A 227,781-nucleotide genomic window follows, 5' to 3' on the forward strand; every position below is an offset into this window, starting at 1 on the left:
CGATCTGTTCTACACTGGTGCCTTCCGGGAAACGCCACGCGACGGAGAAGCCCACTTCCTGGAATTCTTCGATGTGCATCTTTTTACGCAGACGACGGCTACGATTCTTTGCCATTATTTCACCCTCTCGAACATTAAGTCCCATACACCGTGACCAAGACGATGGCCACGCTGTTCAAATTTCGTTACCGGACGCGATTCCGGACGCGGTACATAGTCGTTGCTCGCAGACTGGTTTTTGTACCCGTCCAGCGACGACATCACTTCCAGCATATGTTCCGCATACGGTTCCCAGTCGGTCGCCATGTGGAAGACGCCGCCCAGCTTCAGCTTACTTTTCACCAGCTCGGCAAACGGCGCCTGAACGATACGGCGTTTATTATGACGTGCTTTGTGCCACGGGTCAGGGAAAAAGAGCTGAACCATGTTCAAAGAATTGTCAGGAATCATTTTGTGCAGCACTTCCACCGCGTCGTGACACATCACGCGCAGGTTCTCAACGCCCTCTTCATGAGCCGTTGCGAGACAGGCACCCACGCCCGGCGAGTGCACTTCAATGCCGAGGAAGTTCTGCTCCGGGCGGGCTTTTGCCATGGTCACCAGCGAGGTGCCCATACCAAAACCGATCTCCAGCGTGACGGGCGCGTCACGGCCAAACAGCTCAGTAAAGTCCAGAGGCTGCTCGCTAAACTCAACGCCCATCACCGGCCAGTAGTTGTCCAGCGCGTGTTGCTGCCCTTTTGTCAGGCGGCCCTGACGGCGGACAAAGCTGCGAATACGGCGCAGCGGGCGGCCGTTTTCATCAAATTCCGGTGAAATGACGTCGTTTTTCATAAAAGAGTTGTCTGCTTGTGAGAGTGTTCGGGAAACGGGCATTATCCAAAGTTAAGGCTTCTATGCAAGCATGGGAAAGATCCGGTTTACAGCAGATTGACGCTGTGCTGCAATCTGCGTCCCTGATTATGCGAATCGATGACCATGCAAGCCTCTCAATTTTCAGCCCAGGTGCTGGACTGGTACGACAAATACGGGCGTAAAACCCTGCCCTGGCAAATTGAAAAAACGCCGTACAAAGTATGGCTCTCCGAGGTGATGTTGCAACAAACGCAGGTCGCCACGGTGATCCCCTACTTCGAGCGTTTTATGGCGCGCTTCCCGACGGTGACCGATCTGGCCAACGCGCCGTTAGATGAGGTGCTACACCTGTGGACCGGGCTCGGCTACTACGCCCGCGCGCGTAACCTGCACAAGGCCGCACAGCAGGTCGCGACGCGCCACCACGGTAAATTCCCGGAAACCTTTGACGAAGTGGCGGACTTACCCGGCGTCGGGCGTTCAACCGCAGGCGCCATTCTCTCCCTGTCTTTAGGCAAACATTTCCCGATCCTCGACGGCAACGTGAAGCGCGTGCTCGCGCGCTGTTATGCCGTCAACGGCTGGCCGGGGAAGAAGGACGTTGAGAAACGTCTTTGGGAAATAAGTGAAGCGGTCACCCCGGCGAAAGGCGTCGAGCGTTTCAACCAGGCGATGATGGATCTTGGCGCAATGGTCTGCACGCGCTCAAAACCGAAATGCGAACTCTGCCCTGTGAACAACCTCTGCGTGGCCTACGCCAACCATTCGTGGGCGCAGTATCCGGGTAAAAAACCCAAACAGACGCTGCCGGAGCGCACCGGCTATATGCTGCTGATGCAGCACGGCGACGAGGTGTTCCTCGCCCAGCGTCCGCCGAGCGGCCTGTGGGGTGGTCTATACTGCTTCCCACAGTTTGAAGACGAAGCATCGCTTCGGGAATGGCTTGAACAGCGCGGCATTACGACAGATACCCTGACGCAACTTAACGCGTTCCGCCATACCTTCAGCCACTTCCATCTGGATATTGTCCCGATGTGGCTTCCCGTGTCCTCATTCACCTCGTGCATGGATGAAGGCACCGCTCTCTGGTATAACTTAGCGCAACCGCCATCAGTCGGGCTGGCGGCTCCCGTGGAGCGCCTGTTACAGCAATTACGTGTCGGTGCAATGGTTTAGCATCGGCAACACAAAGAGGAATGAGTATGGCCAGAACCATTTTTTGTACTTTCCTGCAGCGCGACGCTGAAGGCCAGGATTTCCAGCTCTACCCTGGCGACCTGGGTAAGCGCATCTATAACGAGATCTCCAAAGAAGCCTGGGGACAGTGGCAGAAAAAGCAGACCATGCTGATCAACGAGAAAAAACTCAGCATGATGAACCCGGAACACCGCAAGCTGCTGGAGCAGGAGATGGTGAGCTTCCTGTTCGAAGGTAAAGACGTGCACATCGAAGGCTATACGCCGCCGGAAAAATAACAGCGTGCGGGGGAAACCCCGCCGTTAAAGCAAACACAACACGCACTCCCGGAATGATGAAAAAACTTTTAGCGCTAGCCCTTGTTGCGCCGTTGCTGGTCTCTTGTTCTTCCAAAAAAGGCGATGATTACAACGAAGCCTGGGTTAAGGACACCAACGGTTTTGACATTTTGATGGGGCAGTTTGCCCACAACATCGAGAACATATGGGGATTTAACGAAGTTCTTATTGCCGGACCGAAGGACTACGTTAAGTACACCGACGCCTATCTGACCCGTAGCCACATCAACTTTGATGAGGGTACGATCACCATTGAGACCATCGCAGGCACCGATCCTGCGGCACGACTGCGTCAGGCGATTATCAAAACCCTGCTGATGGGTGACGATCCGGGATCTATCGATCTCTACTCCGATGCGGACGACATCACCATCTCGAAAGAACCGTTCCTGTACGGTCAGGTTGTCGACCAGACCGGACAGCCGATCCGCTGGGAAGGTCGCGCCACGAAATTTGCCGACTACCTGCTGCAGACGCGCCTGAAAAGCCGCTCTAATGGTCTGAAAATTATCTACAGCGTCACCATTAACCTTGTGCCGAACCACCTCGACAAGCGTGCGCATAAGTACCTCGGCATGGTGCGTCAGGCCTCGCGTAAGTACGGCGTGGATGAGTCGCTGATCCTGGCGATTATGCAGACCGAATCCTCGTTTAACCCGTACGCGGTTAGCCGTTCTGACGCGCTGGGGCTGATGCAGGTTGTCCAGCACAGCGCCGGTAAGGACGTGTTCCGCTCACAGGGGAAATCCGGCACGCCGAGCCGCAGCTACCTGTTCGACCCGCAGAGCAACATTGATACCGGTACCGCCTATCTGGCGATGCTGAACAATGTCTATCTCGGTGGGATTGATAACCCGACCTCACGCCGCTACGCGGTAATCACCGCCTATAACGGCGGCGCGGGCAGCGTGCTGCGCGTCTTCTCAAATGACAAGGTGCAGGCCGCGAACATCATCAACAGCATGGCGCCGGGGGATGTGTACTCAACCCTCACCACCCGCCATCCGTCTGCGGAATCACGCCGCTATCTGTATAAGGTGAATACGGCGCAGAAGAACTATCGTCGTCGATAATCAACACACCTTCTCCTGCAAGGAGAAGGTGTTCTGCTTTCCCTCTCCCCGTGGGAGAGGGTCAGGGTGAGGGCATCAGGCCGCACTCACTCCCACCCATACGAAAATGTTATTTGCATCACAATCCAAACTGCAAATTAATGTGGATTGCATTTTTTTGCGGGAGGTAACAAAACATATCGTTGCCAACTGATAGAATTGCATCAAATAACAACCCTGAATGTTCCAAAAACAACATATCTCCCGCTCACTTGTGAGGAAAGTAACATGAACCTTAAGCTGCAGCTTAAAATATTGTCGTTTCTGCAGTTCTGCCTGTGGGGTAGCTGGCTGACTACACTCGGCTCCTATATGTTTGTGACGCTCAAGTTCGATGGTGCGTCAATCGGTGCCGTCTACAGCTCGCTGGGTATTGCGGCTGTCTTTATGCCAACGCTGCTCGGTATCGTGGCGGATAAATGGTTAAGCGCGAAATGGCTGTACATGCTTTGCCATCTGGTGGGTGCGGGGACGCTGTTTATGGCGGCCGAAGTGACCACGCCGGGGGCGATGTTTATGGTGATCCTGCTTAACTCGCTGGCCTATATGCCAACGCTTGGGCTGATCAACACCATCTCCTACTACCGCCTGAAATCTGCCGGACTGGATATCGTCACCGATTTCCCGCCTATCCGCATCTGGGGCACCATCGGCTTTATCATGGCGATGTGGGGCGTGAGCTTCGCGGGCTTCGAGCTGAGCCATATGCAGCTGTACATCGGCGCGGCGCTCTCCGTACTGCTGGCGCTGTTCACCCTGACGCTGCCAACCATTCCGGTGTCTAACCAGCAGAAAAACCAGAGCTGGAGCACCATGCTCGGCCTGGACGCGTTCGCGCTGTTCAAAAACAAGCGCATGGCGATCTTCTTTATCTTCTCCATGCTGCTGGGCGCGGAGCTGCAGATCACCAACATGTTCGGCAACACCTTCCTGCACAGCTTCGATAACGATCCGCTGTTTGCCGGCAGCTTTATCGTTGAGCACGCGTCGGTGATGATGTCCATCTCGCAGATCTCCGAGACGCTGTTCATCCTGACCATCCCGTTCTTCCTGAGCCGCTACGGTATCAAGAACGTCATGCTGATCAGTATCGCCGCCTGGATGCTGCGCTTCGGCCTGTTCGCCTACGGCGACCCGAGCGCGTTCGGCACCGTGCTGCTGGTGCTGTCGATGATTGTTTACGGCTGCGCCTTCGACTTCTTCAACATCTCCGGTTCGGTGTTTGTAGAAAAAGAAGTGAAGCCTGAAATCCGCGCCAGCGCGCAGGGTATGTTCCTGATGATGACCAACGGCTTCGGCTGTATCCTGGGCGGCGTGGTGAGCGGTAAAGTGGTTGAGATGTACACCACCAACGGCATCACCAACTGGCAGCCGGTGTGGCTGATCTTCGCCGCATACTCGCTGGTGCTATTCTTCGCGTTTATTGTACTGTTCAAGTACAAGCATGTTCGCACCGCGCACGGTACGCAGCCGATAGCGCATTAATTGTTGTGCCCGGTGGCGGCTTCGCCTTACCGGGCCTACAAAAGCACGGAGAGCAGGCCGGGTAAGCGTTAGCGCCACCCGGCTATTTTATTCCAGACAGCACCCACCCCACCGACAGCAAATCCGCGCTGCCGCCCGGGCTCAGGTTGCGTTCAATCAATGCCTTATCCATCTTAAGCAACGCCTCGCGATCCCAGCCGTTAGCCAGCAGTTCCCGCGCGTAGTCCTGAACGTAGCGCAGCCCTTCAACGCCGCCGCGCGACACCAGATTACTGTCCTGATTGACCGCCATCAGGCGCAACAGCAGGCCGTGAAGCGAATGCCCGTTCCACTGCCTCAGCGCCTTACGCACCGTCGCAAAGCCGCTCTCCGCCTCGCCGCGCGCGCCGGTGAGACCGTACAGCTGAAACTGCCGCTCGCCCGCCGTTGCCTGCCCGCTGCGCGCGGCCAGCTCCCGCGACACCAGCCCGCGGCAGATGTTACTCACTTCACAGCAGAGACTGTCTGCCGAGACGTTTTTCACACGCCCGGCGGCGAAGCACAGTAAACCCAGAGCAAAAATCCCGCCCTTGTGCGTGTTCACGCCGTTCGTCGCGGCGTACATCGCCTGCTCGCAGGCCATCCCCATCGGGCGGATAATCCGTAGCTGCTCGCCAACAGGTTTATCCGCATGCGCGTTGCCTAACTCGGCAAAGCGCGAAAACCACGGCGCAATCGCCGCAATGCTGCGGACAAACAGCGCGTGGTCCATATCGCGATGGGAACCGCTGTTAAGCGTGTCCACCAGCCCCGGCTTGGGCGTCAGCTCCAGCTCCTGCCACAGCGCCGCTTCGGCAAGCGCGGGCACGTCAGCCGGACACGGTTTAGTCGCGAGCAAACCAGTCATCGATCATCTTCTCCACGCGGGAAACCACCTGCTCAACGGGATGATTGCGCGAACGCGAACAGGCATGAGCGGGCTCGTCGCAGATCAGGCAGCGCCTGAGATTCGCCCCCAGCGACTGGCGCCCGACGTGGCCGTTCTGAGGGCAAATCACGTCCAGATCCCACAGCCTGCCGAGCGGGTGCGTCTGCTCCAGATCCGCACAGTGCGCTTTGATTTCCGCCGCAGGATGGGCTACGCACCAGATGGCCTCTGGACCGGTGGGCAGCCACAGCACCTGACGATCCAGCACCTGCCAGCGTTTTTCCCACAGCAGCTGGTCGCACATCTGCAGCGCCACGCCCATGGTATTGCGATAGCGCAGGCTGTCCTTAATTTCCCCGGGCGTGACCAGCGTGAGGGAGATCACCGGTTGTTGATAGTGCGTGAGCATGTCAGCCTGGCGCGCTGCTCGGCGCTCTTTCGCCGCCAGCAGCGCGTCCAGGCTGACACCCGCCCGCACGGGTGTCGCAATGGTCATATTCACTCCTTTACCTGTCGAACAGTGTCGATCACGCTGCCGTCGCGGTAGCGGATCACCCCGACGATTTTGTCGGTAAATTCAATCGGTTTCGGTACGCCGGTCAGGGAAATTGCCCGCTCGTAAAGCGCGTTGATGTCCACAACCTTTAGCCCGGCATCCTGCAGCCGCTCGCGGATCTCCGGGCGCGCCGGGTTGACCGCAATGCCGTGGTCGGTGACCAGCACGTCGATGCTTTCGCCCGGCGTAAGGCGCGTGGTAACGCGTTTCACCACCGTTGGAATGCGGCTGCGCAGCAGCGGCGCAACGACGATGGTCAGGTTCGCCGCGGCGGCCACGTCGCAGTGCCCGCCGGACGCGCCGCGCATCACACCATCGGAGCCGGTGATGACGTTAACGTTGAAATCGATGTCGATTTCCAGCGCGCTGAGGATCACCACGTCGAGCTGGTCGCAGCTTGCCGCCTTGCTGCCGGGGTTGGCATAGACGTTGGTGGAGATCTCCACGTGGTTCGGGTTGCGGGCCAGAGAGGCCGCCGCCTGACCGTCAAAGCACTGGGTGTCGAGCAGCTTTTCGATGAGCCCTTTCTCGTGCAGATCCACCAGGCTGCCGGTGATGCCGCCGAGCGCAAAGCGCGCCGTCACGCCGCTGCGCTCCATCTTTTCTTCCATAAAGCGGGTACAGGCGGTGGCCGCCGCGCCGGAGCCGGTCTGCATCGAGAATCCCGGTTTGAAGTAGCCGGAGTGTTCAATCACGTCCGCCGCATAGCGGGCAATCATCAGCTCGCGCGGGTTGCTGGTGACGCGCGCCGCGCCGACGCTGATTTTCGCCGGGTCGCCCACGCTTTCAACCTGCACGATATAGTCCACCTGGTCCTGCACCAGGCTGGCGGGCATATTGGGGAACGGCACCAGCTCTTCGGTCAGCAGCACCACCTTGCGGGCAAAGTGCGCGTCCACCATCGCGTAACCCAGGGAACCGCAGCACGATTTGCCGTGCGTGCCGTTGGCGTTGCCAAACTCATCGCTGCACGGCACGCCGAGAAACGCCACGTCGATATTCAGCTCGCCGTCCTGGAGCAGCTTCACGCGCCCGCCGTGGGAGTGAATTTGCACCGGCTCGTCCATCAGCCCGTGGGAGATGGCGTCCGCCAGCCTGCCGCGCATGCCCGAGGTGTAAATCCGGGTGATGACGCCGCTTTCGATATGCTCGATCAGCGCGTCGTTGCAGGTCATCAGCGAGCTGGAGGCCAGGGTCAGGTTTTTGAAGCCCATCCGCGCCAGCAGCGCCACGACGGTGTTGATCACCCGGTCGCCTTCGCGAAACGCATGATGGAAGGAGATGGTCATCCCGTCCTGCAGGCCGCAGCGCTTAACCGCTTCTTCAATAGAAGCGCACAGTTTGCGGCTGTGCTTCGCATCGCTGTCCGCCAGCCACGGCGTGGCGCCGTGGGCGGTATCAAAGGGCTTCAGCTCCCGCAGATGGGGAAAATTCACGTGGAGAAGTTCTGTCTGATTCATTCTGTCATCCTTACCGACGCACGCCGGAGGCCGCCGCGCGCTCCAGCACCACCTGCGCGTGGTTAATAATCGGGGCGTCGACCATTTTGCCGTTGAGCGAGACCACGCCCAGGCCGTTACGCTCGCCCTCTTCTGCCGCTTCAATCACCCTTTTGGCGTGCTCCACCTCTTCCTGCGTCGGGGCGTAGGCGTTGTGCAGCAGGTCAATCTGGCGCGGGTTAATCAGCGATTTGCCGTTAAAGCCCATCTTGCGGATCAGGTCGACCTCGCGCAGGAACCCGGCTTCGTCGTTAACGTCTGACCACACCACGTCGAAGGCGTCGATGCCCGCCGCGCGGGCGGCGTGTAGCACGGCGCAGCGGGCGTAGAATAGCTCGGTGCCGTCGCCGCGCTCGGTCTGCATGTCCATCACGTAGTCAAAGGCGGCCAGCGCAATGCCGATGAGGCGCACAGAGCTGCGGGCAATCGCCACGGCGTTGATGACGCCGATGGCCGACTCAATCGCCGCCATCACGCGGGTGGAGCCGACCTCCCGGCCGCACGCCTGCTCGATACGCTCAAGGTGGCCTTCCAGCTCGTAGATGTCGTCGGGGGTGTCGGTTTTCGGCAGGCGGATCACATCCACGCCCGCGCGCACGGCGGCTTCCAGATCCAGCAGGCCAAACGGCGTGCTGAGCGGGTTAATGCGCACCACGGTTTCGATATCCTGATACATCGGATGCTGCAGCGCGTGGAACACCAGCATGCGCGCGGTATCCTTCTCGCGCAGGGCGACGGCGTCCTCAAGGTCAAACATGATGGAGTCTGGACGGTAGATAAACGCGGTTGAAAGCATGGCGGCGTTGGCGCCCGGCAGGAACAACATACTGCGGCGGAGTTTGCTCATTTCAGCGCCCCCCAGTTAATGGCCTGTTCATCGGCAGCGCGCAGAAGCGCGCTCTGCAGGCGGGCGCGGATCACACAGTCCAGCGCCCCTTTGTCTTCAATAATGATAAGTCCCTGGTGCACGTTCATGGCGCGCAGCGTGTCGTTGACCACCTGGCGAATCTGCTCGCCAAACTGCTTAATCACTTCACTGTGGATGACAATCTCCAGCTCATTGTGAGCGGGGGCGATTTTCACCATCAGGTCGCTGGACTCCTGCGTTCCGGCCAGCGCCTCCCTTACAATTTTCATGATAAATTCCTGATAGTTATGCGACTTCCGCACTCGCACGGTAATGCGTTTCGAGGTGCGCGAAGGTGGAGTCCGGGACAATCTCCCGGATCCGGGAAAACTGCTGTGTCTTCAGTAAGCGGCGCACTTCCGACGCGGATATGGCGTTGCCGGTGGCCTTGATGCGCGGCATTTCCACCACCTCGATATGCGAGGCCAGCAGGTCGTGCAGCGTCTGGTTGTACTGGCGTGTGATGTCGCAGAACGGCTCCGAGCCGATGAAGCGGTGCGTGATGCCGAGTGCCGGGGCAATGAAGTCCCGGAAGATCAGCACGTCGATCTCGCTCCACGCCTGCTGCACTTTCCCGGTCTCCTTCAGGAAGTAGGCCGGAAAGGTGGCGCGGGAGATGATGTACTGCGAGCCTTCATGCACCACCACGTTCGGCAGGTGCGCCACGCCCGCGCGCACCATCTCAAGGCGCGCGCTGAACGGGAAGAAGGACGCGTCTTCACGCACCACGAACAGATGAAGGGTATCGCACCGCTGCGCCGCCTGCTCCACCAGATGGCGGTGTCCAAGGGTGAACGGATTGGCGTTCATCACTATCGCACCAATGTTCTCCCCGCACTTTTGCTTCGCGCGCAGGGAGCGGCAGTAGCGCTCGATCCCCTGCGGGGTGTTTTCCATCAGCACCGCGTTGTTGCCGCTCTGGGCAATCGGCCAGAAGCCGCTGCGGGCAAAGCGCTCCCGGTTGCACGGCCGGGTGCAGAGGAAGAGGTGAAAATGACCGCGCTCCAGCGCCGCATTTTCTACCTCCGCCAGCAGCCGCGCGCTGAGGTTCTCGCCGCGAAGCTGCTCGTTGACCGCCACGCACTTGATGACGTTGGCGGCAAGCCCTGCGCAACCCACCAGCTGCGCGCCGGACCAGGCTTCGACAAACAGCGTGATGTCGTTGTCCAGGCCGAGGCCGCTGTCTGCCAGCAGGTAGCGGATCTGGCTTAAGCGTTCCGGATGTTTCGCCACCAGCGTGTGGCGAAAATCGATGGGTTGACTGTTCATGCCGCCTTTCTCAGTGTGCTGCCGCAAGCCCGACGGCTGGCGCTTCCACGATCACGTTGCTCAGATGACCGATATGCTCGATCTCCACCTCAATGCGATCCCCCTCTTTCATAAACAGCGGGGGTTACGCTTTTTACCCACGCCGCCCGGGGATCCGGTGATGATCACGTCGCCCGGGCTTAAGCGGGTGAAGGTGCTGATGTACTCGATCAGCTCCGCGACCTTGTGGATCATGCTGCTGGTGTTGTCTTCCTGCACCATGCGGCCGTTCAGCCAGGTGCGGATCGCCAGCTGGTGCGGGTCAGGAATTTCATCCGCCGTCGCCATCCACGGGCCGAACGCGCCGGTCTGGCGCCAGTTTTTCCCGGCGGTGAACCAGGTGTGCTGCCAGTCGCGGGCGGAGCCATCCATGTAACAGCTGTAACCCGCCACGTGGCGCAGGGCATCGTCGCGGCTGATGTTCTCCCCGCCTTTGCCGATGATCACCGCCAGCTCGCCTTCGTAGTCGAATTCGCTGGAGTGGCGCGGCTTCAGCACCGGCTCGTTGTGGCCGGTCTGTGAATCCGGGAAGCGGACAAACAGCGTCGGGGCCGGGTTGTGCTGGTCAAATTCCTTGCGCTTGTCGGCGTAGTTCATGCCCACGCAGAGGATTTTTTCCGGCTGCACAATCACCGGTAAGAAGGTGATGGCGCTCATCGGCACGTCCACCGCGTCGTTCAGGTAACGGGTGGCCAGCGCCAGCCCGTTGCCCTGCAGCAACGCCTTGAGGTCGCCGTAGCGGTCGCCCAGACGGCGGCCTAAATCAATCACGCCGTCGGCCTGGACGATGCCGTAGCTGCGTTTTCCCTGGTATAAAAAGCTTGCGAGTTTCATTGTTCTTTCCTGAATACTTAAACGAGGAAGTTGCCCAGAATCAGCAGTGAAATAGAGACGTTAATCGCCCCGCCGATTCGGGTTGCAATCTGGGCGAACGGCATCAGGCTCATGCGGTTGCCTGCGGTCAGGATCGCCACGTCGCCGGTACCGCCCTGCCCGCTCTGGCAGCAGGAGACGATGGCGACGTCAATCGGGTGCATACCAATCTTTTTGCCGACGAAGAAGCCGGTCGCCACCAGCGCGGAGACGGTGCTGACGATCACCAGCAGGTTACTGACGGTGAAGGCCGCCACCAGCTCATGCCACGGGGTGATGGCCACGCCAACGGCGAAGAGAATCGGGTAGGTCACGGAGGTCTGGAAGAATTTGTACACCACCTGCGAGCCTTCCAGCAGGCGCGGAGAGGCGCCGTTGCAGAGCTTCACCAGCACCGCCATAAACAGCATGCCGACCGGGGCAGGCAGGCCAATCAGCTTGTGGCCGAGCATGCCCAGCATGTAGAGCAGCACCGCCAGCAGCGCGCCGGAGGCGATGGTGGTGACGTCCGCTTTACCGGAAAACGCAGGCTGAGAGACGGTGGCATCGGCATTCGCGCGGTTAGGCATCAGCTGGCCTTCACCGGTCAGGTGCGGGTAGCGTTTACCAAGCTGGTTCAGGCAGCCGGAGATGATGATTGCCGTCAGACCGCCGAGCATCACCATCGGCAGCACGCGGCCGAGCGCCACGCCCTGATCCATATGCAGCAGGGTGGCATAGCCGATGGAAAGCGGAATTGCCCCTTCCCCGACGCCGCCCGCCATGATCGGCAGAATGATAAAGAAGAAGATCTGGAACGGCTCAAGACCCAGCGCCAGGCCGACGCCCATCCCCACCAGCATGCCGACGATTTCACCGCACAGCATCGGGAAGAAGATGCGCAGGAAGCCCTGAATCAGCACCGTGCGGTTCATGCTCATGATGCTGCCGACGATAATGCAGCAGATATAGAGGTAGAGAATGTTGGTGGATTTGTAGAACTTAGTGGTGGACTCGACCACCACGTCCGGCAGCAGTCCATAATAGACCAGCGCGGAAGGGATAAAGGTGGCGCAAATCGCCGCCGCGCCGAGCTTGCCGACAACCGGCAGGCGTTTGCCAAACTCGCCGCAGGCAAAGCCGAAGAAGGCCAGCGTGGCCACCATCACCACGATATCGCTCGGCAGTTTTCCGCCCAGGCAATCAATCGCAATCAGCGCGCCCGCCAGTACGAATAGCGGCAGAGGAATAATCCCGATTTTCCAGGTATCCATAATATGCCACCAGCGCTCTTTGAGCGAAGGCCGCTGAATTTCAATCGGGTCGTGGGTAACAGAGAAAGAATCGTCAGTTGTGCTCATAATAAGCCCCTTAGTTATTTTGTGCGTTCAGCTTAGAGTCACAAAGGCTTACTTTATGTGAGGGATGGCATATTAAAAGCGAAGTTTTAATGGCAGCTATGGTTTTAATGGTTTCTTTTATTTAATGTGATTTACGCCTTATTTATTATCGTGGTTTTTATGGTTTCTTTTCTGAATTGAACAAGCAAATAACATTTAACTTAGCGGCATGAAGTACGTAAGCCTTCTGGACAAATCATTTACAGCCCCTGCTGTGCAAGGGATCACAAGTTTCCCGCAAAGCGGACATTCGCATGAAAAAAGATGATATATTGACGATCTTTGCCGCTACTTTGCGTGATAGTTATGAAAGTCTCTTTCCAGATTAAGCTGTTTATTTCGCTGGTTGCCTTTTTCTCAGTGCTTTTTGCGCTGCTGGGCGGATATTATTATGCCGATGTCGGAAAACAGCTATATCAGGAAATGAGCGCGCGCGCCAAAATACAGGCGGAAGAGATTGCGCTTATTCCGTCATTGCGCACTGAAGTTGAACAAAAAGATATCAACGCCATTCACGATTTTATGCAGAAAATGGCCGCGCATAGCGACGCCAGCTTTATTGTCATTGGCGATAATACGGGACGGCATCTTTTTCACTCCGTCTTTGCCGACAGGGTGGGCACGACGCTGGTCGGCGGCGACAATGAAGCCGTGCTGCAGGGGAAAAGCACGACAACCATTCGTAAAGGCGGGCTGGGCATTTCGCTGCGCAGTAAAGCGCCCATTTTCAACGATGCCGGGCAGGTGGTTGGGATTGTCTCGGTGGGCTATCTCACGAGTTACCTGGATACCATCACCGTTAACAAAGTGGTTAACATCCTGATTGCCGCCGTGCTGCTGCTGATTGCCCTGTTTATCTTCTCCTGGTTCTTCACCCGCAGTATTAAGAAGCAGATCTTCTCTCTGGAACCGCGCGAGATCGGCCTGCTGGTGCGCCAGCAGAAGGCGATGATGGAGTCCATCTACGAAGGGGTGATCGCCATCGACGACGATCTGCGCATTGAGGTGATCAACCAGGCGGCGCGTAAATTATTGGGATTAAGCCAGCCTGCTCGCGAACTTCGGGGGCAGCTGATAAGCCAGGTGATCGATCCGGTGCCGTTCTTCACTCCCCAGACCATGCTGGCGAAAGATACCCACGATGAGATCTGCCGCTTTAACGACCTCACCGTAATTGCCAGCCGGGTGCGGATCATGCTGGAAGATTCGCTCCAGGGCTGGGTGATCACCTTCCGCGATCGCAACGAGATCGACTCGCTCAGCGCTCAGCTCAGCCAGGTTAAACGCTATGTCGATAACCTGCGCATCATGCGCCACGAGCAGTTGAACCGGATGACGACGCTGTCTGGCCTGCTGCATATGGGCCGCTATGAAGAGGCCATTCGCTACATTCAGGCGCAGTCGGAGCATGCTCAGGAGCTGCTGGACTTTATCTCCTCCCGCTTCAGCTCCCCGACCCTGTGCGGCCTGCTGCTCGGGAAAGCCGCCCGCGCGCGGGAGAAAGGCGTCGAGCTGAGTTTCGACCCGGCCTGTCGGCTGGACAAACCGTTTCTGCCGCTGGGGGAGCAAGAGCTGATTTCAATAATTGGCAACCTGCTGGATAACGCCATCGAAGCGACACAGCGGTCACCGCTTCCCCATGCGCCGGTAGAAGTGCTGATAAAACTCAGCGAACAGGAGCTGATTATTGAGGTGGCCGACCAGGGCGTTGGCATTACACCGGCGATCCGTGATCGGATCTTTGAACGCGGCATCACCACCAAAACGCGCGGCGATCACGGGATCGGCCTGTATCTGATCGAAAGCTACGTTACGCAGGCTGGCGGCACAATAGAAGTTGCCGATAACACGCCGCACGGAGCCATTTTCTCACTGTTTATCCCGGCCTCAGGAACCGTCCGGCAACTGGAAGATACCGACTATGCAACATGAACTTATCGACGTACTGATTGTTGAAGACGAGAACGAACTGGCACAGCTGCACGCGGAGCTGATAGGCAAACACCCGCGCCTGCGGCTGGTCGGGATTGCCTCGTCGCTGGCTGACGCGCAGGTTCAGCTTGAGAGTAAACAGCCGCAGCTGATGCTGCTGGACAACTATCTACCGGACGGCAAAGGCATCACCCTTATCAGCAACCCGATGCTGACCCGTGCCAACTGCTCGGTGATTTTCATCACCGCCGCCAGCGATATGGACACCTGCAGCCAGGCGATCCGTAACGGTGCGTTTGACTATATCCTCAAGCCGGTCTCCTGGAAGCGGCTCAGCCAGTCGCTGGAGCGGTTCGTGCAGTTTGCCGAACAGCAGCGGGTCTGGAAGATTGTCGACCAGCAGAACGTAGATTCCCTTTATCTACTGCAGGCAAAAAATTACCGCCAGGATAACGGCAGCAAAGGCATTGAGGAGAATACGCTGGCGCGGGTGCAGACGCTGTTCAACGACAAGGCGACGCACTGCTTCACCGTGGATGAAGTGGTGAGCGAAACGGGATTGAGTAAAACCACCACCCGGCGCTATCTGGAACACTGCGTAGAGGCGGGTTTTCTGACGGTGGAGATGCTGTACGGCAAGATTGGGCATCCGAGGAGGATGTACAAGCGTAGTGCGGTTTGATGTAATTCTCCCCCTCACCCTAACCCTCTCCCCGGAGGGGAGAGGGCCGGGGTGAGGGGCAACGACCTACACTACTTCAACACATACCCATACAGCCGCTTAATCCCGTCGGCATCCTTTTCACTGTACACGCCCTGCAATTCCGGCGAGAAGCCCGGCAGCATATTAATGCCCTCTTCCAGCGCCAGGAAATAGCGCTGTACTGCTCCACCCCAGACTTCCCCGGGCACCACACACAGCACGCCCGGTGGGTATGGCAGCGCACCTTCGGCGGCAATGCGTCCTTCGGCGTCACGAATACGCACCAGTTCGACGTTCCCGCGAATGTACTCCTGGTTGGCATCCTGCGGGTTCATCACCACGGCAGGCAGACTCTCCTGACGGAACATCGCCTTCTGTAAATCCTTCACGTTAAAGCTGACGTAGAGATCGTGCATCTCCTGACACAGCTGGCGAATCGTATAATCACGATAGCGTACCGGGTATTTCTGGTAGATGGTCGGCAGCACGTCGGCCAGCGGCGTATCGTCTTCAATATGCTGCTCAAACTGCCCCAGCATCGCCACCAGCTGCGCCAGCTTCTCACTACTTTCGGCAGGCGTCAGCAGGAACAGGATCGAATTGAGGTCACATTTCTCCGGCACGATGCCGTTTTCGCGCAGGTAGTGCGCCAGAATCGTCGCCGGGATGCCGAAATCCGTGTACTCCCCCGTTTCAGCATCGATGCCCGGCGTGGTCAGCAGCAGCTTGCACGGGTCGACAAAATACTGCTCGCGGGCATAGCCCTCAAACCCGTGCCATTTGGCCCCCGGCTCGAAGCTGAAGAAGCGAAGCTCGCTGGCAATGGCGTGCGTCGGATGATCCTGCCACGGCCGCCCCGCCACCACTGGTGGGATAAACGGTTTGATCATATGACAGTTGGCAATGATTGCCTTACGCGCCTCAATGCCCAGCTCGACGCACTCCGCCCACAGCCTGCGTCCGCTCTCCCCTTCGTGGATCTTGGCGTTCACGTCCAGCGCCGCGAACAGCGGATAAAACGGGCTGGTGGAGGCGTGCAGCATAAACGCGTTGTTCAGCCGCTTGTGCGGACAGAAACGCGCCTGGCCGCGGATGTGATTATCCTTTTTATGGATCTGCGAGGTTTGCGAGAACCCGGCCTGCTGTTTGTGCACCGACTGGGTCACGAAAATACCCGGATCGTTCTCGTTCAGCTCCAGCAAGAGCGGGGACGTTTCCGCCATCATCGGGATAAACTGCTCGTAGCCCACCCAGGCGGAGTCAAAGAGGATGTAGTCACACAGATGGCCGATCTTGTCGATCACCTGGCGGGCGTTGTAGATCGTCCCGTCGTAGGTGCCAAGCTGAATGATCGCAAGGCGGAACGGTCGCGCCTCGTCGGTCTTTTCCGGCGCCACCTCGCGGATCAGTTCGCGCAGATACGCATCGTCAAAGCAGTGCTCGTCGATCCCGCCGATAAAGCCAAACGGGTTACGCGCCGCTTCAAGATAAACCGGGGTGGCGCCCGCCTGGATCAGCGCCCCGTGGTGGTTAGATTTATGGTTGTTGCGGTCGAACAGCACCAGGTCGCCGCGCGTCAGCAGCGCGTTGGTCACCACCTTGTTGGCCGCCGACGTGCCGTTCAGCACGAAGTAGGTTTTGTCCGCGTTGAACACTTTCGCCGCGAACTTTTGCGCGTGCTTGGCGGAGCCTTCGTGGATCAGCAGATCGCCCAGCTTAACGTCGGCATTGCACATGTCGGCGCGAAACACGTTCTCACCAAAGAAATCATAGAACTGTCGCCCTGCCGGGTGTTTTTTGAAAAATGCCCCGTGCTGGTGGCCCGGACAGGCGAAGGTGCTGTTGCCCATCTCCACGTACTGGCTCAGGGTGTCGAAAAAAGGCGGCAGCAGATCCTCTTCGTAACGGCAGGCGGCGCTCTCCAGTTCGAGGAACTCCTGAGCTTTGCCCGAGATGACCGCGGTGGCACCGTCAGGCACATCCGCTGGATCCTGAGAGAAAATAAACACCGGCAAATGAAAGCCCGTACGCTTTAGCAACGTAAGAATACCGCTGCGACTTTCGGCTATTGTGATGACGACTGCCGCCACATCGGTAAAATCAGTACTGTCCAGCGTCACCTTTTCGCGGTGCGTAGAGGCAATGGAGAGCAGCTCGCGGCTGACGGCAATTTTCATGGTTTTCATAGACGCAGTTACCCTCACCGAACGGTGAGACAGGGAGGAGAAAATTCGCGCAATAATGTCACCTTTTATTTTGAGGTGCAAGAAGGAATCAGTATGCACGAAACCACCCAAAGCTAAGCCCCGCGCAGCCCTGACGTGCCATAATAATGCAATATCAATGAGTAAATAACAGGAGTTCACCGTGGTTATCGGGCCATTTATTAACGCCGGAGCCGTATTACTGGGCGGCGTACTGGGCGCAGTGTTGAGTCAGCGGCTGCCGGAGCGTATTCGCTCATCCATGCCCTCTATATTCGGCCTGGCATCGTTAGGTATCGGCATCCTTTTGGTTATCAAATGCGCCAACCTGCCCGTGATGGTGCTGGCCACCCTGCTCGGCGCGCTGATTGGCGAGTTTTGCTATCTGGAAAAAGGCATCAATAGCGCGGTAGGTAAAGCCAAAAACCTGATCGCCCGGCCGGGCAAGGCGAAGCACGGCACGCACGAGTCGTTTATTCAAAACTACGTCGCCATCATCATTCTGTTCTGCGCCAGCGGCACCGGGATTTTCGGTTCGATGCAGGAAGGGATGACGGGCGACCCGAGCATCTTGATTGCAAAAGCGTTTCTTGATTTCTTCACCGCCACCATTTTCGCCACCACGCTCGGCATTGCCGTTGCCGCGATTTGCGTGCCGATGCTACTGATCCAGCTCGCGCTCGCCACCTGCGCCACGTTGATTCTCCCGCTGACCACGCCGGCGATGATGGCAGACTTTACCGCCGTCGGCGGCCTGCTGCTACTGGCGACCGGGTTGCGCATCTGCGGGATTAAAATGTTTGCCGTGGTGAATATGCTGCCCGCGCTGCTGCTCGCCATGCCGCTCTCCGCGCTCTGGACGCACTTTTTCGCTTAAGGATGCGGCGAAATGGCGAGAGATTGCGCAGTCTGTAACGAAAACAACATTTTTCGTTGACGGCAACGGGCAGATCGGGTTTAATGCGCCCCGTTGCCCGGATAGCTCAGTCGGTAGAGCAGGGGATTGAAAATCCCCGTGTCCTTGGTTCGATTCCGAGTCCGGGCACCAAATTCATATCAACGGACCTCCACGGAGGTCCGTTTTTGCATTCTGAGCCCGCCAAACCCAGCACTTCTACATTCCCTTAGCGACACCCGAACCACTGCGTCAGCAGCGCATACAATTTAGCTGGCTCCAGAGGCTTGCGCAGCACCAGGTACCCTTCCTGCTCTGCCTCCAGCAGAACCGGTGAATTAAATTCGCCGCTGACTATCGCGCCGCTCATATCCGGCAGACGTTCAAAAAGCGCTTTAAGGACGTCGAAGCCGCTTTCGCCGGATCGCAGGCGCTGGTCGCACAGCACGGCTAACGGTGTGAAGCCGTCGTCGATAATGGCGAACGCTTCTTCAGCGGAAGCCGCGCAGCGCACGTCGATTCCCCATACGCTCATCAGGCTCTCCCAGGCAGACGTCACCAGCGGGTCGTCATCAACGACCAGGCAGGAACCGTGCAGCGGTGCATAGCGTACCGGCGTGGCGGTGCTGTCACAGGCGGGCGTGGTGTCCAGCACGATGTCTTCACCAGCATATTGAGTGAAGCGCATCCAGAAGCGTGAGCCTTTGCCTTCAATGGATTGCATCCCGTACTTCACCTTCATCAGCTTGGCACAACGGGCCACTACGGCCAGCCCCAGCCCGTGTCCGGCGCTGTCTATCTTCCATGCCAGCTCGGGGCGGTAGTAAGGTGAGAAGATTTTCCCTTTCTCGTCATCGGCGATACCGACACCCGTGTCCCACACCTCAACCATACACTCCTCACCGCGTGGTCGGATGGCGACCAGCACACCGCCCTTGAGCGTGTAGCGAAGGGCGTTTTGAATCAGGTTAATCAGGGATTGTCGCACCAGCAGCGGATCGCCTGTCACGTAGATACGGCGTTTGGGCCGACGGGTAGACAGCCTAAGTGCGCGGCTGTTGGCTTCTTCGCGAAACAGCGTGATTACCGAGTCAAGCAGAGCGCCGATATCCACTTTGGTCGGGGCCGAAAGTACATTCCCGGATTCAATTTTGCTGAGATCGAGCAGAGAGTTAAGCATCAAATGTACCGAACGAACGCTCTGCTGCAGGTCAAGAAGCTGTGGCGTCAGGCTGTCGTCCCGGTTTCGGTGGAGGATGGCTTCGATCAGAAAACCCATGGCGTGCACGGGCTGGCGCAGATCGTGGCTGGCGGTTGTCAGAAACTGATTTTTATCCAGCAGAGCCTGCTCCGCGTCCTCTTTGGCCTGACGAAACTGCTCCGCCAGGCGCGAGCTTTTTTCCTCAAGAAGCGCTTGCTGAATAAAGAACGCGTGTGAAGTTAATGCATGGCGGTAAATCGCGAAGCCGTAAAGCAAATTCAGCATGAGCACGATGAACATCAGCTCATCCAGCCGCCAGATAATACCGAGGTTTAATACCCCCCAGGAGGCGAAGAAAAAGCGCGTAAAGGTGCTGATGACGGGCGTCAGATGCGTCGCATTGGCGGCGACGATAGCGGCGATGCTGATATTAAGAAGCAGGAAAAAGTCAAAATTCTGCGTCTGCGGGGTAATTAAATAGAGTGATGAAATGCCCAACCCGTGAACAAAGGCGATATTATTGATACGCGGAAGCCAGCGTCGCAGCACGTCCTTTTCAATATTGTCTTTCGCTTCGCGCTGATAGCGTCGATGCAATATTCGTATCGCCACAGCACACAGCAGATAAATGATTATCCAGGTAATCGTTGGGCCGAGGTCGTCCCCAAGCATATAAATCCAGATGGCGAAAGGAATCCCGACAAAGGGCACCGCGCTAAAGCTAAACACCAGCCGCAGAAAGGTGTTGTTTAGCAAACGGATCTGCGCCGCAGGAGAGATACCATCGTTCTGTAAGCTCTGGAAAAACCTCATTCCGACGGTTCCTGCTTGCCATGCAGAAGCGTAATGGCCTCTACCCGACTGTTAACGCCTATCTTTTTCAATATATTGCTGATGTGTTCTTTGACCGTGGGCTCAGAAATTGAAAGCTGCGCGGCGATTCTTTTATTTGGCAGACCGCGCATAATCATATTTAACACGTCTATTTGTCGCGGCGTTAAGTTAAATTTACTTAACTTCTCATTATTCGACTGAACGGAAAGTTCGCTTCCGTCAGGAAACCAGGTCACATTATTAGCGAGTGCGAAAACGGCCTGTGAGAACATTTCAGGCGGTTCGCTTTTCAATACAAAACCGTGCCCCCCGGCGGCATGAACTTTCCGCCAGAGATCATTATTGTCATCCCCGCTGACTACCAGGAGTCGTACCTGTGGGTAAAGTTGTTTCACTTCTTTGAGTAATTTCAATGCCGTTCCGGACGAGAGCCAAAAATCGATTACCAGCAAACGTGGCGGGCCATTATCCCTAATTTGACGGTAGCAATCGTCTTCATTCGTCACCACACTCGCCTGCTTAAATTGGCAATGTGTAATCAGAAAATTGGCGATGCCGCTTGCTACCAATGGATGGTCATCAACGACCAACGCATAATTCTGTCCCAAAGGGTCCTCCTTTGACCTTCGCATATCTGAGAATACAGATGAATTATTATCTACCCACCCTACTTTAGGAGGGTTTTTTCGATTAGGAAAGGGAAATATATTATTCGCTGATTTGAGTAAATGAAAACATAAATACAATCAGTGAAATTAACTGATTGGATATCAAGGATAATTTATGAAAAAACCTCTCGTCTTTTTAACCGTTACGTTGATGCTAGCCGGTTGTTCGACGCTGAAAACCGATCAGGCTATTCCACTCCTGCAGGCGGAGACCGCTAAAATGCTGGGGCTGGGTTCATCGGATGAAATAACCGTGACCAATGTTAATGGTGCCCAGCCGGACGCACTGGGCGGACAAAAGCTCTCTTATCGCGCTACGACCGAAAAAGGGCGTATTTTCGATTGCTCATCAATGATGATGCCGGGGATTTTAGGATCCGCACCGACGCTGAGCGCGCCAACCTGTACCCCTGTTGTCACGCATAAATAATTAACTTCAAATCAAAAGGCGTACATAAATAACGCCTTTTATATTTTCTGACGTATCTGAGTTTTCATAAAAACGATTTTCCAGACATCACGCTAATGAGTACGGAGATAGCCCGTGAATAACTCTACATCGCATGCTTTAGCGGTTAAGACGCCGCTTTCCAGACTTTACCTCGCTCTATTTTCCGCGCCGCTGTTACTGCTTTCACCTGCCGATTTCGCGCGTGCAGCCGATGCCATTTTTGATGGCGACGCGCGTATTACCGAAACGCTGGGTTACACCGGAGATGTTTACGTTGGACGTAATCAACGCGGAAACCTGCTGATCGATAATGGCAAAATCACCGCCTATAACATCAATATCGGTCGGCTGTTCGACGGCCAAATTTATGAAAGCGTGGTCACGGTTCGTGGGCCAAACGCTGAGCTAAACGCGGTAAACGATCAGTACGTCCTGCGCGGCGACCTGAATCTTGGCCTCGGCACCCTGCGTGTCGAAGAGGGCGCGCTGGCGAGCGCGAAGGAGATCGTTGTCGGCACCACCCGCGGCTACGACAGCCACCTTATCGCCACGGGCGCCGGCTCTCGCGTGATCAGTAATTTTCTCAGCGTAGGCACCGATCTGGGGGCACGTTCTACGCTGTCGATTGAAGACGGCGCGGCGCTCAGCACCGCCTACGATGCGCGCATCGGCAACGGTACCGGGCCGGGTGAAACCGACACGCTGAGCCCGAAAGCCACCGTTACGGGGAGCGGCTCACAGTGGAACGTTGGCCGTACATTGACGCTTTATGGCGACCTGGACGTGCTGAACGGCGGGGTGGTTAATGTTGGCGGCGTGCAGGTGGCGGGCGTCTCCGGGGCGGGTAAAACCGCCGAGCTGGTTATTGCGGGCAAAGACTCGCGCTTTACCAGCGGCAGCAGCGTGAACGTGGGCGATTATGGCAATGGCGTGCTGTCGGTGATTGACGGCGGTTCATTTTCCGCAGGCAGCAATACGCTGATCGTGGGGACCTCGGGTTCCGGTTCGAACCGGGGGGCGCTCATCATCGGCAGCCGCGGAAATATGGACACCGGAACGGGTTTAACTGAGCCAACGCTTGGCACAGCGGGCGGCGCGGGTACTCTCGATGCGAATACGGCAATCAGCCTGCGCGGCGGGCTGTTCGGCAGCTATGTCTACTTCAACCATACCGACGGAAATTACGTCTTCAGCAACAAGATGAGCGGCGAAGGTGAGGTGATCAATACCTCCGGGCAGACAACGCTGAACGGCGATCTTTCAGCCCTTCAGGCGAACGTGACCGCGCGCGGTGGCAAAGTCATTATTGCCAGCAACATCAACACCCAGCCAGAAGACGATATTTTTGATATTCAGACCCTTAGCGCCGAGAACGGCGGGACGCTGATCCTCAACGCGACGGCGGGATCCGACGTTAGCAACGGGCTGGGCTACAGCAGCGCCGCGTCAATCAAGGCCGGTGGCACGCTGGGGGGGAACGGTACGCTGGGGCAGACCGAGATCCTGTCCGGCGGGCATATCTCACCAGGGGATGGCGATATCGGTACGCTGACGCTGAAACGTTATCTGAATTTTGTGGGCGAATCTTTCTATGATGTCGATATCGCCGGTGATGGCCGCAGCGACCAGCTGCTGGTAGCAGGCAAAACGACCATCAGCGATCGGGCTCAGGTACAGGTCACCGCGCTGGATCCGCAAACCAGCTACAAAACGGGTCAAAGCTATCGCATTTTAACCTCCGACGGGGGAATTGACGGTCAGTTCGCGGGGGCGGTGTCCAAATCCGCCTTCCTGGACGTGGCGCTCAACCAGAGCACCAACGCCGTCGATCTGACCATCGCGCAGAAAGAGACCGGCGGCGAGAATCCGGGAGGCGAAAACCCGGGAGGCGAAAATCCAGGAGGAGGAAACCCAGGCGGTGAGAACCCGGGCGGAGAAAACCCGGGCGGTGAGAATCCGGGCAGCGGCAAGCCGGGGATTTTCCAGACCGTGGCCAAAAGCGGCAACCAGTGGAATACCGCCGGTGCGCTCTCCACGCTGACGCAAAGCGGCCCGTCGCTGGCGCTGTACAACTCGCTGCTGCTGCTGAGCGCGCCGGAAGCGCGCGAGGCATTCAATCAGCTGTCCGGTGAAGTTTATCCGTCAATACAGTCCAACCTGATCGCTGGGAGCACGCAGGTGTTTAACGTGTTAAACCAGCGTATGCAGCGCGCGTTTGATAACGACAGCCTGCCGATACCACCGTTAGCGATGTCGCTGGTGCAGCAGCCTGAGCCGCAAAATAACGGCGTCTGGGGTCAGACCTTCAGTTCATGGAGCCGGAACAACGGCGACGGTAACGTGGGCAAGCTGGACGGCAACACCACCGGTTTCCTGCTGGGGGCCGATCGCAAGCTGGCGGACCATAACGTGCGTGTCGGCGGCTACTTCGGCTACAGCCGGGGTGATTACGACGTCGACAGCCGTCGCTCCTCAACGGATACCGACAACTATCATCTTGGCCTGTATGCGGCGGGTCAACAGGATGCATTCTCCCTTCGCGGCGCGCTGGGTTACACCTGGCACAAGATCGAAGGCGAGCGCAATGTTGATTTCAGCGGCTTCTCGGATCGTCTGAAGTCGGATTACGACGCCAACTCGCTGCTGGCGTTCACCGAAGCGGGCTACCGTTTCGGCCAGCCTGATATGAATATTGAGCCTTTCGTCAATTTATCGTACGTTCGACTGCATACCGACAGCTTCAGGGAAGACGGCGGCGCCGCCGCGCTGAGCGTACGTAACGAAACGATGAACACCTTCTATTCCACCCTCGGAGTGCGCGGTGTGACCGAGCTACCAAAGAACGTTAACCTCTACGGTTCGTTGGGCTGGCAGCACGCCTATGGCGATAAGAATACCTCTTCGCGCATGGCGTTTGCAGGCAGCGACGCGTTCATTACTCAGGGGCAGGCCGTGGATGAGGACGTGATGGTGGGTGATATCGGCGTGAGCGTACAGCTGTCGCGGGCTGCGACGCTGGATGTGGGTTACCAGGGGCAATATGGTGCGGATACCCGCGTCAACTCGGTTAACGCTAATCTGCGCTGGTCGTTCTGAATTATCTTCGTTAAAAGAACCCGCCCTTGTGGCGGGTTCTTGCTTTTGGGCACACAGGAATTCAGGGATCGTTCCCAACCGCATCCAGCAGTTTGTTTTTAAAGATAAACAAACACGCCTCGTTGAAGTTTTCGGCCCCCAGGCGTTCCGACAGCGCCGTTCGTTTGCGATAGAGGCTTTTCACCGACGTATTCAGCTCATCGGCAATCGCTTCCATCGACATCCCTGCCCTCAGTAACCGCAGCATAATCGCTTCATGCGTGCTTAGCCGTAAGTTAAGCAGCCATTTGGTGGTCAGACGCCTGCCCTTCATATTGAGCACCAGGTTAAATAACGACGCCATATCTGGCGCCGTAAGCGACGTGTTCATAAACAACTTCATACTGAGTAGATTCTCCTCGCGATGGCGCATATCCAGCATCACGCAGCAGATCGTTTTTTTCGTTCTGGCCGGATGGCGTATCAGGTAGTCATATAAACGGAGCGGAGAACGACTATCAATCAACACAGAATATTCATCTGCACCGTTATCAAATATGTTTGTGTCAATCGAGTCGAGCAGGATAATATCCGGAAAAAATAGCCTCATCCCCCTGACAAGATAGCGATCCTGAGTCACTAACACTATTGAAGTTGCCACTAACCATCCCTTTTAGATTAAAGCAAGAACGCCTCCCCTGAAAGAAGAGCGCCTTCGTTTTATAGCGTATTTATATTAACGACAAATGTATTCCGGCTTTGATCATCCCTCAATGCACGCATTGATGCGTTAGACTTCCTGTAGACTATCATTCAATGGCTGATATTAATTATAAATAAAAAACAATCTCAGAAAAGACGCTTCACCAAACATTAAGAATTTTTGTCATGAAACTTCCCAAACATGTACCAGAAAGTACTTTAACTGGCACGAATGAACTACATTAAAAATATAAACAAAATCTTTGCAATAAAAATAAAACACAATTTAATCAATGAATTACAAATAACACCCCAATTCAAAATAATCATCAAAAACGTGCCATTACAGAATTATCTCAAAACCATCCAGCCGCTTTTCAACATATTTATCCGGCAACATATCAGGTGTACATTACCTTCCATCCAGTTCACCGAGATAAGGATCCATAATTACCTTTAAGTAAGTACCCCATAACATCACCGCTTTCAGATTTAATGTTCTCATTTATGGCCTTTAACACAGAGTTAAAAGGCAGTCGTGTTATGCAATGGATTCATGATAAACAAATGGCAAATAGATATGGAAAGATCGCTTCGTTTCAAAACGTTATTCTTTTATCGCGCCCCAGGGTTATTGTTTCTGTTATTACTCTTTCCTGTTCTGGTTCAGGCGACGGAATCCGTTTATGAAAAGCAGATTCAACAGGCGCGTAACGGTAATTACACGCCGTTTCTCGATTATGTTCAGCATTATCAGCAACAGCATGCGCTGACGTCCGGGCAGGTGGCAGACTGGTTACAGGTTGCCTCCTGGGCAGGCCGCGATGACGAGGTTATTCAGGTCTGGCAGCGTTATGGCGTTTATATGCCGCTGCCCGCCCGGGGTGTTGCTGCCGTCGCACAGGCGAGGAGAAATCAAAAAGCGTGGCAGCCAGCCTTATCGCTCTGGAAGGAGGCGCTTAGCCTTGCGCCGGATAACGACGATTATCGTATCGGCTATATCAAAACCCTGGCCGATGCCCGTATGGATGCGCTCGCTCTGCAGGAAGCCCGACGGCTGGTTGCGGAAAATCCCTCTCAGGCACACCTTCAGACGCTGTCGTACGTCTGGTTACGACAGGGTAAAAGATGGGATCGGCTTTTATCCGACACGCGCGCGCTGACCCTCGCGCCGGAGAATAAAGCACTCCTCAGCGAGCAGATCGACGCGCTAACGGATAGCCGGGTAAATACCCCCGCGCTCCAGCTGTCACAAGGGGTAACGCTGCCCCCCGCGGAGCGTCGTCTTCTTGAGCGTAATGCCGCCGCCGAACTCGTCCGCCTTGCCGATGTGCCAGGCAGAACGGAAAAGGAGCGCCTGCAGCTGGCGCAAACGGCACTTAATCGTTACGACGCCCTGCTCTCCCGCTGGCAACACGAGCCGCAGGCGGCGGAGGACGTCATCCTGGCGCGCATCGACAGGCTTGGCGCGCTGTACGCGCATGGCGATTACCCGCAGGTCATCCGTGAATATCAGGCGCTGACGGCAGCGCAGCATCCGGTGCCGGACTGGGCCATCGGCTGGGCGATCTCCGCGTATCTGCAGGAGCAAAACGCTTCTGCCGCCTTCTCGCTGCTGCAACGCTATCCGCAATACGCCGCCGATCCGCAGGACGATGAGCATGCGCTTTTCTACGCCTGGCTGGACACCGGGCAATATCAGGCCGCTCGCCAGTACGTAGAGCGCCAGACCCGCAGCGTTCCGTGGACCCGCTACGATTTCGGCTCGCCCACTCCGCAGCCCAACGATCGGTGGCTTACCGGGCAGTCACTCAAATTAAACTATTTGCTGGCAACCAACGCCCTGCCGGAAGCCGAAAAGCTGGCGCACCGTCTGGCGTCAACGGCGCCGGGCAACCAGGGATTGCAGATTGACTATGCCACGCTGTTACAGGCGCGGGGCCTGCCGCGCGCGGCCGAGCAAACGTTAAAAAGGGCGGAGGCGCTGGAGCCATCAAACCTGGAGCTGGAACAACAGCAGGCTTACGTCGCCATGGATCTGCAGGAGTGGCGACAGATGGACCTGCTGGCCGACGACGTGCTGGCTCGCGCGCCCGTCGATCGCAGCGCCCGGCGTCTGGACAGGCTCAGAGCCGTCCACCATATGTCCGAGCTGCGCCTTAACGCGGGCAAAGGTTTGCACTCCGATAACCCCGTCAGCGGGACGCACGACCTCACATGGGACGCCACGCTCTATGGTCCCCCGATAGCGGATAGCTGGCGGCTGTTTGCGGGTGCCCGCTATGCGCAGGGTAATTTCGATGAAGGCAAAGGCACCAGCCGCCATCTCCTGGGCGGCGTCGAGTGGCGGCCTCGCGACCTTCAGCTCGAAGCCGAGCTCTCCAGCAACCGCTATCACGGTGAAAACAAGCCGGGTGCTCGCCTCTCATCCACATACTTTCTCAATGATAACTGGCAGGTCAGCGGCAGCCTTGAGCGCTTATCCCGCACCACGCCGCTACGGGCATTACGCAACGGGATCAGCGCCAACCGGGGTGAAGCTGGGGTGCGTTGGTATCAAAACGAGCGCCGCGAGTACCAGTTCAGCGCCGCCGTCAGCCGCTTCTCAGACCATAACCGCCGACAGGAATACACCCTTACGGGTAAGGAGCGTCTCTGGCAGTCCCCGACCCTGACGCTGGATCTTGAACCTGGGCTCGCCGCCAGTAAAAACAGCCTGCGCAACACGCTCTATTACAACCCGGCGCGGGATCTGTCCGTGACGGCCGCCCTGGCCGTGGACCATGAGATGGTCCGCCATTACGACACCCTCTGGAGCCAGCAGTTTGTGGCGGGAGGCGGCAACTACTGGCAGAAAAACCAGTCCGCTGGCGCCATCGCTCTGCTGGGCTACGGGCAACGCGTCCAGTGGAATAACGTCATTGATACCGGCGTGATGCTGAACTGGGACAAACGCCCTTACGACGGCAAACGCGAGAGCAACCTCTCCGTCACGCTTGATGCGACTTTACGCTTTTAAGGATGAATATGCTGAACACACGTTTTTCCGTGAGCCTGATACTCATCGGCTGGCTCTGCCTCAGTGCGAGCGTCTGCGCGCAGGCTATCTCGTTCATTGCGCCCAAAGATCGGCCGCAGCCGGAGGCGAGTAAACCCTGGCCGAAGAATCAGTTTCTGGTGCTGGCCTACCACGACGTCGAAGATGATGCCGCCGATCAGCGCTACCTCTCCGTACGCACCAGCGCGTTAAACGAGCAGATAAGCTGGCTTTTGCACAACGGCTATCACGCCATCAGCGTGCAGGACATTCTGGACGCGCATGACGGGAAAAAAACGCTGCCGCCCAAAGCCGTTTTGCTCAGCTTTGACGACGGCTACAGCAGCTTCTACACCCGCGTCTGGCCGCTGCTTAAGGCCTGGAACGTGCCTGCGCTCTGGGCGCCGGTGGGAAGTTGGGTGGATACGCCAGCAAACCAGAAGGTGAACTTTGGCGGCCTGATGACGCCCCGGGATCGCTTCGCGACCTGGGACATGGTGCGCGAATTAAGCCAGTCTCCTCTGGTTGAGATCGGCTCGCATACCTGGGCCTCGCATTACGGCATTGTTGCCAACCCGCAGGGCAGCCGTGAACCGGCCATCGCCAACCGCTTTTATGATAAAGCGACTGGACGCTATGAAACTGACCAGCAGTTCAGCCAGCGGATCGGCGATGACGTGCGTAAGGTGACCGAAAAAATCACGCAGGTGACCGGTAAGGCGCCGCGCGCCTGGGTCTGGCCTTACGGGGCCGCCAGCGGTACGTCGCTCGCCATCGCCAGACAACAGGGTTACCAGCTGGCCTTTACCCTGGAGGACGGGCTGGGTGACGTGCGCAATCTCGGTAGCATTCCCCGTTTGCTGATCGCCGGTAACCCCTCGCTCAAAGCGTTTGCCAGTTCGGTCAGCCAGGTTCAGGAGCGCGATCCCGTGCGCGTGATGCATGTCGATCTCGACTACGTTTACGATCCCGATCCGGCGCAGCAGACCCAAAACATCAACAGGCTGATCCAGCGGGTCTATGACATGAAGATCGGCCACGTCTTCCTGCAGGCGTTTGCCGACCCGCAGGGCGACGGCAGGATCAAAGCGCTCTATTTTCCCAATCGTCGGCTGCCGGTCCGGGCCGATCTCTTTAACTTCGTCTCCTGGCAGCTGCAAACCCGCGCGGGGGTGAAGGTCTACGCGTGGATGCCGGTACTCTCGTTTGATCTCGATCCTGCCCTGCCGCGCGTGCAGCGCCGGGACGATCGGACAGGACAGCTGCGCGAGGCCACCGAGCCCTATATCCGGCTCTCCCCGTGGGACCCGCAGGTGCGCCAGCAGGTGACGGATATCTATGAAGATCTGGCCCGCTACGCCAGCTTCAACGGGATCCTGTTCCATGACGATGCGGTGCTGACGGATGTTGACGATGCCATGCAGGACACGACCCGCCAGAAAAGCCGGATGCTTATCGGGTTTACCCGCGCTCTGAGCCAGGCGGTGAAGCACATCCGCGGCCCGCAGATAAAAACCGCGCGCAATATGTTCGTCTTACCCATTCTGCAGCCCGAGAGCGAAGCGTGGTTTGCACAAAATCTTGATGATTTTCTGGCGGCCTATGACTGGACGGTGCCGATGGCGATGCCGCTGATGGAGTCCGTTCCGGCGAACGAGAGCAATGCGTGGCTGACGCGTTTGATCAAAGCCGTCGCCGCTCGGCCCGGCGCGCTGGATAAAACCATTTTCGAGCTGCAGGCCAGGGACTGGGAGCAAAAACCGCAGCGCGCCGTCTCCGACAGCCAGCTCGCGGCGTGGATGCGCGTGCTCCAGCTGAACGGCATTAAACACTACGGCTACTACCCCGACGACTTTATCAATAACCAGCCTGATATCTCGCGCATCAGGCCCGTATTTTCTTCGTACTGGTACCCTGACAATGACTGATCGCTTAATCGCCTTTTCAATTTTATGTCTGGTATTCGGGCTGCCGTTAGGCGTGGCCGCTCTCTTTACCGGCGAACTGATTCTGGATTTTGTCTTTTTCTGGCCGCTGTTTATGTCCGTGCTTTGGGTCACCGGCGGCCTCTATTTCTGGTTTCAGCTTGAACGCCACTGGTCATGGGATAAAGACACGCCCGCTCCGGCGCTTATCGGCGAGCCGCTTATCTCCATTCTGATCCCCTGCTTCAATGAGGAAAGACACGCCAGAGAGACCATTAGCGCCGCGCTGGCTCAGCGGTACGAGAATATAGAAGTGATCGCCATCAACGACGGCTCGTCTGACAACACCGCACAGGTGCTGCACCAGCTGGCGCTGGAGCAGCCGCGCCTGCGGGTGATTAACCTCGCGGAGAACCAGGGGAAAGCCGTGGCGCTCAAAGCCGGGGCGGCGGCGGCCCGGGGCGATCTGCTGGTCTGCATTGACGGCGACGCCCTGCTGGACCGCGACACCGCTGCCTATCTGGTAGCGCCGCTGATTCAGTACCCTCACGTCGGGGCGGTTACCGGGAACCCGCGCATTCGCACGCGCTCCACGCTGATTGGCCGCATTCAGGTAGGTGAGTTCTCGTCCATTATTGGACTCATCAAGCGGACGCAGCGGATCTATGGCCGGGTCTTTACCGTCTCCGGCGTCATTGCCGCCTTTCGCCGACAGGCGCTGGCGGACGTCGGGTACTGGAGCCCGGACATGATCACCGAAGATATCGACATCAGTTGGAAGCTCCAGCTGCGCCACTGGGATATCTTTTTCGAGCCGCGCGCGCTGTGCTGGATCCTGATGCCGGAGACGCTGAAGGGACTGTGGAAGCAGCGTCTGCGCTGGGCGCAGGGGGGTGCGGAGGTGTTTCTGGTCAACCTGCGCAAAATGGTGCGCTGGGAACACCACCGCATGTGGCCCCTGTTTCTGGAGTACGCGCTGTCAACGCTGTGGGCATTCGCTTACGCGATAACCGTGCTGCTGTTCGCCATTGGGCATATTGTTCCGCTTCCGGCCAATCTGACCGTTGAAACGCTGTTCCCGCCAGAGTTTACCGGGCTGCTGCTGGGAGTGATGTGCCTGCTGCAGTTCCTGGTCAGTTTGTACATTGAGCGGCGCTATGAGCGGAAAGTGGCCAGCTCGCTTTTTTGGGTGATTTGGTTCCCGATGGTGTACTGGATGATTGGCCTGTTCACCACCCTCGTCGCATTTCCAAAAGTCATGCTTAAACGCCAGCGCGCCCGCGCGCGCTGGATCAGCCCGGACCGGGGAAAAGGAAGCCTTCAATGAACGAAAATACCTTAATTTTGACGGAACATCGGCTATTGCCGCGTCTTTTCGATGCTGCGTTAACGCTACTGGCGTGGGGAGGATTTCTGTTTTTCCTGTACGCCAGGCTGTGGATGCACCTGACCGAAGAGAGCGACTACCGCTGGGGAGCCATTATTGCTTCCTTTAACACGGTGTTGATCTATTTTCTGCTCGCCGCGCTCAACGGCTGGCTGCTGATTTTGTGGTATCAGTACAATCGCCGCCGCACGAACGTAAGTCGGCGTCAGCCGGGCTTGTTGCATCATGACGAACTTGCCCGCAGCTTTAACGTCTCACCGCAACTCATCTCGGAGATGAGCCAGCACAACCTGCTGACGGTTTATCATGACCAGATAGGACGCATTATCGAGTTGAAAACGAGCGCGCAGCAGGACGAGGAAGCGCAGTAACAAAAAGCCCCCGCAGGATGCCCGGCGGGGGCTTTTTTACCGCAAATGGACGTTACTTATCCTTCAGTACAATCAGCGGCTCGATATCGCTCTCTTTTTTCACCACCAGCGAATCGTCGCCGCGCAGGCAGGTCCCGCCGTAGTTCCCGCCCACGGTGAAGGTACAAACCTGAATGTACTTGCCGTCGACGTTCGGCAGACACCACAGCTGCTGGTAGATATTTTTGCGATCGACAAACTTGCCGCTGGATTTATCCAGCAGTTCGTCCTGGGCGCTGATGAGATCGATATTGCTGCCGCAGCGTCCGGCAATCGGTTTCACAGCGTATCCAGTCTGCTTCAGCAGATCGTTAACCTCAAAATCGGTATCAAGCAGGTAACGGTGGTTCGGGAACAGCTGCCACAGGACCGGAAGAATCGCCTTGTTGCCGGGAATAACGGTCCACAGCGGTTCAAAGACCAGCACTTCCGGGCGCAGCAGAACATCAATCAGACGCACTTCGCCTTCAGGGTGCCCGGTGCGGATCGGCACGGCGGCGTATTCGGTTTCGCTCACCTCGCGGATCTGCTCTATCGCCGTTTCCCACGCCCAGGTTTTCCACACGCAGTTGACGTGGCGACCTTCGTCGTCAATCAGCTGCCCCGCGGCATCCCAGCTCAGCGCCTCCAGCCCGTGCAGGATTTTGGTCTCGAACCCGGCCTGCATCAGCGAGCGCTGAATAAAGAGGGCGTGGTAGTCCTCTTCGACGTCGTTGTCCTGCATGATGTGCACAAAAGGCCGCGCGTGGCTGTGCTTCCATGCGCCGGTCAGCTCCTCCAGCAGCCCTTCCGCCGGGTTATGCCCGTTGCCGCGATAGCCGTTTTTCACCCACTCTTCGAGTATGAGCCCGCCTTCGGTGTGGCAGGACGCAGAGTCGGCGTTGTACTCGTAAACCTTAATGCCGCGCTCATCCATGCAGAAATCCATACGACCGGTGATCATATGGTGGCGACGCCACTGCCAGGAGAGGCGCAGGCGCGGCCAGAGGATTTTCGGGATGTCGAACAGCGCCAGCAGGCTGTCGTCTTTCAGCACTTTATCCGTCGCGTGCAGGTACATCAGGTGCAGTTCGTTGGTGGCCTTGATCAGCTCCTGCTCAGCGCTTTCGGTGATGGTGAAATACTGGCAGGGATCTTTGTTGATCACATGCCCGTTCGCACGGATATACGCCTGCTGAAGCGCATCGTCCTCGTTGAGCCATTTCCCGTCGAACTGACGTTTGTTTTTCAATCGTGCGCCGCGGATTTTCAACAGTTCACCGTCCGGTTCCGGCTGGAGAATGCTGTGCTCGGTGTCCTCCGTCTGGATCATCCAGCCGAGGATTTCGGTATCGCTGAAGGTATCATGAAGGGTGTAGCAGCCGTTCTCGACGGTCATGCGCAGCTCGCGCGTCCACTGCTGCCCGAGCGGCAGCGGGGAGTGAATGACGTTTTGCTCCGCGATACGCACCTTATCGTCCAGAAGCTGGGTGATCACCGCCACGTGGCCGGTCTCATGGAACTCGCCGCCCTTTTGCCAGATCAGCAGTGCCCCGGCGCGCGGCGCGCGTTTCGAACCGTTGGAAAAGGCCTGCAGCGGCAGGATGTTATCGTTTACCACCTGGCGTAAAAAGCGCAGGGAGAAAATCTCCCACGCCATGCCGACATCGGTAAACACGAAGCCATAGTTGAGGAACAGGAAACGGCGGGCAAACTCAACGCACTGCCACTTGTGGCCCATGTATTCGTTGCCGATATAGCTGCGGAAATCCGCCTCTTCCGGGTAGTTGCGCGGATCCAGACTGCCATAATTTGATGAGTAAATCGCCACGCCACCCGGCGCATAGCCTAACAACGTCCCGAATGGCGCATCACTGCTTAACTTTCCTTTACGCATGTATCCAACCTAAAACAGGCAGGCGGCAATTTTTTGAAGGGTTGTCGTCGTCTGCACGTTGTAATTAACCTGACAGAGGTGGATTTATCATACACCTGCCCTGTGCATTACGCTCGCATCGTTAAACGGTTCCCCTGCCACCTGCTACACTGCCTCAACACAACACCGAAAAGGCAGGCCAACATGTCAGAAGAAAACACCTATCAGCCACCGAAAGTGTGGGAATGGAAAAAGAACAACGGCGGCGCGTTCGCCAATATTAACCGCCCGATTTCCGGCGCGACGCACGAGAAAGATCTGCCCGTGGGTACCCACCCGCTACAGCTCTACTCCCTGGGAACGCCCAACGGCCAGAAGGTGACCATCATGCTCGAAGAGCTGCTGGCGCTGGGCGTGACGGGCGCGGAATACGACGCGTGGTTGATCCGCATCGGCGAGGGCGATCAGTTCTCCAGTGGGTTTGTTGACGTGAACCCGAACTCGAAAATACCGGCGCTTCGTGACCATTCCACGAACCCGCCAACGCGCGTATTTGAATCCGGCAGCATCCTGCTTTATCTGGCAGAAAAATTTGGTCACTTCCTGCCAAAAGATCCGGCTGGACGCACCGAAACCCTGAACTGGCTGTTCTGGCTGCAGGGCGCGGCACCCTTCCTCGGCGGCGGCTTTGGTCACTTCTACAACTATGCGCCGGTGAAGATTGAGTACGCGATTGACCGCTTCACCATGGAAGCCAAGCGCCTGTTCGACGTGCTGGATAAACAGCTGGCGCGCGGCCGCTACGTGGCGGGTGAGGAGTACACCATCGCGGATATGGCGATCTGGCCGTGGTTCGGCTGCGTGGCGCTGGGCAGCGTATACAACGCCGCCGAGTTCCTTGACGCTGAAAAGTACACCAACGTCCAGCGCTGGGCAAAAGACGTGGCGAACCGCCATGCCGTTAAGCGCGGTCGCATCGTTAACCGCACCAGCGGCGAGCTGAACGAGCAGCTCCACGAACGCCACGCGGCGAGCGACTTCGATACCAATACGGAAGACAAGCGTCAGGCGTAACATTCCGCCGGGCGGCTCCCCGCCCGGCAACTGAGATCCTTGCCCAGGGCATGATTAGCCTAAAGGTTGAGCCGGTATTGCTGGCACTATCTGGACGTTTTTCTCGCGTGAGAAAGTGAGAAACGACGTATCAACCGACAGCAGTCACAAAGGATCTGTTATGAAACTTATTAAAACAACGCTGGTTATCAGCGCCCTCATTTTTTCCACCTCGGGAATGGCCATCGACAAAACCGCTGCAGGTGCAGTCGCAGGTGCTGCTATTGGCGCCGCCACGGGCAAAGATCTGAAATCAACCGTGGGTGGCGCCGTCGTTGGCGCAGGCACGGGTGCAATGTTCAAAAACGGAGAAAAAGGCAAAGACGCACGTAAGGGCGGTGCCGTAGGTGCTGTTGTTGGCGCGGGCGCGGCTGCAGTGACGGGCAAGAGCGTGCTGAAAGGCGCAGCCGTGGGTGCCGGCACGGGCGCGCTGATTGGTGAAGCGACGCACTAACAGCATCGGGAAAAGAAAGACTAAGGCCGCACCAGGCGGCCTGTTGTGTTATGCCGTCAGGCGGAACTTCTGCACCGAACGCTGAAGCTCTTCGGTCTGACGCTCCAGCGCCGCCGCCGCCGCGGAAACCTCTTCTACCAGCGAGGCGTTCTGCTGAGTGACGCCGTCCATCTGCGTAATGGCAATTCCGACCTGCGAGATGCCCTTGCTTTGCTCTTCAGAGGCGGAAGCGATTTGCTTCATAATGGTCGTCACTTCCGTCACGTCACGCAAAATTGCATCCATGGTGGTGCCGGTGTCGCTCACCAGCTGCGCACCCTGCTCTACGCGGGTCACGGAATCAGTAATCAGCCCCTCAATTTCTTTTGCCGCATTGGCGCTTCGGCTTGCCAGGTTACGGACTTCACCCGCCACCACGGCGAATCCACGCCCCTGCTCGCCCGCGCGCGCCGCTTCTACGGCCGCATTGAGCGCCAGAATATTGGTCTGGAAGGCGATGCTGTTGATCACATTGGTAATTTCAGCAATTTTCTTCGAGCTTTCCGAAATACCGCTCATGGTGGTGACCACCTCTTCCACCAGCGAACCGCCGCGGCTGGCGGTGGTTGAGGCCACATCGGCAAGCTGGCTGGCCTGGCGCGCGCTTTCCGCGTTCAGCTTCACGGTGGCGGTCAGCTGTTCCATGCTGGCCGCCGTCTCTTCCAGCGCGGCAGCCTGCTCTTCGGTACGGGAAGAGAGATCGTTATTACCGCTGGAGATTTCCGTCGCGCCGCGCCAGATGTTCTCACTGCCGGAGCGAATGGTGCTGACCGCTTCACGCAGGCTGTCCTGCATGGCGCTCAGCAGCGGCACCAGCTGCCCCACACAGTTGCGACCGAACGGCTCAATGGGCTGGCTGAGATCGCCCTGGGCAATCTGGCGGAACTGCTGGCGAATGCGATCCAGCGGTTTAACCAGCATCGAAACCAGATAGCGGTCGGTGAAAAGCAGGATCAGCAGACCGACGATCGTCGCGGCGATAATCACCGTGCGGGTCATGCTGGTCAGGCCGTCCACCATCACGCGGGTGCTGTCGAGCGTCTTCGCGGCGGCATTGTTGAACTCTTCGGCGGCGGCCCCGAACGCACGGCTCAGCGGCGGCGTGACGTTATTGGCCTGCTGACGATAGCCCTCAAGCGAGGCCAGCTTCGCCTGCTCCATTTGCGGCGTGACGCCCTGTTCAAGCAGCGCCTGCCAGGAACCTATCACCTGCGCAGAGACCTGCTCATCCATTGGGCCAGGTGAGTTCGCCTTCATTTCGGCCAGTTTCTTACCCATATTGTCCAGCGCCTGTTGGGCAGAGGACAAATCCGGCGTGCCGCCAGCGGCCTTAACTTCCATTGCGCGGCTCAGGCGGGTGACAAAACGGAAATACTGATCGTTGCCCTGGCTGAGCACCGTCATCTGTTTCACCAGCTGGCGATCGACTTCATTGCCATCTGATACCCGTGACAGGGACCAGGTGCTGTACAACCCAACGCCTGCCCACATTAAACAAAAGATCCCGAGGATCGTCAGCATGACGAAACGGATCGTGAAATTACGTAGCATATTCATAAATCTTCCTTGCCGTGAGGGTGAATTCGCCCAGAGGCGAGTGCTACTCTCGTTATCGGCAGACAGCGCGGAAATTATAACCTTTTGTGATTATTTTTGATTAGCGTGGCTTCACAGGTCACACAGTCATGGTTAATCGTCACGTTTCAGCATGATGAGAACAGGCCGTGTCATCGCTTCTCCGTACAATTTATGATTTGATAAACGCAGAATAAAAACGTTGTTTCGAAAATTCATTAAATAAGAAAGGAGACATCATGTCCTGGTACCCTGACGCTACCCGCTACGAGAATATGCAGTACCGCTACTGTGGAAAGAGCGGCCTGCGCCTGCCCGCGCTGTCGCTGGGCCTGTGGCACAGCTTCGGCCACGTTCAGCCCCTTGATTCCCAGCGCGCGCTGCTGCGTAAAGCCTTCGACCTCGGCATTACCCATTTCGATCTTGCTAACAACTACGGCCCGCCAGCGGGTAGCGCGGAAGAGAATTTTGGCCGCCTGCTGCGTGAAGACTTCGCCGGGTATCGCGACGAGCTGATTATCTCCACCAAAGCCGGTTACGACATGTGGCCCGGACCTTATGGGTCCGGTGGTTCACGTAAATATCTGCTCGCCAGTCTCGATCAGAGCCTGAAGCGCATGGGTCTGGAATATGTTGATATCTTCTACTCCCACCGCGTGGACGAAAATACGCCAATGGAAGAGACGGCCTCCGCGCTGGCCCATGCGGTTCAGAGCGGGAAAGCGCTGTACGTGGGCATTTCCTCCTACTCTACCGAGCGCACACAAAAAATGGCCGCGCTGCTGCACGAGTGGAAGATCCCGCTGCTGATCCACCAGCCATCCTATAACCTGCTTAACCGCTGGGTCGATAAGACCGGCTTGCTGGATGCGCTGGAAGCTAACGGCACGGGCTGCATCGCCTTTACCCCGCTCGCGCAGGGTCTGCTGACCGGAAAATACCTGAACGGTATTCCGGAAGGTTCACGCATGGAGCGTGAAGGCAATAAAGTGCGCGGTCTGACGCAGAAAATGCTGACCGACGCCAACCTGAGCAGCCTTCGCCTGCTGAACGAGATGGCACAGGCGCGCGGGCAGACCATGGCGCAAATGGCGTTGAGCTGGTTGCTGAAAGATACGCGCGTGACGTCAGTGCTGATTGGCGCAAGCCGCCCTGAACAGCTTGCTGAGAACGTTCGGGCGCTGGATAACCTGCTCTTTACTGAGGAAGAGCTCACGCGGATTGACCAGCACGTGGCGGATGGTGAGCTGAATTTGTGGCAGGCCTCGTCGGATAAATAGCTTTTCCCCTCACCCTGCCCTCTCGCCAGAGGGGAGAGGGCAGGGTGAGGGAGAAATGTGTACCTTATTTCTTACTGATCTTATCCAGATACCCCATCACAAACGCCGACAGCACAAACGTCAGGTGGATGATCACGTACCACATCAGCTTGTTATCCGGGACGTTTTTCGCATCCATAAACACACGTAACAGGTGGATAGAGGAGATTGCCACAATCGAGGCGGCCACTTTATTCTTCAGCGAGGAGGCGTCCATTTTGCCCAGCCAGTTGAGCTTCTCCTTGCGCTCGTCGATATCAAGCTGGGAGACAAAATTCTCATAGCCGGAAAACATCACCATCACCAGCAAACCACCCACCAGCGTCATATCCACCAGCGACAGCAGAACCAGAATCAGGTCCGCTTCGGCGACGGAAAAAATGTTCGGCAGAACATGGAAGATTTCCTGGAAGAACTTAATCGTCAGCGCGATCAGCGCCAGCGAAAGGCCAAAATAGACGGGGGCCAGTATCCAGCGAGAGGCGTACATGGCGTTTTCGAAGAAGCGTTCCATAAAGTCCTGTTTGCAAAAGAAACCAGCGCCCAGTATATCTCAACGGCGCTGACTGTTTGCAAGAACTAACCAGTGTATTGCTCAGACGTTGTCCGGGTTAACCTCCGGACGCGCGTACTGCGGCCAGACCAGCGCCACCAGTTCCGGGTAGGCTTCCAGGCTGAACTCGCGAAAACATTGACGTAGATTTAATACGTCCAGGTCGGCACAGGAGACTTTCTCACCGTTAAGACAGCGCTTTTTGATATTGTCGTAATATTTATAAACCGCTGAATTCAGGTCGCTACACCGACGCTGCGCCTCAAACAGACCGGGCGTGTCGTTAATTTCCGACATATTCATGCGCTTAATTGTCGCATGTAAGAAGTCGATATATTCGTGATTCACCCGCCAGTACCAAACGGGTGTTACCGAGTTCATCAAAACGGAGAAATGGTCCTCTCCTTCCTCTTTTGTCATCAACTCAGGCTGCGGGGCTTCACCGGTGTCCTTCGAGGCTTTGGTTTTATTGAAATCCTGCATCAATAAAAGCACACCAGCGGTCAGTAATAGTAATACGATGACCGTAAAAAAGATGCTGTTCATGGGTTGGCTCCATTTTTTTTGATTTTAAAATTGCCTCATGATATTGTCAACGAATCTCACGCCTTTACCAACCCCACCCTGTTGAAATTAAAGGAAATTAAAAATGCTGCCCGACTATCTCGTCCCGGCCAAGTACCACATTGCGCCTGTGGAACAGCAACCGACGGAAGCAGAAAAAAAGGCGAGTTTCACTCAGGGGAAAAGAAAACTCTCTGATTTCGAACCTGATATATTAATTGGCGTCTCCAGCACCGGCAAATCCCGTAATATGCTGCTGGAAGAGCACGATCGCCATATAAAAGATCGCTTATTTCGCGCTATCAAAATTGAAGCGTTCGTCCATCTGCTGAATGACCTGCAGGCTGAAGGCGAAATAGATGCCCAGAAACTCAGTCAAATAATGGCCGAAAAAACGAAAGAAATAAATGAAGCGGGCAATGAAATTTGGCTTAATCTAATTACGCGCGAGAAAAACAACCCTATTTTTTATACCCTGGGGGAAGATTAACGTGAAAGAAGTTAAAGATAACGACGTTTATTTGACTTTAGATGATAAAAAAAGTGATGAATTTATCTTAAAGCAAAATCTCGAAGCCTTAAGAAACACTAAAAATGACGAGATGACGCGTATTACCCAGGATCTGGTATCGATCCCGGCCACGCTGGTGCGTCTGAAATGGCAGAATCGCCGCGAGATTTATCCCCTGCAGGTCAAAGAAGAGATTTACGGTGCCGTGATGAACACCATCATTGAGCAACGACCCGAGCTGAAAGAGAAGCTACTGGGACGCCTTGAGGCCAACTACCAATATCTGCTTGCCAGAGAAACCGCCACCCTGCGGCTGACGCGCAAACTGTCAGAGGGAAAGTACCGGACTTCAAACGTCACCTGCGTTGCGCTCGATGAAGATGCGCTGGCAGTTGACGCCAGCGCCTCCTCAACACCGCAAAGCTAATTAAATCTGAATACGGCAATCGCCTCTTTTAACTGACCCGTCTGCTGACGCTGCTGCTCCGCAACCTGCAACGTTTGCGCTACGTGACGCACGTTCTCCTGCACGCTGGCATCAATGCTGGCAATACTGTCGTTCATCTGCGCAATGCTCGCCCGCTGTTGTTCGCTCATCTGCGAAAGCTCTTCCAGCAGGGAGCGAAGCCCTTCGATGCTCTCAATGATCGACCTCATCGTTAACCCGGCGTGCTCCACCTGCTCGACGCCATGCTGCGTGGTCGCCTGCGATGCGGTCAGAAGCTGGCGGATATCTTTTGCCGCCCCCTCACTGCGCTGGGCCAGCATGCGCACTTCAGAGGCCACCACCGCAAACCCTTTGCCGTGCTCACCCGCTCTGGCAGCTTCGACCGAGGCGTTGAGCGACAGAATATTCGTCTGGAACGCGATGCCGTCAATCAACTCCAGAATGGCGTAGATGCGCTGCGACTCCTCGCGGATCTGCTCCATCGCCGCGATCGCCTGACGTACGTTGTTGCCGCCCTGCTCCGCCACGTGACTGGTGCTGAGGGCTACCTCTCTTACAAGGCTGGCCTTTTCGCTGGTCAGGGTGGCAACCGCTCTGAGCTGTTCCATAGCGCTGGCTGCCGTTGCCAGCGAACTTGCCTGATGTTCGGTGCGTTCCGACAGCGCGTTATTGCGCTGACCCAGCGCACGCGACGCCTCCAGCAATTGCCCAATGTTAGCGCTGACCTGTTCAAGCGTGGACCGCATGGTGCCAAGCGTCAGGCTAAACGTGCGCGCAAAAGGGGACTCGGCGGGCATCGCATCGACGGCGAGCGTCAGATATCCCGGTTCGCGGTTGATCACGCCCGCAAGGCTTGCCACCTCGCTCGCCGAGCGGGCATCCTGCTCCATTCTCACCGCCAGCAGAACCAGGATAGCGGTCTGAGCCACCACAAACAGCCCGTGGAACACCACCATATGAAAGCCCGTGTGGGTGAAAACCACGACACCATAGAGATCGTTTTCCTGCAGATAGTTAAATATCAAATGGTGTAATGCGATGACCGCAGCCCCCATCACCAGGGGCCGCCAGTCCCGCCAGGCCAGCAATGCGGAGAGCAGGACGAAAACAGAGAAATGGTATTCGGTCTCCCCCTCCCCCAGATGGATCAGCAGCGCGGAAAAGGCCATCAGCACAAACGCAGAACTCAGATGCAGCAGCAGAGCGCCCGGGAAGCATAGCGTCATCACCGTGGAAAAGAGCGCCAGCAGAGTCCCGGCCGTCGCCCCCTGAACCAGATTGTCATTCATATAGCCCACCCCGAGCGATACGGCCCATAGCGCCCAGACCAGAACCAGAATTAAACGGTCGGCACGCCGACGGATTGCCGTTAAGGAGATAAGATCGCGTGCTGGCGCGTGAGGACGCAGCCCTGTCGTGATAGCCATAGGGAGTCTCTTGCTGTGCAGGTGAATTAAACCCTTCAAAGAAGGTATGTTTTTATTATCTGTTATAAGCGTAGTGGGTATATTCCACGACGTCATTTCAGCAAAAGATATATTTTTATGGTGCAGGAGAATATTGATATTTACTTAACTATCAACAGATTATTAATCGTGGCTTTATTGATTAAGAAATATGAAGGGTGAGGATATACAGCAGAAAATAATAAAAATTTAGCGTAGCAACAAACAAAAAAGCCGGCTTTCGCCAGCTTCTTTTCTATTTTTTGGCCGCTTTCTCTTCGCCGACCAGACCAATCTTCAGATAACCCGCCTGATGCAGCGTGTCCATTACCTTCATCATGGTTTCATAGTCTACGGTTTTGTCCGCCCGGAAGAAGACGGTGGTGTCTTTCTTGCCGCCAGTAAGCTGGTCCAGCGCCGGAATAACGGAAGCATCCGTAACCGGGTCGTTGCCCAGGAACATCGATTTATCCGCTTTTACCGACAGATAGATAGGCTTTTCCGGGCGCGGCTGCGGCTGGCTGGAGGAGGCAGGCAGGTTTACCTTCACGTCCACCGTCGCCAGAGGTGCTGCCACCATAAAGATAATCAGCAGAACCAGCATGACGTCGATAAACGGCGTCACGTTGATTTCATGCATTTCGCCGTTATCGTCCAGATTTTCGTTTAGACGCATCGCCATAACTTTAACCTACGCGCAGTTTGGACGCCGCGTGCACCGGCTTAGCGCCGCTGGCGTTCAGGTCAAGATCGCGGCTTTGCAGCAGCAGAACCTGCGCGGCGACGTCGCCGAGGGTCGCTTTGTAGCTGCCAATCATACGCGCGAAGATGTTATAGATAACCACCGCCGGAATCGCCGCGACCAGGCCGATCGCCGTTGCCAGCAGCGCTTCTGCGATGCCCGGCGCAACCACCGCCAGGTTGGTGGTCTGCGTCTGTGCGATGCCGATGAAGCTGTTCATAATGCCCCAGACGGTACCGAAAAGACCGATAAACGGCGAGATCGCACCGATCGTCGCCAGATAACCATTACCGCGCCCCATATGTCGGCCAACGGCAGCGACGCGACGCTCCAGGCGGAAGCCGGTACGCTCTTTAATGCCTTCGTTATCTTCACTGCCTGCGGAGAGTTCCAGCTCGTTCTGCGCTTCGTTCACTAACAGGGTGGTCAGGCTTTTTGCGTGGAAGGATGAGGTCATATCAGAAGCCTGATCCAGAGTGCGGGCTTCAGCCAGCTGCTGCTGTTCCCGCTTAAGGCGACGCTTCTGCGAAAGCAGCTCGGCGCTTTTGCTGAAGAAAATAGCCCAGGTGACAACGGACGCCAGAATCAGGCCGATCATCACAATCTTAACCACGATGTCAGCATGATGGTACATGCCCCAAACGGAAAGATCCGTCTGCATCAAATTATTACCCACTCTGTATCTCCAGGACGCAAATCACAAATTCTGAGCGTAATAATATCAAAACGTCGTCGAATTGATAGTAGTTCTCATTAGTATTTACATAGTGCCGCAATTTTCGCTCACTTTCCTTGCGCTTACGCAGTAAAAATTTCTTATGCTCATTTTTGCTAATATTTTCTGCTTATTCGATAAGCCTGCGGGTGCAGATTTTTACAATCGTGGTAGTCTGGACGTCCAGACGTATAAAAACAGGGTTAGCGAACATGACAAAAAAGCATCTTGATACCACGCTGGTGCAGGCGGGACGCAGCAAGAAATACACGCAGGGATCGGTCAACAGCGTGATTCAACGCGCCTCCTCGCTGGTGTTTGACACCGTTGAGGATAAAAAAATCGCCACGCGTAACCGCGCAAAAGGCGGGCTGTTTTATGGCCGTCGCGGCACGCTAACCCATTTTTCACTCCAGGAAGCGATGTGCGAGCTGGAGGGCGGTGCGGGCTGCGCGCTGTTCCCGTGCGGTGCGGCGGCGGTGGCTAACACTATTCTGGCGTTTGTGGAACAGGGTGACCATATCCTGATGACCAACACCGCCTACGAGCCAAGCCAGGATTTCTGCACCAAAATCCTCAGCAAGCTCGGCGTGACCACCGGCTGGTTCGACCCGCTGATTGGGGCAGGCATTGCCGAACTTATTCAGCCAAACACGCGCATTGTGTTCCTGGAATCTCCCGGCTCCATCACCATGGAAGTGCACGACGTGCCCGCTATCGTGAAGGCCGTGCGCAGCAAAGCGCCAGAAGCCATCATCATGATCGATAACACCTGGGCGGCAGGCGTGCTGTTTAAGGCGCTGGAATTCGACATTGATATCTCGATTCAGGCGGCAACCAAATACCTGATCGGCCATTCGGACGGCATGATTGGCACCGCGGTTTCCAACGCGCGCTGCTGGGACCAGCTGCGTGAAAACGCCTATCTGATGGGGCAGATGGTCGACGCAGACACGGCCTACATGACCAGCCGCGGTCTCCGCACGCTGGGAGTTCGCCTGCGTCAGCATCATGAAAGTAGCCTGAAAATCGCTGAGTGGCTGGCGCAGCATCCGCAGGTTGAACGCGTGAATCACCCCGCGTTACCGGGCAGCAAAGGCCACGAATTCTGGCAACGTGACTTTACGGGCAGCAGCGGGCTGTTCTCGTTCGTGCTGAATAAACGGCTGAGTAATGACGAGCTGGCAAGCTATCTGGATAACTTTACCCTCTTCAGCATGGCCTACTCCTGGGGCGGCTTTGAATCCCTGATCCTGCCTAACCAGCCGGAGCAGATTGCGGCCCTGCGCCCCGGCGGTGAGGTCGATTTCAGCGGCACGCTGATTAGATTGCATATCGGTTTAGAAAGTGTGGACGATTTAATTGCGGATTTGTCAGCAGGGTTTGAACGTATCGTGTAGAGTGCAGGCTGAAAATGTACTCCTGGACGTTTTTGTGAACACTGCAAGCAGAAAAGTCTGCATGAGTTGCGTCCGCGATCAACCCCAGCGGGCCAATTCAGGAGTACAATAGCGTTATATCTGCTGTTCCACAGGAAAGTCCATGGCTGTTATTCAAGATATTATTGCGGCGCTCTGGCAACACGATTTTGCCGCGCTGGCGGATCCGCACGTCGTGGGGATTGTTTACTTCGTGATGTTCGCGACGCTGTTTCTGGAAAATGGATTACTGCCAGCCTCGTTCCTCCCCGGTGATAGCCTGCTTCTGCTCGCAGGCGCGTTAATCGGCAAGGGGGTGATGGACTTCACGCCGACGATGGTGATCCTCACGTCAGCCGCCAGCCTGGGCTGCTGGCTGAGCTATTTACAGGGCCGCTGGCTGGGCAACACGCGCGTCGTGAAAGGCTGGCTGGCGCAGCTGCCGCATAAGTATCATCAACGCGCGACCTGCATGTTCGACAGGCATGGCCTGCTGGCGCTGCTGGCCGGGCGTTTCCTGGCGTTCGTTCGCACCCTTCTGCCTACCATGGCAGGCATTTCCGGCCTCTCCAACCGCCGCTTCCAGTTCTTCAACTGGCTAAGCGCCCTGCTGTGGGTTGGCGTGGTAACCACCCTCGGTTACGCGCTGAACATGATCCCCTTTGTGAAGCACCATGAAGATCAGGTGATGACCTTCCTGATGGTGCTGCCGATATTCCTGCTGGTCGCAGGGCTGGTGGGGACGATTGCGGTGATGATTAAGAAAAAATACTGCAGCGCCTGACCCCCTCCCCCTGACCCTCTCCCCACATGGGAGAGGGGAAAAAGCCTAAGCTCCCTGCATCGTTCGGATGCGCGACGCATCTTCTCCCGGCGTAACGCCGAAATAGCGCTTAAACTCCCGACTGAACTGCGAGGCACTTTCGTACCCCACCCGCATTGCCGCCGCGCTGGCCTTCATGCCGTCGTGGATCATCAGCATCCGCGCCTTATGCAGCCGGTAGGTTTTGAGGTACTGCAACGGCGAGGTGCTGGTCACCGATTTAAAGTTATGGTGAAACGCCGAGACGCTCATGTTCGCTTCCGCCGCCAGCTGGTCGACGCTGAGGTTTTCCGTGTACTGACTTTCGATACGCTTAAGCACGCGGCTTATCAGGCTGAAGTGGGTCTGTCGGCTCACCAGCGCGAGTAACGCCCCGCCTCCCGGCCCCAGCAGCACGTGGTAAAGAATTTCGCGGATAATCTGCTTGCCGAGAATACGCGCGTCCAGCGGCCTCTCCATCACATCCAGCAGGCGCTCTATCGCGCAGAGGATCTCTTCCGACAGCGTTGCCGAGTTAATCCCGCTTGAGGCCATCGACGGCTGGAAAAGCTCGTCTTCGCCAATCTCCATTAGCAGCTCCTGCAACTGAAGAATATCGACGTTGACGCGAATACCGGCCAGCGGAACCGTCTCTGTCGCGAAGGTTTCACATTCGAAGGGTAAAGGTACTGTCAGGAGCAGGTATTCATTGGTGTCGTAGCGAAACACGCGCTCGTTGATATAGCCAATTTTATGGCCCGAAAAGAGAAAAACGATGCCCGGCTGGTACATAACCGGCGTACGCGTCCCGGGCTGCGTGCCGTAGAGCAGGCGAATGTCTGGCAGCAGATTGCTGACGCCATTTTCTTTATCTATCAGTCTCTTAATCTGCGTCGTGAGCTGAAGGCATATTGCTTCGCGGTTCATTTAGCGTTACTCCGGGTACGGTTTCCGACCCTCACAGTCTGCGCATTTTTTCGAAGTTTCTCCAGCGCTCTGTAGAAATGGGCAAGACATCGGCAGGAATGTGCATTGAGAGGATAGCGCCGGGCGGCCACAATGAGCAGCATCAGGTAGCCACCCGCGCCACCACGGTTTTTCACCCACTAAAGGGAACGAGCAATGAACAACTTTAATCTTCACACCCCAACCCGCATTCTGTTTGGTAAAGACGCCATCGCCGACCTGCGCGCGCAGATCCCTGCGGACGCCCGCGTGCTGATCACCTACGGCGGCGGCAGCGTGAAAAAAACCGGCGTGCTGGATCAGGTTTACAGCGCCCTGGACGGTCTGGACGTGCGTGAGTTCGGCGGCATCGAGCCAAACCCCTCTTATGAAACGCTGATGAACGCGGTGAAAATCGCCCGAGAAGAGAACATTACCTTCCTGCTGGCCGTCGGCGGCGGCTCCGTACTGGACGGCACCAAGTTCATCGCGGCGGCAGCGCACTACGCTGACGGCGTTGACCCGTGGCACATTCTGGAAACCCGCGGCAGCGACATTAAAAGCGCAATCCCGATGGGCTCCGTGCTGACCCTGCCGGCCACCGGCTCTGAATCCAACAAGGGCGCGGTGATCTCCCGTAAAACCACCGGCGATAAGCAGGCCTTCATGAACGAACACGTTCAGCCTGTGTTCGCGATCCTGGACCCGGTTTACACCTACACCCTGCCCGCACGTCAGGTGGCGAACGGCGTGGTCGATGCCTTTGTTCATACCGTTGAGCAGTACGTAACGTATCCGGTCGATGCCAAAATTCAGGATCGCTTCGCGGAAGGCATTCTGCTGACGCTGATTGAGGAAGGTCCGAAAGCGCTGAAAGAGCCGGAAAACTACGACGTTCGCGCGAACGTCATGTGGGCCGCGACGCAGGCGCTGAACGGTCTGATCGGCGCTGGCGTGCCGCAGGACTGGGCGACCCATATGCTCGGCCACGAGCTGACGGCGATGCACGGCCTCGATCACGCTCAGACGCTGGCCGTTGTTCTGCCTGCGCTGTGGAACGAAAAACGTGATGCAAAGCGCGCCAAATTGCTGCAGTACGCCGAGCGCGTGTGGAACATCACCGAGGGTTCTGACGACGCGCGTATTGATGCCGCCATCGAAGCGACCCGTAACTTCTTTGAGAGCCTGGGCGTACCAACGCGTCTGTCCGGCTACGGCCTGGACGGCAGTTCCATCCCTGCCCTGCTGGCGAAACTCGAAGCGCACGGCATGACCCAGCTGGGCGAGCACGGGGACATTACGCTGGACGTGAGCCGTCGTATCTACGAAGCGGCACGCTAAGCGTTTTTGCCCTCCCGACTTTCGTTTTTTGACATTTCGTCCAGACTTAATGCACACCCCATCGCCGGAGTCCCCCTCCGGCGATGCGCACCTGAAGGAGGAAAAATGGCAAACCAAACCGTAATCAAGCTGCAGGACGGCAACGTGATGCCCCAACTGGGGCTAGGTGTATGGAAAGCCGGTAACGACGAGGTCGTCTCCGCCATTCATAAAGCCCTGGAAGTCGGCTATCGGTCGATTGATACCGCCGCCGCGTACAAAAACGAGGACGGCGTGGGGACCGCACTGGCCAGCGCCGGCGTCCCCCGCGATGAACTGTTCATCACCACTAAACTGTGGAACGACGATCAAAAGCGCCCCCGCGAAGCGTTGCAGGAGAGCCTGGAGAAACTCCAGCTCGATTTCGTCGATCTGTACCTGATGCACTGGCCGGTTCCGGCTGTCGATCACTATGTTGACGCCTGGAAAGGGATGATTGACCTGCAGAAAGAGGGGCTGGTGAAAAGCATCGGCGTCTGTAACTTCCAGGTGCATCACCTGCAGCGTCTGATTGACGAAACGGGCGTCGCACCGGTGATTAACCAGATCGAGCTGCACCCGCTGATGCAGCAGCGCCAGCTTCACGCCTGGAACGCCACCCACAAGATCCAGACCGAGTCCTGGAGCCCGCTGGCGCAGGGCGGTGAAGGCGTGTTCGATCAGAAAATCATCCGCGACCTGGCGGATAAATACGGCAAAACCCCGGCGCAGATCGTCATTCGCTGGCATCTGGACAATGGCCTGGTGGTGATCCCGAAATCGGTCACGCCGTCGCGCATCGCCGAGAACTTCGACGTCTGGGATTTCCGTCTGGACAAAGACGAGCTGGGTGAAATTGCGAAGCTGGATAAGGGCAAGCGTTTAGGGCCGGATCCGGACCAGTTTGGCGGTTAGTAAAAAGCCGGGTGGCGGCTTCGCCTTACCCGGCCTACCAGTCAGAGCGTAGGCCCGGTAAGCGACGCGCCACCGGGCAATCGGTTTAACCGATCTTACGTTTTACACTCTTCTTCGGCGCTGTCCCACCATTCGAACGCTGATGCACAATCGGCGTGTGCTTGGTCAGCGCCGGGCGCGTATTGCGGTTCTGGCGACGCGCTTCGCGCATCTCATCCAGCGTCGGGGCCGGAACCAGGCAGTCGCGGCGCGAGCCGATCAGGTGTTTTTTACCCATCTCTTCCAGCGCCTGGCGGATCAGCGGCCAGTTTTTCGGATCATGATAACGCAGCAGCGCCTTATGCAGACGACGCTGTTTATCCCCTTTCGGCACCACCACCTCTTCACTCTTATAGCCAATCTTACTCAGCGGGTTCTTGCCGGTGTAATACATGGTCGTCGAGTTGGCGAGCGGTGACGGATAGAAGTTCTGCACCTGATCCAGACGGAAGCGACGCTGCTTCAGCCACAGCGCCAGGTTCACCATGTCCTCGTCACGCGTGCCCGGGTGCGCAGAGATAAAGTACGGGATCAGATACTGCTCTTTACCCGCCTGCTTCGAATAGGTGTCGAACAGCTCTTTAAAGCGGTCATAGCTGCCCATGCCCGGCTTCATCATCTTCGACAGCGGGCCTTCTTCGGTGTGCTCCGGCGCAATCTTCAGGTAGCCGCCGACGTGGTGCGTCGCCAGCTCTTTGATGTAGCGCGGATCTTCCACGGCGATGTCGTAACGCACCCCGGAGGCAATCAGGATCTTCTTGATCCCCTTCAGGTCGCGCGCGCGGCGGTAGAGGTTGATCGTCGGCTCGTGGTTAGTGTCCATGTGCTCGCAAATGCTCGGGTAGACGCAGGAGAGACGGCGGCAGGTCTGCTCCGCGCGCGGCGACTTGCAGCGCAGCATATACATGTTCGCGGTTGGGCCACCAAGATCGGAGATCACGCCGGTAAAGCCCGGCACCGAGTCGCGAATGGCTTCGATCTCGTTGATGATCGAATCTTCAGAGCGGCTCTGGATAATACGCCCTTCATGCTCGGTAATAGAGCAGAACGAACACCCGCCGAAGCAGCCGCGCATAATGTTGATCGAGAAGCGGATCATCTCATACGCCGGGATACGGGCGTTGCCGTATGCCGGGTGCGGCACACGCTTGTACGGCAGCGCAAAGACGCTGTCCATCTCTTCGGTGGAAAGCGGAATGGCTGGCGGGTTGATCCAGATGAAGCGCTCGCCGTGCTTCTGCATCAACGCGCGGGCGCAGCCCGGGTTGGTTTCATGGTGCAGAATACGGGACGCATGCGCGTAGAGCACTTTATCGGCTTTCACCTTCTCGTAGGACGGGAGCAGCACATAGGTCTTTTCCCACGGCTTCGGGCGCGGCGGCTGCACAACGATAGCCTTCGCTTCCGCTTTCTTTGGCTCTACCGGTTTGTTATCGGCACACGGCAGATCTTCACCGTACGGGTGCGGGATCGGGTCGATTTTGCCCGGCATATCGATGATGCGGGAATCCACCCCGCGCCAGCCCGGCAGCGCCTCTTTCACCATGATCGCGGTGTTGCGCACGTCGCGGATGCTGCTCACCGGCTCGCCCTGCGACAGACGGTGCGCCACTTCCACCAGCGGACGCTCGCCGTTACCGTAAATAAGCATGTCAGCCTTGGAGTCCACCAGCACCGAGCGGCGCACGGTATCTGACCAGTAGTCGTAGTGCGCGGTGCGGCGCAGGCTTGCCTCGATTCCGCCCAGGATCACCGGCACGTCTTTCCAGGCTTCTTTACAGCGCTGGGTATAGACCAGCGTTGCGCGGTCAGGGCGTTTGCCCGCCACGTTATCCGGGGTATAGGCGTCGTCATGGCGCAGCTTACGGTCGGCGGTATAGCGGTTGATCATCGAGTCCATGTTACCGGCGGTCACGCCAAAGAACAGGTTGGGTTTCCCCAGACGCATAAAATCGTCTTTGCTGTTCCAGTCGGGCTGGGAGATGATCCCCACGCGGAAGCCCTGCGCTTCGAGCATGCGGCCACAGATGGCCATGCCGAAGCTCGGGTGGTCAACGTAGGCATCGCCCGTGACCAGAATGATATCGCAGCTGTCCCAGCCCAGTTGGTCCATCTCTTCCCGGGACATCGGCAGGAACGGCGCCGGTCCAAAGCAGGCCGCCCAGTACTGGGGCCAGGAGAAGAGGTCACGATCCGGCTGGATCAGGGAAATTGCGCTCATAGTGCTTCCGAAGAAAAAATAGACAAAAGGAGCGGGATTATACGCTGGATCAATGTGGGAAATGAAGGGGTATTTATTGCCCGGTGGCGCTACGCTAACCGGGCCTACGGCCTGTAGGTCGGGTAAGGCGAAGCCGCCACCCGACTCGTTTTACGGTGCCGGATTCACCAGCATCTGCCCCACAGAGCCCCTGTCCATCATCTCCAGCGTCTGGCTGTGGAACAGGAACGGGAAGTGCGGCCACGAAGGCTGACCGTAGTAGACGAGCAGTTCAACCTGGCCGTCCACCCAGACGGTATCTTTCCAGCCGCGGTCTTCCGGGAACGGCATCGCGCCGTTAACGTTGCGGATTAGGAATGACACCCCTTCAATATGGAACGACTGCGGCATATCTGAACGCACCGTCCAGCGCTCCCAGGTTCCTTGCTGAGCGGTAATATCAATGCGGTTCACATCCCACAGGGCGCCGTTGATGCCCGGATCGTCGCCCAGGCTGATATCACGGCTGCGCACCGGCGAACCGCTCATGATCTCCTGCGGCAGCAGGCGCATCGGCAGGCTGTCGGTGACCAGCGGCAGCAGGCCGGTTGGACGCAGGGTTAACACCAGCGTGGAGACCAGAATGCTCGACGGCTCAAAGAACCCGCGAATACGGTCAACGATGCTCGCGGCTTCACCACAGGTGACGGAGACTTCATCCCCGTTGGTCATATCCACCAGAATTTCACGGCGCTCTCCCGGTGCCAGCGCCAGCTGTTTCACGGAGACCGGCGCGGGTAAAAAGCCCTGGTCGCCGGAGATCACGTGCAGCGGACGGCCATCGCTCATCTGCAGCTGATAGCGACGCGAGTTAGAGGCGTTGAGCAGGCGCAGGCGCACCCAGCCACGGGACACTTCCACGTACGGACTTTGCGCGCCGTTAACCAGCAGGGTATCGCCGACGAAGCCACCGCTGCCCGGCTCGCTGTACTCCGGCGTGCCGAAGTTATCCAGACGTTTGTCCTGAATAATGACCGGGAAATCATCCACACCGTAGTGGTTCGGGATCGGCAGCGATTTACTGATCTCATCTTCCACCAGCCACATGCCGGCCAGACCGTTATAGACCTGCTGCGCCGTACGGTTAGGGGTGTTGGCGTGATACCACAGGGTTGCCGCGCTCTGGCGGATCGGCAGGACGGGCGCCCAGTCAGCATTGGGGGACATCATTCGCGCCGCGCCGCCAATCAGCGGGCCAGGAACCTGTAAGCCGCTGATGGTCATGGCGACATTTTCAGCCGTACGGTTGCTGTAAATGAGCTTAACGTCATCGCCGTTCCACACGCGGATGGTCGGCCCGAGGTAGCGCCCGTTGATGCCCCACACCGGCGCGCGCGTGCCCTGGGTAAATGACCAGTGGCTGCGCTGAAGCGTGAGGAAAAGCGGCTGCCCGCGACGGGATTCGATCAACGGCGGAATGGGCAGCGGCTGTTGCTGCCCGGCGGCGCTGGCTGTCAGCGGCATCGCACCCGCACAAAGGGCAATCCCCGAAGCCTGAATAAACTGACGCCGACTGAGTGACATATAAGCTCCATCTGAAACGACTAACAACGCGGGAATTCGTTTTCCCTTTAACGCCGGATTAAACCTTACCGGCGGCTTCTCTTTCTGCGACTTCTTTATCGAGCAGCGCAATATGCTGAGCCATCAGCTCGCGGCAGTGCGCTGCCAGCTCGCGCACCTGGTCTTTACCGTATTTGCTGGTATCGACGGGTGGCAGCATTTCGACAATCACCAGACCATTATTCAGGCGGTTAAGATTAATCTTATTAGAAGTATTGGAAACGCACACGGGAATAATTGGAACACCTGCCGCAATTGCGGCATGAAACGCGCCGGTTTTAAACGGCAGCAGGCCGCGACCGCGGCTGCGCGTCCCTTCCGGGAACATCCAGATGGATATTTTGCGCTTTTTAAAATGATTCACCACTTCCGCAATGGTGCCGTGCGCTTTTGCACGGTTGTTACGGTCGATCAGCAGGTTACCGGTCAGCCAGTACAGCTGGCCAAAAAACGGGATCCACAGCAGGCTTTTTTTCCCTACCGTCACGGTTGGCGGCAGAACGATATTGGAGGCCGTCACCATATCGTAGTTGTTCTGATGGTTGGCGATATAGATGGCGTTGCCGAAATTCTCCGCTCCTTCAGGCAGGCGTTTTTCAACCTTCAGACCAAACAGCGGCGCAAGGCGACCGAACATATGGCCAAAGGTGGCAACATGCTTCGGATTACGCGGGCTGAACAGGCAGTAAATAGAGCCGAAAATACAGACCAGAATGCAGTAGATAACGGTAAGAATTAGACGAACAATATATAGCATAGCGACCTCTGAAGCCCTGACAGCTGACAATTATACTTCACCTGTGGCCAGGTAAGGACTTTATTACGAGCGCGTATTGTTAATCGCAACGCACGAATTAACAACGATTTTACGGGAAATTTTATTGAAATACCCCCTCCGGACAGAGGGGGTGTTACGACATTACTCTTCGCTGTCACCCGCGCTGCTGCGCGCAGGCGAATCAATCTCCACGCGGTCGATACGCTGCAGACCGCGCATCAGCGAACCGCGACGACCGCGCTCGCCCACCACTTTCTGCAGCTCTTCCGGACGCAGTTTGATCTTACGCTTGCCGACGTGAATAGTCAGCGTGCTCTGCGGCGGCAGAAGGAAGAGGTGCGCCAGGCCATCTTCGCCTTTCGCGGCTTCCGCCGACGGGATGTTGATGATCTTGTTGCCTTTACCTTTCGACAGCTCCGGCAGATCGCTGACCGGGAACATCAGCATACGTCCGGCAGAGGTGATCGCCAGCAGCATATCGCTTTCATTCTCGATCACCAGCGGCGCCATCACGTGGGCGTTGTCCGGCAGGCTGATCAGCGCCTTACCGGCACGGTTACGCGACACGAGGTCGTTAAAGGTACAGATAAAGCCGTAACCCGCATCGGAGGCCATCAGCAGCTTCTGGTCGTCGGCTTCCATCAGCATGTGGTCAACCGTTGCGCCCGGCGGCAGCGTCAGCTTACCGGTGAGCGGTTCGCCCTGGCCGCGCGCGGAAGGCAGCGTAATCGGGTCGATGGCGTAGCTGCGGCCCGTGGAGTCGATAAACGCCACCGGCTGGTTGCTCTTGCCTTTCACCGCCGCTTTGAAGCTGTCGCCCGCTTTGTAGCTTAGGCCCGGCGCGTCAATATCGTGGCCTTTGGCGCTGCGCACCCAGCCGCTCTGCGACAGCACAATCGTCACCGGCTCGGACGGCTGCATGTCGTGCTCGTTCATCGCCTTCGCTTCTTCGCGCTCGTGCAGCGGAGAACGACGGTCGTCGCCGAAGGCATCGGCATCCGCCTGCAGCTCTTTCTTCAGCAGGGTGTTCATCTTGCGCTCGGAGGCGAGGATCGCCTGCAGCTGATCGCGCTCTTTTTCCAGATCGTTCTGCTCGCCGCGGATCTTCATCTCTTCCAGTTTGGCGAGATGGCGCAGCTTCAGTTCGAGGATTGCTTCGGCCTGGGTTTCGCTGATGCCAAAGCGCGACATCAGCGCGGGCTTCGGCTCATCCTCGGTGCGGATGATCTCGATCACTTCGTCGATATTGAGGAACGCCACCAGCAAACCTTCGAGGATATGCAGGCGCTTAAGCACTTTCTCCAGACGATGGTTCAGACGACGGCGCACCGTATCCCGGCGGAATGTCAGCCATTCGGAGAGGATCTCCAGCAGGTTTTTCACCGCCGGGCGACCGTCGAGGCCAATCATATTCAGGTTGATGCGGTAGCTTTTTTCCAGATCGGTGGTGGCGAACAGGTGGTTCATCACCTGCTCCATGTCCACGCGGTTGGAGCGCGGCACGATCACCAGACGGGTCGGGTTCTCGTGATCCGATTCGTCGCGCAGGTCATCCACCATCGGCAGCTTTTTATTGCGCATCTGGGAGGCAATCTGTTCCAGCACTTTGGCACCGGAAACCTGGTGCGGCAGCGCGGTGATCACCACGGCGCCGTCCTCTTTATTCCACACCGCGCGCATGCGCACGGAGCCGCGACCGTTCTGGTAAATTTTGCGGATTTCCGCGCGCGAGGTGATGATCTCGGCTTCGGTCGGATAGTCTGGCCCCTGCACGATATCCAGCAGCTCGTCCAGCGAGGTTTTTGGCTGCTCAATCAGGGTGATGGCGGCTTTCGCCACTTCACGCAGGTTGTGCGGCGGAATGTCCGTCGCCATACCGACCGCGATACCGGTGGTGCCGTTCAGCAGGATGTTTGGCAGACGCGCGGGCAGCATCTTCGGCTCCTGCAGCGTACCGTCGAAGTTTGGCACCCAGTCAACGGTTCCCTGACCCAGCTCGCCCAGCAGCACTTCGGCGTATTTGGACAGGCGGGATTCGGTATAACGCATCGCTGCGAAGGATTTCGGATCGTCCGGCGCACCCCAGTTCCCCTGCCCGTCCACCAGCGGATATCGGTAAGAGAACGGCTGGGCCATCAGCACCATCGCTTCATAGCAGGCGATGTCGCCGTGCGGATGGTATTTACCCAGTACGTCACCCACGGTACGGGCGGATTTCTTGAACTTAGCGGTGGCGTTCAGCCCCAGTTCGGACATCGCATAGACGATGCGGCGCTGAACGGGCTTCAGGCCATCCCCGATAAACGGCAACGCCCTGTCCATGATGACGTACATGGAGTAGTTCAGGTAGGCGTTTTCCGTGAATTCATGTAGCGCGAGGCGCTCTGCCATATCGCTCATTACGTGTGATTCCTCAACTCAGAAACCGAAGGGTTTCAGGCAATATTGCCGCAGATACTACCTCATCTGACGAATTGAGTCACAAAGAAAAAGGGCCGCGTATGCGGCCCTTTTCGGGTTATTTGTTTAGCTTAATAACCTGCTTCACGTCGATTTCAAACTCGTTCCAGTCTTTGTCGACTTTACCCTGCAGTTCGACTTTATCCTGCGGGGTGACGGTCACGCCGTTCCAGCGCTTGTGGTCAATCTCAACCACCACCGTGCCGGACTCATCGCGGAAGGTGTAGCGGTCATCGGACAGGCGCTCGGTAATATTCCCGCGCAGCTTCACCCAGGCATCGTCCTTCAGGTCTTTCACTTTTGCCGCAGTGGTGAGGTTGGCGTTGTTATCGACAAAACCGCCCTGCTGGGTTTGCGTCTGGGTCTGTGTGGCTGATGGGCCAGTAAAACCGCCCTGAGCAGCAAAGACCGGCGCGGTGGTCATCATCATGATGGCAGCAATTGCAGCGAATTTTTTCATCTTTATCTCTCCCTTTAATGTCGTTTCACAATCCATTAAACAGGGTAAACCTTAACAACTTCTTAAGGGGAAAATTTATTTATTTTTACTGTACAGCAGGCGCTTACAGAGGGTTTACTGACGGCATCAAGGAGGGAATATGCGCATTTTACTGGTAGAAGACGACAGGTTAATCGGCGATGGCATCAAAGCAGGCTTAGGCAAACTGGGCTTTAGCGTGGACTGGTTTACCGACGGGAAAACCGGGCAGGCCGCACTCACCTCTGCGCCCTATGATGCCGTGGTGCTTGACCTGACCCTACCGGAAATTGACGGTCTGGAGATCCTGCGCGCCTGGCGCGAAAGCGGGCGCAGCGAACCGGTGCTGATCCTGACCGCGCGGGATGCGCTGAACCAGCGCGTTGAAGGGCTGCGCCTCGGTGCGGACGATTATCTCTGCAAGCCGTTCGCGCTAATAGAAGTGGCCGCCCGTCTGGAAGCGCTGGTGCGGCGCAGCCACGGCCAGACCCGCAGCGAGTTGCGTCACGGCAAGGTGACGCTCGATCCGGCCAGCCTCGTCGCCACGCTGGAGGGCGAAACGCTGACGCTTAAACCGAAAGAGTTCGCCCTGCTGGAGCTGTTAATGCGTAACGCGGGCCGGGTGCTGCCGCGCAAGCTGATCGAGGAAAAGCTGTATACCTGGAACGATGACGTCTCCAGCAATGCCGTCGAAGTCCACGTTCATCATTTACGCCGCAAGCTCGGGAGCGAGTTTATCCGCACCGTGCACGGCATCGGCTACACCCTGGGTGACGCATGAAACTGAGCCTGAAGCTGCGCCTGACGCTTCTCTTTTTAGCGCTGTCTCTGACGGCCTGGTTTGCCGCCAGCCTGGTGGCGTGGCAGCAGACCACCCACAAGCTCGATAAGCTGTTCGATACGCAGCAGATGCTGTTTGCCAAACGGCTGCTGACGATGGATCTGGACGAACTCCGCGCGCCGGAACGCATGCGCGAGGTGCCGAAAAAGGCCAAACACGGGCATCTGGACGACGACGCGCTGGCCTTCGCTATTTACGCTTCAGATGGCACGATGATCCTTAACGACGGCGAAAACGGGCGCGATATCCCGTATCACTATCGTCGTGATGGCTTTGATGACGGACGGCTTCAGGATGACAACGACGAATGGCGTTTCCTGTGGCTAACCTCTCCGGACGGAAAATACCGCGTCGTTGTCGGCCAGGAGTGGGAGTACCGGCAGGATATGGCGCTGGATGTGGTCAGCTCGCAGCTGACGCCGTGGCTGGTGGCACTGCCGGTGATGCTGCTGTTGCTGATCGTCCTGCTGAGCCGCGAGCTGAAGCCCCTGAAAAAGCTGGCCCAGACCCTGCGCTCCCGCTCGCCGGACGCTACCGATGCTCTGCCCACTCAGGGCGTGCCCGCAGAAGTGCGCCCCCTGCTCGACTCGCTGAACCATCTTTTTGCCCGTACCCAGGAGATGATGACCCGCGAGCGTCGCTTCACCTCTGACGCCGCCCACGAGCTGCGCAGCCCGCTGGCGGCGCTGAAGGTGCAAACCGACGTGGCGCAGCTTTCTCAGGACGATCCACAGGCACAGGAAAAAGCGCTGGCGCAGCTGCACGCGGGTATCGACCGCGCCTCCCGGCTGGTGGATCAGCTTCTTACCCTGTCGCGCCTGGACTCGCTGGACAGCCTGGACGGCGTAGAACAGATAGCGATGGCCGACCTGCTGCAGTCCGCGGTAATGGATATCTACCCTCCGGCACAGCAGGCGGGTATTGATATTCGCCTGCACATCAACGCGCCGGAGGTGACCCGCACGGGTCAGCAGCTGCTTCTGAGCCTGCTGGCGCGTAACCTGCTGGACAACGCCACCCGCTACAGCCCGCGCGGCAGCGTGGTAGACGTGACGCTGAACACCCGTAGCTTTACCGTGCGCGACAACGGCCCGGGCATTTCGCCCGATGCGCTGGCGCGTCTCGGCGAGCGCTTTTATCGTCCGCCGGGTCAGGACGCCACGGGCAGCGGGCTGGGGTTATCCATTGTGAAACGCATAGCCGCACTGCACGGCATGCGCGTCTCGCTGGGCAATGCGCCAGAAGGCGGCTTTGAAGTGAAGGTTAGCTGGTGAGGGATTATTGCACCCAGCGCAAAAGACTTTGCACATTTTGCTTATTTTTCCGCTCCGTCCTCGCGCGTAGAATACCCGGCATACTCTCATCACCGAGGACAAATAATGAGTAACATTCTGATTATCAACGGCGCGAAAGAGTTCGCGCACTCCAAAGGCCAGCTGAATGACACCCTGACCGAGGTCGCGGACGGTTTCCTGCGCGACGCCGGGCATGATGTTAAGGTCGTGCGCGCGGACAGCAACTATGACGTAAAGGCCGAAGTGCAGAACTTCCTGTGGGCCGACGTGGTTGTCTGGCAGATGCCGGGCTGGTGGATGGGCGCGCCGTGGACCGTGAAAAAGTACATGGACGACGTCTTCACCGAAGGTCACGGTTCGCTGTATGCCAGCGACGGGCGCACCCGCTCAGACGCCTCTAAAAAATACGGTTCCGGCGGCCTGATTCAGGGCAAAAAATATATGCTTTCCCTGACCTGGAACGCCCCTCTGGAAGCCTTCACCGAAAAAGATCAGTTCTTCGAAGGCGTGGGCGTAGACGGCGCGTATCTGCCGTTTCACAAGGCGAACCAGTTCCTGGGGATGGATCCGCTGCCGACCTTTATCGTCAACGACGTGATTAAAATGCCTGACGTCCCGAGCTATATCGCAGAATATCGCAAGCATCTCGCGAAAATTTTTGCTTAACTGGTAGCGTGGAATTAAAGGAGTAGTAACCATGCTTACAGTAATCGCAGAAATCCGTACTCGTCCAGGTCAACATCACCGCCAGGCGGTGCTGGATCAGTTCGCGAAAATCATCCCAACCGTACTGAAAGAAGAAGGCTGCCACGGCTACGCGCCGATGGTGGACGCCGCTACCGACGCAAGCTTCCAGGCCACTGCGCCAGACTCCATTATCATGGTTGAGCAGTGGGAAACCGTCGCGCACCTTGAAGCACACCTGCAGACCGCGCACATGAAAGCGTGGAGCGATGCGGTGAAGGGTGACGTGCTGGAGACCCACATCCGTATTCTGGAGCAAGGGGTTTAAAACCCGCCTTCCCTCTCCTTCAGGGGAGGGAATTCTCTCTGACCTGCTATGCTTATTCTGACTTCATGATTAACAGGAGGATGGAATGGGTCTTTTTAACTTCGTAAAAGAAGCAGGCGAAAAGCTATGGGATAACCTGACCGACCACAAAGGTCAGAGCGACAAAATCACCGAGCACCTCAAGAAACTCAACATTCCCGGTACAGACAAAGTTCAGGTTAATGTTACCGATGGCAAAGCCAGCGTGACGGGCGACGGGCTGACCCAGGAGCAGAAAGAAAAAATCCAGGTTGCCGTCGGCAACATCGCGGGCGTCAGCGAGGTGGAGAACAACATCACCACAACCGATGCCAAAGATGAAGCCACCTACTACACGGTAAAATCCGGCGATACCCTGAGCGCTATCTCCAAAACCGTGTACGGCGATGCCAATCAGTACAACAAGATTTTTGAGGCTAACCGCCCGATGCTCTCCAGCCCGGATAAAATCTACCCCGGCCAGACGCTGCGTATTCCAAAAGCGTGATCCGCGAGTCGGGGGACGCCCCCCGACCGTTTTTACCAGTACAGTTTCCAGCTCTGTGTAAAGCGCACCAGTGCCTCCACGTAGAAGTAATCTCCCCAGCTTGCGCACTCATCCACGCCTTTGTGGCTCGCCAGGTGATAGACCGAGTGCTTCAGCAGCCCGTTGCCCTTCTCCTCTTTGCCCACCAGGTAGTGCTTCGTCAGTGACGACATAATGCCTTTGGCCCACTCCAGATACCGCTCCCGGTCCGGATCCGTCACCGGCAGATGCTTCACCAGCTCCAGCAGTCCGCACACCGCGATTGCCGCTGACGACGAATCGCGCAGTGCGTCGGTGCCCACCAGCGCCAGATCCCAGTGGCAGACGTAATCTTCCGGGAGGCGGTTGAGGAAGTAGTTCGCCAGCCGCTTCGACAGGGCAATCATCGTCTCGTCGCCGGTATAGATATAGCTCAGCAGGAAGCCGTAGATGCCCCACGCCTGCCCGCGCGACCAGCAGGAGTCGTCGGCATACCCCTGCTGGGTGTTGCCGTAGCGCGGCGCGCCGGTTTGCACATCCATGTAATAGGTGTGGAACGTCGAGGCATCGTCGCGGATGAGATACCTCGCCGCCTGCATGACGTGCGCTTTTGCGGCGTCAGCAAAGCGCGGATCCCCCGTCTGCTCAGTTGCCCAGTAGAGCAGCGGCAGGTTCATGTTGCAGTCGATGATCATCCGCCCGGCCTGCTCCTGGTCTGAAAGATCGCCCCACGCCTGAATGATCTTCGCCTTCTCATGGAAGCGCTCCAGCAGGGCTTCCGCCGCCAGCAGGGAGAAGCCGCGCGCCTCGCGGCTGCCGGTGAGTCGCCAGGCTGCCACGCAGGAGAGCGTGTACAGGAAGCCCAGATCGTGGGTATTGGTGTCGCTGCGCCCGGCAATACGCAGGCCGAACGAGCGCACGTGCTTTTCCGCCATCGCGCGGAATTTCTCCTCACCGCTCATCTCCCACGCCAGCCACAGCTGGCCGGTCCAGAAGCTGGTGGTCCACTCCACGTTGTCCGTCAGCGGGTAAAAACCGTTCCGGCAGGTTTCCGCCGGGAACTGCTCTCCGAACGCCGTTAAATGACGGCTAATCAGCTCGAGGACGTGGCTGCGCGCAGAGGTCAGTTCATCGCTAAACAGGCGCGAGTCTACGGGAACAGGAATGGCAGACAGGCGTTCCTCTCTGATACGACTTAACATATTTCGGTTCCTTGTGGTCAGCGTGATGAAGGTTCTGCTACGTTCAGCGGGCGGGGGCCGCGCCATTTGCTCTGGCAGGCAGATAACGTAAAGGCAGAAATAAGGGTAAAGGTCAGCGCCGTCGCGCCCATAATGATATAGGTCTGCTCAAAGCCAATGCGGTCATACATATATCCGGCAGGTGAGGAAACCACCACGTTGCCGACATAGAGCATCGCCTGATAACCGAGTAAATACATGGTGGCATTCACGCGCTTGTCGAAATGCTCCGCGATATATTTAAATACCGACACCAGCAGCAGACAAATTTCCAGACCGTACAGCGGCTTGAGAATGGAAATTAACAGGTGAGAATCGCACATCCCGGAAATAATCAGCCGTGCCCCCACCACCAGCCCGACAATCAACAGCCCGCGTTTAGCGCCAATAATATTCACGAACAGCGGGACAATCATATACATGACGAATTCCATGCCCGACTGCACGGTGCCGAGATAGCCAAACACCGCGTTACCCTCGTGAATATCGTTAAAGAAGGTGACGAAATAGCGCGAGAACTGCTGCTCGGCGATAAACATCATCCATGCCACCCCCGCCACGTACAGGCAGAAGGCCCAGAATTTACGGTTACGCAGCAGGGCATACACGTCTGCCGGTGCGATTTTCTCTTTCGTCAGCACCTCGCCCGCATATGCGGAGTTAGTGTTCACTTTCAGGCTCAGCAGGACAACCAGCATCACCACCGACGCCGCGCTGCCCAGAATAAAGTTATATGCCGGAGAGAGGTTAAACAGCAGGCCAGAGAAGGACGACGCCACCGCCCAGCCGAGCGAGCCCCACATACGAATTTGCCCGAACTCCATGCCGTTTAAGCGGCTGAAGCGGTCGGAATAGGATTCACACGCCGCGACGCCCGCATACCAGGCAAAGCTTAAATAGAGTGCGCCGATAATAATCCCCAGCAGGGTATTGGACATTAACAGCGGCTGATAGACATAAATAAAAAACGGTGCCATCAGGGCTGACATGATCACAACAAAATAGAGCAGGTATTTACTCATGCCGATTTTATCGAGAATATAGCCGTAGATGGGTTTGAGAATAACGGAAAAAATACCGTTAACCGCGAAGACGGTGCCTATTACCGAACCGCTGAGATTCGCTTTTTGACCAAGCCAGATCGCCAGCAGGCCAATACTGGCAGACCAGGTAAAAAAATAGAGAAAAATAAAGCTGCTGATTTTGTAATATTCACTTCTGTTCGTTGTAGACGTCTTTTTCATAGCATCCTCGCCGACGTGTAGGGTCAGAATTTTTATAACGTGAACGACAGCAGACGTTCGCCTCCAGGTTCGCGGATCGCCACCTGGTTATGGGTAATATCCAGATGCGGCGTGGCCGCAACATTCTGTTTTTCACTGGCAATGACGGCGCAACAGAGCCAGCTCTCTCCCGGATGGAGATCGGTTTTTAACAGCGGAATGGAGGCGCACTCCGGGAACATGATGCTGCTGTTCGGCGGCGTGACGATGCTGTCCGGGGTGCGTTCAATGAAGGGCGACAGATCGATAATCGCGCTGCTGCCGTTCTCTGCCGCCAGATAGCTGCCGCGCGCGCGGATTTGGTGCCCGGTTTTCATCACGGCGAAACCACCCTCGGCCGTTTGCAGCGTGCGCGCGCTGTTAATGCGGTGCAGGCGCAAATGCCACTCGCCGAAGGGTATTTGCCAGGTCTCGATATGCACATCGTGCCACGGCGACCAGCGTGAATAGATAGCGTTATCATCCACCCGCACCGCTTCGCACTCGCGACGGCCGCGGAAATAGTTATCCCCGTCCGCCAGCAGCAGCATGGAATCACAGGCCGCATGCTTCAGGCCAAAGCGCCCGCGCTCAATGGTGAAGCCAAAGTGGCTGGAGTAGGCAAATTTGGTGTATTTCGCTTCGGTGTTGACGTAGTTGTTCAGCTCCAGCTGACCGGCGGTGAGCATGGTGACATGCTGAGAGTTCGTCGAATGCATCAGGATTTGCTGCGCGTGCGGGATGACGCGCTTCTCCGCCAGCGCGGGCAGCGGCTGTTCTTCTGCCTGCCAGAACGGATGCGCCTCCGGCAGCGCCAGGATCAGGTAGCTTTTCAGCGCCCAGTAGGGCGAGCCGGGAGAGTTATAGTCCTCACACATGGCGAGGTTCGGATAAGCAAAACCGAGGGTCAGAATGCCGTCCCGGTCGGTAATCGGTCGCTGCTGCCACCAGCGGAGATGGCGCAGGATAATTCCCTTCACAATACCCGGCGTGAATACGTCAAGTTCAGAAAAGGCGACCGCACTCCAGAAGGCGACCATCGCAAAGCGGTAGGTCAGGCTGCGGCCAAACGGTACTGACGCGCCGTCCGCGGCGGACCAGTAGATAAAGTCCTCCGCAAACAGGCGCGAGCGCTCGCGCAGCACCTCCGCCCTCGCCTCGTCCCCGCTCAAAGTGGCGTAAATCAGGCCGTAGAAGTGGAACGCCATGGAGATGTAATAATCTTTCGGGCGTCCAGGACCGTCGGAATACCAGCCGTCGCCCAGATAATAGGCCTCCATCAGCGCAAACCGCTGGTCAATGGCGGCCTGGTCGTACGGCAGCCCGGCGCGTTTGAAGCCCAGCTGGACAATGATAGCGAAGTAGTTCCAGTTGCTGTCGGGCATCTGCGCGTCGGCAATCTGATTGAGCCACGCGTGCAGATTCAGCACTTCGCGCTCGCTCAAACAATCGGTGAGTCTATTCCCCATCAGGGAGAGCCCCAGACCATAGGACGCCATCTCGACCAGACGCTGATCGTACGGGCCGGTTTCACCCCAGTAGCCCGGGCTTTGCGGATCGGTGCCGATCCTGATGGCCTCCATGTACTTCTCGCTAAACGGCGAAGCATCGCCCGAAGCCAACAGCGGAAACAGCCCCCACAGCGCGCGGGAGAGCCCCTCCATCTGCGCGATATCCGTCGCGTAGTGCGCGCAGGTATCACCCAGCGAGAACCGCGAATGATTTTCCGGAAACTGCGTATCCAGCGCGCCAAGTAAGGTATTCAGAGACACCACAACATCCAGGCGTGAAGACAACGGATTTGATTTTTCGTCGTTTGTCGCACACATAGTTCCACCCTCGTCATCAATTGCGGCCAAGCATAGTGAATGCGTAAGGTGGAGAAATGTTAGCCATGTCACAGGTGAGAATGTTCAATAAACCTGCGGTTGATAAAATTTAAAAAGGTGGTTTATAAATCTCTTATGAAGGGGAAAAGTTGAGTTTTATTGCACTATGCACGACGCGCCCACATCCGATCATCTTGAGTTGATTACCTTAAACGACACCGTGGCGTCGTTCAGCCGCCTCTTTGCCAACACGGTGCGTTACCACCACTGGCATCAGTGTCTGGAAATTCTCTATATAGAAGAAGGATTTGGCGTCGCGATTGTCGATAATCGTCACTACACTATGCGCCCCGGACGCCTGTTTTTCTTTCCGCCCTTCACCCTGCATAAAGTGAGAGTGGACGAACAGGCGGAAGCGATTTACCGGCGCACGATTATTCACCTCGACCACCACGCGGTGCTGAAGGCGTTGCGTGATTTCCCCCATACGCAGCAGCGGCTGGAAAAACTGTCTCGTCGCGGCTCAGAGGCGTGGGTAGCGGACCTGGCGCACTGTCATAGCCATGTCGATCACCTGTTCAGCTGTTATCCGCCGCCGATGACCAGCGAAAACATCGCCGGGCTGCTGATCGGCCTGTTCGCTATGTTACCTGACGATCGTTCCGGCGCACCGGGCAGCAGCCAGGGGATCGCCAGCCAGGTGATGTTCTGGCTGGATGAGCATTATCAGGAGAAATTCCACCTCGACGCGCTGGCGGCGGAGCTGGGGAAATCACGCAGCTATGTGTCGCGGAAATTCCATGCGGAGACAGGGGAGAAGATCCACCACTACCTGAACACGCTCCGCCTGCGCAAGGCGTGTGAATGCCTGCTGCACAGCGACGCGAGCGTGCGGGAGATTGCCGCGCGGGTGGGATTTTCTGACGTCACCTGGTTTATCAGCGCGTTTAAGAAGGGGATTGGCGAGACGCCGCTGCAGTACCGGAAGAACCATCGTGCGGTATGACACCCTCACCCGCCCTTCTCCTTCAAACGAGAGGGAGACAATCAACTGCTTTTCTTCCCCGGCTTTAACCCCCGGTGAAGCTCGTTGATGCGCTTCATCGACTTGATGGTGCGCTGCGGCTCGGTGGAGGCAACGGACAAAACAATCATCTCCAGGCACAGCAGCACCGTGCCGTGAAGCGGGATTTTGCCCTTCTCGCCGCCGCGCGGAACGTGGATCACCACGCTGGCTTCTTTGCTGAATCGCGAGTCGGTGGCATTGGTCAGCAAAATGGTGGGGATCCCCAGCCGTTTCGCTTCGCGCAGTGTGGTTTGTCCTTCCCGATGCGCGGATTTTTGCGCCATCATGATCAGCACATCTCCGCGCTGGAGCCCGATCAGCTGCTCGGCCAGCCCTATTCCGGTACGGTTAAGCGGCGTGGCGGGTAGCCCCATCCGGCTGAACAACCTGGCGGTGTAGTCGGCCAGAATGCCGGACGCGCCAATCCCAAATATGGCAACCTGCCTCGCCTGCGCCAGCAGGGAGACCGCCTGCGCCATCGCAAAGCGGTTGTGGGGAGCGGACAACACTTCACAGGTGTGCTGGTGCCCCTCCAGCACGAAATCAATGCTCGCATTGACGTCGCTGGTCAGCGTATTCACCGTCGTGGAAATCTTTTCGCTGGAGGTCACGACCGGACCAAACCACTGCTCCAGCGTCTGCTTGAGATCGCGCAGCCCGGCGAAACCCAGCGCCTGGATGGCGCGAACGACGGTGGCATCCGACGTCTTCAGCAGTGTCGCGATCTCCATTGCCGTCTGCTCCATCACCGCTTCACGGTTTTCATTGATATAGCGTGCCACCTGCAGCAGGCGCGGCGTGAGCTGGTGCGAGCGCGAGCGAAGGCGATCGCCAAAGATATCGACTTTACGGCTCACCGTGACGCCTCCGGCAGTGGACGTCCGGCAATCTGCGACTGAACCTGCGCGGCCATCAGCCCTAACGAGGCGAACGAGTTCGAGATGGCCTCTTCACGCGAGATCAGCACGTAGTGCCCGGTCCGGCAGGCATTCAGGAACTGACACCAGCCCGGCATCACCGCATCCATCGCTGCCAGCTCATCCTGCGGCTTGCCGCCCGTATCCCCGCGCCAGGTAGCAAAAACGAAATCGGCATCCAGCTCCGGCAGGCGCTCGGCGCTGACGTCAATCCGCCCCCCTTCCGGGATGGACTCAATAAGCGGCGGGAAGGTGAACCCGGCATCACGCAGCACGCGGCCCAGCGAGTGGTAGCTGTGCATGGCGTTAATTTTCCCCTGATTGGCCTGAATCACCGACACGGTTACCTTGCGGGTATCAATAGTCGCTTTCAGTGCCTTAATTTGCTCCTGGTAGCGCCGCTCCAGAACCCTGAGCCGCGCCTGCGTTCCCGTCAGCTGCGCCAGCTTGCGGTAGATCTCCGGCGCGCCGCCGTCGAGATGATCGATACTCACCGTCGGGGCAATTTTCTCCAGTTGCTCCACCGGGGTATTGCGGGTTGGCTCGGTAACGATCAGGTCTGGTTTTGCGGCGGCGATGGCTTCAATGTCGATATCCGCAGTGCCGATAAATTTGATGTCGGAATTATCGAAGTCGACGCCCGTTAACATGCCGCTGGAGCGCAGAAAATGGCTGCCGTCCGGCCGGGTGCGGCCATGGCTCGCCACCGGCGGTACGCCAAGCTCGATCAGTGGAATGGTGATATCCAGATCGTGTAACGAGACGATCCGTTTTGGATGCACCGGTACCACCACCTTACGGTTCAGATCGTCAGTAAACGTCTGCGTTGGCTCCGCCGCGCTCACCGCGAACCCCACCAGCAACAGCATCGAAAACAGTACGCGCATCATAGTCTCCTAAAATCTGTCCCGACGCTGCCAGAGCAGCAGCAGGAAAAACGGTCCGCCAATCAGCGAAATCACAATTCCCGCCGGCAGTTGCAGCGGGAGGAAAGCCAGCCGCCCGACGTTATCCGCCAGCAGCACAAGCAGCGCCCCCAGCGCGGCGCTTCCCGTCAGGAGCGCGGTTTGCCCACCGCGCAGCAGCAGGCGCGCCATATGTGGCGCAATCAGCCCGACGAAACCAATACTGCCCACGCAGGAGACGCAGGCCGCCGTCAGCACTACCGGGGCGAGAACCCTTATAAGCGCCAGCCGGTTTGTGCGCACGCCAAGGCCCGCTGCGGCGTGATTGCCGAGTAACGCCACGTCCGCAGCGCGGGCGGTAAACAGCAGCAGTGCAAACGCCGGAAGCGCCCAGACAGCGGCAATGCAGACCAGCGTCCAGTTTGCCGCATGCAGGCTGCCCGCCAGCCACAGCATCGCCGTCTGCACGTCGCGCACGTCCGCCGTGGTCATAAAAACGCCCATTGCGGCAGCAAAGACCCACGACACGCCGATGCCGATCAGGATGAATCGCGGACGTGAGATATCGCGCGCCAGGGCCATCACAAGCAGCGCGGTAAGCAGCCCGCCGCCCATGCCGACCAATGGCCGCCAGGCCATGCTCAGCGCCGGAAACTGAAATATCAGCAGCAGTACCGCCGCGCTGCAGCCCTCTTTCACGCCGATAAGGCCGGGGTCAGCCAGGCCATTGCGGGTGATGGACTGCATCGCCGCCCCCGCCATGCCGAGCATCCCACCGCACAGCGCCGCCATCAGCAGGCGCGGCAGACGGATATCCATCACGATGTAGCGCGTCTCCGCCGTCAGGCTTTCTGGATAAAACAGCGCGCGTCCGATGGCGGAGGTGGGGATGGGCAGAGAACCGTGCGTCAGGCCAAACCCCGTCAGCAGGCAGGCGACCAGCGTCAGGATGACCAGACATACAAGCGCCTTTGGGCGGACCAGCGCCGAGAAGGCGCCAACGCGTAGCGCACGCAGCCCGGAGCGGTTCATTTGAACATCCTCGAGGCCATGAAGATAAAGACCGGGGCGCCAACCAGCGCGGTCATGATGCCGGTTGCCAGCTCCCAGGGCGAAAACAGCGTGCGGGCAGCGATATCCGCCAGCAGCAGAACCAGCGCCCCGCACAGGGCGGACAGCGGCACCATCACGCGCAGATCGACCGACACCAGACGGCGAATAAGCTGAGGCACCACGAGCCCGATAAAGCCGATCGGCCCGGCAATGGAGACTGCCGCACCACAGAGCAGCGCAATGGCAAGCAGGGCGAGCAGCCGGGTTTTCAACAGCGATACGCCAAGCCCCTGCGCCATCCTGTCGCCCAGCGCCAGCATGTTGAGCGACGGCGACAACCAGAGCGCCAGCGCAGACCCCACACCAGCCACCCACAGGGCAGCGGTAATCGTTTCGCCGCTAAGCCCGGCCAAATCCCCCGCCAGCCAGGTGCGCATGGCGAGCAGCGTCTGTTCATCAAGAATGAGCACCGTGGCGGTAATCGACGAGGCAAACGCCGACATCGCCACGCCGCACAGAGTGACTTTCATCGGCGTCAGCCCGGTGCGACCAGAAGAGGAGAACGTGAGCACCAGCAGAAACAGCGCCGCGGCACCGGTTGCGGCAATCAGCGGGCGGCCAAACGGCAGCGTCATCCCCAGCGCGCTTGTCAGCACCACCGCGAGCGCCGCCCCGGCGTTGAGCCCCAGAATATGCGGTTCGCCGAGCGGGTTGCGGATCACTGATTGCAACAGCACGCCCGCCACGCCGAGCGCGGCGCCTGTCACCATCGCGGCGCAGAGGCGCAGCAGCCTGAGTTTGATGATGATGTTATGGTCGAAATTGCGCGGATCGAAGTTAAAGAAGGCCTCCACCACCGTTTGCGGGGCGATAAAGCGTGCGCCGATCCCAAGATGGGCAATCGCGCCCGTTGCCAGCAGCAGGGCGAACATCAGGAAAGCCAGAGAGGTGCGCATCATGGCTGTTTTGTGACCTGGCGAAACGGCATAAAGAACGGTTTACCGGTCAGCGGATTGATGGACATATGCACGTCGACATCAAACACCGCTTTAATCAGCTCCGGCGTGCAGACATCTCCCTCATGCAGTACGCCCTCGACTTTTCCCTGGCGTAAAAAGACCAGCGAATCGCCGTAGTTCACGGCGAAGTTCAGGTCGTGCAGCACCACCACCACGGTACGCCCATGCTCGCGCGTCAGCGTATGCAGCAGTTCGAGGATCTCCACCTGATAGCGGAGATCGAGGAACGTGGTGGGTTCATCCAGCAGGATATAGGGCGTTTGCTGCGCCAGCGCCATGGCGATCCAGCAGCGCTGACGCTGGCCGCCGGAGAGGCTTTCGACGGGCATATGGGCAAACTCAGCCGTGCCGGTCAGGCGCAGCGCCTCTTCCACCGCCCGCTCGTCTTCGTCGCTCCACTGGCGCATAAAGTTCTGCCAGGGAAAACGCCCGCGTGAGACCAGCTCAAAGACGGTTAACCCTTCCGGCAGCAGCGGAGACTGCGGCAGGATGCCCAACTGGCGGGCGACGGTTTTGGTCGGCTGCGCGTGGATCGCCTTACCGTCGAGAACGGCCGCGCCGCCAAGCGGCTGGAGCAAACGCGCGATGGTACTCAGCAGCGTGGATTTTCCGCAGCCGTTCGCGCCCACCAGAACGGTGATTTTCTGCTGGGGGATCGCAAGGGAGATACCCTCAACGATGATTTTTTTCTGATAACCGGCAGAAAGATTCTCCAGAACCAGCCCCGGTTTTGTCGTGTTGTGAGCCACGTGAACGCCAACGTAATAAAAAACAGCAATAAATATAAATAAAAATCATTCTCTTTTGAGAGTTTGAGGCCGCGCCATGTAGTAGTCAAGAGAAGAAACACCCTAAAAAAACCATGGGCAACGGAGCGCTACTACGCTAAGCAAAAAGAAAATAAACTCTTATTTATCAAAAAGATAATTATTAATATTTGCACTTTTCCGCTGCGTTTTATCCATGTAGCCGTTTTTTAACTTTTTTCATTTACTACTACATTGCCGCATGATTGAATGATTCTCAATTACATGTTCGATGCCGTCTCTGGCTAACGAGCAGACCATCAAGGGCAATGACTCACATGTTCTTCCGTGAAGGTGCTTCACGGATATTTCGGGATAACAGATGTAATGGCTACGTTCACACCTTCACTCTCTGGAGTAAAAGGGCGCGCGCTCTTTTCACTGCTGTTTATGGCACCGCTGGTGCAGGCAGCAGACACCACGGCTAAAGACGGCGAAACGCTTACCGTCACCGCCGATCCAAATGCTGCAGCGGAGGCCACCAGCGGTTACCAGCCGCTGAATACCTCCACCGCCACGCTGACCAACATGCCGATGCTGGATATTCCGCAGGTGGTGAATACCGTCAGCGATAAGGTGCTGGAGGATCAGCACGCTACCACGCTGGATGAAGCACTCTATAACGTCAGCAACGTGGTGCAGACCAACACCCTGGGCGGCACGCAGGATGCCTTTGTGCGCCGCGGATTCGGCGCAAACCGCGACGGCTCGATCATGACCAACGGCCTGCGCACCGTGCTGCCGCGCAGCTTTAACGCCGCAACCGAACGCGTGGAGGTGCTGAAAGGCCCGGCCTCCACGCTGTATGGCATTCTCGATCCGGGCGGCCTGATTAACGTCGTCACGAAGCGCCCGGAGAAAACCTTCGGCGGCTCGATTTCTGCCACCTCTTCCAGCTTTGGTGGCGGCACCGGACAGGTTGATGTTACCGGTCCGATTGACGGCACACGCCTGGCGTATCGCCTGACGGGTGAATATCAGGACGAGGATTACTGGCGCAACTTCGGCAATGAACGCAGCACCTTTATCGCCCCGTCGCTGACGTGGTTCGGCGACGATGCCACCGTGACCGTGCTCTATTCACATCGCGACTATAAAACGCCGTTCGATCGCGGAACGATCTTCGATCTCAACACCAAAAAAGCCGTCGACGTCGATCGCAAAACCCGCTTCGACGAGCCGTTTAACGTGACCGACGGGCAGTCCGATCTCGCTCAGCTCAACGCGGAATACCGCCTCAACAGCCAGTGGACCGCGAAGTTCGACTATAGCTACAGCCAGGATAAATACAGCGACAATCAGGCCCGCGTCATGGCCTACGATTCAAAAACCGGCACCCTGACCCGCCGCGTGGATGCGACCCAGGGTTCCACCCAGCGCATGCACAGCACCCGTGCGGATCTGCAGGGCAACGTGGATATCGCGGGCTTTTACAATGAGATCCTGACCGGCGTGTCGTATGAAAATTACGATCTGCTGCGCACGGACATGATGCGCTGTAAGAACGTTAAAGGCTTCAATATCTATAATCCGGTTTACGGCAAACTCGACGAGTGTACAACCGTCTCCGCCGCTGACAGCGACCAGACGCTCAAGCAGGAGAGCTACTCGGCCTACGCCCAGGATGCCCTGTATCTGACGGATAAATGGATCGCCGTCGCCGGGCTGCGCTACCAGTATTACACCCAGTACGCGGGCAAAGGCCGCCCGTTTAAAGTCAATACCGACAGCCGCGACGATCAGTGGACGCCGAAGCTGGGGCTGGTTTACAAACTGACGCCTGCAGTCTCGCTGTTTGCCAACTATTCGCAGACGTTTATGCCGCAGTCGTCCATTGCGAGCTACATTGGCGACCTGCCGCCGGAAACATCGAATGCGTATGAAGTGGGCGCAAAATTTGACCTGTTCGACGGCATTACCGCCAACATCGCGCTGTTTGATATCCACAAGCGCAACGTGCTTTATAACGAAAGCATCGGGGGCGAGACCATCGCCAAAACCGCGGGCCGCGTGCGCTCTCAGGGCGTGGAGGTGGATCTCGCCGGGTCGCTGACGGAGAACACCAACATTATCGCCAGCTACGGCTATACCGACGCGAAAGTGCTGGAAGACCCGGACTACGCGGGTAAACCGCTGCCGAACGTGCCGCGCCATACCGGCTCCCTGTTCCTCACCTACGATATTCACAATGCGTTTGCCGGGAATACCCTGACGCTAGGCGGCGGCGGGCACGGCGTGAGCCGCCGCTCGGCGACCAACGGCGCGGATTACTATCTGCCGGGCTATTTCGTGGCGGATGCCTTTGCGGCGTATAAGATGAAGCTGCAGTATCCGGTGACGCTGCAGGTGAACGTGAAGAACCTGTTTGATAAGACCTACTACACGTCGTCGATTGCGACCAACAACCTGGGCAACCAGATTGGCGACCCGCGTGAAGTGCAGTTTACGGTGAAGATGGAGTTTTGATTTTAGTGCGAGGGTGAAAAGACGGCTCCGTGCAATCCCCTCTCCCCTTTGGGGAGAGGGTTAGGGTGAGGGGGACATCAGGCCTCAATATCCGCCATATCGCCTTTCTCCTGCAGCCAGTTACGTCGGTCTTCCGAACGTTTCTTGGCAAGGAGCATATCCATCACGGCGTTGGTTTGCTGTTCGTCCTCGTCGCTGATCGTCAGCTGCACCAGACGGCGCGTGTTCGGATCCAGCGTCGTTTCGCGAAGCTGCATCGGGTTCATCTCGCCCAGCCCTTTAAAGCGCTGCACGTTCGGTTTGCCCTTCTTACGCTTAAGCTGCTCCAGCACGCCCGCTTTCTCCTCTTCCGTCAGCGCGTAGTAAACCTCTTTGCCAAGGTCGATACGGTAGAGCGGCGGCAGTGCCACGTGGACGTGACCGTTTTTCACCAGCGTGCGGAAGTGCTTCACAAACAGCGCACAGAGCAGCGTAGCGATGTGCAGACCATCGGAGTCCGCATCCGCAAGAATACAGATCTTGCCGTAGCGCAGCTGGCTCAGATCTTCGCTGTCAGGATCGATACCTATCGCCACCGAGATATCATGCACTTCCTGCGAGGCCAGCACTTCGTCTGAAGAGACTTCCCAGGTGTTCAGGATCTTACCCTTGAGCGGCATGATCGCCTGATATTCACGATCGCGCGCCTGCTTGGCCGACCCGCCCGCCGAATCCCCTTCCACGAGGAACAGCTCGGTACGGTTGAGATCCTGCGCGGTACAGTCCGCCAGCTTGCCCGGCAGCGCAGGGCCGCTGGTCAGCTTTTTACGCACCACTTTCTTCGCGGCGCGCAGACGACGCTGGGCGCTGGAGATGGCCATTTCGGCCAGCATCTCTGCCGCCTGGACGTTCTGGTTCAGCCACAGGGTAAACGCATCTTTCACCACGCCGGAGACGAACGCCGCGCACTGGCGCGATGACAGACGCTCTTTGGTCTGCCCGGCAAACTGCGGGTCCTGCATCTTCACGGAGAGCACGTAGGCGCAGCGGTCCCAGATATCTTCCGCCGAAAGCTTCACGCCGCGCGGCAGAATGTTGCGGTATTCGCAGAACTCGCGCATCGCGTCCAGCAGCCCCTGACGCAGGCCGTTGACGTGCGTACCGCCGAGCATGGTCGGGATCAGGTTAACGTAGCTTTCAGTGAGCAGCTCGCCGCCTTCCGGCAGCCACAGCAGCGCCCAGTCCACGGCTTCGGTATCGCCGCTAAAGTTACCGACGAACGGTTTTTCCGGCAGCGTTGGCAGACCGTTTACCGCTTCGCACAGGTAGTCATTCAGACCATCGGCGTAGCACCAGGTTTGTTCGGTATTATTAACGTGGTCTTTAAAGGTGATTTCCACGCCCGGGCACAGTACCGCTTTGGCTTTCAGCAGGTGCGTCAGGCGAGAAACCGAAAAACGTGGGCTGTCGAAGAAGCTTTCGTCAGGCCAGAAGTGGACGCTGGTGCCGGTGTTGCGTTTACCGCACGTGCCGACAACTTGCAGATCCTGCACCTTCTCGCCGTTTTCAAACGCGATGTTGTAAACCTGGCCGTCGCGGCGAACGTTCACTTCCACGCGTTTGGACAGGGCGTTCACCACGGAAATCCCCACGCCGTGCAGACCACCGGAGAACTGATAGTTCTTGTTGGAGAACTTACCGCCCGCGTGCAGACGACAGAGGATCAACTCAACGGCAGGCACGCCTTCTTCCGGGTGGATATCCACCGGCATGCCGCGGCCGTCGTCGATGACCTCCAGCGACTGATCGGCGTGCAGGATGACGTCAACGCGTTTGGCATGGCCCGCCAGCGCTTCGTCCACACTGTTATCAATAACTTCCTGGCCCAGATGGTTTGGGCGCGTCGTATCGGTGTACATCCCCGGGCGGCGGCGAACCGGCTCAAGCCCGGTGAGTACCTCAATGGCATCAGCGTTATAGGTTTGCGTCATGATTTAAACTAGCAATTCGCATTGATTGTCAGTGGCTGTGCAGTCCAAGAAAATCGACAATCTGGGTGAAATGATCCTCAAAGCCCGTGAAAGCATGGTTTCCGCCCTCTTCTATAGTCTGGCGGCAGGAGGCGTAATACGCCACTGCCTGGCGGTAATCCAGCACTTCATCACCCGTCTGCTGCAACAGCCAGATGAGATCCGGCGCTTCAAGCGGGTCGACCTGCATAACTTTGAGATCGTAAATATGGCGTGACTCTAGCACATATTGCTGCCCGGTGTAGGGGTTCTCGTTTTCGCCAAGAAAGTCCCTCAGCAGCTCAAATGGCCGTACCGCCGGATTAACCACAACGGCGGGCAGCATAAAGCATTGCGAGAGCCAGGTGGCGTAGTATCCACCCAGCGATGAGCCGACCACGCCGAAGGATTCACCGCCGTGTTCGAGCACGATCGATTCGAGCATTTCCGCCGCCTCCGCCGGATAAGGCGGCAGCTGCGGGATGATCATCTCAACGTGGGGATGTTGCACGCTCAGCCACTGGCGAAACTGCGTCGCTTTTGCGGAGCGCGGCGAGCTGTTGAATCCGTGCAGATAAAGGAGCGTAGACATCAGTAGCCTTCTGAAGCGGTATCCGGGCGGAACTCTGCGCCTGCCAGACGGCAGACTTCCGTAGTCAGCGTGCCATCGGCATGCAGTTCCAGCCAGCGCCAGCCTGGCGCGATAGTATCCAGCGTAAAGTTGGCGCAGTGCGGTTTAAACTGCACGCAGGTTGACGGCGTCGCCAGCATGCGGCGTCCGTTCCAGTCGAGATCCTGTTCCTGATGAATGTGTCCGCACAGCAGATTTTTCACCCGCGGGTATTTGGACAGCACGCTATCCAGCGCCGCTGAGTTACGCAGGCTGTGCTGATCGAGCCAGCTGCAGCCCGCCGGCAGCGGATGATGATGGAGCAACAGCAGCGTATGACGTTCAGGTTCGGCAGCCAGTTTGGTCTCCAGCCAGTCGAGCTGAAATTCGCTTAACTCACCGTGCGGGACGCCAAATACCTGGCTGTCCAGCAGCAGGATCTGCCACTGGTCACCTGCAAATACGCATTTTGCCGGAGAAATCCCCGCATCCTGAAGGGAGCTGTACATTGCTGGCTGGAAATCGTGGTTTCCGGGCAGCCAAACGCAAGGCACGCTAAAGCTCGCGATGCCTTCAGCAAAATGCTGGTAGGCCGCGGAGGACTGGTCCTGCGCCAGATCGCCCGTTGCGACAATCAGATCGCAGGCGCGATTTTCAGCGTGAATGGCGCTCAGTACCGCCTGATAACTCTCCCAGGTATTGACCCCCAGCAAAGTCTCATGCTTTTCGGCAAAAAGGTGGGTATCGGTGATTTGTAATATCCTGACTGGCGCCCCACCAGCAACAGTCAGGTTCAACAGGCTTTCCAAATGGTGTCCTTAGGTAGGTTTATGACGCTAACAAACCGGAATCGCCATTGCTCCATGTGCTAAACAATATCTTAGCCAGTCGGCTAAAAACTGGTTAATTTGATGCTTTTCGTCGCGTTGATGCAACTTTTTATTCGGGTAATCATACCGCGCCTTGAAGCGAAAGATCTGCTGACTTGAACACACTTCAGCGACCATTGCGTCATGATAAAGGCGCACCGTCATTGACGGCAGGCTCCAGTAACTAATGCTGGGCGCAGTTTGTTCTATTTCCACCAGCGTAGTGTAGCGCGTTGATTCTGTTATCGTTAACCGATACTGCGCGTTGCTCACCTGATAGCTTACCGTTTCGCCGGGTGCGTCGTTTCTCGGCAGCAGGCGGCGCAACTGTGCGAAATTGGTTTCGCACAGGCGCATCATTTCTGGGAAGTCAGGCGTATAGCGCTTCATTTTTTCCACTCGTGTCGTAATGTCTGATAATGCAGCTGTAGCCATTGCAGGGCGATGACAGACGCTGCGTTGTCGATTTTCCCCTCTTCTACCCACTGATAAGCCTGTTCCCGGCTCACCACATGAACCCGAATATCTTCGTTTTCATCAGCCAGACCATGAATCCCTTCCGCCGTCATGGCGTCCACTTCGCCCACCATTATGGACAAGCGCTCGCTGGTGCCACCGGGGCTTGCCAGATAACTCAACACCGGCTTTGTGCGGCCCACCACCAGCCCAGCCTCTTCCAGCGCCTCGCGACGGGCGACGTCTTCGACCGACTCGCCCTCTTCAATCATCCCGGCCACCATCTCCAGTAACCACGGGCTTTCGCTGGTGTCATACGCGGCGATACGGATCTGCTCCACCAGTACCACTTCATCGCGCACTGGGTCAAAGGGTAGCAAGACAGCCGCATGCCCGCGCTCAAATATTTCACGTCGGATTTCGCCGCTCATTTCACCGTTAAACAGGCGATGCCTGAAACGGTAAAGATCCATTGAAAAAAAACCGCTATAAAGCGTTTCTCGTGCAATAATTTCTACATCGTTTTTGGCGAATGTCACGGGCAACTTTTCTGGTTTTTGCATGAGTCGAGTCCTGGTAGCAATGGTGATGAAATTGTGAATTTCAAGGCTGTTTGGCTGCCGTTTGTAAGGCTATATGGTAGATTGGTGCAAATTACCGCCAGATGGCACGTAACGCCAACCTTTTGGTGTGGATGATTCTGTTAGAATCGGCAATTATTTTTTAATTAGATCAGCGCTAATACTGCTTCACAACAAGGAATGCAAATGAAGAAATTGCTCCCCATCCTTATCGGCCTGAGCCTGACGGGCTTCAGTGCAATGAGCCAGGCGGAAAACCTGTTACAGGTCTACCAGCAGGCACGTCTGGGCAACCCTGATTTACGTAAATCAGCGGCCGATCGTGATGCTGCGTTTGAAAAGATTAACGAAGCGCGTAGCCCACTGCTACCACAGTTAGGTTTAGGTGCAGATTATACCTACAGCAACGGTTTCCGCGATGCTAACGGCGTTAACTCCAATGCTACCAGCGCCTCACTGCAATTAACACAGACGCTGTTTGATATGTCCAAATGGCGTACCCTGACCCTGCAGGAAAAGAGCGCGGGCATTCAGGATGTGACCTATCAGACCGACCAGCAGACGCTGATTCTGAATACTGCCACCGCGTACTTTAACGTACTGAGCGCCATTGACGCGCTCTCCTACACCGAAGCGCAGAAACAGGCGATCTACCGCCAGCTGGATCAAACCACCCAGCGCTTCAACGTGGGTCTGGTGGCGATCACCGACGTGCAGAACGCCCGTTCACAGTACGACACCGTGCTGGCTAACGAAGTGACCGCGCGTAACAACCTCGACAACGCGCTGGAATCCCTGCGTCAGGTCACCGGAAATTACTACCCTGAGCTGGCCTCCCTGAACGTGGACAGCTTCAAAACGGATAAGCCGCAGGCCGTTAACGCCCTGCTGAAAGAGGCGGAAAACCGCAACCTGACGTTGTTGCAGGCGCGTCTGAGCCAGGATCTGGCCCGCGAGCAAATTCGTCAGGCGCAGGACGGCCACCTGCCTACCCTGAGCCTGAGCGCGTCTACCGGCGTCTCTGATACAACCTATAGCGGCTCCAAGACCAACTCTGCTCAGTATGACGACAGCAATATGGGTCAGAACAAAGTGGGCCTGAGCTTCTCCCTGCCGCTGTACCAGGGCGGTATGGTTAACTCGCAGGTAAAACAGGCGCAGTACAACTTTGTTGGGGCGAGCGAGCAGCTGGAAAGCGCACATCGCAATGTGGTGCAGACCGTGCGTTCGTCCTTCAACAACGTGAACGCTTCAATCAGCAGCATCAACGCCTATAAACAGGCCGTGGTGTCTGCCCAGAGCTCTCTGGACGCGATGGAAGCCGGTTACTCCGTCGGTACACGTACTATCGTTGACGTGCTGGATGCGACCACCACGCTGTACAACGCGAAACAGCAGCTCTCCAGCGCGCGTTACCAGTACCTGATTAACCAGCTGAACATCAAGCAGGCTTTGGGTACGCTGAACGAGCAGGATCTGCAGATGCTGAACAGCACCCTGGGCAAACCGGTTTCAACGTCGCCAGAAAGCGTCGCGCCAGAGAACCCGGATCAGGTTGCCGCCGTTGATAACTTCAACGCTAACGGCAGCGCGCCAGCTGCACAGCCAGCGGCAGCGCGTACTACTACGTCCGCCAGCAAAGGCACAAATCCGTTCCGTAACTAAGATTGTTATCACGCCCTCTCTCACCGGGAGAGGGCGCATCTAAATCACATCCGAACGTAAGCCAACGTAAAGATCCCCCTGATTCTGCCTCTCTTCGCTTCATTTTCAACCACTCATCCTCTATCCTGAGCGTTATTACCACTGGGTCCTGGAAGACAAACATGAAACGGACAAAAACGATTAATCACGCGTCGTTCCGCAAAAGCTGGAACGCACGCCATCTCACCCCTGTCGCATTTGCGATCACCGCTGTGTTTATGCTGGCGGGTTGTGAGCAGAGCGACGAAACGGTTTCGATGTACCAAAACGCGGACGACTGTTCGGCTGCCACCGGTAAAGCCGCAGAGTGTACGACTGCCTATAACAGCGCCCTGAAAGAAGCAGAACGTACCGCGCCAAAATATGCATCACGCGAAGACTGCGTAGCGGAGTTCGGTGAAGGCCAGTGCCAGCAGGCTCCTGCTCAGGCGGGCATGGCGCCAGAAAATCAGGCGCAGGCACAGTCCAGCGGCAGCTTCTGGATGCCGTTAATGGCGGGTTATATGATGGGTCGTCTGATGAGCGGCGGCGCGGGCTACCAGCAGCAGCCGCTCTTTAGCTCGAAAAACCCTAACAGCCCTGCTTACGGTAAATACACCGACGCCAGCGGTAAAAGCTACGGCGCAGCAACGCCTGGCCGTACAACGACCGTGCCGAAAACCGCGATGGCGCCGAAGCCAGCAACCACCAGCACCATCACCCGCGGTGGGTTCGGTGAATCTGTGGCGAAACAGACCAGCATGCAGCGTAGTGCAACAGGCACTTCTACTCGCTCAATGGGCGGCTGATCATGGAACGAGTCAGTATCACCGAGCGCCCGGACTGGCGCGAAAAAGCCACTGAATACGGTTTTAACTTTCACACCATGTACGGCGAGCCGTACTGGTGTGAAGATGCTTACTACAAACTCACGCTCGACCAGGTGGAAAAACTGGAAGAGGTGACGGCCCAGCTGCACCAGATGTGCCTGAAGGTTGTGGATAAAGTCATCGACAGCGACGAGCTGATGACTAAGTTCCGTATTCCGAAGCACACCTGGAGTTTCGTCCGTCAGTCGTGGAAAACGAATCAGCCATCGCTTTACTCTCGCCTCGATCTGGCGTGGGACGGCGTGGGTGAGCCGAAGCTTTTAGAAAATAACGCGGATACGCCAACCTCGCTTTACGAAGCGGCATTCTTCCAGTGGATTTGGCTGGAAGATCAGATGAACGCCGGAAACCTGCCGGAAGATAGCGATCAGTTCAACAGCCTGCAGGAAAAGCTGATTGAGCGTTTTGCCGAACTGCGCGAGCAGTTTGGCTTCAACCTGCTGCATCTTGCCTGCTGTCGCGACACGGAAGAAGATCGCGGTACGGTTCAGTATCTGCAGGACTGTGCTGCCGAAGCAGACGTGGCGACTGAATTCCTCTATATCGAAGATATCGGTCTGGGTGAAAAAGGTCAGTTTACGGACATGCAGGATCAGGTGATCAGCAACCTGTTCAAGCTCTATCCGTGGGAATACATGCTGCGCGAGATGTTCTCCACTAAGCTGGAAGACGCGGGCGTGCGCTGGCTGGAACCGGCGTGGAAGAGCATTATCTCCAACAAAGCCCTGCTGCCGATGCTGTGGGAGATGTTCCCGAACCACCCGAACCTGCTGCCTGCATACTTTGCCGAAGATGATTTCCCGCCGATGGAGAAATACGTCGTTAAGCCGATCTTCTCCCGCGAAGGCGCGAACGTCTCCATTATCGAAAACGGTAAAACGCTGGAAGCGGTTGAAGGGCCGTACGGTGAAGAAGGGATGATCGTCCAGCAGTTTTATCAACTGCCCAAGTTTGGCGACAGCTATACCCTGATTGGCAGCTGGCTCATCAACGATCAACCAGCCGGGATTGGCATTCGCGAAGATCGCGCGCTGATCACGCAGGATCTGTCACGGTTCTATCCGCATATTTTTGTTGAATAAGGCTGCGGCCTGATGCCCTCTCCCCGTGGGAGAGGGTGCAAACACTAAAAACGGCAAACTGATGTTGCCGTTTTGCTTTTATTACCCTACCTGCACCGACAGCATACTCAGACTCCCCATCTCAATACCGTCGATCGGGATCGTAACCGGCTCCTGACCGTCCCATGCGCCTAAAACATACAGCAGCGGCAGGAAGTGCTCCGGCGTCGGGTTAGAGAGCGAACCGCCTTCGTGATCAAGATAATTCACCAGCGGATGTTCCTCGCCCGGCCCCTGCCAGGTCAGATTGGCTTTCACATAATCGTTGAAAGAGGTCGCCCACGGATATGGCGTATTCTCACCGTGCCAGCGCGCCGTACGCAGGTTATGAACCACGTTGCCGCTTGCCACCAGCATGACGCCTTCATCACGCAGGGTCGCCAGCTTACGCCCCATTTCCAGGTGCCAGGAAGCCGGTTTGGTGCTGTCGATGCTCAACTGCACCATCGGAATGTCTGCATCCGGGTACATCTTAATCAGCACACCCCACGAGCCATGGTCAAAGCCCCAGGCTTCTTTGTCCAGCGCAACCGGGACAGGTGCGAGGAGCTCTACCAGCCGCTGTGCCAGCGCAGGCGAGCCGGGAGCCGGATAATGCGTGTCATACAGCGCCTGCGGGAAACCGCCGAAATCATGAATAGTCTTAGGCGCTTCCATGGCCGTCACGCCAGTGCCACGGGTAAACCAGTGCGCGGACACCACCACAATCGCCTTCGGTCGCGGCAACGTCTCGCCCAGATGACGCCAGGCGCGGGTATAGACGTTATCTTCCAGAACGTTCATTGGGCTGCCATGGCCTAAAAACAGTGCTGGCATACGAGAAGAAGACATGGTGATATCCTTAGAGAAGGTGTCAATTTGATGGTTCTACATTACGCGCATTCAGGTGAAGATGAACGCAGATAACCGTGAAGATCATCATCAGGAAATTTGAATGTCAGATACTGCTTAAGGAGAGTGCATGTCAGTACCCTTGATTTTGACCATATTTGCGGGTGCCGCGACCTTTATCGGTGCGTTCCTCGGCGTGCTCGGACAAAAGCCTTCCAATCGCCTTCTGGCTTTCTCGCTGGGTTTCGCCGCCGGTATTATGCTGCTTATTTCACTGATGGAGATGCTGCCCGCAGCGCTTCATGCAGAGGGAATGTCTCCGGTACTCGGCTACGGCATGTTCATCGTCGGCCTGCTGGGCTATTTTGGGCTCGACCGTATGCTGCCCCACGCACACCCTCAGGATTTAATGCACAAAAGCGTTACCCCGATCCTGGGCAACATCAAGCGCACGGCGATCCTGCTGACGCTGGGCATCAGCCTGCACAACTTCCCGGAAGGTGTCGCCACGTATGTCACGGCCAGCAGCAATCTGGAGATGGGCTTTGGCGTGGCGCTGGCGGTAGCCTTACACAATATTCCTGAAGGACTGGCGGTTGCCGGGCCGGTTTATGCGGCCACTGGCTCGAAACGCACCGCCGTGTTCTGGGCGGGTATTTCCGGGATGGCCGAAATTCTTGGCGGCCTGCTGGCGTGGCTGATCCTCGGAAGCCTCGTTTCCCCTGTCGTTATGGCGGCGATTATGGCTGCCGTCGCCGGGACCATGGTTGCGCTCTCCGTCGATGAGCTAATGCCGCTGGCGAAAGAGATCGATCCGAATAACAATCCCAGCTATGGCGTACTGTGCGGCATGTCGGTGATGGTGTTAAGCCTGGTACTGTTACAATCTGTGGGTATTGGGTAATGTTACCCTGCCTCCGTTTAATACGGAGGCAGGGTAACAAAACTAAAAGAAGCATATAATTATTTATCTTTATACCAACACATAATTTACTATTTACAGCAACCTTTTTAATGACCATTATTCCATAATAAAAACTGATATAACCCTCTCAGACAACCCCCTAAATTATGAGAATTAGCCCGCACTTACAATCAACATGCGTTATATATTAAAACAATCTTAAAATAGCTTTAAGTTAGAGTAATCGCATTATCTCTTCTTCCTCCCGTATACTTGGTTCGCATCCTGAAATTAATATTCAGAGTATGAATTCATTTGAAAAAGGATATTTTCATGTATATGGGTAAAAAAGTACTGTTAGCGGTTGCTATGGCTGCCATTGTATCGGGTTCTGCTTTTGCTGAAGACCAGGGGTCAGGCAAAATCAAATTTAAAGGCGTTGTTATTGATGCGCCATGCAGCATCGCACCTGACAGCGTTGACAAAGAAGTTGACCTGGGTGAAGTGACCACTGCCGTAATCAATGCCAACAAAAAGTCTACCGCGGTTCCGGTTGATATCAACCTGGAAAACTGCCAGCTTGACGATCCGGCGGATGAGACCGACACACCAATTACCAAAGTTGATGTTACCTTCACCAGCGCAGCAACAGACGCGACTGACACCAGTCTCATGACCAACACCTATGCCAGCGGCGCACAGAACGTGGGTGTTCGTTTGCTGGATAACGCTGAATCCAACATTACGCTGGGCGAGCCTAATGAAGTCGATCTTCTGGCTGGCTCCACCACCCAGACACTGCACTTTAAAGCGTTAATGGAAGTTCCTGCCGGTAAAACCGCCACTGCCGGCCAGGTTGAAGCCACCGCTAACTATGTTCTGATGTACAAATAAGAGCACGCAGCAAAATAGACCGACTGACTTAAGGCGTCAGTCGGTCCGTTATATTACTTTGAGTAACAGGATGATGACATATAAATTACTATCAGTACTCATCATTGCATCCCTGTTAATGACGAAAATCACCTCCGCCACTGAGTTTAATATCAACGCCATTGATAAAGACCAGCGAGGAAGCGTCGATCTCTCCCTCTTTAAAGATGAAACTTCCGTCATCCCCGGAAACTATTTCGTTACCGTTTCAATAAACGACGCACCTTTGGCTAACGGCTGGCAGCTTAACTGGAAAGAGATTAATAATTCCGTACAGGTATGTATTCCTCCTGAGCTGGCTGATACCTTTGCGTTAAAAGAGAATATTCGTGATGCCTTGCCGGAAAAGGACGGGTGCATTGATTTCGCCTCCAGGCCCGATATTACCTTTAAATTTGAGCAAGCCACCCAAACGCTAAAAGTGACCATCCCACAGGCATGGCTACAGTACCGCGCCGCAGACTGGATGCCGCCTTCCACCTGGGACAACGGCGTCCCAGGCGTATTGCTGGATTACAACCTGTTCGCCAGCCATTACCAGCCCGATAATGGCTCATCCTCAGATAACGCCAACACCTACGGGACCGCAGGTGCCAATATGGGCGCGTGGCGGTTGCGCAGCGATTATCAGTACACGCAAACGCATACCGATGCCGGTTCTGAACATGACGGGCGCTTTTCGCGTGTTTACATGTTCCGCCCCCTGCCTTCGCTCGGCGCGAAATTGACCCTGGGCGAAACCGATTTTCAGTCCGCCATTTTTGATGCTTTCACCTATACCGGCGCCTCCCTGATTAGCGATGAACGCATGCTGCCATGGTCCCTGCGTGGCTACGCGCCGCAAATTACCGGGATCGCGCAAACCAACGCCACGGTAACGGTCAGCCTTGCCGATCGTGTGATTTATCAAAGCAAAGTTCCGCCAGGACCGTTTGTTATTCAGGATCTTAACCAGTCGGTACAGGGCACGCTGGACGTCAAAGTGACGGAAGAAGACGGGCGCGTCAGCACTTTCCAGGTCTCGGCGGAATCCGTGCCGTTTTTAACACGCAAAGGTCAGGTTCGCTATAAGCTGGCAGGCGGGAAAGCACGCAAAGATGCCTCCCATGACGTTGAAGATAATGCGTTTATGAGCGGCGAATTCTCCTGGGGGATGCTGTCTCAGACGTCCCTTTATGGCGGTACGCTCGCCGATGGCGATCATTACCGCTCCATCGCCGCCGGGATCGGGCAAAACATGGAGTACCTGGGTGCCCTCTCATTTGACGTGACTCAGGCAACCAGCCAGTTGCCTTATCAGACCAGCCAAACCGGTTACAGCTACCGTTTTAACTACAGTAAGCGTTTCGATACCACCGGCAGCCAGCTTACGCTCGCCAGCTATCGCTACTCAGACCCGCAGTTCCTGAGCTATGCCCGTTTTCTGGATGATGACAACGGCGACCGCCAGTCTGAGAAGCAAACGCTCAGCGTGACGGCCAGCCAGTACATTTCTGCGTTATCGCTCAACCTCTATGTAAACATGCTGCGCCAGACCTGGTGGGACGATTCGCCCTCCACGACGGGCAGCGTGACCGCAGGCTATAACTTTGACATAGGGCGCTGGAAAAACCTGGGCGTCACCGTGTCATGGAGTAAAACGCACTATGAAGACGAAGACGACGATACACAGTTCTACCTCTCGCTGAGCGTCCCGCTCGATCCCGATCATCGTCTGAATTATGACCTGCGCAACAGCGACAGCCTGAGCCAGAACGTCTCGTGGTATGACACATCAGATCGCAATAATACCTGGGGCGTTTCAGCAGGCACCGAGAGCGAGAAGTCAGATGCAGGCGCGCAGGTAAGCGGCAACTATCAGCATTATTCCCCTTATGGCGATCTGAATCTTTCCGGGAGTTATAAGGCTCATGAATACAACTCCCTGAGCGCCAGCTGGAATGGATCCTTTACCTCAACGGCCAGAGGCGCTGCGCTGCACCGTCGCAGTTACGGTAACGAGCCGCGCGTGATGGTCAGTACCGACGGCGTGGGTAACATTCCGCTGAACATGTCGCGGGATGAAACCAACCGGTTCGGCATTGGCGTTTTACCGTCTATTTCCAGCTATTCGCCCTCCAGCGTGCAGGTCAATATGAATAATCTGCCCGATGGCGTGGACGTAGACACCCGCGTGGTGACCTCAACCTGGACAGAAGGCGCCATCGGATACCGTCAGATTGCCACTCGTGCAGGAAACGATGTCACGGGCATCTTACGCACGCCGTCCGGCACACCGCCGCTGGGTGCGACGGTTCATCTGCTGGAAAATGACCGACAGATTGGGATGGTTGCCGATGATGGCCACGTCTGGCTGGGCGCCGTAGAGCCAGAACAACAGTTCCGCGTAACGTGGGGGGACAATCAACAGTGTCGCTTCGCGTTACCTTCACACCTTGAAAACAGTATGCAGTTGATACTGCCATGTCAGTAAGAAACCATGATGAAACTCACCCCACTCAAAAGCCTGTGCCTGATGCTGCTCAGCACCGCATTTGCCAGCCACGCAGCCGTTAACCTGGACCGCACGCGCATTGTTTTTCCGGAAAGCGATAAGGCCAGCAGCCTGAAGATTGAAAATCAGAGCAAAGCGCTGCCCTATCTGGCGCTCTCCTGGATTGAAGATGAAAAAGGTCGTAAGGAGGATACGCACTTCATGGCGCTTCCTCCGATTCAGCGCATCGAAGCGGGCTCCGCGTCGCAGGTCAGGATCGTTAAGCAGGCCGCCACCAGCCAGCTGCCGAAGGACAGGGAATCCCTGTTTTACTTCAACCTGCGCGAAGTACCGCCGAAAAGCACCAGCGCCAGCGATGAGCGCAGCGTCATGCAGGTGGCGATGCAGAGCAGGATCAAACTGTTCTGGCGTCCTAAAGCCATCACCAAAAAGTCAGGCGAGCAGGCGGAAATGCGTATGGAAATTTCGGCCAATGCGAAAGGGCTGACCGTGCATAATCCGACGCCGTATTACATCACTCTGGCGTGGCTCAGCAAGAATGCGAAAACCATGCTGCCGGGCTTTGACAGCCTGATGATTGCCCCCTTCGCGACGGCGACGACCTCCACGGGTGGCTACCACGGTAATTATTACAGCATCGGCTATATCGACGACTACGGTGCCCTGAAAAAAGTCGACGTGCAGTGCGCAGGAACGGCGAAGTGTACGCTCAGCGAACGGAAGATCGAAAAAGATGCGAAAGCTCGCTAACCTGCTGTTTATGCTGCTGCTCTCTGTGCTGCCGTTAAAAGAGGCGCTGGCGCTCGACTGCTATCTGGGTGGCTCCGGCGGTCCCGTTGAAGAGGCCAAAACGATCTCGCCGTTTGCTATTCCCAGCAATGCGCAGGTGGGTGAAAAAATCTGGGAGTCGGATGACATCAAAATCCCGGTGACTTGCGACCACAATGTCACAAGCAGCTTTGAACCTGAGGATATTTTTGGCTGGGTGAATCCTTATCCTTCAACCACCGATCCCTATTATGAACTTGGTGTAACCTATGAAGGGATAGACTACGATGCAACAGGCCAGCCCAACGGCGTCGATACCCGACAGTGTCTGGACAATCAAAACATCACAATTTATACCCCTGACCAGATCCGACAAATGGGATGGGAAAATCGAATCTGTTCCGGTAACCCGGATGATATCCATACCTCGCGCACTTTTGTTGCTCGCTTGCGCTTATACGTTAAAATCAAAACGATACCGCCCCACGGCTACGTCAGCTCGCTGAGTGATTACATCGTTGTCCAGTTTGACGGTAAGGGCGGCGTTAACCAGATGGCGGATGCGAAAAACCTCAAATATCACATCAACGGTCTGCAAAACATCACCGTGCTGGACTGTGGGGCGACCTTCAGTATTTTCCCGGAAAACCAGGAGATTGATTTTGGCACCTTCAGCGCGCGCGATATGGTGAATCAACAGACACGTACACGGATCTTTTCGGTGAAAACGACCAAGGTGCAGGACGCGCAGTGCTCAGATGGATTCAAAATGGACTCGTCGTTCTATACCACTGAATCCCTCACCGCTGATGACACGGCATTACTCATTGGAAATGGCCTGAAGTTGCGAATACTGAATGGCACTCAGCCTTATACCTTCAACCATTATGAAGAATATGCCGATTTTACGGGCAGCACCCTGCAATACGAGCAAACGTACACAGCAGAGCTGTCGCCGGTCGAAGGAAAAGCGATCCAGTCCGGCCCGTTCGAAACGGTGGTGCTGTTCAAAATTAACTATCACTAAAGACAAAAAAGCCGGGTTTCCCCGGCTTTTTTCACATCAGCCCTTTCAGCTGGCTTTGCGCTCGTGCGCCTGGCGATACTCCACCAGATCTTCAATTGTCACTACCGGCATGTTGTGCAGACGCGCAAAGGTGATGCACTCTGGCGCACGCGCCATGGTGCCATCATCATTGGTCAGCTCGCACAGTACGCCTGCAGGCTTGAAGCCAGCCAGCGTGACCAGATCGATAGTCGCTTCGGTATGACCACCGCGGGTCAGCACGCCGCCAGGCTGCGCGCGCAGCGGGAAAACGTGGCCAGGACGGTGCAGGTCGGAGGGTTTAGCACCGTCGGCAATCGCTGCACGTACGGTGGTCAAACGGTCAGCCGCCGACACGCCGGTAGTTACGCCATGCGCCGCTTCAATGGTTACGGTAAAACCGGTCCCGAAGGCGCTGGTATTGTTCTCAACCATCATCGGCAGTTCAAGCTGCTGGCGACGGTCTTCGGTGATACACAGGCATACGATGCCGCTACCGTGACGGATGGTCAGCGCCATCTGCTCAACGGTCATGTTTTCGGCGGCAAAAATCATGTCGCCTTCGTTTTCACGGTTTTCATCGTCAAGCACCATCACACCGCGGCCTTCCCGCAGTGCATCCAGTGCGTGTTCAACACGTTGAATTGAAGTGCCAAAAGAGGAAAGTAGCGTCTGATTCATGGTAAAAAAACCTCATTAACATTATGGTTACCAGAATCAGGGCAGTCTTAGGAGCGCCGTACAAGCGGCAAAAAAATAACGTGAGCGGGCCATGCCCGACTGGATCGTTACTCTCTCCCATCCGGACTTTAACCGTCGGCCCCGGAATTACACCGGATCTGCTGACCTTTGAGAATTCACCCAAAGCGCTCGCGGGCTTTCAGCGTTAAGCTGATTTACCGCCGGTGGGGAATTTCGCCCCGCCCTGAGAATAAGCGAGATAACTATAACGCTATTGATTACCCTGGGCAATGCATAAGCTTCAAACAATTTTGTTTAACCCGCGGCATGACGCGCTACAATAGGCACTAACACCTTTTCATCAAGGGAAACGACAATGATTGACCCAAAGAAAATTGAGCAGATCGCGCGTCAGGTTCATGAGTCCATGCCGAAAGGCATTCGTGAATTTGGTGATGACGTAGAGAAGAAAATCCGCCAGACGCTGCAGGCGCAGTTGGTTCGCCTTGATTTAGTCAGCCGCGAAGAGTTTGACGTGCAGACCCAGGTTCTGCTGCGCACCCGCGAGAAGCTGGCGCTGCTGGAACAGCGTCTGAGCGAGCTGGAAAACCGTAATGCGCCGGAAGAAGTGAAGCCGGCTCCGGCTATTCCACCGGTGGATGACCAGGCATAACTGCGGCCTGATGCCCTCATCCCAGCCCTCTCCCTTTGGGAGAGGGAGAAAAACGAACGGGCCAACTGGCCCGTTTTTTTTACTGACTGTCTTTCTGGATCTTCTTGATGATGTTGGTGGTTGAACACCCGTCCTCAAAGTTGAGCACCATCACTTCACCGCCGTTGGCCCAGACCTCTTCGCTACCTGCGATTTGCTCCGGCTTGTAATCCCCACCTTTTACCAGCAGGTCAGGCAGAATGCCGGCAATCAGGCGCTGCGGGGTATCTTCTTCAAACGACACCACCCAGTCCACCGCTTCCAGCGCGCCGAGCACGATCATGCGCTGCTCCAGCGGGTTCACCGGACGCGTTTCTCCCTTCAGGCGTTTGGTCGACGCATCGCTGTTGACCGCCACAATCAGACGATCGCCCAGCTTGCGCGCGTTCGCCAGGTACGAAACGTGGCCCGCATGTAGAATGTCAAACACACCGTTGGTCATCACCACTTTTTCGCCACGCTTGCGCGCGGCGGCAACGGCCACCTTCAGCTCGTCTTCGGTCATCACACCAAAACCGGTATCGGCGCGACCGCGCACCGCGTTTTCCAGCTCGATTGGCGAAACGGTTGAAGTACCCAGTTTACCGACGACCACACCCGCCGCGGCGTTAGCAAAGTAGCACGCTTCTTCCAGCGAGTTCCCCGCCGCCAGCGTCGCCGCCAGCACGCCAATCACCGTATCACCGGCACCGGTCACGTCGTACACTTCCTGCGCCTGGGTTGGCATATGCAGCGGCGCTTTGCCCGGCTGCAGCAGCGTCATCCCCTGCTCGGAGCGAGTTACCAGCAGCGCGGACAGCTCGAAATCAGCGATGATTTTCATGCCGCGCTCAACCAGCTCTTCCTCGGTTTTGCACTTGCCCGCCACCGCTTCAAACTCAGAGAGGTTTGGCGTCAGCAGCGTCGCGCCGCGATAGCGCTCGAAATCGGTGCCTTTCGGGTCGATGAGCACCGGCACGCTGGCTTTACGCGCCAGCTGGATCATCGTCTGCACGCTCGCCAGCGCGCCTTTGGCGTAATCAGACAGCACCAGCGCGCCGATATTGTCCAGCGCCTGGTTGATGCGCTCGTGCAGCGGCTCAGGATCAACGCCTTCGAACCCTTCTTCAAAGTCGAGGCGGATCAGCTGCTGGTTTCGCGACAGCACGCGCAGCTTGGTGATGGTCGGGTGCGAGGGAACAGAAACGAAGTCGCACTTCACGTTCACGTCCGCCAGCGACTGGCTCAGCGCACGCGCCGCATCGTCAATGCCGGTCAGGCCCACCAGACGCGAATGCGCGCCCAGCGAGGCTATGTTCATCGCCACGTTTGCCGCGCCGCCAGGACGCTCTTCAATGGTATCGACCTTAACCACCGGCACCGGTGCTTCCGGAGAGATACGGCTGGTCGGCCCATACCAGTAGCGATCCAGCATCACATCCCCGACAACCATAACTCCAGCACGTTCAAACTCTGGCAGTGTTACTTTCATTCCTGACTCCAGAAAGATTCACAATTTGCGCGCGATAATATCACACTTGATTTGTTACGCACGGTTCCACCAGCCACTTCTGCCAGCTGGCCTTTACCTGGGCACGTTCATGAGCAAAACAGTCCAGCGCCACGTGCCCCGGCTGTTCCTGCAGCGCCAGGTGGTGAAGCTCATCGCGCAGCGTCGTGTAGGCGCGGGTTAAGGCCTGCGCCTCCTGCTCATCCATAATGTCGTTCTGCGCCAGCAGTTCCAGAATGCGCACGTTATCGGACCAGCGCGTCAGCTTCGGTTTATCGTGAGCGTGCAGGAGCACCAGATACTGAGTGATAAATTCTATATCGGTAATTCCGCCCTCATCAGCTTTGATATCAAAGCGATCGCGATGCTTATTGCCGAGATGGGCGCGCATTTTTTCCCGCATTTCCCGCACTTCCGTCTGCAGCGTGCTGCCTTCGCGCGGGGTGGTCATAACCTCCCTGCGGATCGCATCGAACTGCGCGTGCAACTGCGGATCGCCGTACACCACGCGGGCGCGCACCAGCGCCTGATGCTCCCACGTCCAGGCTTCGTTCTTCTGGTAATCGGCAAAAGATTCCGTCGAGGTAACCAGCATGCCCGCCGCGCCGGACGGGCGCAGCCGCGCATCCACTTCGTACAGAATGCCTGACGAAGTGCGGGTGCTGAACAGGTGCATAATGCGCTGGGCCAGGCGGAGGTAGAACTGACGCCCGTCGATTTCACGCTCGCCGTCGGTTATCACGTCGGCCGGGCAGTCGTGCAGGAAGATCAGATCCAGATCGGAGCTGTAGCCCAGCTCCCAGCCGCCCAGCTTGCCGTAACCCACCACCGCAAAACCACGGCCTTCACGGTCGGCAAGATGTTTTGGCTGGCCGTAGCGGGCCACCATCTGCACCCACGCCTGATGGACAACCGCGTCGATAATCGCCTCCGCCAGCCAGGTTAAGTGATCGCTCACTTTCATCACCGGCAGCGTGCCGGCAATATCCGCCGCCGCCACGCGCAGCATCTGCGCCTGCTTAAACTGGCGCAGCGCTTCAAGCTGCTGCTCTTCATCTTCTTCCGGCACGCGCAGCAGGTACTGACGCAGTTCGTCACGATAGGCATCCGTCGCCGTTGGCTGGTAGAGCGTGTTCGGGTCGAGCAGTTCATCCAGCAGCAGCGGGTAGCGCGCCAGCTTGTTGGCCACCATTGGCGACGCGGCGCAGAGGGTAATCAGGTGCTTCAGTGCCCCCGGAAACTCACTCAGCAGTTCAAGGTAGGTGGTACGCGTGATAATCCCGCTCAGGAGCGGCATCATGCGCGACAGCGGCACCGGCGCGTCTTCGCGCGAGCACACCTCGCTGAGCAGATGCGGCATCAGGTGATCCAGCACCTGACGACCGCGCGGGCCAATGGCGCGTTTGTTCAGCTCAAGGCGGAAATCGGCAATCAACGCCACCACACGATGGCGGGCATCGTCGCTTAAGTGCGTCAGCACCGGCGTGGTGTCATCTTCCTGAAGCGCATCCTGCCACAGCTCGCGCCAGTGTTCGGAAAGCGCATCGTCCGGCGATTCACTTTCGTCGTCGCCAATCAGATCGTTGAAGATGCGGCGCACGCCCGCCATGTGAACGTCCAGCTTTTCGGTCAACGCCGCCCAGTCGTCCACGCGCATCCCCCAGGCCAGGCGCGCTCGGTTTAACTCGTCACCCGGCAAGGTCTGGGTCTGTTCGTCGTTAATGCTTTGCAGCAAATTCTCCAGACGGCGCAGGAAAAGATAGGCCTCGCGCAGCGTTTGCGCGTCACCATCCGGCAGCAGGTGAAGCTGCTCAATGGCGGACAGCGTCGGCAGCAATGAACGAGACTGCAGCGACGGCTCGCGCCCGCCGCGAATAAGCTGGAAGACCTGGACGATAAATTCGATTTCGCGGATGCCGCCCGCGCCAAGCTTGATGTTGTCCTTCAGACCGCGACGGCGCACCTCGCGGGCAATCATTCCTTTCATATTGCGCAGGGACTGGATCACGCTGAAGTCAATGTAGCGGCGGAACACGAACGGGCGCAGCATGGCGCGCAGCTCGTTAGCCCAGGTATCGTCGCCGTCCCCCATGATCCGCGCTTTGACCATCGCGTAGCGTTCCCAGTCGCGCCCCTGTTCCTGGTAATAGTCTTCCAGCGCGGCGAAGCTCAGCACCAGCGGACCGCTGTCGCCAAACGGGCGCAGACGCATGTCGACGCGGTAAACAAAGCCGTCCTGCGTCGGCTGGTCCAGCGCCTTAATCAGACGCTGGCCGAGGCGGGTAAAGAACTGAGCGTTATCCAGCTCGCGACGACCGCCGCGCGTGGAGCCGTTCTCTGGCCAGGCAAAGATCAGGTCGATATCGGAGGAGAAGTTCAGCTCACAGCCGCCCAGCTTGCCCATCCCCATAATCAACAGTGGCTGCGGAACCCCTTCGTCGCTGCACGGCGTGCCCCACTCTTTACAGCAGGCGTCGTAGAGCCAGTCCCGCGCGGCGACAATCAGCGTCTGCGCCAGCTCGCTCAGCTGCTGCAAGGTGCTCTCTTCGCTCACCAGCTCCAGCGCCTGCGCCCAGGCAATGCGCACCATCACCCGGCGACGGAACTGACGCAGGACGCGCATCAGCGTGGCTTCATCCGCCACCTCTGCCAGCGCGGTTTGCAGCCAGCCAGCATAATGTCGCCACTCGTCAGCCTGCGGCGGCGCGCTTTCCAGCTCCGCCAGCCAGTCCGGGTTGGCGCTGACGCTCTCCTGCACAAAATCACTGAACGTGAGCACGCTTTTCGCCTGCTCGCTTAACGATGACGCGGGTAACGACTCGGGCAGACGTTCGCAAACGGTCTGCCAGTGCTGCTGTAACTGCGAAGAAAGCGGCATATCAGGGGTTCCTTGCCAGAATTAACGTTTTCCGCTGTGCAGCCAGTACGGATCCTGCGAAATGGCTTCGTTGCGGAAATGCTCGATCTCAATCTGCTGACGGGTCTCAATGGCATGCTTAAGTCCCTGCCAGTTCTCCAGCCAGGCCTGCGCCTTCACGCCCTCATACGCACCGGACAGCAGCAACATGCTGTCGATATTACGTGCCAGACGAGGAAGCTGGTCGCCATACTGGTCGCCCAGCGGATGCGCGAAGGTAGTTCTCAGCTCGGCAGCGTGGCGGGAAAGATGGATATCCGCGAAGCGTTTGAAGTTGTCCGCAATTTTGGTCTGCGCTTTTGCATCCAGGAAGCTGCGCCAGCCGCGCGTCACCAGAAACTCGGTCAGCGCCAGTTTTGCCGCGGCATTTTGCGGGCTGTAAAGCGCAGTTTGCGCCGACACGTCGGAAAGCAGCAGCGTTTCGGTCTGGGTCAGCAGATCGCGTAAGTGAGCGCTAGCTTTACGTGGAACGATACCGCCAAACAGCGTCAGGGTATGACGCACCAGCCCGATGGCGGCCAGCACCTGTTTTTTGCCATTTTTGACGTTACGCGCCCACAGCTCTTCATGGTACTGCCATTGGGAGAGCGCCAGCTCCAGCGCTGCTTCCATGCCCTGCTCAATGCTGGCTTTCGGGACGACGCGCAGAATAGGGGTCTCTCTCAGCACGCGTGGCGCATTTCCGGCAGCCAGGTGATAGCCGCGCGCCGCTTTGCTCAGGCTGCCCTGACGTAAACCCGGCTGGCTCACCAGCTTACGCGCCAGCTTCAGCACGTCGCTCGCATCACCTTCCAGCAGCTCCAGTTCCAGCTCACAGATCGGTTCCTGGAACTCACCCGCCTTCACCTCGCCTAAATCCAGCGCGATTTCAATGCGGCTCTTGCCTTCCGTCACCAGCCATTTCTCACGAGCGAAATCGGTGCTGAACAGCGGCTGTACCTGCCCTGCCAGCGTGGCGGGCAGTTCGCCTTCCGGCCAGACTTCCGCCGGGAAACGTTCCAGCTCAAGTTCTGGCTTACTGATGTCGATATTGTATTCCGGGCGCTGATGCAAACCGCCGACCACGCGGCCAGCGATTTTCATCGTCATCTCGTAGCGCCCGTTCGCGCCGCGGATGCGCAGCCCCATATCGTGGTTGCGCAGCCAGTTGTCCGGCGTTTCGTAGTAGATGTTGAGCAACTGTACGGGTTCATGGTGCTCGCCGGAGAGGGTATTCAGATGCTGACGGAGCGCGTCAACGCTGTCTTTTTCGACGATAAATTTTAATTCGATTTCCTGAGCCATAGCCTTGTACTTTTGCGGGCGTCACAGACGCGTCAATGAGGGCGAACTTCCTCGCCATTTGTTTGTCAGTACATAGTATTTTGCGCCAAATTGCCATGCAATGAGCAATTTGTCGGGCGTAAATGTGTAGAGTCGTGACACAGATGATTCTGATTGCTGATGAATGCTTTGCGTAGAGACACTGTTGCCACTACTATCGTTCCACTATTTATGAAAATAACGACTAATGATGCTTAAATTACGCCTGATTGGACTTACTTTACTCGCTTTTAGCGCCGCAACCGCAGTGCACGCTGAAGAGAAGCGTTACGTTTCTGACGAACTGAACACCTGGGTACGCAGTGGCCCAGGAGATAATTATCGCCTCGTGGGCACGGTGAATGCCGGCGAGGAAGTCACCCTGTTACAGACTAACGCGGAGACCAATTACGGTCAGGTTCGCGACAGTTCCGGCCGTACCTCCTGGATCCCGATGAAAGAGCTGAGCACCGTGCCAAGCCTGCGCACCCGCGTGCCGGATCTGGAAAACCAGGTGAAGACCCTGACCGACAAGCTGAACAACATCGACGGGACCTGGAACCAGCGCACCGCCGAAATGCAGCAGAAGGTGGCGCAGAGCGACGGCGTGATTAACGGTCTGAAAGAAGAGAATCAAAAGCTCAAAAACGAGCTGATCGTCGCGCAGAAAAAAGTGAACGCCGCGAACCTGCAGCTTGATGACAAACAGCGTACCATTATCATGCAGTGGTTTATGTATGGCGGCGGCGTGCTGGGCGTAGGTCTGGTGCTGGGTCTGGTTCTGCCACATCTGATCCCAAGCCGTAAGCGTAAAGATCGCTGGATGAACTAATTCGTCTTCTCTGCCAGACTTACGTATTATCTTGCGAAAAGAGAAAACGGGAGAGTTGGGCGTGAAGAGTTATCTGGTCGGTGGTGCGGTACGTGATGCGTTGTTAGGTCTGCCGGTCAAAGATAAAGACTGGGTGGTGGTGGGCGCCACCCCGGAAGAGATGCTCGACGCGGGCTACCAGCAGGTAGGCCGCGATTTTCCCGTGTTTCTGCATCCGAAAAGCCGGGAAGAGTACGCTCTGGCGCGTACCGAGCGGAAATCCGGTTCCGGCTATACGGGATTCACCTGCTACACCGCGCCGGATGTAACGCTGGAGCAGGATTTGCTGCGCCGCGATCTCACCATTAACGCCCTCGCCCAGGACGAAAACGGCCATATCATCGACGCCTACGGCGGGCAGGATGACCTGCGCGACCGTCTTTTGCGCCATATCTCCCCTGCATTCTCTGAAGATCCGCTCCGCGTCCTGCGCGTGGCGCGCTTTGCCGCGCGTTACGCCCATCTGAGCTTCCGTATTGCCGATGAGACAATGGCATTGATGACGGCCATGACCGAGGCGGGCGAGCTGGAACACCTGACGCCGGAGCGCGTCTGGAAAGAGACAGAAAACGCCCTCACCACCCGTAACCCGCAGGTCTTTTTCCAGGTCCTGCGCGACTGCGGCGCGCTGAAGGTGTTGTTCCCGGAAATCGACGCGCTGTTTGGCGTCCCCGCGCCGGCAAAATGGCACCCGGAAATTGATACCGGTGTACACACGCTGATGACCCTAAGCATGGCCGCCATGCTCAGCCCTGAAGTGGACGTACGCTTTTCCACCCTGTGCCACGATCTCGGCAAAGGCTTAACGCCGAAAGAGTTCTGGCCGCGCCATCACGGGCACGGTCCGGCGGGCGTAAAATTGGTTGACGGGCTCTGCCAGCGCCTGCGCGTGCCGAATGACATCCGCGATCTGGCAAAGCTGGTCGCCGAGTTCCACGACCTGATCCATACCTTCCCGATCCTGAAGCCCGCCACCATCGTGAAGCTGTTCGATAATATCGACGCCTGGCGCAAGCCGCAGCGCGTGGAACAAATTGCGCTCACCAGCGAAGCCGACGTTCGCGGCCGCACCGGGTTTGAAGCCTCTGATTACCCGCAGGGGCGCTTGCTGCGCGAAGCGTGGGAAATCGCAAAAGCGGTGCCGACGAAAGACGTGGTCGAGGCAGGATTTAAGGGGCCGGACATTCGCGAGGAGTTGACGAAACGGCGGATTGACGCGGTAGCCGCGTGGAAGGAAAAACGTTGCCCTCAGCCGAAAGAGTGAGGGCAACCCGTCATCAGAAGAAGACCACGTACACCGCAGCGGCGACGATAAAGCGGTAGATCGCGAACGGAATGAACGAGATACGCTTGATCAACTGCAGGAAGGTTTTGATGGCAATCAGCGCCACGATAAACGCGGTGATAAAGCCCACGGCAAACATCGGAATGTCGCCGGTGGTCAGGAAGTGATAGCTCTTATAGACGTCGAGGACGGTTGCGCCCATCATCATCGGCACCGCCAGCAGGAACGAGAACTCAGACGCGGCGTAACGGCTCACGCCCATCAGCATCCCGCCTGAAATCGTGGCCCCAGAACGGGAGAAGCCCGGCCACAGCGCCAGACACTGGAAGCAGCCAATGATAAACGCCTGACGGTAGGTCATGTCATCCAGACCTTCCGCACGCGGGACTTTTGGCTTCAGCACTTCGGCGGCAATCAGCAGGAAGCCGCCCACCACCAGCGCGTACATGACGTTAATCGGGTTAAACAGCGACTTAATGGTGTCGTGGAAGACCAGCCCCAGCACCACCGCTGGGATCATCCCGAGCAGGATATGAATCAGCGTCAGGCGGCCCTTGCTTTCACCTTCACGCTGCGGCAGGCGGCCAAAATGGATGCCGATCAGGCCAAACAGGCGACGCCAGAACATTACCACCACCGCCAGGATAGAGCCCAGCTGAATCACCACCTCAAACGTCTTTGCGGTATCGCCTTCAAAGCCCAGCAGATGGCCAACGATAATCATATGGCCCGTACTGGAAACCGGCAAAAACTCCGTCAATCCTTCGACCACACCCAGAATTGCCGCCACCAGCAGCGAGTGCATATCGCTCATCTATAAACCCCTAAAAAGATATAAAAAAACGGTGCCCCATACGGACAACCGATAAGATACAGTCTTGAGACCGGTATAACCTAAAATGGTTTAGCAATTATGACGTTAAATCTTCCCTTTCAGATTTGTGCCACGTTCGATAATCACGCCTACGTTGGCCGCACGCGCCACTGCACCCGGCTTGCTCAGCTTGATGCGCACCCACGGTGAGTTGAATTTGGTCAGCAGCAGGTCCGCTACCTCTTCCGCCACCCGTTCCACCAGCGCAAAACGTTGCCCTTCCACGTGGGCGATAACCGTTTCACTGATATCGGCATAGCTCAGACAGTCGTTCACGTCATCGCTTTTTGCCGATTTGCGGTTATCCCATCCCATTTCGATATCGAACACCAGTTTCTGCTCGATGGTCTGTTCCCAGTCGTAAACACCAATTGTGGTGATTACCGAAAGTTGCTCTATAAATACAATATCCATCACGACCTGCCTGCTTTTTGGCTAAACCGGATACCACTTCCGGCGAATTATGCGTATTATCCACAGATGCTGAGAATACAGATACATTTTCAAAACGGAACAGCGTTATGAGTGCAATCGCGCCTGGAATGATCCTCCTCGCCTATCTTTGCGGCTCAATCTCCAGCGCCATTCTGGTCTGCCGCATTGCCGGGTTACCTGACCCGCGTGAAAGTGGTTCCGGGAATCCGGGAGCGACCAACGTGCTTCGAATTGGCGGCAAGGGAGCAGCCGTAGCGGTTTTGATTTTTGATGTTCTGAAAGGGATGCTACCCGTATGGGGCGCGTATGCGCTGGGCGTCACGCCGTTCTGGCTCGGTCTTATTGCCATCGCCGCCTGCGTCGGCCATATCTGGCCCGTATTCTTTGGTTTTAAAGGCGGCAAAGGCGTTGCAACCGCCTTTGGTGCCATTGCGCCCATCGGCTGGGACTTAACCGGCGTCATGGCCGGGACCTGGCTGCTGACCATTCTGCTGAGCGGCTATTCGTCGCTGGGGGCCATCGTCAGCGCGCTGATCGCCCCGTTCTACGTCTGGTGGTTTAAACCCCAGTTCACCTTCCCGGTATCGATGCTCTCCTGCCTGATCCTGCTGCGTCATCACGACAATATCCAGCGCCTGTGGCGTCGTCAGGAAACCAAGATCTGGACGAAGCTCAAGCGTAAGAAGAAAGACGCTAAATAAAGCGTTCGTTATGCCTTATAACCAAATGTGATTTTGGTCACCTTCTGCCTGTGGTAACTGTTAGAGACACAACACAACCACACAAAAAGAAAAATGACAGAAATCACAGAATCAGCTCCCCTTTCAACGGCAGGAAGCACCCCGGATGGCGACATCAAGTGGGTGCGCAGCGCATCGGACGTTTCACGTCTCGTTAATGACGGCTCACAGGGCCGGGCCAACGCCCGGATCGTGGTGGGTATCGCGCTGGGCGGGATTTTCCTCGACGCCTACGATCTCGGCGCGCTGGCGTTCGGCATTAAAGACATTACCCGCGAATTTAACCTGACGCCCGCCGGTACCGGCATGGTGGCCTCGGCGATTACCTTTGGTGCCATTGTCGGGGCGCTGCTCGGCGGCTACCTCACGGATAAAATCGGGCGCTACCGCGTGTTTATGGCTGATATGGTGTTCTTCGTGGTCGCCGCTATCGCCTGCGCGCTGGCCCCGAATGAATATGTGCTGGCGGGCGCGCGCTTTGTGATGGGGCTCGGCGTGGGGATCGATCTTCCCGTGGCGATGGCGTTCCTGAGCGAGTTCGCCAGGCTCAAAGGGCCGGGCAATAAGGCCTCCAGCGTCGCGATGTGGTGCCCTACCTGGTATGCCGCGATCAGTATTTCCTATCTGCTGGTACTGTTCTTCTACGCCGTGCTGCCGGAAAGCCACAGCGACTGGCTGTGGCGTTTGATTCTCGGCTTTGGTGCAGTGCCCGCGCTGGTGATTATCGCCATCCGCAGCCGCTACATGAGCGAATCGCCGGTCTGGGCGGCGAATCAGGGCAACCTGAAAGAGGCGGCGTCCATTTTGCGGCAGTCGTACAATATTAACGCCCACGTCCCGCAGGATGCGCTTACCCAGCCAGCGCCTGTCGTGAATAAAGCCAAATGGTCGAACTATCTTAACCTGTTCCGCGGCATCTATCTGCGGCGTACCACGCTCGCCACGCTGCTGTCCGTCGTCTCCTCGTTCGCCTATAACGCCGTGGCCTTTGGCCTGCCGGTGATTATTTCAAGCTTCTTTGTGCAGTCTATGCTGACCACCATTCTGATCTCGCTGGCGCTGAATCTGCTGTTTGCGTTTATCGGCGGATTACTGGCGGTGCGCTACGTGCCGCGCTTCGGCGCGTGGCGGATGTCGCTGGCGGGTTACGCCTGTCAGCTTGTGGCGCTGCTCGGGCTGGCGCTGATTGGTCGTCCTGATGGTGCAACAGAAGGCGCGATCGCCGTCGCGATGCTGGCGCTTTTCCTGTTCGGTCAGGGATTTGGCCCGGGCGCACACACCATGACGTTTGCCTCGCTGAGCTACCCGACCTCCCTGCGCGGCGTGGGCGTGGGTCTCAACCAGACGCTGATGCGCAGCAGCTCCACACTGTCGCTGTTCCTGTTCCCGCTGCTGGTCGCGTCTCTCGACACCGCCGTGTTCTGGGTGATTGCGCTGGCGCCGTTTATCGGTCTGGCGTCATTGCTGGCGATCCGCTGGGAGCCGTCCGGATATGATGTGGATGCGGAGGATTACCGGTAACGACACATCGCTTCGGTGGGTTCACCCCACCGAAGTGCACTTACAAATCTTCCAGCAGCGTTCGGGAGAGTTTTTTTAGCATTTCCAGCTCATCATCATTCATCCGCATGCTGCAGCGAATCTGGTCCGGCAGCGCCATCACCTGCTTTTTCAGTTCTTTCGCCTTATCCGTCAATACGACATTTTTCATCCTTTCATCCCCCACAACCGCGATACGGTTGAGAAACCCTTTTGCCTCGAGCTTCTGAACCAGCGGGGTCAATGTGCCTGAATCAAAATTGGTTTTATCGCTGAGATCGCGAAGCGGGATGTTGTCTTTTTCATAAAGCGCCATCAAAACAACAAATTGCGGATAGGTCAGATCCATCTCCTGCAACAGGGGGCGATACTGGCGCACGAACGCATTGGTGACCGAGTACAGCGAGAAGCACAATAAATCATCTAGCGTTTTGTTTTCTTTCATTTTTCTTTCAACCCTGAATCTGTTGTCTAAAAAAAATTATAAATAATGTTTGACTAAAAGTATCTTGCGCGCAAGTATTACATTAACAATTAAATAGCGCACTATTTAGTTATCCAATCAAATACGTTAAAAGAGGTATCACCATGAAAACATTAACCGCCATCCTGATTTCTTCCGTCTTCGCGTCAGCCGCGGCATCCGCTCAAACCACCAATACTCCAGCCCCGACCGCAGGCGTACAGGCATTTCTTGATGTCCTGAATGCTGGCAAAGGGAAACCGATGGAACAGATGACCCCGCAGGAGGCCCGCCAGGTGCTGATCGGCGCTCAACAAGGAGCAAAATTGCCGCCCGCTCAGGTGACGGAAAAAACGATCCAGGTCAATGGCCAGACGATCGCCCTTAAAATTGTGAAGCCTGAACATGCTGCCGGTACGCTCCCGGTATTTATGTTCTTCCACGGTGGCGGTTGGGTGCTGGGTGATTTTCCAACCCACGAACGTTTAATCCGCGATCTGGTTCGCGCATCAGGCGCCGCAGCGGTTTACGTTGATTACACACCGTCACCTGAAGCCCATTTCCCGGTGGCAATCAACCAGGCCTATGAAGCGACAAAATGGGTCGCCGAGCACGGCCAGGAAATTGGCGTGGACGGTAGCCGTCTGGGCCTGGTAGGTAACAGTGTGGGCGGCAACATGGTGGCTTCCGTGGCGCTGCAGGCAAAACAGTTCAACGGGCCAAAAATTCGCTATAACGTTATGCTCTGGCCGGTTACCGATGCGAATTTTGATACTGCCTCGTATAACCAGTTCGAGAACGGCTATTTCCTGTCGAAAAACATGATGAAATGGTTCTGGGATAACTACACCACCAGCGCTGCCGATCGTAACAATATCCTTGCCTCTCCGCTTCGCGCCAGCACTGCACAGTTGAAAGGCTTCCCGGAGACGCTGATTCAGACAGCTGAGCTGGACGTTCTGCGGGATGAAGGTGAAGCATTCGGGCGTAAACTGGATGCGGCTGGCGTCCCGGTGACCGTCACGCGCTATAACGGCATGATCCACGATTACGGCCTGCTTAACCCGCTGAGCCAGGAGCCAACGGTTAAAGTCGCCCTTGAGCAGGCAGGTGCAGCATTGCATGACCACCTGAAATAGGATCGTCATGCTTCACACAGAGCACGGCCCCGGGCCGTGCTTTTTAATTTTCTCTATCCATAAGCGACTCATATGACAGCCTTCATTTCCGCCAGGGCATACTGAAACGACCCCGATGATGCGCAGATGGAAGCAGCATGTTAGCAGCTCAGGTCACTGATAATACGTATAAAGGCTGGCAGGCGTCGCTTGCCCTGCAGTTTTGTCACACCCCTGAGAAAACCCTCCTGCATTCCGCGCACCACGTCGGGCCGCTTACGGTTCAGCGGCCGTTTTACCCTGAAGGCGAGACCTGCCACCTTTACCTGCTGCACCCGCCCGGCGGCGTTGTGGGCGGCGATACGCTGGATATTTCCGTTCGGCTAAACGCCAATAGCCACGCGCTTATCACCATGCCCGGCGCCAGCAAGTTCTACCGCAGCAGCGGCCCGCAGGCGCGTCTGAGCCAGCACTTTTACCTTGATGAAAACGCCACGCTGGAGTGGCTGCCGCAGGACACCATTATCTTTCCCGGCGCGAACGCCGCGCTGCGTTCCGTCTTCCACCTTACGTCCTCCAGCACGCTGCTGGCGTGGGAGCTGTACTGCCTGGGCCGCCCGGTGATCGGTGAGACCTTCAGCCACGGCACGCTGGAGAGCCGTCTTGAGGTGTGGGTGGCTGACGAGCCGCGCCTGATAGAGCGCCAGCACCTCAGCGACGGCGATCTCACACCCGTTGCCGGACACCCATGGATCGGCACCCTGCTGTTCTATCCGGCCCGGGAAGAACATCTCGACACGGTGCGCGCGCTGCTCGCGCCTCTCGGCCATTTTGCGGGGGCAACGCTCACCGACGATCTGCTGTCGTTGCGTTTTCTCTCCCACGACAATCTGATTTGCCAGCGGGTGATGCGCGACATCTGGCAGTCGCTTCGCCCGCTTCTCACTACCAAAACCGCCTGTTCGCCGCGCATCTGGCAGACATAAGAGAAACGTTATGGAACTGACCCCCAGAGAGAAAGACAAGCTGTTGCTGTTCACCGCCGCGCTGGTTGCCGAACGCCGCCTTGCGCGCGGGGTAAAGCTCAACTACCCGGAATCGGTCGCGCTGATCAGCGCCTTTATTATGGAAGGTGCGCGCGATGGCGAAACCGTCGCCTCGCTAATGGAGGCGGGCCGCCACGTCCTGACGCGGGATCAGGTGATGGAGGGCGTGCCGGAGATGATCCCGGATATTCAGGTAGAAGCCACCTTCCCGGACGGCTCCAAGCTCGTCACCGTCCACAACCCGATCGTCTAAGGAGCGCGTGATGATCCCAGGTGAATACCAGATCCAGCCCGGTACTATTGCGATCAACGTCGGGCGCGAAACCCGAACCGTGATTGTTGAAAACCACGGCGACAGGCCGATCCAGGTCGGCTCGCACTACCACTTTTACGAGGTCAACCCGGCGCTGAAGTTTGACCGTGAAGTGACCCGAGGCTACCGGCTGAACATTCCGGCGGGTACCGCCGTGCGCTTCGAGCCCGGCCAGAAGCGGGAGGTGACGCTGGTTCAGGTCACAGGCGCGCAGCGCATTTTCGGTTTTCGCGGCGAAGTAATGGGCGAGGTGAAACATGGCTGAAATTTCGCGCCGGGCGTATGCCGACATGTTCGGCCCCACCACCGGGGATAAGGTGCGGCTGGCGGACAGCGAGCTGTGGATCGAAGTGGAGAACGATCTCACGGTCTACGGCGAAGAGGTCAAGTTCGGCGGCGGGAAAGTGATCCGCGACGGCATGGGCCAGGGGCAGATGACCGCTGACGGCTGCGTGGATCTGGTTCTCACCAACGCGCTGATCGTCGACCACTGGGGGATCGTGAAAGCCGATATCGGCGTCAAGAACGGGCGGATCTTCGCCGTTGGCAAAGCCGGAAACCCGGACATTCAGCCCGGGGTGACGATCCCGATCGGTGCTGCGACGGAAGTGATTGCCGCCGAGGGGAAGATCGTCACCGCCGGCGGGATCGACACCCACATCCACTGGATCTGCCCTCAGCAAGCGGAAGAGGCGCTGGTCTCCGGCGTCACCACCATGATCGGCGGCGGCACCGGTCCGGCGGCGGGCACCAACGCCACCACCTGCACACCGGGGCCGTGGTATATCGCCCGCATGCTGCAGGCTGCCGATACGCTGCCGGTGAATATTGGCCTGCTCGGCAAGGGGAACGGCTCCAACCCGGACGCCCTGCGCGAGCAGATCGCCGCGGGCGCCATCGGGCTGAAGATCCACGAGGACTGGGGCGCGACGCCCGCGGCGATTAACTGCTCGCTGGAGGTGGCCGAAGAGATGGATATTCAGGTGGCGCTGCACAGCGACACGCTGAACGAGTCCGGATTTGTTGAAGACACGCTGGCTGCCATTGGCGGGCGCACCATCCACACCTTCCACACCGAAGGGGCGGGCGGCGGCCACGCGCCGGATATCATCACCGCCTGCGCGCACCCGAATATTCTGCCCTCCTCCACTAACCCGACCCTGCCCTACACGGTGAACACCATCGACGAGCATCTCGACATGCTGATGGTTTGCCATCACCTCGATCCGGATATCGCCGAGGACGTGGCGTTTGCCGAATCCCGCATTCGCCGGGAGACCATCGCCGCGGAAGACGTGTTGCACGATATCGGCGCGTTCTCGCTCACGTCGTCAGATTCACAGGCCATGGGCCGCGTCGGGGAAGTGATTATCCGCACCTGGCAGGTGGCGCACCGCATGAAGGTTCAGCGCGGCGCGCTGCCGGAAGAGACGGGCGAGAACGACAACTTCCGCGTGAAGCGTTATGTCGCCAAGTACACCATTAACCCGGCGCTCACTCACGGCATCGCCCACGAGGTCGGTTCGATTGAGGCGGGCAAGCTGGCGGATCTCGTAGTCTGGTCCCCGGCGTTCTTCGGTGTCAAGCCCGCCACCATCGTTAAGGGCGGGATGATCGCCTGCGCGCCGATGGGCGACATCAACGCCTCGATCCCCACGCCGCAGCCGATGCATTACCGCCCGATGTTTGGATCGCTGGGTGCGGCGCGCCACGCCACGCGCCTGACGTTTATCTCGCAGGCCGCCAGTGCGAACGGCATTCCACAGCAGCTCAACCTGCAGAGCGCCACGGCGGTGGTGAAAGGCTGCCGGACGGTGAAAAAGGCGGACATGATCCACAACGCCCTGCAGCCGAATATCACCGTCGATTCGCAAACCTACGAGGTGCGCGTCGACGGCGAACTGATAACCAGCGAACCGGCTGACGTTCTGCCGATGGCGCAACGCTATTTCCTGTTTTAAGGAGTGATGATGATCTACTTAACCCAACGCCTGGACCATGCCCACCCTGTAACCGCCAGCGTCACGCTGCCGATTGACGTGCGGATGAAAAGCCGCGCCCGCGTGTCGCTGAACGACGGCCGCGAAGCCGGGCTGATGCTGCCGCGCGGCCTGCTGCTGCGCGGGGGAGACCTGCTGACCACCGACGACGGCAGCGAGGTCATAGAAGTGATCGCCGCCCCGGAGTCGGTTTCCGTGGTGCGCTGCGCCGATCCGTTCCTGCTCGCCCGCGCCTGCTACCACCTGGGCAACCGCCACGTACCATTGCAGATCATGCCCGGCGAGCTGCGCTATCACCACGATCACGTTCTCGACGATATGCTGCGTCAGTTCGGGCTGGAGGTGACGTTTGCTGCGCTTCCGTTTGAACCGGAAGCGGGCGCGTACGCCAGCGATGCCCACAGCCATAGCCATTCTCACGCCCATTCACATTAAGGACTCATCATGCGCAAGTATTTACCGCTGTTACTGCTGGCTTTTTCCGTTCCCGCGCTCGCGCATCCGGGACACGGTACCGACAGCTTCCAGGCCGGTTTTCTCCACCCGCTCACCGGGCTCGATCACCTGCTGATGCTCACCGGCGCGGGTGTGCTGTCTGCCCTGAGCGGCCGCAAGCTCCTGCTGCCGTTTGCCACCCTCGGCATGATGCTTGTTGGCGCCATTGCGGGCAGCCTCCTCGGCGGCTTCAGCGGCATGGAGATGCTGATTATCGCCTCGCTGGCGGTCTGCGGCGTGATGATGTTTAAAACTGAAAACCGTCTGCTGCTGGCGGTGCCTGCCCTGGCGATGTTCCACGGCTGGGCGCACGGCGTGGAGATGTCCGGCCACAGCTTCTGGCTCTTCACCAGCGGTTTTATGTTCGCCAGCGCCACGGTGCTGTGCGCCAGTTTCGCCGCAGGCTTGCTGCTGCGCCGTCACGACGGGCTGCGTAAAACCTTCGGCGGCGGGCTGATTGCCTCCGCCCTGCTGGCGCTGATGAGCTGATGGAGCACGCCCGCCAGCGGCTGCGCCTGATGCAGCTCTCCAGCAGCAGCCTGCCGGTGGGATCGTTTACCTGGTCCCAGGGGCTGGAGTGGGCCGTGGAGGCAGGCTGGGTCACGGACGCCGAGGCCTTCAGGCGCTGGCAGATCCAGCAGATGGAGCAGAGCTTTTTCTGCGTCGACCTGCCGCTGTTTATCCGTCTTTATCAGGCCTGTGAGCAACGCGATCATACAAATGCAAAACACTGGACGGCATACCTTCTCGCCTGCCGGGAAACGCGCGAGCTGCGGGAAGAGGAACGCAACCGCGGGGCGGCCTTTACGCGCCTGATTAAGAGCTGGGAACCTGACTGTCCGCCCGAATGGCTGCCGCTATTTATGCAAAGCCAGCTCGGCGGCATGGCGTGGCTCGGCGTGCGCTGGGGCATTAGCGCGCGCGAGCTGGCGCTGAGCCTCGGCTACAGCTGGATAGAGAGTGCGGTGATGGCGGGCGTCAAGCTGGTGCCGTTTGGGCAACAGGCCGCGCAGCAGCTGATTATCGAACTGAGCGACCACTACGCCGCTGGTTTTGAACAGGCATTTTTACGTCGCGACGACGCGCTGGGGGCAGCAACGCCGCTGTCGGCCATCGCCTCCGCGCGCCACGAAACCCAATATTCACGACTATTCCGTTCCTGAGGAGTCAACATGGCTGATTACAAACATCCCTTGCGCGTAGGCGTGGGTGGCCCGGTAGGGTCGGGGAAAACCGCGCTGCTGGAAGCGCTCTGCAAGGCGATGCGCGACACGTACCATCTGGCGGTGGTCACTAACGATATCTACACCAAAGAGGATCAGCGCATCCTGACCGAGGCGGGCGCGCTGGAGCCAGAGCGCATCGTGGGCGTGGAGACGGGCGGCTGCCCGCATACTGCTATCCGCGAAGATGCCTCGATGAACCTGGCGGCGGTGGAAGCGTTAAGCGAGAAATTCGGCAATCTGGATTTGATCTTCGTGGAAAGCGGCGGCGATAACCTGAGCGCCACGTTCAGCCCGGAACTGGCGGATCTGACCATTTACGTGATCGACGTGGCCGAAGGGGAAAAAATCCCGCGCAAGGGCGGGCCGGGGATCACCAAATCCGATTTTCTGGTGATCAACAAAACCGATCTCGCGCCGTACGTGGGGGCGTCGCTGGAGGTGATGGAGCGCGACACCAACCGCATGCGCGGCGAGCGTCCGTGGACGTTTACCAACCTGAAGGCGGGTGACGGTTTAGCGACGATTATTGCGTTTCTGGAAGAGAAAGGGATGCTGCGGGTGTAGTCGTAAATTTCCCTCTCCCCTTTGGGGAGAGGGCCAGAGTGAGGGGGTTACGCCTCCGGCAGTTCCGCCAGCGGCCAGCGCGGACGCACGGACACGCTCAGGTCGGACGTTGCGCCCGCATTGAGGCGCACCATCCCGGCGTAGGCGATCATCGCCCCGTTATCGGTACAGAATTCCGGACGGGCATAGAACACTTCCCCGCGACGCTTTTGCATCATCTCGGCGAGCTTCGCGCGCAGCGTGCGGTTGGCACTCACGCCACCTGCCATCACCAGGCGCTTAAAGCCGGTCTGATCCAGCGCGCGCTTGCACTTGATCATCAGCGTATCCACCACCGCGTCTTCAAACGCGCGGGCGATATCGGCGCGGGTCTGCTCGCTGTCGTCGTTATTGCGGATAGTATTCGCCGCAAAGGTTTTCAGCCCGGAGAAGCTGAAATCCAGCCCCGGACGGTCGGTCATCGGACGCGGGAAGACAAAGCGCCCTTCCGTTCCCTGCGACGCCATTTTGGAGAGCATCGGGCCACCTGGGTAATCCAGCCCCAGCAGCTTGGCGGTTTTGTCGAAGGCTTCACCGGCAGCGTCGTCGATCGACTCGCCCAGCAGCGCGTACTTGCCAATGCCCGTTACGCTAATCAGCTGCGTATGGCCGCCGGAGACCAGCAGCGCCACAAACGGGAATTCGGGCGGATTCTCTTCCAGCATCGGTGCCAGCAGATGCCCTTCCATGTGGTGGACCGGGATCGCCGGTACATCCCACGCGAACGCCAGCGAGCGGCCAACCGTCGCGCCGACCAGCAGCGCGCCGACCAGACCTGGCCCCGCGGTATAGGCTACGGCGTCAATATCGGTTGAGCTTAACCCGGCCTCTTTCAGCGCCGCCTGAATCAGGGGAACCGTTTTACGCACGTGATCACGAGAGGCCAGTTCAGGTACGACACCGCCGTAGTCAGCGTGCAATTTCACCTGACTATACAGCTGGTTGGCCAGAAGCCCTTTTTCGTCGTCGTAAATGGCGATGCCGGTTTCATCGCAGGATGTTTCAATACCCAGTACACGCATGACTTGTTTTACCTCGTTTCAATACCGCGCAGTGTAGAGCCTGGGCGGGTTGATGTAAAACTTTGTTCGCCCCAGGAAGAAGGCTCGTGTATACTCCTCACCCTTATTAAAGTCCCTTTCAAAATCGCATCGGTGCTTTACAAAGCAGCAGCATTTGCAGTAAAATTCCGCACCATTTTGAAATAAGCTGGCGTTGATGCCAGCGGCAAACCGAATTTATTAAAGGTGAGAGTTACATGCCGGTAATTAAAGTACGTGAAAACGAGCCGTTCGACGTAGCACTGCGTCGCTTCAAACGTTCATGCGAGAAAGCAGGTGTTCTGGCTGAAGTTCGTCGTCGTGAGTTTTATGAAAAACCAACGACCGAACGTAAGCGCGCTAAAGCTTCCGCTGTGAAACGTCACGCGAAGAAACTGGCTCGCGAAAACGCACGCCGTACTCGTCTGTACTAATCTCTTGAGGGTCAACGCCCTCAATTGACAGACAGAGTAGTAGTCGTAAGGCCGTGCTTCCGGAAGGAATGCGCGGCTTGTTTTCGTTTATAAGTCGCTTAAATTTTTGGGGCATATGGCCGGAAGAATCCCACGCGTTTTCATCAATGACCTGCTCGCCAGAACCGACATCGTCGATCTCATCGACGCGCGGGTAAAGCTGAAAAAGCAGGGTAAGAACTACCATGCGTGCTGTCCGTTCCATAACGAAAAAACCCCCTCCTTCACCGTAAACGGTGAAAAACAGTTTTACCATTGCTTCGGCTGTGGCGCACACGGTAATGCCGTCGATTTTTTGATGAACTACGATAAGCTCGAGTTCGTTGAAACCGTCGAAGAGCTGGCGGCGATGCATAACCTTGAAGTGCCGTATGAAGCAGGCAGTGGGCCAAGTCAGATCGAGCGCCATCAGAGGCAAACGCTGTATCAACTGATGGATGGCCTGAATTCGTTTTACCAACAGTCTCTTAAGCACTCTGCGGCTGAGCCTGCGCGTCAGTATCTGAACAAGCGCGGACTGAGCGACGATGTGATTGCGCGTTTCGCTATTGGTTACGCCCCGCCCGGCTGGGACAACGTGTTAAAGCGTTTTGGCGGCAATAGCGAAGATCGTAAATCTCTCATCGACGCAGGCATGCTGGTCACCAACGACCAGGGACGAAGCTACGACCGCTTCCGTGAACGGGTGATGTTCCCGATCCGCGACAAGCGTGGCCGGGTAATTGGTTTTGGTGGTCGCGTGCTGGGTGATGCCCTGCCGAAATACCTCAACTCTCCGGAAACCGATATTTTTCATAAGGGCCGCCAGCTTTACGGTCTTTATGAGGCGCAGCAGGACAACGCGGAACCTCCGCGTCTGCTGGTCGTCGAAGGCTATATGGACGTCGTTGCGCTGGCGCAGTACGACATTAACTACGCCGTTGCGTCGCTAGGTACGTCCACCACCGCCGATCATATTCAACTGCTGTTCAGGGTGACCAACAACGTCATCTGCTGTTACGACGGTGACCGGGCCGGACGCGACGCCGCCTGGCGAGCGCTGGAAACCGCGCTGCCGTATATGACCGACGGGCGTCAGCTACGCTTTATGTTCCTGCCCGACGGTGAAGACCCGGATACGCTGGTGCGTAAAGAGGGCAAAGCGGCATTTGAAGCGCGGATGGAGCAGGCACAGCCGCTCTCCACGTTTCTGTTTAATAGCCTGATGCCGCAGGTTGATTTGAGTACCCCTGACGGGCGCGCGCAGCTCAGTACGCTGGCGCTGCCGTTAATCAACCAGGTGCCCGGCGAAACGCTGCGCATCTACCTGCGTCAGGAGTTAGGCAACAAGCTCGGCATTCTGGATGACAGCCAGCTTGAACGTTTAATGCCTAAACAGGCTGAAAACGGCACGGTTCGCCCCGCGCCTCAGCTAAAACGCACAACCATGCGTATACTGATAGGATTGCTGGTACAAAACCCCGAGCTTGCTCCGCAAGTGCCGTCGCTGGCGGGTTTGAACCACGAAAAGTTGCCCGGACTTGGCTTATTTTCAGAACTGGTCAACACTTGTTTGTCTCAGCCAGGTCTGACCACCGGACAACTTTTAGAGCATTATCGCGGCACAAAAGAGGCCGCTACCCTTGAAAAACTGTCGATGTGGGACGATATAGCAGATAAGGATATTGCAGAAAAAACGTTCACCGACTCGCTCAACCATATGTTTGATTCGATGCTTGAGCTGCGCCAGGAAGAGTTGATAGCTCGCGAGCGCACGCACGGCTTAAGCAGCGAAGAACGCCGAGAGCTCTGGATGATTAACCAGGAACTGGCGAAGAAATAAAAAATTTAACGGCTTAAGTGCCGAATATCGATCGGGAAGCCCCCGGCAGCCGCACTGAGAGGCAGCGGCAAAAATATAAGTACGCCCTCGCTTTAAAGGTTGGCAGCCCCATCGCCGACACCAATCAAACGAATTAAGTGTGGATACCGTCTTATGGAGCAAAACCCGCAGTCACAGCTGAAACTTCTTGTCCAACGCGGTAAGGAGCAAGGCTATCTGACCTATGCCGAGGTCAATGACCATCTGCCGGAAGATATCGTCGATTCAGATCAAATCGAAGACATCATCCAAATGATCAATGACATGGGCATTCAGGTGATGGAAGAAGCACCGGATGCCGATGATCTGTTGCTGGCTGAAACCTCCAACAACACTGACGAAGATGCGGAAGAAGCTGCTGCACAGGTACTGTCCAGCGTGGAATCTGAAATCGGGCGTACCACTGACCCGGTCCGCATGTACATGCGCGAAATGGGTACCGTTGAACTGTTGACCCGCGAAGGCGAAATTGACATCGCAAAACGCATCGAAGACGGGATCAACCAGGTTCAGTGCTCTGTCGCCGAATACCCGGAAGCGATCACCTATCTGCTGGAGCAATACGATCGCGTTGAAGCGGAAGAAGCGCGCCTGTCTGACCTGATCACCGGTTTTGTCGACCCGAACGCTGAAGAAGATATGGCGCCAACCGCCACTCACGTCGGTTCTGAGCTGTCTCAGGAAGAGATGGATGACGACGAAGACGAAGATGAGGAAGAAGACGACGACAGCGCGGACGATGACAACAGCATCGACCCGGAACTGGCGCGTGAGAAGTTTGCCGAACTGCGTACCCAGTACGAAGTAACGCGTGACACCATTAAAGCGAAAGGCCGCAGCCATGCTGCCGCTCAGGAAGAGATCCTGAAGCTGTCTGAAGTGTTCAAACAGTTCCGCCTGGTGCCAAAACAGTTCGACTACCTGGTAAACAGCATGCGCGTAATGATGGATCGCGTACGCACCCAGGAACGCATCATCATGAAGCTGTGCGTTGAGCAGTGCAAAATGCCGAAGAAGAACTTCATCACCCTCTTCACCGGCAACGAAACCAGCGAAACCTGGTTCAACGCGGCTATCGCGATGAACAAGCCGTGGTCTGAAAAACTGCACGACGTGAAGGACGATGTCTATCGCGGTCTGCAGAAGCTGCAGCAGATTGAAGAAGAGACCGGTCTGACCATCGAGCAGGTCAAGGACATCAACCGTCGTATGTCCATCGGTGAAGCGAAAGCCCGCCGAGCGAAGAAAGAGATGGTTGAAGCGAACTTGCGTCTGGTTATCTCTATCGCCAAGAAATACACCAACCGCGGTCTGCAGTTCCTGGATCTGATTCAGGAAGGCAACATCGGTCTGATGAAAGCGGTAGATAAGTTCGAATACCGTCGTGGTTACAAGTTCTCCACTTACGCAACATGGTGGATCCGTCAGGCGATTACCCGCTCTATCGCGGACCAGGCGCGCACCATCCGTATTCCGGTGCATATGATTGAGACCATCAACAAGCTCAACCGTATCTCCCGCCAGATGCTGCAGGAGATGGGCCGCGAGCCGACGCCGGAAGAGCTGGCCGAGCGCATGCTGATGCCGGAAGACAAGATCCGTAAAGTGCTGAAGATCGCCAAAGAGCCAATCTCCATGGAAACACCAATCGGTGATGATGAAGATTCGCATCTGGGTGATTTCATCGAGGATACCACCCTCGAGTTGCCGCTGGACTCTGCCACTACCGAGAGCCTGCGAGCTGCAACGCACGACGTTCTGGCTGGCCTGACCGCCCGTGAAGCAAAAGTGCTGCGTATGCGTTTCGGTATCGACATGAACACCGACCATACGCTGGAAGAAGTGGGTAAACAGTTCGACGTGACCCGCGAACGTATCCGTCAGATCGAAGCGAAGGCGCTGCGTAAGCTGCGTCACCCAAGCCGCTCTGAAGTGCTGCGTAGCTTCCTGGACGACTAATCGGTCCTGAAAGTTAAAAAGCTCCCAATCGGGAGCTTTTTTTTGTTTATTCCCTCTCCCTGTGGGAGAGGGCCAGGGTGAGGGCATCAGGCCGCAGAGGATTACAGACCCCGCACCATCAGCGCCTCATCCAGTTCCCGATACGCCTCCACCAGCTTATCCAGCGTCGCCCTGTTCAGCCCACTCGGATTCGGCAGCACCCACACCTGCGTCACGCCGATAGTGATGCTCTGCTTACCCCACTTAGCCCCGCGCTGGCTAAACGCCTGCTCGTAAGCCTGCTTACCGAGGATCGCCAGTGCGGCTGGCTGGTAGTCTTCAATTTTCCTGACCAACTCTCGCCCGCCGCTGCGCAGTTCATGCAGGTTAACCTCGCTCGCCTGCACGGTTGGTCGCTCGACCAACATGGTAATACCGCAGCGCGTATCCAGCAGGTGCTGCTCCTCTTCGGGCTTGAGTAACCTGTCGGTGAACCCGGCCTGGTAGATCACTTTCCAGAAGCGATTTCCCGGATGGGCAAAGTGAAAACCGGTGTGCGCCGAGGACTTTCCCGGGTTGATACCGCAAAACACCACCCGTAGGCCAGGTGCAAGAATATCATTGATCATCTTTACTCCCACTGATACATCGTTATGGAAGTATAAAGGATTGATTATGCGTTGTTTATAAAAACAGCAAGCAGGAGTGAATGGCTGGATTGCTGCAGGGAGTTACTTTATAATTCACCGCCACGGCCCCTTAGCTCAGTGGTTAGAGCAGGCGACTCATAATCGCTTGGTCGCTGGTTCAAGTCCAGCAGGGGCCACCAAATTTTAGCTGTAAAATCAGATAATTAAGCCACTTTAACGAGTGGCTTTTTTATTAACTGCTAATGGTGTCCCCCCCGAAAATTCCCGAGACAAAATAAGAGGAAAAGAGAAGCAGTGGATAAAAAAGCCAGATCAGAACACATGCGTGAATGCTTGCGCCGCGAAGTAATGATGAGTTCTAACGCATTTTCTTGGGTTAGGGTTCTGCATAAAGCAATAAAGTGCCCCGACCGCCGCTTCCACTTCTGGTGGCGCATCGCGTCTTACTGGCATCACTCAGACAGCAAATTCCTGAGGAAAAGAGCGTTAAAGATAAACAGAAAGCTCATTTTCAAATACGGAACAGATATACAGCTGGGGGCAACAATCGGGCCAGGCATGGTGATTTCTCATCATCATGGTATTGTTGTAAATGGTTCTGCAACAATCGGGCATTCTCTGCGGATACGACAGAACACCACAATAGGCATAACCGGCGCGAATGATAATAAAGAGCCGATTTCCATTGTTATTGGCAATAATGTCAGCATTGGCGCGGGGTCGTGCATCATTGCAGATAAGATATGCATAGGGGATAACGTTATCATCGGCGCCATGTCATTTGTGAGCAAAGACATTCCTGATGGTATGACGGTTTATACTGAAAAAACGTTAAAAATAATTCCTGCTACATCACCTACGGCGTAACTGGGCACTTCGACTTTTCGTTACCTACCTCGCCGGATCAAGGTTTAGAGTCCCGCAAAAGCCGAGTTGTAAAAACCACAAAAAAGCCAACCCCGCATTCCCGCGGCGTTGGCCCTGTTTTTAAAGCAGTGACACTTACAACAGGTTAAAAGACATAACGCATGCCAAGGGTAAATTCATTAGAGACGATGTGCGCTTTCATCTGTTCGTCTTTTAAGCCACGCGCGTTAGTGAAGTTGTTATATCCACTTTCGATCTTGCCCATATCGATATAACGGTAGCCCAGGTCCACGTACAGGCGCTCAACCGGCGTATAGCTCACGCCAGCCCCTAAAGCGTAGGTCAGGTTGTTTTGCGTAGTAGAAGCATATTCACGGCTAGAATTACCCTGCCAGCCGTTGGCTTTGATCTTGCTCACGCCCAGACCTGCCGTACCGTACAGAGAAACGCCATATCCCAGCTCATAATCACGATACACGTTAACCATCAGACGCTCGGTTTCAGTTTTCAGGTGGTCAGAGTTGGTAACAAAAACACTGGAACCATTGATATATTCAGCCTTCTGCTTGAAGGTATATTCACCCTCTGTACGCCAGCCGTTACCAAACTGATAGCCCGCAGCAATCGCCGCGCCGCCGAAGTGCTCTTTCTCTTTACCACCGACAAACTGCCCTACCCCAGGACGCGCGCTGGTATCCATCTCCTTTGCACGCTGTTCAACCTGGAGGTATTTTGCGGAGCCGTAATACCCTTCTTCAGTATTTGCTGCCAGAACAGTAGCCGGAATCATCGCGATCGGCAGGGCGGCTAAAATAGCTTTCATATTCATCTCTACTCCGTTGAAAAAATATTCCGCTCGTCGAACGGTGGTCCGCCGATGTCAGGAAAACAGTCAGTGAGAGGGATAATAAGCAGCCCGGCACAGGCAAACTATTCGGGCGATTACGGGTTTTACCAGGTAATTTTACGTAGGGATTGGTCTTGTTTTGGTAATAATTAATCGTTATTTCAATAGATTAAAACGAGCGTTTTCGGCGAGCTGTGCGAAGACCATCACCCTCCGCACGACTTCACAAACTGCAAAACTAAAGAAATCCCCCATCGCGCCGATCATCATCCGTGTGTATTATTTCCTGTAGCTTTTACAACAACTACCCTTAACTCAAATACTTAAGCGCCAAAGCGAAAGGCATCATGAGCACACCGATCAAACGGCTAGAAATCATTAAAAATGCCATTGAACTGGAAGATGACGACATCATCCAGAGCCAGCTGACACGCCTGAAAAATGAAGCGTTTGACGATGAGCTACAGGCAATCGTCGTGTCGCTTGAACAAAAGAACTACACCGCGGCGATGGCGGCTATAACCGCCTGGCTTCAGGGCCAGCGCGCCGTAACCCAGTGGCGTGACCCACAGGTAGCCGCCAGCAAGCTTGAGCTCAGGGCGCTGGAAGAGCGTCTGCGCGATCTGATTGACCGCCGCAACGCGCGCGTGCAGCAGCTTGATGAGTTTAACGATCTCTATTTCTCCCGCCTCGGGCCGCTGATGCAGCAGATCCTCGCCCTGCGTAAAACGCTGGCGGAGCTGAACCTGCGTCGACAGCAGGCGGAGGCACGTCGTCGCGAGGAGGACTATCGTCGCTGCCAGCGCTATATGGCGCAGGCCGTAGAGGTGCTGGCAACGCTCACTCAGCGCTGGCGCGATCTCCCTGCGGACTCCGTACAGGCCGCGGAGGCGCGCAAGCACCTGGAGCAGCAAAGCAATCTGATCGCCAACCTGCTGGCCGAGGCGCTGGAGCTGGAAAGTGGTTTGACGCGCGAAGAGGAGCCCGCCCGTCAGGCGCGTGACGAGGCCAACGAAGAGTACGAGAAGTACCGCGAGCAACATCACGATGCCGAAGTGCGATTGCGCAAAGGCAAGAATCTCTCGGAAGAGGATCAGAACGAGCTGAAGCGTCTCTGGCGACAGGCGAGCAAGCTCTGCCACCCGGATCTGGTGGCAGACGATCTGAAAGAAGAAGCCAACAGCATGATGGTGCAGCTCAACCAGGCAAAGCAGCGCGGCGATGTGAAAGCCATTCGCTCACTGGTGGCCCGTCTGCAGCAGGGCTTCGAGCCGCTGATGGCGAGCGACAGGCTGAACGATCTGGAGCGTATCCGCAAAAAAATGGCGCAAGTACGCGAGCAAATCGACACTCTGGTGAACGAGCTGGCGGAGCTGGAAAAAGAAGAGTCCTGGCTGCTGGTCTCGTCGCTGAGCAATATGGAAGCGTACTTTGCCCAGCAGGAGAAAGCGCTGAAAGAGGTATGCGCCTCGCTCGAACATCAGGTCAGCGAAGCGCAGCTCGATTCCGCAGCCTGATTATTTAGCGTGCCAGTATGCGCTGGCACGCACCAGCTGCTGGTCAATCGCGTCGGTTTCAAACTGGCGGCTCAGGCTTTTTACCACCTTCCCTTCCCCGGTCAGCCAGATAAAGTAATCCTCCGCTGGAACGGTCAGCGCCGCCAGACGGGCAGCCACCGCCTGCTCGCTGTGGCCCACCACCCAGGTGATGTTGAAATCACTCAGGTGCGCCAGATAGTCCTTATAAGATTCGTCACCTACGGTCACCACCGCATGAACTTCCGGGTGCACCGGCAGTTTTGCAATGCCCTCTAATCGTCGACGCAGCGCGGGCATGCCAGATTCATCGCACACGTACAGCTGCCAGGCGTAATCCTCCGGCACCACCAGCGAACCGCGCGGTCCGCCGATGGTCAGCCTGTCGCCCACCTTCGCCTCGACCGCCCAACTGCTGGCAATGCCGCCGTCATGAACGAAGAAATCGAGCGCAAGCTCATGATTTGCCTCATCGTACAGCGGCGTATAGTCGCGCGCCTGCGGACGCACGCCGTCGCCCCAGTCGATACCTTCATCGGTGACTACCGGCGGGACAAACGTGGCGCCTGGTGCCGGGAAAAAGACTTTGGTGTGGTCGTCGAAACCGCGAGTGCAAAAGCCCTCCAGCGCCTCGCCGCCTAAAACAATGCGCTGGAAGCCTGCGCTGATGCGCTCAACGCGGAGCACCGTCAGCTCGCGAAAACGCAGGTCATTACGCACGCGCTGTGGGTAACGGGTAGATGCCATTTTTAGCCTCTTCTCTGGTGATTACGATATATCTAAATTGATTTTTAAATGATAATGATTACTAATCAGTAAAAATGCAAGATATTTTAGATTACATCTGAATATATCTTAGATATAGTTTAGATATATCAATTAAAGGGCATACTATGCGACACGAACACGAAGGCGGCGGACGCCGACCGCGCTTTTTCGGCCACGGCGATCTGCGGCTGGTGATTCTGGATATCCTGACCCGCAATGCGAGCCACGGATATGAGCTGATCAAAGAGATCGAGAATCTTACCCAGGGGAACTACACGCCGAGCCCCGGCGTGATCTACCCGACCCTGGATTATCTTCAGGATCAGACCTTTATCACCATCACGGAAGAAGAAAACGGTCGTAAGAAGATTGCAATTACCGCTGAAGGACAACGCTGGCTGGACGAAAATCGGGAACAGCTGGAACAGATCCAGGTACGTATTAAAGCGCGCAGCGTCGGCTTTCAGCTGCGCAAAAACCCGCAGATGAAGCGGGCATTGGATAACTTTAAAGCGGTATTAGACCTGAAGGTGAATCAGGGAGAACTCAGCGACGCGCAGCTCAAGCAGATTATCGGCGTAATCGACCGCGCGGCGCTGGAGATCTCCCAGCTGGATTAAACCGGCGCGTGCTCACTCACGCGGAAGACGCGTACCAGCTCTTTCAGGTGCATCGCCTGCTCGTTAAGCGATGCCGCCGCCGCGACGGACTCCTCCACCAGCGCAGAGTTCTGCTGAGTGGTGGCATCAATCAGGCCAATTGCGCTGTTGATCTGCGAGATCCCTTCCGTCTGCTCGTGGCTGGCCTGGCGGATCTCGCGCAGGATCACGTCCATCTCCTCCACGTTGCCGACCATGCCGTTGATCAACGCACTCGCTTTTTCGACCAGATTCATCCCGTCCTGGGTCTGACTGGTGGAACTCTCAATCAGCTCGCGGATTTCACTGGCAGACGACGCGCTCTTCTGGGCAAGCTGGCGCACTTCCCCCGCCACGACCGCAAAGCCGCGGCCGTGTTCGCCCGCACGCGCCGCTTCCACCGCCGCGTTCAGCGCCAGAATGTTGGTCTGGAAGGCAATGGCGTCGATCAGGTCGATAATGTCGGACATCCGGTTCGACGTCTCATTAATCAGGCGCATTTTGCTGGTGACCTGCTTCATCATCTCCCCGTTGTTTTTGACCACCGTGGCGGCATCGGCCGAGAGGTTGGTCGCTTCCCCGGTGTGCGAGGCCGTGTTTTTCACCGTCGCGGTAATTTGCTCCATCGAGGCGGCGGTCTGTTCAACGGAACTTGCCTGCTCTTCCGTGCGCGCGGCGAGATCCTGGTTTCCGGCGACAATCTGCGCGGCCGCGCTGGAGATATTCTCCGAGCCGGTTTGCACCTGCTGCACAATGTCCAGCAGGCGGTTTTTCATCTCCATCAGTGCGTGCAGCAACAGGCCCGTTTCGTCTTTGCCATGCGGCGTGATGCTGCCCGTCAGGTCGCCCTCTGAAATGGCATTGGCAAAATTCACCGCCTCGCCGAGCGGACGAGTGATAGCGCGCACGATAAACCAGCCAATCAGGCTGCCAGCCGCGACGCTAAAGAGGGTGATCAGGATCAGCATCAGCCGGTTAGATTTGAAATCGCCTTCCACCAGCGCCCCGGCACTCTGCATCTCCTGGTTCTGAATCGCAATCAGCTCCTGCACTTTGGCTTTATAGGCCTGCTGCACGGAAAGAGTGTTGGTCATCATCTCCTGGATCGCGCCCGCACGATCGTTATTCTGCACCGCCTGCAAAATACGATAGCGTGAGTCCAGATACTGCTGACGGACGTCGTGGATCTCGGCAAGAACCTGCTGTGATTTTGGATCCTGCAGCGCACTGTTCAGTTCACCCAGGATCACCGTAATATGCTCGCTGATCGCTTTAAGATGCTGCTGCGACTGCGCTGTGTACGTTCCCTGTTCATCCAGCAACATGAGCTGCTGAGTGCTAATAAATTCCTGGAAGTTATCGATTAACTGGTTCGCTTTTACCGTGGTGGGATAATCATGGGTAATGATGGATTGCATCCCGTTGTTCGCCCGGTTCAGACTCAGCAAGGACAAACTGGCGCTGACCACCATCAGGACAATAAAGAACCCAAACGCCAGAAATAATTTCGTGCCGATCTTTACGTCATGTAAGAACATATTTTCTCCATCGATGTGATTATTTCTCAGACGATCGCTGTTATCGGTAACGAATCCGCTAACTTTATGACTTTGATCGTTTTTTTATTTCATAACCATCACAATGGATAGGCAGGGGCTATTGATATGGCTCCATTGATCGTTACCAGACCACCAGATCAGGGTTTTGCAAAATTGCATCGCGGGAAATTGACTTAGGCAGGAACAAATAACTGAGGAAATTTTTTTAGTTATTTAATATAAAATTAACAACAAAATACATTAATAATTACAATCACAAAAGAATAAAGCCGTTTATTCCCTGCGAAATAAACGGCTTTCTGGAACATTACTGACTCAGTGGAGAACCGTCACCGCATCCTTAAGCCGTCCGGCGCGGTGTTTCACCATGGCAGAAATGTGGGCGCTCTCCTCGACCAGATCGGCATTTTTCTGCGTAATGCTGTCGAGTTCCGCCACCGCGCGGGTTAACTCTGACAACCCGGTCGCCTGTTCGGACGTCGAGTGGCTGATCTGCGCGATGAGCTGCGTCACATTTTTCACCTGCTCGACAATATCATCCATCGTGCGGCCTGCGGCATGCACCTGCTCGGAGCCGGACTGCACCTTGCTGGCGCTGGCATCAATCAGCTTGCGGATATCGTTCGCCGCATTCGCGCTGCGGCTGGCAAGGTGGCGAACTTCACCTGCGACCACGGCAAAACCTTTCCCCTGCTCGCCGGCCCTTGCGGCCTCCACCGCCGCATTCAGCGCCAGGATATTGGTCTGGAAAGCGATGTCGTTAATCAGAGAGGTAATCGAACCAATGCGCTGCGTGCTGTCGGCGATATCATCCATCGTTTTCACCACGGTCTGCATCGCGTTGCCGCCTTTCGTCGCCGCGCTGCTCGCGGCCACTGAGAGTTTGTCCACTTCGGCGGCGGTTTCAGAGTTGCTCTGAACGGAGGCGGCCATCTGGTTCATCGTTGCGACGGTCTGCTGCACGTTCGCCACGGTCTGCCGCGTACGATCGTTCAGCGCTTCATTTCCCTGCGCCAGCCTGTCGCTGCCGTCACGGACGCTCATCACCTGACTTGAGACGTCATTGATGAGCCAGCGGCACATCAGCCCCAGCTGCCCTACCGCACGCAGCGTCAGCCCCAGCTCGTCGCTGCGGTTCAGATGCTGCACGCTGTTGCGCTCGCCGGTCGCTACCTTCAACGCCTGGCGAGCGACGTTTTCGATCGGGCGGACAATTTGCTGCTCAAACAGCAACGTTCCCAGCAGCATCACCACTGCGGCGGCTGCGAGCGGCAACCAGCCTGCGGAGGTGGACACCAGGGTAGCGGCAAGCACGGCAAAAAGCGCCGCCATCACACTGCGTACGCGCCAGCGCAGCGGCATGGCCGGAAGCTTACCCAGCCACCCTTTTCGCACCACCAGTCCTTTGTGGATACGCTTTTTACAGCTCCCGTTATTCAGCGCCCGGTAGAGCGGCTCTACGGCGGCAATCTCTTCCTCTTTGGCCCGGGTGCGGATCGACATATACCCCGTCACCTGCCCGTTCCGCACCATCGGCACCGCATTCGCACGCACCCAGTAATGATCGCCATTTTTACGTCGGTTTTTGACAATCCCGCTCCACGGCTCACCCTGCTGCAGGGTGTACCACATATCGGCAAACGCCGCTTTCGGCATATCGGGATGGCGCACCAGATTGTGCGGCTGCCCCATCATCTCATCAAGCTGATAGCCGCTCACCTGCACAAAGGTGTCGTTTGCATGGGTCATATAGCTGTGGATGTCTGTGGTCGACATTAAGGTGGTGTCATCGTCCAGAGGATAGTTATTCTGGGTGACATAGGAAGGAGAAGACATGACGGGCATTCCTTGCAGGTTATTCGAATGTTAATTTTGTGGTTTATTGTTTTTTCGGCGGTAAACAATTTATCTTTAGTTGTTAAACTTGATGGAGATCGCAGATTTCACTTAAACCGCACTTTTTGTGAGATTTTATAATCTATTGATTTCAAATACTTTCGATAAGAAATTACCTACAAAGCATGACCTGTTAATGCCCACTTAAGTAGCAGGCTATGCACTCCGGTAGTGCAATTGAGTCGTATCCCCCTTTCCAGCGCCCCTTGCTCTGTACCGCTAAATCCCGTTTCGGTTGCTCCGGCATGATTAAATATTGCGCAACATAATTTTAACCTGGCGTTTATCCCGATTTTCGTTAAGTCATCTGAAGTGGCGTAATCCCTGCAATACTTAACTCAGTATCATGTGATACGCGATCCCCGGGAGCATATTTTGAACAGGTTACCTTCCAGCGCCTCGGCTCTTGCCTGTACCGCGCACGCACTGAATCTCATTGAGAAGCGAACGCTCGACCATGAGGAGATGAAACAACTTAACCGAGAGGTCATCGATTACTTTAAAGAGCATGTGAATCCTGGTTTTCTGGAGTATCGCAAATCTGTTACCGCCGGCGGGGATTACGGAGCCGTAGAGTGGCAAGCGGGAAGTCTGAACACGCTTGTCGACACCCAGGGACAGGAGTTTATAGATTGCCTGGGTGGTTTTGGTATCTTCAACGTGGGGCACCGTAATCCAGTAGTGGTTTCCGCCGTACAGAATCAACTTGCGAAACAACCTCTCCATAGCCAGGAACTGCTCGACCCGCTTCGCGCCATGCTCGCGAAAACGCTGGCGGCCTTAACGCCCGGCAAACTGAAGTACAGCTTCTTTAGCAACAGCGGCACCGAGTCGGTCGAGGCGGCGATTAAACTCGCCAAAGCGTACCAGTCGCCGCGCGGGAAATTCACCTTTATCGCTACCAGTGGCGCGTTCCACGGGAAATCCCTGGGCGCACTGTCGGCTACGGCTAAATCCACCTTCCGCAAACCGTTTATGCCGCTGCTGCCGGGCTTCCGCCACGTGCCGTTTGGCGACATCAACGCCATGCGCACCGTGCTGAGCGAATGCCGTAAAACCGGCGATGACGTGGCGGCGGTGATCCTGGAGCCGATTCAGGGCGAAGGTGGTGTGATCCTCCCTCCACAAGGCTATCTGCCCGCCGTGCGTCAGTTATGCGATGAGTTTGGCGCGCTGCTGATCCTCGACGAAGTGCAGACCGGGATGGGGCGAACCGGCAAGATGTTTGCCTGCGAGCACGAGAACGTTCAGCCGGACATTTTGTGTCTGGCGAAGGCCCTCGGCGGCGGCGTGATGCCGATTGGCGCGACGGTTGCCACCGAGGAGGTGTTCTCGGTGCTGTTCGACAACCCGTTCCTGCACACCACCACCTTTGGCGGCAACCCGCTGGCCTGTGCGGCGGCGCTGGCCACCATCAACGTGCTGCTGGAGCAAAACCTGCCTGCGCAGGCGGAGCAGAAAGGCGACATGCTGCTGGACGGTTTCCGCCAGCTTGGCCGTGAGTACCCGGATCTGGTGCAGGAGGCGCGCGGCAAAGGGATGCTGATGGCAATCGAGTTTGTCGACAACGAAATCGGCTACAGCTTCGCGAGCGAGATGTTCCGCCAGCGGGTGCTGGTGGCCGGCACGCTCAACAACTCGAAAACCATCCGCATTGAGCCGCCGCTGACGCTGACCATTGAGCAGTGCGAGCTGGTGCTGAAGGCGGCGCGCAAGGCGCTGGCCGCGCTGCGGGTGAGCGTGGAAGAGGCATAAACAACGCCGGGTGGCGCTACGCTTACCCGGCCTACTTTTTATCGGTGAAACTCCGCCACCGTCATGGTGAAACGAAGCACGGTGTCGCCTTCATTGGCGTAGCCGTGCGCCGCTTCGGTTTTCGCCACCGCCGATGCGCCCTGGTTAACCTGCGTCACCGTCTCGTCCATCGTTAGCGATAAAACACCTTCGATCACGTGCAGTAGCTCAAAGGTTCCCGCCGGGTGCCCCGGAGAGGTAAAGCGTTCCCCCGGCAGCATCTCCCACTGCCATAACTCAATCATATCCGGGCCCGCGGTGCCCGCCAGCAGCCTGGCGTAACCGCCCTGCGCGCCCTGCCACAGTACCGGAATCGCGGCTTCTTCAATAACGTGCACCTGCGGCTCGCTGGAGACGTTAACGATATCCGCCACGGAGATGCCGAGCGCGGCGGCCAGCTTGCACAAAATAGCGATGCTGGGGTTGGCTGCGCCCTTTTCGATCTCCACCAGCATCCCTTTGCTGACGCTGGCCCGGCGGGACAGCTCGTCCAGCGACAGCTTTTTCTCTTTCCGCCAGTTGCGGATGCGGTTCGCCACGGCCAGGCTTACCTGGGCAACATCGGCACCCGAATCAGTCATTATATTGACTTTATCAGTCATTGGTCACTACCATGGTATAAAACAGTCAATACAGGATTATTTATGTCTCTCGTTACGCCGTCAATAGATTCGCGTCTTGCCGGGATTGCCCCAGGCTTTCGGGCGCTGAGCATTCTGGTTGAAGCTGCGCCGATTACCCACCCGGAGGTGGCAACTGCCGCGCTGGCGCAGGCCTGCCAGCAGATGCTTAATGATGATGTGCCATGGGCTGCTGCACACCTTTCAGACTGGGATGAGGTGTTTAAAGCCTTCGGCGCGAAACCAAAACGCACGCCCTGTTCCGCCGCGGCCCTGCGCAAGCGGGTACAGAAAGACGGTTCGCTGCCATCGCTGGATCCGGTCGTGGATATCTATAACGCGGTGAGTATTCGCTACGCCATTCCGGTGGGTGGGGAAAATCTCGCGGCGTACTCGGGTGCACCGCGCCTGACGCTGGCCGACGGCAGCGAGCCGTTTGATACCTATAAAGAGGGACAGCCGGTGATAGAACATCCGGAACCGGGCGAGGTTATCTGGCGCGACGATCTCGGCGTCACCTGCCGCCGCTGGAACTGGCGACAAGGGGTGCGTACTCGTCTGGACAGCCAGGCGCAATCTATGTGGTTTATTCTTGAAAGTCTGCCGTCGATGCCGCTTGCGGCGCTGGAAGAAGCAGGAGAGGAGTTAGTTAATAACCTGCAGCGGCTGATGCCGGGTGCCACGGCTCAGATTCAACTGATGGAGCTGGCCTGAACAACGCCCGGTGGCGCTAACGCTTACCGGGCCTATGGGGTGCGGGATGGTGCGGTAGGCCGGATAAGCATTAGCGCCACCCGGCATGGCCGCTACTCCGGCAACAGCCCCACAAAACTGCGTTTCTTACGCGGCTCTGACATCAGCTCTTCGAGCTTATCCACACACGCCAGGTAGTGCGGCGTTTTCTTATGCGCCAGCACCGCCTCTTCGTCCTTATAGGCCTCGTAGATAAAGAACCGCGTTTTCACACGCGGATCCTGCAATACGTCAAAGCGCAGGTTTCCCGGCTCCTGAATCGCCCCCTCGTGGTTGGCGCGGAACACCTCCAGAAACTCGTCCACCCGCTCGGGCTTGATGTTGATCTCCACCAGCGTCACGTTCATTTTGCTTCTCCCTGTTTCTCTTCCTGCCAGAACTGGAACGCATCGCGGGCGTTCCAGTTCTCATGAACCACTTTCTTCACCGCCTTTAGCATGGCGAGCGGCGCACTGGACTGGAAGATATTGCGCCCCATGTCCACGCCGGATGCACCCTGGTCGATCGCGCGCCAGCACATATCCAGCGCCTCGTGCTCCGGCAGCTTTTTGCCCCCGGCGATCACTATCGGCACCGGGCAGCTGGCGGTCACTTTTTCAAATCCCTCGTCCACGTAGTAGGTTTTGACGAACTGCGCCCCCATTTCAGCGGCGATGCGGCTGGCGAGCGAGAAGTAGCGCGCGTCGCGAGCCATCTCCTTGCCGACGCCCGTCACCGCCAGCGTCGGCATGCCGTAGCGAGCCCCTGCGTCCACCAGCTTGATGATGTTGTTGATCGACTGATGCTCAAACTCGCTGCCTATGTACACCTGCGCCGCCACCGCGCAGACGTTCAGGCGCAGGGCATCCTCCATCGCCACCGCCACACATTCGTTCGACAGCTCCCCCAGAATCGAGTTACCGCCGGAGGCGCGCAGCACCACCGGTTTGTTTGTCGCAGCTGGCACCTGGCTCCTGAGGATGCCGCGGGTACACATCAGTACGTCGGTTTCACCAAACAGCGGCGCGATGGAGAGGTCGATACGCTCAAGGCCGGTGGTCGGCCCCTGAAAGTAGCCGTGGTCAAAGGCCAGCATCACCGTGCGGTTGCTCTGCGGGTTGAAGATGCGCGAAAGCCTGGACTGCATGCCCCAGTCCAGCGAGCCGCAGCCCTTCAGGGTGTACGGCGCGTTAACCTGCGGCGTACCGATGCCAAAATCTTTGCCGTCTTTGATGTCGTCTAAATCAGCCATTTGCTCCCCCCGTCAGAAATCGTATTTGCTGATGTTCTCTTTGGTGAACACCACGCGCTCCGGCAGCAGCACGATGCCGTTGCCCTTCGCCTCGTACTGGTAGCCCTGCACGCTGTTCGGCTCGACTTTCAGCGCGCCGATATCTTTGACGTCCACGCTGTCGCCGACGTTAAGATCGCCTTTTTTCAGCAGGCGATCGGCGACATTGACCGCAATTTTGCCCTGTTGCACCACGTCCCACAGGCCGAAGGCTTTCACCGTGCCGCGCTCAACGTACGGGCGCATCACGTTCGGCGTGCTGAAGCCGACAATCGCCACCCCTTCCCGCTTCAGGTTTTCCGCCGCCTGCGCCGCGGCAGGCAGCGCGTTGGCGTCCGGCGCGATGATCGCATCCAGATCCGGATACGCTTTTAAGATCCCTTCGGCGGTTTGCAGGGATTTGGTGGCGTCGTTATAGCCAAACTGGGTGGTGACGATCTGCCACTGAGGGTGATCTTTCTCGATTTTGGCTTTCGCCTCTTTCACCCACTGGTTCTGGTCGGTGACGGTCGGGCTGGAGTAGAAGAACGCCACTTTAGCGTTCGGTTTGGTGACCTGTTTGCCCGCCATCTCCACCAGCAGGCCGCCGAGCTGCTCCGGCGTTCCCTGGTTGATGTAGATGCTACGGCACTCCGGTTTGGTGTCGGAGTCCCAGGTCAGAACCTTGACGCCTCGCTGCATCGCGCGCTTCAGCGCCGGGCAGAGGCCGTCCGGCGACACGGCGGAGACGATAATGGCGTTATAGCCCTGGTTAACGAAGTTATTGATGAGCTGCACCTGGCCGGAGACGCTCGGCTCGGTCGGGCCGTCGTAGGTCACATCCACGCCGAGATCTTTCCCCGCCTCTTTCGCGCCGTTGCCGCCGCTGGTGAAAAAGCCCACGCCTACCAGCTTCGGGATAAAGGCAATGCGGTCCGCCGCCTGCGCCGAGGCGAAGCTGAGGGCCATTGTCAGGACGAGCAGTTTTGTTTTCATCTTACGCTCCGGATAGTTTTCTAAAGAGAGATCGCACCCATTCGCGGTGCAGACTTAGCGAACGTCCCATCACCACCACAACCAGCAGCGCCCCTGACAGCGCGCTCGACACCTGGTTAGGGATGCCGACCATCTGTAAACCCTGCTGCAGGTAGCCCACCAGCAGCGCCGCCAGCGCCGTACCAACAACCGAGCCTGACCCGCCGTAGATATTGGCCCCGCCGAGCACGGCGGCGGTGAGCGCGGGCATCAGTAAATCGCGCCCCAGATCCGAACGCGCGGAGCCGAAATAAGAGACCATCACCAGCGCGGCAATCGCCGAGGCCACACCCACCAGCCCGTACAGCGCGTAGGGCATGCCGTTCACCGACAGCGCCGCATAGCGCGCCGCGCGCGGGTTCTGGCCGATTAAAAACAGATGACGGCCAAAGCGCCCGCGGTGGGTAATCAGCCAAAAGAAAAACGTAATCACCGCGAACAAAACCAGCGGGATCGGCAGGCCCAACACCGTGAGGTTAGCGAACGCCGTGAAGCTGTCCGGGAAGCCACCGATGCCCTCATAGCCCGTCGCCCCCGCCATGCCGGAGAGCAGCAGCGCGCCGCCGCCGTAGAGGTAGAGCGTGCCGAGGGTGATCACCAGCGGGCTAATGCCGGTATAGTGAATAAGCGCGGCATTAAATAATCCGCACAGCAGGCCGAGCAGCAGCGTCAGAGGGATGTCAACCGCCATCGGCCACCCTGCCTGCATCATCACCCCCAGCGCGATGGCGCACAGGCCAATTGTCGAGCCGAGGGAGATGTCGATCCCGCCGCTGATGATGACCAGCGTCAGCGGCAGCGCCACAATGCCGATGCAGATGAAGTCGCTGGTGCTGAACAGCAGCATGTTGACGTCGAGCATGCGCGGGTTGATGGCGCCAAAGAGCAGGATCTCCAGCACCAGTAAAATCAGCAGCGCGCTTTCCCAGTTAAGTTTCATTTACGCCACCTCTTTTTTGCGTTTGGGAAACGGGGTGACGTGCTTTCCCCCTCTGTTGCCCGGCTGGAAGCGGCCATACTTCAGCGCCCGCTGATGGCGTGCCAGCGCCTGGCGCAGGCGCCCGTCGAGCACCAGCACACCCAGCAGCACCAGCCCGGCGATAAAGTCGTTCCACCACGCCGGAAGCCTGAACAGCACCAGCACGGTGTCGATTTGGGTCAGGAAGAACGCCCCCAGCAGAGCACCAATCAGCGTGCCGGTGCCGCCCAGCAGCGAAATACCGCCGAGCACGCAGGCGGCGATGGCCTTCATCTCCAGCCCGCTGCCGGTCTGGTTGGGCACAAAGCCTATCTGCGCGGCAAAGACAATCCCGGCGCAGGCTGCCAGCATGCCGTTCAGGGTAAAGGCAATCATGCGGGTGCGGTTCACCGCCACGCCCAGCTGGCGCGCGGCGGCGAGGTTATCCCCCACCGCGTAGAAATCCCGCCCGAACGCGGTGCGCGACAGCGTCCATGCGCCAACGACGGCGATAATTAATACCAGCATGCCGAGCGGCGATATCCCGACGGCAGCAGGCTCAGAGAGGGATTTCAGCCCCGGCGGCAGCCCCTCAATCCACTTTCCGCCCGTCCAGAGCAGCATCGCCCCGCGGTACAGCCCCAGCGTGCCGAGGGTGGCGACTATAGCCGGAATGCGCAGCGCCACCACCAGAAACCCGTTAAACGCCCCGGCCAGCGCCCCAGTCGACAGCGCGAAGAGAATGGAAACCGGCAGGCTGTAGCCGCTATTAAGCGCCACGCCGACAGCGATAGCGGACAGCCCGACGATGGAGCCGACGGACACGTCGATATTGCGGGTCAGCATCACCAGCGCCGCGCCGATGGCCAGCAGGATCAGGATCTGCGCGCTGGCGAAGATCATCCCCAGCGTCTGTAAACTCAGGTAGGACGGGTTCAGCGCCACCAGCACGGCGAACAGCGCCAGAATGGCGAGAAACGCGCTCAGCTCGCGGTTTTTCAGCAAGGTCTTCATGATTACCCTCCGAATGCCAGCGCCATCATCCTGTCGAGGCTGACGGCGTGGCGCGGCAGCTCGCCGCTGAGCACGCCCTGATGCATCACCAGCACGCGGTATGCCAGGCCCGGGAACTCGTCGAGATCGCTTGAGATCATCAGCACCGCCACGTTCTGTGCCGCCACGCTTTTTATCAGCTGATAGATATCGGCGCGCGCCGAGACGTCCACGCCACGCGTCGGTTCATCGACGATCAGCAGTAAAGGGTTGGCCTCGAGGCAGCGCGCCAGCAGCACCTTCTGCTGGTTGCCGCCGGAGAGCGTGCGTACGGGTTGATCCGCATAGTTGAGCTTGATCCCCAGCGCCCGGTGATAACGCTCCACCACCGCAGACTCCCGCTTGCGCTGCTGCCAGAGGGACGGCTCGTTCAGCGCCACGGTGTTCCAGCGGATCGGCGCGTCGAGGAACAGGCCGGACACCTGCCTGTCTTCCGGCAGGTAGACCAGCCCTTTGTCCAGGCGTGAACTGACCGGATCGCCGGTGATCTCCTGGTTTTCCAGCCAGACCCGGCCACCGCGCACCGGACGCAGGCCGTAGAGCGTTTCCGCAAACTCGGTGCGCCCGGATCCCACCAGTCCGGCCAGGCCGACGATCTCCCCGGCGTAGATCTCAAGGCTAAGATCGATAAACCCCTCCCCGGTGAGATCTTCCACCCGCAGCACCGGGAAATCCTGCGCCTGGGTGCGCCTGTTGCCCGGCAGCGCCAGCCACAGCTTTTGCGTATCGCTGAGGGATTTCTCCCGGCTTACCGGCGTCATGGCGGCGATCAGGGCGTTATCGTCAAACTGCGCGGTTTCGCCGCTCAGCACTACCGCACCGTCGCGCATCACCGAGACGTGGCTTGCCAGCTGGCGGATCTCCGGCAATTTATGCGAGATAAAGACGATGCCGACGCCCAGATCCTGCAGGGCACGGATCTGGCGGAACAGCCGCTCGGTTTCACCCGGCGTGAGGGAGGCCGTGGGTTCGTCGAGGATCAGGATCCTGGCATTGCGCATCAGCCCGCGGAGGATCTCCACCATCTGCTGATCCGCCACCTCCAGGGTGCTGGCTGCGGCGTCGAGGTTAAGCTGGCACTGCAGTTGCTGGAGTTTCTCCGCCAGCCGCTTTTCCAGATCGCGTTCGCGCGGCAGGCGGAACAGGATGTTTTCCCGCACCGTCAGGTTGGGGAACAGCAGCGGCTCCTGCGGCACCAGGTAAATGCCGAGCTTATGCGCCTGCGCGGGCGTGAGCCGTTCAAAAGACTCCCCCGCGACCGAAAGTTCACCGCTGTCCGGCGTTTCCACCCCGGCGATGATCTTCATCAGCGTCGATTTTCCCGCACCGTTACCGCCCATCAGCGCGTGTACCTGCCCCGCAAGCAGCGTGAAATCAATGCCTTTCAGAACCGGCACGCCTGAGAACTGCTTGCTGATATTCCGCGCGTCGAGAAGTGGTGTCATCATCGCTCCGCTATTGAACAAATGATTTTTAGATTTAATAATGTTCAAAAGCGTAGACGGTGAACTATATTTACAACCGTGCAGGGATCACAGTTTTATCGATTGAGATACAGATAAACCAGAAACGATCGAAAAGATCCGTTTTGTCGCGTGGCTCACACTTTCCCTTCGCGTCATCACGAACATATGATCTAAATTTTTATAAGAGTTCAACTATGAGCGATAAACGCACTGCGGAAGAAGGACGGTTTGCCGGGCTGGCACTGGCGGAAGAGGAGCTGGTGGCGCGCGTGGCCTGGTGTTACTACCACGACGGATTAACCCAGAACGACATCGGCGAGCGGCTCGGGCTGCCGCGCCTGAAAATCTCCCGCCTGCTGGAGAAGGGTCGTCAGTCCGGGGTGATCCGCGTGCAGATCAACTCCCGCTACGAGGGCTGTCTGGCGCTGGAAACCGAGCTACAGCAGCGCTTTGGCCTGAAGCTGGTGCGCGTGATGCCCGCCCTCAATACCCCGCCGATGAACGTGCGGCTGGGCATTGGCGCGGCGCAGTCGCTGATGGGCGTGCTGGAACCCGGCCAGCTGCTGGCGGTGGGATTTGGTGAAACCACCATGAGCAGCCTGCAGCACTTAAGCGGCTTTATCAGCTCGCAGCAGATCCGCCTGGTGACGCTCTCCGGCGGCGTCGGGCCGTATATGACCGGTATCGGCCAGCTCGACGCGGCCTGCAGCGTCAGCATGATCCCCGCCCCGCTTCGCGTCTCATCCGCCGAGGTTGCCGGGATCTTAAAACGCGAAACCAGCGTGCGGGACGTGATCCTCGCGGCCACCGCCGCCGACGTGGCGGTTGTCGGCATTGGTTCGGTGAACCAGCGCCGTGACGCGACGATTTTGCGCTCCGGCTATATCAGCGAAGGTGAACAGCTGATGTACGCCCGCAAAGGGGCGGTGGGCGACATTCTCGGCTATTTCCTCAATGCGGAGGGCGAGTGCGTTGAGGAGCTGGAGATCCATAAAGAACTGCTGGGCGTCACGCTCGATGAACTGGCGCAACTGCCCACCATCGTTGGCGTGGCTGGAGGGGAAGAGAAAGCCGATGCGATTTATGCCGCACTGAAGGGTCGCCGTATCAATGGCCTGGTGACGGAAGAGACGACAGCCCGCGCGGTGCTGGCCCTGACGTAACGGGGTTGCCCTGCGCTAACAACGAGGCAAGCTCATGAGTTACCTTTTAGCGTTAGATGCAGGGACAGGCAGCGTTCGCGCCGTGATTTTCGATTTACAGGGCAACCAGGTTGCCGTCGGCCAGGCCGAGTGGAAGCACCTGAGCGTGGAGAACGTGCCGGGGTCGATGGAGTTCGACCTCGAGACCAACTGGCAGCTGGCCTGCCGGTGTATTCATCAGGCGCTGGAGCGTGCGCGCCTGAGCGCGGCGGATATTCAGTCCGTCGCCTGCTGTTCGATGCGCGAAGGGATTGTGCTGTACGACCGCAACGGCGAGGCCATCTGGGCCTGCGCCAACGTTGACGCCCGCGCCAGCCGCGAGGTGGCCGAACTCAAAGAGATCCACGACTATCGTTTTGAATCGGAAGTGTATGATGTTTCCGGCCAGACGCTGGCCTTGAGCGCGATGCCTCGCCTGCTATGGCTGGCGCACCATCGTCCGGACATCTACCGCAAGGCTGCGACCATCACCATGATCAGCGACTGGCTGGCGGCGAAGCTCTCCGGCGAGCTGGCGGTCGATCCGTCTAACGCGGGCACCACCGGCATGCTGGATCTGTTTTCCCGCGACTGGCGTCCGGCGCTGCTCGACATGGCCGGGCTGCGCGCCGATATCCTCTCCCCGGTGAAAGAGACCGGCACCGTGCTGGGCGCGATTACCAGAGAGGCCGCACAGCAGAGCGGCCTGCGCGAAGGCACCCCGGTGGTGATGGGCGGCGGCGACGTGCAGCTGGGCTGTCTGGGGCTGGGTGTGGTTCGCGCCGGGCAAACGGCGGTGCTGGGCGGCACCTTCTGGCAGCAGGTCGTAAACCTGCCGCAGGTGCGCACCGACCCCGAGATGAACATCCGCGTGAACCCGCACGTTATTCCCGGCATGGCGCAGGCGGAGTCGATCAGCTTTTTCACAGGGCTGACCATGCGCTGGTTCCGCGACGCCTTTTGCGCGGAGGAAAAGCTGATTGCCGAACGGATGGGGATGGACACCTACTCCCTGCTGGAAGAGATGGCGAGTCGCGTACCGGCAGGCTCCCACGGGGTGATGCCGATCTTCTCCGACGCGATGCATTTTAAGCAGTGGTACCACGCCGCACCGTCATTTATTAACCTCTCCATCGATCCGGAAAAGTGCAACAAAGCGACGCTGTTCCGCGCCCTGGAGGAGAATGCGGCGATCGTCTCGGCCTGCAACCTGGCGCAGATCTCGCGCTTCTCCGGCGTGACGTTTGAAAGCCTGGTGTTTGCCGGAGGCGGTTCGAAAGGGGCGCTGTGGAGCCAGATCTTAAGCGACGTTACCGGCCTGCCGGTGCGCGTGCCGGAAGTGAAAGAGGCGACGGCGCTCGGCTGCGCGATTGCCGCAGGTACGGGCGCGGGGCTGTTTGCCGATATGGCCTCGACGGGCGAACGGCTGGTGAAGTGGAGCCGCGAGTTCACGCCGAACCCGCAGCACCGCGAGCTGTACGACGGCATGATGCAGAAATGGCAGGCGGTGTACGCCGACCAGCTTGGGCTGGTGGACAGCGGGCTGACGACGTCGATGTGGCAGGCACCGGGGCTGATGCGCGACACACGCCCCTCACCCTAACCCTCTCCTTCCCCACAGGGATGAGGGGAAGTTCTTTGAGATCTATCACAATCATTCGATCCCGCTTTTACCTTTCTTCTGCCGCTGGCTAAATTAGTAACTCATCCGACCACATAACAATAATTTTACACTGGAAGAGACTATGAGCCGCTACCCGTCGTTATTCGCCCCCCTCGATCTGGGGTTTACCACCCTTAAAAACCGCGTGCTGATGGGCTCGATGCATACCGGGCTGGAGGAGCGTCCGGACGGGGCTGAACGTCTGGCGGCCTTTTATGCCGAGCGCGCGCGCCACGGGGTGGCGCTGATTGTCACCGGCGGCGTAGCCCCTGCCCCTTCCGGCGTGACGATGGAGGGCGGCGCAGTTCTGAATGATGCGACACAGCTGCCGCATCACCGCATTGTCACGGACGCGGTGCATAACGAAGGCGGCAAAATCGCCCTGCAAATTCTGCATACCGGGCGCTACAGCTATCAGCCAAAGCTGGTTGCGCCATCGGCTATTCAGGCGCCGATTAACCGCTTTACCCCTCACGCCCTCAGCCACGACGAGATCCAGGCGCTGATCGACGATTTTGCCCGCTGCGCCGCGCTGGCGCGTGAGGCGGGCTACGACGGCGTAGAGGTTATGGGCTCTGAAGGCTATCTGATTAACGAGTTCCTCGCCGCCCGCACCAACCAGCGCGACGACGAATGGGGCGGTGATTATGCTCGCCGGATGCGCTTTGCCGTGGAAGTGGTGCGCGCGGTGCGTGAACGTGCGGGTGCGGATTTTATTATCATCTTCCGCCTGTCGATGCTCGATCTCGTGGAAGGCGGCGGCACGTTTGACGAAACCGTGCAGCTGGCGCAGGCGATTGAAGCCGCAGGCGCCACGATTATCAACACCGGGATTGGCTGGCACGAGGCGCGCATTCCGACCATCGCCACGCCGGTGCCGCGCGCGGCGTTCAGCTGGGTGACGCGCAAGCTGAAGGGCAAAGTGTCTGTTCCACTGGTCACCACCAACCGCATTAACGATCCGCAGGTGGCGGACGATGTGATTTCACGCGGCGATGCCGATATGGTCTCGATGGCGCGCCCGTTCCTCGCGGATGCCGAGCTGTTATCCAAAGCGCAAAGCGGCCGTGCGGATGAGATCAACACCTGCATCGGCTGTAACCAGGCCTGTCTGGATCAGATCTTCGTCGGCAAGGTCACCTCTTGCCTCGTTAACCCGCGCGCCTGCCATGAAACCAAAATGCCGGTCGTACCTGCAGCGACAAAAAAACGCCTGGCCGTGGTGGGCGCTGGCCCCGCCGGGCTGGCGTTTGCGGTGAATGCCGCTTCCCGCGGGCACAGCGTGACGCTGTTTGATGCCGCCGGTGAGATCGGCGGACAGTTTAATATCGCCAAACAGATCCCCGGCAAAGAGGAGTTCTATGAAACGCTGCGCTACTACCGCCGGATGATCGACCTGACGGGTGTTGATTTGCGGCTTAACCAGTTTGTCAGCGCGGCGGATCTGATCGATTTCGACGAGGTTATCCTGGCGAGTGGGATCGCCCCGCGCACGCCTGCGATCGAGGGCATCGATCATCCGAAGGTATTGAGCTATCTGGATGTATTAAGAGACAAAGCGCCGGTTGGCGAGAAGGTGGCGATTATCGGCTGCGGCGGGATCGGCTTTGATACTGCCATGTACTTAAGCCAGCCGGGCGAGGCCACCAGCCAGAACATTGCCGAGTTTTGCGTGGAATGGGGTATCGACACCAGCCTGAACCAGTCCGGCGGATTACGGCCAGAAGGGCCGCAGTTGCCGAAAAGCCCGCGCCAGATCGTGATGCTGCAGCGTAAGGCCAGCAAGCCGGGCGAAGGGCTGGGCAAAACCACGGGCTGGATCCACCGCGCCACCCTGCTCTCGCGCGGGGTGAAGATGATCCCGGCGGTCAGCTACCAGAAGATCGACGACGAGGGTCTGCACGTCACGATCGGCGGCGAGCCGCAATTGCTGCGCGTGGATCATGTGATTTTATGTGCCGGGCAGGAGCCAAAGCGGGATCTGGCCGATCCGCTGCGCGAAGCGGGTAAAACGGTGCATTTGATCGGCGGGTGCGACGTGGCGATGGAGCTGGATGCGCGGCGCGCCATTGCGCAGGGGACAACATTGGCATTAGCGATTTGATTTCTTGCCCGGTGGCGCTGCGCTTACCGGGCCTACAAAACCGTAGGCCTGTGCAAGCGAAGCGCCGCCAGGCAAAGCGATCTTACCGACGACGCCCCAGCTTCACCGATTTCAGCACCACGAATTTGTTATTGGTGGCAATGGTGACGCAGTTGCCGAAAATCTTCTTCAGCTTGTGGAAGTAGTCCAGGTGGCGGTTCGCCACGATGTACAGCTCGCCGTTGATTTTCAGGCAGCGGCGCGCGTGGTGGAACATCTCCCACGCGACGTTATCCGTCAGGGCGTGCTTCTGGTGGAACGGCGGGTTGCAGAACACCGCGTTGAAGCGGAACGGCTCTACGCCAGACAGCGCGTTGTTAATCATGAACTCGCAGCGATCCACCGCTTCCGGCAGGTTGGTTTCCACGTTCAGACGGCTGGAGGCCACCGCCATTGGCGACTCGTCGCTGAACACCACGCTGGCGTCCGGGTTCTTCGCCAGCAGCGTCAGGCCAATCACGCCGTTACCGCAGCCCAGATCGACAATCTCACCTTCCAGATTTTCCGGCAGATGTTCCATAAAGAAACGCGCCCCGATATCCAGCCCGGTGCGGGAGAAGACGTTCGCATGGTTGTGGATGGTCCAGTCGGTGCCTTCCAGCTTCCAGCTCAGGGTCTCTGGCGCGTCGGCCAGTTCCGGTGCGCTGAACGTACAGTTAATCAGGCGCGCTTTTTTCCAGGCCAGCGTTGTGGTGGTCGGGCCGAGCACTTTCTCGAACAGCTCCAGCGTCGAAGTGTGAATATCGCGCGCTTTGGCACCCGCGATGATGCGGGTTTCCGGCGTCACAACCTTACGCAGCGCGCGCAGCTGCTGCTCCAGCAGCGCCATGGTTTTTGGTACTTTAATCAGAACCACGCCCGGCGCCTGCGGGTAGTCCGCGGTGCTGTCGAGGAACTTCACGCTGGACTCGTCGATATCGTTATGGCGCAGGTTTTCACGCGTCGCCAGCTCACTCAGGTAGGAATCGCCGATGCTGTAAGGTGCGTGCTCCGCCAGGGCGCAGCCCAGCGCGCCAAACGCGTCATTCAGGATCAAAACCGGGCCGCGAATTTCAGTCTCATCCAACTGCTGCAGCAGATATTCATCCGCCGCTTCCCACGCCTGAAGCGGGTTAACGTCGTCCGTTTCCGGGAAACGTTTAAGGTTGAGTGAACGGAAACCGTTGTCTAAGTGGCTCATCGGCCCTCCTGAATGGTAAAATTTGGCGTATCCCTGAAAAGGGTGCGTGAGTATACCCGTTTTATTGTCGATTTGGGGCGTTGATGAACCAACTTACTTATCTCCAGGGCTATCCGGAGCATTTACTTTCCCAGGTTCGCAGCCTGATTGCCGAGCAGAAGCTCGGCGCGGTGCTGGAAAAACGCTACCCCGGCACGCACGATTTCGCGACTGATAAGGCGCTCTGGCAGTATACGCAGGATCTGAAAAACCGATACCTGAAGAGCGCGCCGCCGATCAACAAGGTGATGTACGACAACAAGATCCACGTGCTGAAAAACGCGCTCGGCCTGCATACCGCCGTTTCCCGCGTGCAGGGCGGCAAGCTGAAGGCGAAGGCCGAAATCCGCGTCGCGACGGTGTTCCGTAACGCGCCGGAAGCGTTTCTGCGGATGATCGTGGTGCATGAGCTGGCGCATCTGAAAGAGAAAGAGCACGACAAAGCGTTCTATTCCCTGTGCTGCCACATGGAGCCGCAGTACCACCAGCTGGAGTTTGATACCCGCCTGTGGCTGACGCATTTATCGTTAAAGAGTAATGCGCAGTAGCGCACGCGAATTGTCATGATGACGTGCTACAGTGGCTATAGGTTCCCCGCTACGGAGTACGTAAACGTTTATGATACGTTTCGCAGTCATTGGAACGAACTGGATCACCCGCCAGTTCGTCGACGCCGCCCACGAAACCGGCAAACTAAAACTTACCGCAGTCTATTCCCGCAGCCTTGAGCAGGCGCAGAGTTTTGCCAACGACTACCTCGTTGAGCATCTCTTTACCTCTCTCGACGAGATGGCGCAAAGCGACGCCATTGACGCGGTGTATATCGCCAGCCCGAACTCCCTGCACTTCCCGCAAACAAAGCTGTTCCTCAGCCATAAAAAGCATGTGATTTGCGAGAAGCCGCTGGCCTCTAACATAGAAGAAGTGGAAGCGGCCATTGCGTTAGCGCGGGAAAACCAGGTAGTGCTGTTTGAAGCGTTCAAAACCGCCAGCCTGCCGAACTTCCTCGTGTTGCAGCAGTCCCTGCCGAAAATTGGCAAGGTGCGTAAAGCCTTTATCAACTACTGCCAGTATTCGTCGCGCTATCAGCGCTATCTCGACGGCGAGAACCCAAATACCTTTAACCCGGCCTTCTCGAACGGCTCGATTATGGATATCGGTTTTTACTGCCTGGCCTCTGCCGTGGCCCTGTGGGGCGAACCGCACGGCGTCACGGCCACCGCCAGCCTGCTGGAGAGCGGCGTGGATGCGCACGGTGTCGTGGTGCTGGACTACGGTGATTTTAGCGTCACGCTACAGCACTCCAAGGTGAGCGATTCCGTGTTGCCGAGCGAAATTCAGGGCGAAGCCGGGTCGCTGGTCATCGAAAAAATCTCCGAATGCCAGAAGGTGAGCTTTGTGCCGCGCGGCGGAAAAGCGCAGGAGCTGACGCAGCCTCAACATATTAACACTATGCTCTATGAGGCAGAGGTCTTCGCCCGTCTGGTGGAAGATAATGAAGTGAATCACCCTGGCCTTGCGGTAAGCCGCACCACGGCGAAGCTGCAGACCGAGATCCGCCGCCAGACCGGCGTGGTGTTCCCGGCAGACGGCGTAGGCGCGGAAGCGATCGCGTAAAGCTGTGTAATGAAACGGCGCAGACCATTGACGAAACCGATGGTCTGACATATTTTGTTACCTGCAAAGGGGAGTAACTTCTTCGCCGGTGGATCGTCATTACGATGCGTGCAAAACCGCATCCGGTCGCCGGGCAACCTTCGTGGTTGTAAGTGAGACCTTGCCGGAAGGCGAGGTCTATGCATAAAAAGCTAACGGCTATCGTCTTCTGACCATGGCCGTTTTTGTTTTTTATGTGTAAGGAAAATAGTATGCATTCTGTCGGCACTCCAATGCTGTGGGGCGGATTCGCGGTTGTCGTGCTCATCATGCTGGCGATCGACCTCTTTTTGCAGGGTCGTCGCGGCGAGCACGGCATGAGCGTTAAGCAGGCCGCCGTCTGGTCGCTGGTCTGGGTTAGCCTCTCACTCCTTTTCTGCGCCGTTTTCTGGTGGTATCTGGCCTCGACCGAAGGCCGTGCGGTGGCCGACCCTCAGGCGCTCGCCTTCCTCACCGGTTATCTGATTGAAAAAGCCCTGGCGGTTGATAACGTCTTCGTCTGGCTGATGCTGTTCAGCTATTTTGCCGTACCTGCAGCCCTGCAGCGACGCGTGCTGGTATACGGCGTGCTGGGTGCCATTGTCCTGCGTACCATCATGATCTTCGCCGGCAGCTGGCTGATTACCCAGTTCGAATGGCTGCTGTATGTCTTTGGCGCGTTCCTGCTGTTCACCGGGGTCAAGATGGCGCTGGCGAAAGAAGACGACACCGGTATCGGCGATAAGCCACTGGTGAAGTGGATCCGCGGCCATCTGCGTATGACGGACAAGATCGAAAGCGAGCACTTCTTCGTGCGCAAGAACGGCCTGCTGTTTGCCACCCCGCTGCTGCTGGTGCTGATTCTGGTCGAACTAAGCGACGTGATTTTCGCGGTGGACAGCATCCCGGCAATCTTTGCGGTGACGACTGACCCGTTCATCGTGCTGACCTCTAACCTGTTTGCGATCCTCGGTCTGCGTGCCATGTATTTCCTGCTGGCAGGCGCGGCAGAGCGCTTCTCGATGCTGAAGTACGGCCTGTCGGTGATCCTGGTATTTATCGGTATCAAGATGCTGATCGTCGATTTCTACCACATCCCGATCGCCATTTCGCTCGGCGTGGTGTTTGGCATTCTGTTGGTGACGCTGATTATCAATACTTGGGTTAACCGCCAGCACGATAAGAAGCAGCAGGTGGAGTAATCCCCTCACCCCGGCCCTCTCCCTCAGGGAGAGGGTGGACACACTTTTGTGACGCAATAGTTAAAAAATATGATGTGACACGTAAAATCCAGCATTTTACGCTTCCGCCTTTCGCTGCTTTCCCTGATACTCAACCAGGCAAATAAATACTTACATCCGGACACAAATGTGACTTAGAGCACATCCAGGATGGAACGCAATTTCACTCAGGAATAACGTATGAGCACACAATCACGCGGTCTGTTCGCGCGCCTGGCGCAGGGCAGCCTTGTAAAACAAATTCTGGTCGGGTTGGTACTGGGTATTCTGCTGGCGATGGTGTCAAAACCTGCCGCGGAAGCAACGGGACTGCTCGGCACCCTTTTCGTTGGCGCGCTGAAAGCCGTCGCACCGGTACTGGTGCTGATGCTGGTGATGGCGTCGATTGCCAACCACCAGCACGGACAAAAAACCAACATTCGCCCAATTCTGTTCCTGTATCTTCTGGGAACCTTCTCTGCTGCCTTAACGGCTGTGGTGTTTAGCTTCCTGTTCCCGTCCACGCTGCACCTGACCAGCGCCGCCGGCGATATCACGCCGCCATCCGGCATTGTAGAAGTGCTGCGCGGTCTGCTGATGAGCATGGTCTCTAACCCTGTCACCGCACTGATGAGCGGAAATTACATTGGCATTCTCGTCTGGGCGATTGGTCTGGGCTTCGCGCTGCGTCATGGCAACGAGACCACGAAAAATCTGGTGAACGATATGTCGAACGCCGTCACCTTTATGGTGAAGCTGGTGATTCGCTTTGCGCCAATCGGTATCTTTGGTCTGGTTTCTTCGACGCTGGCAACCACCGGTTTCGACGCGCTGTGGGGCTACGCGCAGCTGCTGGTCGTCCTGGTCGGCTGTATGCTGCTGGTGGCGCTGGTGATTAACCCGCTGCTGGTGTTCTGGCAGATCCGCCGCAACCCGTATCCGCTGGTGCTGACCTGCCTGCGCGAGAGCGGCGTGTATGCCTTCTTCACCCGCAGCTCGGCGGCGAACATTCCGGTTAACATGGCGCTGGCGGAGAAGCTGAACCTGGACCGCGATACCTATTCCGTGTCGATTCCGCTGGGCGCGACCGTTAACATGGCGGGTGCGGCGATCACCATCACCGTGCTGACCCTGGCGGCGGTGCATACGCTGGGCATTCCGGTGGATCTGCCAACCGCGCTGCTGCTGAGCGTGGTGGCGTCGCTGTGTGCCTGTGGCGCATCCGGCGTGGCGGGCGGCTCGCTGCTGCTGATCCCGCTGGCGTGCAATATGTTTGGCATCCCGAACGAAGTCGCGATGCAGGTTGTGGCCGTTGGCTTTATCATCGGCGTGCTGCAGGACTCCTGCGAAACCGCGCTGAACTCCTCTACCGACGTGCTGTTTACCGCAGCGGCCTGTCAGGCGGAAGACGCGCGTTTAGCGAAGAATGCCCTGCGCAGTTAAAGCAGTTAAAAAGAAAAGCCCGGTGGCGGCTACGCCTTACCGGGCCTACTGGGTTCAGTAGGTCGGGTAAGCGCTAGCGCCACCCGACAAAGCACTTAAAGCGTCACACCACTCTTAAAGATCGCCAGCTCGCGGAAGTCGTTCTTCTCGTTGCAGGTCTGCCTGCCGTTGGCAAATTCCACAATCGTGTCCACAAATTCGCCCAGCAGCTGCGGCATCGCTTTACCGTGGATCAGCTGGCCCGCATCAAAGTCGATCCAGTGCTTTTTCTTCGCCGCCAGCTCGCTGTTGGTGGCGATTTTCACCGTCGGCACAAACCCGCCGTACGGCGTACCGCGCCCGGTACTGAACAGCACCATGTGACAGCCCGCCCCCGCCAGCGCGCTGGTGGCGACCGCATCGTTGCCCGGTGCGCTCAGCAGGTTCAGACCGTGGGTTTTCAGGCGTTCGCCGTAGCGCAGAACGTCCACCACCTGGCTTGCGCCCGCTTTCTGGGTGCAGCCGAGGGATTTCTCTTCCAGCGTGGTGATCCCGCCTGCCTTGTTCCCCGGCGACGGGTTCTCGTAAATCGGCTGGTTGTGAGCGATGAAGTACTGTTTGAAGTCGTTCACCATGGTGACGGTCTTCTCAAACGTCTCTTCGTCGCGGCAGTGGCTCATCAGAATACGCTCCGCTCCGAACATCTCCGGCACTTCGGTCAACACCGTGGTACCGCCGTTGGCAATCACGTAATCCGAGAAGCGGCCCAGCATCGGGTTGGCGGTAATGCCGGAAAGACCATCCGATCCGCCGCACTCCAGTCCAAACTTCAGCTCGCTCAGCCTGCCCGGCTCGCGCTTGTCATGGCGCATGACCTCATACAGCTGGTGCAGTTGTTCAACGCCCGCTTCCACCTCGTCGTCCTGATGCTGGCACACCATAAAGTGCACGCGCTCAGGATCGAATTCGCCCAGCGTGTCGCGGAAAGCATCCACCTGGTTGTTCTCACAGCCCAGCCCAATCACCAGCACCGCGCCCGCATTCGGGTGCCGCACCATGTTTTGCAGCATCGTGCGGGTGTTGATGTGATCATCACCGAGCTGGGAGCAGCCGTAGGTGTGGCTGAAAAGATGTACGCCGTCGGTGCCTTCAGCATCACGGGTCTCTTTCAGGAAACGGGTCTGAATCTGACGCGCAATCCCGTTCACGCAGCCTACGGTCGGGAGGATCCACAGCTCGTTGCGGATCCCCACCTCACCGCTGGCGCGGCGGTAGATCTGCACGTCGCGATCCGCCGCCTGCCCTTCTTCTGCCTGTAAATCAGGTTGATAGCTGTACTCGTCCAGATCGCTCAGATTGGTACGGGTATTGTGGGAGTGGATGTATTCACCCGGCGCAATATCCGCCAGCGCATGGCCGATGGGCAAACCGTACTTCACCACGTTCTCCCCTTTCGCAATGGGGATCAGGGCAAACTTGTGTCCACGTCCAATGGCCTGGCGCAACGTGACCGACTGGTTGTCGAAGGTCACTTCCGTGCCTTCGGTTAAATCTGCCAGCGCGACGGCAACGTTATCCAGCGAATGGATTTTGATGTATTGCATATCAACCTCAGACGGCCTTAGTTCAGTTCAATGGCGAAGTAGTCACGCGCATTGTTAAAGCAGATGTTTTTCACCATTTCGCCCAGCAGCTGGATATCCGCTGGCGCTTCGCCCGCGTGCACCCAGCGGCCAATCATCTGGCACAGAATGCGGCGGAAGTATTCATGGCGGGTATAGGACAGGAAGCTGCGGCTGTCGGTCAGCATACCGACAAAGCGGCTCAGCAGGCCGAGCTGCGCCAGCTGCGTCATCTGACGTTCCATGCCGTCTTTCTGATCGTTGAACCACCAGCCGGATCCAAACTGCATCTTGCCCGGCATCCCTTCGCCCTGGAAATTGCCGACCATGGTGCCCAGCACTTCGTTATCGCGCGGGTTCAGGCAGTAGAGGATGGTTTTTGGCAGCAGGTTTTGTTCGTTCTGTTTGCTCAGCAGTCTGGACAGCTCTTCCGCCAGCGGGCGGTCGTTGATGGAGTCAAAGCCCACGTCCGCGCCCAGCAGTTTGAACTGGCGCTGGTTGTTATTGCGCAGCGCGCCGATATGGTACTGCTGTACCCAGCCGCGACGGGCGTATTCCGCGCCGAGGAACACCAGCACCGCGGTTTTGAACTGCGCTACTTCATGTTCGCTAAGCGATTCACCGGAAAGACGACGCGCCAGGATGCTGTCCAGTTCCGCTTCGTTTGATTCCGCAAACAGAACGACGTCCAGAGCGTGGTCGGAGACTTTACAGCCGTGCGCCGCAAAGTGATCCAGGCGTTTGGTCAGTGCGGTTTGCAGATCGGCGAAACGACGAATATCGGTATCGGACACTTCCGCCAGCTTCGCCATGTAGTCGGTAAAGGTGGCCTGCTCAATGTTGAAGGCCTTGTCAGGGCGCCAGCTTGGCAGCACTTTAATGTCAAAAGAGGAGTCATTGGCGACGACCGCGTGATGCTCCAGGGAGTCAATCGGGTCGTCGGTGGTGCCCACCATCTTCACGTTCATCTGCTTCATGATGCCGCGCGCGGAAAACTGATCCTGCGCCAGCAGTTCATTGCACTGGTTCCAGATCTCATCCGCCGTGGCCGGAGACAGCAGCTTGCCGGTGATGCCAAACGGACGGCGCAGTTCGAGGTGCGTCCAGTGGTAAAGCGGGTTGCCGATGGTGTGCGGAACGGTGGCCGCCCAGGCGTCAAACTTCTCGCGGTCTGTGGCGTCGCCGGTACACAGGCGCTCGGCCACACCGTTGGTGCGCATCGCGCGCCATTTGTAGTGGTCACCCTTCAGCCAGATATCATACAGGTTTTTGAAACGGTAATTTTCGGCAACCTGCTGCGGGGGTAAGTGGCAGTGGTAGTCGAAAATCGGCTGATCTTTTGCGTAGTCGTGGTACAGGCGGCGGGCAAATTCGGTATCTAACAGAAAATCGTCGGTCATAAACGGCGTCATTATCGTCTTCCTCATTACGGGAGCGTCAGAAAGCGTATGTTCATATGCTGCAAAGTTATCACACCAATTTCCACTGACCGAAGTTTTTTTCGTGAGTCAGATCAATAAACGTCGACAAAAAAATTACCCAGAACGGGGTAAACCCTTCTACAGGCCGCGCCAGCACTGGCTTCACCCGCAACGAATAATGTCCCCACAAAGAATCATACATTTGTGATGTCACTCACCTTTTAAAGTTGTATGACAAGTTATCTTTTCGCCGTCGCAAACTATAAGCCGACGGAATGCATTCCTGGTGTCAGATACACCAGATTTAACGGTACGGATACCGACTTATGCACGCTTACTTATGGCAAGGTTCGGGCCGTTCCGGGAGAGTCTTCCGGTTACGCCCCTCCCGTTACACAACTGCTCCCGGCAACGGTTGAGAGGTTGACGTGCTCTGGCGCGGAAATAACATAACGATGAGGTTTTAGATGCGTAAAATTAAAGGGTTACGTTGGTATATGATCGCACTGGTGACGTTAGGCACCGTGCTGGGCTACCTGACACGTAACACCGTGGCAGCCGCGGCGCCGACATTGATGGAAGAGCTGCATATCTCCACGCAGCAATACTCTTACATCATCGCGGCGTATTCTGCCGCTTACACCGTCATGCAGCCTGTTGCAGGTTATGTTCTTGATATTCTTGGTACCAAAATCGGCTATGCCTTCTTCGCCATCGCCTGGGCAGTGTTCTGCGGTGCTACGGCGCTGGCAGGCAGCTGGGGCGGCCTGGCGCTGGCGCGTGGCGCGGTCGGTGCGGCAGAAGCCGCAATGATCCCGGCGGGCCTGAAAGCCAGTTCCGAGTGGTTCCCGGCAAAAGAGCGTTCCATTGCGGTCGGTTACTTCAACGTGGGCTCGTCCATCGGTGCAATGATTGCGCCACCGCTGGTGGTGTGGGCTATCGTGATGCACAGCTGGCAGATGGCGTTCATCATCTCTGGCGTACTGAGCTTTGCCTGGGCAATGGCGTGGCTGATTTTCTATAAACACCCGCGCGATCAGAAAAAACTCTCCGAAGAAGAACGCGAATACATCATTGGTGGTCAGGAAGCGCAGCATCAGACCAACAATGGCAAGAAGATGTCCGTCTGGCAGATCCTGGGGACTCGTCAGTTCTGGGGGATCGCCCTGCCGCGTTTCCTGGCAGAACCGGCCTGGGGTACCTTTAACGCGTGGATCCCACTGTTCATGTTCAAAGTCTACGGCTTTAACCTGAAAGAGATCGCGATGTTCGCCTGGATGCCGATGCTGTTCGCTGACCTGGGCTGTATCGTGGGCGGTTACCTGCCACCGCTGTTCCAGCGCTGGTTTGGTGTGAACCTGATTGTCTCCCGTAAAATGGTCGTCACCATGGGCGCGTTGCTGATGATTGGCCCGGGCATGATCGGCCTGTTCACCAGCCCGTACGTGGCTATCGCCCTGCTGTGCATCGGTGGCTTCGCTCACCAGTCCCTGTCCGGCGCGCTGATTACGCTCTCCTCTGACGTATTTGGTCGTAACGAAGTGGCAACGGCAAACGGCCTGACCGGGATGGCCGCCTGGACCGCAAGCACCATGTTTGCCCTGGTAGTCGGCGCGCTGGCGGATACTATCGGCTTCAGCCCGCTGTTCGCAGTGCTGGCAATCTTCGACCTGATGGGCGCGGTGGTTATCTGGACGGTGCTGAAGAGCAAATCGGCGGAGGAGCTGGCGAAAGAGTCCCTCGGAAAACCGGCAACGCAGAGTTAGCGAAAATGCGTTTCACTGAAGCCGCCTCCGGGCGGCTTTTTTAATGGCAAAATCTGGAGAGTAGCCCGCGAAAGTGGTATAACAAATCATCTGCCGTACCCTGCCTGGAGCGCATATGGAAATCACCGAACCACGTCGTTTATATCAACAACTTGCTGCCGAGCTGAAAGATCGCATCGAGCAAGGGGTCTATCTTGTCGGTGATAAACTGCCCGCCGAGCGCTTTATCGCGGATGAAAAAAGCGTAAGCCGCACCGTGGTACGCGAAGCGATAATCATGCTGGAAGTGGAAGGCTACGTTGAGGTTCGTAAAGGTTCGGGCATTCATGTGATTTCAAATCAGCCGAAACACTCTCCGGTGGCGGACGAAAGTCTGGAATTCGCCAGCTACGGTCCGTTTGAGCTGCTCCAGGCTCGCCAGCTGATCGAAAGTAATATTGCGGAATTTGCGGCCACGCAGGTGACCAAGCAGGACATCATGAAATTGATGGAAATTCAGGAGAATGCCCGCAAGGAAAAATGTTTCCGCGATTCAGAGTGGGATCTGCAGTTTCACGTTCAGGTCGCCCTGGCAACCCAGAATACGGCGCTGGCAGCAATCGTGGAGAAAATGTGGACTCAGCGCGTTCATAACCCGTACTGGAAAAAACTGCACGACCATATCGATTCCCGTACCGTGGACAACTGGTGTGACGACCACGATCAAATCCTTAAGGCACTGATTCGTAAAGACCCTCACGCTGCGAAGCTGGCTATGTGGCAACACCTGGAAAACACCAAACAGATGCTGTTCAATGAAACCAGCGACGACTTCGAATTTAACGCTGACCGCTATCTTTTTGCTGATAATCCTGTCGTTCATCTCGATACAGCCTCGAGTGCCGCAAAATAACTGGCCTTACTGCCTGGCAGGCGCTTCATTGCGCCTTCCAGCATAAGTGGGTAAGCAAAACATATATAGTGTCAGCCTTTGTAAAATCTCTCGCTCCCCTCCATAGCTTCCGCCAAAATCATTTTACCCCGCAAATTCTGTGACGCAGAACGTTGGGCTTTGTTACAATTGGATTCACTTCGTTATTTTGTAAGTTAGTGCTTGCTAACCAGCCAATTAACAGGGAACAGTGTTGGCCACACCGCAATGTGTCCGCGAGCGACCATAATGAAATCACAACAATGTCGCCGTGCTGTTTGTCCCGGCTAACAGGCGTGACGTTAACCGATTTCCAGGAACACTGAATGGAACTTTTGACTCAACTGCTGCATGCCCTCTGGGCGCAGGATTTTGAAACGCTGGCCAACCCTTCCATGATTGGCATGCTCTACTTCGTCCTGTTTATGATCCTGTTCCTTGAGAATGGTTTGCTGCCTGCGGCCTTCTTACCAGGAGACAGTTTGCTGGTGCTTGTCGGCGTTTTGTGTGCCAAAGGCGCTATGGCGTTCCCACAGACCATTTTATTACTGACCGTCGCGGCCAGCCTTGGCTGCTGGGTGAGTTATATCCAGGGAAGATGGCTCGGTAATACCCGGATCGTCCAGAACTGGCTTTCTCATTTGCCTGCACACTATCACCAGCGGGCGCACCACCTTTTCCATAAGCATGGGCTTTCCGCGCTGCTGATTGGGCGCTTTATCGCCTTTGTCCGCACCCTGCTGCCGACCATTGCCGGACTTTCCGGGCTGAGCAGCACACGCTTTCAGTTCTTCAACTGGATGAGCGGTCTGTTATGGGTTCTGATCCTGACGACGCTGGGCTATGCGCTGGGTAAAACGCCGGTCTTCATGAAGTATGAAGATCAGCTGATGTCCTGCCTGATGCTGCTGCCTGTTGTTCTGCTGGTCTTCGGCCTGATTGGCTCTCTGGTTGTGCTGTGGAAGAAAAAATACGGAGCGCGAGGTTAACGATGGTTATCTCACCGCTCGCCATGCGCCGCTTTGCCTGTGCCTTTATTGCACTGGTGATGCTCAGCGCCGTACTGCTGGCCTGGAATACGCTTTCGCATCAGGATGCTACGCTTGCCATTCGTCCGGTAAACCAGGGGAGTGGTGTGCCTGACGGTTTTTCCGTCTGGCATCATCTGGATGCAAACGGAATCCGCTTTAAAAGCATTACCCCGCAGGACGATGTTTTACTGATCAAGTTTGATTCCCGTGCGCAGAGCGCTGCCGCGAAAGCGGTTCTTGACCGTACGTTGCCGCACGGCTATATCATTGCCCTGCAGGAAGATGACAACCCGCCAGCCGCGTGGTTGTCATTGATTCGCGATACGTCGCGTCGGTTTGGATAATTACCAGGATTCCGAATCTTTTCACTCACTTTGGTGAATCCCCCGTTTACTTACTATGCTTAAGTACGCGGAGCACCCCTCGAATGTACTCCGCATAATTTTGGATAGCGGCTTACGCCGCAACACAATGGAAGGTTTCGATAATGAAATTCCGCATGACTCTGGCTCTGGCCCTTTTTTCTTTAAGCACTGCGTCCTTCGCAAACTCTCTCTGTCAGGAGAAAGAACAGGATATTCAGCGTGAGATCGGTTATGCCGAAAAGCATAACAATCAGCACCGTGTTGATGGTCTCAAAAAAGCGCTGAGCGAAGTGAAGGCGAACTGTTCAGACAGCAAGCTACGTGCTGACCATCAGAAGAAGATCGCTGAACAGAAGGACGAGATAGCCGAGCGCCGTCACGACCTGCAGGAAGCGAAAGAGAAAGGGGATGCGGAAAAAATTGCTAAGCGCGAGAAGAAGTTGAAAGAGGCGCAGGACGACCTGAAAGCGCTGGAAGCTCGCGATTATTGAGTTAACGGAAATCTCAACAGGAGAGAATCATGTCAAAAGATACGACGTCTGAACATCTGCGCGCTGAACTGAAATCCCTGGCCGATACCCTTGAAGAGGTGCTGAACTCTTCTGCCGATAAGTCGAAAGAAGAAGTCAGCAAGCTGCGCAGCAAAGCGGAGCAGGCGCTGAAAGAGAGCCGTTATCGCCTGGGTGAAACCGGTGATGCGCTGGCGAAGCAGACCCGTGAAGCGGCTGCGCGCGCGGACGAATATGTACGTGATAACCCATGGACGGGTGTCGGAATTGGTGCCGCAGTCGGTGTGGTGCTGGGTGTCCTGCTGACGCGTCGTTAATATGGAAGATCCTCGTCACGCACAAGGGCCTGCTAATAACGTCCTCGGCATCGGCCAGCGTATTTTGACGACGCTGGTTGGGATTGCCGAAACGCGCGTCCGGCTGGCAGTGGTCGAACTGGAAGAGGAGAAAGCGAACCTCTTCCAGATGCTGCTGATGCTCGGGCTGACCATGCTCTTCGCCGCGTTTGGTTTGATGAGCCTGATGGTGTTAATCATCTGGGCCATTGACCCGCAGTATCGACTCAACGCGATGATTGCCACCACCGTCGTTCTGCTGGTCGCGGCGTTGATTGGCGGCATATGGACGATGCGTAAAGCGCGCAAGTCCACTTTCCTGCGCCACACGCGCCAGGAACTGGCTAACGATCGCGCCCTGCTGGAGGATGACAAGCCGTGAGCGATAAAGCGGAACGTCAGAAGCGAAAAGCGTACCTGTTAAGTCAGATCCAGCAGCAGCGGCTGGATCTGTCTGCCAGCCGCCGTGACTGGATCGACGCGACGCGACGGTTTGACCGTGGCTGGAATACCTTCCTGAGCCTGCGTTCGTGGGCGCTGGTCGGCAGCAGCGTGATGGCTATCTGGACGGTTCGTCATCCGAATATGCTCATCCGCTGGGCCCGACGCGGTTTTGGTGCCTGGAGCGCCTGGCGTCTGGTGAAGGCGACGTTGCGACAACAGCAGCTGCGGTGATAAACGCAAAACGGTAACTCAGGTTACCGTTTTTTGTTTTTGCGCACACTACCTTGCTCAATATCTTTGAAGAAGATTGACAGTTTTCCTTGCTAACAATTGCCACCCGCCCCGTTTATTATCCTCTCCATCGACAGCAGCGCCGCGGTATCTACCCGGAATTGCAGACAAATAATGTTCAGCCGCTCATGTGGTTTCCTGGAGAGTAAAATGAAAAAATTAGAAGATGTTGGTGTACTGGTCGCGCGTATTCTGATGCCAATTCTGTTCATCGTGGCAGGTTGGGGAAAAATCACCGGTTACGCGGGTACCCAGCAGTACATGGAAGCCATGGGCGTTCCGGGGTTCCTGTTGCCACTGACTATTCTGCTTGAGTTCGGCGGCGGCCTGGCGGTTCTGTTCGGTTTCCTGACCCGCACCACTGCGCTGTTTACCGCAGGCTTCACCCTGCTGACCGCGTTCCTGTTCCACAGCAACTTTGCGGAAGGCGTGAACTCACTGATGTTCATGAAAAACCTGACCATCGCGGGTGGTTTCCTGCTGCTGGCTATCACGGGTCCAGGCGCATACAGCATCGACCGCCTTCTGAATAAGAAGTGGTAAGCAGGCTATACTGACTGAACACAAAGCGAGGAAATATTTCCTCGCTTTTGCTATCTGACGGAGGAGAAAAAAATGGGACAACTCGTAGACGGCGTCTGGCAGGATGTCTGGTATGACACCAAATCCACCGGCGGACGCTTCAAGCGCTCTGTTTCGGCCTTCCGTAACTGGCTGACCGCCGACGGTGCTCCCGGCCCGAGCGGTGAAGGCGGCTTCGCGGCCGAGAAAGATCGTTATCATCTGTATGTTTCTCTCGCCTGCCCGTGGGCGCACCGCACGCTGATTGTTCGCAAACTTAAAGGGCTCGAATCCTTGATTCCGGTTTCGGTGGTGAACCCATTGATGCTGGAAAACGGCTGGACGTTCGACAGTGATTTCCCCGCCGCGACCGGTGATGACCTGTATCACCACGATTTCCTCTACCAGCTCTACCTGCGCGCCGATCCGCACTACACCGGCCGCGTTACCGTACCGGTGCTCTGGGACAAGAAAAACCAGACAATTGTCAGCAATGAGTCTGCGGAAATCATCCGCATGTTTAACACCGCGTTTGACGCGCACGGCGCCCGCGCCGGAGATTATTACCCGGTCGAGCTGCGGGATAAAATTGACGAGCTGAACGGCTGGATTTACGACAACGTGAATAACGGCGTCTATAAGGCCGGTTTCGCTACCAGCCAGGAAGCCTATGACGAAGCGGTCGGGAAAGTTTTTGAGTCCCTGGAACGACTGGAGCAGATCCTCGGCCAGCATCGCTATCTGACGGGCGATCGCCTGACGGAGGCGGATATCCGCCTGTGGACTACGCTTATCCGCTTTGATCCGGTTTACGTCACCCACTTCAAGTGTGATAAGCACCGTATCAGTGACTACCTGAATCTGCACGGTTTCCTGCGCGACATCTATCAGATGCCAGGGATCGCGGAGACGGTCGATTTTGACCATATTCGCACCCACTATTTCCGCAGCCATAAAACCATCAACCCGACGGGCATTATCTCCATTGGCCCGTGGCAGGACCTGGATGAGCCGCACGGGCGCGACGTTCGTTTTGGATAAATACGAAGGGCATCACCAGATGCCCTTTTTTAATTCACAATCTCCATCTATCCTTATCTCGATCGCTTAAAAAACAAGTGATTGACCGATTATTGAGGCAAGGAAAAAATGGACTGGTATTTAAAAGTACTGCGCAACTACATTGGATTTGGTGGCCGCGCCCGCCGCAAAGAGTACTGGATGTTCGTTCTGGTGAACTTCGTCTTGATTATGGTGCTGGGCATTGTGGATAAAATCCTCGGCTGGGAACGGGCGGGCGGTGAAGGCGTTCTCACTACGATTTATGGTCTGCTGGTATTGCTGCCTTCCTGGGCCGTGCTGTTCCGACGTCTTCATGACACCGATCGTTCGGCATGGTGGCTGCTGTTGCTGCTGATCCCGCTTGTTGGCTGGATCGTGATTTTGATTTTCAACTGTCAGAGCGGCACGCCGGGCGAAAACCGCTTTGGTCCGGATCCTAAGATCGGCGCGTAAATTCATGCCCGGTGGCGCTTACGCTTACCGGGCCTGCACGCTTATTTATTGTGATGCGCAAAAAGCTTTGGAATTTCGCGCAGACACCACGATTTGGCTTCACCCATGCTGTCGCGACGCCACGCCATAATAATGTCCACTTCGCTGGTATACTCCGGGCTCACCACCCGCAGTCGCCCTTCCGCGATATCTTTCTCTACAAATGGGTAGGGCATCGTCGCCACGCCCAAACCGGCCAGCAGCGCCTGCCGTTTGTCTTCCAGCGAGGTCACCGTCAGACGAGGCTGTTTATCCAGCAGCTGAACCGTCAGCACCGGACGTTCACGCGCGGTATCCGCCACCGCCACGCCGCGATACTTCACGCGCGTGACCTCAGAAAGCGGTTCCGGCTCCTGATGAATCGGGTGATCCGGCGCGGCAACGTAGACGTTCATGACGCTGTAAAGCTTGCGGGAGTTGATTTCCGAGGATGAGCGGAAGTGCATATCCGGCGCAATCACGATATCCGCCCTGCCCGTCTCCAGACGCTCCCACGCCCCGGCCAGCACCTCGGTGATGATCGACAGCTGCGTGTTGGCCTTCGCCGCCAGGCGATCCACCAGCGGGAACAGCGCTTCGGTTGGCACCAGCGCTTCGGTGACTAACGTCAGGTGGGTTTCCCAGCCTCGCGCCAGCGCTTCGGCATCCGTGGTGAGCTTGTCCGCCGCTTCCAGCAGGACACGACCGCGCTCCAGCAGCATCCGCCCCACGTTGGTGAATTTTGTTCGATGACCGGAGCGGTCAAACAGCACCACGTCCAGCTCTTCTTCCAGCTTCTGCATGGTGTAGCTCAGCGCAGACGGAACGCGCCCCAGTTCATCTGCCGCCGCAGCAAAACTCCCGCGTCGGTCAATCGCGTCCATGACGCGAAGCGCCTCAAGCGTCAATGCTCTCTCTTTAGCCATCTCGTTCTCATTCAGGAAATTTGAACATACCGGGCAGAATATCTGGCTAACAATGCAGCGTCCATACCTTTACCATTGATTTAGTGTAAAGAGAGGTCAAGTTTATGATTACGACAAGAACAGCTAAACAGTGCGGTCAAGCCGATTTCGGCTGGCTGCAGGCCCGCTACACCTTTTCCTTTGGACACTATTTTGACCCGAAACTCCTCGGTTACGCTTCATTGCGCGTATTGAATCAGGAAGTGCTCGCCCCGGGCGCCTCCTTCCAGCCGCGTACGTACCCGAAAGTCGATATCCTGAACCTGATCCTGGAAGGCGAGGCAGAATACCGCGACAGCGAGGGCAATCATGTCCAGGCAAAGGCTGGCGAAGCATTGTTAATTTCCACGCAGCCGGGCATCAGCTACAGCGAGCATAACCTCAGCAAAGATAAAACGCTGACCCGCATGCAGCTGTGGCTGGACGCCTGCCCTGAGCGGGAAAACCCGCTGGTACAAAAGATCGAACTGAAGGGCGACAAACAGCAGCTGATTGCCTCGCCTGATGGCAGCAAAGACAGCCTGCAGTTGCGTCAGCAGGTGTGGCTGCACCATATAGAGTTGAAGAAAGGTGAACAGGCGAGCTTCCAGCTGCACGGTCCGCGCGCCTATTTGCAGTCCATTCACGGTACGGTGCATGCGGTCACGCACGCGGAAGAGAAAGAAGCGCTCACCTGCGGCGACGGGGCATTTATTCGTGATGAAGCGAATATCACCCTGATTGCCGATACGCCGCTGCGCGCGCTGTTGATTGATTTGCCGGTTTAAAGAACCCACTCGCCCCTCTCCCCAGAGGGGTTGGGGTGAGGGGTGAAGGTCAATCGCTACACCTTACTCGCCATAATCTCAATAATCTGCCGATCCGTAGCCTGCATTGAGCGGCACGCCAGTGCGCATAGGTTGGCGATCGACTGCTCCACGTCGTGCGCCACAATCCCCTCGTTACCCGTCACGGCAGTATCATCCAGCGCCATCATTACCGCTTTCCAGGCGCTGCTGACGCTGGTTGAGACCTTCATAGCACAGCTGTTAGACGCACCATCGCAGATCATCCCGCTGACGTCACCGATCATACTGCCGATCGCCATGGAAATGGTCTGGTAAGAACCACCCATCAGCCACGCCATCCCCGCCGCAGCGCCCATCGCTGCCGTTGTCGCCGCACACAGTGCGGACAGGCGCGGAAGCTGATAATGAATATAGATCGCCGACAGATGCGAGAGCATCAGCGCCCGCGCCAGTCGTTCGTCATCAGCCTGAACGTGCTCAGCCACCACCACCACCGGCATGGTGGCCGTGATCCCCTGATTCCCGGAGCCAGAGTTGCTCATCGCTGGCAGCGTCGCGCCACCCATACGGGCATCCGAGGCCGCGCTGGTGCGGATAACAATGTCAGAGCCCAGATCCTGCGCCATCCATCCGCGTGTGCGCTGTTTATTGAGCGTCGCGCCAATGTGCAGCCCCCAGTTTCCGCCCAACCCTTCACGGGAGAGCGCATCGTTCAGACGCCCCGCATCAAGGATAAAGCGGATCGCGTCGAACGGTACCTGCTCGACAAACTCAAGGATCTGCGAGAGCGTGGTGTTTGACAGCACCGCCAGCGGATCGTTACTTACCTCAGCCTGCCGGTCGTCAAGCCTGAAGCGCGTTTCGCCCTGACAAACCACCTCCACCACGCGGGTATGTCCGCCTGCAATGGTCACCATGGCCGAGGCATCTCCGGCGTAAACGCAGGCTCGCGAATAGAGGATCTCATCGCACGGCTCCTGCAATTTCACCTGCACCAGGCCCGCGTTCAGCATCGCTTTGGCGCGTGCCAGCGCATCGGTGGTGGTATCTTTCAGCACCTCCAGCCCCGCCTGCGCATTGCCACCGATGGCACCCAGCGCCGCCGCAATGGGCAGCCCAACCATACCGGTGCCGGGCACCGTGACGCCAAGCCCGTTTTTCATCAGGTTTGGCGATACCCACGCCTCAATCTGCGTGACGTCGCCAGGCAGTTGCTCTGCAGCAATTGCGCAGGCAAGGGCCAGAGACACAGGCTCGGTGCACCCCAGTGCAGGCTTAACTTCTTCCTGCACCACGCGAATAAATTGATTCCATAAAGGATGAGTTTGCTCAGACATCGTTACGACCTTATTTGCCCTCAGGAAAACGCGAGGAAAGGAGAAACACAAAGCAGCAGCCCGGTAATGACAATAATCACCAGAGATACGCCTTTATATTTATGCAGTGCCGGTACCTTGTAGACCAGCCATGCAGGGATCAGGCAGCCCACCATGCCGAAGATGGGGCTACAGATAGAGGTGAAGCTCAGCACCGGCGCGTTTAACACGATCGCGCTCCAGGCCAGCAGGATGGCAAACAGCATAATCCCGCGCTGGACGGTGCTTTCATTGATTTTCTCTGCCGGCATTCTGCGGCGCAGGATGTTCATCACGATACCCTGCGTGGCCTCGCGAAAGCCCAGGTAGACGCCGAAAAATGCGGTCATCACGGCGAAGATGTTGAGGATCACGCTGACGATTTTGACCCAACCCGCGCCGTCGCCACTGATAAACTGCGCCGCAATCGCCAGGGCAGAAATGTTCTGCTCGTAGGCTTTAACCGCCTCGTCGTGCCCCATCGCCAGGGTGAAAGAAACGGCGTAGAAGAAGACCGTGACAAACAGTACGCCGAAGGCAATGTTCATTGCCCGCAGCGCCTTGTGGCGCGCCACTTCAACGGATTTTTCCCGCGAGCGATAGGAAATCACCATCGGGCTTAAGGTCTGAATAAACAGAATAGAGGTTAAGGTAAAGGGCAGCGTAATAATGGCATTTTTAATCAGCAGCCCCATCGGCGGCAGCATGCCCACGTTGGCTAAATGCCAGAGTCCAATCATTGAAAGACCCAGCGCGGCAACCACAAATAATTTGGTCAGCACCATCAGACTGGACACTTTAAACAGCAGCTTTTCACCGCGCGAGGAAATAGCGACCAGAATGCAGATCAGGAATAAACCGTAAAACGGGTTTTCCGAGAGCAAACCGTCGGTCACGCCGAAGGTGTGCAAATACGAGGCGCTGTCGTTAGTGATGGCCGTGGAATAGACGAACATCCAGATCACCAGCATGACGAAATAGAGCGCACCTAATAATATGCCCCAGTTCTTACCTAAATAACCGCTAATCACGCTCGGGTAGTCTTTGCACTCCGGCGATTCCGCCAGCGTATTAATAAACAGACGCTGGAACAGATACATGGCCGGATAACCAATAACTGAAGAGAGTAAAAATACCCACAGCCCCATTAATCCCACCTGCACCGGGAGAAAAACAATCCCCGCGCCGATAGCCATCCCGATACTCATGATGACCCAACCCGTGTCGGTGCTGTCGAATTTAATCGCCTCTCGCCATTCGCTTTCGCTCATTCCCGCCCGCCTTGCCGCAGGGGAATCATTCACAATCACACTGCTGTTTGTTGCCGTATTCATTGGGCACTCGCTTATTTTGTAGGGTAAACAGTTGTTTTTATTAGGTTCCGACCGCCAGCGATTGCGATTCAGAGAGCAGCAGGTGTTTGTTGTTGGTGTGAGAAAATCATAGCCGGAGCGAGAGAGAAAAAAGTCACAAGTTTTATGTGGATTTTCTTTGCGGGGAGTAAAAATTTCTATGATATCTTTAAACTAAGAAGAAATTTTCTAAAAGTGATACAGCTCAAAAAATCATATTATCCTTAAAATGAGAACGTTTCGGAATTTATAAAGATGAATGTCCTATTTTCAGCCCTTTCTTTTTTATAGGATGACATCTCAACAAACCATCTGATGATTATGGTTATACTATGGACACCGTTGAAGAACTCAATGGAACATACTTTTATAAAGGTGTATGTAACATCTCTGCATCTGAGTTATTTTTTTGGATTTTTCTGGATGCCACCGATGAACAGTATGGTGGATTAAAGGATGTAGTAATGATGGCCACGATGATTCTTGGCTTACCTATACTTGAAACAAGAACAAAGCCAGAAACGGCAACTATAGGTACATCTGTGGCATCTAAGTACCTGCGAGATCTTCTGAATGTCCAGTTACCACATCGATTACCTACAATTACACTTGCAAGCTTTAAATACAGAAAACCAATGTATACCAAAAATTTAGGTGCGTTCATTGGACGATGGATACCTGCATTAGGGATAACCATACTTGCTGCAGATGTGGCAATGATAAGTTACAAAACGCTTTCAAGATATAATACGATTGCTCACCCAAAAGACCGGATTTGGTGAAGATGAAAAATAAAACTGATGTTTTAAAATTCTTTAGGGACAATTTACCGGAACAAGGCACATTTACAGGTAAACGAATTCCCCTTGAGATAGATGATGTTTTACAGGATTACACCGATCTGGATGATATCTTATATGCCATTGAGAGATTCGAAAAAGAGTACCTTATCAAAGTGAAAACTGAAAATTATTTTCCCTGGACACAAACCTGGTTTTTCAGGAAATGGTTTACTAAAGAACCGGTTAAGCAAATAGCAAAGCCATTGACGGTAAGAATGTTTGCCGACGCGGTAAAAGCGGGTAAATGGATACATGATTGATTTATAAAAGGAGTTTTATAATGGCTGTTCCTGTTCACATTTGGTTCTATGACGACGGTGGCTCACTCATTAAAGGTTCATGTGATGTTCAGGATCGTGAAGGGAGCGTTGAAATTAGAGGTTTGACCCATAATTTGAGTATTCCAACCGATCCACTCTCCGGAAGGTTAACTGGAACGAGGAAACATGCTCCTTTCCTGTTCGAGAAAGAAATTGATAGTTCATCTCCCTATCTTTATAAGGCGGTAGCGACAGGGCAAAATCTTAAGAAAGTTGAGATTAAATATTATCGAATTAACGATGCAGGTTGGGAGGCCGAATATTTTAGAACTGAGCTGGAAGGAGTGAAAGTTGTCTCTATCTCCCCTATTGTTAACGATACTCGCAACTGCCCTGGTACTGGTCACCTAGAATCCATACAATTACGCTACGAAAAATCGACCTGGACTTATTGTGACGGGAATATTCAATTCTCTGATGCATGGAATGAACGGTCATCGGCATAATGGTCAGGTCCATTCCTCACAGAATCCAATTGAAGCGATTCTGTGAGGTTTCATTTTAGATGAATGATTCCTGAATCACTCTGCCAGCGCGTTAGCCATATCAGTTCTAATCTGCTTACGCTGTTCCGGCGTCAATACCTGGCTGACGTCGAAGTAGTATTTCACGCGGTAATAGCGGGTCTGCTCTTCAATTTTGCTGAAGGCGGCAAGCTGGCTCTTCACCGTGCTTTCGTCCCATTTACCCACCTGGAACATATCAATCAGCGCGCCGTCCTTCACGCCGGTCATCGGGATCTTGCTGACGTTTTCTTCCAGCTGCTTATGCAGGCCTTCAATCTTCTGCACCTGCTCGTTGCTGAGCTTCAGGTGCTGCACCAGCGGATCCTGTGACGGGGACGGGGCAGCTTCTACGTTCGCGGCCTGCGCCGTAAAACTGCACGCCGCCAGTGAGGCAGCAACCAAAACAATACGGGTCATTTTCATCATCTTACTGTCCTTACATTCTGTTATAGGAAAAAGCAGGAACATTGTTTTTCAAGAGCGGATGAATATGTGTGAGTAATTATATAAACAATTTTGTATGTCTAGCGGGCAAAAAAATGCCCCCTGTGCTGAGGGGGCATGAGAACGCACTTTTAGATAGATTGGGTAAACGTTCGCGAAATCACGTCCTGCTGCTGCTCGCGCGTCAGGGCGTTAAACCGTACCGCATAGCCGGATACGCGAATTGTCAGGTTCGGGTAGTTCTCCGGGTGTGCAATGGCATCCAGCAGCATCTCCCGGTTCATGACGTTGACGTTCAGGTGCTGCCCGCCCTCAATGGACGCTTCGTGGTGGAAGTACCCGTCCAGCAGCCCTACCAGGTTGGTTTTGCGCACCAGCGCGTCCTTGCCCAGCGCCTGCGGCACGATGGAGAAGGTGTACGAGATCCCGTCTTTAGCATAGGTGAACGGCAGTTTGGCGACCGAGGTTAACGAGGCCACCGCCCCTTTTCTGTCGCGCCCGTGCATCGGGTTTGCGCCCGGGGCAAACGGCGTGCCGCCGCGGCGTCCGTCCGGCGTGTTCCCGGTCTTCTGGCCGTAAACCACGTTGGAGGTGATGGTCAGGATCGACTGGGTTGGCACCGCGTTGCGGTAGGTTGGCAGCGCCTGAATTTTCTTCATAAAGCGCTCCACCAGATCGCAGGCAATGCTGTCCACCCGGTCGTCGTTGTTGCCGTACTGCGGGTAGTCCCCTTCAATCACGAAGTCGACCGCCAGGCCGGTATGGTCGCGCACCGGCTTCACCGTGGCGTATTTAATCGCCGACAGGGAATCCGCGGCTACCGACAGCCCGGCAATGCCGCAGGCCATAGTACGATAGACGTCCCGGTCGTGCAGCGCCATCAGCGAGGCTTCGTAGCTGTACTTATCATGCATATAGTGAATGAGATTCAGCGCGCTGATGTACTGCACCGCCAGCCAGTCCATAAAGTGATCGAGGCTCGCCATCACGGTGTCGTAGTCCAGCACGTCATCCAGCAGCGGCTCGGTTTTCGGGCCGACCTGGATCTTCAGCTTCTCGTCCACCCCGCCGTTGATCGCGTACAGCAGCGTTTTCGCCAGGTTGGCGCGTGCGCCGAAGAACTGCATCTGCTTGCCTATCACCATCGGGCTGACGCAGCAGGCAATAGCGTAGTCGTCGCTGTTGAAGTCCGCGCGCATCAGATCGTCGTTCTCATACTGCAGCGACGAGGTGACGATCGACACCTGCGCGGCGTATTTCTTGAACGCGATCGGCAGCTGTTCTGACCAGAGGATCGTCAGGTTCGGCTCCGGCGCAGGCCCCATAGTGTGCAGGGTGTGCAGATAACGGAAGCTGTTTTTGGTCACCAGCGTGCGTCCGTCCAGCCCCATCCCCCCGATCACTTCCGTCGCCCAGATCGGATCGCCGGAGAAGAGCGTGTCGAACTCCGGCGTGCGCAGGAAGCGCACCATGCGGATCTTCATGATGAAGTGGTCAATCAGCTCCTGGGCCTGGACTTCGTCCAGCCGTCCTGCCTGCATGTCGCGTTCGATGTAGATATCGAGGAACGATGCCGTGCGCCCCAGCGACATCGCCCCGCCGTTCTGGGATTTTACAGCGGCAAGATAGGCAAAATAGACCCACTGCACTGCTTCCCGGCCGTTCATCGCCGGACGTGAGATATCAAAGCCGTAGTTCGCCGCCATCTGCTGGATCTGGAGCAGCGCGCGCCTGTGCTCCGCCAGCTCCTCGCGCAGGCGGATCGTGGCTTCCAGATCGTCACCGCGCTCCAGCCTGCCCTGCAGATCCGTAAACTGGAGTTCACGCTCGCGCACCAGATAGCTGATGCCATACAGCGCCACGCGGCGATAGTCGCCGATGATGCGCCCGCGCCCGTAGCCGTCCGGCAGGCCGGTCAGCACGCCGGATTTGCGGCAGCGCATCATCTCCGGTGAATAGACGTCAAACACGCCCTGGTTGTGGGTTTTGCGCAGGTCGGTAAACAGGTATTCGAACTGCGGATCCATCTCCCTGCCGTAGGCTTCGAACGAACTTCGGATCATGTTGATCCCGCCATATGGATGCAGCGCGCGCTTGAGCGGTTTGTCAGTTTGCAGACCAACAATCGTCTCCAGATCCTGGTCGATGTAGCCGGGTCCGTGGGCGGTAATGGTGGTGGCAATGTTGGTGTCGAAATCCACCGGAGCGTGGGTGGCGTTCTCCTGGCGTATGCCGACCATTACCTTCTGCCACAGCGCCGTCGTTGCTGGCGTCGCCTGCGCGAGGAAAGCTTCATCCCCTTCATAAGGGGTGTAGTTATGCTGAATAAAATCGCGGACGTTGACGGCGTTTTTCCATTCTTCACCGCGAAACCCGGCCCATGCGTCGCTGTAAGGCGCGACGCCCGTATCGATTGTTACTTTCATGTATTTCTCGCTTTATCAGGCGTAAGCCGCAGCCGGGGTGACCTTCCCAAGACGGAGGGCGTCCAGCGCGATCATTTTTTCTTCGTTGGTAGGAACTACCGCGCAGGCCACGCGGGACGACTCGGTGGAGATCACGCGCTCACCCGCACTGCCCGGCAGGGCGTTTTTGGCGTCGTCGAGGATGATGCCGAACACTTTCAGATGTTCGGCCACCAGCGCGCGGACAAGCGTCGAGTTTTCACCAATGCCACCGGTAAAAATCACGCCGTCCAGACGGTGCAGCGACGCGGCGTGGCCCGCAATGTGTCGCGCAATGCGGTGAACAAAGGTGTGTATTGCCAGTTGTGCCCGCTCGTTACCCTCGTGCCAGGCTTTTTCCAGCGCGCGTAAATCGGAGGAGATGCCGGAGATCCCCAGCAATCCGGACTCTTTATTCACCACGCGCTCCAGATCTTCAAACGACTGGCCGGTCTGCTGGGCAATCCACGCCATCGCGCCAAAATCCACGTCGCCGCAGCGCGTGCCCATCACCAGCCCTTCCAGCGGCGTCATCCCCATGGAGGTGTCAACGCTCTCGCCGTTGCGCACCGCACAGATGGACGCCCCGTTGCCGAGATGGGCAATCACCAGGCCGCTGTCATCGGGGGACAGCCCGAGAAGCGCGTGCGCCTGCCCGGCCACGTAGCGGTGAGAGGTGCCGTGGAAGCCGTAGCGCCGCACGCCCAGCGCTTCAAAATAGCGGTACGGCAGACCGTACAGATACGCCTGCGGTGGCAGCGTCTGGTGGAAGCTGGTATCAAACACCGCCACCTGCTGCACGCCAGGGAACAGACGCTCTGCGGCTTCCACGCCGCTCAGGTTGGCGTAGTTATGCAGCGGCGCCAACGGGGAGACCTGGCGGATTTGCTCAATCACCTCTTCCGTGATCAGGGTCGACTCGCTGAAGAGGTCGCCACCGTGCGCAATGCGGTGGCCAATTAAGGCCACGCTGCTCATCAGGTTACGCTTCTCCAGCTCCAGGGCGATGGCAGCCAGCGCCCCTTCGTAGTCCTGGTGAGCCAGCCTGGCCGGCTCACCCCCGTTCACGGAAATAAAGGCCTTCTCGGTGTTGATGCCGTCCGCGATGCCCGTCAGCAGGGCATCGCAGCTTGCTGCATCCAGCACCGAAAACTTAACAGAGGACGATCCGCAGTTAATAACCAGTACTACCGGAAACTCAATCATCATATGACTCCGCTCTTCCTGAGCTTTGGGTTAGAACAATTTGTAAACGATATTCAGAATGGTCAGCAGGCCGACCACGGTAACGAAGATGTTCTCGGTGCGGCCTTTGTATTTCGCCAGCGCAGGCGCCTTGCGGATGGCGTACATCGGCAGCAGGCACAGCAGAGAGGCGATGATTGGCGCGCCCATGGCTTCAATAAGGTCCAGAATGTTCGGGTTGGCGTAGGCCACAACCCAGGTGGAGCCCATGATGAACACCATGCTGATAGTGTTCAGCTTGCCAACAGAGACTTTCTTCTTATCGCCCTTGTAGCCGAACTTGAGGATCAGGCCGTTCAGCCCTTCCAGCGTGCCCAGGTAGTGGCCAAAGAAGGATTTGAAGATAGCGACCAGCGCGATGATGGAGGCCCCGTATTCGAGCACCGTCGCGAACGTGGATTTGCTTCCGGACATCGACGCGAAGTGGTTCGCCAGGTAAGAGAGCACCGGAATGTTCTGCGCTTTGGCGTCCGCCATGTTCTGCGGAGAGAGCGTAAACAGGCAGCTGAAGGCGAAGAACATCACCACGGCAACCATCAGCATGCTGGCGCGACCGATGATTTTGGAACATTTCTGCTCGGTAAACTCTTTCCCGAACTCCGGCTCGTACTCTTCGCGCTTGGAGACCACGAACGAGGAGACGATAGGTGAGAAGTTGAAGGAGAAAACCATGATGGAGATACCCAGCCACACCGTGACCAGAATGCCGTCATGACCGGTGAAGGCGATATCGCTCAGGTTGACCTGGTCGATTACCGCCGAGTTCCAGTACGGGATCAGCGACAGGGAAATCAGCACCAGGCTGGCGATGAACGGGAACACCAGGTAGCTCATCACCTTCACCATCAGGTCTTTACCGAACCAGATAACAAAAGCCATCAGCAGCAGCAGGAACAGCGCCACCACGCCGCGGTTCAGCGCGGGCATCTGGAGCTGGTTTTCCCAGAAGGTCATAAAGGTGTTGGTAATGGTGACGCCGTAAATCCACAGCAGCGGGCAAATCGCAAAGAAATAGAGGAAAGTGATCACCACCCCACCGGTTTTACCGAAGTGCTCTTCCACCGTTTCGGTGATGTTGCCGGAGACGTTACTGCCAGACAGGCACAGGCGCGCCAGCGCGCGGTGGCAGTAAAACGCAATCGGGAAGGCGAGTACCAGCATCAACAGGATGGGGATCAAGCCGCCAAAGCCTGCGCGAATGGGGAAGAACAGCACGCCTGCGCCAATGGCGGTACCAAACAGGCCAAGCGTCCATGTGGTGTCAGACTTACGCCAGGAAGACGTTTTTGTCTGGCCAACGATAATGCTTTCTGTGTTGCTCATAGGTCACCTTTATGCGTCAACGAAGCCGGTAATTTGGGAAACACGGGAGAGATCGATATTGCCACCGGAAATAATGCAGACGGTTTTACGGCCCTGAATATAGTGGTCAAGCTTGCCGCTTAATAACGCCGCGCAGGCCAGCGCGCCCGCGCCTTCCGTCACCACTTTATTTCGCTGAATAAGCGCGATCATGCTGTTGCGAATATCGTCTTCGCTGACCAGTACAATGTCGTCAACTAATTCACGAACAATTTCGAAGGTTAATTTTCCCGGACGAGACACGTCGCAGCCGTCGGCTAATGTGCCAGCAACACGATGATTGGTTATTTCTCCGGTCTGATAAGAGGCCGCCATCCCGTGAACGTTTTCAGACTGTACACCGATAATATTAATGGTCGGGTTGATGGATTTAATTGCTGTCGCAATACCGGCAATTAATCCGCCACCGCCGATGGGTACAATCACGTTATCCACGTCGTATAAATCTTCGAGGATTTCCAGGCCGATGGTGCCCTGGCCGGCGATTACTTTCGGGTCATCATAAGGCGGGATAAATATGCGCCCTTCCATCTCGACGATTTCGCTCACTTTGGCGATGGTGTCGTTAAAGTTCTCGCCGTGCAGCACCACTTCAGCGGAGTAGTCGCGGGTAGCGGCAACCTTGGATTTCGGCGCGCCCATCGGCATCACCACTTTGCCGTCAATACCGAGCATGGCACAGGAAAGCGATACGCCCTGCGCGTGGTTTCCAGCGGAGCAGGCAACTACGCCTTTGCGTTTTTCCGCGTCGGTCAGCGAGCTTAATTTATTAAACGCACCGCGAATTTTAAACGAACCGGTGCGCTGCATGTTTTCAAATTTCAGGAATATCTCACCCTTACACCGTTCGCTGAGATAATTTGAGCGCGGCATGCCGGTTTTATAGATTTTTCCTGCCAGCCGCTTTCTGGCATCCTGTATATCTTCAATCGTAACCGGGAGATCGTAAGTAATATGCATAATTTCCTCGTTATAATAATTCATTCTTTTCAGGCAAAGTCAGGGTATCAGAGCATAAAGAACAAACTCTGGGTGTTTTTTAAATGATTAAATACTTTCCAGGGAATTAATATTTCATCGTCGTCTTTCGCTGGTCATTGAGGCATATTGTTTTGCCAGCTCAACTAATACTGACGCCGATTTTTTAATTCTGTAATTTTTCGACCACACAGCGGCATAACGCGCCACGGGTAATTCATCTTCCACCGGCAGCACAATAAATTGATCGGAACCGAACGGTGCAATCATGTCGCGAGGAATGACCGTCAGATAATCGGCATTCAGCACAAGGTTATAAATGGTGACGACGGAATCGGTCTGGACGATGCTTTCAATGCTGATGTGGTTGTCTTGCAGGGTAGTCAGGAGTTCTTTGTAGTAGCCCATGTCGGTTTGCGGCATCACCCACTGCTCGTGCGTGAGCGATGCCAGTGTCGTCGGGCCGGTGCACGTTCGTGATTTACTGGCGACCAGCACAAACTCGGGGCTTTGTTGAATAAATCAGATTTCGGGTAAGTCTCCCCCGTAGCGGGTTGTGTTTTCAGGCAATACGCACGCTTTCAGGCATACCTGCTTTCGTCATTTTGTTCAGCGCTCGCACCACGGCCAAAGCCTCCGCAACCTGACCATCGTAGTCACGCAGCGTCAGTGAACCCCCGAACAGCTGTTTTACCCGGTACATCGCCGTTTCCGCTATCGAGCGACGGTTGTAATCTGTTGTCCATTTCCACCGCGCATTACTCCCGGTCATTCGCTGATTAGCCACTGCACGGTTACGGTCTGCATATTCACCGGGCCAGTAACCCGCACCTTTTCGGGGTGGGATAAGCGCGCTGATTTTCTTACGCCGCAGTTCATCGTGACAGAGCCGGGTGTCGTAAGCGCCGTCTGCCGATGCTGCCCTGATTTTTCTGTGAGTCTGCCGGATAAGACCCGGGAAGGCTTCTGAGTCCGTCACATTGTTCAGCGACAGGTCAGCGCAGATGATTTCATGTGTTTTACTGTCAACGGCGAGATGCAGCTTACGCCAGATACGGCGGCGTTCCTGGCCATGCTTTTTGACTTTCCACTCGCCTTCACCGAAGACCTTCAGCCCGGTGGAATCAATTACCAGGTGTGCGATTTCACCCCGGGTGGGCGTTTTGAAACTGACATTAACCGACTTTGCCCGCCTGCTGACACAGCTGTAATCCGGGCAGCGTAGCGGAACGTTCATCAGAGAAAAAATGGAATCAATAAAGCCCTGCGCAGCGCGCAGGGTCAGCCTGAATACGCGTTTAATGACCAGCACAGTCGTGATGGCAAGGTCAGAATAGCGCTGAGGTCTGCCTCGTGAAGAAGGTGTTGCTGACTCATACCAGGCCTGAATAGCTTCATCATCCAGCCAGAAAGTTATGGAGCCACGGTTGATGAGGGCTTTATTGTAGGTGGGCCAGTTGGTGATTTTGAACTTTTGCTTTGCCAAGGAACGGTCTGCGTTGTCGGGAAGATACGTGATCTGATCCTTCAACTCAGCAAAAGTTCGATTTATTCAACAAAGCCCAAACTCGGATTCAAACAGCGGCTCGACGTGCAGATCCTGCAACAGCATTTCGTCGCTCAACGTGCCGATGGCGAAATCCAGCCGACCGTCGCGAATGGCCGGAAGGAAAGAGGAGAGCTGGGCTTCATACATCGATACGCGCGCTTTCGGGAACACTTCCTTGAATTTTTTGATCATTTCGGACAAGAAGGTGAAGCCGATCAGCGATGGATAGCCAAAGGAGACGTCCATGACGGTACTGAAACTGAGGCTGTTAATTTCGCTCACCATGTTTTTCATTTCGCGGGTGATCGACTCTGAGTACGAGAGCAGAACCTGCCCGGCAGCGGTCAGTTTTACGCCGGTATTTTTACGCACCATCACTTCCACGCCGAAGTAAGATTCGATGTCGCTGATGATTTTGCTGACGGCGGGTTGCGTCAGGCCCAGCTGTCTTGCGGCAGAACCTATGGAGCCACTTTTAATGACTTCCTGAAATACAACGAGGTGCTGTGTTTTCGGTAGAATAATAGTGTTCATAATATTCTGCGCTTATTTCCCTATGACGCAGCGGATTCTACCCAATATTGTTTAAGGGGGTATGTGCTGTCACTCACAATTTGCTTTTTCGTGCATTATACGGGAACAACAAGAACCTAAAAAACATCATAAAATCAATATAATAGATAAATACAGGCACACCATTACGCTGATATCGATCAATAAAAGCAGCAGTAATAAATTTATTTTATGGCGATAACTTTGATAAATTTTTCTGCGTTAAAAAAATCAGTAAAGACGATCTTTCAGGCAATTAAAGGCCAATAAATAACCGTTATTCCGTTGAAACATTCTTTCAAATTATCAAATTTTGCAGTGGCTTTTTCGTCGGCGAAGGATAAAGAGTGGAATACGTCACACATTCACATGATGAATGTTTTTAATTTCAATATGTTTATATCAAATAAGAAAATATTTGCGATCGTTCAGTTAACATTCGCAACAAATTAACAATACTGTAAATTCACTCTTTTTTAGCGCGAAATTTTGTGATGGCGATCATCTGCGAGAGGCACAGCGATACTGGAAGGGGTGATGCAGTGAAATGTGCTTAATGTCGCAAATATGAGAATTGATGTCGTTTGTGCGAGTTGCCGGGTGGCGATGCGCTTACCTGGCTACGACACCCTAAAAGCAAAAACCCCGCCGAAGCGGGGTTTTGAAAGAAGTTGAAGCTGACCGATAAGCCGGGTTCTGTCGTGGACAGTCATTCATCTAGGCCAGCAATCGCTCACTGGCTCAAGCAGCCTACCCGGGTTCAGTACGGGCCGTACCATGTGAACCCCTATTTGGCCTTGCTCCGGGTGGAGTTTACCGTGCCACGGACTGTTACCAGCCGCGCGGTGCGCTCTTACCGCACCCTTTCACCCTTACCTGATCCCGCTTACGCGGGCCATCGGCGGTTTGCTCTCTGTTGCACTGGTCGTGGGTTTCCCCCCCAGGCGTTACCTGGCACCCTGCCCTATGGAGCCCGGACTTTCCTCCCCTCCGCCCGTCTCCCCCGAAAGGGACGACGACGAAGCGGCGACTGTCTGGTCAGCTTCGGCGCGCAGTATAGAGGGTTTGCGCGCCGCTGTCACCCTCAGGCGCAGGCAAGATGCTATTAACGCGCCACTTCCACCTTCGCCAGTTTTTCGTAGTAGCACGCAATCGCGCTGTGATCGGCCGTGCCCAGGCCATCCGCACGCAGCGCCTGCATCATCTCCATGACCGCAGCGGTCAGCGGCAGCTGTGCCCCCACGCCGTGAGACGTATCCAGCGCGTTCGCCAGATCTTTGATGTGCAGGTCAATGCGGAAACCGGGTTTGAAGTTACGATCCATCACCATCGGCGCTTTGGCATCCAGCACGGTACTGCCCGCCAGGCCGCCACGTATCGCCTGATAGACCAGATCCGGATTGACGCCCGCTTTGGTTGCCAGCGTCAGTGCCTCAGACATGGCGGCAATGTTCAGCGCCACAATCACCTGGTTCGCGAGCTTGGTGACGTTGCCCGCACCAATTTCACCGGTATGTACCACGGAGCCGGCCATCGCTTTCATCAGGTCATAGTATTTGTCGAACACGGCCTTATCGCCGCCCACCATTACCGAAAGGGTTCCGTCGATGGCTTTCGGCTCGCCGCCGCTGACGGGCGCATCCAGCATCTCGACGCCCTTCGCTTTTAACGCCTCGCTGATTTCACGGCTTGCGAGCGGGGCGATAGAGCTCATATCAATCAGCACCAGGCCCGGCTTCGCCCCCTCGATGATGCCGTTCTCCCCCAGCGCGACCTCTTTGACGTGCGGAGAATTTGGCAGCATGGTAATGATGACATCGCACTGCTCAGCAATGGCTTTGGCGGTACTGGCTGTTTCCGCGCCCGCCGCCATCACTTCAGCCACAGACTGCGGATTGTGATCGGATACCACCAGTGAGTAACCCGCTTTAATCAGGTTCTTACTCATTGGTTTACCCATGATCCCAAGACCAATAAAACCCACTTTCAGCGTCATAATCTGTTTCCTCAATGATGGTTATTTTTTAAAAGCGTCCGCTAATTTCTGCGTGGCCGAGCGGAATACGCCGAGGTCGCTGCCGACGGCAACGAAGGTCGCCCCCCACTCCAGATAGCGGCGGGCATCGGCTTCCACCGGCGCCAGAATGCCGCACGGTTTGCCGTGTGCTTTAGCGCGGGCAAAGATGTGCTGGATCGCGCGCTGCACGTCAGGATGGCTGGCGTTACCCAGATGGCCAAAGGCAGCAGCCAGATCGCTTGGGCCGACGAAAATACCGTCCACGCCGTTTGTGGCTGCAATCGCGTCGACGTTATCAACGCCCTGCTGGCTCTCGATTTGGACCAGAATGGTGATGTTGTTATTGGACTGGGCGAAGTAGTCCGGCACGGTGCCAAACATGTTGGCGCGGTGCGATACGGAGACGCCACGGATCCCTTCTGGCGGATAGCGCGTTGAGGCCACGGCAAGCGCGGCCTGCTCTTCCGTTTCCACAAACGGGATCAGGAAATTGTAAAAACCGATATCCAACAGGCGCTTGATTATCACCGGCTCGTTAGTTGGCACGCGCACCACCGGGGCGCTGGGGCTGCCTTTCAGCGCCATCAGCTGCGGAATAAAGGTGCTGATATCGTTCGGCGCATGTTCACCGTCCAGCACCAGCCAGTCGAACCCGGCCAGGCCTAACACTTCGGTGCTAATAGGGTTTGCCAGCGCGGACCAACAGCCAATCTGAATCTGGTGCGCCGCGAGGGCAGCTTTAAACTTATTCGGGAAGATATCGTTATTCATCACTTAACCCTTTTTAATTCCGCAGTTTTAGCCAGTATTATTTTTCCAGAACAGATTCTTTATATTTATTTCTCTGACTGAATATTGGCGTTATAAAATCGTCATTCAGTATAATCGGCTCTGCACGGCAGCACATTGTTTTGATGCTCAAGTATCGCGCTACATCTCAACGCTATTTTGAGCATATGCACAAAGTAGTGGGCGCTAATGCACAGAATCAAGGATTAGTCCGCCTGAAACGATCGCGATCACATTTTCACTTTTCCTCTCCTGACATGCTTTATTTCTGCGTTAAGAAAACGATTATCCAATGAGTTATTTTTCATAGCTGAAACTTTGCCGGAGAAGAGTGAATAATGGCCGATATTGCAATTAGAGAGGCATCGCCGACGGCGTTTTATATTAAAGTTCACGATACGGATAACGTGGCGATTATTGTCAACGACAATGGCTTAAAAGCAGGCACCCGCTTCCCGGACGGGCTGGAGCTGATTGAGCATATTCCGCAGGGACACAAGGTCGCGCTGGTGGATATTCCTGCCCACGGTGAAATCGTACGCTACGGCGAAGTCATCGGCTATGCGGTACGCGCTATCCCCCAGGGTAGCTGGATTGAGGAGTCTCTGGTGACGCTGCCAGAAGCACCGCCGCTGAATACGCTTCCGCTGGCGACCCGCGTTCCTGAAGCTTTACCGCCGCTGGAGGGCTATACCTTTGAAGGCTACCGCAATGCGGACGGCAGCGTCGGCACCAAAAACCTGCTCGGCATTACCACCAGCGTGCACTGCGTGGCGGGCGTGGTGGATTACGTGGTGAAAATCATTGAGCGCGATCTGCTGCCGAAGTACCCGAACGTCGACGGCGTGGTGGGTCTTAACCACCTGTACGGCTGCGGCGTGGCGATCAACGCACCAGCGGCGGTTGTGCCTATCCGTACCATTCACAATATCGCCCTGAACCCGAACTTTGGCGGTGAGGTAATGGTGATTGGTCTCGGCTGTGAAAAATTGCAGCCAGAGCGCCTGCTGCAGGGCACCGAAGATGTCAAAGCCATTCTGGCGGATGAGGCCAGCATTGTGCGCCTGCAGGACGAGCGCCACGTTGGTTTCCGCTCAATGGTCGACGATATTCTGCAGGTAGCAGAGCGTCATCTGGATAAACTCAACCGCCGCCAGCGCGAAACGTGCCCGGCGTCGGAACTGGTGGTGGGCACCCAGTGCGGCGGCAGCGATGCGTTTTCCGGCGTGACGGCTAACCCGGCGGTGGGCTATGCGTCCGATCTTCTGGTTCGCTGCGGCGCCACGGTGATGTTCTCTGAAGTGACCGAGGTGCGTGATGCTATCCATTTACTCACGCCGCGCGCCGTCAACGAAGAGGTGGGCAAACGCCTGCTTGAGGAGATGGCCTGGTACGATAACTATCTCGATATGGGCAAAACCGACCGCAGCGCCAACCCGTCTCCGGGGAACAAGAAAGGCGGCCTGGCGAACGTGGTAGAAAAAGCCCTCGGTTCGATTGCCAAATCCGGCCAGAGCGCGATTGTGGAAGTGCTCTCTCCGGGCCAGCGCCCGACGAAGCGCGGCCTGATTTATGCGGCTACGCCTGCCAGCGACTTTGTTTGCGGCACTCAGCAGGTGGCGTCGGGTATTACGGTGCAGGTGTTTACTACCGGGCGCGGCACGCCCTACGGCCTGATGGCGGTCCCGGTGATAAAGATGGCGACCCGCACCGAGCTGGCAAACCGCTGGTATGACTTAATGGATATCAACGCGGGAACTATTGCCACCGGGGAAGAGAGTATTGAAGACGTGGGCTGGAAACTGTTCCACTTCATTCTGGATGTGGCGAGCGGGCGGAAGAAAACGTTCTCGGACCAGTGGGGGCTGCATAATCAGCTGGCGGTGTTTAACCCGGCGCCGGTGACGTGATGGCCCCTCACCCTGCCCTCTCCCCATAGGGGAGAGGGTAAAAAACTTAAACCAGCACCACGTCAATTCCGCTTTTCCGCAGCCCGTCCAGGCTCTCCGCAGGAATGCCTTCATCGACAATAATCATATCAATCCGTTGCGTATCAATGATTTTATGCAGGCTTGAGCGGTTAAACTTGCTGGAGTCGGTCACGACAATAATACGCTCTGCCACCTCGCACATTTTGCGGTTCAGGCGTGCTTCATCCTCGTTGTGCGTGCTTACACCGCGATCGAGATCGATAGCGTCAACGCCCAGGAACAGCAGATCAAAGTGATAATTCTGTAAGGACTGTTCCGCCTGGTCGCCGTAGAAGGACTGCGACTGACGCCGCAAGTGCCCTCCGGTCATCAGCAGCTCTACCCCTTCTGCTTCCAGCAACGCATTCGCCACGTTCATCCCGTTGGTCATCGCAATGACGTCCGTGTGCTGGCGCAGCATACGGGCGATCTCAAACGTCGTGGTGCCGGAATCCAGAATAATGCGGTGCCCCGGCTTCACCAGCGCGGCGGCGGCCTGGGCGATGCTGCGCTTCACCGCCGTATTGAGCGAGCTTTTATCCTCAACGGAAGGCTCGACGCCAGGCGCATTCCCTTCGCAGATCAGCGCCCCGCCGTAGGCGCGAACGGCAATCCCCTGCTTTTCCAGAAACGCCAGATCGTTACGGATCGTCACCGTCGACACGCCGTACAGATGTGAAAGATCGTTAACCTGCACGCTTCCCTGCGCCCGCAACCGCTGAATGATCTGCTCTCGCCTTTCACTGGTACCGGTGATGCGCTTCTCTGCGGATGAATCGCTGCTGCTCATACGAGATCCTTAATCAATTAACTTTCGTTTCATTTCGTTTTGTCTATTAACGCCTTTCTTTTTAGCGAATGCAAGTGCTGTCTGGCGGACACACGTAAGCCTTCCTATAGCTGAAACCTTTCATTATGTTTCTTTTGTGAAACAGATCGGAAAACCATTATCTTTCGTTTTATTTTTACACCACCATAATGCAGGATTAAATGAAACAAAACGAAAGATAAATATCATTACCATCCGAAATGGAGAGGAAAGTGAAACATCTGACAGAAATGGTGGAACAACATAAACGGGGGAATGCAAACGGGATTTATGCCGTCTGTTCCGCACATCCACTGGTGCTTGAAGCTGCCATTCGTTACGCCCATTCACGCCAGACGCCACTGCTGATTGAAGCGACCTCAAACCAGGTGGATCAGTTTGGCGGCTATACCGGCATGACCCCCGCCGATTTCCACGGGTTCGTCTGTAAGCTGGCGCAATCGCTTGGTTTCCCGACATCACAGCTGATCCTCGGCGGCGATCATTTAGGACCTAACCGCTGGCAAAACCTGCCTGCTCTGCAGGCGATGACGAACGCCGACGATCTGATCAAAAGCTACGTGGCAGCCGGGTTCAAGAAGATCCATCTCGACTGCAGCATGTCCTGCGAGGACGATCCGGTCCCCTTGACCGACGCGATTGTCGCCGGGCGCGCCGCGCGTCTGGCTAAGGTTGCCGAAGCGACCTGTCGCGAGCAGTTTGGTGAATCCGATCTGGTCTACGTTATCGGCACGGAAGTGCCGGTCCCGGGTGGCGCACACGACACGCTCACCGAACTTGACGTCACCACGCCAGAGGCAGCACGCGCCACCCTTGAAGCCCACCGCCACGCGTTCGAAAAGGAAGGCTTAAACGACATCTGGCCGCGCATCATTGGCCTTGTGGTCCAGCCGGGTGTGGAGTTCGACCACGCGCACGTCTGTGACTATCAGCCCAAAAAAGCCGTCGCGCTGAGTGAAATGGTCGAAGGGTACGACACACTGGTGTTTGAAGCGCACTCCACCGATTACCAGACGCCGCAGGCGCTGCGTCAGTTGGTGAACGATCACTTCGCTATTTTAAAAGTCGGCCCTGCCCTGACCTTTGCCCTGCGCGAAGCGCTGTTCTCACTGGCCGCCATTGAAGAAGAACTGCTGCCAGCGAAAGCCAGCTCGGGTCTGCGTCACGTTCTGGAAAACGTGATGCTCGATCGCCCGGAATACTGGCAAAGCCACTACCACGGCGACGGCAATGCGCGGCGTCTGGCGCGCGGCTACAGCTACTCCGACCGCGTGCGCTATTACTGGCCGGACAGCCAGATTGACGACGCCTTTGAACGACTGGTGTGCAACCTGGCAGACGAACCCATCCCGCTGCCGCTTATCAGCCAGTATCTGCCACTGCAGTACAGCAAAGTTCGCGAGGACGCTCTCAAGTCAACGCCACGGGAACTCATCATTGACCACATTCAGGACATACTCCAGCAGTACCATGCCGCCTGCGAAGGCGTAACGACTCCACACGCATAATTAAAAAGAGGAAAACGCTATGCCAAACATTGTCTTATGCCGCATTGATGAACGCCTGATCCACGGACAGGTGGGCGTGCAGTGGGTGGGGTTTGCGGGGGCAAACCTGGTGCTGGTGGCAAATGACGAGGTTGCAGACGATCCGGTTCAACAAAACCTGATGGAAATGGTACTCGCGGAAGGGATCGCCGTGCGTTTCTGGTCGCTGCAAAAAACGATCGACAACATTCACCGCGCCGCTGACCGCCAGAAAATTCTGCTGGTCTGCAAATCACCCGCCGATTTTCTGAAGCTGGTTGAAGGCGGCGTACCTATCACCCGTATCAATGTCGGAAACATGCACTACGCCAGTGGCAAACAGCAAATTGCCAAAACGGTCTCTGTCGACGCGAACGATATCGCAGCGTTCACCGGCCTGAAAGCGGCCGGGGTGGAATGCTTTGTTCAGGGCGTCCCAACAGAAACCGCTTTGGATCTCTTTAAACTGCTTTGAGGGATTCACAATGGAAATCAGTCTGTTGCAGGCATTCGCGCTGGGGCTTCTTGCCTTTATCGCGGGCCTGGATATGTTTAACGGCTTAACACATATGCACCGTCCGGTGGTGCTTGGCCCCCTGGTCGGCCTGATTTTGGGCGATCTGCATACCGGGATCCTGACCGGCGGTACGTTAGAGCTGGTCTGGATGGGTCTGGCGCCGCTTGCGGGCGCGCAGCCGCCAAACGTGATTATCGGCACTATCGTCGGCACCACGTTTGCCATCACCACGGGCGTGAAGCCGGATGTCGCCGTTGGGGTCGCGGTGCCGTTTGCCGTGGCGGTTCAGATGGGTATCACCTTCCTCTTCTCCGTGATGTCCGGCGTGATGTCCCGCTGCGATCGCATGGCGGCCAATGCGGACACCAACGGCATCGAGCGGGTTAACTATCTCGCCCTGCTGGCGCTGGGTATCTTCTACTTCCTGTGTGCATTTCTGCCGATTTACTTCGGTGCGGAACACGCGAAAACCGCCATTGATGTCCTGCCGGAACGTCTGATAGACGGCCTTGGCGTCGCGGGCGGCATCATGCCAGCCATCGGCTTCGCCGTGCTGCTGAAGATCATGATGAAAAACGTCTACATCCCTTATTTCATTATCGGTTTTGTCGCCGCGGCCTGGCTGAAGCTTCCGGTGCTGGCGATTGCCGCAGCGGCACTGGCAATGGCGCTGATTGACCTGATGCGTAAATCACCTGAACCGGCGGCTCCCGCAGCTCAGAAAGAGGAATTCGAAGATGGCATCTAACCAAACCACCCTGCCGGGCATCTCTGAAAATGAAGAGACCCTGCTCACCGGCGTGAATGAAAACGTCTATGAAGACCAGACCATTGGCGCGGAGCTGACGAAGAAAGACATTAACCGCGTGGCCTGGCGCTCCATGCTGTTACAGGCGTCGTTCAACTACGAGCGTATGCAGGCCTCCGGCTGGCTGTATGGGCTACTGCCTGCCCTGAAAAAGATCCACACCAATAAGCGTGACCTGGCGCGCGCCATGAAAGGCCACATGGGGTTCTTTAATACCCACCCGTTTCTGGTGACCTTTGTTATCGGCATTATCCTGGCAATGGAGCGTTCCAAGCAGGATGTAAACAGCATTCAGAGCACCAAAATTGCGGTCGGTGCTCCGCTCGGCGGCATCGGCGACGCCATGTTCTGGCTGACCCTGCTGCCCATCTGCGGCGGTATCGGCGCCAGCCTGGCACTGCAGGGGTCGATTCTGGGCGCCGTGGTCTTTATCGTCCTGTTTAACGTGGTGCACCTCGGCCTGCGTTTTGGCCTGGCGCATTACGCTTACCGGATGGGCGTGGCGGCCATTCCGCTTATTAAAGCCAACACCAAAAAGGTCGGCCATGCTGCGTCCATTGTGGGGATGACGGTGATCGGTGCGCTGGTGGCGACCTACGTGCGCCTGAATACCACGCTCGAAATCAAAGCCGGGGATGCAGTTGTTAAGCTGCAAACCGACGTGATTGACAAGCTGATGCCCGCTTTTTTACCGCTGGTTTACACCCTGACCATGTTCTGGCTGGTGCGCCGCGGCTGGAGCCCGCTGCGCCTGATTGGCATCACCGTAGTGCTGGGCGTTGTCGGTAAATTCTGTCACTTCCTGTAAAAGCAAAGAGGTTGCGATGTTAGGCATTATTTTGACGGGGCACGGCGGCTTTGCCAGCGGGCTTGAACAGGCGATGAGGCAGATCCTTGGCGAGCAGCCGCAGTTTATCGCCATCGATTTTCCGGAAACCTCCACTACTGCCAGGCTGACCGCTCAGCTTGCGCAGGCGGTGAGTGAGCTGGATCCACAGCAGGATATTATTTTTCTCACCGATCTTCTCGGCGGCACGCCGTTTCGCGTGGCGTCAACGCTCGCGATGCAAAGACCGGGTAGCGAAGTGATTACCGGCACCAACCTGCAGCTTTTGCTGGAAATGGTGCTGGAACGTGACGGGTTAAGCAGCGAAGCGTTTCGTCTGCAGGCGCTGGCGTGTGGCCACCGCGGCCTGACCAGCCTGGTGGATGAACTGGGTCGCTGTCGCGAGGAAGCCCCCGCAGAGGAAGGAATATGATTCGGTTACTTTCCCAGCGCTCGCCTTTGTAGTCTTACATAGCGTGTTCCGGTGGCCTTACGGCATCAGATCGTAAGGCCTTTCTTTTCCTTTCCTTGATCCTTCCCTTTCCTTTCACGATCACACTTTTCGTTTTATTTCTTTTCTTTCATTGAACTTTCGATTTCTTTTCTATAGATTTTATTTAACTGCTAATGTGAACAAGTGAAACGAAACGAAAGATAGCGACACGTTTGCCAGCGTCTGATGTGGATTTCACACGACTAAGGACTGAGTTATGCCACAAACCACCGCCGCCGCCACAACCGGCACCTGGACCGAAGAGGAGATCCGCCAGCAGCCTGCCAGCTGGATCCGCTCACTCAACAACATTGATAATCTGCGCACCTCGATTGACGGTTTCCTGACGCCGCTGCTGCGTAAGCACGATCTGCGGATCGTCCTCACCGGCGCGGGCACCTCCGCGTTTATTGGCGAGATAATTGCCCCCTGGCTTGCGAGCCACACCGGGAAAAATGTTTCTGCCATACCGACAACCGATCTGGTCACCAACCCGATGGATTACTTCAGCCCGGCGCACCCGCTGCTGCTGGTCTCTTTTGCCCGCTCCGGCAATAGCCCGGAGAGCGTCGCCGCCGTTGAGCTGGCAAACCGGTTCGTGCCGGAGTGCTACCACCTGTCGATCACCTGCAACGAAGCGGGAAGCCTGTACCAGAACGCGGTCGACGGTGATAACGCCTTTGCCCTGCTGATGCCTGCCGAAACGCACGATCGCGGGTTCGCGATGACCAGCAGCATTACCACCATGATGGCAAGCTGCCTGGCTGTATTCGCACCAGAGACGATCGGCAGCCAAAGCTTCCGTGACGTGGCCGATCGCTGCCAGGCGATCCTCACCTCGCTCGGGGATTTCAGCCAGGGCGTCTTTGGCAACGAACCGTGGAAACGCGTTGTGTATCTGGGAAGCGGCGGTCTGCAGGGCGCGGCGCGCGAATCGGCGCTGAAGGTGCTGGAGCTGACCGCGGGCAAGCTGGCGGCGTTTTACGATTCGCCAACGGGCTTTCGTCACGGACCTAAGTCACTGGTGGATAACGAAACGCTGGTGGTGGTGTTTATCTCCAGCCATCCGTATACGCGTCAGTACGATCTGGATCTGCTGGCCGAACTGCGCCGCGATCGCCAGGCCATGCGCGTGGTTGCCATCGCCGCTGAAAACGATCCGGTTATTGAAGCGGGGCCGCATATCCTGCTGCCGCCTTCCCGTCCGTTCAACGATATGGAGCAGGCGTTCTGTTTCCTGATCTACGCCCAGGTCTTTGCACTGACCCAGTCTCTGCATGTTGGCAATACGCCGGACACGCCATCCGCCAGCGGAACGGTCAACCGCGTGGTTCAGGGCGTGGTTATTCATCCGTGGCAGGCTTAAGAGGATCGTATTATGAGTATTATTTCGACCAAATATCTTCTGCAGGACGCGCAGGCAAAGGGCTATGCCGTTCCGGCCTTTAACATCCATAACGCCGAGACGATCCAGGCGATCCTTGAAGTGTGCAGCGAAATGCGATCGCCCGTGATCCTCGCCGGGACGCCGGGCACCTTTAAACATATTGCGCTGGAAGAGATCTATGCCCTGTGCAGCGCATACTCCCTCAGCTACGACATGCCGCTGGCGCTGCATCTCGATCATCACGAATCGCTGGATGACATTCGTCGCAAGGTACATGCCGGCGTACGCAGCGCGATGATCGACGGCAGCCATTTTCCGTTTGAACAAAACGTGAAGCTGGTGAAATCGGTGGTTGATTTCTGCCACCTCAACGACTGTAGCGTTGAGGCCGAACTGGGGCGTCTGGGGGGTGTGGAAGATGACATGAGCGTCGACGCCGAAAGCGCATTTCTGACCGACCCGCAGGAGGCGAAACGCTTCGTTGAGCTGACCGGCGTGGACAGCCTCGCCGTCGCCATCGGCACCGCGCATGGCCTCTATACCAAACGCCCCAAAATTGACTTCCAGCGCCTGGCTGAGATCCGCGAGGTGGTAACGGTGCCGCTGGTGTTGCACGGTGCGAGCGATGTTCCGGATGACGATGTACGCCGCACCATTGAACTGGGGGTATGCAAAGTTAACGTCGCAACCGAGCTGAAAATCGCCTTCTCAGACGCGGTCAAAGCCTGGTTTGCCGAGAACCCGCAGGGCAACGATCCGCGCTTCTACATGCGCGTCGGGATGGACGCCATGAAAGAGGTGGTCCGAAGTAAAATCACCGTTTGCGGCTCGGCGAACCGTCTGCGTCTTCCGGCAGAAGCATAACTACAAGGATCTTACCCTGATGAAAAAAATCCTCACCCTCTCATTGCTGGCCCTGTGCGTTTCCCATAGCGCAATGGCCGCGAACTACACGCTCACTAACGACAAGATTGCCCTGTCCTTTGATGACGCAAATTCAACGGTGGTGGTGACTGACAAAAAGGCCAACCACCCCATCACCCCGCAGGAACTGTTCTTTCTGACGCTGCCGGACGAAACCAAAATCCATACCGCTGATTTCAAAATCAAGCACGTCGAAAAGCAGGACAGCGCCATTGTCATCGACTTTACCCATCCGAATTTTAACGTAACGGTGAAGCTCAACCTGGTGAAGGATAATTACGCCAGCATCGATTACACCCTCGCGGCGGTAGGCCAGCCGCGTGACGTGGCGAAAATCACCTTCTTCCCAACGAAAAAGCAGACGCAGGCACCTTATGTTGACGGGGCGATCAACAGCTCCCCGATTGTCGCGGACTCGTTCTTTATTCTCCCGGACAAGCCCATCGTTAACACCTACGCCTATGAAGCGACGACCAACCTTAACGTAGAGTTGAAAACGCCGGTTCAGCCCGCAACGCCGGTCAGCTATATCACCTACTTCGGCACCTTCCCGGAAACCAGCCAGCTGCGCCGCAGCGTGAACCAGTTTATTAATGCCGTGCGTCCGCGTCCGTATAAGCCTTACCTGCACTACAACAGCTGGATGGATATTGGCTTCTTTACCCCCTATTCCGAACAGGACGTGCTGGGGCGGATGGACGAATGGAATAAGGAATTTATCGCCGGACGTGGCGTGGCACTGGATGCCTTCCTGCTGGACGATGGCTGGGACGATCTTACCGGGCGCTGGCTTTTTGGCCCGGCATTCAGCAACGGTTTTGGCAAAGTACGGGAAAAAGCCGACAGCCTGCACAGCTCGGTCGGACTGTGGCTCTCGCCGTGGGGCGGCTACAACAAGCCGCGCGACGTTCGCGTCTCGCATGCAAAAGAGTATGGGTTCGAAACCGTCGACGGGAAGCTGGCGCTGTCAGGACCGAACTACTTTAAGAACTTCAATGAGCAGATCGTTAAGCTTATCAAAAACGAACACATTACCTCGTTCAAGCTGGACGGGATGGGTAACGCCAACGCGCATATCCCGGGCAGCCCGTATGCCTCGGATTTTGACGCCTCCATCGCCCTGCTGCATAACATGCGCAGCGCCAACCCGAATCTGTTTATCAACCTGACAACAGGCACCAACGCCAGCCCGTCCTGGCTGTTCTACGCGGATTCCATCTGGCGTCAGGGTGATGACATCAACCTGTACGGTCCCGGCACGCCGGTACAGCAGTGGATGACCTACCGCGATGCGGAAACGTACCGCTCCATTGTGCGTAAAGGCCCGCTTTTCCCGCTGAACTCGCTGATGTATCACGGCATCGTCAGCGCAGAAAACGCCTATTACGGGCTGGAGAAGGTACAAACGGACAGCGATTTTGCCGATCAGGTCTGGAGCTACTTCGCCACCGGCACCCAGTTGCAGGAGCTGTATATCATCCCTTCAATGCTGAACAAGGCGAAGTGGGATACGCTGGCGCAGGCCGCAAAATGGTCGCGGGATAATGCCGGCGTTCTGGTGGATACACACTGGATTGGCGGAGACCCGACGGCGCTGCAGGTTTACGGCTGGGCTTCGTGGAGTAAAGACAAAGCCATACTCGGCTTGCGTAACCCGTCGGATAAGCCGCAAAGCTACTATCTGGATTTAGCGAAAGAGTTTGAAATCCCCACGGGAGACGCGGCGCAGTTTAGTCTGAAAGCGGTGTACGGCAATAACTCAACCGTACCGGGGGAGTATAAAAACGCGGTGGTGGTTACGCTACAGCCGCTGGAAACGCTGGTGTTTGAGGCGATGCCAGGTAAATAGAAGAGTACATAAATCTGTAGGCCGGGCAAGGCGCAGCCGCCACCCGGCAAAACAGTAGCAGGAGTTACTCCCCCTGCTGCTCCAGCGCATACTTATACAGCGCATTTTTCTTCACGCCGTGGATCTCCGCCGCTAATGCCGCCGCTTTCTTCAGCGGCAGTTCGGCCTGTAGCAAGGCCAGCGTACGCAGCGCATCGGCAGGCAGGGCATCCTCTTCCGCTTTATGCCCTTCGACAATCAGCACCATTTCGCCTTTGCGGCGGTTTTCATCTTCCTTCACCCACGCCAGTAGTTCTCCTACCGGCGCGCCGTGAATGGTTTCCCAGGTTTTGGTCAGCTCACGAGCCAGCACTACGTAGCGGGATTCTCCCCAGACGGTCACCATGTCTTCCAGGCTTTCCAGCAGGCGGTGGGTGGATTCGTAAAAGATCAGGGTACGCGGTTCCGCTTCCAGCTCCTTCAACACATCACGACGGCCTTTGGATTTGGCAGGCAGGAAACCTTCATAACAGAAACGGTCGGACGGCAGACCTGCCGCGCTCAGCGCAGCAATGGCGGCGCACGGCCCCGGCAGTGGCACAACGCGAATACCGGCTTCGCGACAGGTGCGCACCAGATGGTAGCCAGGATCGTTAATCAGCGGCGTCCCGGCATCTGAGACCAGCGCGATGTTCTGCCCCTCTTTGAGCTTCGCCACCAGCGTGTCGGCTTTTTGTTGCTCATTGTGATCGTGAAGGGCAAACAAACGGGCGTTAATCGCGAAATGTTGCAGCAGTAAACCGGTGTGTCGGGTGTCTTCAGCAGCAATTAAATCAACAGCTTGCAATACGGTGAGTGCACGTTGGGTAATATCAGACAAATTCCCGATAGGAGTAGGTACAATATAAAGCTGGCCTTGAGAATTATCTGCCGTTTCGTGTTGTTTCATTGTTTCGTCCGTATTGCCGATTTAATATTGAGCATTGCGTAAAAAAAATCACTGGATACAGTATGGTACCGTTAACGTTTCTTCGAAAAAAAGCCACGCGCAGCGTGCCGCTGCTGCTCGCAGCCCTGATTTTTGCAGGCTGTGGCACCCAGGCACCTGACCAGAGCACCGCCCATCTTCAGGGCTCCGCTCAGGCTGATTCTGGCTTTTATCTGCAACAAATGTCGCAGAGTACAAATGATACCAGGATCAACTGGCAATTACTCGCCATTCGTGCACTGCTGAAAGAGGGTAAAACCCAGCAGGCTGCTGAGCTGTTCAACCAGCTGCCGAAAGATCTTAACGATACCCAGCGTACAGAGCAGAGTCTGCTTTCTGCCGAGCTGAAGGTTGCGCAGAAAGATTATGATGGCGCGAAAAAGATCCTGGGGAGCATCGACCTGAGCGCGCTGGATAAAAACCAGCAGGCGCGCTTCTGGCAGGCGGGCATTACCGCTGAGCAGGGACGCCCTTCCCTGACCCTGCTGCGCGCCTTGATCGCCCAGGAGCCGCTGCTCGCTGGTGCCGACAAGCAGAAAAACATTGATGCCACCTGGCAGGCGCTTGCCTCGATGACCCAGGATCAGGCAAAGGCGCTGGTCATCAACGCCGATGAAAACGTGCTGCAGGGCTGGCTTGATCTGCAACAGATGTGGTTTAACAACCGCAGCGATCCTAAGATGCTGAAAGCCGGTATTACCGACTGGCAGACCCGCTACCCGCAGAACCCGGGCGCGAAAATGCTGCCCACACAGCTGGTAAACGTGCAGAACTTTAAGCCCGCCTCGACCAGCAAAATCGCGCTGCTTCTGCCGCTAAATGGCCAGGCAGCCGTGTTTGGCCGCACTATTCAGCAGGGCTTTGAAGCGGCGAAAAACGGCACGACTCCGGTAACGGGCAGTGCGGTACCGGTACAGGCAGCGCAGGCGGCCAACGTGAACGACGTTGTCAGCCCGTCAGCAGCAGAGACCAGCGACCTGACCACAGCGCAAACCCCACCGCAAGGCACGATGCAAAACCCGGTGACGGCACCGACTACGCCTCCGGCTACCTCAGCACCTGCAACACAGCCTCCGGCTGAGACACAGTCGACGCCTGCGCCAGAGGCAACAGCAGAACAGCCTCAACAGCAGCCTGCACAACCAGCATCACAACCTGCCGCTCAGCCGCAGGCCGTGGCGACCACCAGCGCCAACCCTGGCGCTGAGCTGAAAATCTACGACACCAGCTCGCAGCCGCTTGACCAGGTGCTGGCGCAGGTTCAGCAGGACGGGGCGAGCATCGTTGTCGGCCCGCTGCTGAAAAACAACGTGGAAGAGCTGATGAAGAGCAATACCACGCTGAACGTACTGGCGCTAAACCAGCCGGAACAGGTTCAGAACCGGGCCAATATTTGCTACTTCGCGCTTTCCCCTGAAGATGAAGCCCGCGATGCGGCGCGTCATATTCACGAGCAGGGTAAACAGGCTCCGCTTCTGCTCATCCCACGCAGCGCGCTGGGCGATCGCGTGGCCAACGCCTTTGCCGATGAGTGGCAGAAGCTGGGCGGCGGCGTGGTGCTGCAGCAGAAATTCGGTTCAGTGTCTGAACTGCGCGCTGGCGTAAACGGTGGAGCGGGTATCGCGCTTAACGGCAGTCCTGTCACCGCGAGCCTGCCACAGCAGCAGAGCGTGACAATTGGCGGCCTGACCATCCCTGCCCCGCCTACCGACGCGCAGATTAGCGGCGGCGGGAAAGTAGATGCGGCCTATATCATTGCCACGCCGCAGGAGATCGCCTTTATCAAACCGATGATTGCGATGCGTAACGGCAGTCAGAGCGGCGCAACGCTCTACGCCAGCTCCCGCAGCGCGCAGGGCACCGCAGGCCCGGATTTCCGTCTGGAAATGGACGGCCTGCAGTACAGCGAAATTCCGATGCTGGCAGGTAGCAACCCGGCGCTGATGCAGCAGGCGCTAAGCTCCGTACGTAACGACTACTCTCTGGCGCGTCTGTATGCGATGGGTGTTGATGCGTGGGCGCTGGCAAACCACTTTACCCAGATGCGTCAGGTGGCGGGCTTTGAGCTTAACGGCAACACCGGCGATCTGACCGCCACTCAGGACTGTGTGATTAACAGGAAGTTATCATGGCTCAAATACCAGCAGGGGCAAATCGTCCCGGCCAGTTAAGCCGTAAAGAGACCGGCGATGCGTGGGAGTTAAAAGCGCGTCGCTGGCTTGAAGGCAAAGGACTGCGCTTTATCGCCGCTAACGTCCGCGGGCGCGGCGGCGAAATTGATCTGATCATGAAAGACGGTCAGGTGATTGTGTTTGTAGAAGTCCGCTTTCGACAGTCTTCCCGTTTTGGCGGTGCTGCCGCCAGCGTGACGCTCGCCAAACAACATAAATTATTACAGACTGCCCACTTGTGGCTTGCCCGCCATAATGGGAGCTTTGATACTGTGGATTGCCGTTTCGATGTGATAGCCTTCACCGGAAATGAGATCGAATGGCTTAAAAACGCTTTTGGCGAAGACGCATAATTAAGATTTAAAAGGGATAACGTGCTCGAAAGAATTAAAGTGTGCTTCACAGAAAGCATCCAGACTCAGATTGCCGCGGCGGAAGCCCTTCCGGACGCAATCTCTCGCGCTGCAATGACGCTGGTGCAATCCCTGCTTAACGGCAACAAAATCCTCTGTTGTGGCAACGGAACCTCAGCCGCCAACGCACAGCATTTTGCTGCCAGCATGATTAACCGTTTTGAAACCGAACGCCCGAGTTTACCTGCCGTTGCACTTAATACCGATAATGTGGTCTTAACAGCGATTGCTAACGATCGTCTGCATGACGAAATTTACGCAAAGCAGGTGCGCGCCCTGGGGCATGCCGGCGATGTGCTGCTGGCCATCTCTACGCGCGGCAACAGCCGGGACATCGTCAAAGCCGTTGAAGCCGCCGTTACCCGCGACATGACCATCGTCGCCTTAACCGGCTACGACGGCGGTGAGCTGGCGGGCTTGCTTGGGCCGCAGGATGTGGAAATTCGCATTCCGTCTCACCGTAGCGCACGTATTCAGGAGATGCATATGCTCACGGTGAACTGCTTGTGCGATTTGATCGATAACACGCTTTTCCCTCACCAGGATGATTAAGGAGTTTTTATGAAGGCTTTATCGACCCTCGCAGTCCTTATGTCTGCACTACTGCTGCAGGGATGTATCGCTGCGGCCGTTGTGGGTACTGCCGCCGTAGGCACCAAAGCAGCGACCGATCCGCGCTCTGTGGGAACGCAGGTGGATGACGGTACGCTGGAGCTGCGGGTCAACAGTGCGCTGTCGAAAGACGAACAAATTAAGAAAGAAGCGCGTATTAACGTAACGGCTTATCAGGGCAAAGTCCTGCTGACGGGCCAGTCACCGAATACCGAGCTCTCCAGCCGCGCGAAACAGATCGCAATGGGCGTTGAGGGCACAACGGAAGTCTTTAATGAAATCCGTCAGGGTCAGCCAATCAGCCTGGGCACCGCGTCGTCTGACACCTGGATCACCACCAAAGTCCGCTCCCAGCTGCTGGGCTCAGACCAGGTGAAATCCTCAAACGTGAAAGTGACGACTGAAAACGGCGAAGTGTTCCTGCTGGGTCTGGTGACCGACCGTGAAGGGAAAGCGGCGGCGGATATCGCCAGCCGGGTGAGCGGCGTGAAGCACGTCACCACCGCGTTTACCTACATTAAGTAATCCACGCCTGACTAAAAGCCCGGTAAGCGCGAGCGCTACCGGGCTTTTTTACATCAACGCAATACTCCCCACCATCACCCCGCTCAACGCCACAAGCCCCGCCGTCAGCCACAGCGCTTTCGCCGGAAAAGACTTACGCAGCATGATGAGCGACGGCAGGCTGATCGCCGGCAGCGTAATCAGCAGCGCAAGCGCCGGTGCGGTGCCCATACCGGCCAGCATCATGGTTTGCACGATCGGGATCTCCGCCGCCGTGGGGATCACGAACAGGCAGCCTGCAATGGCCATCGCAATCACCCACATCAGCGAGTTGTCGATGGCGCCATCCGCATGGGGGAACAGCCAGACGCGCGCCGCGCCCAGAACCAGTACCGCCAGGATATACACCGGGATGGTGCTCCAGAAAAGCTGCCAGAGCGCTTTGCCCCAGCGCGTAAAGAACCCTCCCTGCGGTTCGCTGACGTCCAGTTCAACGGAAGCAGGCTCTGGCGCGTTATCCTTCACCAGCTTTTGCACCAGCGTCGCCACCGCCAGCACCGTCACCAGCCCGGCAACCAGACGGATAGCGGCAAAATGCCAGCCGAGCACAAAGCCCATAAACACCAGCGTCGCCGGGTTGAGCAGCGGGTTACCCATCCAGAACGCCAGCGCGCCGCCCATCGACACCCTCTGGCGGCACATACCCGCCGCCACCGGCGCGGCGCAGCAGGAGCACATCATGCCCGGCAGAGAGAAAATCGTCCCCAGCAGCGTGCCCTGAAAGCGCGGCTGACCAAGCGTTTTCATCAGCCAGTTGCGCGGGATCAGCACCTGAATCAGCGAGCCCAGAATCACGCCTAACACGGCGGCTTTCCAGACGGCAAGGAAGTAGACCATGGCGTAGTCCCATGCCGCCTGAAGCGGGCTGGCATCAGCCTGAGCGAGAATAGATTTACCGATGCTGTGCGTTTCGGCAGCGGTGAAGGCTTTACCGTAGTACGGCTGCCATTTCACATACCAGAGGCCAATGATGACCACGAGAAAGAAGAGTGCGGGCTTCCACCATTGGACAGGTGTTGCCGCCTGAGATGAAGACTGACCAGTCATACCATTCCCCGGAGAGTGTTATTTAATAAGCCGGAGAAGTTTACGCCTCGCCCTGTGCGATTTCACGCAGTTTTGCCGAAGGGATGATATTGACGCCCTCCTGCGACGGTGCCAGCGCCTCTTTCAGCATCGCCTGCGCGACGTCCCGTGCCTCAATGGACTTCCAGTTACCCGGCAGGATGCGAAACAGCGGGGCGAAAAAGGACTCGTTAAAACGCCGTTCGTCGCGGTGGCCAATTAGCATCGAAGGCCGCGCGATGGTCAGGCGCTCCCACTTCTGCGCAATCAGCGCCTCTTCCATCTTGCCCTTCACCTGGTTGTAAAAAAACGGCGAGCCTGCGTTCGCGCCGTGCGAGCTGACCACCAGGAAATGTTTTGCTCCCAGCTTTTTCGCCGTCAGGGCGGTATCCACCACCAGCGTGTAGTCCGCATGGACAAACGCCTCTTTACTCCCGGCCTCACGCCGCGTCGTGCCCAGGCAGCAAAAAGCGATATCAATCGGATCCTGCACCTGCGCCAGCGCGTCGGTGAGCTGCGGATCGTGCGGATTAAAGACGCCGGTGACATCCAGCAGCGGGCGCCGCGTCGGTGCGGCAATGTAGTTGATGTGGCGATCCTGGATCAGCAGCCGCAGCAAATGTCCGCCCACCAGCCCGGTAGCGCCGGTAATCAGTACCTGACTCATCGTATCCCCTTTACAGAATTGTCCGTTTGCGAACTCAGCGTGGTCGACCACACTTAGAAGTCTGTTACAGGTAAGTATTTACCACAAGCGGAGAAAAATCAGTCTGAAGCCAAAACAACGGAGGAAGCATGGGTAAAAAAATCGCAGTCCTGATTACCGACGAGTTTGAAGATTCAGAATTCACCTCTCCCGCAGAGGCGTTCCGCAAGGCGGGACATGAGGTTATTACCATTGAGAAAGAAGCGGGTAAAACGGTGAAAGGCCATAAGGGCGAAGCCAGCGTGACGATTGATCAGTCTATTGATAACGTCAGCCCGTCCGATTTCGACGCTCTGCTGCTGCCGGGCGGCCATTCACCGGATTCCCTGCGCGGAGATGAGCGCTTCGTGACCTTTACGCGAGATTTTGTTTCTACGGGCAAACCGGTGTTCGCCATTTGCCACGGCCCGCAGCTGCTGATCAGCGCCGAAGTGGTACGCGGGCGTAAGCTCACGGCGGTGAAACCGATCGTTATCGATCTGAAAAACGCAGGGGCTGAGTTCTACGATCAGGAAGTGGTTAACGACAAGGACCAGCTGATCACCAGCCGGACCCCGGACGACCTCCCGGCGTTTAACCGCGAAGCGCTACGCCTGCTCGGCGCGTAGCCAGTGCAGCTTCTTGCCAAAGCCCAGGGTGTTATCGGTAAATTTCAGCTCATCGAGGCGGATTTCCCACACAGGGGCTTTTAGCGCAGCGGCAACCGGAAAGCGGCGCGTGTAGAGCTTACGGCGCGCGTCGCCCTCTTCTCCATCCAGACGACGGATCTCCCCTTTGAACTGCACGCCGCGGATCAGCGCGACGGTTTTCGGCTGCCCGTTTACCGTGCCCGCCACCTTTGCCTGCTGGCCGGTCATCTGCGCATGCCGGGTTTTGTCCTCACTCATGACGTAAAAAGCGACGCGTTCAGGATCGTAGTAGTAAAAGGCGTTGGCGCACCACATTTCGCCCTCGCTATATACGCACCAGGTCACGACATGCTGCTTCGCCAGCCAGCGGTTAATGGCGGCCAGTGTTTCCATTTTCGTTCTCTCTCATGCTATGGTGCGTTCACCTTAACATACTGAATCTGTTTACCGTGTGCTGGTTTCTCTATCTTGTCCGAACCGCTGATAACGCTCTCTACACCGGGATCACTACCGATGTGGCGCGGCGTTTTTTACAACATCAAACGGGGAAAGGGGCAAAAGCACTGCGGGGGAAAGGCGAACTACAGCTGGCATTTTCAGCCGCGGTGGGCGACAGATCGCTGGCGCTCAGGCTGGAGTACCGCATCAAGCAGCTAACGAAGCGCCAGAAGGAGCGCCTCGTGACCGGAGACGGCTCCTTTGAGGCGCTACGCGAAAGCCTGGTTAAAAGCGATTGAAATGATCGTGGTAGTCCACCAGACCATTTACGCCGTTCAGGGCATCATCCGCCAGGCGGTGCACCTGGAAAGCGGACTCGGTACCCGGCCAGCGGCAGCGCAGATCGTAATGCGCCGCCTGCTCAAAGCCTAAGCGGCCATAGAACGCCGGATCGCCCAGCGTGACCACGGCGGCGTAGCCAAACTCATTCAGCGAGTCCAGCCCTTCATACACCAGCTGGCGCGCCAGGCCCTGCCCGCGATAGTTTTCATCTACCGCCAGCGGTGCCATACCCACCCACTGAATGTCTTCGCCCTGAACGATGACCGGGCTGAAGGCCACATAGCCGACAACCTGACCTTCGTCATCGGTAGCAACCAGCCCCAGCGTGATCAGGCCGTCTTCGCGGAGATCGTGGACCAGTTGGGCTTCCGCGTCGCTCTCAAAAGAGCGGCGTAATAACGCATCGATACCCGGTGCATCAATCCCTATTTCGACTCGAATCAGCATGGCTCACCTACTGAAGTGTGTTTACTGTCCGGCGGGGTTTTCAGCCCGGCCTCAACAAAATCGGCCATTTGCATCAGCATCACGCGCAGCGCTTTCGGCATCTGCTCCAGCTCAATGGCATCCATTAAATTCTTCACGTACAGGCCAAGCTCCGTGTCCCCTTCAATCACCAGACGGCGCTGGAAGAAGAGGGTGTCCGGGTCCTGCTTGCGCGCGGCGATCATCAGCAGATCGCTGGCATCTGCGCTAAAGCTCACGTCCGCCTCGGCGGACTCACGCACGATCAGCTGGTCATTCTCTACGGAGGTAAACCAGCGCAGCCCGATATCACGCACCTCAATGCTCAGCCAGCGGCCTTCCAGAAACTCCAGTTCGCCGTCCTGCAGCGCCTGGCGGAACTGCCAGCTCAGGACCTGCTCCAGCACCTGGCGCTTAAGCGCGAACGGTGCCAGCCTGACCGGCACGCTCAGCATTGATGGACCAAATTGTACGAGACGTGAACGCAGTTTATCCAGCACGAGCTTTACTCCCTGATATCTGTAATCCCGCTATTTTGCCACATCCACTCCAGAACATAGCGGCGTAAATCAACAAACCGTCGTCGGATGTACCTCATTATTGGTGCCATCAATACGCCATTAGCTGCCTTAAATCAAAAATTGTCGCGTATGGGTTAATTAAAATCCCAGCTCGTTAACATTTTTGCGATCGACTACATCAGGATAAATTATGGAGCTGCTCTGCCCAGCCGGAAACCTTCCGGCGCTTAAGGCGGCCATCGAAAATGGGGCCGATGCGGTCTATATCGGGCTGAAGGATGACACCAACGCCCGCCATTTTGCTGGCCTTAACTTTACGGAGAAAAAGCTTCAGGAAGCCGTTAACTTCGTTCACCAGCACCGCCGCAAACTGCATATCGCCATCAACACGTTTGCCCATCCTGATGGCTACGCCCGCTGGCAGCGCGCGGTGGACATGGCGGCACAGCTGGGTGCCGATGCGCTGATCCTGGCCGACCTCGCTATGCTTGAGTATGCCGCAGAACGCTATCCGCATATTGAGCGCCACGTCTCTGTTCAGGCATCCGCAACGAACGAAGAAGCGGTGCGTTTTTATCATCAACACTTCGATGTCGCCCGCGTGGTGCTGCCGCGCGTGCTCTCTATTCATCAAGTTAAGCAACTCGCGCGCGTCACGCCAGTGCCGCTGGAAGTTTTTGCCTTTGGTAGCCTGTGCATCATGGCCGAGGGCCGGTGTTATCTTTCCTCTTATTTAACCGGTGAATCACCGAATACCGTCGGGGCCTGCTCCCCTGCCCGCTTTGTCCGCTGGCAGCAGACCCCTCAGGGGCTGGAGTCTCGCCTGAATGAGGTGCTGATTGACCGCTATCAGGACGGTGAGAACGCCGGTTATCCAACCCTGTGTAAAGGCCGCTATCTTGTCGACGGCGAGCGCTACCACGCGTTGGAAGAGCCCACCAGCCTTAACACGCTGGAATTGCTGCCCGAACTGCTGGCCGCCAATATTGCCTCGGTGAAAATTGAGGGTCGCCAGCGCAGCCCGGCCTACGTGAGCCAGGTGGCGAAGGTCTGGCGTCAGGCCATCGACCGCTGTATGGCGGACCCGCAGAACTACGCCCCGCAGGCGGCGTGGATGGAGACGCTCGGTTCGATGTCCGAAGGCACGCAAACCACGCTTGGCGCGTATCACCGTAAATGGCAGTGAGATCATCATGAAATATTCATTAGGCCCGGTGCTCTACTACTGGCCAAAAGAGACGCTGGAAGATTTTTACCAACAGGCCGCCACCAGCAGCGCCGATGTGATTTACCTCGGCGAAGCGGTATGCAGCAAGCGCCGCGCCACCAAAGTGGGCGACTGGCTGGATATGGCGAAAAGCCTGGCCGGCAGCGGCAAGCAGGTGGTGCTCTCGACGCTCGCGCTGGTGCAGGCGTCTTCCGAACTGGGCGAGCTGAAGCGCTACGTCGAAAACGGCGAGTTCCTGCTGGAAGCGAGCGATCTCGGCGTGGTCAACATGTGCGCCGAGCGTAAGCTGCCGTTTGTCGCGGGCCATGCGTTGAACTGCTATAACGCCGTGACGCTGCGCCTGCTGCTCAAACAGGGGATGACGCGCTGGTGTATGCCGGTGGAACTCTCCCGCGACTGGCTGACGAACCTGCTCTCTCAGTGCGACGAACTGGGCATTCGCCATCAGTTTGAAGTGGAAGTGCTGAGCTACGGTCATCTGCCGCTGGCCTACTCCGCCCGCTGCTTCACCGCGCGCTCGGAGGATCGCCCAAAAGACGAATGCGAAACCTGCTGCATTAAATACCCGAACGGGCGCAGCATGCTGTCGCAGGAAAATCAGCAGGTGTTTGTCCTGAACGGCATTCAGACCATGAGCGGCTATGTCTATAACCTCGGCAACGAGCTGGCGTCGATGGACGGCCTGGTGGACATGGTGCGCCTGTCGCCGCTGGATACCGGCGTGTTCGCGATGCTGGACGCCTTCCGCGCCAACGAAAAAGGCACCGCTCCGCTGCCGCTGATGGCAAACAGCGACTGCAACGGCTACTGGAAACGGCTGGCCGGGCTGGAATTGCAGGCGTAAAAAAGGCTCACTTTGTTAACAACGGTTATCATTTTTTAATGCAGTATTAAAGATTCACCGTCGACAAAGTGAGCTGTTATGACTGACAAAACCATTCCGTTTTCGGTGCTGGATCTGGCGCCGATCCCACAAGGCTCCTCCGCGCGAGAAGCCTTTTCGCACTCTCTCGATCTCGCTCTACTCGCCGAAAAGCGTGGCTATCACCGCTACTGGCTGGCCGAGCATCACAACATGGTAGGCATCGCCAGCGCTGCAACCTCGGTACTGATTGGTTATCTGGCGGCAAATACTACCACCCTGCACCTGGGCTCCGGCGGCGTGATGCTGCCGAACCACGCCCCGCTGGTGATTGCCGAGCAGTTTGGCACCCTGAATACCCTTTACCCGGGCCGTATTGACCTTGGGCTTGGCCGTGCGCCAGGCAGCGACCAGCCGACCATGCGCGCCCTGCGCCGCCATATGAGCGGTGATATCGACAACTTCCCGCGCGACGTGGCCGAGCTGGTGGACTGGTTCGACGCGCGCGATCCGAACCCGCACGTACGCCCGGTGCCGGGCTACGGCGAGAAGATCCCGGTATGGCTGTTAGGCTCAAGTCTTTATAGCGCGCAGCTTGCCGCACAGCTGGGACTGCCGTTTGCCTTCGCTTCCCACTTCGCACCAGATATGCTGCATCAGGCGCTGCATCTTTACCGCACGAACTTCAAACCGTCCGAGCGTCTGGAGAAACCTTACGCGATGGTGTGTATCAATATCATTGCCGCCGACAGCAACCGCGATGCGGAATTCCTGTTTACCTCCATGCAGCAGGCGTTTGTGAAGCTGCGTCGCGGTGAGACGGGGCAGCTTCCGCCGCCGGTAGAAAATATGCATCTGCTGTGGTCAGCCTCCGAACAGTATGGCGTTCAGCAGGCGCTGAGCATGTCGCTGGTGGGTGATAAGGCAAAAGTGCGTCACGGGCTGGAAGCGGTGCTGCGTGAAACGCAGGCGGATGAAATTATGGTTAACGGGCAGATTTTTGATCACCAGGCGCGCTTGCACTCGTTTGATTTGGCGATGCAGGTGAAAGAGGAGTTGGTGGGGTAGCCATTGTTTCGCCCGGTGGCGCTGCGCTTACCGGGCCTACGGGATCGCGTAGGCCGGATAAGGCGTAGCCGCCATCCGGCACAAAAGACTCACTGATACACGGGCAGCAGATTAAAACTCGACAGCACGTGCACCACGGCATTGCCCGCGCCAAACACCAGGATCAGCGCAATCATCGGCTTGCCGCCCCAGACGCGGAATTTCGGGCTGCCGAAGCGTTGTCGTGATTTCCGCGCCAGCAGCGCCGGCACAATCGCCGCCCAGATGGTGGCCGCCAGCCCTGCATAGCCGATGGCGTACAGGAAGCCGTTCGGCCACAGCAGACCGCCCACAATCGGCGGCAGGAAGGTCAGCAGCGCGGTTTTGAAACGCCCCATCGCAGAATCATCAAAGCTAAACAGATCTGCCAGGTAGTCAAACAGGCCCAGCGTCACGCCGAGGAATGAACTCGCCACCGCAAAGTTGGAGAACACCACCAGCAGCAGATCCAGGCTGCGGCTGTTCAGCACGCCGCTCAGGGCCTGCACCAGCACGTCGATGTTACCGCCCTTCTGCGCAATGCCGATAAACTCCGGGCGCGGGATGTTGCCCATCGTCCCCAGCAACCAGATGACATACAGCCCCAGCGCCAGCAGCGTGCCGTAAACCAGGCACTTCACGATGGTGCGCGGATCCTTGCCGTAGTACTTCATCAGGCTCGGCACGTTGCCGTGGTAGCCGAATGACGCCAGGCAGAAAGGCAGGGTCATCAGCAGGTACGGCGTGTAGGAGGTATTTACTTCCGCGACGTTAAACAGCGTGGCGGGGGTCACGTGCCCCAGCAGGCTACCAAAGGTCAGGAAGAAGGTGATGACCTTAGCGCCCAGCACAATCGCCGTCATGCGGCTCACCGCTTTTGTACTCATCCAGACGATAAACGCCACGCCCAGTGCAAAACAGAGCCCCGCCAGACGCGCCGGAACATTCAGCGACATCTCCGAGAATGTATGATGCAGAATCGAGCCGCTCGCCGAGATATACGCGTAGGTCAGAATGTAGAGCACAAACGCGATGGAAAGCCCGTTCACCAGGTTCCAGCCTTTGCCCAGCAGATCTTTGGTGATGGTGTCGAAGCTGGAGCCAATGCGGTAGTTCAGGTTAGCTTCAAGGATCATCAGACCGGAATGGAGCATACAGAACCATGTGAATACCAGCGCGGCCAGCGACCAGAAGAACCACGCACCGGACATGACCACGGGCAGGGAAAACATCCCGGCACCAATAATGGTTCCGCCGATGATCACCACGCCGCCAAGCAGCGAAGGTGACGTTTGGGTGGTGGTTAGTGTCGCCATACAGCCTTTTCTCCAGTCAATCATGCGGTTCTGCATTTTAATGTGACGCACTGTACCAGTACAAGAGTACAAAGGGAATAAAAAAAGCCCCGATAGCGTCTATCGGGGCTGTATATTTTACTTTACGTCAGAAGCGAAAGGCTTACGCGTCACCGAAACGACGACGGCTGGTGCCTTCTTCACGACGTGGGCCCCGGTTTTCACGGCGCTCACCGGAGAAACGACGACCTTCACCACCGCGACCTTCGCTGCGACCGCCTTCACGGCGCTCGCCGCCGAAACCGCGACCACCGCCACGACGTTCACCGCCGCGGTCAGGACGTGGCTGCGCATCGCCCAGCAGCTGCATGTTCATCGGCTTGTTCAGGATGCGGGTGCGAGTAAAGTGCTGCAGTACTTCGCCCGGCATGCCTTTTGGCAGCTCGATGGTAGAGTGGGATGCGAACAGCTTGATGTTACCAATGTAACGGCTGCTGATGTCGCCTTCGTTAGCGATCGCGCCAACGATGTGACGAACTTCAACACCATCATCACGGCCCACTTCAATGCGATACAGTTCCATATCGCCCGCGTCACGACGTTCACGACGTGGACGGTCTTCACCACCACGCTCTGGGCGGTCGCCACGTGGACCACGATCGTTACGGTCGCCACGACGTTCGAAGCGATCGTCACGGTCACGGAACTCACGCTTAGGACGCATCGGTGCATCTGGTGGCACGATCAGGCTACGTTCGCCCTGAGCCATTTTCAGCAGTGCTGCAGCCAGGGTTTCCATATCCAGCTCTTCGCCTTCAGCGACAGGCTGAATCTGCGACAGTAGTGCACGGTACTGATCCAGATCGCTGCTTTCCAGCTGCTGCTGTACTTTTGCGGCGAATTTTTCCAGACGGCGTTTGCCCAGCAGGTCTGCGTTTGGCAGGTCCGCTTCTGGAATGGTCAGCTTCATGGTGCGTTCGATGTTGCGCAGCAGACGACGCTCGCGGTTCTCAACGAACAGCAGCGCACGACCAGCACGACCCGCACGACCGGTACGACCGATACGGTGAACGTAAGACTCGGAGTCCATCGGGATGTCGTAGTTTACAACCAGGCTGATACGCTCAACGTCCAGACCACGTGCTGCCACGTCGGTTGCAATCAGGATATCCAGACGGCCGTCTTTCAGACGCTCCAGCGTCTGCTCACGCAGAGCCTGGTTCATGTCGCCGTTCAGCGCTGCGCTGTTGTAGCCGTTACGCTCCAGCGCTTCAGCCACTTCCAGGGTCGCGTTTTTGGTACGCACGAAGATAATCGCCGCATCAAAATCTTCCGCTTCCAGGAAACGTACCAGCGCTTCGTTTTTGCGCATGCCGTACACGGACCAGTAGCTCTGGCTGATATCCGGGCGAGTAGTTACGCTGGACTGAATACGCACTTCCTGCGGCTCTTTCATGAAGCGGCGGGTAATGCGACGAATCGCTTCTGGCATGGTTGCAGAGAACAGCGCGGTCTGGTGACCTTCCGGGATCTGAGCCATGATGGTTTCGACGTCTTCGATGAAGCCCATACGCAGCATTTCATCGGCTTCATCCAGTACCAGGCCGCTCAGTTTAGAGAGATCCAGGGTACCGCGCTTCAGGTGATCCAGCAGACGGCCCGGCGTACCGACGACAATCTGTGGGCCCTGGCGCAGGGCGCGTAACTGCACGTCATAACGCTGGCCGCCGTACAGGGCTACCACGTTTACGCCGCGCATATGTTTAGAGAATTCCGTCATGGCTTCAGCAACCTGAACAGCCAGTTCACGGGTTGGAGCCAGAACGAGGATCTGCGGTGCACGCAGGTCCGGATCGATGTTGTTCAGCAGCGGCAGCGAGAATGCTGCAGTTTTACCGCTACCAGTCTGGGCCATGCCCAGTACGTCACGACCAGAAAGCAGGTGTGGAATACACTCAGCCTGGATCGGAGATGGTTTTTCGTAACCCAGATCGTTAAGGGCTTCAAGGATAGGAGCCTTCAGGCCCAGATCTGCAAAAGTGGTTTCGAATTCAGCCATGTAGTACGAGTGCCTCAATGTCAATGGCGGCCAGTCTACTTAGCTCATCGTGAAAATGATTAGCAATTTTCATTGAAAAGTGTGAACCGGCTCAAAGTAGGTGTATTGACGAACAACAACGCCCTCACCAGTTAAGGTGATGGCAATCAAAAGATTACGGGCTGATGTTTATGTCGTCAGCTATTGCTGGTCCGATTCTGCCAGGTCGTCTTGCTCCTGGCCCAAGAGCGATAATTCCAACAATGCATAACGGTGCTCAACGAAATTGTGTACGTTGTTAGCAACCGCTAATTTGAACAGTGCCGTAGCGCTGTCCATATCCCCCAGACTTAGGTAGTACTTACCTAAATAGAAGTTGGTTTCACTGAGATGCTCAGCGAGCGAGGTGTTATCCGTTGCGTCCGCCTTGAGGCGTTCCATCAGCGTTGCTTCGCTAATGTTGCCCAGGTAGAACTCGACAATGTTCCATCCCCACTGTTCCTTGTCCGATTTATCGAAGCGCTGTTTCAGGGCTTCTTTTGCCTGCTTCTCATCGAGCTTACGCTCAACGATGTAAAGCCACAGACTACGGAAAGGATCATTAGGATCGTCTTGATAAAACGCCAGCAGATCATCTTGCGCTAACTTATCACGACCGCCGTAATACAATGCGATACCGCGATTCAAGTGCGCGTAGTTGTAAGTTGGATCAAGCTCAAGTACAGAATCAAACGCTTCATAGGCAGCATCAAAATTGCCTGCCTGCGTTAAATAAATGCCTAAGTAATTGAATACTTCAGGCATATCAGGTCGGATAGCCAGCGCTTGTGAAAAATCATTTCGCGCTAATGCCCTCAGACCGAGACTATCATACAACACTCCGCGCTCATATAAAAGCTGTGCGCGTTCGTCATCGGTTAAAGCCCGACTGGCAAGTATTTGTTCCATGCGTGCCAGAATCACTTCCTGTTGCAAAGTCGGTTGCAATGGCACTGCGAGGACTTCGCTCTTACGCCAGGCAGAGTTGCTGCATCCTGCCAGCGTTAAAGCTGTCGCAACGAAACACCAGCGCAAAAAAGGCTTCATTTCCCACTCCCGAAGACAACTATTGGATGAACGTCCTGTCCCCCGGCGGCTTAACAAGGCGTCCTGCCTGATAATAAACCCTCCGCCGAAGCGGAGGGCAAATGCTACCTTACTCGCCTTGTTCTGCGGCTGGCGCTTCTGGCGCAGCGGCAGGAGACTGCTCGGTTGCTTCTTTAATGCTCAGACGGATACGGCCCTGGCGATCAACTTCCAGAACTTTAACCGGCACTTCCTGACCCATCTGCAGGTAATCGGTCACTTTCTCAACGCGCTTGTCAGCGATCTGAGAGATGTGAACCAGACCTTCTTTACCGCCACCGATGGCAACGAACGCGCCAAAGTCAACGATACGGGTCACTTTACCCGCGTAGACGCGGCCCACTTCGATCTCAGCGGTGATTTCTTCGATGCGACGGATAGCGAATTTCGCTTTCTCGCCGTCGGTTGCTGCGATCTTCACAGTACCGTCATCTTCGATTTCGATGGTGGTGCCTGTTTCTTCGGTCAGCGCGCGGATTACGGAACCGCCCTTACCGATAACATCTTTGATCTTGTCTGGATTGATCTTGATGGTGTGAATACGCGGAGCGAATTCAGAGATATCACCGCGTGGTGCGTTGATAGCCTGTTCCATCACGCCCAGGATGTGCAGACGCGCACCTTTAGCCTGGTTCAGAGCAACCTGCATGATCTCCTTGGTGATACCTTCAATTTTGATATCCATCTGCAGAGCAGAGATACCGTCGCGGGAACCCGCCACTTTGAAGTCCATATCGCCCAGGTGGTCTTCGTCACCCAGAATGTCAGACAGAACAACGAAGTTGTCGCCTTCTTTCACCAGACCCATTGCGATACCCGCAACAGCGGCTTTGATCGGCACGCCTGCATCCATCAGCGCCAGAGAGGCACCACACACGGAAGCCATGGAGGAAGAACCATTGGATTCGGTGATTTCAGACACCACACGTACGGTGTACGGGAATTTGTCTGCTTCTGGCATCACTGCCAGCACGCCGCGCTTCGCCAGACGACCGTGACCAATTTCACGACGCTTCGGTGAGCCAACCATACCGGTTTCGCCCACAGAGTACGGAGGGAAGTTGTAGTGGAACAGGAAGTTGTCAGTACGCTCGCCCATCAGTTCGTCGATGATCTGCGCATCACGTGCAGTACCCAGGGTCGCGGTAACCAGCGCCTGCGTTTCACCACGGGTAAACAGCGCGGAACCGTGAGTACGTGGCAGAACGCCAGTACGCACATCCAGACCACGGATCATATCTTTTTCACGGCCATCGATACGCGGCTCGCCTGCCAGTACGCGGCTACGAACAACGTTTTTCTCGATAGCGTGCAGGATTTCGCTCAGCTCGTTAGCGTCCAGCGCTTCGTCTTCAGCGATCAGGGTGGCGATGGTTTCATCTTTGATCACGTCAACCTGAGCATAACGCTCCTGTTTGTCAGTGATGCGGTATGCATCGCTCAGACGAGATTCTGCCAGTGCAGCAACGCGTGCGTTCAGCGCGTCGTTTGCCGCTTCTGGCTGCCAGTCCCAACGAGGCTTACCGGCTTCTTTCACCAGGTCGTTGATGTTCTGGATAACAATCTGCTGCTGCTCGTGACCGAACACCACAGCGCCCAGCATCTGGTCTTCGCTCAGCAGTTCAGCTTCGGATTCAACCATCAGCACCGCTGCTTCAGTACCGGCAACAACCAAGTCCAGCTTACTTTCTTTCAGCTCTTCCTGAGTTGGGTTCAGCACGTACTGGTCGTTGATGTAACCGACGCGCGCAGCACCGATTGGGCCATTGAATGGAATACCAGACAGTGACAGGGCAGCAGAAGCACCGATCATCGCAACGATGTCCGGGTTAACCTGTGGGTTAACGGAAACAACGGTCGCAATAACCTGAACTTCGTTAACGAAGCCTTCCGGGAACAGCGGACGAACCGGGCGGTCGATCAGACGCGCGATCAGGGTTTCGCCTTCGCTTGGACGGCCTTCACGACGGAAGAAACCACCCGGGATTTTACCGGCAGCGTAGGTACGCTCCTGGTAGTTAACGGTCAGCGGGAAGAAGTCCTGACCTGGTTTAGCTTTTTTCTGGCCAACTACGGTAACGAATACAGCAGTGTCATCCATGCTTACCATAACGGCAGCAGTAGCCTGACGCGCCATCATGCCGGTTTCCAGCGTGACGGTATGCTGACCATACTGGAATTTACGAACGATCGGATTCAGCAAAATTCTGTCCTTTCTTAAATGTATGACAGCACACCACCGGCGTGCTGTCGATTTAACCCGACCTTCTTCGCATCCTCGCGACTAATGACAACCGACACCCCCATGGGTGAAGCCTCTCATTAGCCGCGCGAACCTCTGCAATGAAGATCATTTATAGCAACAATACAATAGTTTCCCTTGAATTGCTGCCGTCTGGTTGAAAAAAGGGGCCATCAGGCCCCCTTTTCTGAAACTCGCAAGACTTAGCGACGCAGACCCAGACGCTCGATCAGCGCGGTGTAGCGTGCAACATCTTTACGTTTCAGGTAGTCGAGCAGTTTACGACGCTGAGAAACCATGCGCAGCAGACCACGACGGCTGTGGTGATCTTTTTTGTGCTCTGCAAAGTGACCCTGCAGGTGGTTAATCTGTGCAGTCAGCAGTGCAACCTGAACTTCGGTAGAACCGCTGTCGTTAGTACCACGACCAAACTCAGAAACGATTTTAGCTTTAGCTTCAACGCTTAGAGACATTTTCAAACTCCAAAGTATAAAGAATGTAAGGGTGCCGATCTCTAATTCAGCGACCCCATGTACGCCCCGCAAATTGTTAAACAATTTACCGGGCGTTAAGCGGCGATATTCTACTCGTCTCCCCTGCTTATCGCAAGGTGAGGCGTAATCACCGTCACGCGTCGACCGGATATTCGACGACCAGACGACGCGGCGCAACGCGCCCTTCACCGTCCATTTCGCCCATACCGATGAATTTCCCTTCGTCACCTTCCGTCACGCGTACCAGTCCATCCAGCGGCGCATCCGCCGTACGAACCGGGTTTCCGTTCTTAAAGTAAACGGACGATGTTAAAGGAAGATTAACGATCGGGAAGTCCGCTGCCGGACTGTCCATTGGCATCAGCAAAGGATCCAGCAAATCTGCTGGTGCCACTCCCTGCGCTTGTGCCTGTTCAGCCAGCGCGCGCAGTTGCTCAAGCGTCACCATGCGCTCGACCGGATATTTACTGACCGCCAGACGACGCAGATAAATCACATGCGCGCCGCAGCCCAGCTTTTCACCGAGGTCATCAATGATGGTACGAATATAGGTCCCTTTCGAACAATGCACTTCCAGCTCCAGCTCATCGCCTTCGTGGCGAATAAACAGCAGCTCATACACGGTAATCGGACGGGCTTCACGCGGGACGTCAATTCCCTGGCGCGCATATTCGTAGAGCTTCTTGCCCTGATATTTCAGCGCCGAATACATCGACGGCACCTGCATCGTGTCTCCGCGGAAGCTTTCCAGCGCCGCATCAAGCTGTTCGGCGCTGAAGGTCACCGGGCGCTCTTCTACTACCTGACCATCCGCGTCGGAAGTATCCGTACGCTGGCCCAGTTTAGCGATAACGCGGTAGCGTTTATCGGAATCGAGCAGGTACTGGGAAAACTTTGTCGCTTCACCCAGGCAAATCGGCAGCATGCCGGTCGCCAGCGGATCCAGCGCGCCGGTGTGGCCCGCACGGTTAGCGTTATATATACGCTTCACTTTTTGCAGCACGTCGTTGCTGGATGCACCCTGCGGTTTATCCAGCAGCAGCACGCCATGCACGTCGCGACCGCGACGACGAGGACGACTCATCAGTCCTCCTTGCTGTCGTCCGTCGGGTTAACACGACGTTCGTCGTCATGTTTCACCACGCTGGTCACCAGGTTGGACATGCGCATACCTTCGACCAGCGAGTTGTCGTAGAAGAAGGTCAGCTCTGGCACGATACGCAGGCGCATCGCTTTGCCGAGCAGAGAGCGGATGAAACCAGAGGCTTCCTGCAGTGCTTTAATGCCGTTCTTCACCGCCGCTTCGTCCTGATCGTTCAGGAAGGTTACGAACACTTTGGCATAGGCCAGGTCACGAGACATTTCTACGCCGGACACGGTAGTCATCATACCGATACGCGGGTCTTTAATTTCGCGTTGCAGGATGAGCGCAATCTCTTTCTGCATCTCCTGCGCCACGCGCTGCGGGCGACCAAATTCTTTCGCCATAATAAATTCTCCAGACAAAAAAGGGGCTAAAAGCCCCTTTTAAAATTATTGCCGGGTGGCACGAGGCAATCCCGGCCTACATATGGACTTATCCCTAAAGGATTAGTCGATGCTGCGTTGGATCTCGATGATCTCGAACACTTCGATCATATCGCCAACGCGAACGTCGTTGTAGTTCTTCACGCCGATACCACATTCCATGCCGTTACGGACTTCGTTAACGTCATCTTTGAAGCGGCGCAGGGATTCCAGCTCGCCTTCGTAGATAACCACGTTGTCACGCAGTACGCGGATTGGGTTGTGACGCTTGATGGTACCTTCGGTAACCATACAGCCCGCGATCGCACCGAATTTCGGTGATTTGAACACGTCACGTACTTCAGCCAGACCGATGATCTGCTGTTTCAGCTCAGGAGACAGCATACCGCTCATCGCCGCTTTCACTTCGTCGATCAGGTTATAGATGACGGAGTAGTAGCGCAGATCCAGGCTTTCCGCTTCGATCACGCGGCGAGCAGATGCATCAGCACGCACGTTGAAGCCAACCAGAATAGCGTTGGATGCCGCAGCCAGGGTTGCGTCGGTTTCGGTGATACCACCTACGCCAGAACCGATGATCTTCACTTTCACTTCGTCGGTAGACAGTTTCAGCAAGGAGTCGGAGATCGCTTCCACAGAACCCTGAACGTCCGCTTTCAGAACAACGTTCACTTCGTGAACTTCGCCCTCGGTCATGTTGGCAAACATGTTCTCGAGTTTAGATTTCTGCTGACGCGCCAGTTTCACTTCACGGAATTTACCCTGACGATACAGAGCAACTTCACGCGCTTTCTTCTCATCACGGACTACGGTCACTTCGTCACCGGCAGCCGGAACACCGGACAGACCCAGGATTTCCACTGGAATGGACGGACCCGCTTCCAGCACTTCCTGACCCAGTTCGTTACGCATCGCACGAACGCGACCGTATTCGAAACCGCACAGAACGATGTCGCCTTTGTTCAGCGTACCTTCGCGAACCAGAACCGTTGCAACCGGACCACGACCTTTATCCAGGAAGGATTCGATCACCGCGCCGCTCGCCATACCATTACGGATCGCTTTCAGCTCCAGAACTTCAGCCTGCAGCAGGATAGCGTTCAGCAGGTCGTCGATACCGGTACCCGCTTTTGCAGATACAGGGATGAACTGCGCTTCGCCGCCCCACTCTTCCGGCATAACGCCGTACTGAGACAGTTCGTTCTTCACGCGGTCCAGATCGGCTTCTGGCTTATCGATTTTGTTGACCGCAACAACCAGAGGCACCTGAGCCGCTTTCGCGTGCTGGATAGCTTCAATGGTCTGTGGCATAACGCCATCGTCTGCTGCAACAACCAGTACAACGATATCCGTAGCCTGAGCACCACGAGCACGCATTGAGGTGAACGCTGCGTGGCCTGGGGTATCCAGGAAGGTGATCATGCCGTTTTCAGTTTCTACGTGGTAAGCACCGATGTGCTGGGTAATACCACCCGCTTCGCCGGAGGCAACCTTCGTAGAACGAATGTAGTCGAGCAGAGAGGTTTTACCGTGGTCAACGTGACCCATGATGGTCACAACCGGTGCACGCGGTTCAGCCGCAGCGCCAGTGTCACGGTCGCTCATGACTGCTTCTTCCAGCTCGTTTTCACGACGCAGGATAACTTTATGGCCCATCTCTTCGGCAACCAGCTGTGCGGTTTCCTGGTCGATAACCTGGTTGATGGTTGCCATTGCGCCCAGCTTCATCATCGCTTTGATGACCTGAGAGCCTTTAACCGCCATCTTGTTCGCCAGATCGCCAACGGTGATGGTTTCGCCAATTACGACGTCACGGTTAACCGCCTGAGCTGGCTTCTGGAAGCCCTGCTGCAGAGAAGAACCTTTACGCTTACCGCCTTTACCACCGCGAACCGCAGCACGTGCTTCTTCGCGGTCAGCTTTAGATTCAGCGTGTTTGTTACCTTTCTTCGCCGGACGCGCGGCTTTTGCATTACGACCACGGCCACGGCCGCCTTCTACTTCACGGTCGTTATCATCTTCAGCCTGACGCGCATGCTGAGAAGTGGTCACGTGATAGTCGCTGGTATCTTCAGTCGGTTCAGCGGTGTTCACGCCATTCTTCTCGTTTTCTTCAGCCATACGGCGCGCTTCTTCAGCGACGCGGCGAGCTTCTTCTTCCAGCTTACGGCGGGCTTCTTCTTCCGCTTTACGCTTCAGCTCGGCAGCTTCATTTTCACGGCGGGCTTTTTCAGCCTGGGCGGTTTTGGTCATTTCGTCTGTCTGTTGATTGCTCACTTTGTCTTTTTCCGCAGCGTCACGCTTCACTTTATCACTGGCGTCGCGTTTCGCTTTTTCTGCGGCCTCACGTTCAGCTTTTAATTCTGCTTCACGTTTGGCGGCTGCTTCCGCCTCACGCTGAGCTTGTTCTTCCGCTTCACGCTGTGCCTGCTCTTCCGCGGCAAGGCGTTCTGCCTCTTGCGGATCACGTTTTACAAAGGTGCGCGTCTTGCGGACTTCGATTTGTACCGATTTGCTTTTGCCACCGGTACCAGGGATGTTTAACGTGCTGCGCGTTTTGCGCTGCAGCGTTAACTTGTCAGGCGTAGAACCATGTTCGCGGTTCAGATGCGTTAACAAGGTTTGTTTTTCTTGCGCGGTCACCGAGTCATCAGCGGACTTCGGGATCCCTGCATCAGCAAATTGCTGTACCAGGCGGTCCACGGAGGTCTGAATCTCAGCAGCCAGCGATTTTACAGTTACATCAGTCATGCTGTTCCTTCCTGCTACAGTTTATTACGCTTCGTCGCCGAACCAGCAAATATTACGTGCGGCCATGATGAGTTCGCCGGCTTTCTCGTCGGTTAAACCTTCGATATCAGCCAGGTCATCAACGCCTTGCTCAGCGAGATCTTCCAGCGTACAAACACCACGGGCAGCCAGCTTGAACGCAATCGCACGATCAAGACCTTCCAGATTCAGCAGGTCATCAGCCGGCTTCTTATCGCCAAGGCTTTCTTCCTGAGCCAGTGCCAGGGTGGTCAGTGCGTTTTTAGCGCGTTCACGCAGGGCTTCAACGGTTGGCTCATCCAGACCGTCAATTTCCAGCAGCTCTTTCATTGGCACATAGGCCAGTTCTTCCAGCGTAGAGAAACCTTCTTCTACCAGAACAGTGGCGAAGTCTTCGTCAATGTCGAGGTATTTGGTGAAGGTATCGATCGCCGCATGGGCTTCAGCCTGATGCTTAGCCTGCAGGTCATCAACGGTCATGACGTTGAGTTCCCAGCCGCTCAGCTGTGACGCCAGGCGTACGTTCTGACCGTTACGGCCAATTGCCTGCGCCAGGTTGCCCGCTTCAACAGCGATATCCATGGTGTGTTTGTCTTCGTCAACAACGATAGACGCCACATCAGCCGGAGCCATTGCGTTGATCACGAACTGCGCCGGGTTGTCGTCCCACAGAACGATATCGATACGCTCGCCGCCCAGTTCGGTAGAAACCGCCTGAACGCGCGCACCGCGCATACCGACGCAAGCACCGACCGGGTCGATACGCTTGTCGTTGGTTTTCACCGCAATTTTCGCACGAGAGCCTGGATCGCGAGCTGCTGCTTTGATCTCAATAACTTCTTCGCCGATTTCCGGTACTTCGATGCGGAACAGTTCAACCAGCATTTCTGGTTTAGAACGGGTCACGAACAGCTGCGCACCACGCGCTTCAGGGCGCACGGCGTACAGAACACCACGAATACGGTCGCCCGGGCGGAAGTTTTCACGCGGCAGCATGTCTTCACGCAGGATCACGGCTTCAGCGTTGCCCGGCATCCCTTCGGATTTAATTTCCAGAGAGATGTTGTCACGGTTCACTTTCTTCACCACGCCAGTGATGATTTCGCCTTCCTGATCGCGGAACTGATCGACAACCAGAGCGCGTTCGGCTTCGCGCACTTTCTGCACGATAACCTGCTTAGCGGTCTGGGTGGTGATACGGTCGAAGGTCACAGATTCAATCTGATCTTCAACGTAGTCACCCACGTTCAGACTTTCGTCTTCAAAACGTGCAGCTTCCAGGGTGATCTCTTTGGTCGGCTGGGTCACTTCTTCTACGATTACCCAACGACGGAATGTATCGAAGTCACCGCTTTTACGATCGATTTCTACGCGAACATCGATCTCTTGTTCGTATTTTTTCTTGGTTGCTGTAGCCAGTGCACTTTCCAGCGCTTCGAAAATCTTCTCACGCGGCAGTGATTTCTCGTTGGAGACGGCTTCAACAACAGCCAAAATTTCTTTGTTCATCGCGGGCTTTTCACCTCAATCCAGACTGTTAAAAGTGGGGAACCAGGTTCGCCTTCTGGATATTACTCAGCGCGAACATTTCATCTTTGCCTTCGACTGTCACCGTGATCATTTCACCATCAACGGCTTTGATAATTCCCTGCCATTTACGGCGGTTCTGTACGGCCATACGCAGAACGAGAGCCACTTCTTCACCGGTAAAGCGCACATAGTGCTCGGCCGTGAACATCGGGCGATCGAGGCCAGGTGAGGAAACTTCCAGGTTGTACGCAACGGTAATCGGGTCTTCAACATCAAGAACCGCACTCACCTGGTGGCTGACATCAGCACAATCATCAACATTGATGCCATCTTCACTATCAATATAGATGCGCAGCGTCGATGTACGGCCGCGAACGAATTCGATGCCGACCAGTTCGTAGCCCAGTGCTTCGACCGGTGCAGTAATCATCTCTGTTAATTTTTGCTCTAATGTGGACAAGCCCACCCCCAAGACATAAAAAAAGGGCGTAAAGCCCAGTTATTCTGTAGTCAGATAACAAAAAACCCCGATAAATCGGGGCTTTAGATAACTGAACCCTATAGCCACAACTGTGGCCTGGAGCACTCTCCGAAAGAATTTTTTCAAATCCAGCTACGAAGGCTCTAAGTCTTCACAGTATATTTGAAAAAGAACTTTATGGGAAAGTGGTTGCGGGGGCCGGATTTGAACCGACGACCTTCGGGTTATGAGCCCGACGAGCTACCAGGCTGCTCCACCCCGCGCCTGAAACGTGGCAAATTCTACGCGTTTTGGACAGAATTTGCAAATAATGCTGGGATTTGGTACCGAAGACGGGACGTAAAATCGGCGTTTAGTATATTGATAGTTGACCCCACCTGTCAACCCAGCTTCCGCCAGACAGAACAGACCAAATTTTTTACAAAAAACGCACGAGTCTCTTTCGGTCTTCGACAAAAGATGATTAAATGAATACTCACTTATTTTGCATAAAAATGCACACGAGAGCGAAAGCGGTCTCTAATCAGTCAATCAAGCAGGGTTTTATTCTATGACGACGATTCTCAAGCATCTTCCGGTAGGACAACGTATTGGCATCGCTTTCTCAGGCGGCCTGGATACCAGCGCTGCACTGCTGTGGATGCGCCAGAAGGGAGCGGTTCCGTATGCATATACTGCGAACCTGGGTCAGCCGGATGAGGACGATTATGACGCGATCCCTCGTCGTGCCATGGAGTATGGCGCAGAGAACGCACGTCTGATTGACTGCCGTAAGCAGCTGGTTGCTGAAGGTATTGCCGCTATTCAGTGCGGTGCGTTCCATAACACCACCGGCGGCCTGACCTATTTCAACACCACCCCGCTGGGCCGTGCCGTCACCGGCACCATGCTGGTTGCCGCCATGAAAGAAGATGGCGTGAACATCTGGGGTGACGGCAGTACCTATAAAGGCAACGATATTGAACGTTTCTATCGTTATGGTCTGTTGACCAACGCCGAGCTGCAGATCTACAAGCCGTGGCTGGATACCGACTTTATCGACGAGCTGGGTGGTCGCCATGAAATGTCCGAGTTTATGATTGCCTGCGGCTTTGACTACAAAATGTCCGTTGAGAAAGCGTACTCAACCGACTCCAACATGCTGGGTGCGACGCACGAAGCGAAGGACCTGGAATTCCTGAACTCCAGCGTGAAGATCGTTAACCCGATCATGGGCGTGAAGTTCTGGGACGAGAACGTGAAGATCCCGGCGGAAGAAGTGACCGTGCGTTTCGAACGTGGTCATCCGGTTGCCCTGAACGGCAAGACCTTCTCTGATGACGTTGAACTGATGCTGGAAGCAAACCGCATCGGCGGTCGTCACGGTCTGGGCATGAGCGATCAGATTGAAAACCGTATTATCGAAGCGAAAAGCCGCGGTATCTATGAAGCGCCGGGGATGGCGCTGCTGCACATCGCTTACGAGCGTCTGCTGACCGGTATTCACAACGAAGACACCATCGAGCATTATCACTCTCATGGTCGTCAGCTGGGCAAACTGCTGTATCAGGGTCGCTGGTTCGATCCGCAGGCGCTGATGCTGCGTGACGCGCTGCAGCGTTGGGTAGCGAGCGCGATCACCGGTGAAGTGACGCTGGAACTGCGTCGCGGTAACGACTACTCCATTCTGAACACCGTGTCTGACAACCTGACCTATAAAGCAGAGCGTCTGACCATGGAGAAAGGTGATTCAGTATTCTCGCCGGACGACCGTATTGGCCAGCTGACCATGCGGAACCTGGACATCACCGATACCCGTGAAAAGCTGTTCAACTACGTTGAGAACGGCCTGCTCTCCGCGAATTCAGGTAACGGTCTCCCACAGGTTGAGAACCTGGAACACAGCGATAAGAAATAATCGACAGCAAGATATGCAAAAGGCGCCCAACAGGCGCCTTTTTTATGTGGTATTTATAGGGCGGGTAAGCGCAGCGCCAGCCCACCACCACAATATACAAACGAAAAAAAAGACGTCTTTCGACGTCTTTCTTCTGGAATATTGGTACCGAGGATGGGACTCGAACCCACAAGCCCGTTAGGGCACTACCACCTCAAGGTAGCGTGTCTACCAATTCCACCACCTCGGTACGGAATACTTACTGCGGGATATCGCTGGTTGGCTTAGCCGGTGCAGCTGGCTGAGTCTGCTCAGTTTTCGCTGGCGCGCTCAGATTTTCCCACTCGCTTCCTTTACTGGTCTTGTTGCTGTTGATATTGCCAAGTACCAGACTGATGATGAAGAACAGCGTAGCCAGAATCGCCGTTGTGCGGGTCATGAAGTTCGCAGAACCACTTGAACCGAACAGCGTACCGGAAGCGCCTGCTCCGAAGGAGGCTCCCATATCAGCGCCTTTACCTTGCTGCAGCATAATCAGCGCTACGAGAGCGATGGCTACAATAAGGAAAACAACTAAAAGAGCTTCGTACATAATCAACCTGTTCCTTGCGGATTTGCCGCATACCAATGCTTCGACCAATTAGCAGGATTTTTGTTTCCCACTGAAGCGGGTGTGAATACTAACCAAAGCGAATCACCTTCGCAAGGGCATTTTCGACGCATTGTATCAACTGCGGAAAAAAACAGCAAAAAGCCATTAATTGCTTAAAACAAAGGCGGCAAGCGCCGCCTTTTTAAACACTTACTGTGAAGGATTATGCAGCTTTAACGGCATCCGCAATACGGTGCGCAAATTCAGTTATCTGCGCTTCGTCCTCACCTTCCACCATCACGCGGATTAACGGCTCGGTACCTGACTTACGCAGCAAGACGCGGCCACGGCTGCCCAGAGCCGCTTCAACATCAGCCATCACCGCTTTTACGTTGTCATTTTCAAGCGGATCGCCTTTACCCGCTGTGAAACGCACGTTTACCAGGATCTGCGGGAACATTTTCATGCCGCTGCACAGGTCGTGCAGGCTCATATGGTTGCGCGCCATCGCGGCAACCACCTGAAGCGCGGCAACAATGCCGTCACCGGTGGTGGTTTTGTCGAGAAGGATCACGTGACCGGAGTTTTCCGCGCCAATACGCCAGCCTTTCTCCTGCAGCTTTTCCAGCACGTAGCGGTCGCCCACTTTCGCGCGAACAAACGGAATTCCCAGCTGTTTCAGCGCCAGCTCCAGACCCATGTTGCTCATCAGGGTACCGACAGCACCGCCGCGCAATTGCCCCTGACGCAGCCCTTCACGGGCAATGATGTACAGGATCTGGTCGCCGTCGACTTTGTTACCTTCGTGGTCAACCATGATCACGCGGTCGCCGTCGCCGTCCAGGGCAATGCCCAGATCGGCTTTTTCTGCCAGCACGCGCGCCTGCAGGGCGCGCACGTCCGTCGCCCCGACCTGCTCATTAATGTTCAGACCATCCGGCTCGCAGCCGATGGCGATCACTTTCGCACCCAACTCGCGGAAAACATTCGGCGCAATGTGATAGGTCGCACCGTTCGCACAGTCCACCACAATTTTAAGATGCGCCAGGCTCAGCTCGTTCGGGAAGGTACCCTTGCAGAATTCGATATAACGACCTGCCGCATCGACGATGCGGTTCGCTTTACCCAGCTCTGCAGAATCAACACAGGTGATCTCTTTTTCCATTTCGGCTTCAATGGCCTCTTCCACTTCGTCCGGCAGCTTGGTGCCGTCGATGGAGAAGAACTTGATGCCGTTGTCGTAGAACGGGTTATGTGAAGCAGAAATCACGATTCCGGCTTCAGCACGGAAGGTACGGGTCAGATAAGCGACCGCAGGCGTTGGCATTGGACCTGTAAACGAAGCAGAAAGCCCCGCCGCCGCCAGACCGGCTTCGAGCGCAGATTCGAGCATATAGCCTGAAATACGGGTATCTTTGCCAATGATGATCTTACGTGAGCCATGACGCGCCAGAACCTTACCCGCAGCCCAACCCAGCTTCAGAACAAAATCAGGGGTGATGGGTGCATCGCCAACACGCCCACGGATGCCATCGGTACCAAAATATTTACGATTACTCATAGCGTTTGTTTTCCTTCGCTGCCAGTGTGGCTTCCACCACACGCATGGCTTCTACTGTTTCTTTGACGTCATGGACACGAATTATATGCGCGCCTTGCATCGCGGCAATCACCGCGCAGGCCAGACTGCCGCTCAGGCGCTCGCTCGGCCCAACATTCAGCAATTGCCCAATCATCGACTTTCTCGACATCCCCACCAGCAGGGGCAGGCCGAAATGATGAAATTCCGATAAGCGCGCAAGCAACGCGTAATTGTGAGAGAGATTTTTACCGAAACCGAACCCCGGGTCGAGCAGCAATTTCTCTTTTGGGATGCCCGCACGTTCACAGCGTTCAATGTGCTCAATAAAGAAGCGATTTACGTCGGCATAAACATCGTCATACTTCGGCGCTTCCTGCATCGTTTTCGGCTGCCCTTGCATGTGCATCAGGCATACCGGCAGACCTGTCTCCGCGGCCGCTTCAACGGCACCGGGCTCGGTCAGTGAGCGGATATCATTAATAATGTGAGCGCCCACTCTCGACACTTCACGAATCACCTCTGGCTTGGAGGTGTCCACAGAGATCCAGACCTCAAAGCGCTGAGCGATCGCTTCAACCACCGGTACCACGCGCGCCAGCTCCTCTTCCACAGAAACGTCCGCCGCGCCGGGACGCGTCGATTCGCCGCCAACGTCAATGATGGTGGCGCCTGCATTGATCATTAAATTTGCGTGCTTAACCGCGTCAATTAGCGTGTTGTGCGTGCCGCCGTCAGAGAAGGAGTCAGGAGTGACATTCAGGATCCCCATCACGTGTGGATGTGAAAGATCGAGATGCGAGTCCTGGGCGAATAATTTCATGACGAAGTCCCTGGTATAGATGGTTAAACAGAAATGAAAAACCCTGGAGCAAGCTCCAGGGTTTGAGGTACAAACAAACGCTTCAACAGCAGTGACTTACTTGTCGCCCAACTGCTCTGACATGGTATTGCCCGGGTTTGGCGTACGCGGTTCATCAACAGGACGCGGCGCACGCGGGGTGCCATTGTTGTCAGAATTGTTGGAAGCGCCTGGGTCTTCCCAGCCTGCTGGCGGACGCACTTCGCGGCGAGCCATCAGGTCGTCAATCTGCGGTGCATCGATGGTCTCATATTTCATGAGCGCATCTTTCATCGAATGCAGGATGTCCATATTGTCATTCAGGATCTGACGTGCGCGACCGTAGTTACGTTCAATCAGCGCTTTCACTTCCTGGTCGATGATACGTGCCGTCTCATCGGACATATGTTTTGCTTTCGCCACGGAACGGCCCAGGAATACTTCACCCTCTTCCTCTGCATACAGCAGCGGACCGAGTTTGTCGGAGAAGCCCCACTGAGTCACCATGTTACGCGCCAGGTTTGTCGCCACTTTAATGTCGTTAGACGCGCCGGTAGAAACATGTTCTGGACCGTAGATGATCTCTTCCGCCAGACGACCGCCGTACAGGGTTGAAATCTGGCTTTCCAGCTTCTGACGGCTGGCGCTGATCGCGTCGCCTTCAGGCAGGAAGAAGGTCACACCCAGCGCACGACCGCGCGGAATAATCGTCACTTTGTGCACCGGATCGTGTTCCGGCACCAGGCGACCAATAATCGCATGGCCCGCTTCGTGGTATGCGGTGGACTCTTTCTGCGCTTCCGTCATCACCATGGAGCGACGTTCCGCACCCATCATGATTTTGTCTTTCGCTTTCTCGAACTCCACCATGGACACGACGCGCTTGTTGCCGCGAGCAGCGAACAGCGCAGCTTCGTTGACCAAGTTAGCCAGGTCCGCACCGGAGAAGCCCGGGGTACCGCGCGCGATGATTGCCGCGTCGATATCTGGCGCCAGCGGTACGCGACGCATGTGCACTTTCAAAATCTGTTCACGACCGCGAACATCCGGCAGACCGACCACAACCTGACGGTCGAAACGGCCTGGACGCAGCAGCGCAGGGTCAAGTACGTCCGGACGGTTAGTTGCCGCGATAACGATGATACCTTCGTTACCTTCGAAGCCGTCCATCTCAACCAGCATCTGGTTCAGCGTCTGCTCACGTTCATCGTGACCACCGCCCAGGCCTGCGCCACGCTGGCGGCCCACGGCGTCGATTTCATCGATAAAGATGATGCACGGTGCTGCCTTCTTGGCCTGCTCGAACATGTCACGCACACGAGATGCACCGACACCCACGAACATTTCAACGAAGTCAGAACCTGAAATAGTAAAGAACGGCACCTTCGCTTCACCTGCAATGGCTTTCGCCAGCAGGGTTTTACCGGTACCCGGAGGGCCGACCATCAGGACGCCTTTCGGGATCTTACCGCCCAGTTTCTGGAAACGGCTCGGCTCGCGCAGGTATTCAACCAGTTCACCCACTTCTTCTTTTGCTTCGTCACAACCGGCGACGTCAGCAAACGTGGTCTTGATCTGGTCTTCCGTCAGCATACGCGCCTTGCTCTTACCGAACGACATGGCGCCTTTGCCACCGCCGCCCTGCATCTGGCGCATAAAGAAGATCCAGACGCCGATAAGAAGCAGCATCGGGAACCAGGAAATGAAGATAGAAGCCAACAGGCTTGGTTCTTCTGGCGGCTCGCCTACCACTTTGACGTTTTTGGTCAGAAGGTTATCAAGCAGCTTAGGATCGTTCACCGGGATGTAAGTCGTGTAACGGTTACTATCTTTCTTGGTAACGTTGATCTCACGTCCGTTGATACGCGCTTCGCGAACCTGGTCCTGATTGACCTCTTGCAGGAAGGTAGAATAATCCACCTTGCGGCCATTCGACTCGCTGGGCCCAAAGCTCTGGAATACTGACATCAGCACAACGGCAATGACCAGCCAGAGTATTAGGTTTTTCGCCATGTCACTCAAGGGATTAACCTCATATTACAACTGTGTTAAAAACAGCGTCAGGATACTCTATATCCAGTTTCATTCAAACTTTCGCCTGAAATCTACCGGTTATCATTTTCGCCCGGTCGCTACAATATACACTTCTCGGGAACGGGCCCGGGAAGAGTCCGGCTTACGAACTTTGACCTTCGCAAACAGGGAGCGAATTTCCTTAAGATACTCCTCGAAACCTTCGCCCTGAAACACCTTCACAACAAAACTACCACCAGGCGCTAGTACATCACGACACATTTCTAACGCTAGCTCCACCAGATACATGGCGCGGGGGATATCCACCGCCGGTGTTCCGCACATATTTGGTGCCATATCCGACATGACAACCTGGACCTTACTGTCACCAACACGATCAAGTAACGCTTTCAGCACTAATTCATCACGAAAGTCGCCCTGAAGGAAGTCGACACCGACGATGGGATCCATTGGTAAAAGATCGCACGCGATGATTCGGCCCGTTCCGCCGATCTGCGTTACCGCATACTGGGACCATCCGCCAGGTGCCGCGCCGAGGTCGACAACCGTCATCCCCGGCTTAAAAAGTTTGTCACTTTGCTGTATTTCATCAAGTTTAAACCAGGCACGGGAACGCAACCCCTTTTTCTGTGCCTGTTGAACATATTTATCGCTAAAGTGTTCCTGAAGCCAGCGGCTGGAGCTGGCAGAACGCTTTTTACCTGTCATTTAACATTTCCGTCCTGGTTCATCGTTGCTTGCCTGTGACGTAAATTTCTACGCAGCTATTTGGCGATATAAGGGAGATGGCGGTAGAATGAACCGTTTTCAATCCCAACGTAAGCAAAAATATACGATGAATCTGAGTACTAAACAAAAACAGCACCTTAAAGGTCTGGCACATCCGCTCAAGCCGGTAGTAATGCTTGGCAACAATGGTTTGACCGAAGGGGTGCTTGCCGAGATTGAACAAGCGCTGGAACACCACGAGCTGATCAAGGTGAAAATCGCCTCTGAAGACAGAGACACTAAAAACCTGATCGTGGAAGCCATCGTGCGCGAAACCGGCGCCTGTAATGTACAGGTCATCGGTAAAACGCTGGTGCTCTATCGCCCATCTAAAGAGCTTAAAATCTCGCTGCCACGCTAAGGATATCCTGAATCAATCACATTTTCTGTGTGAAACGAGGGATTTCTTTCAGCAGGCTGAGCAAAATGCCATGCTCCTTGAGTTGATAAAAGGCCGCTATGCGGCCTTTTTCTTTTCTTTACAATGTATCAACATCTTAGTAGAGAAGCGAATTACAGGTATTCAACCTTAATAATTTCGTATTCCACTTCACCGCCAGGGGTGCGGATGGTGACAACATCGTCCTGCTCTTTGCCAATCAGGCCGCGAGCAATGGGTGAGTTCACTGAAATCAGGTTCTGTTTGAAGTCTGCTTCATCATCACCCACGATGCGATAGGTCTGCTCTTCGTCGTTGTCCAGGTTCAGAACGCTGACGGTAGAACCAAAAATCACGCGGCCATTGTTAGGCATTTTGGTGATATCGATAACCTGCGCGTTAGACAGTTTCGCTTCGATATCTTTAATGCGTCCCTCACAGAACCCCTGCTGTTCACGCGCAGCGTGGTATTCAGCATTCTCTTTCAGGTCGCCATGCTCACGGGCTTCCGCGATAGCGGCGATGATTTCAGGGCGACGCACGGATTTCAGGAAATCCAGTTCTTCGCGCAGTTTTTCGGCACCACGTAAGGTCATCGGAATAGCTTGCATTTGTTATACCTCTTAAACATTCCTGTTGGGAGCAGTGTTCCCTGCTCCTGCCCCCTAAAGCGGGCAAGAAGCAAAAAGAAAACCGACCCGGGAGCAATGCCCCAGGTCAGCAGCAATTTTTCAATTTGATACGCATTTTACCGCGAAGTTCACTATGGGTCATCGTTTACTTTGCAGTGCTATGCACCGTAGTATGACGGTTTGTTTTCGGGTTGTTAGCGCGAGATTATGCGATTTTCCAGTTTTATCATCGGATTGACTACCAGTATAACGTTCACCGCCCAGGCCGCGAATGTTGATGAGTACATTAATCAGCTCCCCGCAGGCGCGAACCTTGCCCTGATGGTGCAGAAGGTTGGCGCACAGGCTCCCGACATTGACTATCACAGTCAACAGATGGCGCTGCCTGCCAGTACCCAGAAGGTGATCACTGCCCTCGCCGCCCTGCTCCAGCTCGGGCCTGACTTCCGTTTTACCACCACGCTTGAAACCAAAGGTAACGTTGCGAATGGCGAACTGAAAGGCGATCTTATTGCCCGTTTCGGCGGCGATCCCACCTTTAAGCGCCAGGATATCCGCAACATGGTGGCAGTACTGAAAAAATCCGGCGTGACAAAAATCGATGGCAACGTACTGATCGATACCTCCATTTTTGCCAGCCATGATAAAGCCCCTGGCTGGCCATGGAACGACATGACGCAGTGCTTTAGCGCGCCGCCAGCAGCCGCGATTGTTGACCGTAACTGCTTCTCCGTGTCGCTCTACAGCGCGCCAAAACCGGATGACTTAGCGTTTATCCGCGTGGCGTCCTACTATCCGGTCACCATGTTTAGTCAGGTGCGTACGCTGGCGAAAGGGTCTCCGGACGCGCAGTATTGCGAGCTGGACGTGGTGCCGGGCGACCTTAATCGCTATACCCTCACCGGCTGCCTGACGCAGCGCGCCGATCCGCTGCCGCTGGCCTTTGCCATCCAGGACGGTGCGGGATATGCGGGTGCGATTCTCAAGGATGAACTGAAGCAGGCGGGAATAACCTACTCCGGCACGCTGCTTCGTCAGACGCAGGTCAACCAGCCCGGTACGGTCATTGCCAGTAAACAGTCACCACCGCTGCACGATTTGCTGCGAATTATGCTGAAAAAGTCGGATAACATGATTGCCGACACCGTGTTCCGCATGATTGGTCACGCGCGTTTCGGCGTGCCGGGAACCTGGCGTGCGGGCTCAGACGCTGTTCGTCAGATCCTGCGTCAGCAGGCGGGAATCGATCTGGGTAACACTATCGCCGTCGATGGTTCGGGATTATCGCGTCATAACCTGATAGCCCCGGCCACCATGATGCAGGTGCTTCAGTACATTGCACAACATGACACTGAGCTAAACTTTATTTCTATGCTGCCGCTTGCCGGGCATGACGGTTCGCTGCAGTATCGCGCCGGGCTTCACGCGGCGGGTGTCGATGGCAAAGTATCCGCTAAGACAGGTTCACTGCAGGGCGTTTACAACCTGGCAGGCTTCATCACGACCGCCAGCGGACAGCGCATGGCATTCGTACAGTATCTTTCCGGCTATGCCGTCGAACCGACCGACCAGCGCAACCGCCGCATACCACTGGTTCGCTTCGAAAGCAGGCTTTATAAAGACATCTACCAGAATAACTAGCGATGAAACTACTCATAGTTGAAGACGATCTGTTATTGCAGGAAGGGCTCGCACTCGGGCTCGCCAACGAAGGATATGCCCTGGACTGTGCCGGAACCGCGGCAGAAGCAGATGCCCTGATCCAGAGCGGCGAATACAGCCTGGTAATCCTTGACCTGGGCTTACCGGATAAAGACGGCGCCACGCTGCTCAGCCAGTGGCGTCGCCGCGGTATTGCCAATCCGGTGTTGATCCTGACGGCACGCGACGCCATTGAAGATCGTATTACCGGCCTTGATGCCGGCGCAGATGATTATCTGGTGAAGCCCTTTGCGCTTGCGGAGCTTCAGGCCCGGGTGCGGGCGTTAATACGCCGCTATCTTGGTCACAGCGATAACTTATTGACCGACGGGGATATTACCCTGAATCTGCAAACCCAGCAGGTATTGCGCCAGTCTCAGCCTGTCGAAGTTACGCCAAAAGAGTTCGCCTTGCTGACGCGCCTGATCATGCGAAGCGGACAAACGGTACACAGAGAAACCCTCCAGCAGGACATCTACTCCTGGCAGGACGATCCGGGATCCAATACCCTGGAAGTCCACATTCACAACCTGCGCCGTAAGCTTGGCAAAGATCGGATTAAAACCGTCCGCGGCGTTGGCTACCGCCTGGAGAGCCAGAAATGAACAGCATGCGTCGGCGATTAATGGTTTTGCTGGCGGTCATTCTGTTATTTTTCCAGCTGATAAGCGTGATTTGGTTGTGGCACGAAAGCCGTGAACAGATTGGCTTTCTGGTGAATGAAACGCTGTCGGCAAAATCACGTAACAACCACGTCGAAAAAGAGATCCGCGAAGCGATTGCCTCGCTGCTGGTCCCTTCTCTGGTGATGGTCGGCTTTACGTTGTTTTTCTCATTCTGGGCAGTTACCTGGATAACCCGACCGCTGAATAAGCTGCGCGTCAGCCTGGCAAACCGTTCGGCGGATAACTTAACCCCGCTGCCTATGTACTCCGACATGGAAGAAATAGGCGCCGTTACCACCTCTCTCAACCAGCTGCTCGCCAGGCTGGATAATACCATTCAGCAGGAGCGTCTCTTCACGGCAGATGCGGCCCACGAACTACGAACACCGCTTGCCGGGATCAGGCTCCATCTGGAGCTCATGGCCCAGTCAGGCTCTCCGCAGGCCACGACGCTCATCAGCCGTATCGACCAGCTGATGCACACCGTCGAACAGCTGCTGATGCTGGCCCGTGCCGGACAGGCGATGGCGAGTGGACACTATGACACTATTAACTGGACAGACACTATCATCACCCCGCTCGGCCTCGAGCATGAAGCTAAAGAACATACGGTGATATGGCCGGCCAGGAGCGCGCTGACGGTGCAGGGTGACGCGGTACTTCTGAGGCTGATGCTGCGCAACCTGCTTGAGAACGCCGGACGGTACAGCCCGTCAGGTACAACGATCACCGTGACGCTGGCAGAGGTCGCAGGGGGAACGCAGGTCAGCGTTATCGATCAGGGACCCGGCATTGATGAAGCGCACCGACAGTCAATCACGGAGCCGTTCCGTCGACTCGATCAGCGCTACGGCGGCAGCGGTCTGGGTCTGAGTATCGTACAGCGCATCGTGCAGTTGCACCACGGCAAGCTGACGCTGGAGAATGGTGCTGAAGGCGGCTTAATCGCCAGCTGCTGGTTGCCATCAACGCTGGAATAAAAAAAGCCCCCATAATGGGGGCTCAGGACAGATTTTAGTGCTTGTAGATGAACTCGACGCCTTCTTCGTCGTCCTCATCCCAGTCATCGTCCCAGTCGTCTTCCTCTTCCGCTTCCAGCTCTTCGAGCTGCTGACGGTGGTAGTCATCCCACATGAATTCGACTTTTTCTGGCTGTTTCGCTTCTTCAGCCTGAACGACCGGGTTCTCGATGATGAAGGTCATCACATCCCAGCAGAGATCTTTTACGCCAACCTGGCTTGCCGCGGAGATCAGGTAGTATTTATCTTCCCAGCTCATTGCTTCCGCAATCGCTTTGGCTTTCGCTTCGGCTTCCGCTTTGTCCATCAAGTCGATCTTGTTGAAGACCAGCCAGCGCGGTTTATTCGCCAGCTTCTCGCTGTATTTTTCCAGCTCGCCGATGATGATTCGGGCGTTCTCAACCGGATCGGAACCGTCGATTGGATCGATATCAATGAGGTGCAGCAGGACGCGGCAACGCTCAAGGTGCTTCAGGAAGCGAATACCCAGACCCGCGCCTTCCGCAGCGCCTTCAATCAGTCCCGGAATATCAGCCACGACGAAGCTCTTTTCGTTATCCATCCGGACAACGCCCAGGCTTGGTACCAGCGTGGTAAACGGATAGTCCGCCACTTTTGGTTTCGCCGCAGAGACCGCGCGAATAAAGGTCGATTTACCGGCGTTTGGCATACCCAGCATGCCCACGTCTGCCAGCAGCATCAGCTCCAGCTGCAGATCGCGCTTATCGCCCGGTGTGCCCATCGTTTTCTGACGAGGGGTACGGTTAACGGAAGATTTGAAACGGCTGTTGCCCAGACCGTGCCAGCCGCCTTTTGCGACCATGAGACGCTGACCATGCTTGGTCATATCGCCCATGGTTTCACCGGTGCCCTGGTCAATTACGCGCGTACCGACCGGAACCTTAATGGTCACGTCTTTACCGCGTTTGCCGGTACAGTCACGGCTCTGGCCGTTCTGTCCACGCTCGGCGCGGAAAGATTTTTCGAAGCGATAGTCAATCAGCGTGTTGAGGTTTTCATCCGCCTCCAGCCACACGTCACCACCGTCTCCACCGTCACCGCCGTCAGGACCGCCACGAGGAATATATTTTTCACGGCGGAAGCTTACACAACCGTTACCGCCATCACCTGCAACGACCAGGATCGTCGCTTCATCAACAAACTTCATTTTACTCTCCGTAACTCATTCGCCTGAGCGGGGGACTACTACAACCGCTTCATTTTTGCGCCAACGTCCCCAAAGACGATGACCAATGGCGGAATACATCGCGCCCGCAACCACGACAAACGCACCGAGATAGCCCAACAGGTTGAGCATCGGTCTGACGAAGACATCGGGCCAGGCCATTGATAACAAATCTGAAAATAACAGCGTAAACAGCGGGGTAAGCGTGATCAATGCGCTTACTTGTGCTGCCTGCCAGCGCGCCATTGCTTCGGCCAGCGCGCCATAACCGACCAGCGTGTTAAGCCCACAAAAAATGAGGCACGCCAGCTGCCAGTCGCTCAGTTGGGTAATTACCCCTGGCTTCGCTAACGGCAGTAATGCCACTGTACACAAAGTGTACAGCAAAAAAAGGATCTGCTGTGAGGCCAGACGCCGCAATAACACCTTTTGCGCGACGCCATAACTCACCCAGACCGTTGCTGCTCCCACGCCGAAGATCACACCCCAGGTGTAATCCGTCAGTCGGGTAAAAATCTCGATCAGGCTGGTGTTAAAGAACATCACCAGACCACACAGCAACATGCTCGCCCCGATAATCTGCGTGCCGCGCATCTTCTCCTTAAGGATGAACACGCTGGCGACCATCATACCCACAGGCGAAAGCTGACCAATCACCTGAGACGCCGTAGGGCTTAAATACTGCAGGGATGAGCTGAACAGGATGAAGTTGCCGAACAAACCGCCCGTCGCAATGGCCAGTAACACCAGCCAGCGAGGTTTGCGGAAGAGTCGCAGCGGTGGAAGCTTGCCTTTGATCGCGAGAATGGCCCCGAGACCTATACTTGCCATCAGAAAGCGATAAAAGACCACCGTAGGCGGTTCCATCACTTCCAGTACCTGCTTCATTGCAATTGGCAGCGCGCCCCAGCACATTGCGGTCGTAAGCGCCAAAAGAATACCAATGCCGGCCTGCTGCTTCATGCCCGTTTTCCCTACAGAAAATTTTCCGGGTTTCCAATGTAAAAAGCCCCGCAACACGTTGCGGGGCTTTAATCCGTTACCGGACCGAGAAAACCTTACTCAGCAACGATGCTGATGTATTTACGGTTGTTCGGGCCTTTAACTTCAAATTTCACTTTACCGTCTGCTTTAGCAAACAGAGTGTGGTCACGACCGCAACCTACGTTGTTGCCAGCGTGGAATTTGGTACCACGTTGACGAACGATGATGCTACCCGCCAGAACGGATTCGCCACCGAAACGCTTAACGCCAAGGCGTTTAGCTTCTGAATCGCGACCGTTACGTGTGGAGCCGCCAGCCTTTTTATGTGCCATTTAAATCTCTCCTCAGGTCTTAGGCGCTGATGCCAGTAATTTTCACATCAGTGAACCACTGACGGTGGCCCTGCTGCTTACGGTAGTGTTTACGACGACGAAACTTAACGATTTTAACTTTCTCGCCACGACCGTGAGCAACAACTTCAGCTTTGATAACGCCGCCATCAACGAAAGGAACGCCGATTTTGACTTCTTCACCGTTTGCGATCATCAGAACTTCTGCGAACTCAACAGATTCGCCAGTTGCGATGTCCAGCTTTTCCAGGCGAACGGTCTGACCTTCGCTTACTCGGTGTTGTTTACCACCACTTTGGAAAACCGCGTACATATAAACTCCGCTTCCGCGCACGTCCTCGCTCGTATGAATCAGGGTGCGCTATAAATATTCACAATAGGGCGCGAATATTACGCAAAACGCGAGCCTTTGACAAGTGCTACCGTCAATACATGAAGAAAAAAAACACAACACGTACGGTAACGTTTATCTGAGCCGTTTTTTCAGTACAATCAGCACTACTATTGATAAACCGAAACCCTTCGTTACCCCATTGAAGATGGGATCAACAGGATAAAAAGCCCGGCTTTTGCGATGAATTTAGAAAAAATCAACGAGTTAACCGCGCAAGATATGGCGGGTGTAAATGCAGCAATCCTGGAGCAACTCAACTCTGACGTTCAGCTGATCAATCAGTTGGGCTATTACATTGTCAGCGGTGGCGGTAAACGCATTCGCCCTATGATTGCGATTCTGGCTGCCAGAGCCGTTGGCTATCAGGGAAATGCCCACGTCACGATCGCCGCGCTGATCGAATTTATTCACACCGCGACGCTTCTGCATGACGATGTTGTGGATGAATCCGATATGCGTCGCGGCAAAGCCACGGCAAATGCCGCCTTCGGGAATGCAGCCAGCGTTCTGGTCGGGGATTTTATCTATACCCGCGCCTTCCAGATGATGACCAGCCTGGGCTCTCTGAAAGTGCTGGAAGTGATGTCCGAAGCCGTGAACGTTATCGCTGAAGGCGAAGTGCTGCAGCTGATGAACGTCAATGATCCGGATATCACCGAAGAAAACTACATGCGCGTCATCTACAGCAAAACAGCGCGCCTGTTTGAAGCAGCCGCCCAGTGCTCCGGCATTCTGGCTGGCTGTTCCGCAGCACAGGAAAAAGGGTTGCAGGACTATGGCCGTTATCTGGGTACTGCCTTCCAGCTGATTGATGATTTGCTGGACTACAGTGCGGACGGCGAAACGCTCGGCAAAAATGTGGGCGATGACCTGAACGAAGGCAAACCGACCCTGCCGCTGCTTCACGCCATGCGCAACGGTTCACCCGATCAGGCGAAAATGATCCGTGAAGCGATAGAACAGGGAAATGGTCGCCATCTTCTGGAACCTGTACTGGAAACCATGGCAATCTGCGGTTCACTGGAATGGACCCGTCAGCGTGCCGAAGAAGAGGCTGATAAGGCCATCGCTGCACTTCAGGTTATTCCAGACAGCCCATGGCGCGATGCGCTGATTGGTCTTGCCCACATTGCCGTCCAGCGCGATCGTTAATCCTGTCGCTCCTCCCCGTACCCATCGCGGGGAGGTTCAAATACACACCAATAAACTCCGTATTCCTGTAAATGCATCGGGTTAAATCCCGCATGAATAAAGCCATGGCTTATTCTGAATATCCCTTCAAGTAACGCGAACTTTTTAGAACAAGCAGTCGAAATGGGTATAGTAAGCCAGTCGTTTCAGAAGAAACGGCGTAGGTGAATCCGAACTTAAGGACAGCGTTATGGATACGAAATTTATCGACTGGCATACGGCAGATATCATTGCGGCACTGCGCAAAAGAGGCACTTCGCTTGCAGCAGAGTCCCGCCGCCATGGACTGAGTTCTTCCACCCTTGCAAACGCCCTGACCCGCCCCTGGCCAAAAGGAGAATTAATTATCGCGACGGCGCTGGAAACGCACCCGTGGGTAATCTGGCCTTCACGTTATCACGATCCTGTTACTCATGAATTTATCGACAGAACGCGCATGATGCGCCAGAGAAAAGTAAAAACAGAACCGCAGGGATAACGGTTTTTTGACAGGAATAGCAACCCCCCGGTCATTTCTGGCAGGGGGCTGCCGGAACGATTACTCGCCCTTCACACGCTCGATATTAGCACCCAGCGCGCGCAGTTTGTCTTCGATACGCTCATAGCCACGATCGATGTGATAAATACGATCCACCACCGTAGTGCCTTCCGCAATACAACCCGCCAGCACCAGGCTTGCAGACGCACGCAAATCGGTCGCCATAACCTGCGCACCGGACAGTTTTTCAACGCCGTGACAAATAACCGTGTTGCTTTCGATTTCAGCATGCGCACCCATACGGATCAGTTCAGGTACGTGCATAAAGCGGTTTTCGAAGATGGTTTCCGTGATGAAGCCCGTGCCTTCTGCAACCAGGTTTAACAGGGTGAACTGGGCCTGCATGTCCGTCGGGAAGGCCGGGTGCGGTGCAGTACGCACATTAACGGCTTTTGGACGCTGGCCATGCATATCTAGGCTGATCCAGTCTTCACCGATCTCGATATCCGCACCCGCATCGCGCAGTTTCGCCAGCACCGCATCCAGGGTATCTGGCTGCGCGTTGCGACAAACAATCTTACCGCCAGAGATCGCCGCAGCGACCAGGAAGGTCCCGGTTTCGATACGGTCCGGCAGCACGCGATACACGCCGCCACCCAGACGCTCAACGCCTTCGATGGTGATACGGTCAGTGCCCTGGCCGGAAATCTTCGCACCCAGCGCAACGAGGAAGTTGGCAGTGTCTACGATCTCCGGTTCACGCGCGGCGTTTTCAATGATGGTCGTACCTTCTGCCAGCGTCGCCGCAGACATGATGGTGACGGTAGCGCCCACGCTCACTTTGTCCATGACAATGTGCGCGCCTTTCAGACGACCATTGACGGAAGCCTTAACGTAACCTTCTTCCAGTTTGATCTCTGCGCCCAGCTTCTCCAGGCCAAAGATATGCAGGTCAACCGGACGCGCGCCGATGGCGCAACCGCCCGGCAGCGAAACCTGACCCTGACCGAAACGCGCCACCAGCGGGCCAAGCGCCCAGATGGAAGCACGCATGGTTTTCACCAGTTCGTAAGGCGCTGAGAAGTTATTGACATTGCTGGCGTCGATCCAGACGGAACCGTTACGCTCGACTTTCGTGCCCAACTGGGTGAGCAACTTCATGGTGGTGTCGATATCTTTCAGCTTCGGTACGTTCTGAATTTCTACCGGCTCTTCCGCGAGCAGCGCAGCAAAGAGAATTGGCAGCGCGGCGTTTTTCGCGCCAGAAATTGTGACTTCGCCCTGGAGACGCGTTGGCCCCTGTACACGAAATTTATCCATTGTGTGCTCTCTTATAAATTCAACCGTGCTGCGGGCCTGTCGCCCTCAGCTCAAAAACCGTTTAGTTTGCGATCGCGTGCCCACTCTTGCGGGGTGAACGCTTTAATCGACAGGGCGTGGATGCGGTTATCCGCAATATATTCCATCAGCGGCGCGTACACAGCCTGCTGCTTCTTCACACGGCTCATACCGTCGAACATCTCACCCACAGCAATAACCTGGAAGTGACTGCCATCGCCAGTGACGTGGGCTTCCTGAAGGGAGAGTGCATTCATCAGCACTGTCTGGATTTCATGATTTTCCATGGGCTCTTAATCATCTGATAGAGAAAACAAGCCCAACATCTTAGAGCAAAGTGGCGTCGTCTTAAACAAGCAAAAAGCCCCGACGATGAAACTGTCAGGGCTTTCGGAAGTAACGCACTGAAAATATTAACGAGGCAGTACGTCCTGAGGCAGATTGTAGAGTTGCGCAAGGGTCATGACATTATCGCTCGCGCCATGAAGCATGACGCTTGTTCCCTGCTTTTTCCCCACGGCAACCAGATGGGCGAGCATCGCAACACCTGCCGTATCCACCCGCGTAACGTCGGTTAAGTCGATGAGCGTTACGCCCTGCATCGCCTCATGGCGTTTATCCCACAGCGGGTTCAGCAGATCCTGATCCAGCTCACCGGATAGCCTTAACGTCTCATCTTCACGCGACCAGCGGAGTTGCTGCGACATTACTTCTTCTCGTCCAGAGTGATTTTCTGACGAGAAATGGACTGCAGCTGTGCGGTCAGGCCGTCAATACCTTTGGTACGCAGCAGGTCGCTCCACTCGTTCTGTTTGGTGGTGATCATGCTCACCCCTTCAGCGATCATGTCATACGCCTGCCAGTTGCCTGTCTGGCTGTTTTTACGCCACTGGAAGTCCAGACGAACCGGTGGACGACCATTAGGATCGTTGATGGTTACGCGGATAGGAATAATGGTGGCGTCGCCCAGCGGCTGCTCTGGGGCAATCTGATAAGTCTGACCGTGGTACATCGCCAGAGCCTGGCCGTAAGCCTGTTTCAGGTATTCACGGAACGCGGCAAAGTAAGCTTCGCGCTGCGCAGGCGTCGCGTCTTTGTAATAACGCCCCAGCACCAGCGCACCCGCGTATTTGATCTGCACATACGGCAGCAGCTCCTGGTCTACGACGTCACGCAGATAATCAGGATTCGCGCGAATTTTTGGCTGTTCGTTTTTAAGACGATCGAAGGTCTTCTTCGCCGCTTCGTCCATCAGTTTGTACGGGTTGCTCTGATCCGCAGCGTGTGCCGCAGTGAGAGGGGCAATGACCAGCATGGCAACCATTAGCAGTCGTTTAAACATGAATGACTTCTCCTGAAATTAATTCGCAGCACCAGGGGTCGGCGCAGCATTGGTATGGTCTTCACTTTGCGCAGGGGCATCGTCAGACTTTTTATCATCCCCTTTACTGTTGTAAAGGAACTGACCAATCATGTCCTCCAGCACCATCGCGGACTTCGTATCCTGAATTACGCTACCGTCTTTAAGGATAGTCGTTCCAAGCTCGGGGTCTTCAAAACCGACGTTAAGGGCCAGATACTGTTCGCCCAGCAGGCCGGAAGTACGGATAGAAAGGGAGCTGGTGTCCGGAATATGGTTGTAGCGCTCTTCGATATCCATCGCGACGCGCGGCAGATAGGTTTTCTCATCAAGCGTAATGTCTGACACGCGCCCAATCACCACGCCGCCGATACGGACCGGTGAGCGCGCCTTCAGCCCACCGATGTTATCGAAGGTGGCATAGACGCGATACGTCGGCTCGGTGCGCACAGACGTGATATCCGCCGCTCTCAGGCAGATGAACAGTGCGGCCAGCAACGCCAGCAGCAGGAACACGCCAACCCAAATTTCATTTTTTCTCGTTTGCATGAACTCAATTCCCAAACATCAGTGCGGTGAGCACAAAATCCAGACCCAGTACGGCCAGCGACGAATGTACGACTGTACGTGTAGTTGCACGGCTAATGCCCGCCGACGTCGGAATGGCATCGTAACCGTTGAACAATGCGATCCAGGTGACCGTAATGGCAAATACCACGCTTTTAATCAGACAGTTAACCAGATCCATTCGCAGGTCAATGGCGTCCTGCATGGCGGACCAGAAGAAACCGGCATCAATACCTTTCCAGTGGACGCCAACCAGCGAACCGCCCCAGATCCCCACGGCAACAAACAAAATAGTCAGTAACGGTAATGAGATCACACCCGCCCAGAAACGCGGCGAGATCACACGACGCAGCGGATCGACAGCCATCATCTCCATGCTGGAGAGCTGCTCGGTGGCACGCATCAGGCCAATCTCAGCCGTTAATGCTGACCCTGCACGCCCGGCAAACAGCAGCGCCGCCACAACCGGCCCCAGCTCGCGCAGCAGCGAAAGCGCCACCAGCATCCCGAGGCTGGTTTCCGCACTGTAGGTTGTCAGAACTAGGTAGCCCTGCAGCCCAAGCACCATACCGATAAACAGACCGGAGACAATGATGATGAGCATCGACAGCACACCGACATTATAAAGCTGCCGCACCAGCAGAGGTGCGTGCTTGCGGAATTCCGGCTTGCCGACCAGCGCGTTGAATAACATCAATCCGGCACGCCCGAACGTCCTGATGGTTTTTATGCCACGGTGTCCGAGAGCGGCCAACGCATTTAACAGCATGAGTGGCTTAACTCCCTATTCCCAGTAAATCGTCACGATAGTCGCCCGCCGGGTAGCGGAACGGCACGGGTCCGTCAGCAATACCGTCAAGGAACTGCCGCACGCGCGGATCGCAATTTTCCTGCAGCGCCTGGGCGCTACCGTGTGCGACGATCTTTTTGTCCGCCACGATATAGGCGTAATCGGCAATGCTCAACACTTCCGGTACATCGTGAGACACCACAATGCAGGTGACGCCGAGCGCGCTGTTCAGCTCAGAGATGAGCTTCACCAGTACGCCCATCGTGATAGGATCCTGTCCGACAAACGGTTCGTCGAACATGATTAAATCGGGTTCTAATGCAATGGCTCGCGCCAGCGCAGCGCGGCGCGCCATCCCGCCGGACAGCTCCGAAGGCATCAGCTTCGCGGCCCCCCGCAGGCCAACAGCTTCCAGCTTCATCATCACCGTGCTTTTCAGCAGCTCAGGCGGCAGGCTGGTATGCTCGCGCAGCGGATAGGCCACGTTATCAAAGACATTCATGTCGGTGAATAACGCGCCCGACTGAAAGAGCATACTCATGCGTTTGCGGACAGTATACAGGCGCGAGCGCGACATCTCCGGGACGTTTTCGCCATCGAAGAGGATCTCACCGCTATCCGGTGGGATCTGCCCACCAATAAGGCGCAACAGGGTCGTTTTACCGATCCCGGACGGCCCCATGATGGCAGTGATCTTGCCACGCGGTACGGTCAACGAAATATCATCAAATATCAATCTGTTGGCACGAGAAAAACTCACACCACGGACATCGACTAAATTCGCCATCGTTTGGCTCATTTAAGGTTCCTTTCTTACCCTGCTCACGTTAAGGCGTGCCGCCTGAATCAGC

At 56.4% G+C, this 227,781-nt stretch carries 215 protein-coding genes, 4 tRNA genes, 1 other RNA gene, 3 pseudogenes and 1 riboswitch (1 of these 224 only partly in view); of the genes and pseudogenes, 108 read left to right on the forward strand and 115 right to left on the reverse strand.

Annotated features, from left to right (window positions below):
• A protein-coding gene (locus MX657_RS18665; RefSeq protein WP_003862421.1) for a YggL family protein crosses the window boundary here: on the reverse strand, window positions 1–115 show its 5' portion. The gene continues 212 nt to the left of window position 1, outside the view; 115 of the gene's 327 nt are visible here — the first part of the coding sequence; its start codon is at window positions 113–115; its stop codon lies beyond the left edge, outside the window.
• Window positions 115–834: a tRNA (guanosine(46)-N7)-methyltransferase TrmB gene (gene trmB, locus MX657_RS18670; RefSeq protein ID WP_080330039.1), complete on the reverse strand. Its 720-nt coding sequence runs from the start codon at window positions 832–834 to the stop codon at window positions 115–117. The genes MX657_RS18665 and trmB overlap by 1 nt, the downstream gene beginning before the upstream one ends.
• Before the next feature lie 144 nt (window positions 835–978).
• On the opposite strand from trmB, the gene mutY reads away from it, so the two are divergent.
• From mutY to MX657_RS18690, 4 genes are all read left to right on the forward strand, one after another.
• Complete coding sequence (mutY, locus tag MX657_RS18675) at window positions 979–2,031, forward strand: A/G-specific adenine glycosylase (protein ID WP_346806382.1); 1,053 nt, start codon at window positions 979–981, stop codon at window positions 2,029–2,031.
• Window positions 2,032–2,057: 26 nt separating this feature from the next.
• Complete coding sequence (locus MX657_RS18680) at window positions 2,058–2,330, forward strand: oxidative damage protection protein (RefSeq protein ID WP_023309138.1); 273 nt, start codon at window positions 2,058–2,060, stop codon at window positions 2,328–2,330.
• Between the two features lie 56 nt (window positions 2,331–2,386).
• Window positions 2,387–3,463: a membrane-bound lytic murein transglycosylase MltC gene (gene mltC, locus MX657_RS18685; protein ID WP_163329778.1), complete on the forward strand. Its 1,077-nt coding sequence runs from the start codon at window positions 2,387–2,389 to the stop codon at window positions 3,461–3,463.
• Between the two features lie 267 nt (window positions 3,464–3,730).
• Window positions 3,731–4,987: a nucleoside permease gene (locus MX657_RS18690; RefSeq protein WP_080330036.1), complete on the forward strand. Its 1,257-nt coding sequence runs from the start codon at window positions 3,731–3,733 to the stop codon at window positions 4,985–4,987.
• Window positions 4,988–5,069: 82 nt separating this feature from the next.
• Here MX657_RS18690 and citG read toward each other — a convergent pair whose 3' ends face one another.
• From citG to MX657_RS18730, 8 genes and pseudogenes are all read right to left on the reverse strand, one after another.
• Window positions 5,070–5,873, reverse strand: coding sequence for a triphosphoribosyl-dephospho-CoA synthase CitG (gene citG / locus MX657_RS18695; protein WP_346806384.1), 804 nt, complete (start codon window positions 5,871–5,873; stop codon window positions 5,070–5,072).
• Window positions 5,851–6,390, reverse strand: a complete 540-nt coding sequence (gene citX, locus MX657_RS18700) for a citrate lyase holo-[acyl-carrier protein] synthase (RefSeq protein ID WP_346806386.1) — start codon at window positions 6,388–6,390, stop codon at window positions 5,851–5,853. Before citX ends, citG begins: the two co-directional genes overlap by 23 nt.
• A gap of 2 nt (window positions 6,391–6,392) precedes the next feature.
• The gene (gene citF, locus MX657_RS18705; RefSeq protein ID WP_346806387.1) at window positions 6,393–7,910 is read right to left on the reverse strand and encodes a citrate lyase subunit alpha; all 1,518 of its coding nucleotides are present in this window, start codon (window positions 7,908–7,910) and stop codon (window positions 6,393–6,395) included.
• Window positions 7,911–7,920: 10 nt separating this feature from the next.
• Window positions 7,921–8,796 (reverse strand): citrate (pro-3S)-lyase subunit beta, encoded by an 876-nt coding sequence (gene citE / locus MX657_RS18710; protein ID WP_346806388.1) that lies wholly within the window; start codon window positions 8,794–8,796, stop codon window positions 7,921–7,923.
• The gene (gene citD, locus MX657_RS18715; protein WP_080330031.1) at window positions 8,793–9,086 is read right to left on the reverse strand and encodes a citrate lyase acyl carrier protein; all 294 of its coding nucleotides are present in this window, start codon (window positions 9,084–9,086) and stop codon (window positions 8,793–8,795) included. Before citD ends, citE begins: the two co-directional genes overlap by 4 nt.
• A 16-nt stretch (window positions 9,087–9,102) precedes the next feature.
• Window positions 9,103–10,125 (reverse strand): [citrate (pro-3S)-lyase] ligase, encoded by a 1,023-nt coding sequence (gene citC / locus MX657_RS18720; RefSeq protein ID WP_346806389.1) that lies wholly within the window; start codon window positions 10,123–10,125, stop codon window positions 9,103–9,105.
• 10 nt (window positions 10,126–10,135) lie between these two features.
• Window positions 10,136–10,998: pseudogene (locus MX657_RS18725) on the reverse strand (fumarylacetoacetate hydrolase family protein).
• 17 nt (window positions 10,999–11,015) lie between these two features.
• The gene (locus MX657_RS18730; RefSeq protein WP_080330029.1) at window positions 11,016–12,377 is read right to left on the reverse strand and encodes a 2-hydroxycarboxylate transporter family protein; all 1,362 of its coding nucleotides are present in this window, start codon (window positions 12,375–12,377) and stop codon (window positions 11,016–11,018) included.
• 345 nt (window positions 12,378–12,722) lie between these two features.
• On the opposite strand from MX657_RS18730, the gene MX657_RS18735 reads away from it, so the two are divergent.
• On the forward strand, window positions 12,723–14,348 hold the full coding sequence (locus MX657_RS18735; RefSeq protein WP_346806391.1) for a sensor histidine kinase: 1,626 nt from the start codon (window positions 12,723–12,725) through the stop codon (window positions 14,346–14,348).
• On the forward strand, window positions 14,338–15,030 hold the full coding sequence (locus MX657_RS18740) for a response regulator (RefSeq protein ID WP_346806393.1): 693 nt from the start codon (window positions 14,338–14,340) through the stop codon (window positions 15,028–15,030). The genes MX657_RS18735 and MX657_RS18740 overlap by 11 nt, the downstream gene beginning before the upstream one ends.
• A 71-nt stretch (window positions 15,031–15,101) precedes the next feature.
• Here the strand turns inward: MX657_RS18740 and MX657_RS18745 are convergent, their stop codons facing one another.
• Window positions 15,102–17,237, reverse strand: a complete 2,136-nt coding sequence (locus MX657_RS18745; protein WP_346806394.1) for an ornithine decarboxylase — start codon at window positions 17,235–17,237, stop codon at window positions 15,102–15,104.
• Between the two features lie 181 nt (window positions 17,238–17,418).
• On the opposite strand from MX657_RS18745, the gene MX657_RS18750 reads away from it, so the two are divergent.
• Both MX657_RS18750 and MX657_RS18755 read left to right on the forward strand, forming a co-directional pair.
• Entirely contained in the window at window positions 17,419–18,132 is a 714-nt protein-coding gene (locus tag MX657_RS18750; protein ID WP_045260780.1) for a DUF554 domain-containing protein, read from the forward strand.
• A 95-nt stretch (window positions 18,133–18,227) separates the two neighbouring features.
• Window positions 18,228–18,303, forward strand: a tRNA-Phe gene (locus MX657_RS18755).
• A gap of 76 nt (window positions 18,304–18,379) precedes the next feature.
• Here the strand turns inward: MX657_RS18755 and MX657_RS18760 are convergent.
• On the reverse strand, window positions 18,380–20,164 hold the full coding sequence (locus MX657_RS18760) for a hybrid sensor histidine kinase/response regulator (RefSeq protein ID WP_346806396.1): 1,785 nt from the start codon (window positions 20,162–20,164) through the stop codon (window positions 18,380–18,382).
• Window positions 20,161–20,793, reverse strand: a complete 633-nt coding sequence (locus MX657_RS18765; RefSeq protein ID WP_217480282.1) for a LuxR C-terminal-related transcriptional regulator — start codon at window positions 20,791–20,793, stop codon at window positions 20,161–20,163. The genes MX657_RS18760 and MX657_RS18765 overlap by 4 nt, the downstream gene beginning before the upstream one ends.
• 175 nt (window positions 20,794–20,968) lie before the next feature.
• Between MX657_RS18765 and MX657_RS18770 the strand changes: the two genes are divergently transcribed.
• Entirely contained in the window at window positions 20,969–21,283 is a 315-nt protein-coding gene (locus tag MX657_RS18770; protein WP_061097082.1) for a lipoprotein, read from the forward strand.
• A 114-nt stretch (window positions 21,284–21,397) separates the two neighbouring features.
• The gene (locus MX657_RS18775; protein ID WP_346806397.1) at window positions 21,398–24,400 is read left to right on the forward strand and encodes an autotransporter outer membrane beta-barrel domain-containing protein; all 3,003 of its coding nucleotides are present in this window, start codon (window positions 21,398–21,400) and stop codon (window positions 24,398–24,400) included.
• A gap of 61 nt (window positions 24,401–24,461) precedes the next feature.
• Here MX657_RS18775 and MX657_RS18780 read toward each other — a convergent pair whose 3' ends face one another.
• Complete coding sequence (locus tag MX657_RS18780) at window positions 24,462–24,989, reverse strand: helix-turn-helix domain-containing protein (RefSeq protein WP_346808575.1); 528 nt, start codon at window positions 24,987–24,989, stop codon at window positions 24,462–24,464.
• A 672-nt stretch (window positions 24,990–25,661) separates the two neighbouring features.
• Here MX657_RS18780 and pgaA point away from each other — a divergent pair.
• Genes pgaA through pgaD form a run of 4 tightly spaced genes read left to right on the forward strand, consistent with a single transcriptional unit; the run spans window position 25,662 to window position 31,801 of the window.
• Window positions 25,662–28,100 (forward strand): poly-beta-1,6 N-acetyl-D-glucosamine export porin PgaA, encoded by a 2,439-nt coding sequence (gene pgaA, locus MX657_RS18785; RefSeq protein WP_346806399.1) that lies wholly within the window; start codon window positions 25,662–25,664, stop codon window positions 28,098–28,100.
• A gap of 8 nt (window positions 28,101–28,108) precedes the next feature.
• Complete coding sequence (pgaB, locus tag MX657_RS18790; protein ID WP_119916373.1) at window positions 28,109–30,046, forward strand: poly-beta-1,6-N-acetyl-D-glucosamine N-deacetylase PgaB; 1,938 nt, start codon at window positions 28,109–28,111, stop codon at window positions 30,044–30,046.
• Window positions 30,039–31,370: a poly-beta-1,6-N-acetyl-D-glucosamine synthase gene (gene pgaC, locus MX657_RS18795; protein ID WP_346806401.1), complete on the forward strand. Its 1,332-nt coding sequence runs from the start codon at window positions 30,039–30,041 to the stop codon at window positions 31,368–31,370. Before pgaB ends, pgaC begins: the two co-directional genes overlap by 8 nt.
• A complete protein-coding gene (pgaD, locus tag MX657_RS18800; protein WP_346806403.1) occupies window positions 31,367–31,801 on the forward strand; it encodes a poly-beta-1,6-N-acetyl-D-glucosamine biosynthesis protein PgaD in 435 nt (144 codons plus the stop codon). The genes pgaC and pgaD overlap by 4 nt, the downstream gene beginning before the upstream one ends.
• A 52-nt stretch (window positions 31,802–31,853) precedes the next feature.
• Here the strand turns inward: pgaD and gss are convergent, their stop codons facing one another.
• A complete protein-coding gene (gene gss, locus MX657_RS18805; RefSeq protein ID WP_346806405.1) occupies window positions 31,854–33,716 on the reverse strand; it encodes a bifunctional glutathionylspermidine amidase/synthase in 1,863 nt (620 codons plus the stop codon).
• Between the two features lie 183 nt (window positions 33,717–33,899).
• Between gss and yghU the strand changes: the two genes are divergently transcribed.
• Window positions 33,900–34,769: a glutathione-dependent disulfide-bond oxidoreductase gene (yghU, locus tag MX657_RS18810; RefSeq protein ID WP_080328190.1), complete on the forward strand. Its 870-nt coding sequence runs from the start codon at window positions 33,900–33,902 to the stop codon at window positions 34,767–34,769.
• A 160-nt stretch (window positions 34,770–34,929) separates the two neighbouring features.
• Complete coding sequence (locus tag MX657_RS18815) at window positions 34,930–35,262, forward strand: YMGG-like glycine zipper-containing protein (protein WP_119916378.1); 333 nt, start codon at window positions 34,930–34,932, stop codon at window positions 35,260–35,262.
• A 48-nt stretch (window positions 35,263–35,310) separates the two neighbouring features.
• Here MX657_RS18815 and MX657_RS18820 read toward each other — a convergent pair whose 3' ends face one another.
• A complete protein-coding gene (locus tag MX657_RS18820) occupies window positions 35,311–36,858 on the reverse strand; it encodes a methyl-accepting chemotaxis protein (RefSeq protein WP_346806406.1) in 1,548 nt (515 codons plus the stop codon).
• 257 nt (window positions 36,859–37,115) lie between these two features.
• On the opposite strand from MX657_RS18820, the gene MX657_RS18825 reads away from it, so the two are divergent.
• Window positions 37,116–38,156, forward strand: coding sequence for an aldo/keto reductase (locus MX657_RS18825; protein WP_265194879.1), 1,041 nt, complete (start codon window positions 37,116–37,118; stop codon window positions 38,154–38,156).
• 64 nt (window positions 38,157–38,220) lie between these two features.
• Here MX657_RS18825 and MX657_RS18830 read toward each other — a convergent pair whose 3' ends face one another.
• Together MX657_RS18830 and MX657_RS18835 are read right to left on the reverse strand one after the other, a co-directional pair.
• Complete coding sequence (locus tag MX657_RS18830) at window positions 38,221–38,709, reverse strand: TIGR00645 family protein (protein ID WP_080328194.1); 489 nt, start codon at window positions 38,707–38,709, stop codon at window positions 38,221–38,223.
• A gap of 81 nt (window positions 38,710–38,790) precedes the next feature.
• Entirely contained in the window at window positions 38,791–39,294 is a 504-nt protein-coding gene (locus MX657_RS18835) for an ESA_00282 family adhesion-associated protein (protein ID WP_119916381.1), read from the reverse strand.
• A gap of 103 nt (window positions 39,295–39,397) precedes the next feature.
• On the opposite strand from MX657_RS18835, the gene MX657_RS18840 reads away from it, so the two are divergent.
• Both MX657_RS18840 and MX657_RS18845 read left to right on the forward strand, forming a co-directional pair.
• Window positions 39,398–39,802 carry a hypothetical protein gene (locus tag MX657_RS18840; RefSeq protein ID WP_080328196.1) on the forward strand — a complete coding sequence of 135 codons (405 nt, stop codon included), beginning with the start codon at window positions 39,398–39,400 and terminating at the stop codon, window positions 39,800–39,802.
• Between the two features lies 1 nt (window position 39,803).
• The gene (locus MX657_RS18845; RefSeq protein ID WP_080328197.1) at window positions 39,804–40,250 is read left to right on the forward strand and encodes a cytoplasmic protein; all 447 of its coding nucleotides are present in this window, start codon (window positions 39,804–39,806) and stop codon (window positions 40,248–40,250) included.
• On the opposite strand, the gene MX657_RS18850 is transcribed toward MX657_RS18845, so the two are convergent.
• From MX657_RS18850 to exbB, 3 genes are all read right to left on the reverse strand, one after another.
• Window positions 40,247–41,698, reverse strand: coding sequence for a methyl-accepting chemotaxis protein (locus MX657_RS18850; RefSeq protein WP_119916382.1), 1,452 nt, complete (start codon window positions 41,696–41,698; stop codon window positions 40,247–40,249). The two genes, MX657_RS18845 and MX657_RS18850, sit on opposite strands and share 4 nt — an antisense overlap.
• 274 nt (window positions 41,699–41,972) lie before the next feature.
• Window positions 41,973–42,398 (reverse strand): TonB system transport protein ExbD, encoded by a 426-nt coding sequence (exbD, locus tag MX657_RS18855; protein WP_014885232.1) that lies wholly within the window; start codon window positions 42,396–42,398, stop codon window positions 41,973–41,975.
• A gap of 4 nt (window positions 42,399–42,402) precedes the next feature.
• Complete coding sequence (exbB, locus tag MX657_RS18860; RefSeq protein ID WP_119916383.1) at window positions 42,403–43,134, reverse strand: tol-pal system-associated acyl-CoA thioesterase; 732 nt, start codon at window positions 43,132–43,134, stop codon at window positions 42,403–42,405.
• Window positions 43,135–43,385: 251 nt separating this feature from the next.
• Here exbB and metC point away from each other — a divergent pair, with 251 nt between their 5' ends.
• A complete protein-coding gene (metC, locus tag MX657_RS18865; RefSeq protein WP_080328200.1) occupies window positions 43,386–44,573 on the forward strand; it encodes a cystathionine beta-lyase in 1,188 nt (395 codons plus the stop codon).
• A 142-nt stretch (window positions 44,574–44,715) separates the two neighbouring features.
• Complete coding sequence (gene yghB, locus MX657_RS18870; RefSeq protein WP_346806411.1) at window positions 44,716–45,375, forward strand: DedA family general envelope maintenance protein YghB; 660 nt, start codon at window positions 44,716–44,718, stop codon at window positions 45,373–45,375.
• 45 nt (window positions 45,376–45,420) lie between these two features.
• On the opposite strand, the gene MX657_RS18875 is transcribed toward yghB, so the two are convergent.
• Window positions 45,421–46,320, reverse strand: coding sequence for an AraC family transcriptional regulator (locus MX657_RS18875; protein WP_080328202.1), 900 nt, complete (start codon window positions 46,318–46,320; stop codon window positions 45,421–45,423).
• Window positions 46,321–46,515: 195 nt separating this feature from the next.
• Here MX657_RS18875 and yqhD point away from each other — a divergent pair, with 195 nt between their 5' ends.
• Window positions 46,516–47,679: an alcohol dehydrogenase gene (gene yqhD, locus MX657_RS18880; RefSeq protein ID WP_346806413.1), complete on the forward strand. Its 1,164-nt coding sequence runs from the start codon at window positions 46,516–46,518 to the stop codon at window positions 47,677–47,679.
• A gap of 105 nt (window positions 47,680–47,784) precedes the next feature.
• Window positions 47,785–48,612 carry a 2,5-didehydrogluconate reductase DkgA gene (gene dkgA / locus MX657_RS18885; protein WP_346806415.1) on the forward strand — a complete coding sequence of 276 codons (828 nt, stop codon included), beginning with the start codon at window positions 47,785–47,787 and terminating at the stop codon, window positions 48,610–48,612.
• An 85-nt stretch (window positions 48,613–48,697) separates the two neighbouring features.
• Here the strand turns inward: dkgA and MX657_RS18890 are convergent, their stop codons facing one another.
• From MX657_RS18890 to MX657_RS18910, 5 genes are all read right to left on the reverse strand, one after another.
• On the reverse strand, window positions 48,698–50,872 hold the full coding sequence (locus tag MX657_RS18890) for a YgiQ family radical SAM protein (RefSeq protein WP_119916387.1): 2,175 nt from the start codon (window positions 50,870–50,872) through the stop codon (window positions 48,698–48,700).
• 150 nt (window positions 50,873–51,022) lie between these two features.
• Window positions 51,023–52,435: a cell division protein FtsP gene (gene ftsP / locus MX657_RS18895; RefSeq protein ID WP_080328206.1), complete on the reverse strand. Its 1,413-nt coding sequence runs from the start codon at window positions 52,433–52,435 to the stop codon at window positions 51,023–51,025.
• A gap of 58 nt (window positions 52,436–52,493) precedes the next feature.
• On the reverse strand, window positions 52,494–53,231 hold the full coding sequence (gene plsC, locus MX657_RS18900; protein ID WP_061097059.1) for a 1-acylglycerol-3-phosphate O-acyltransferase: 738 nt from the start codon (window positions 53,229–53,231) through the stop codon (window positions 52,494–52,496).
• A gap of 162 nt (window positions 53,232–53,393) precedes the next feature.
• Entirely contained in the window at window positions 53,394–55,652 is a 2,259-nt protein-coding gene (parC, locus tag MX657_RS18905; protein ID WP_346806417.1) for a DNA topoisomerase IV subunit A, read from the reverse strand.
• A 118-nt stretch (window positions 55,653–55,770) separates the two neighbouring features.
• A complete protein-coding gene (locus tag MX657_RS18910) occupies window positions 55,771–56,172 on the reverse strand; it encodes a YgiW/YdeI family stress tolerance OB fold protein (RefSeq protein ID WP_023309189.1) in 402 nt (133 codons plus the stop codon).
• 139 nt (window positions 56,173–56,311) lie between these two features.
• Here MX657_RS18910 and qseB point away from each other — a divergent pair, with 139 nt between their 5' ends.
• The 5 genes from qseB (at window position 56,312) to lysM (ending at window position 59,864) form a co-directional block, all read left to right on the forward strand.
• Window positions 56,312–56,971, forward strand: a complete 660-nt coding sequence (gene qseB / locus MX657_RS18915; RefSeq protein ID WP_346806418.1) for a quorum sensing response regulator transcription factor QseB — start codon at window positions 56,312–56,314, stop codon at window positions 56,969–56,971.
• Window positions 56,968–58,305 (forward strand): quorum sensing histidine kinase QseC, encoded by a 1,338-nt coding sequence (qseC, locus tag MX657_RS18920; protein ID WP_346806420.1) that lies wholly within the window; start codon window positions 56,968–56,970, stop codon window positions 58,303–58,305. Before qseB ends, qseC begins: the two co-directional genes overlap by 4 nt.
• 105 nt (window positions 58,306–58,410) lie before the next feature.
• A complete protein-coding gene (locus tag MX657_RS18925) occupies window positions 58,411–58,992 on the forward strand; it encodes an NAD(P)H-dependent oxidoreductase (protein WP_041908121.1) in 582 nt (193 codons plus the stop codon).
• A gap of 31 nt (window positions 58,993–59,023) precedes the next feature.
• On the forward strand, window positions 59,024–59,338 hold the full coding sequence (locus MX657_RS18930; RefSeq protein ID WP_008502984.1) for a putative quinol monooxygenase: 315 nt from the start codon (window positions 59,024–59,026) through the stop codon (window positions 59,336–59,338).
• An 85-nt stretch (window positions 59,339–59,423) separates the two neighbouring features.
• Window positions 59,424–59,864, forward strand: coding sequence for a peptidoglycan-binding protein LysM (lysM, locus tag MX657_RS18935; protein ID WP_346806422.1), 441 nt, complete (start codon window positions 59,424–59,426; stop codon window positions 59,862–59,864).
• Between the two features lie 32 nt (window positions 59,865–59,896).
• Here the strand turns inward: lysM and MX657_RS18940 are convergent, their stop codons facing one another.
• The 3 genes from MX657_RS18940 to MX657_RS18950 are packed head-to-tail and all read right to left on the reverse strand — an operon-like array spanning window position 59,897 to window position 64,214.
• A complete protein-coding gene (locus tag MX657_RS18940) occupies window positions 59,897–61,084 on the reverse strand; it encodes a glycoside hydrolase family 88 protein (RefSeq protein ID WP_346806423.1) in 1,188 nt (395 codons plus the stop codon).
• A gap of 17 nt (window positions 61,085–61,101) precedes the next feature.
• Window positions 61,102–62,367 (reverse strand): oligosaccharide MFS transporter, encoded by a 1,266-nt coding sequence (locus tag MX657_RS18945; protein WP_080328212.1) that lies wholly within the window; start codon window positions 62,365–62,367, stop codon window positions 61,102–61,104.
• Between the two features lie 32 nt (window positions 62,368–62,399).
• Window positions 62,400–64,214 carry a DUF2264 domain-containing protein gene (locus tag MX657_RS18950; RefSeq protein WP_346806425.1) on the reverse strand — a complete coding sequence of 605 codons (1,815 nt, stop codon included), beginning with the start codon at window positions 64,212–64,214 and terminating at the stop codon, window positions 62,400–62,402.
• A gap of 166 nt (window positions 64,215–64,380) precedes the next feature.
• Between MX657_RS18950 and MX657_RS18955 the strand changes: the two genes are divergently transcribed.
• Window positions 64,381–65,220: a helix-turn-helix transcriptional regulator gene (locus tag MX657_RS18955; protein ID WP_217480300.1), complete on the forward strand. Its 840-nt coding sequence runs from the start codon at window positions 64,381–64,383 to the stop codon at window positions 65,218–65,220.
• A 41-nt stretch (window positions 65,221–65,261) separates the two neighbouring features.
• Here MX657_RS18955 and MX657_RS18960 read toward each other — a convergent pair whose 3' ends face one another.
• The 5 genes from MX657_RS18960 to MX657_RS18980 are packed head-to-tail and all read right to left on the reverse strand — an operon-like array spanning window position 65,262 to window position 69,923.
• Window positions 65,262–66,137: a MurR/RpiR family transcriptional regulator gene (locus MX657_RS18960; protein WP_346806427.1), complete on the reverse strand. Its 876-nt coding sequence runs from the start codon at window positions 66,135–66,137 to the stop codon at window positions 65,262–65,264.
• Complete coding sequence (locus tag MX657_RS18965) at window positions 66,134–67,084, reverse strand: iron-siderophore ABC transporter substrate-binding protein (RefSeq protein ID WP_080328216.1); 951 nt, start codon at window positions 67,082–67,084, stop codon at window positions 66,134–66,136. Before MX657_RS18965 ends, MX657_RS18960 begins: the two co-directional genes overlap by 4 nt.
• A 9-nt stretch (window positions 67,085–67,093) precedes the next feature.
• On the reverse strand, window positions 67,094–68,134 hold the full coding sequence (locus MX657_RS18970) for a FecCD family ABC transporter permease (RefSeq protein ID WP_336238945.1): 1,041 nt from the start codon (window positions 68,132–68,134) through the stop codon (window positions 67,094–67,096).
• A complete protein-coding gene (locus tag MX657_RS18975) occupies window positions 68,131–69,114 on the reverse strand; it encodes a FecCD family ABC transporter permease (RefSeq protein ID WP_346806429.1) in 984 nt (327 codons plus the stop codon). The genes MX657_RS18970 and MX657_RS18975 overlap by 4 nt, the downstream gene beginning before the upstream one ends.
• On the reverse strand, window positions 69,111–69,923 hold the full coding sequence (locus MX657_RS18980) for an ABC transporter ATP-binding protein (RefSeq protein ID WP_119916398.1): 813 nt from the start codon (window positions 69,921–69,923) through the stop codon (window positions 69,111–69,113). Before MX657_RS18980 ends, MX657_RS18975 begins: the two co-directional genes overlap by 4 nt.
• 384 nt (window positions 69,924–70,307) lie before the next feature.
• Between MX657_RS18980 and MX657_RS18985 the strand changes: the two genes are divergently transcribed.
• Entirely contained in the window at window positions 70,308–72,446 is a 2,139-nt protein-coding gene (locus tag MX657_RS18985) for a TonB-dependent siderophore receptor (protein ID WP_346806431.1), read from the forward strand.
• 77 nt (window positions 72,447–72,523) lie between these two features.
• On the opposite strand, the gene parE is transcribed toward MX657_RS18985, so the two are convergent.
• Genes parE through nudF form a run of 5 tightly spaced genes read right to left on the reverse strand, consistent with a single transcriptional unit; the run spans window position 72,524 to window position 76,932 of the window.
• Window positions 72,524–74,416, reverse strand: a complete 1,893-nt coding sequence (parE, locus tag MX657_RS18990) for a DNA topoisomerase IV subunit B (protein ID WP_080328221.1) — start codon at window positions 74,414–74,416, stop codon at window positions 72,524–72,526.
• A gap of 28 nt (window positions 74,417–74,444) precedes the next feature.
• On the reverse strand, window positions 74,445–75,026 hold the full coding sequence (gene yqiA / locus MX657_RS18995) for an esterase YqiA (protein ID WP_080328222.1): 582 nt from the start codon (window positions 75,024–75,026) through the stop codon (window positions 74,445–74,447).
• A complete protein-coding gene (gene cpdA / locus MX657_RS19000; RefSeq protein WP_346806433.1) occupies window positions 75,026–75,853 on the reverse strand; it encodes a 3',5'-cyclic-AMP phosphodiesterase in 828 nt (275 codons plus the stop codon). The genes yqiA and cpdA overlap by 1 nt, the downstream gene beginning before the upstream one ends.
• Window positions 75,854–75,880: 27 nt before the next feature.
• Window positions 75,881–76,303: a DUF1249 family protein gene (locus MX657_RS19005; protein ID WP_003862516.1), complete on the reverse strand. Its 423-nt coding sequence runs from the start codon at window positions 76,301–76,303 to the stop codon at window positions 75,881–75,883.
• Window positions 76,300–76,932, reverse strand: a complete 633-nt coding sequence (gene nudF, locus MX657_RS19010) for an ADP-ribose diphosphatase (protein WP_346806435.1) — start codon at window positions 76,930–76,932, stop codon at window positions 76,300–76,302. Before nudF ends, MX657_RS19005 begins: the two co-directional genes overlap by 4 nt.
• Before the next feature lie 204 nt (window positions 76,933–77,136).
• Between nudF and tolC the strand changes: the two genes are divergently transcribed.
• From tolC to MX657_RS19025, 3 genes are all read left to right on the forward strand, one after another.
• Window positions 77,137–78,615 carry an outer membrane channel protein TolC gene (gene tolC, locus MX657_RS19015; RefSeq protein ID WP_119916401.1) on the forward strand — a complete coding sequence of 493 codons (1,479 nt, stop codon included), beginning with the start codon at window positions 77,137–77,139 and terminating at the stop codon, window positions 78,613–78,615.
• A 161-nt stretch (window positions 78,616–78,776) separates the two neighbouring features.
• The gene (locus MX657_RS19020; RefSeq protein WP_080328226.1) at window positions 78,777–79,442 is read left to right on the forward strand and encodes a DUF1190 family protein; all 666 of its coding nucleotides are present in this window, start codon (window positions 78,777–78,779) and stop codon (window positions 79,440–79,442) included.
• Window positions 79,443–79,444: 2 nt separating this feature from the next.
• Window positions 79,445–80,605 carry a glutathionylspermidine synthase family protein gene (locus MX657_RS19025; RefSeq protein ID WP_346806437.1) on the forward strand — a complete coding sequence of 387 codons (1,161 nt, stop codon included), beginning with the start codon at window positions 79,445–79,447 and terminating at the stop codon, window positions 80,603–80,605.
• An 81-nt stretch (window positions 80,606–80,686) separates the two neighbouring features.
• Here the strand turns inward: MX657_RS19025 and ygiD are convergent, their stop codons facing one another.
• Entirely contained in the window at window positions 80,687–81,475 is a 789-nt protein-coding gene (ygiD, locus tag MX657_RS19030; RefSeq protein ID WP_252002283.1) for a 4,5-DOPA dioxygenase extradiol, read from the reverse strand.
• Window positions 81,476–81,605: 130 nt separating this feature from the next.
• On the opposite strand from ygiD, the gene zupT reads away from it, so the two are divergent.
• The 5 genes from zupT (at window position 81,606) to MX657_RS19055 (ending at window position 87,601) form a co-directional block, all read left to right on the forward strand.
• Window positions 81,606–82,379, forward strand: coding sequence for a zinc transporter ZupT (gene zupT, locus MX657_RS19035; protein WP_346806439.1), 774 nt, complete (start codon window positions 81,606–81,608; stop codon window positions 82,377–82,379).
• A gap of 333 nt (window positions 82,380–82,712) precedes the next feature.
• The gene (locus MX657_RS19040) at window positions 82,713–83,273 is read left to right on the forward strand and encodes a fimbrial protein (protein ID WP_080328230.1); all 561 of its coding nucleotides are present in this window, start codon (window positions 82,713–82,715) and stop codon (window positions 83,271–83,273) included.
• 70 nt (window positions 83,274–83,343) lie between these two features.
• Window positions 83,344–85,785 carry a fimbria/pilus outer membrane usher protein gene (locus MX657_RS19045; RefSeq protein WP_346806441.1) on the forward strand — a complete coding sequence of 814 codons (2,442 nt, stop codon included), beginning with the start codon at window positions 83,344–83,346 and terminating at the stop codon, window positions 85,783–85,785.
• Window positions 85,786–85,794: 9 nt separating this feature from the next.
• A complete protein-coding gene (locus tag MX657_RS19050; protein ID WP_333017114.1) occupies window positions 85,795–86,556 on the forward strand; it encodes a fimbrial biogenesis chaperone in 762 nt (253 codons plus the stop codon).
• Window positions 86,540–87,601: a type 1 fimbrial protein gene (locus MX657_RS19055; protein WP_346806442.1), complete on the forward strand. Its 1,062-nt coding sequence runs from the start codon at window positions 86,540–86,542 to the stop codon at window positions 87,599–87,601. Before MX657_RS19050 ends, MX657_RS19055 begins: the two co-directional genes overlap by 17 nt.
• A gap of 45 nt (window positions 87,602–87,646) precedes the next feature.
• Here MX657_RS19055 and ribB read toward each other — a convergent pair whose 3' ends face one another.
• Window positions 87,647–88,300, reverse strand: a complete 654-nt coding sequence (gene ribB, locus MX657_RS19060; protein WP_080328233.1) for a 3,4-dihydroxy-2-butanone-4-phosphate synthase — start codon at window positions 88,298–88,300, stop codon at window positions 87,647–87,649.
• A 105-nt stretch (window positions 88,301–88,405) separates the two neighbouring features.
• A riboswitch (FMN riboswitch) is annotated at window positions 88,406–88,556 on the reverse strand.
• A 120-nt stretch (window positions 88,557–88,676) separates the two neighbouring features.
• On the opposite strand from ribB, the gene ubiK reads away from it, so the two are divergent.
• The gene (gene ubiK / locus MX657_RS19065) at window positions 88,677–88,973 is read left to right on the forward strand and encodes a ubiquinone biosynthesis accessory factor UbiK (RefSeq protein WP_045371366.1); all 297 of its coding nucleotides are present in this window, start codon (window positions 88,677–88,679) and stop codon (window positions 88,971–88,973) included.
• Between the two features lie 79 nt (window positions 88,974–89,052).
• On the opposite strand, the gene hldE is transcribed toward ubiK, so the two are convergent.
• The 3 genes from hldE to MX657_RS19080 are packed head-to-tail and all read right to left on the reverse strand — an operon-like array spanning window position 89,053 to window position 94,702.
• Window positions 89,053–90,483 (reverse strand): bifunctional D-glycero-beta-D-manno-heptose-7-phosphate kinase/D-glycero-beta-D-manno-heptose 1-phosphate adenylyltransferase HldE, encoded by a 1,431-nt coding sequence (gene hldE / locus MX657_RS19070; RefSeq protein ID WP_346806444.1) that lies wholly within the window; start codon window positions 90,481–90,483, stop codon window positions 89,053–89,055.
• 40 nt (window positions 90,484–90,523) lie between these two features.
• Window positions 90,524–93,379 (reverse strand): bifunctional [glutamate--ammonia ligase]-adenylyl-L-tyrosine phosphorylase/[glutamate--ammonia-ligase] adenylyltransferase, encoded by a 2,856-nt coding sequence (gene glnE, locus MX657_RS19075; RefSeq protein WP_346806446.1) that lies wholly within the window; start codon window positions 93,377–93,379, stop codon window positions 90,524–90,526.
• Between the two features lie 21 nt (window positions 93,380–93,400).
• Window positions 93,401–94,702 carry an inorganic triphosphatase gene (locus tag MX657_RS19080; RefSeq protein ID WP_346806447.1) on the reverse strand — a complete coding sequence of 434 codons (1,302 nt, stop codon included), beginning with the start codon at window positions 94,700–94,702 and terminating at the stop codon, window positions 93,401–93,403.
• Window positions 94,703–94,931: 229 nt separating this feature from the next.
• Here MX657_RS19080 and MX657_RS19085 point away from each other — a divergent pair, with 229 nt between their 5' ends.
• Complete coding sequence (locus MX657_RS19085; protein WP_028014457.1) at window positions 94,932–95,552, forward strand: TIGR04211 family SH3 domain-containing protein; 621 nt, start codon at window positions 94,932–94,934, stop codon at window positions 95,550–95,552.
• Window positions 95,553–95,613: 61 nt separating this feature from the next.
• Entirely contained in the window at window positions 95,614–96,855 is a 1,242-nt protein-coding gene (locus MX657_RS19090; RefSeq protein WP_252002275.1) for a multifunctional CCA addition/repair protein, read from the forward strand.
• 13 nt (window positions 96,856–96,868) lie between these two features.
• Here MX657_RS19090 and bacA read toward each other — a convergent pair whose 3' ends face one another.
• Window positions 96,869–97,690, reverse strand: a complete 822-nt coding sequence (gene bacA / locus MX657_RS19095; RefSeq protein ID WP_080328237.1) for an undecaprenyl-diphosphate phosphatase — start codon at window positions 97,688–97,690, stop codon at window positions 96,869–96,871.
• A 105-nt stretch (window positions 97,691–97,795) separates the two neighbouring features.
• Entirely contained in the window at window positions 97,796–98,164 is a 369-nt protein-coding gene (gene folB, locus MX657_RS19100; RefSeq protein ID WP_080328238.1) for a bifunctional dihydroneopterin aldolase/7,8-dihydroneopterin epimerase, read from the reverse strand.
• Between the two features lie 107 nt (window positions 98,165–98,271).
• On the opposite strand from folB, the gene plsY reads away from it, so the two are divergent.
• Complete coding sequence (gene plsY, locus MX657_RS19105; RefSeq protein WP_061097029.1) at window positions 98,272–98,886, forward strand: glycerol-3-phosphate 1-O-acyltransferase PlsY; 615 nt, start codon at window positions 98,272–98,274, stop codon at window positions 98,884–98,886.
• 93 nt (window positions 98,887–98,979) lie between these two features.
• Window positions 98,980–100,446: an MFS transporter gene (locus MX657_RS19110; RefSeq protein ID WP_080328239.1), complete on the forward strand. Its 1,467-nt coding sequence runs from the start codon at window positions 98,980–98,982 to the stop codon at window positions 100,444–100,446.
• 40 nt (window positions 100,447–100,486) lie between these two features.
• On the opposite strand, the gene MX657_RS19115 is transcribed toward MX657_RS19110, so the two are convergent.
• Complete coding sequence (locus MX657_RS19115; protein WP_061097027.1) at window positions 100,487–100,909, reverse strand: MarR family winged helix-turn-helix transcriptional regulator; 423 nt, start codon at window positions 100,907–100,909, stop codon at window positions 100,487–100,489.
• A 143-nt stretch (window positions 100,910–101,052) separates the two neighbouring features.
• Between MX657_RS19115 and MX657_RS19120 the strand changes: the two genes are divergently transcribed.
• The 9 genes from MX657_RS19120 (at window position 101,053) to ureG (ending at window position 107,689) form a co-directional block, all read left to right on the forward strand.
• Complete coding sequence (locus MX657_RS19120) at window positions 101,053–102,066, forward strand: alpha/beta hydrolase (protein WP_252002272.1); 1,014 nt, start codon at window positions 101,053–101,055, stop codon at window positions 102,064–102,066.
• Window positions 102,067–102,203: 137 nt separating this feature from the next.
• Entirely contained in the window at window positions 102,204–103,031 is an 828-nt protein-coding gene (locus MX657_RS19125; protein WP_119916410.1) for an urease accessory protein UreD, read from the forward strand.
• Between the two features lie 10 nt (window positions 103,032–103,041).
• The gene (locus tag MX657_RS19130) at window positions 103,042–103,344 is read left to right on the forward strand and encodes an urease subunit gamma (protein ID WP_003862556.1); all 303 of its coding nucleotides are present in this window, start codon (window positions 103,042–103,044) and stop codon (window positions 103,342–103,344) included.
• A gap of 10 nt (window positions 103,345–103,354) precedes the next feature.
• A complete protein-coding gene (locus MX657_RS19135) occupies window positions 103,355–103,669 on the forward strand; it encodes an urease subunit beta (protein WP_119916411.1) in 315 nt (104 codons plus the stop codon).
• A complete protein-coding gene (ureC, locus tag MX657_RS19140) occupies window positions 103,662–105,365 on the forward strand; it encodes an urease subunit alpha (protein WP_346806451.1) in 1,704 nt (567 codons plus the stop codon). The genes MX657_RS19135 and ureC overlap by 8 nt, the downstream gene beginning before the upstream one ends.
• A gap of 9 nt (window positions 105,366–105,374) precedes the next feature.
• The gene (gene ureE / locus MX657_RS19145; RefSeq protein WP_346808576.1) at window positions 105,375–105,839 is read left to right on the forward strand and encodes an urease accessory protein UreE; all 465 of its coding nucleotides are present in this window, start codon (window positions 105,375–105,377) and stop codon (window positions 105,837–105,839) included.
• Window positions 105,840–105,848: 9 nt separating this feature from the next.
• Window positions 105,849–106,388: a HupE/UreJ family protein gene (locus tag MX657_RS19150; protein ID WP_217480320.1), complete on the forward strand. Its 540-nt coding sequence runs from the start codon at window positions 105,849–105,851 to the stop codon at window positions 106,386–106,388.
• On the forward strand, window positions 106,388–107,062 hold the full coding sequence (locus tag MX657_RS19155; protein WP_346806453.1) for an urease accessory protein UreF: 675 nt from the start codon (window positions 106,388–106,390) through the stop codon (window positions 107,060–107,062). The genes MX657_RS19150 and MX657_RS19155 overlap by 1 nt, the downstream gene beginning before the upstream one ends.
• A 9-nt stretch (window positions 107,063–107,071) precedes the next feature.
• Entirely contained in the window at window positions 107,072–107,689 is a 618-nt protein-coding gene (gene ureG / locus MX657_RS19160; RefSeq protein WP_014071813.1) for an urease accessory protein UreG, read from the forward strand.
• 47 nt (window positions 107,690–107,736) lie between these two features.
• Here the strand turns inward: ureG and tsaD are convergent, their stop codons facing one another.
• Window positions 107,737–108,750, reverse strand: coding sequence for a tRNA (adenosine(37)-N6)-threonylcarbamoyltransferase complex transferase subunit TsaD (tsaD, locus tag MX657_RS19165; RefSeq protein ID WP_119916416.1), 1,014 nt, complete (start codon window positions 108,748–108,750; stop codon window positions 107,737–107,739).
• A gap of 236 nt (window positions 108,751–108,986) precedes the next feature.
• Here tsaD and rpsU point away from each other — a divergent pair, with 236 nt between their 5' ends.
• The 3 genes from rpsU (at window position 108,987) to rpoD (ending at window position 113,061) form a co-directional block, all read left to right on the forward strand.
• Complete coding sequence (gene rpsU / locus MX657_RS19170) at window positions 108,987–109,202, forward strand: 30S ribosomal protein S21 (RefSeq protein WP_001144069.1); 216 nt, start codon at window positions 108,987–108,989, stop codon at window positions 109,200–109,202.
• A gap of 115 nt (window positions 109,203–109,317) precedes the next feature.
• Window positions 109,318–111,063: a DNA primase gene (gene dnaG / locus MX657_RS19175; protein WP_119916418.1), complete on the forward strand. Its 1,746-nt coding sequence runs from the start codon at window positions 109,318–109,320 to the stop codon at window positions 111,061–111,063.
• Between the two features lie 153 nt (window positions 111,064–111,216).
• Window positions 111,217–113,061 carry an RNA polymerase sigma factor RpoD gene (rpoD, locus tag MX657_RS19180; RefSeq protein WP_028014473.1) on the forward strand — a complete coding sequence of 615 codons (1,845 nt, stop codon included), beginning with the start codon at window positions 111,217–111,219 and terminating at the stop codon, window positions 113,059–113,061.
• Window positions 113,062–113,162: 101 nt separating this feature from the next.
• Here the strand turns inward: rpoD and mug are convergent, their stop codons facing one another.
• Window positions 113,163–113,669: a G/U mismatch-specific DNA glycosylase gene (mug, locus tag MX657_RS19185; RefSeq protein WP_080328246.1), complete on the reverse strand. Its 507-nt coding sequence runs from the start codon at window positions 113,667–113,669 to the stop codon at window positions 113,163–113,165.
• Window positions 113,670–113,793: 124 nt separating this feature from the next.
• Here mug and MX657_RS19190 point away from each other — a divergent pair.
• Both MX657_RS19190 and MX657_RS19195 read left to right on the forward strand, forming a co-directional pair.
• A tRNA-Ile gene (locus MX657_RS19190) sits at window positions 113,794–113,869 on the forward strand.
• A 115-nt stretch (window positions 113,870–113,984) separates the two neighbouring features.
• The gene (locus MX657_RS19195; RefSeq protein ID WP_244288147.1) at window positions 113,985–114,557 is read left to right on the forward strand and encodes a serine acetyltransferase; all 573 of its coding nucleotides are present in this window, start codon (window positions 113,985–113,987) and stop codon (window positions 114,555–114,557) included.
• Between the two features lie 145 nt (window positions 114,558–114,702).
• Here the strand turns inward: MX657_RS19195 and MX657_RS19200 are convergent, their stop codons facing one another.
• Window positions 114,703–115,386 (reverse strand): outer membrane protein, encoded by a 684-nt coding sequence (locus MX657_RS19200; RefSeq protein ID WP_346806456.1) that lies wholly within the window; start codon window positions 115,384–115,386, stop codon window positions 114,703–114,705.
• 365 nt (window positions 115,387–115,751) lie between these two features.
• On the opposite strand from MX657_RS19200, the gene MX657_RS19205 reads away from it, so the two are divergent.
• Window positions 115,752–116,921 carry a DNA repair protein gene (locus MX657_RS19205; protein ID WP_333016938.1) on the forward strand — a complete coding sequence of 390 codons (1,170 nt, stop codon included), beginning with the start codon at window positions 115,752–115,754 and terminating at the stop codon, window positions 116,919–116,921.
• Here the strand turns inward: MX657_RS19205 and MX657_RS19210 are convergent, their stop codons facing one another.
• On the reverse strand, window positions 116,922–117,686 hold the full coding sequence (locus MX657_RS19210) for a siderophore-interacting protein (RefSeq protein ID WP_080328253.1): 765 nt from the start codon (window positions 117,684–117,686) through the stop codon (window positions 116,922–116,924).
• A 146-nt stretch (window positions 117,687–117,832) separates the two neighbouring features.
• Here MX657_RS19210 and MX657_RS19215 point away from each other — a divergent pair, with 146 nt between their 5' ends.
• On the forward strand, window positions 117,833–118,327 hold the full coding sequence (locus MX657_RS19215; protein WP_111964918.1) for a PadR family transcriptional regulator: 495 nt from the start codon (window positions 117,833–117,835) through the stop codon (window positions 118,325–118,327).
• Here the strand turns inward: MX657_RS19215 and MX657_RS19220 are convergent.
• Both MX657_RS19220 and MX657_RS19225 read right to left on the reverse strand, forming a co-directional pair.
• Window positions 118,324–119,883: a methyl-accepting chemotaxis protein gene (locus MX657_RS19220; protein ID WP_119916437.1), complete on the reverse strand. Its 1,560-nt coding sequence runs from the start codon at window positions 119,881–119,883 to the stop codon at window positions 118,324–118,326. The genes MX657_RS19215 and MX657_RS19220 overlap by 4 nt on opposite strands.
• Before the next feature lie 336 nt (window positions 119,884–120,219).
• On the reverse strand, window positions 120,220–121,740 hold the full coding sequence (locus MX657_RS19225) for a methyl-accepting chemotaxis protein (protein WP_346806459.1): 1,521 nt from the start codon (window positions 121,738–121,740) through the stop codon (window positions 120,220–120,222).
• Between the two features lie 435 nt (window positions 121,741–122,175).
• On the opposite strand from MX657_RS19225, the gene ygjG reads away from it, so the two are divergent.
• Window positions 122,176–123,555: a putrescine aminotransferase gene (ygjG, locus tag MX657_RS19230; RefSeq protein ID WP_167553797.1), complete on the forward strand. Its 1,380-nt coding sequence runs from the start codon at window positions 122,176–122,178 to the stop codon at window positions 123,553–123,555.
• Between the two features lie 38 nt (window positions 123,556–123,593).
• Here the strand turns inward: ygjG and MX657_RS19235 are convergent, their stop codons facing one another.
• Complete coding sequence (locus MX657_RS19235) at window positions 123,594–124,196, reverse strand: helix-turn-helix domain-containing protein (RefSeq protein ID WP_346806462.1); 603 nt, start codon at window positions 124,194–124,196, stop codon at window positions 123,594–123,596.
• 42 nt (window positions 124,197–124,238) lie between these two features.
• Here MX657_RS19235 and MX657_RS19240 point away from each other — a divergent pair, with 42 nt between their 5' ends.
• Window positions 124,239–124,928 carry a B3/B4 domain-containing protein gene (locus tag MX657_RS19240; RefSeq protein ID WP_346806463.1) on the forward strand — a complete coding sequence of 230 codons (690 nt, stop codon included), beginning with the start codon at window positions 124,239–124,241 and terminating at the stop codon, window positions 124,926–124,928.
• Between the two features lie 92 nt (window positions 124,929–125,020).
• Here MX657_RS19240 and lsrG read toward each other — a convergent pair whose 3' ends face one another.
• Genes lsrG through lsrA form a run of 6 tightly spaced genes read right to left on the reverse strand, consistent with a single transcriptional unit; the run spans window position 125,021 to window position 130,707 of the window.
• Window positions 125,021–125,314 carry a (4S)-4-hydroxy-5-phosphonooxypentane-2,3-dione isomerase gene (gene lsrG / locus MX657_RS19245; protein WP_013098845.1) on the reverse strand — a complete coding sequence of 98 codons (294 nt, stop codon included), beginning with the start codon at window positions 125,312–125,314 and terminating at the stop codon, window positions 125,021–125,023.
• The gene (gene lsrF, locus MX657_RS19250) at window positions 125,311–126,198 is read right to left on the reverse strand and encodes a 3-hydroxy-5-phosphonooxypentane-2,4-dione thiolase (RefSeq protein ID WP_346806465.1); all 888 of its coding nucleotides are present in this window, start codon (window positions 126,196–126,198) and stop codon (window positions 125,311–125,313) included. The genes lsrG and lsrF overlap by 4 nt, the downstream gene beginning before the upstream one ends.
• A gap of 12 nt (window positions 126,199–126,210) precedes the next feature.
• Window positions 126,211–127,212: an autoinducer 2 ABC transporter substrate-binding protein LsrB gene (lsrB, locus tag MX657_RS19255; RefSeq protein WP_218727570.1), complete on the reverse strand. Its 1,002-nt coding sequence runs from the start codon at window positions 127,210–127,212 to the stop codon at window positions 126,211–126,213.
• 1 nt (window position 127,213) lies between these two features.
• Window positions 127,214–128,191 carry an autoinducer 2 ABC transporter permease LsrD gene (lsrD, locus tag MX657_RS19260; protein WP_346806467.1) on the reverse strand — a complete coding sequence of 326 codons (978 nt, stop codon included), beginning with the start codon at window positions 128,189–128,191 and terminating at the stop codon, window positions 127,214–127,216.
• Window positions 128,192–129,223, reverse strand: a complete 1,032-nt coding sequence (gene lsrC / locus MX657_RS19265; RefSeq protein WP_080328265.1) for an autoinducer 2 ABC transporter permease LsrC — start codon at window positions 129,221–129,223, stop codon at window positions 128,192–128,194.
• A gap of 2 nt (window positions 129,224–129,225) precedes the next feature.
• Window positions 129,226–130,707 carry an autoinducer 2 ABC transporter ATP-binding protein LsrA gene (lsrA, locus tag MX657_RS19270; RefSeq protein WP_346808577.1) on the reverse strand — a complete coding sequence of 494 codons (1,482 nt, stop codon included), beginning with the start codon at window positions 130,705–130,707 and terminating at the stop codon, window positions 129,226–129,228.
• A 215-nt stretch (window positions 130,708–130,922) separates the two neighbouring features.
• Between lsrA and lsrR the strand changes: the two genes are divergently transcribed.
• The 3 genes from lsrR to MX657_RS19285 all read left to right on the forward strand — a co-directional run bounded on the left by lsrR (window position 130,923) and on the right by MX657_RS19285 (window position 135,676).
• Complete coding sequence (lsrR, locus tag MX657_RS19275; protein ID WP_010435856.1) at window positions 130,923–131,891, forward strand: transcriptional regulator LsrR; 969 nt, start codon at window positions 130,923–130,925, stop codon at window positions 131,889–131,891.
• Between the two features lie 34 nt (window positions 131,892–131,925).
• Window positions 131,926–133,512 (forward strand): autoinducer-2 kinase, encoded by a 1,587-nt coding sequence (gene lsrK / locus MX657_RS19280; RefSeq protein WP_346806469.1) that lies wholly within the window; start codon window positions 131,926–131,928, stop codon window positions 133,510–133,512.
• Between the two features lie 142 nt (window positions 133,513–133,654).
• Window positions 133,655–135,676: an NADPH-dependent 2,4-dienoyl-CoA reductase gene (locus MX657_RS19285; protein WP_346806471.1), complete on the forward strand. Its 2,022-nt coding sequence runs from the start codon at window positions 133,655–133,657 to the stop codon at window positions 135,674–135,676.
• Between the two features lie 82 nt (window positions 135,677–135,758).
• Here MX657_RS19285 and rlmG read toward each other — a convergent pair whose 3' ends face one another.
• A complete protein-coding gene (gene rlmG / locus MX657_RS19290; RefSeq protein ID WP_346806472.1) occupies window positions 135,759–136,895 on the reverse strand; it encodes a 23S rRNA (guanine(1835)-N(2))-methyltransferase RlmG in 1,137 nt (378 codons plus the stop codon).
• An 83-nt stretch (window positions 136,896–136,978) separates the two neighbouring features.
• Between rlmG and MX657_RS19295 the strand changes: the two genes are divergently transcribed.
• The 4 genes from MX657_RS19295 (at window position 136,979) to sstT (ending at window position 141,232) form a co-directional block, all read left to right on the forward strand.
• Window positions 136,979–137,482: a YgjP-like metallopeptidase domain-containing protein gene (locus tag MX657_RS19295; protein WP_080328269.1), complete on the forward strand. Its 504-nt coding sequence runs from the start codon at window positions 136,979–136,981 to the stop codon at window positions 137,480–137,482.
• Between the two features lie 70 nt (window positions 137,483–137,552).
• The gene (locus MX657_RS19300; RefSeq protein WP_217480336.1) at window positions 137,553–138,551 is read left to right on the forward strand and encodes a Gfo/Idh/MocA family protein; all 999 of its coding nucleotides are present in this window, start codon (window positions 137,553–137,555) and stop codon (window positions 138,549–138,551) included.
• A gap of 251 nt (window positions 138,552–138,802) precedes the next feature.
• The gene (locus tag MX657_RS19305) at window positions 138,803–139,771 is read left to right on the forward strand and encodes a TerC family protein (RefSeq protein ID WP_119916451.1); all 969 of its coding nucleotides are present in this window, start codon (window positions 138,803–138,805) and stop codon (window positions 139,769–139,771) included.
• 219 nt (window positions 139,772–139,990) lie between these two features.
• Window positions 139,991–141,232, forward strand: a complete 1,242-nt coding sequence (gene sstT, locus MX657_RS19310; RefSeq protein ID WP_119916452.1) for a serine/threonine transporter SstT — start codon at window positions 139,991–139,993, stop codon at window positions 141,230–141,232.
• A 95-nt stretch (window positions 141,233–141,327) separates the two neighbouring features.
• Here the strand turns inward: sstT and MX657_RS19315 are convergent, their stop codons facing one another.
• Both MX657_RS19315 and uxaC read right to left on the reverse strand, forming a co-directional pair.
• Window positions 141,328–142,815 (reverse strand): UxaA family hydrolase, encoded by a 1,488-nt coding sequence (locus MX657_RS19315; protein WP_346806474.1) that lies wholly within the window; start codon window positions 142,813–142,815, stop codon window positions 141,328–141,330.
• Window positions 142,816–142,832: 17 nt separating this feature from the next.
• Complete coding sequence (gene uxaC, locus MX657_RS19320; RefSeq protein ID WP_080328274.1) at window positions 142,833–144,245, reverse strand: glucuronate isomerase; 1,413 nt, start codon at window positions 144,243–144,245, stop codon at window positions 142,833–142,835.
• 476 nt (window positions 144,246–144,721) lie between these two features.
• On the opposite strand from uxaC, the gene MX657_RS19325 reads away from it, so the two are divergent.
• The 11 genes from MX657_RS19325 to MX657_RS19375 all read left to right on the forward strand — a co-directional run bounded on the left by MX657_RS19325 (window position 144,722) and on the right by MX657_RS19375 (window position 151,981).
• Window positions 144,722–146,020 (forward strand): MFS transporter, encoded by a 1,299-nt coding sequence (locus MX657_RS19325; RefSeq protein WP_080328275.1) that lies wholly within the window; start codon window positions 144,722–144,724, stop codon window positions 146,018–146,020.
• Between the two features lie 115 nt (window positions 146,021–146,135).
• The gene (gene exuR, locus MX657_RS19330) at window positions 146,136–146,912 is read left to right on the forward strand and encodes a transcriptional regulator ExuR (protein ID WP_080328276.1); all 777 of its coding nucleotides are present in this window, start codon (window positions 146,136–146,138) and stop codon (window positions 146,910–146,912) included.
• A gap of 344 nt (window positions 146,913–147,256) precedes the next feature.
• A complete protein-coding gene (yqjA, locus tag MX657_RS19335) occupies window positions 147,257–147,919 on the forward strand; it encodes a DedA family general envelope maintenance protein YqjA (RefSeq protein ID WP_045286330.1) in 663 nt (220 codons plus the stop codon).
• 2 nt (window positions 147,920–147,921) lie between these two features.
• Window positions 147,922–148,305, forward strand: coding sequence for an EnvZ/OmpR regulon moderator MzrA (gene mzrA, locus MX657_RS19340; protein WP_080328277.1), 384 nt, complete (start codon window positions 147,922–147,924; stop codon window positions 148,303–148,305).
• A gap of 143 nt (window positions 148,306–148,448) precedes the next feature.
• Window positions 148,449–148,817 (forward strand): DUF1090 domain-containing protein, encoded by a 369-nt coding sequence (locus MX657_RS19345; protein WP_080328278.1) that lies wholly within the window; start codon window positions 148,449–148,451, stop codon window positions 148,815–148,817.
• 29 nt (window positions 148,818–148,846) lie between these two features.
• The gene (locus tag MX657_RS19350) at window positions 148,847–149,152 is read left to right on the forward strand and encodes a DUF883 family protein (RefSeq protein ID WP_008503141.1); all 306 of its coding nucleotides are present in this window, start codon (window positions 148,847–148,849) and stop codon (window positions 149,150–149,152) included.
• Window position 149,153: 1 nt separating this feature from the next.
• Complete coding sequence (locus MX657_RS19355; protein ID WP_013098867.1) at window positions 149,154–149,552, forward strand: phage holin family protein; 399 nt, start codon at window positions 149,154–149,156, stop codon at window positions 149,550–149,552.
• Entirely contained in the window at window positions 149,549–149,845 is a 297-nt protein-coding gene (locus tag MX657_RS19360; protein ID WP_014885330.1) for a YqjK-like family protein, read from the forward strand. The genes MX657_RS19355 and MX657_RS19360 overlap by 4 nt, the downstream gene beginning before the upstream one ends.
• Window positions 149,846–150,055: 210 nt before the next feature.
• Entirely contained in the window at window positions 150,056–150,448 is a 393-nt protein-coding gene (locus tag MX657_RS19365; RefSeq protein ID WP_010435893.1) for a DoxX family protein, read from the forward strand.
• Between the two features lie 72 nt (window positions 150,449–150,520).
• Window positions 150,521–151,507 carry a glutathione S-transferase family protein gene (locus MX657_RS19370; RefSeq protein WP_217480338.1) on the forward strand — a complete coding sequence of 329 codons (987 nt, stop codon included), beginning with the start codon at window positions 150,521–150,523 and terminating at the stop codon, window positions 151,505–151,507.
• 108 nt (window positions 151,508–151,615) lie between these two features.
• Window positions 151,616–151,981 (forward strand): DUF805 domain-containing protein, encoded by a 366-nt coding sequence (locus MX657_RS19375; RefSeq protein WP_061096989.1) that lies wholly within the window; start codon window positions 151,616–151,618, stop codon window positions 151,979–151,981.
• A gap of 41 nt (window positions 151,982–152,022) precedes the next feature.
• Here MX657_RS19375 and yhaJ read toward each other — a convergent pair whose 3' ends face one another.
• Window positions 152,023–152,925 carry a DNA-binding transcriptional regulator YhaJ gene (yhaJ, locus tag MX657_RS19380; protein ID WP_003862655.1) on the reverse strand — a complete coding sequence of 301 codons (903 nt, stop codon included), beginning with the start codon at window positions 152,923–152,925 and terminating at the stop codon, window positions 152,023–152,025.
• Window positions 152,926–153,029: 104 nt separating this feature from the next.
• Here yhaJ and MX657_RS19385 point away from each other — a divergent pair, with 104 nt between their 5' ends.
• Window positions 153,030–153,731 carry a pirin family protein gene (locus MX657_RS19385; RefSeq protein WP_346806479.1) on the forward strand — a complete coding sequence of 234 codons (702 nt, stop codon included), beginning with the start codon at window positions 153,030–153,032 and terminating at the stop codon, window positions 153,729–153,731.
• 56 nt (window positions 153,732–153,787) lie between these two features.
• Here MX657_RS19385 and MX657_RS19390 read toward each other — a convergent pair whose 3' ends face one another.
• Window positions 153,788–155,089 (reverse strand): serine dehydratase subunit alpha family protein, encoded by a 1,302-nt coding sequence (locus tag MX657_RS19390; protein ID WP_346806481.1) that lies wholly within the window; start codon window positions 155,087–155,089, stop codon window positions 153,788–153,790.
• Between the two features lie 20 nt (window positions 155,090–155,109).
• Entirely contained in the window at window positions 155,110–156,441 is a 1,332-nt protein-coding gene (locus MX657_RS19395; RefSeq protein ID WP_119916457.1) for an amino acid permease, read from the reverse strand.
• A gap of 350 nt (window positions 156,442–156,791) precedes the next feature.
• Here MX657_RS19395 and MX657_RS19400 point away from each other — a divergent pair, with 350 nt between their 5' ends.
• The 3 genes from MX657_RS19400 to MX657_RS19410 are packed head-to-tail and all read left to right on the forward strand — an operon-like array spanning window position 156,792 to window position 158,067.
• Window positions 156,792–157,241 (forward strand): STM2901 family protein, encoded by a 450-nt coding sequence (locus MX657_RS19400; RefSeq protein WP_346806483.1) that lies wholly within the window; start codon window positions 156,792–156,794, stop codon window positions 157,239–157,241.
• A 2-nt stretch (window positions 157,242–157,243) separates the two neighbouring features.
• On the forward strand, window positions 157,244–157,561 hold the full coding sequence (locus tag MX657_RS19405) for a DUF1493 family protein (RefSeq protein WP_346806484.1): 318 nt from the start codon (window positions 157,244–157,246) through the stop codon (window positions 157,559–157,561).
• 20 nt (window positions 157,562–157,581) lie between these two features.
• A complete protein-coding gene (locus tag MX657_RS19410) occupies window positions 157,582–158,067 on the forward strand; it encodes an Hcp family type VI secretion system effector (RefSeq protein ID WP_346806486.1) in 486 nt (161 codons plus the stop codon).
• 75 nt (window positions 158,068–158,142) lie between these two features.
• Here MX657_RS19410 and MX657_RS19415 read toward each other — a convergent pair whose 3' ends face one another.
• The 11 genes and pseudogenes from MX657_RS19415 to garL form a co-directional block, all read right to left on the reverse strand.
• Complete coding sequence (locus MX657_RS19415; RefSeq protein ID WP_346806488.1) at window positions 158,143–158,553, reverse strand: Spy/CpxP family protein refolding chaperone; 411 nt, start codon at window positions 158,551–158,553, stop codon at window positions 158,143–158,145.
• 149 nt (window positions 158,554–158,702) lie between these two features.
• Window positions 158,703–160,997, reverse strand: coding sequence for a formate C-acetyltransferase (gene pflB, locus MX657_RS19420; RefSeq protein ID WP_346806490.1), 2,295 nt, complete (start codon window positions 160,995–160,997; stop codon window positions 158,703–158,705).
• 15 nt (window positions 160,998–161,012) lie between these two features.
• Window positions 161,013–162,221: a propionate kinase gene (gene tdcD, locus MX657_RS19425; protein ID WP_346808578.1), complete on the reverse strand. Its 1,209-nt coding sequence runs from the start codon at window positions 162,219–162,221 to the stop codon at window positions 161,013–161,015.
• 30 nt (window positions 162,222–162,251) lie between these two features.
• Window positions 162,252–163,583 (reverse strand): threonine/serine transporter TdcC, encoded by a 1,332-nt coding sequence (gene tdcC, locus MX657_RS19430; protein WP_061096983.1) that lies wholly within the window; start codon window positions 163,581–163,583, stop codon window positions 162,252–162,254.
• A 9-nt stretch (window positions 163,584–163,592) separates the two neighbouring features.
• Entirely contained in the window at window positions 163,593–164,582 is a 990-nt protein-coding gene (gene tdcB, locus MX657_RS19435; RefSeq protein WP_346806491.1) for a bifunctional threonine ammonia-lyase/L-serine ammonia-lyase TdcB, read from the reverse strand.
• Between the two features lie 114 nt (window positions 164,583–164,696).
• Window positions 164,697–165,104, reverse strand: a pseudogene (locus tag MX657_RS19440) (LysR substrate-binding domain-containing protein); the annotation flags it as partial.
• Window positions 165,105–165,162: 58 nt separating this feature from the next.
• Window positions 165,163–166,131 (reverse strand): IS5-like element IS903B family transposase, encoded by a 969-nt coding sequence (locus tag MX657_RS19445; RefSeq protein WP_429844281.1) that lies wholly within the window; start codon window positions 166,129–166,131, stop codon window positions 165,163–165,165.
• A 27-nt stretch (window positions 166,132–166,158) separates the two neighbouring features.
• A pseudogene (gene tdcA, locus MX657_RS19450) lies at window positions 166,159–166,683 on the reverse strand (transcriptional regulator TdcA); the annotation flags it as partial.
• Between the two features lie 687 nt (window positions 166,684–167,370).
• An RNA gene (gene rnpB, locus MX657_RS19455) (RNase P RNA component class A) lies at window positions 167,371–167,747 on the reverse strand.
• Window positions 167,748–167,806: 59 nt separating this feature from the next.
• Window positions 167,807–168,697: a 2-hydroxy-3-oxopropionate reductase gene (gene garR, locus MX657_RS19460; RefSeq protein ID WP_080328287.1), complete on the reverse strand. Its 891-nt coding sequence runs from the start codon at window positions 168,695–168,697 to the stop codon at window positions 167,807–167,809.
• 21 nt (window positions 168,698–168,718) lie between these two features.
• On the reverse strand, window positions 168,719–169,489 hold the full coding sequence (garL, locus tag MX657_RS19465; RefSeq protein ID WP_032659754.1) for a 2-dehydro-3-deoxyglucarate aldolase: 771 nt from the start codon (window positions 169,487–169,489) through the stop codon (window positions 168,719–168,721).
• A gap of 356 nt (window positions 169,490–169,845) precedes the next feature.
• On the opposite strand from garL, the gene garD reads away from it, so the two are divergent.
• Window positions 169,846–171,417, forward strand: coding sequence for a galactarate dehydratase (garD, locus tag MX657_RS19470; protein ID WP_346806493.1), 1,572 nt, complete (start codon window positions 169,846–169,848; stop codon window positions 171,415–171,417).
• 46 nt (window positions 171,418–171,463) lie between these two features.
• On the opposite strand, the gene MX657_RS19475 is transcribed toward garD, so the two are convergent.
• Window positions 171,464–172,267, reverse strand: coding sequence for a DeoR family transcriptional regulator (locus tag MX657_RS19475; RefSeq protein ID WP_061096978.1), 804 nt, complete (start codon window positions 172,265–172,267; stop codon window positions 171,464–171,466).
• Window positions 172,268–172,506: 239 nt separating this feature from the next.
• On the opposite strand from MX657_RS19475, the gene kbaZ reads away from it, so the two are divergent.
• From kbaZ to MX657_RS19515, 8 genes are all read left to right on the forward strand, one after another.
• Window positions 172,507–173,814: a tagatose-bisphosphate aldolase subunit KbaZ gene (gene kbaZ / locus MX657_RS19480; RefSeq protein WP_346806495.1), complete on the forward strand. Its 1,308-nt coding sequence runs from the start codon at window positions 172,507–172,509 to the stop codon at window positions 173,812–173,814.
• A gap of 19 nt (window positions 173,815–173,833) precedes the next feature.
• A complete protein-coding gene (gene agaV, locus MX657_RS19485) occupies window positions 173,834–174,307 on the forward strand; it encodes a PTS N-acetylgalactosamine transporter subunit IIB (protein WP_346806497.1) in 474 nt (157 codons plus the stop codon).
• A 10-nt stretch (window positions 174,308–174,317) separates the two neighbouring features.
• On the forward strand, window positions 174,318–175,097 hold the full coding sequence (gene agaW, locus MX657_RS19490) for a PTS N-acetylgalactosamine transporter subunit IIC (protein WP_252002244.1): 780 nt from the start codon (window positions 174,318–174,320) through the stop codon (window positions 175,095–175,097).
• Window positions 175,087–175,965, forward strand: a complete 879-nt coding sequence (gene agaE, locus MX657_RS19495) for a PTS N-acetylgalactosamine transporter subunit IID (protein ID WP_119916468.1) — start codon at window positions 175,087–175,089, stop codon at window positions 175,963–175,965. Before agaW ends, agaE begins: the two co-directional genes overlap by 11 nt.
• Before the next feature lie 16 nt (window positions 175,966–175,981).
• A complete protein-coding gene (gene agaF, locus MX657_RS19500) occupies window positions 175,982–176,416 on the forward strand; it encodes a PTS galactosamine/N-acetylgalactosamine transporter subunit IIA (RefSeq protein WP_080328294.1) in 435 nt (144 codons plus the stop codon).
• A gap of 277 nt (window positions 176,417–176,693) precedes the next feature.
• Entirely contained in the window at window positions 176,694–177,842 is a 1,149-nt protein-coding gene (locus tag MX657_RS19505; RefSeq protein ID WP_119916469.1) for an SIS domain-containing protein, read from the forward strand.
• 12 nt (window positions 177,843–177,854) lie between these two features.
• On the forward strand, window positions 177,855–178,727 hold the full coding sequence (kbaY, locus tag MX657_RS19510; RefSeq protein ID WP_346806498.1) for a tagatose-bisphosphate aldolase subunit KbaY: 873 nt from the start codon (window positions 177,855–177,857) through the stop codon (window positions 178,725–178,727).
• Window positions 178,728–178,746: 19 nt separating this feature from the next.
• On the forward strand, window positions 178,747–180,636 hold the full coding sequence (locus tag MX657_RS19515) for an enterotoxin (RefSeq protein WP_346806499.1): 1,890 nt from the start codon (window positions 178,747–178,749) through the stop codon (window positions 180,634–180,636).
• 64 nt (window positions 180,637–180,700) lie between these two features.
• On the opposite strand, the gene rsmI is transcribed toward MX657_RS19515, so the two are convergent.
• Complete coding sequence (gene rsmI, locus MX657_RS19520; RefSeq protein WP_346806500.1) at window positions 180,701–181,564, reverse strand: 16S rRNA (cytidine(1402)-2'-O)-methyltransferase; 864 nt, start codon at window positions 181,562–181,564, stop codon at window positions 180,701–180,703.
• 62 nt (window positions 181,565–181,626) lie between these two features.
• Between rsmI and MX657_RS19525 the strand changes: the two genes are divergently transcribed.
• Genes MX657_RS19525 through dolP form a run of 4 tightly spaced genes read left to right on the forward strand, consistent with a single transcriptional unit; the run spans window position 181,627 to window position 185,324 of the window.
• Window positions 181,627–183,774 carry a penicillin-binding protein activator gene (locus tag MX657_RS19525; protein ID WP_346806501.1) on the forward strand — a complete coding sequence of 716 codons (2,148 nt, stop codon included), beginning with the start codon at window positions 181,627–181,629 and terminating at the stop codon, window positions 183,772–183,774.
• Window positions 183,732–184,127, forward strand: coding sequence for a YraN family protein (locus MX657_RS19530; protein ID WP_028014533.1), 396 nt, complete (start codon window positions 183,732–183,734; stop codon window positions 184,125–184,127). The genes MX657_RS19525 and MX657_RS19530 overlap by 43 nt, the downstream gene beginning before the upstream one ends.
• A gap of 21 nt (window positions 184,128–184,148) precedes the next feature.
• Window positions 184,149–184,739: a DnaA initiator-associating protein DiaA gene (gene diaA / locus MX657_RS19535; protein WP_119916472.1), complete on the forward strand. Its 591-nt coding sequence runs from the start codon at window positions 184,149–184,151 to the stop codon at window positions 184,737–184,739.
• A gap of 9 nt (window positions 184,740–184,748) precedes the next feature.
• Window positions 184,749–185,324: a division/outer membrane stress-associated lipid-binding lipoprotein gene (dolP, locus tag MX657_RS19540; RefSeq protein WP_014171764.1), complete on the forward strand. Its 576-nt coding sequence runs from the start codon at window positions 184,749–184,751 to the stop codon at window positions 185,322–185,324.
• Window positions 185,325–185,372: 48 nt separating this feature from the next.
• On the opposite strand, the gene MX657_RS19545 is transcribed toward dolP, so the two are convergent.
• Both MX657_RS19545 and MX657_RS19550 read right to left on the reverse strand, forming a co-directional pair.
• A complete protein-coding gene (locus tag MX657_RS19545) occupies window positions 185,373–186,410 on the reverse strand; it encodes a permease (protein WP_346806502.1) in 1,038 nt (345 codons plus the stop codon).
• A 40-nt stretch (window positions 186,411–186,450) separates the two neighbouring features.
• On the reverse strand, window positions 186,451–187,095 hold the full coding sequence (locus tag MX657_RS19550) for an NAD(P)H-binding protein (RefSeq protein WP_119916473.1): 645 nt from the start codon (window positions 187,093–187,095) through the stop codon (window positions 186,451–186,453).
• A gap of 128 nt (window positions 187,096–187,223) precedes the next feature.
• Here MX657_RS19550 and MX657_RS19555 point away from each other — a divergent pair, with 128 nt between their 5' ends.
• Window positions 187,224–187,742, forward strand: coding sequence for a type 1 glutamine amidotransferase domain-containing protein (locus MX657_RS19555; RefSeq protein ID WP_080328302.1), 519 nt, complete (start codon window positions 187,224–187,226; stop codon window positions 187,740–187,742).
• Here MX657_RS19555 and MX657_RS19560 read toward each other — a convergent pair.
• Window positions 187,722–188,156, reverse strand: a complete 435-nt coding sequence (locus MX657_RS19560; RefSeq protein WP_333016908.1) for a YhbP family protein — start codon at window positions 188,154–188,156, stop codon at window positions 187,722–187,724. The two genes, MX657_RS19555 and MX657_RS19560, sit on opposite strands and share 21 nt — an antisense overlap.
• Window positions 188,157–188,170: 14 nt before the next feature.
• Between MX657_RS19560 and MX657_RS19565 the strand changes: the two genes are divergently transcribed.
• On the forward strand, window positions 188,171–188,500 hold the full coding sequence (locus MX657_RS19565) for a GIY-YIG nuclease family protein (RefSeq protein ID WP_139784167.1): 330 nt from the start codon (window positions 188,171–188,173) through the stop codon (window positions 188,498–188,500).
• Here the strand turns inward: MX657_RS19565 and MX657_RS19570 are convergent.
• Together MX657_RS19570 and ubiT are read right to left on the reverse strand one after the other, a co-directional pair.
• Window positions 188,487–188,990, reverse strand: coding sequence for a GNAT family N-acetyltransferase (locus tag MX657_RS19570; protein WP_080328304.1), 504 nt, complete (start codon window positions 188,988–188,990; stop codon window positions 188,487–188,489). The two genes, MX657_RS19565 and MX657_RS19570, sit on opposite strands and share 14 nt — an antisense overlap.
• A complete protein-coding gene (gene ubiT / locus MX657_RS19575; protein WP_217480354.1) occupies window positions 188,984–189,508 on the reverse strand; it encodes a ubiquinone anaerobic biosynthesis accessory factor UbiT in 525 nt (174 codons plus the stop codon). The genes MX657_RS19570 and ubiT overlap by 7 nt, the downstream gene beginning before the upstream one ends.
• A 211-nt stretch (window positions 189,509–189,719) precedes the next feature.
• Between ubiT and ubiU the strand changes: the two genes are divergently transcribed.
• The 3 genes from ubiU (at window position 189,720) to MX657_RS19590 (ending at window position 192,687) form a co-directional block, all read left to right on the forward strand.
• Entirely contained in the window at window positions 189,720–190,715 is a 996-nt protein-coding gene (gene ubiU, locus MX657_RS19580; protein WP_014885366.1) for a ubiquinone anaerobic biosynthesis protein UbiU, read from the forward strand.
• Between the two features lie 7 nt (window positions 190,716–190,722).
• Window positions 190,723–191,601: a U32 family peptidase gene (locus MX657_RS19585; RefSeq protein ID WP_346806503.1), complete on the forward strand. Its 879-nt coding sequence runs from the start codon at window positions 190,723–190,725 to the stop codon at window positions 191,599–191,601.
• Window positions 191,602–191,679: 78 nt separating this feature from the next.
• A complete protein-coding gene (locus MX657_RS19590; protein WP_119916475.1) occupies window positions 191,680–192,687 on the forward strand; it encodes a luciferase-like monooxygenase in 1,008 nt (335 codons plus the stop codon).
• Window positions 192,688–192,776: 89 nt separating this feature from the next.
• Here MX657_RS19590 and mtr read toward each other — a convergent pair whose 3' ends face one another.
• The 12 genes from mtr to MX657_RS19645 form a co-directional block, all read right to left on the reverse strand.
• Window positions 192,777–194,021: a tryptophan permease gene (gene mtr, locus MX657_RS19595; protein ID WP_346806505.1), complete on the reverse strand. Its 1,245-nt coding sequence runs from the start codon at window positions 194,019–194,021 to the stop codon at window positions 192,777–192,779.
• Between the two features lie 142 nt (window positions 194,022–194,163).
• Entirely contained in the window at window positions 194,164–196,059 is a 1,896-nt protein-coding gene (locus MX657_RS19600) for a DEAD/DEAH family ATP-dependent RNA helicase (protein ID WP_217480356.1), read from the reverse strand.
• On the reverse strand, window positions 196,052–196,132 hold the full coding sequence (yrbN, locus tag MX657_RS23740) for a protein YrbN (RefSeq protein WP_100122156.1): 81 nt from the start codon (window positions 196,130–196,132) through the stop codon (window positions 196,052–196,054). Before yrbN ends, MX657_RS19600 begins: the two co-directional genes overlap by 8 nt.
• A 107-nt stretch (window positions 196,133–196,239) precedes the next feature.
• Window positions 196,240–197,124 (reverse strand): lipoprotein NlpI, encoded by an 885-nt coding sequence (gene nlpI / locus MX657_RS19605; RefSeq protein WP_061096959.1) that lies wholly within the window; start codon window positions 197,122–197,124, stop codon window positions 196,240–196,242.
• 109 nt (window positions 197,125–197,233) lie between these two features.
• On the reverse strand, window positions 197,234–199,366 hold the full coding sequence (gene pnp / locus MX657_RS19610; RefSeq protein WP_080328308.1) for a polyribonucleotide nucleotidyltransferase: 2,133 nt from the start codon (window positions 199,364–199,366) through the stop codon (window positions 197,234–197,236).
• A gap of 242 nt (window positions 199,367–199,608) precedes the next feature.
• Window positions 199,609–199,878 carry a 30S ribosomal protein S15 gene (gene rpsO / locus MX657_RS19615; RefSeq protein ID WP_003861789.1) on the reverse strand — a complete coding sequence of 90 codons (270 nt, stop codon included), beginning with the start codon at window positions 199,876–199,878 and terminating at the stop codon, window positions 199,609–199,611.
• Between the two features lie 154 nt (window positions 199,879–200,032).
• Window positions 200,033–200,983 carry a tRNA pseudouridine(55) synthase TruB gene (gene truB / locus MX657_RS19620; protein WP_119916477.1) on the reverse strand — a complete coding sequence of 317 codons (951 nt, stop codon included), beginning with the start codon at window positions 200,981–200,983 and terminating at the stop codon, window positions 200,033–200,035.
• Entirely contained in the window at window positions 200,983–201,387 is a 405-nt protein-coding gene (rbfA, locus tag MX657_RS19625; protein ID WP_041907887.1) for a 30S ribosome-binding factor RbfA, read from the reverse strand. Before rbfA ends, truB begins: the two co-directional genes overlap by 1 nt.
• Before the next feature lie 102 nt (window positions 201,388–201,489).
• Window positions 201,490–204,177: a translation initiation factor IF-2 gene (gene infB / locus MX657_RS19630; protein WP_080328310.1), complete on the reverse strand. Its 2,688-nt coding sequence runs from the start codon at window positions 204,175–204,177 to the stop codon at window positions 201,490–201,492.
• 24 nt (window positions 204,178–204,201) lie between these two features.
• Window positions 204,202–205,704: a transcription termination factor NusA gene (nusA, locus tag MX657_RS19635; RefSeq protein WP_014885374.1), complete on the reverse strand. Its 1,503-nt coding sequence runs from the start codon at window positions 205,702–205,704 to the stop codon at window positions 204,202–204,204.
• A 28-nt stretch (window positions 205,705–205,732) separates the two neighbouring features.
• Window positions 205,733–206,185: a ribosome maturation factor RimP gene (gene rimP / locus MX657_RS19640; RefSeq protein WP_165853353.1), complete on the reverse strand. Its 453-nt coding sequence runs from the start codon at window positions 206,183–206,185 to the stop codon at window positions 205,733–205,735.
• Between the two features lie 207 nt (window positions 206,186–206,392).
• Window positions 206,393–206,469: transfer RNA gene (locus MX657_RS19645), tRNA-Met, on the reverse strand.
• 287 nt (window positions 206,470–206,756) lie between these two features.
• Here MX657_RS19645 and argG point away from each other — a divergent pair.
• Window positions 206,757–208,103, forward strand: a complete 1,347-nt coding sequence (gene argG / locus MX657_RS19650) for an argininosuccinate synthase (protein ID WP_346806508.1) — start codon at window positions 206,757–206,759, stop codon at window positions 208,101–208,103.
• 142 nt (window positions 208,104–208,245) lie between these two features.
• Here the strand turns inward: argG and MX657_RS19655 are convergent.
• The 6 genes from MX657_RS19655 to rlmE all read right to left on the reverse strand — a co-directional run bounded on the left by MX657_RS19655 (window position 208,246) and on the right by rlmE (window position 213,836).
• Window positions 208,246–208,332 (reverse strand) — tRNA-Leu (locus MX657_RS19655).
• A gap of 9 nt (window positions 208,333–208,341) precedes the next feature.
• On the reverse strand, window positions 208,342–208,674 hold the full coding sequence (gene secG / locus MX657_RS19660; RefSeq protein WP_021242256.1) for a preprotein translocase subunit SecG: 333 nt from the start codon (window positions 208,672–208,674) through the stop codon (window positions 208,342–208,344).
• 223 nt (window positions 208,675–208,897) lie between these two features.
• Window positions 208,898–210,235 carry a phosphoglucosamine mutase gene (glmM, locus tag MX657_RS19665; RefSeq protein WP_346806511.1) on the reverse strand — a complete coding sequence of 446 codons (1,338 nt, stop codon included), beginning with the start codon at window positions 210,233–210,235 and terminating at the stop codon, window positions 208,898–208,900.
• Window positions 210,228–211,076, reverse strand: a complete 849-nt coding sequence (gene folP / locus MX657_RS19670) for a dihydropteroate synthase (protein WP_080328313.1) — start codon at window positions 211,074–211,076, stop codon at window positions 210,228–210,230. The genes glmM and folP overlap by 8 nt, the downstream gene beginning before the upstream one ends.
• 96 nt (window positions 211,077–211,172) lie before the next feature.
• Complete coding sequence (gene ftsH, locus MX657_RS19675; protein WP_013098921.1) at window positions 211,173–213,107, reverse strand: ATP-dependent zinc metalloprotease FtsH; 1,935 nt, start codon at window positions 213,105–213,107, stop codon at window positions 211,173–211,175.
• 102 nt (window positions 213,108–213,209) lie between these two features.
• Window positions 213,210–213,836 (reverse strand): 23S rRNA (uridine(2552)-2'-O)-methyltransferase RlmE, encoded by a 627-nt coding sequence (gene rlmE, locus MX657_RS19680; protein WP_003861812.1) that lies wholly within the window; start codon window positions 213,834–213,836, stop codon window positions 213,210–213,212.
• A 127-nt stretch (window positions 213,837–213,963) separates the two neighbouring features.
• On the opposite strand from rlmE, the gene yhbY reads away from it, so the two are divergent.
• On the forward strand, window positions 213,964–214,257 hold the full coding sequence (yhbY, locus tag MX657_RS19685; RefSeq protein WP_346808579.1) for a ribosome assembly RNA-binding protein YhbY: 294 nt from the start codon (window positions 213,964–213,966) through the stop codon (window positions 214,255–214,257).
• Between the two features lie 152 nt (window positions 214,258–214,409).
• Here yhbY and greA read toward each other — a convergent pair whose 3' ends face one another.
• On the reverse strand, window positions 214,410–214,886 hold the full coding sequence (gene greA, locus MX657_RS19690; RefSeq protein ID WP_006812122.1) for a transcription elongation factor GreA: 477 nt from the start codon (window positions 214,884–214,886) through the stop codon (window positions 214,410–214,412).
• Window positions 214,887–215,114: 228 nt separating this feature from the next.
• Here greA and dacB point away from each other — a divergent pair, with 228 nt between their 5' ends.
• Genes dacB through pmrB form a run of 3 tightly spaced genes read left to right on the forward strand, consistent with a single transcriptional unit; the run spans window position 215,115 to window position 218,253 of the window.
• Window positions 215,115–216,548, forward strand: coding sequence for a serine-type D-Ala-D-Ala carboxypeptidase (dacB, locus tag MX657_RS19695; RefSeq protein WP_119916481.1), 1,434 nt, complete (start codon window positions 215,115–215,117; stop codon window positions 216,546–216,548).
• A 2-nt stretch (window positions 216,549–216,550) separates the two neighbouring features.
• Window positions 216,551–217,213, forward strand: coding sequence for a two-component system response regulator PmrA (gene pmrA, locus MX657_RS19700; RefSeq protein ID WP_080328315.1), 663 nt, complete (start codon window positions 216,551–216,553; stop codon window positions 217,211–217,213).
• Entirely contained in the window at window positions 217,210–218,253 is a 1,044-nt protein-coding gene (gene pmrB / locus MX657_RS19705; protein WP_080328316.1) for a two-component system sensor histidine kinase PmrB, read from the forward strand. The genes pmrA and pmrB overlap by 4 nt, the downstream gene beginning before the upstream one ends.
• Window positions 218,254–218,287: 34 nt before the next feature.
• On the opposite strand, the gene cgtA is transcribed toward pmrB, so the two are convergent.
• The 4 genes from cgtA to rplU all read right to left on the reverse strand — a co-directional run bounded on the left by cgtA (window position 218,288) and on the right by rplU (window position 221,125).
• Window positions 218,288–219,460, reverse strand: a complete 1,173-nt coding sequence (cgtA, locus tag MX657_RS19710) for an Obg family GTPase CgtA (RefSeq protein ID WP_346806515.1) — start codon at window positions 219,458–219,460, stop codon at window positions 218,288–218,290.
• A gap of 15 nt (window positions 219,461–219,475) precedes the next feature.
• Window positions 219,476–220,441, reverse strand: coding sequence for a DMT family transporter (locus MX657_RS19715; protein ID WP_119916482.1), 966 nt, complete (start codon window positions 220,439–220,441; stop codon window positions 219,476–219,478).
• Window positions 220,442–220,536: 95 nt separating this feature from the next.
• The gene (gene rpmA / locus MX657_RS19720) at window positions 220,537–220,794 is read right to left on the reverse strand and encodes a 50S ribosomal protein L27 (RefSeq protein WP_004385076.1); all 258 of its coding nucleotides are present in this window, start codon (window positions 220,792–220,794) and stop codon (window positions 220,537–220,539) included.
• Window positions 220,795–220,813: 19 nt separating this feature from the next.
• A complete protein-coding gene (gene rplU, locus MX657_RS19725) occupies window positions 220,814–221,125 on the reverse strand; it encodes a 50S ribosomal protein L21 (RefSeq protein WP_003025032.1) in 312 nt (103 codons plus the stop codon).
• 261 nt (window positions 221,126–221,386) lie between these two features.
• Between rplU and ispB the strand changes: the two genes are divergently transcribed.
• Complete coding sequence (gene ispB, locus MX657_RS19730; RefSeq protein ID WP_080328318.1) at window positions 221,387–222,358, forward strand: octaprenyl diphosphate synthase; 972 nt, start codon at window positions 221,387–221,389, stop codon at window positions 222,356–222,358.
• Between the two features lie 229 nt (window positions 222,359–222,587).
• Window positions 222,588–222,875, forward strand: a complete 288-nt coding sequence (sfsB, locus tag MX657_RS19735; RefSeq protein ID WP_080328319.1) for a DNA-binding transcriptional regulator SfsB — start codon at window positions 222,588–222,590, stop codon at window positions 222,873–222,875.
• Between the two features lie 60 nt (window positions 222,876–222,935).
• On the opposite strand, the gene murA is transcribed toward sfsB, so the two are convergent.
• From murA to mlaF, 7 genes are all read right to left on the reverse strand, one after another.
• Window positions 222,936–224,195, reverse strand: a complete 1,260-nt coding sequence (gene murA / locus MX657_RS19740; RefSeq protein ID WP_080328320.1) for a UDP-N-acetylglucosamine 1-carboxyvinyltransferase — start codon at window positions 224,193–224,195, stop codon at window positions 222,936–222,938.
• Between the two features lie 50 nt (window positions 224,196–224,245).
• A complete protein-coding gene (gene ibaG / locus MX657_RS19745; RefSeq protein WP_008501458.1) occupies window positions 224,246–224,500 on the reverse strand; it encodes a BolA family iron metabolism protein IbaG in 255 nt (84 codons plus the stop codon).
• 126 nt (window positions 224,501–224,626) lie between these two features.
• On the reverse strand, window positions 224,627–224,920 hold the full coding sequence (gene mlaB / locus MX657_RS19750) for a lipid asymmetry maintenance protein MlaB (RefSeq protein ID WP_119916483.1): 294 nt from the start codon (window positions 224,918–224,920) through the stop codon (window positions 224,627–224,629).
• On the reverse strand, window positions 224,920–225,555 hold the full coding sequence (gene mlaC, locus MX657_RS19755) for a phospholipid-binding protein MlaC (protein ID WP_080328322.1): 636 nt from the start codon (window positions 225,553–225,555) through the stop codon (window positions 224,920–224,922). Before mlaC ends, mlaB begins: the two co-directional genes overlap by 1 nt.
• A gap of 18 nt (window positions 225,556–225,573) precedes the next feature.
• Window positions 225,574–226,122, reverse strand: coding sequence for an outer membrane lipid asymmetry maintenance protein MlaD (gene mlaD, locus MX657_RS19760; RefSeq protein ID WP_080328323.1), 549 nt, complete (start codon window positions 226,120–226,122; stop codon window positions 225,574–225,576).
• Window positions 226,123–226,126: 4 nt separating this feature from the next.
• Window positions 226,127–226,909, reverse strand: coding sequence for a lipid asymmetry maintenance ABC transporter permease subunit MlaE (mlaE, locus tag MX657_RS19765; RefSeq protein WP_010436044.1), 783 nt, complete (start codon window positions 226,907–226,909; stop codon window positions 226,127–226,129).
• Window positions 226,910–226,916: 7 nt separating this feature from the next.
• A complete protein-coding gene (gene mlaF / locus MX657_RS19770) occupies window positions 226,917–227,729 on the reverse strand; it encodes a phospholipid ABC transporter ATP-binding protein MlaF (protein ID WP_080328324.1) in 813 nt (270 codons plus the stop codon).
• Between the last annotated feature and the right edge of the window lie 52 nt (window positions 227,730–227,781).

This window comes from Enterobacter chuandaensis, from assembly GCF_039718975.1.
In the GTDB taxonomy this organism is placed as follows: domain Bacteria; phylum Pseudomonadota; class Gammaproteobacteria; order Enterobacterales; family Enterobacteriaceae; genus Enterobacter; species Enterobacter chuandaensis.

Excerpts from the sequence above, each read along its gene's own strand:
- trmB (WP_080330039.1), bottom strand. The coding sequence starts at position 834 with ATGAAAAACGACGTCATTTCACCGGAATTTGATGAAAACGGCCGCCCG.
- mutY (WP_346806382.1), top strand. The coding sequence starts at position 979 with ATGCAAGCCTCTCAATTTTCAGCCCAGGTGCTGGACTGGTACGACAAA.
- MX657_RS18680 (WP_023309138.1), top strand. The coding sequence starts at position 2,058 with ATGGCCAGAACCATTTTTTGTACTTTCCTGCAGCGCGACGCTGAAGGC.
- mltC (WP_163329778.1), top strand. The coding sequence starts at position 2,387 with ATGAAAAAACTTTTAGCGCTAGCCCTTGTTGCGCCGTTGCTGGTCTCT.
- MX657_RS18690 (WP_080330036.1), top strand. The coding sequence starts at position 3,731 with ATGAACCTTAAGCTGCAGCTTAAAATATTGTCGTTTCTGCAGTTCTGC.
- citG (WP_346806384.1), bottom strand. The coding sequence starts at position 5,873 with ATGACTGGTTTGCTCGCGACTAAACCGTGTCCGGCTGACGTGCCCGCG.
- citX (WP_346806386.1), bottom strand. The coding sequence starts at position 6,390 with ATGACCATTGCGACACCCGTGCGGGCGGGTGTCAGCCTGGACGCGCTG.
- citF (WP_346806387.1), bottom strand. The coding sequence starts at position 7,910 with ATGAATCAGACAGAACTTCTCCACGTGAATTTTCCCCATCTGCGGGAG.
- citE (WP_346806388.1), bottom strand. The coding sequence starts at position 8,796 with ATGAGCAAACTCCGCCGCAGTATGTTGTTCCTGCCGGGCGCCAACGCC.
- citD (WP_080330031.1), bottom strand. The coding sequence starts at position 9,086 with ATGAAAATTGTAAGGGAGGCGCTGGCCGGAACGCAGGAGTCCAGCGAC.
- citC (WP_346806389.1), bottom strand. The coding sequence starts at position 10,125 with ATGAACAGTCAACCCATCGATTTTCGCCACACGCTGGTGGCGAAACAT.
- MX657_RS18730 (WP_080330029.1), bottom strand. The coding sequence starts at position 12,377 with ATGAGCACAACTGACGATTCTTTCTCTGTTACCCACGACCCGATTGAA.
- MX657_RS18735 (WP_346806391.1), top strand. The coding sequence starts at position 12,723 with ATGAAAGTCTCTTTCCAGATTAAGCTGTTTATTTCGCTGGTTGCCTTT.
- MX657_RS18740 (WP_346806393.1), top strand. The coding sequence starts at position 14,338 with ATGCAACATGAACTTATCGACGTACTGATTGTTGAAGACGAGAACGAA.
- MX657_RS18745 (WP_346806394.1), bottom strand. The coding sequence starts at position 17,237 with ATGAAAACCATGAAAATTGCCGTCAGCCGCGAGCTGCTCTCCATTGCC.
- MX657_RS18760 (WP_346806396.1), bottom strand. The coding sequence starts at position 20,164 with ATGAGGTTTTTCCAGAGCTTACAGAACGATGGTATCTCTCCTGCGGCG.
- MX657_RS18770 (WP_061097082.1), top strand. The coding sequence starts at position 20,969 with ATGAAAAAACCTCTCGTCTTTTTAACCGTTACGTTGATGCTAGCCGGT.
- MX657_RS18780 (WP_346808575.1), bottom strand. The coding sequence starts at position 24,989 with ATGAGGCTATTTTTTCCGGATATTATCCTGCTCGACTCGATTGACACA.
- pgaA (WP_346806399.1), top strand. The coding sequence starts at position 25,662 with ATGGAAAGATCGCTTCGTTTCAAAACGTTATTCTTTTATCGCGCCCCA.
- pgaB (WP_119916373.1), top strand. The coding sequence starts at position 28,109 with ATGCTGAACACACGTTTTTCCGTGAGCCTGATACTCATCGGCTGGCTC.
- pgaC (WP_346806401.1), top strand. The coding sequence starts at position 30,039 with ATGACTGATCGCTTAATCGCCTTTTCAATTTTATGTCTGGTATTCGGG.
- pgaD (WP_346806403.1), top strand. The coding sequence starts at position 31,367 with ATGAACGAAAATACCTTAATTTTGACGGAACATCGGCTATTGCCGCGT.
- gss (WP_346806405.1), bottom strand. The coding sequence starts at position 33,716 with ATGCGTAAAGGAAAGTTAAGCAGTGATGCGCCATTCGGGACGTTGTTA.
- yghU (WP_080328190.1), top strand. The coding sequence starts at position 33,900 with ATGTCAGAAGAAAACACCTATCAGCCACCGAAAGTGTGGGAATGGAAA.
- MX657_RS18815 (WP_119916378.1), top strand. The coding sequence starts at position 34,930 with ATGAAACTTATTAAAACAACGCTGGTTATCAGCGCCCTCATTTTTTCC.
- MX657_RS18820 (WP_346806406.1), bottom strand. The coding sequence starts at position 36,858 with ATGAATATGCTACGTAATTTCACGATCCGTTTCGTCATGCTGACGATC.
- MX657_RS18825 (WP_265194879.1), top strand. The coding sequence starts at position 37,116 with ATGTCCTGGTACCCTGACGCTACCCGCTACGAGAATATGCAGTACCGC.
- MX657_RS18830 (WP_080328194.1), bottom strand. The coding sequence starts at position 38,709 with ATGGAACGCTTCTTCGAAAACGCCATGTACGCCTCTCGCTGGATACTG.
- MX657_RS18835 (WP_119916381.1), bottom strand. The coding sequence starts at position 39,294 with ATGAACAGCATCTTTTTTACGGTCATCGTATTACTATTACTGACCGCT.
- MX657_RS18840 (WP_080328196.1), top strand. The coding sequence starts at position 39,398 with ATGCTGCCCGACTATCTCGTCCCGGCCAAGTACCACATTGCGCCTGTG.
- MX657_RS18850 (WP_119916382.1), bottom strand. The coding sequence starts at position 41,698 with ATGGCTATCACGACAGGGCTGCGTCCTCACGCGCCAGCACGCGATCTT.
- exbD (WP_014885232.1), bottom strand. The coding sequence starts at position 42,398 with ATGGCGATGCGTCTAAACGAAAATCTGGACGATAACGGCGAAATGCAT.
- metC (WP_080328200.1), top strand. The coding sequence starts at position 43,386 with ATGACAAAAAAGCATCTTGATACCACGCTGGTGCAGGCGGGACGCAGC.
- yghB (WP_346806411.1), top strand. The coding sequence starts at position 44,716 with ATGGCTGTTATTCAAGATATTATTGCGGCGCTCTGGCAACACGATTTT.
- MX657_RS18875 (WP_080328202.1), bottom strand. The coding sequence starts at position 46,320 with ATGAACCGCGAAGCAATATGCCTTCAGCTCACGACGCAGATTAAGAGA.
- yqhD (WP_346806413.1), top strand. The coding sequence starts at position 46,516 with ATGAACAACTTTAATCTTCACACCCCAACCCGCATTCTGTTTGGTAAA.
- dkgA (WP_346806415.1), top strand. The coding sequence starts at position 47,785 with ATGGCAAACCAAACCGTAATCAAGCTGCAGGACGGCAACGTGATGCCC.
- MX657_RS18890 (WP_119916387.1), bottom strand. The coding sequence starts at position 50,872 with ATGAGCGCAATTTCCCTGATCCAGCCGGATCGTGACCTCTTCTCCTGG.
- ftsP (WP_080328206.1), bottom strand. The coding sequence starts at position 52,435 with ATGTCACTCAGTCGGCGTCAGTTTATTCAGGCTTCGGGGATTGCCCTT.
- plsC (WP_061097059.1), bottom strand. The coding sequence starts at position 53,231 with ATGCTATATATTGTTCGTCTAATTCTTACCGTTATCTACTGCATTCTG.
- parC (WP_346806417.1), bottom strand. The coding sequence starts at position 55,652 with ATGAGCGATATGGCAGAGCGCCTCGCGCTACATGAATTCACGGAAAAC.
- MX657_RS18910 (WP_023309189.1), bottom strand. The coding sequence starts at position 56,172 with ATGAAAAAATTCGCTGCAATTGCTGCCATCATGATGATGACCACCGCG.
- qseB (WP_346806418.1), top strand. The coding sequence starts at position 56,312 with ATGCGCATTTTACTGGTAGAAGACGACAGGTTAATCGGCGATGGCATC.
- qseC (WP_346806420.1), top strand. The coding sequence starts at position 56,968 with ATGAAACTGAGCCTGAAGCTGCGCCTGACGCTTCTCTTTTTAGCGCTG.
- MX657_RS18925 (WP_041908121.1), top strand. The coding sequence starts at position 58,411 with ATGAGTAACATTCTGATTATCAACGGCGCGAAAGAGTTCGCGCACTCC.
- MX657_RS18930 (WP_008502984.1), top strand. The coding sequence starts at position 59,024 with ATGCTTACAGTAATCGCAGAAATCCGTACTCGTCCAGGTCAACATCAC.
- lysM (WP_346806422.1), top strand. The coding sequence starts at position 59,424 with ATGGGTCTTTTTAACTTCGTAAAAGAAGCAGGCGAAAAGCTATGGGAT.
- MX657_RS18940 (WP_346806423.1), bottom strand. The coding sequence starts at position 61,084 with ATGTTAAGTCGTATCAGAGAGGAACGCCTGTCTGCCATTCCTGTTCCC.
- MX657_RS18945 (WP_080328212.1), bottom strand. The coding sequence starts at position 62,367 with ATGAAAAAGACGTCTACAACGAACAGAAGTGAATATTACAAAATCAGC.
- MX657_RS18950 (WP_346806425.1), bottom strand. The coding sequence starts at position 64,214 with ATGTGTGCGACAAACGACGAAAAATCAAATCCGTTGTCTTCACGCCTG.
- MX657_RS18955 (WP_217480300.1), top strand. The coding sequence starts at position 64,381 with ATGCACGACGCGCCCACATCCGATCATCTTGAGTTGATTACCTTAAAC.
- MX657_RS18965 (WP_080328216.1), bottom strand. The coding sequence starts at position 67,084 with ATGCGCGTACTGTTTTCGATGCTGTTGCTGGTGGGGTTCGCGGTGAGC.
- MX657_RS18970 (WP_336238945.1), bottom strand. The coding sequence starts at position 68,134 with ATGAACCGCTCCGGGCTGCGTGCGCTACGCGTTGGCGCCTTCTCGGCG.
- MX657_RS18975 (WP_346806429.1), bottom strand. The coding sequence starts at position 69,114 with ATGATGCGCACCTCTCTGGCTTTCCTGATGTTCGCCCTGCTGCTGGCA.
- MX657_RS18985 (WP_346806431.1), top strand. The coding sequence starts at position 70,308 with ATGGCTACGTTCACACCTTCACTCTCTGGAGTAAAAGGGCGCGCGCTC.
- parE (WP_080328221.1), bottom strand. The coding sequence starts at position 74,416 with ATGACGCAAACCTATAACGCTGATGCCATTGAGGTACTCACCGGGCTT.
- yqiA (WP_080328222.1), bottom strand. The coding sequence starts at position 75,026 with ATGTCTACGCTCCTTTATCTGCACGGATTCAACAGCTCGCCGCGCTCC.
- MX657_RS19005 (WP_003862516.1), bottom strand. The coding sequence starts at position 76,303 with ATGAAGCGCTATACGCCTGACTTCCCAGAAATGATGCGCCTGTGCGAA.
- nudF (WP_346806435.1), bottom strand. The coding sequence starts at position 76,932 with ATGCAAAAACCAGAAAAGTTGCCCGTGACATTCGCCAAAAACGATGTA.
- tolC (WP_119916401.1), top strand. The coding sequence starts at position 77,137 with ATGAAGAAATTGCTCCCCATCCTTATCGGCCTGAGCCTGACGGGCTTC.
- MX657_RS19020 (WP_080328226.1), top strand. The coding sequence starts at position 78,777 with ATGAAACGGACAAAAACGATTAATCACGCGTCGTTCCGCAAAAGCTGG.
- MX657_RS19025 (WP_346806437.1), top strand. The coding sequence starts at position 79,445 with ATGGAACGAGTCAGTATCACCGAGCGCCCGGACTGGCGCGAAAAAGCC.
- ygiD (WP_252002283.1), bottom strand. The coding sequence starts at position 81,475 with ATGTCTTCTTCTCGTATGCCAGCACTGTTTTTAGGCCATGGCAGCCCA.
- zupT (WP_346806439.1), top strand. The coding sequence starts at position 81,606 with ATGTCAGTACCCTTGATTTTGACCATATTTGCGGGTGCCGCGACCTTT.
- MX657_RS19040 (WP_080328230.1), top strand. The coding sequence starts at position 82,713 with ATGTATATGGGTAAAAAAGTACTGTTAGCGGTTGCTATGGCTGCCATT.
- MX657_RS19045 (WP_346806441.1), top strand. The coding sequence starts at position 83,344 with ATGATGACATATAAATTACTATCAGTACTCATCATTGCATCCCTGTTA.
- MX657_RS19050 (WP_333017114.1), top strand. The coding sequence starts at position 85,795 with ATGAAACTCACCCCACTCAAAAGCCTGTGCCTGATGCTGCTCAGCACC.
- MX657_RS19055 (WP_346806442.1), top strand. The coding sequence starts at position 86,540 with ATGCGAAAGCTCGCTAACCTGCTGTTTATGCTGCTGCTCTCTGTGCTG.
- ribB (WP_080328233.1), bottom strand. The coding sequence starts at position 88,300 with ATGAATCAGACGCTACTTTCCTCTTTTGGCACTTCAATTCAACGTGTT.
- ubiK (WP_045371366.1), top strand. The coding sequence starts at position 88,677 with ATGATTGACCCAAAGAAAATTGAGCAGATCGCGCGTCAGGTTCATGAG.
- hldE (WP_346806444.1), bottom strand. The coding sequence starts at position 90,483 with ATGAAAGTAACACTGCCAGAGTTTGAACGTGCTGGAGTTATGGTTGTC.
- glnE (WP_346806446.1), bottom strand. The coding sequence starts at position 93,379 with ATGCCGCTTTCTTCGCAGTTACAGCAGCACTGGCAGACCGTTTGCGAA.
- MX657_RS19080 (WP_346806447.1), bottom strand. The coding sequence starts at position 94,702 with ATGGCTCAGGAAATCGAATTAAAATTTATCGTCGAAAAAGACAGCGTT.
- MX657_RS19085 (WP_028014457.1), top strand. The coding sequence starts at position 94,932 with ATGCTTAAATTACGCCTGATTGGACTTACTTTACTCGCTTTTAGCGCC.
- bacA (WP_080328237.1), bottom strand. The coding sequence starts at position 97,690 with ATGAGCGATATGCACTCGCTGCTGGTGGCGGCAATTCTGGGTGTGGTC.
- folB (WP_080328238.1), bottom strand. The coding sequence starts at position 98,164 with ATGGATATTGTATTTATAGAGCAACTTTCGGTAATCACCACAATTGGT.
- plsY (WP_061097029.1), top strand. The coding sequence starts at position 98,272 with ATGAGTGCAATCGCGCCTGGAATGATCCTCCTCGCCTATCTTTGCGGC.
- MX657_RS19110 (WP_080328239.1), top strand. The coding sequence starts at position 98,980 with ATGACAGAAATCACAGAATCAGCTCCCCTTTCAACGGCAGGAAGCACC.
- MX657_RS19115 (WP_061097027.1), bottom strand. The coding sequence starts at position 100,909 with ATGAAAGAAAACAAAACGCTAGATGATTTATTGTGCTTCTCGCTGTAC.
- MX657_RS19120 (WP_252002272.1), top strand. The coding sequence starts at position 101,053 with ATGAAAACATTAACCGCCATCCTGATTTCTTCCGTCTTCGCGTCAGCC.
- MX657_RS19125 (WP_119916410.1), top strand. The coding sequence starts at position 102,204 with ATGTTAGCAGCTCAGGTCACTGATAATACGTATAAAGGCTGGCAGGCG.
- MX657_RS19130 (WP_003862556.1), top strand. The coding sequence starts at position 103,042 with ATGGAACTGACCCCCAGAGAGAAAGACAAGCTGTTGCTGTTCACCGCC.
- MX657_RS19135 (WP_119916411.1), top strand. The coding sequence starts at position 103,355 with ATGATCCCAGGTGAATACCAGATCCAGCCCGGTACTATTGCGATCAAC.
- ureC (WP_346806451.1), top strand. The coding sequence starts at position 103,662 with ATGGCTGAAATTTCGCGCCGGGCGTATGCCGACATGTTCGGCCCCACC.
- ureE (WP_346808576.1), top strand. The coding sequence starts at position 105,375 with ATGATCTACTTAACCCAACGCCTGGACCATGCCCACCCTGTAACCGCC.
- MX657_RS19150 (WP_217480320.1), top strand. The coding sequence starts at position 105,849 with ATGCGCAAGTATTTACCGCTGTTACTGCTGGCTTTTTCCGTTCCCGCG.
- MX657_RS19155 (WP_346806453.1), top strand. The coding sequence starts at position 106,388 with ATGGAGCACGCCCGCCAGCGGCTGCGCCTGATGCAGCTCTCCAGCAGC.
- ureG (WP_014071813.1), top strand. The coding sequence starts at position 107,072 with ATGGCTGATTACAAACATCCCTTGCGCGTAGGCGTGGGTGGCCCGGTA.
- tsaD (WP_119916416.1), bottom strand. The coding sequence starts at position 108,750 with ATGCGTGTACTGGGTATTGAAACATCCTGCGATGAAACCGGCATCGCC.
- rpsU (WP_001144069.1), top strand. The coding sequence starts at position 108,987 with ATGCCGGTAATTAAAGTACGTGAAAACGAGCCGTTCGACGTAGCACTG.
- dnaG (WP_119916418.1), top strand. The coding sequence starts at position 109,318 with ATGGCCGGAAGAATCCCACGCGTTTTCATCAATGACCTGCTCGCCAGA.
- rpoD (WP_028014473.1), top strand. The coding sequence starts at position 111,217 with ATGGAGCAAAACCCGCAGTCACAGCTGAAACTTCTTGTCCAACGCGGT.
- mug (WP_080328246.1), bottom strand. The coding sequence starts at position 113,669 with ATGATCAATGATATTCTTGCACCTGGCCTACGGGTGGTGTTTTGCGGT.
- MX657_RS19200 (WP_346806456.1), bottom strand. The coding sequence starts at position 115,386 with ATGAATATGAAAGCTATTTTAGCCGCCCTGCCGATCGCGATGATTCCG.
- MX657_RS19205 (WP_333016938.1), top strand. The coding sequence starts at position 115,752 with ATGAGCACACCGATCAAACGGCTAGAAATCATTAAAAATGCCATTGAA.
- MX657_RS19210 (WP_080328253.1), bottom strand. The coding sequence starts at position 117,686 with ATGGCATCTACCCGTTACCCACAGCGCGTGCGTAATGACCTGCGTTTT.
- MX657_RS19215 (WP_111964918.1), top strand. The coding sequence starts at position 117,833 with ATGCGACACGAACACGAAGGCGGCGGACGCCGACCGCGCTTTTTCGGC.
- MX657_RS19220 (WP_119916437.1), bottom strand. The coding sequence starts at position 119,883 with ATGTTCTTACATGACGTAAAGATCGGCACGAAATTATTTCTGGCGTTT.
- MX657_RS19225 (WP_346806459.1), bottom strand. The coding sequence starts at position 121,740 with ATGTCTTCTCCTTCCTATGTCACCCAGAATAACTATCCTCTGGACGAT.
- MX657_RS19235 (WP_346806462.1), bottom strand. The coding sequence starts at position 124,196 with ATGACTGATAAAGTCAATATAATGACTGATTCGGGTGCCGATGTTGCC.
- MX657_RS19240 (WP_346806463.1), top strand. The coding sequence starts at position 124,239 with ATGTCTCTCGTTACGCCGTCAATAGATTCGCGTCTTGCCGGGATTGCC.
- lsrG (WP_013098845.1), bottom strand. The coding sequence starts at position 125,314 with ATGAACGTGACGCTGGTGGAGATCAACATCAAGCCCGAGCGGGTGGAC.
- lsrF (WP_346806465.1), bottom strand. The coding sequence starts at position 126,198 with ATGGCTGATTTAGACGACATCAAAGACGGCAAAGATTTTGGCATCGGT.
- lsrB (WP_218727570.1), bottom strand. The coding sequence starts at position 127,212 with ATGAAAACAAAACTGCTCGTCCTGACAATGGCCCTCAGCTTCGCCTCG.
- lsrD (WP_346806467.1), bottom strand. The coding sequence starts at position 128,191 with ATGAAACTTAACTGGGAAAGCGCGCTGCTGATTTTACTGGTGCTGGAG.
- lsrC (WP_080328265.1), bottom strand. The coding sequence starts at position 129,223 with ATGAAGACCTTGCTGAAAAACCGCGAGCTGAGCGCGTTTCTCGCCATT.
- lsrA (WP_346808577.1), bottom strand. The coding sequence starts at position 130,707 with ATGACACCACTTCTCGACGCGCGGAATATCAGCAAGCAGTTCTCAGGC.
- lsrR (WP_010435856.1), top strand. The coding sequence starts at position 130,923 with ATGAGCGATAAACGCACTGCGGAAGAAGGACGGTTTGCCGGGCTGGCA.
- lsrK (WP_346806469.1), top strand. The coding sequence starts at position 131,926 with ATGAGTTACCTTTTAGCGTTAGATGCAGGGACAGGCAGCGTTCGCGCC.
- MX657_RS19285 (WP_346806471.1), top strand. The coding sequence starts at position 133,655 with ATGAGCCGCTACCCGTCGTTATTCGCCCCCCTCGATCTGGGGTTTACC.
- rlmG (WP_346806472.1), bottom strand. The coding sequence starts at position 136,895 with ATGAGCCACTTAGACAACGGTTTCCGTTCACTCAACCTTAAACGTTTC.
- MX657_RS19295 (WP_080328269.1), top strand. The coding sequence starts at position 136,979 with ATGAACCAACTTACTTATCTCCAGGGCTATCCGGAGCATTTACTTTCC.
- MX657_RS19300 (WP_217480336.1), top strand. The coding sequence starts at position 137,553 with ATGATACGTTTCGCAGTCATTGGAACGAACTGGATCACCCGCCAGTTC.
- MX657_RS19305 (WP_119916451.1), top strand. The coding sequence starts at position 138,803 with ATGCATTCTGTCGGCACTCCAATGCTGTGGGGCGGATTCGCGGTTGTC.
- sstT (WP_119916452.1), top strand. The coding sequence starts at position 139,991 with ATGAGCACACAATCACGCGGTCTGTTCGCGCGCCTGGCGCAGGGCAGC.
- MX657_RS19315 (WP_346806474.1), bottom strand. The coding sequence starts at position 142,815 with ATGCAATACATCAAAATCCATTCGCTGGATAACGTTGCCGTCGCGCTG.
- uxaC (WP_080328274.1), bottom strand. The coding sequence starts at position 144,245 with ATGACGCCGTTTATGACCGACGATTTTCTGTTAGATACCGAATTTGCC.
- MX657_RS19325 (WP_080328275.1), top strand. The coding sequence starts at position 144,722 with ATGCGTAAAATTAAAGGGTTACGTTGGTATATGATCGCACTGGTGACG.
- exuR (WP_080328276.1), top strand. The coding sequence starts at position 146,136 with ATGGAAATCACCGAACCACGTCGTTTATATCAACAACTTGCTGCCGAG.
- yqjA (WP_045286330.1), top strand. The coding sequence starts at position 147,257 with ATGGAACTTTTGACTCAACTGCTGCATGCCCTCTGGGCGCAGGATTTT.
- mzrA (WP_080328277.1), top strand. The coding sequence starts at position 147,922 with ATGGTTATCTCACCGCTCGCCATGCGCCGCTTTGCCTGTGCCTTTATT.
- MX657_RS19345 (WP_080328278.1), top strand. The coding sequence starts at position 148,449 with ATGAAATTCCGCATGACTCTGGCTCTGGCCCTTTTTTCTTTAAGCACT.
- MX657_RS19350 (WP_008503141.1), top strand. The coding sequence starts at position 148,847 with ATGTCAAAAGATACGACGTCTGAACATCTGCGCGCTGAACTGAAATCC.
- MX657_RS19355 (WP_013098867.1), top strand. The coding sequence starts at position 149,154 with ATGGAAGATCCTCGTCACGCACAAGGGCCTGCTAATAACGTCCTCGGC.
- MX657_RS19365 (WP_010435893.1), top strand. The coding sequence starts at position 150,056 with ATGAAAAAATTAGAAGATGTTGGTGTACTGGTCGCGCGTATTCTGATG.
- MX657_RS19370 (WP_217480338.1), top strand. The coding sequence starts at position 150,521 with ATGGGACAACTCGTAGACGGCGTCTGGCAGGATGTCTGGTATGACACC.
- MX657_RS19375 (WP_061096989.1), top strand. The coding sequence starts at position 151,616 with ATGGACTGGTATTTAAAAGTACTGCGCAACTACATTGGATTTGGTGGC.
- yhaJ (WP_003862655.1), bottom strand. The coding sequence starts at position 152,925 with ATGGCTAAAGAGAGAGCATTGACGCTTGAGGCGCTTCGCGTCATGGAC.
- MX657_RS19385 (WP_346806479.1), top strand. The coding sequence starts at position 153,030 with ATGATTACGACAAGAACAGCTAAACAGTGCGGTCAAGCCGATTTCGGC.
- MX657_RS19390 (WP_346806481.1), bottom strand. The coding sequence starts at position 155,089 with ATGTCTGAGCAAACTCATCCTTTATGGAATCAATTTATTCGCGTGGTG.
- MX657_RS19395 (WP_119916457.1), bottom strand. The coding sequence starts at position 156,441 with ATGAATACGGCAACAAACAGCAGTGTGATTGTGAATGATTCCCCTGCG.
- MX657_RS19400 (WP_346806483.1), top strand. The coding sequence starts at position 156,792 with ATGGACACCGTTGAAGAACTCAATGGAACATACTTTTATAAAGGTGTA.
- MX657_RS19405 (WP_346806484.1), top strand. The coding sequence starts at position 157,244 with ATGAAAAATAAAACTGATGTTTTAAAATTCTTTAGGGACAATTTACCG.
- MX657_RS19410 (WP_346806486.1), top strand. The coding sequence starts at position 157,582 with ATGGCTGTTCCTGTTCACATTTGGTTCTATGACGACGGTGGCTCACTC.
- MX657_RS19415 (WP_346806488.1), bottom strand. The coding sequence starts at position 158,553 with ATGATGAAAATGACCCGTATTGTTTTGGTTGCTGCCTCACTGGCGGCG.
- pflB (WP_346806490.1), bottom strand. The coding sequence starts at position 160,997 with ATGAAAGTAACAATCGATACGGGCGTCGCGCCTTACAGCGACGCATGG.
- tdcD (WP_346808578.1), bottom strand. The coding sequence starts at position 162,221 with ATGATTGAGTTTCCGGTAGTACTGGTTATTAACTGCGGATCGTCCTCT.
- tdcC (WP_061096983.1), bottom strand. The coding sequence starts at position 163,583 with ATGAGCAACACAGAAAGCATTATCGTTGGCCAGACAAAAACGTCTTCC.
- tdcB (WP_346806491.1), bottom strand. The coding sequence starts at position 164,582 with ATGCATATTACTTACGATCTCCCGGTTACGATTGAAGATATACAGGAT.
- garR (WP_080328287.1), bottom strand. The coding sequence starts at position 168,697 with ATGACGCTGAAAGTGGGTTTTATTGGTCTTGGGATCATGGGTAAACCA.
- garL (WP_032659754.1), bottom strand. The coding sequence starts at position 169,489 with ATGAATAACGATATCTTCCCGAATAAGTTTAAAGCTGCCCTCGCGGCG.
- garD (WP_346806493.1), top strand. The coding sequence starts at position 169,846 with ATGGCCGATATTGCAATTAGAGAGGCATCGCCGACGGCGTTTTATATT.
- MX657_RS19475 (WP_061096978.1), bottom strand. The coding sequence starts at position 172,267 with ATGAGCAGCAGCGATTCATCCGCAGAGAAGCGCATCACCGGTACCAGT.
- kbaZ (WP_346806495.1), top strand. The coding sequence starts at position 172,507 with ATGGAGAGGAAAGTGAAACATCTGACAGAAATGGTGGAACAACATAAA.
- agaV (WP_346806497.1), top strand. The coding sequence starts at position 173,834 with ATGCCAAACATTGTCTTATGCCGCATTGATGAACGCCTGATCCACGGA.
- agaW (WP_252002244.1), top strand. The coding sequence starts at position 174,318 with ATGGAAATCAGTCTGTTGCAGGCATTCGCGCTGGGGCTTCTTGCCTTT.
- agaE (WP_119916468.1), top strand. The coding sequence starts at position 175,087 with ATGGCATCTAACCAAACCACCCTGCCGGGCATCTCTGAAAATGAAGAG.
- agaF (WP_080328294.1), top strand. The coding sequence starts at position 175,982 with ATGTTAGGCATTATTTTGACGGGGCACGGCGGCTTTGCCAGCGGGCTT.
- MX657_RS19505 (WP_119916469.1), top strand. The coding sequence starts at position 176,694 with ATGCCACAAACCACCGCCGCCGCCACAACCGGCACCTGGACCGAAGAG.
- kbaY (WP_346806498.1), top strand. The coding sequence starts at position 177,855 with ATGAGTATTATTTCGACCAAATATCTTCTGCAGGACGCGCAGGCAAAG.
- MX657_RS19515 (WP_346806499.1), top strand. The coding sequence starts at position 178,747 with ATGAAAAAAATCCTCACCCTCTCATTGCTGGCCCTGTGCGTTTCCCAT.
- rsmI (WP_346806500.1), bottom strand. The coding sequence starts at position 181,564 with ATGAAACAACACGAAACGGCAGATAATTCTCAAGGCCAGCTTTATATT.
- MX657_RS19525 (WP_346806501.1), top strand. The coding sequence starts at position 181,627 with ATGGTACCGTTAACGTTTCTTCGAAAAAAAGCCACGCGCAGCGTGCCG.
- MX657_RS19530 (WP_028014533.1), top strand. The coding sequence starts at position 183,732 with ATGGCTCAAATACCAGCAGGGGCAAATCGTCCCGGCCAGTTAAGCCGT.
- dolP (WP_014171764.1), top strand. The coding sequence starts at position 184,749 with ATGAAGGCTTTATCGACCCTCGCAGTCCTTATGTCTGCACTACTGCTG.
- MX657_RS19545 (WP_346806502.1), bottom strand. The coding sequence starts at position 186,410 with ATGACTGGTCAGTCTTCATCTCAGGCGGCAACACCTGTCCAATGGTGG.
- MX657_RS19550 (WP_119916473.1), bottom strand. The coding sequence starts at position 187,095 with ATGAGTCAGGTACTGATTACCGGCGCTACCGGGCTGGTGGGCGGACAT.
- MX657_RS19555 (WP_080328302.1), top strand. The coding sequence starts at position 187,224 with ATGGGTAAAAAAATCGCAGTCCTGATTACCGACGAGTTTGAAGATTCA.
- MX657_RS19560 (WP_333016908.1), bottom strand. The coding sequence starts at position 188,156 with ATGGAAACACTGGCCGCCATTAACCGCTGGCTGGCGAAGCAGCATGTC.
- MX657_RS19565 (WP_139784167.1), top strand. The coding sequence starts at position 188,171 with ATGCTATGGTGCGTTCACCTTAACATACTGAATCTGTTTACCGTGTGC.
- MX657_RS19570 (WP_080328304.1), bottom strand. The coding sequence starts at position 188,990 with ATGCTGATTCGAGTCGAAATAGGGATTGATGCACCGGGTATCGATGCG.
- ubiU (WP_014885366.1), top strand. The coding sequence starts at position 189,720 with ATGGAGCTGCTCTGCCCAGCCGGAAACCTTCCGGCGCTTAAGGCGGCC.
- MX657_RS19585 (WP_346806503.1), top strand. The coding sequence starts at position 190,723 with ATGAAATATTCATTAGGCCCGGTGCTCTACTACTGGCCAAAAGAGACG.
- MX657_RS19590 (WP_119916475.1), top strand. The coding sequence starts at position 191,680 with ATGACTGACAAAACCATTCCGTTTTCGGTGCTGGATCTGGCGCCGATC.
- mtr (WP_346806505.1), bottom strand. The coding sequence starts at position 194,021 with ATGGCGACACTAACCACCACCCAAACGTCACCTTCGCTGCTTGGCGGC.
- MX657_RS19600 (WP_217480356.1), bottom strand. The coding sequence starts at position 196,059 with ATGGCTGAATTCGAAACCACTTTTGCAGATCTGGGCCTGAAGGCTCCT.
- yrbN (WP_100122156.1), bottom strand. The coding sequence starts at position 196,132 with ATGAAAATTGCTAATCATTTTCACGATGAGCTAAGTAGACTGGCCGCC.
- nlpI (WP_061096959.1), bottom strand. The coding sequence starts at position 197,124 with ATGAAGCCTTTTTTGCGCTGGTGTTTCGTTGCGACAGCTTTAACGCTG.
- rpsO (WP_003861789.1), bottom strand. The coding sequence starts at position 199,878 with ATGTCTCTAAGCGTTGAAGCTAAAGCTAAAATCGTTTCTGAGTTTGGT.
- truB (WP_119916477.1), bottom strand. The coding sequence starts at position 200,983 with ATGAGTCGTCCTCGTCGTCGCGGTCGCGACGTGCATGGCGTGCTGCTG.
- rbfA (WP_041907887.1), bottom strand. The coding sequence starts at position 201,387 with ATGGCGAAAGAATTTGGTCGCCCGCAGCGCGTGGCGCAGGAGATGCAG.
- infB (WP_080328310.1), bottom strand. The coding sequence starts at position 204,177 with ATGACTGATGTAACTGTAAAATCGCTGGCTGCTGAGATTCAGACCTCC.
- nusA (WP_014885374.1), bottom strand. The coding sequence starts at position 205,704 with ATGAACAAAGAAATTTTGGCTGTTGTTGAAGCCGTCTCCAACGAGAAA.
- argG (WP_346806508.1), top strand. The coding sequence starts at position 206,757 with ATGACGACGATTCTCAAGCATCTTCCGGTAGGACAACGTATTGGCATC.
- secG (WP_021242256.1), bottom strand. The coding sequence starts at position 208,674 with ATGTACGAAGCTCTTTTAGTTGTTTTCCTTATTGTAGCCATCGCTCTC.
- glmM (WP_346806511.1), bottom strand. The coding sequence starts at position 210,235 with ATGAGTAATCGTAAATATTTTGGTACCGATGGCATCCGTGGGCGTGTT.
- folP (WP_080328313.1), bottom strand. The coding sequence starts at position 211,076 with ATGAAATTATTCGCCCAGGACTCGCATCTCGATCTTTCACATCCACAC.
- ftsH (WP_013098921.1), bottom strand. The coding sequence starts at position 213,107 with ATGGCGAAAAACCTAATACTCTGGCTGGTCATTGCCGTTGTGCTGATG.
- rlmE (WP_003861812.1), bottom strand. The coding sequence starts at position 213,836 with ATGACAGGTAAAAAGCGTTCTGCCAGCTCCAGCCGCTGGCTTCAGGAA.
- yhbY (WP_346808579.1), top strand. The coding sequence starts at position 213,964 with ATGAATCTGAGTACTAAACAAAAACAGCACCTTAAAGGTCTGGCACAT.
- greA (WP_006812122.1), bottom strand. The coding sequence starts at position 214,886 with ATGCAAGCTATTCCGATGACCTTACGTGGTGCCGAAAAACTGCGCGAA.
- dacB (WP_119916481.1), top strand. The coding sequence starts at position 215,115 with ATGCGATTTTCCAGTTTTATCATCGGATTGACTACCAGTATAACGTTC.
- pmrA (WP_080328315.1), top strand. The coding sequence starts at position 216,551 with ATGAAACTACTCATAGTTGAAGACGATCTGTTATTGCAGGAAGGGCTC.
- pmrB (WP_080328316.1), top strand. The coding sequence starts at position 217,210 with ATGAACAGCATGCGTCGGCGATTAATGGTTTTGCTGGCGGTCATTCTG.
- cgtA (WP_346806515.1), bottom strand. The coding sequence starts at position 219,460 with ATGAAGTTTGTTGATGAAGCGACGATCCTGGTCGTTGCAGGTGATGGC.
- MX657_RS19715 (WP_119916482.1), bottom strand. The coding sequence starts at position 220,441 with ATGAAGCAGCAGGCCGGCATTGGTATTCTTTTGGCGCTTACGACCGCA.
- rpmA (WP_004385076.1), bottom strand. The coding sequence starts at position 220,794 with ATGGCACATAAAAAGGCTGGCGGCTCCACACGTAACGGTCGCGATTCA.
- rplU (WP_003025032.1), bottom strand. The coding sequence starts at position 221,125 with ATGTACGCGGTTTTCCAAAGTGGTGGTAAACAACACCGAGTAAGCGAA.
- ispB (WP_080328318.1), top strand. The coding sequence starts at position 221,387 with ATGAATTTAGAAAAAATCAACGAGTTAACCGCGCAAGATATGGCGGGT.
- sfsB (WP_080328319.1), top strand. The coding sequence starts at position 222,588 with ATGGATACGAAATTTATCGACTGGCATACGGCAGATATCATTGCGGCA.
- murA (WP_080328320.1), bottom strand. The coding sequence starts at position 224,195 with ATGGATAAATTTCGTGTACAGGGGCCAACGCGTCTCCAGGGCGAAGTC.
- ibaG (WP_008501458.1), bottom strand. The coding sequence starts at position 224,500 with ATGGAAAATCATGAAATCCAGACAGTGCTGATGAATGCACTCTCCCTT.
- mlaB (WP_119916483.1), bottom strand. The coding sequence starts at position 224,920 with ATGTCGCAGCAACTCCGCTGGTCGCGTGAAGATGAGACGTTAAGGCTA.
- mlaC (WP_080328322.1), bottom strand. The coding sequence starts at position 225,555 with ATGTTTAAACGACTGCTAATGGTTGCCATGCTGGTCATTGCCCCTCTC.
- mlaD (WP_080328323.1), bottom strand. The coding sequence starts at position 226,122 with ATGCAAACGAGAAAAAATGAAATTTGGGTTGGCGTGTTCCTGCTGCTG.
- mlaE (WP_010436044.1), bottom strand. The coding sequence starts at position 226,909 with ATGCTGTTAAATGCGTTGGCCGCTCTCGGACACCGTGGCATAAAAACC.
- mlaF (WP_080328324.1), bottom strand. The coding sequence starts at position 227,729 with ATGAGCCAAACGATGGCGAATTTAGTCGATGTCCGTGGTGTGAGTTTT.